The organism is Mesorhizobium sp. WSM4820 (assembly GCF_055811075.1).
The window spans coordinates 266,128-457,340 of the sequence record NZ_JBVVQN010000001.1; the positions used below are offsets into that span (position 1 = coordinate 266,128).

The window sequence follows — 191,213 nt, forward strand, 5'->3', positions numbered from 1 at the left end:
GCGTTTTACTCGTCCCGGGGCTTTCTGCCGGGGCTTTATTCCCGTGTTTTTTTGGGGGCGTGGGCGCCGGTGCCGCCCTCCCGGGTGCGTCTGGCCGGGGGGGGCCCGGGCCCCCCGCGGCAATGATTGCCGCGCTCGATACTGCCGCCAACCCGTCGTCGGTCCATGCCGAAGGTCGTGCCGCACGGCGGCTGATCGAGAATGCAAGGCGCGATGTGGCGCTGCTGGTCAACGCCGGCGCCGAGCATGTCGTGTTCACCTCCGGTGCGACGGAAGCCGCCTCGACGCTGCTGACGCCGGATTGGCAGATGGGGCGCGGCACTGTCCGCATGAGCCGGCTCTATGTCTGCGAAGCCGATCATCCTTGTGTGCTGAACGGCGGGCGCTTTCCGGCAGCCCGGGTAACACGCATCGGCGTCGACGCCGACGGCATTGTCAGGCTGGACGCGCTGGCGGCGGCACTTGGCCGTCATGACAAGGCGGACGGCCTGCCGCTGGTGGCGATCCATGCCGCCAACAACGAGACCGGCGTCATCCAGCCGGTCGGGCGCATCGCCGAAATCGTCAAGGCGGCAGGCGGCATCCTGGTCGTCGACGCCGTGCAGGCAGCCGGTCGCATTCCGCTCGATATGTCAGCGGGTTATGCCGATTACTTGATTCTGTCTTCGCACAAGATCGGCGGCCCCATGGGCGTTGGCGCCATCGTCGCCGCCGCGGATCTGATGATGCCAAGGCCGTTGATCGCCGGCGGCGGCCAGGAAAAGGGTCATCGCGGCGGCACCGAAAACCTGGCCGCGATTGTCGGCTTTGGCGCAGCGGCGCGCGAGGCCCTGATCGGATTGAAGCGCATCGACGCCGTCGGCAGCCGCCGCGACGAGATCGAGGCGATCGTGAAAACGCTGGTGCCGGATGCGGAGATCTTCGGAACCGGCGCGCCGAGGCTTGCCAACACGACATTCTTCGCTATTGCGGGCATCAAGGCCGAGACGGCGCAGATCGCCTTCGACCTCGCCGGCGTGGCGCTGTCGGCCGGTTCCGCCTGTTCGTCGGGCAAGGTCGGCCCGAGCCATGTGCTGAAAGCCATGGGATACAATGACAGCCTTGGCGCTTTGCGCGTGTCCATCGGCCACGCAACGAGCGCGCACGACATCGAACTGTTCCGCACTGCGCTGGCCGGCATTGCCTCACGCCGCGCAGGCAGGGAAGAAGCCGCCTGAGCGCGGCAAACAAACGCAGGCTTTTTGGCCTGGTAGAGCCGTGCGTTTCATAGTGGCCGGGTGAATTCCCGGCAGGGACGCACTATATGGAACTTACGCCGCCTCGGGTGCCTCGCGGGTACTGGTTTCGCGGTGCCATAGTTTGAAAACTGCCGGGCCTTGACCCCGGCGTGGATGGAGAACGCTGATGCCTGCTGTGCAGGACACGATCGATCGGGTTCGAAAGATCGACGTCGACCAATACAAATACGGATTCCAGACCGAAATCGCGATGGACAAGGCCCCAAAGGGCCTGAGTGAAGACATTATCCGCTTCATTTCGGCGAAGAAGGACGAGCCGTCCTGGATGCTGGAATGGCGTCTGGAAGCGTATCGGCGCTGGGTGACCCTGGACGAGCCGAAATGGGCGCGCGTCCACTATCCAAAGATCGATTTCCAGGACCTCTACTATTATGCGGCGCCCAAGAGCACGCCAGGACCGACATCGCTGAGCGACGTCGACCCCGAACTGTTGAGGGTCTATGAAAAGCTCGGCATCCCGCTGAGGGAACAGGAGATCCTCGCCGGTGTGCAGAAGACCGACGCGTCGGAACTCGAGGAAGCCAGCGACAATGTCTACAAGTCGGGCCGCGTCGCCGTCGACGCCGTGTTCGATTCCGTGTCCGTCGTCACCACCTTCAAGAAGGAGCTGGCGCAGTCCGGCGTCATCTTCTGCTCGATCTCGGAAGCCATCCGCGAGCACCCGGATCTGGTGAAGAAGTATCTCGGCTCGGTCGTTCCGACTTCGGACAATTTCTACGCCACGCTGAATTCGGCGGTGTTCACCGACGGTTCTTTCGTCTTCGTGCCCAAGGGCGTGCGCTGCCCGATGGAACTGTCGACCTATTTCCGCATGAACGAGAAGAACACCGGCCAGTTCGAGCGCACGCTGATCATCGCCGAGGAAGGGGCCTACGTCTCCTATCTCGAAGGCTGCACGGCGCCGCAGCGCGACGAGAACCAGCTTCACGCTGCGGTTGTCGAACTGATCGCGCTCGACGATGCCGAGATCAAATACTCGACGGTGCAGAACTGGTACCCCGGCGACGCCGAAGGCAAGGGCGGCATCTACAATTTCGTCACCAAGCGCGGCGACTGCCGCGGCCACCGTTCGAAGATTTCATGGACGCAGGTCGAGACCGGCTCGGCGATCACCTGGAAATATCCGAGCTGCATCCTGCGCGGCGACGATTCCAGCGGCGAGTTCTATTCGATCGCCGTGTCGAACGGCTACCAGCAGGTCGACAGCGGCACCAAGATGATCCATCTCGGCAAGAACACGTCGAGCCGCATCATCTCCAAGGGCATCGCCGCCGGCTTCTCGCAGAACACCTATCGCGGCCAGGTCTCGGCGCACCGCAAGGCGACCAACGCCCGCAATTTCACCAACTGCGACTCGCTGCTGATCGGCGACCAGTGCGGCGCCCACACCGTGCCCTACATGGAAGCCAAGAACGCAACCGCGCAGTTCGAGCATGAGGCGACGACGTCGAAGATTTCCGAGGACCAGAAATTCTACGTCATGCAGCGCGGCATTCCCGAAGAAGAGGCGATCGCGCTGATCGTCAACGGCTTCGTCAAGGACGTCATCCAGCAACTGCCGATGGAATTCGCGGTCGAGGCGCAGAAGCTGATTGGGATCAGCCTCGAGGGCTCGGTCGGCTGACCGGACCGAAAATTTTCAGGAAAAGAAAAATGCTTGAAATCAGAAATTTGCATGCACGCATCGTCGATGACGGCACCGAGATCATCCGCGGCCTGAACCTGATGGTGAAAGCCGGCGAGGTCGCCGCCATCATGGGGCCGAACGGCTCGGGAAAATCGACGCTGTCCTACATCCTCGCCGGGCGCGAGGATTATGAGGTGACCGAAGGCGACATCCTCTACAACGGCCGGTCGATCCTCGAAATGGATCCGGCCGAGCGCGCCACATCAGGCATTTTTCTCGCCTTCCAGTATCCGATGGAGATACCCGGTGTGGCGACGATGGAATTTCTGAAAGTGGCGATGAACGAGCAGCGCAAGGCGCGCGGCGAGGAGCCGCTGAAGATCCCGGAATTCCTGAAGCGCGTGAAGGATGCCGCCGCCTTGCTCGACATGGACATGGCGATGCTGAAGCGGCCGCTCAATGTCGGCTTTTCCGGCGGCGAGAAGAAGCGCGCCGAGATCCTGCAGATGAAGCTTCTGGAGCCAAAGCTGTGCGTGCTCGACGAGACAGACTCAGGTCTCGACATCGATGCGCTGAAGATCGTTTCGGAAGGCGTCAACGCGTTGCGCGCGCCGGACCGCGCCATCGTCATCATCACCCACTACCAGCGCCTGCTTCAGTACATCGTGCCGGATAGTGTGCACGTGCTGTACAGGGGCCAGGTGGTCAAGTCGGGCGACAAGTCGCTGGCGCTCGACCTCGAGGCCAACGGCTATGCCGGCGTGATCGGCCAAGCTGCGTGAGATGCCAGAAGGCCAAGAAGGCAAGCCAAACAAGGCGAGACCGATGAATATACATACGACACCCCAGCGAACGCCGGCCGAAACGGCGCTGATCGACGCCTTCAGCGACCGGCTGTCGTTGCTGCCCGGCGACGGCACGGTGATGCTGAAGCGCGACGACGCCATCGAGGCGATCAAGAGCGGTCTGCCGACGCGGCGCATCGAATCCTGGCACTACACCGACCTGCGCCGCCTGTTGACTTCGGTTCCGGATTTCGATCCCGCAGCCGCCCCAAAAGCCATTGCGCCTGTCGTCGAAGGATCCGCTGTCCTGCCGGTGCTCAACGGCGTGTCGAGTGCGAAAATGCCTGAAATCGAGGGCATCGCCGTGCAGCGCCTGTCGGAGAAGCTGACCGACGGCAGCATCGCACCGGGCCTCGACCTCTATGGCGCCGACGATGCCATCGGCGCGCTGAACACCGCTTTCGTTGCCGACGGCTATTTTGTCGACATTGCCGACGGCACCGAACTGGACAAGCCGATCGAACTGCAGAACCTGCAGGCCGGCGGCCAGACGCATGTCCGCCTCAGCGTCCGCGTCGGCGCCGGCGCCAAGGCCGTGATCGTCGAGCGCCAGGCGGGCGAGGGCGCCGCACTCGTCAGTTCGGTCAGCCAGCTTCTGCTTGACGAGGGCGCCGAGGTGACCTGGCTGATCGTGCAGGAGCAGTCGGATACAGCGACGCATCTTGCCCAGTTCAAGGCACATCTCGGCAAGAATGCGAAGCTGACGCTGTTCGTGATGAACGCCGGCGGCAAGCTGGTGCGCCAGGAGATCGTGGTCAGAACGACCGGCGAAGGTGCCGATTTCACGCTGCGCGGCATCAACCTGCTGGCCGGTGACACCCATACCGACGTGACCATGGTGCTCGACCATGCGGTGCCGCATACGGCTTCGACGGAAGTGATCCGCAACGTGGTGACGGGAAGAGCGCGCGGCGTCTTCCAGGGGCGCATCAACGTCCACCAATACGCGCAGAAGACCAACGCCAAGATGGCCTGCAACACGCTGCTCCTGTCGGATGACGGCGAGTTCTCGACCAAGCCTGAGCTCGAAATCTTCGCCGACGACGTCGTTTGCGGCCACGGCGCCACCGTCACCGAGATCGATCATAGCCACTTGTTCTACCTGATGGCGCGCGGCATCGACGAGAAGTCGGCCCGTGGCCTGCTGGTCAAGGCGTTCGTCGCCGAGGTAATCGAGGAACTCGACGACGAGGCGATCGTCGAGGCGCTGGAAACGAGGCTCGACGGCTGGTTCGCGGCGCACGGGTGAGGCGATTGGGTTCGCTTCGGCGAACACCCCTCATCCGTCTTGGCGCTGCGCGCCAATCCACCTTCTCCCACAAGGGGAGAAGGTTAGGCGATCTTCCTTCTCCCCTTGTGGGAGAAGGTGGCCGAGCGAAGCTCGGTCGGATGAGGGGTGGGCGACAGAATGAGGCGATGAATTGGTGATGGACCAGAAAGTCGAAAACATCCCCTATGACGTCGAGGCGATCCGCCGCGACTTTCCGATCCTGTCGCGGGAAGTCTACGGCAAACCGCTGGTCTATCTCGACAATGGCGCCTCGGCGCAGAAGCCGCAGGTCGTGCTCGACGCCATCCAGCACGCCTACGCCCAGGAATATGCCAACGTCCATCGCGGCTTGCATTTCCTGTCGAATGCCTCGACCGACGCCTTTGAGAACGCGCGCAAGATAGTGCAGAGATTTCTGAACGCGCCTGATACCGACAACATCGTCTTCACCTCGAACACGACCGCGGCGATCAACACCGTCGCTTATGGCTTCGGCATGCCGAATATCGGCGAGGGCGACGAGATCGTCCTGTCGATCATGGAGCACCATTCCAACATCGTGCCGTGGCATTTCATCCGCGAGCGGCAGGGCGCGAAGCTGGTCTGGGTGCCGGTCGACGATCTCGGCATCTTCCACATCGAGGAGTTCGAGAAGCGGCTGACCGACCGCACAAAACTGGTCGCCATCACGCACATGTCGAATGCGCTGGGCACGGTGACGCCGATCAAGGAGATCGTCCGCATCGCGCATGCGCGCGGCATTCCGGTGCTGGTCGACGGCAGCCAGAGCGCCGTGCACATGCCGATCGACGTGCAGGACCTCGACTGCGATTTCTTCGTCTTCACCGGCCACAAGGTTTATGGGCCCTCGGGCATCGGCGTGCTCTATGGCAAGAAGGACATGCTGGAGCGCATGCGCCCGTTCATGGGCGGCGGCGAGATGATTGAGGAGGTGACGCAAGACATCGTCACCTACAACGATCCGCCGCACCGTTTCGAGGCAGGCACGCCGCCGATCGTCCAGGCGATCGGGCTGGGTGCGGCGCTCGAATATATGGAAAAGATCGGCCGCGAGCGCATCGCCGCCCACGAGGCCGATCTCAGGGATTATGCCCATCAGCGGCTGCGCGCCATCAATTCGCTGCGCATCTTCGGCGATGCGCCTGACAAGGGCGCCATCATCTCCTTCGAGCTGCAAGGCATTCATGCCCACGACGTGTCGATGGTGATCGACAGGCAAGGCGTCGCCGTGCGTGCCGGCACCCATTGCGCCCAGCCGCTGTTGAAACGTTTTGGCGTAACCTCCACATGCAGGGCATCGTTCGGCATGTATAACACCAGGGCCGAAGTCGACGCTTTGGCCGATGCGCTCGAAAAAGCGCGAAAGTTCTTCGGATGACGATCATGGATGATGCAGGCCACACCGCTGAGACCACTTCGGAAACGGCAGCCAATGAGGTGGTTTCCGCCTCGGCCATTCCCGCCGACGAACTGGCACGGCTGACCGACGACATCGTTTCGGCGCTGAAGACGGTCTACGACCCGGAAATCCCGGCCGACATCTATGAACTCGGCCTGATCTACAAGATCGACATCGAGGACGACCGCTCGGTCAAGATCGACATGACGCTGACCGCGCCGGGCTGCCCGGTGGCCGGCGAAATGCCCGGCTGGGTGGAGAATGCCGTCGGCGCCGTCGAAGGCGTTTCCGGCGTCGAGGTCAACATGACCTTCGATCCGCCCTGGTCGCCCGACCGCATGTCGGAAGAGGCGCAGGTCGCGGTGGGTTGGTATTGAGGCGCACTTGCGCCAGGCAGAAAACTTCACCATTTTAGGTGAAGACTCATTCCGCAGGCCTTGAACCTGCGTGAACGCGGAGAAAAAGAATGGGACGCTTCGCCGTCATCACGATGACCGAAAAGGCTGCCGACCGGGTGCGCGAGATCGTCGCGACCCGTGAGAATGCGCATGGCATTCGCCTTGGCATCAAGAAGGGCGGCTGCGCCGGCATGGAATATACGGTCGACCTGGTGACCGAGCCCAACACCAAGGACGATCATATCGAGCGCGACGGCGCCCATGTCTATGTCGCGCCTGAGGCGGCGCTTTTCCTGTTCGGCACCGAGATGGATTTCGAGCAGACGACGCTGCGCACCGGCTTCACCTTCCGCAACCCGAACCAGAGCTCGGCCTGCGGCTGCGGCGAATCGGTGGAGCTCAAGCCGGCCGATTTGAGGGCCTTGGCCGAGGCGCGCGCGTCGGCCTGATTTCCCTTCTCCCTGTTGTCCCCCTCATCCGGCCCTTCGGGCCACCTTCTCCCCGCCGGGGAGAAGAGGTTGGCATCACCGCTGGCGACCTCCTCTCCCCTCGGGGAGAGGTCGGATTGCCCCGAATTGCCCTTCGCAATTCGGTTGGCAATCCGGGTGAGGGGCACTTACCCACGTGCGATTGCCCTGCCGTAAACGGGGCGAAGAAATGCTAATCCACCCACATTCCCGTTCGTTTGTGCCAGTCTGCGATCGATTCCTCGGGATAGACGTCGAAGACCTTGTCGTCCTTGCCGATTTCGGGCTCGACCCAGTTCGCCTTGTATTTCAGCATGAGGTGCACCTTTTCAGGCGGTTTCGGCAGGTCTGTGTCGATCGCCGAGGCGAAGGGGTGGACCAGTTCCGGCCAGGTCCGGTCATAGAGCCACAGTGCCGAACCACATTTTTTGCAGAAATTCCGCTCGCCTGACGAGATCTCGCATTGCGGATGCTCGTCGTCCTCGATCTCGGCCTGGTAGACGCCAAGATGGCGCTTGCCCTTGATTTTCAGCGTCTCGAAATCGGCACCGAGATTGATGGCAAAGCCACCGCCGCCCTGCTGCTTGCGGCAGATCGAGCAGTAGCACAGCATGAACGGCACCGGCGTGTGGCTTTCCACCTCGAAGCGGACGGCATTGCACCGGCAGGACCCTTTGAGCAGAAGCGGCATGAAAAACTCCGACGAAATTGGCTTTCAACTTGTCAGGATGGTGCCGGCTGCGGCGATGACAAGGGCAAATCCGGGTGACATGATTGCGGCATGGACAATGAACGCATTGCCGAACTTTTCGAAGGCCTCGGACCGGTCAGCATTCGCAAGATGTTCGGCGGCAAGGGCATCTATTTCGACGGCGTGATCGTCGCCATCGTGGTGCGTGGCGAATTGATGCTGAAAGCCGATGCCGAAAGCGCGCCCGAATTCGAGGCGGCCGGCTGCCGGCAATGGACCTATACGGGGTCGCGGCACGGCAAGCTGGTGTCGATGCCGTATTGGAGCGTTCCCGACAGCGCCTTCGACGATCCGGATGAGATGGCGGTCTGGGCGCGGCGGGCCTATGAAGCGGGGCTGCGGGCCGGCAAATAGCTGTGTCCGCTAGCCGCTCAGTTTAAGATAATCGTTTCAGGTCGGCGCTGCCCCTCCCCGTGAAGGACGGGGAGAGGGGTCGCCGGCGTCGCGGCCAAGCCCCTTCTCCCCGTCCTTCACGGGGAGAAGGTCCCGGCAGTGGGTTGAGGGGCGGCGCCAACATCCAGGATTTCATGCCAGGTCGCGCGCCTCGGGCACGAATGCCAGCGCCTCGGCAAAGATAGCGCTCGTGAAGGTGGCGCTCTCGACGGCGAGCATTGCTGCGCCAACGCCTTCGCGCAGCGCTGCGCCCAGCGTCAGGCCGCGCAGCAGGGCGGCCATCGTCGCGCCCGCCAGCGCATCGGCGGCGCCGACCGTGACTTTTTTCGGTGGCAGGATCGAGAAGGCGCCGGCCGCGTCGAAACCCAGCACCGGACCGTCACCAGCGGTGACCACGCCGCTTTTCAGGCCGGCGCGTCTTAGGCCGTCGACAATGCCACGCTCGTCGGCATCGACGTCGGCGCCGGTAAGCGCGCTGGCGTCGTGCCGGTTCATGAAGGCCATCGCCAGAAACTCAAGCACCAGCGTCAGCCGCGCCGCCTTGCTGGGCGAAACGGCAAGTGCAAACACCGGCTTGCCGGCGGCAAGCGCTACCAGCCGCTCGAGCGCCGCCGACGGCAGGTTTGCGTCGCAAAGGACTGCATCAGCGGTGCTGATTGCCTCGCGCACCTTGGCACGGCGGATCTGCTTGACAAGCGCCAGGTCGAGAGCGCCATGTCGGCGAGGCCGGCGATCAGCGCGCCGTCGCCGTCGATCAGCACTGTGTTGCTCGGCGTCGTGCGATCGAGGAACACCACGGAAAGATCGGCAATGCCGGCTGCAGCAATGGCGCGTGAAAGCGTATCGGCCAGAACATCGCCGCCCCGTACCGAAAGCAGCGAGCCGGAGACGCCGCGGCGCACGGCGCGGCGCAGCGCATTGAAGACGGCGCCGCCGACTTCCTCGCGCATCGTGCCGGGGTTCGACGCCGCCGGCACGAAGGCGCCCGAAACCTGGCCGCGCCGCTCGATATAGGCGCCGCCTACTGCCAGGATCGTCGGCGACTTCATCATGCCCAGTGAGATGACCTTGCTGCTGCCGGGTGGAGACTATTTTGTCCGGCGGAACCCGGCAACCGGAGGCGCGATTCGGAAGATGCCTTTGCAGAATCCTGCGGGTGAAGCCGGGATGCATCCTGGGTGAAAACACGAAACAAAAAAAGAACAGATCCGGATATTGTTGGTTTTTCAATCGGTTGTATCCCCTTGCCAATCGAGAACAAAAAAGGTACAAATTGATAGGGATTACGGATTGTCCGGCCTTCATTGACGACCAAGGGGTGATGTATCATGGCTCAGAATTCTTTGCGGCTTGTAGAGGACAAAACGGTGGACAAATCAAAGGCTCTGGATGCGGCGCTGTCGCAAATCGAGCGTGCCTTCGGCAAGGGCTCGATCATGCGGCTCGGCGCAAACGAGCAGGTCGTCGAGATCGAAACGGTGCCGACCGGTTCGCTTGGCCTCGACATCGCGCTCGGCGTCGGCGGCCTGCCGCGCGGCCGCATCATCGAGATCTACGGGCCGGAAAGCTCGGGCAAGACGACGCTGGCGCTGCACACTGTGGCGGAGGCCCAGAAGAAGGGCGGCATCTGCGCCTTCGTCGATGCCGAGCACGCGCTCGACCCGGTCTATGCCCGCAAGCTCGGCGTCGATCTCGAAAACCTCTTGATCTCGCAGCCCGATACCGGCGAGCAGGCGCTGGAGATCTGCGACACGCTGGTGCGTTCCGGCGCCATCGACGTGCTGGTGGTCGATTCGGTCGCGGCGCTGACGCCGCGCGCCGAAATCGAAGGCGAGATGGGCGATTCGCTGCCCGGCCTGCAGGCCCGCCTGATGAGCCAGGCGCTGCGCAAGCTGACCGCCTCGATCTCGCGCTCCAACACCATGGTCATCTTCATCAACCAGATCCGCATGAAGATCGGCGTCATGTTCGGTTCGCCCGAGACCACGACCGGCGGCAACGCGCTGAAATTCTACGCTTCGGTGCGCCTCGACATTCGCCGCATCGGCTCGGTCAAGGACCGCGACGAGGTCGTCGGCAACCAGACCCGCGTCAAGGTGGTCAAGAACAAGCTGGCGCCGCCCTTCAAGGTGGTCGAGTTCGATATCATGTATGGCGAGGGCGTGTCCAAGACCGGCGAGCTGGTTGACCTCGGCGTCAAGGCTGGCGTGGTCGAAAAGTCGGGCGCCTGGTTCTCCTACAATTCGCAGCGTCTCGGCCAGGGTCGCGAGAATGCAAAACTGTTCCTGCGCGACAATCCCGATACGGCGCGCGAAATCGAATTGGCACTACGGCAGAATGCCGGGCTGATTGCGGAAAAGTTCCTCGAGAATGGTGGTTCCGAAGGCGGAGACGATGGTTTCGAGGATGAAGCCGGCGCCATGTAGGCTTCGGCAGTGGCCGGAGTTTGGCCATGATTCCCGCGCATCACCTCCAGCCTATGTAATCGAGTTCTGTATTGTTGCGTTCGAACCGCCGGCCTAGCGCCGGCGGTTTGCGTTTCAGCGGTGGCGCCGAGATGACCGGCAGGCCGGCAACGAGATGACCGGCAAGCCCCGCAAATTGGCCCAATTCCGTGTTTCTGGACAGGGTGCAACGCGGCGGCTAAAAGGCCATGTCCATTTGCCGTCGGCCGCGCCGGCGGCTCTCTCTAAAGCTAAAAGGCAGTGTCATTCATGAGTGGCGTGAACGAGATCCGGTCGACATTCCTCGACTATTTCCGCAAGGAGGGTCACGAGGTCGTCGCGTCAAGCCCGCTGGTGCCGCGCAACGACCCGACACTGATGTTCACCAATGCCGGCATGGTGCAGTTCAAGAACGTTTTCACCGGCCTGGAAAAGCGACCCTATTCGCGTGCCACGACGGCTCAGAAGAGTGTTCGCGCCGGCGGCAAGCACAACGACCTCGACAATGTCGGCTACACCGCGCGCCACCTGACCTTCTTCGAGATGCTCGGTAATTTCTCGTTCGGCGACTATTTCAAGGAGCGCGCCATCGAGCTTGCCTGGAACCTGATCACCAGGGAGTTCGGGCTGAAGAAGGACAAGCTGCTGGTCACGGTCTATCATACCGACGACGAGGCTGCCGGCTACTGGAAGAAGATCGCCGGCTTTTCCGACGATCGCATCATCCGCATTCCGACCTCGGACAATTTCTGGGCGATGGGCGACACCGGACCTTGCGGTCCGTGCTCGGAGATCTTCATCGACCGTGGCGAGCACATCTGGGGCGGCCCTCCCGGCAGCCCCGAGGAGGATGGCGACCGTTTCCTCGAATTCTGGAACCTGGTGTTCATGCAGTATGAACAGGTGACGAAGGATGAGCGCATCGACCTGCCGCGCCCGTCGATCGACACCGGCATGGGCCTGGAGCGCATGGCCTCCATTCTGCAAGGGGTCGAGAGCGTCTTCGAGACCGACCTGTTCCGTCACCTGATCGAGGCCGCGTCATCCGCGCTCGGCCGCGGTCCGGATGCCGACACCGTCGGATCGTTCCGCGTCATCGCCGACCATCTGCGTTCGTCCTGCTTTCTGGTGGCCGACGGCGTGCTGCCGTCCAATGAGGGCCGCGGCTACGTGCTGCGTCGCATCATGCGCCGCGCCATGCGCCACGCGCAGCTTTTGGGCGCCCGTGATCCGCTGATGTGGCGGCTGGTGCCGGCGCTGGTGCGCGAGATGGGCCAGGCCTATCCGGAACTGGTGCGCGGCGAACAGATGATCACCGAGACGCTGAAGCTTGAAGAAACCCGTTTCCGCAAGACGCTGGTGCGCGGCTTGGGCCTGCTTTCGGAAGCGACGGAAAAGCTGGGTGCCGGCGACATGCTGGATGGCGAGACCGCCTTCAAGCTCTACGACACCTATGGCTTTCCGCTCGATCTGACGCAGGACGCGCTGCGTCAGCGCAACATCTCGGTCGATCTTGCCGGCTTCACCAATGCGATGGAGCAGCAGAAGGCCGAGGCGCGCAAGAGCTGGGCTGGTTCCGGCGAGGCGGCGACCGAAACAGTGTGGTTCCCGGTGCGCGAGAAGCATGGCGCCACCGAGTTCCTCGGCTACGAGACCGAGCAGGCGGAAGGCCTCATCCAGGCGCTGGTCAGGGACGGCAAGATCGTCGACAGCGCCGCCAACGGCGAGGCGGTTGCCGTGGTCGTCAACCAGACGCCGTTCTATGGCGAATCCGGCGGCCAGGTGGGTGATACCGGCGTCATTTCAGGCGAAGGGTTCTCAATCGAGATCTCCGATACGCAGAAGAAGGCCGACGGGCTTTTCGTGCATCTCGGCAAGGTGGCCGACGGCACGGTCGACACGGGCGCGACCGTCGAACTGAAGGTCGACCATGCGCGCCGCTCCAGGCTGCGCGCGAACCATTCCGCGACGCATCTGATCCACGAAGCGCTGCGCGAGGTGCTCGGCACCCATGTCGCGCAGAAGGGCTCACTGGTCGCGCCCGAGCGTCTGCGCTTCGACATCTCGCACAACAAGCCGATCTCGCCGGACGAGATCGAAGAGGTCGAGCGGATGGCGAACGAGATCGTCGTCCAGAACAGCCCGGTCACCACGCGGCTGATGTCGGTCGACGACGCCATCGCCGAAGGCGCCATGGCGCTGTTCGGCGAAAAGTATGGCGACGAGGTGCGCGTCGTTTCGATGGGCACGGGCTTGCATGGCGCCAGGGCCAACCGGCCTTATTCGGTCGAGCTATGCGGCGGCACGCATGTCAGGGCGACCGGCGACATCGGTCTGGTGCGCATCGTGTCGGACAGTGCAGTCGCTGCCGGCGTGCGCCGCATCGAGGCGCTGACCGGAGAGGCGGCCAGAAAGCATCTCGACGAGCAGGACAAGCGGCTGAAGGCCACTGCGGCGGCGTTGAAGATCTCGCCGGCCGACGTGCCGGCGCGCGTCGAGGCGCTGCTCGACGAGCGCAAGAAGCTCGAGAAAGAACTGACCGAAGCGCGCAAGAAACTGGCGCTGGGCGACCGCTCGCCAGCCGGCGTGCCTGCCGAGAACGAGACCATTGCCGGTGTCGGCTTCCTCGGCAAGGCGGTATCGGGCGTCGCGCCGAAGGATTTGAAGCCGTTGGCCGATGCCGGCAAGAAGTCGCTCGGCTCCGGCGTCGTCGTCTTCGTCGGCGCCGGCGAGGACAACAAGGCCAGCGTCGTGGTCGGCGTCACCGACGACCTGACCGGCCGCTTCAGCGCTGTCGATCTGGTCCGCGTAGCGTCCGCGGCATTGGGCGGGCAGGGCGGCGGCGGTCGGCCTGACATGGCCCAGGCCGGCGGCCCGGACGCCTCGAGGGCCGAAGACGCGATCGCTGCGGTGAAGGCGGCTCTGGAGGCGGCCTGATCGGTTGCTGGGAGGCACCCCCCTCTGTCCTGCCGGACAGAGGGGGGTGCTGTCCCTCGGCCTTTCGGACTTTGTCACCCGGCCTTTTCAGTACGGGCAAAACTCTCCCGTCCGGCGATGCGAGCCCACCAGTCCCGAATATCGGCGAACTCGGCCAGCAGGTTTTGTCCCTCAGTGACCTCGACGAAATAGCCGATGATGGGTGCTGCATGCAGGTCGGCCAGCGTCAGTTGCTCGCCCAGCAGCCACGGCCCGGCGGCTTTCAGTGAGGTGAGTGCGCGAAGCACTGTCGCCGCCTGCAGAAGCCCACTGGCGATCAAAGCCTCGTCAGGCGCCGTTTTCTCCAGCCGCTCGACGGCGACATCCCAGACCATGGCTCGATAGGCATAGGCGTCGAGCATGCCGATGATCTGGTTCATACGTGCGCGAGGCCGGGCTTCGATCGGTTGCAACGCCGGGCCGTCGAACGCTTCGTCGACATAGCGGGCGATCGCGCTGGTCTCGTGGAGGCGGAACCCGTCATGCTCGAAGGCCGGGATGCGGCCGAACGGCTGATGGTCGAAATACCAGCCCGGAATGCCGTCGGCCGCAAAGATGTCGACCGGCACAAGTTCGTAGCCGATGCCTTTTTCCTCGAGTGCGAGGCGGACGATGCGCACATAGACGCTGTAGTCCGCCCCGTAGACGACGGGCCTGCTCACAACGCTGGTCAGGCCATCGCCTTCTGCAGATTCTCGTCGATCTTGTCGAGGAAGCCGGTGGTCGAAAGCCATGGCTGGTCGGGACCGATCAGCAGCGACAGGTCCTTGGTCATGAAGCCGGCTTCGACGGTCTGGATGCAGACTTTTTCCAGCGTCTCGGCAAAACGCATCAGCTCGGCATTGTCGTCGAGTTTGGCGCGGTGCGCCAGGCCGCGCGTCCAGGCGAAGATCGAGGCGATCGAATTGGTCGAGGTTTCCTCGCCCTTCTGGTGCTGCCGATAATGGCGGGTGACGGTGCCGTGCGCCGCCTCTGCCTCCACCGTCTTGCCGTCCGGCGTCATCAGCACCGAGGTCATCAGGCCGAGCGACCCAAAACCTTGCGCCACGGTGTCCGACTGGACGTCGCCATCATAGTTCTTGCAGGCCCAGATATAGCCGCCCGACCATTTCAGGCTGGAGGCAACCATGTCATCGATCAGCCGGTGCTCGTACCAGAGCTTCTTGGCTTTGAACTCGGCTTCGAACTCTGCCTCGTAGACTTCCTGGAAAATGTCCTTGAAGCGGCCGTCATAGGCCTTGAGGATGGTGTTCTTGGTCGAGAGGTAGACCGGGTAGTTGCGCAGCAGGCCGTAATTGAGCGAGGCGCGGGCGAATTCGCGGATCGAGTCGTCGAGATTGTACATGGCCATGGCGACGCCGGCGGCCGGCGCCTCGAACACGTCATGCTCGATCACCTGGCCGTCCTCGCCGACGAACTTGATCGTCAGCTTGCCCTTGCCGGGGAAGCGGAAGTCGGTGGCGCGGTACTGGTCGCCGAAAGCATGACGGCCGACGATGATCGGCTTGGTCCAGCCGGGCACCAGCCGCGGCACGTTCTTCATGATGATCGGCTCGCGAAAGATGGTGCCGCCGAGGATGTTGCGGATGGTGCCGTTCGGCGACTTCCACATCTTCTTCAGCCCGAATTCCTCGACACGCTGCTCGTCGGGGGTGATCGTCGCGCATTTCACGCCGACGCCATGCTTCTTGATGGCATTGGCCGAATCGATGGTCACCTGGTCGTTGGTGGCGTCGCGGTGCTCAACGCTGAGGTCGTAATATTCAAGCTTAAGGTCGAGATAGGGGTGGATCAACTTGTCCTTGATGAACTGCCAGATGATGCGGGTCATCTCGTCGCCGTCGAGTTCGACGACCGGGTTCGCCACCTTGATCTTCGCCATGGAAAGAATGCCTCATTGTTGGGGATCGGAACGGCCTTGCCCGCATGGCTTTGGCCGGGGATGCGGCCCGTATATCAAAGCATTTTTGGCCGCGCAAACGGCGATCCGCCCCAGCGGGCTCGCCCCTGGCATCGGGCGTTGCCTGCCAAAGCTTCATTTTCGCGGCCGGGTATGGCAGGGGACGCTGAAATGCCGCAAACAGCAGTTCATTGAGACAATGCAAGCCAGCAACGACATCCTTCCTGCCACCGGCCCGGCGATCATCCTGGTCGAGCCGCAGCTCGGCGAGAATATCGGCATGGTCGCGCGCGCCATGGCGAATTTCGGCCTTGCCGAACTGCGCCTCGTCAATCCGCGCGACGGCTGGCCGAGCGAAAAGGCGCGCGCTGCCGCGAGCCGCGCCGATCACGTCATCGATGCCGCTGGAGTATATGACGATCTGGCCTCGGCGGTCGCCGACCTGAACTTCGTCTTCGCCACCACGGCGCGCGCGCGCGATAATTTCAAACCGGTGCGCGGACCGGTCGAGGCGGGCAGGGCGCTGAGAGCGCGGCAGCGATCCGGACAGCGCACCGGCATTCTGTTCGGCCGCGAGCGGTTCGGGCTCTACAATGACGAGGTCGGCCTCGCCGACGAGATCGTCACCTTCCCGGTCGATCCCGCCTTCTCCTCGCTCAACATCGCCCAGGCCGCCTTGCTGATGTCCTATGAGTGGATGAAGTCGGGCCTGGAAGACGAGACCAAAACCAATTTTTCCAGTCCCGACATGATGCCGGCGACCAAGGCACAGTTGCACGGCCTGTTCGCCTATCTGGAAGGCGCGCTCGAAGCGCGCGGCTATTTCCGCCCGGCGGCGAAGAAGCCGAAAATGGTCGACAACCTGCGCGCGGTGCTGACGCGCGCCGGCTTCGCCGAGCCGGAGCTCAAGGTGCTGCGCGGCATAATATCATCGCTGGACAGGTTTTCGCCGGCCATGCCGCGCGGCGACGGATCGCCGGGCGATGATCCAAGGCGGCTTCCGGCAGCGGCCCGCGCCGCCAAGGCGACAGACAAGGACCAAGCCTGAGAGACAGGCTCTAGCCGTAACCGAATGTTATTTGCTGTGGTCCATCATCCCAAAAATGATGGATCAGGCCTAAAATGATGAATAGGGATTTGTGACCATCTTCCCGCCGCGGACCCGCAGCCTTCTCCGCCTTCTCCTGTAGACGATGACAATGACCGATCCTTCAAGCGCCCGCCCGATCCTGATGTTCGATTCCGGCATCGGCGGCCTGACGGTGCTGCGCGAAGCGCGGGTGCTGATGCCCGACCGCCGCTTCGTCTATGTCGCCGACGACGCGGCTTTCCCTTACGGGGCTTGGGAGGAAGCTGCACTGAGGGCACATGTGCTGGAGCTGTTCGGCAAGCTGCTTGATCGTTTTTCGCCGGCCATTTCGGTCATCGCCTGCAACACCGCCTCGACTCTGGTCATCGATGCGTTGCGCGAAAGATTTCCCGGTCATCCTTTCGTCGGCACAGTGCCGGCGATCAAGCCGGCAGCGGAACGCACGCGCTCCGGGTTGGTTTCGGTGCTGGCGACGCCCGGCACCGTCAAGCGCCAGTATACCCGCGACCTGATCGGCAAATGGGCGCAAAAATGCCATGTCCGCCTGGTTGGCAGCGACCGTCTGGCGGGACTGGCCGAAGTCTATATGCGCGATGGCTTTGTCGATGAAGAGGCGGTGCGTGCCGAGATCGCGCCGTGCTTCGTCGAACATGACGAACTGCGGACCGACATCGTCGTGCTTGCCTGCACCCACTATCCCTTTCTGGCCAATCGCATGCGCAAGACGGCACCCTGGCCGGTCGATTGGCTCGATCCCGCCGAGGCGATCGCGCGACGCGCGCTCTCGCTGCTCGCGCATGCCGAGGCCAGCCACCGCGGCGAGGCGTTGCCGGAAGGCGCCGACCTCGCTGTCTTCACCTCGAAGCGGGTCGATTTCCCGACTCGCCGCCTGATGCAGGGGTTTGGGCTGGCGATTTCCTGATATCCGGGAACATCACCCCGACCGGTGCGTTTTTCCCGCATCGCAAGACGGGAGAAACGATCATGCCAGCCACTTCAAAAGCCCAGCAGAAAGCCGCCGGCGCGGCATTGTCCGCCAAGCGTGGCGAGACCAAGAAGAGCGAGCTCAAAGGCGCTTCGAAGGGAATGTACAAATCGATGAGCGAAAAGCAGCTCGAGGAGTTCGCCGAGACCAAGCGCAAGGGCCTGCCGGAGAAGAAATCGAAACACTAGCCGGCTCGTCCGCACCCGAGGTCCGGTCCCATGGTTGGATAGCCGCGGTCAGCACGTCCGCGCGGGGGAACCGCGGCTGCCATCACCGACGCCAGTGGCGAGCTTGACACCAGTTGAATCTCCGTCTAATCAGCCCACCAACACCGGGCCGCAATGTCCGGTGGTTTCTTTATGTGCGCAAGACAGTTGGGAAGCCGCTCTATTTTTCCCAGAATCTTGTCTAGAATGACGTGTCCCGTGGGTTTTCCGCCGCGTTGCGTGGGAGAACCCTGTCAGGTCTCGAAAACGGGGGCCAGAGGAGGGCGCGTTTCCTTCACCCGGACCATGAGGTGCCGGGTGTGTCTTTTTGAAAGGGAATGCGATGAGCAAGCGCGAATCCGCGAAATACAAGATCGACCGCCGTCTCGGCGAAAACATCTGGGGCCGCCCAAAATCCCCGGTCAACAAGCGCGAATACGGTCCCGGCCAGCACGGCCAGCGCCGCAAGGGCAAGCTTTCCGATTTCGGGCTGCAGCTGCGTGCCAAGCAGAAGCTGAAGGGTCACTACGGCGACGTGTCGGAAAAGCAGTTCCGCAAGGTCTATGAAGAGGCGAACCGCCGCAAGGGCGACACCTCGGAGAACCTGATCGGCCTGCTCGAGTCGCGTCTCGACGCGGTCGTCTACCGCGCCAAGTTCGTGCCGACCATTTTTGCCGCTCGCCAGTTCGTCAATCACGGCCACATCAATGTCAACGGCAAGCGCGTCAACATCGGCTCGTACCGCTGCAAGCCGGGCGATGTCATCGAAGTGCGCGAAAAGTCGAAGCAGCTGGTGATCGTCCTGGAATCGGTAGGCCTGGCTGAGCGCGACGTGCCTGATTACATCGAGGTCGATCATAACAAGATGACGGCGTCCTTCGGGCGCATCCCCGGCCTGTCGGATGTTCCCTTCGCCGTGCAGATGGAACCGAACCTGGTCGTCGAATTCTATTCGCGCTGATCGATTTTTTTCATCTGCGACATCATCCAAGGCCGCCCTCGAGGCGGCCTTTTCTTTGGGGTTCCGAAAATCGATTTCGATTTGCGGGCCGATGCGCTACTCCGGGCAGCAACAAGGATTTTTGGGGCCGCCGCGCCATGAACATGCTGCCAGAAACAATCGAACCGATCACTGACGCTGCACGCGGCTTTCATCCGCTGTTTGCCAATGTGCCGTCCTCCGTCGAATTCAACAAGCTGCGCAAGCGGCTGCTGCGTCTCGCCCGTCAGGCGATCGACGATTTTTCGATGGTCAGGCCCGGCGAACGCTGGCTGGTCGCCCTGTCTGGCGGCAAAGATTCCTACGGCCTGCTTGCGTTGCTGCTCGACCTCAAATGGCGCGGGCTGCTGCCGGTCGACCTGCTGGCCTGCAATCTCGACCAGGGCCAGCCGAACTTTCCGAAGCACATTCTGCCCGATTATCTCAACACATACGCCATTGCGCACCGCATCGAATATCAGGACACCTATTCGGTGGTGACCGACAAGCTTCCCCAGGGCAGCACCTATTGTTCGCTGTGCTCGCGGCTCAGGCGCGGCCATCTCTACCGCATCGCGCGCGAGGAGGGCTGCTCGGCTTTGGTGCTCGGTCACCACCGCGAAGACATTCTCGAAACCTTTTTCATGAACCTGTTGCATGGCGGGCGTCTCGCCGCCATGCCGCCAAAGCTGCTCAACGACGACGGCGACGTCATGGTGCTGCGGCCGCTCGCCTATTGCGCCGAGGCCGATCTCGAAAAATTCGCCGGCGCCATGAAGTTCCCGATCATCCCGTGCGATCTGTGCGGCAGCCAGGACGGCTTGCAGCGCAATGCGATGAAGGCGATGCTCGACGACCTGGAAAAGCGCATGCCCGGCCGCAAGGACACGATGATCCACGCCATGACCAATGTGCGGCCCTCGCATCTGCTCGACAGAAAGCTGTTCGATTTCGCCGCACTCAACGAAACCCTGACCGCAAGGCAAGACATTCCCGATGACATTTGACGATACCGCGATCGACTGGCTCGCCACGCTTCTGTCCGACGCTGCCATTGCCGAGATCATGCCGCGCTTTCGCCGGCTGGATGAGGGCGACGTCCGCCAGAAGACCTCGGCAGCCGATCTGGTGACGGAGGCCGATGTGAGTGCCGAGCGGCTCATCACCGTCAGGCTGCGTGAGCGCTACCCCCAGGCGATGATCGTCGGCGAGGAAGCCTGCTCCGACGACCCGGCGCTGCTCCAGGGCCTCGGCGAAGCCGATCTCGCCTTCGTCATCGATCCCGTCGACGGCACTTTCAATTTCGCCTCAGGCGTGCCGCTGTTCGGCGTCATGCTCGGCATCGTCGTGAAGGGCGAGACCGTCGCCGGCATCATTCACGATCCCATCGGCAAGGACTGGCTGATCGGCGCCAGGGGTGCTGGCAGCCACATACGGCATGCGCATGGCACTTTGGAGAAGGTGCATGTCGCCGAGCCTGCGCCGCTCTCGCAAATGACCGGCGCGGTTTCCTGGCAATACATGCCCGAGCCGGAACGGTCACGGCTGGCGCGCAACCAGACGAAATCCCTGTCGCAATTCGGCTATCGCTGCGCGGCTCACGAATACCGCCTGCTGGCGAGCGGCCACGCCCACTTCGTCGTCTACAACAAGCTGATGCCGTGGGATCATCTGGCCGGTGTGCTGATCCATGCCGAGGCAGGTGGTTACGCGGCGCGTTTCGACGGCAGCACCTATCGGCCGTCGCATGTCGGCGGTGGCCTTCTTGTCGCACCGGACGAAGCAAGCTGGCGCGAACTGCGCCGGGAACTGTGGGCGGAATAGGCCGTTTGGCATCGATCCGATTCGGGCCATGCCCGGTCGATCCGATTTTTGGGATCATGCGCTAATGCGGCGGTCAAACGCGACGCGCTTTAGGCGGAGCTGACGCCCAGGTTTCCGCTATGGCGACTACCGCGGCATTGATCGGTCCGCTCGGGATCGTCGGCATCACCGACGCGTCGGCGATGAAGACGTTGTCGAAGCCGTTCAGCCGCAAATCCGGGTCGACGACTGCGTCGGCATCAACGCCCATCCTGCACGTGCCGGCAGGATGATGATGTGTGGAGGCAGCGCTGGCGATGAAAGCGTCAAGCTCGTCGTCCGACTGCACCTGTGATCCCGGCAGGACTTCCACATCGCGCCACTCGTCGAGCGCTCGATGATGGCCAATCGCGCGCGCCGTCTTCAGCGCTATCCGGAAAACGGCTCGGTCATGTTCGGTTTCGAGATAATGCGGATCGATGATCGGTGCATCGTTCCGGCCCGGCCCGCTCGGTGCGATGCGCCCACGACTGGTCGGCTGGGTGACGCCGCATAGTATCGAGAAAGCCGAGCCGTAGGGCGGTGCATTCAAGCCCACTGCGGCCGATGGAGCAACGACGCAGGCGAGTACGATATCGGGGCTTCCCGTCGAACGGGTCGGGTCGCTGCCGTGCAGATACATCAGCGATTCCGAGTGCTGCAGGCGCGACGGGGGCAGCGGCTTTTTCGTGCTGTAGACGTTCCCAAGGGCCAGCAGATGGTCCTGCAGATTGCGGCCGACATCGCGCCGGTCGGCACGACAGCGAATCCCCGCCCGCTTCAGCGTATCCGGATCGCCGATGCCCGATCGCATGAGGATGAGCGGCGACGACACCGCGCCGGCACAAAGAATGATCCTGTCGGCGGAGATCGTCATGCTCTCCCCATCGCACACGACAGCCACACCCGTGGCCCGCTGGCCTTCCAGCACGAGGTGCTCGACTTCGTGAGCGGTGAGCAGAGCGAGGTTCGGTCGCACCATGACCTCCGGCGGCAGATAGGCGTCGGCGACGCTCAGGCGCTTGCCGGCGCGGATGTTCAACGAATTAGGGCTCGTGCCGGCGAGTTCGCCGCTATTGTGGTCGGTCAGGGCGGGGATCCCCATGGCCTGTCCAGCGGCGATATAGGTGCGGACGACGGGGCTGACCTCCGCAACCGGCAGATAGACGTCCAACGGTCCGCTGCGTCCGCGCGACGGCGCATCGAAGGCGGTGAAAGCTTCGCTGCGGACGAAGCCCGGCAACAAACCCGAAAAGGACCAGCGCTCGCCGCCTGCTACTGCCCAGGGCTGGAAATCATCGGGATGGCCACGCACATAGGCCATGGCATGCAGGCAGCTAGAACCGCCGACGATCTTCCCGCGCGGCCATTCGTGGACGCGGTTTGCGGTAAAGGGTTGCGGCACCGTCCGATAAGCCCAGTCATAGGCGCGGCCCTGCAGCATCGTCCATTTCAACGGGTTGGCGATATCGGGATCGGACGGCATGACCCCGGCTTCGATCAGGCCGACCTGGCACGCGCTGTCCTCGCTTAGCCGGCTAGCCACCACCGAGCCGGCAGATCCGGCGCCGACGACCAGCACGTCGAAATGACGCATCAATTTGAAAGTTCCCGCGAGCAGGCTGTCTTGCTGGAAAGCGAGACGCTCATGCCGCAAAAGCGCCGGCATTCGACCGTTCCGTGATTCGTCTTTGCACGGATAGCAAATGCGCGCGCATGGCCGCTTCGGCTGCTTCGGGGTCGCGTTTCGAGATCGCTTCGGCGATCAGACGATGTTCGCCGTCGCGCTCGGCGATCCGCTTAGGGCAGGTGGGTGCTGCGGTCCGTGCGACCTTGACCCGCGCATCGACCCCGACCTGGCGCAGCATCTTGTAGAATTCGGCGGCAAGATGGTTGCGGGCGGCAGCGACGATGGCGGAATGAAAAGCGAAATCGACCGCGCCAGACGAGGCATTCTCCGGCGTGGTTGCCGCATTGATGATCCGGGCCGTCTCGAACGAGGAGGCGCGCAGCGATGCCAGCCGGGCGAGGCCCGGTTCCATGAGCAGGCGCAACTCCAGAACCTCGATGGGGTTGGTTACCCTGACAAGTTCTTCGCCATATCGGGGCAGGGCGGTCGGCGCACGCCTGGCGCGCGTCGGTTTCAAATCACCTGATTGGCGCAGCATCTCGAGCGCCTTGCGAAGCTGATGACGTTTCACGTTGAGATGTTCGGCAAGGTCACGCTCGGAAGGAAGCTTGCCGCCGCCCTGCTGCAACTGGCGGACCGCTGCGATGATGTCGTCGAGGTCCGAAGATACGACCTGCGGCTCGAATGCGCTCAAAACCAAATCTCCTGTCTGATCGGCAGCGGTCGACTCGACGTCCCGATATCAAGTTGTGACACGGAATCGACGAGAACGGCACTCAACCAACTCAACCAATCTACATCTGCGCCCGGTGGTTGACAACACCAGTTGCGCGATGGTTGAGTACCGCAGTTGTTTCTTTGACGGCTCATATCTCGGCGGGGCCGTCTTCTCCCGAGGACAGTGCATGCCGTTTGGGGAAACATTCGACTATGTCGTTGTCGGAGCCGGGTCGGCCGGCTGCGTGCTTGCAAACCGCCTGAGCGAAGATCCTGATGTTTCCGTGCTGCTCCTGGAAGCCGGCGACTGGGATCGCGATCCGATGATCCACATCCCGCTCGGCTGGGGTAAGATCCTGACCGAACGCCGTCACGACTGGATGTATTTCTGCGAGCCCGAGGCCAATGTCGGCGGACGCAAGGTCGAATGTGCGCGCGGCAAGGTCATCGGCGGCTCCTCCTCCACCAACGCCATGGCCTATGTGCGCGGCAATCGCGGCGATTACGATCGCTGGGCGGCCAGCGGTCTCACCGATTGGTCATTCGACAAGGTGCTGCCCTATTTCAAGAAGCAGGAGCGCTGGGAAAAGGGCGAGAGCGACTATCGCGGCGGCAGCGGGCCGTTGAACACGCAGTTCTGCCGCTACAAGGACGAACTGATCGATGCCTTCGCTACGGCGAGCCGGGATGCCGGATATCCCCAGACCGACGATTACAATGGCCCGGTGCAGGAAGGCTTTGGCCGCCTGCAGATGACGATCGCAAACGGTCGCCGCTGCTCGACCGCGTCGGCCTATCTGCGTCCCGCCATGCGCCGCAGCAATGTCAAGGTGCTGACCGGCGCGATGGCGACGCGGATCGTGCTGAAGGATGGGCGCGCGACCGGCATCGCCTATACCAGGGGCGGCGCGACCCACCAGGTGCTGGCGCGGCATGAGGTCGTGCTTGCCGGCGGCGTCATCAACACGCCGCAGTTGCTGATGCTGTCGGGGATCGGCGATAGCGGCGAGCTCGCCGCGCATGGTATCGAGACGAAAGTAGACCGTCCGCAGGTCGGCAAGAACCTGCAGGACCATGTCTCGGTCATTCTGATGTATCGGCGCAAGCAGCCGGGGCCATTCCACAAGATGATGCGGGCCGATCGTATCGGGCTGGATTTCGTCAAGACCTATTTTACCGGAAAGGGCTTTTCGGGAGATGTGCCCGGCGGGGTCGTGGCGTTTCTGAAAAGCGATGCAAGCCGGCCGTTGCCGGATGTTCAGCTGCTTTTCACGGCTGCGCCGCTTGCCGCATGGCCTTACATGCCGCCATTCAAGGCGCCCTTCGCCGATGGCTTTGCGACCCGCATCGTCGCCGTCCAGCCGGAGAGCAGGGGGAGTGTGGAACTGGCGTCGAACGACCCGCTGGCCGCGCCGCTGATCCACCAGAATTTCCTGTCTTCGCCGCGCGACTGGCAGTCGCTTCGCGCCGGCTTCCGCGTCGCGCGCAACCTCGCTGCACAACCGTCGATGACGCCGTTCATCGCCTCGGAGTTCTTTCCAGGCTCGCAATGCCAGAGCGACGATGAGATCGATGAGCATATTCGCAACACCTCGATCACTGTGCATCATCCGGCCGGCACCTGCCGCATGGGTGTCGACGCGGAGTCGGTGGTCGACCCGCAACTACGGGTGCGCGGCGTTGCCGGCCTTCGCGTGGTGGATGCTTCTGTGATGCCGGATCTCGTTTGCGGCAACATCAATGCGGCGGTCATCATGATCGCCGAAAAGGCCTCGGACCTGATCCGCGGCCGTGCTGAACAAAGCATGGCCGCCTGATTGCTGTCGCCCGGGTTCAACCAAGTTCCTTTGGTTGAAAACAATATTCGAGTTGGTTGGGCTGCCGAGCGATTGCCACGGCCGCAAGGGTACGATCCGCCGGCCATTTTCTCGCATCTTTTCGACTTTCTTGCCCCTTTTTGGGCCATTCGGCCTCCATAGAAGCACTCAACCAAAAATTTTTAAAATTCTCAGTTTTGGGATTGTCCAGAAAAACCAATCCGAATACGGTTGAGTTGGTTAAACGCATTTTCTTCGTGAAGAGAGGTGTCAGAGATGTCCTTGGCGCAACCGGCAGACCTTACCGTCACCAACAAGAAGGCAGCGCTGAAGGGCCTTTATGACGCCCTCTACGAAAAGAATATGTTCCCGTTCTGGGCGACGTCGGAAGGCGTCGATCACGACGAGATCAAGCAGCTCATGGCGACCTCGAAGGCGATCCCCTTCGTCTGGTCCTATGCCGATATCGAGCCGCTGCTGCAGCGCGCCGCCGAACTGGTGACCATGGACGACAGCGAGCGGCGGTCGCTGATCCTGGTCAATCCGGGGCTCGCGCCCAAGCGCGCCTCGGTCAGCACCATGTACACCGCCTACCGCCTGAATGATCCGGACGAGATCATGCCGCCGCACAAGCATTCGCCGAGCGCCATACGTTTTGGCCTGACCGGCAAGGGCAATTTTACCGGCGTCGAGGGCGAGGACGTGGTTTTCGGCCCCGGCGACATGGTGCTGACGCCGAATGACGCCTGGCACAATCACGGCACGGTCGGCGGCGAACAGGCGGTCAACCTTTCGGTCCTCGACCTGCCGCTGGTCGAGACGCTGCACGCCGTGCATTTCGATCACAAATACACCGAGATGGTCGACGGCAAGGAAGTCGAGAAGAAGGTGCAGACCGCGCGTTTTCCGAGCGATTATTCGCAGCGAATCTATGGCGAGGGCGGCCTGATGCCGCGCTTCGTCGACCACAAGCGCGGCGGCGGCCTGTCGTCGCCGATGTATGTCTATCGCTGGGAAAAGATGGAAGCGATCCTCGACGCGCACAAGGATTGGGACGGCGATCCGCATGAAGGCATCGTCATCGATTATGTCGACCCTACCACCGGCGGCCCGGTCTTCCGCACGATCAACTTCTACGTGCAAATGTTGCGGCCGGGCGAAAAGACGCTGCCGCAGCGCGAGACCGCCAGCCTGCTGTTGGCGCCGTTCCGCGGCAATGGCCATTCGATGATCGACGGCAAGCGCTACGACTGGAACCAGTTCGACACGATCGCCATACCGGGCGGTTGCTGGGTCGAGCATGTCAATGGCTCCTCGACCGAGCCGGTCATCTTTTTCGGCGCGACCGATGCGCCGACACAGAAGGCGCTGCTGCTCTACAAGCGCTGGGGCCGCAACCCGGCCGGCGATCTGCTCCGCATCGTCTAGTTTGCAGCGGAAACCGTCCGCGCCGCCATAATGGCGCGGACATCGAACGAGACGGTTCAGCAGCAAGGGCGGATGCATTTGGTTTCGGCGTTCAACACAAAGCAGATCGGCCATGTCGACTGCCCGGGTGGTGGTCAGGTCTGGGTCGACGGCAACATTCTCTATGTCGGCCACATGCGTCCGCCGAGCGGCACGACGCTTGTCGACATTTCCGATCCGCGCAATCCCAAGAAGGTCGCGACGATCGACGTTCCGCCGGGCTGGCACTCGCACAAGGTGCGCGCCCAGGACGGTCTGATGATCATCAACCACGAGCGCTTCGGCAATGCGGGCCCGGCCGATTTCGGCGGTGGCCTGGCGCTCTATGACACGACCCGACCGGCGGAGCCGAGGCTGATCTCGAAGTGGATAACCGGCGGCCATGGCGTGCATCGCTACGACTACGACGGCCGCTACGCCTATATCTCGCCAACTGCCGACGGCTATGTCGGCAACATCGTGATGATCCTCGACCTGATCGATCCGGTAAATCCGGTCGAAATCGGGCGCTGGTGGATACCGGGGCAATGGACCGGCGGCGGCGAAGAGTATCCGTGGCATGATTACGTCACGCCGCGCTGCCACCATCCGTTACGCATGGGCGACCGGCTCTATGTCAGCTACTGGCATCACGGCCTGTTCATCCTCGACATTTCCGACATTTCGAAGCCGAAGCTTGTCTCGCATGTCAATTCGAGCCCGAGCTTCCCGCATCCCACGCACACATGCCTGCCGATCCCGCAGCCCCTCAAGGGCCGCAACATCATGGTGGTGGCGGACGAGGATGTCGCCAAGCTCCGACCTTCGCCGCCGGCCTTCACCTGGATCTACGACATCACCGACGAAACGAACCCGCTGCCGATCTCGACCTTCCAGGTGCCTGGCCTCGACCCGGATGGCGAACCACAACCGCCAATGACCGGCTGCCATCAGCCTTCCGAGCGGTTCAAGGGCACCATCATTCCGTTTGCATGGTTCGCCCAGGGGCTGCGGCTGGTCGACATCGCCGACCCGTTCGCACCCAAGGAGGTCGGCCATTTCGTGCCCGATGCGCCTGAGGGCGCCGAGCGATCGTCTTCCAACGACGTCACCATCGACGATCGCGGCATCGTCTACCTTATCGACCGCGTCCGTGGCGTCGATATCATCGAAACCAGCGTTCTCTAGGGGGATAGGTTGAGCGACAGCACGCGAAAATCCGCCAGCCACTACGCCATTGGCAAGAAGAATCCGAACCTGCCGTTTCATCCGGCGGTGCGTGCCGGCGATTTCATTTTCGTCTCCGGCCAGGTGCCGAAGGACGAGAACAACAACATGATCAGCGGCACGATCGAGGAAGAGACGCTGGCGACGCTGAGGACCATCGCGCGCGTCATTGCCGATGAGGGCGCAACGCTCTCCGATGTCGTGCGGATCACCACCTATCTCGAGGATACGCGCGACTTCGGCCGCTACAACAAGGCGTTTCTCGAAGGGATCGGCGACGCGGTGCTGGCGCGCACGACGGTGGAGGCAAAGGCCGTCATCAACACCAAGATCGAAATGGACGCTATCGTCTACAAGCCGCTGCCGGCCGGCAAGTAGGCCACAATCGAGGAGATGATATGTACAAGCTCTTAGGCCGCCAGACATCGGGCAACGTTCAAAAGGTGCTCTTCATACTCGAAGAGCTTGGCGCGCCATACAAGCGCGAAGATTACGGCCGCCAGTTCGAAAACACCCAGACGGCCGAATACAAGGCGCTTAATCCGACGTCGAAAGTCCCGACGCTGGTCGACGGCGACACCGTGATCTGGGAGTCCAACACCATCCTGCGCTATCTCGCGGCATCCGGCGGTGAGCGGCTGAATGGCGCCACCCCTGCGGAAAAGACAGAGGTCGAGCGCTGGATGGATTTTCTGCTGGCGGCGGTCAATCCCGGCTATATGGCTGCCTTCAAGGGCGCCAAGCGGACGCCAGAGGAACAGACCGCCGAATACAAGGAGCAGGTCAAGGACCTGGTGGCGCAGCTCAAGATCATCGACGGGCATCTGGCCGGCAAGGAATTCCTGGCGCTGGGAAAGCTGACCATTGCCGACATCGCCTGCGCACCGATCCTGAAACGCTGCATCGATTTCAAGATCGACCGGCCGTCGCTGCCCAATCTCGAGCGCTGGGTCGCCGCAATCGCCGCTCGTCCAGCCTTCAAGGCGGCAATCGCTGCGGCTCCCGCAAAGGCCGCATGATGATCAAGCGCGCCGCTCTCATCGGACTGGGAACGATGGGTCCGGGCATCGCCGTGCGGCTTTCGCGCGGCGGGCTCGATGTGGCGGCGTATGATGTTTCCGAAGTCGCGGTCGAACGCGCCCGCGGCACGCTCGACATCGCGGGCGGGGTTCTGGACCGTCTCGACATCAAGGTGCCGGCAACGGGCGCCGGCACGGTGCGCTTCGTCCGCACCATCGCCGAGGCCGTCGATGGGGCGGAACTGGTCATCGAGAATGTGCCTGAGAATATCGACACCAAGGCCGAAACCTATCGCGCCATCGACCCGCTGATCGGCTCTTCGGTGATCGTCGCCTCGGACACGTCGGGTATTCCGATCACCAAGCTGCAGGCCCATATCTCGCACCCCGAGAGGATGGTCGGCATGCACTGGTCGAACCCGCCCCACATCATCCCGATGATCGAGGTGATCGGCGGCGAGAAGACCGCGCCCGAAACGGTGGCGACGATACGCGACCTCATCCGCTCGATCGGGCTGTTGCCGGTGGTCGTGAAGAAAGACGTTCCCGGCTTCGTCGAAAATCGCGTGCTTTACGCACTGCTGCGTGAAGCGGTGGATCTGGTCGAGCGCGGCGTCATCGAACCGGAGGATCTCGACACCTGCGTATCCTGGGGCATCGGCTACAAGATCGCCGTCATCGGGCCAATGGCGCTGCTCGATATGGCCGGCCTCGATATCTACAAATCCGTCTCTTCGTTCCTGAACGCCGATCTCTCCAATCGGGATGATGTCGCGCCGATGGTGCTGGAGAAGACCGGTGCATCGAAGTTCGGCATCAAGTCGGGCGAAGGCATGTTCTCCTATACGCCCGAGCAGATAAGGGCGCTGCAAGGCGAACGGGCGCGCAAGCTGGTCGCGGTGCGCCGCATCCTCGAGGGCCGGGAGTAGCCGATGGCACGAGTTAGGCATGAGGCTGGCCATGCCGGGGACTTCACCCGGTTGGCCGTTCATGCGGACTGTGCCGTCAAGACAGCGCAGCTGCGGCCAATCACGATGCATGGGGTGATCGACCATGCAGGTTGAAACCATTCGACCCGCCGGCGGCCGACCGACCCACATGCGCCACGACAACCTCATTTCCGCCAAAGGCGTTTCGGTGGTCATGGGCACGGATCGGAACCGCCAGCTGATCCTCAGGGATATAGACCTTGCAGTTCCGCAAGGCTCGTTCGTTTCCCTGATCGGCCCTTCGGGTTGCGGCAAGAGTACGCTGCTCAAAGTGCTGGCTGGGTTGGTAAATCCGAGCAGCGGCAGCGTCTCGGTTGCCGGCGTTTCGCCAGGCGAAGCGGCGCGCAAGCGGATGATCGGTCTGGTCTTTCAGGATGCCAATCTGCTGCCGTGGAAAAACGCCGTCGACAATGCCTCGATGCTGCTCGGCATCGCCGACAAATCGATGTCGCGCTCGGCGCTGCGGGCACGTGGACAGGAAATGCTGGACCTGGTGGGACTTGGCGATGCCGCCCACAAGCGCCCAAACGAACTGTCTGGCGGCATGCGGCAGCGGGTTGCCATCGCCCGGGCTTTGGCGCTCGATCCGGCGGTCTTGCTGATGGACGAGCCGTTTGGCGCCCTTGACGCGATCACCCGCGACTCGATGGGCCAGTCGCTGCTGGAGATCTGGCAGCGGACCGGCAAGACGATCGTCTTCGTGACGCATTCGATCGACGAAGCCATTCAGTTGTCGCGCCAGGTCCATGTGCTGGGAATCAAACCGGGGCGCATTACCCAGAGCCTGGACATTCCGCTGCCTTATCCGCGCGACGCTTCCGTGACCGAAGTCCCCGAGTTCGTCAGGCTGGTGCTTCAGCTTCGAACGATGCTGCGCTCCAGTCATCAGCCGGGAGGCGCGACGTGAGCAGGCAACCCCTCATGAATGTCTCATCGCCGCAACCGGTTTCCGGCTGGGACGCGGCAACAAGCAGCTGGCTTCCGGCGGCTATCCTTCTGCTGGTGACGATCGTGTTGTGGGAAGCGGGGGTGCGGATATTCTCGATATCTTCCTTTATCGTTCCTGCCCCATCCGAGATTGCGAAATCGCTGGTCGCGCAGTGGGGCACTCTCATGCAGGCGACGGTGGTCACGGCAGGCGAAATCCTGTTTGGCTTTCTTGTCTCGGTTATAGTCGGCATTGCGCTTGCTCTCGTCATCGTGCGCTTCGATTGGCTGGGCCGCGCGCTCTATCCGCTCGTCGTGCTGTTCCAGAATGTGCCGAAGGTCGCGCTGGCGCCGATCTTCATCCTCTGGTTCGGTTATGGGCTCGCTCCCAAGATCGGTCTGATTCTGGTCATCGCCTTCTTCCCGGTGACGCTGTCGATGCTGGCCGGGATGCAATCGGTCGACCGTTCGCTTCTGTCGCTGATGAATTCGGTCGGCGCCAGCCCGACCCAGATCCTGTTCAGGATCCGTGTCCCCCACTCGCTTCCGAGCCTGATGGCCGGGACCAAGATCGCCGCGACCCTGAGCGTCATCGGCGCCATCGTCGGCGAATTTGCCGGAGCCTCGGACGGGCTCGGCTACGTCATCCAGTTCGCGTCGACCCAACTCGACACGGCCCTTGTCTTCGCGGCGCTGCTGCTGGTTTCAGTGCTCGGCATCGCCTTCTACTACGCAGCCGAAATTCTTGAACGGGTCGTGGTGCCGTGGGCGCCGAAATTCAGCCAGGCCTAGGATCTTTCGAACAACCAAACAAGGGGAACAGACAATGCTGAGACGCTCTCTTATCAAGGCAGCCACCTTTGCGGCGTTTGTCGGCGCGCTTGGCTTCTCGAACGCGGCGCTGGCGGCGGACACGGTCAACGTCCAGCTCGACTGGGTGGTGCGCGGCAATCACGCCATGTTCTTTGTCGGCAAGGAAAAAGGCTTCTTCGCCAAGAACGACATCGATGTGAGCGAGGTCCGCAAAGGGTCCGGCTCGCCGGACGCCATGCGGCTGGTGGGCAACGGCAACGCTGAATTCGGCTTCGGCGATCTTCCCACACTTGCCGTGGCAAGGTCGCAGAATGTTCCCGTCGTGGCGCTGGCGGCGGTCAACCAGCAGTCGCCGCTGGGCATTATTTCGCTCGCCAAGACGCTCAAGCTGACCAAGCCTTCAGACCTCAAGGGCCTGACCATCGGCATCCACCCGGCGGGCTCCACCTACATTTTCTTCAGGGGCTTCCTGGCTGCCAACGGCATGAGCGAGAAGGACATGACGCTCAACAGCGTCTCGCCGCCTTACGAAAGCTACCTGCTGCTCGGACGGGTGCAGACGGTCGTCGGTTATCTCGACGCCGAAGTGCCAGAACTTGAAGCCAAGGCTGGCGGCCCAGGGTCGCTGAGCATCATGCTCGGCGCGGATCACGGCTGGAAGGCCTATGGATCGGGGCTGTTCACCTCTGAAGCGATGATCAAGGACAACGCCGATGTCGTGCGCCGCTTCGTGAAGGCCTACAGGGAGGCTTTCGACTATGTCGCAGCCCATCCGGAAGAAGCTGCCGAAATCACCGCCAAGGCCGTTCCTGGCTATGCGGAAAAGAAGGATGTGCTGCTGGCCCAACTCAAGGCCGACATCGCTTCGACGTTCAACAGCCCGGCGACGAAGGAACACGGCCTCGGCTGGATGACGAAGACCCAATGGGAAGAGACCTTGAAGACGCTGACCGATCAGGGCGTGCTCAAAACGGCCTTGTCGGCCGACGACGTCTTCACCGACAAATTCCTGGCGGCAGAGTGAAGGTCGGGGGCGGTGTCTGACCTGGCAAAAAGCGAGCGTCTACCGGCAGACCAGCCTGTCGTCCGCTCTGCTGCAGGTCACGGCCATTTGCCCCTTTCTTCCACTGGTCCGGTCGAGCACGATTTGCACGCGCGTGGCGTATGCCTGTCTGGCGAGGCCGCACCACAGCCGCTCGACGGGCAGGTTTTCGCGCTTGTCGTTGAGGATCGCAAATGTCCCGGTTTCTGGATCGAACCACAGCTCGACACGGGCGCTCTTGCCAGGCGCTGCAGTGGCGATCGTGGCCGAATACCAGTGGGCGAAGTCTGCGTTGCAGGAAAGCGCCTCACGCCCCGCATTCGAGATCGTCAGCGGCACCGGATCGAGCCCGTCGGTGCCGGTTCGCACAGTGATGTGCCGCAATTCAACCGCGTTGGCGAACGACGTGAACGCCAGAATTGTCGGAAGAATGTATCGCACAACCACCTTGCCTGAACTCCGTGTGGAATTGTTCAGGCAGTCTACCTCGCTTTTGCGCAATAACAATAAGAATATCTTGGGTCAACCGAACAGAGAGGGTAACATGTCTAAGTTCCTGAAGGGTAGCGTAAGCGCTGTTATATTAAGCGGCCTCTTGCTGGGTAATGCACTTGCCGCCGAAGTCAAGTCCATTGCCATCCTGACGCCGGAAGAAGGCACCGATTATGGCTGGAACCAGCAAGGCATCGACGCTGCCAAGGCAGCGGCGAAAGCTGCCGGTGTCGAGATAGTGACGGCGCAGGGGCTCGGCTATGGCGACGTGCGCCCGACATTGCGCGAACTGGCGGCCGACGGCGCCAGCCTGTTGATCGCCCATGCCAGCGGCTACAACACCGCGGCTCCCGAAATCGCCAAGGAAACCAAGGTGCCAGTGGCGATCGTCGACACGCCGACCGGCCTGGAGGCCGGGCTCGTCGCAGACTACACGCTGAGCGGTCACGAAGGCGCGTACCTTGCCGGCCGTCTCGCCGCCAAGATGTCGCGTTCCAAGTCGGTCGGCATCGTCGTGTCCGGCGAGCCTCCGTCGTGGAACTCGCAGTCGGCGGCGTTCGCGCAAGGTGTGAAGGCCGAGAACCCGGACGTCAAGGTCACCTATGCGGTGATCGGACCCGCCGCCTACAGCGATGCGGCCGGCGGCAAGCGCGTTACCGAAAGCGTGATCGCATCGGGCGCCGACATCATCTTCGGCCAGGGCAACGGCTCGAGCTTCGGCATGCTGCAGGCGGTCGAGACGACCAAGGCCGGCGATGGCGGCAAGGTCTATTTCATCGACGTCATCGGCGACAAGACGCCGATCGACAAAGGCTTCCTGCTGTCGTCGGTGGTTTGGAACATCGAGCCGGTCTATGCGGCGATGATCGCCGACCTCAAGGCCGACACGTTCGGCACCAAGAGCTACTCGATCGGCCTCAAGGACGATTCGGTCAAGCTTCTGAAAACCGCTGCGATCCCGGACAATGTATGGGCGGAGATCCAGGCGCTGCGCGAGGACATCATTTCCGGCAAGACCAAAGTCGATCCGGTCTATGATGCAGCAGCCGTCAGGGCGCTGATGACCAGCGTTGCCCAGTAAGGCGCTTCAATGCACGCTTCCGGAGGGGTGACAATTCACCCCTCCGGACCGATTTCATGTTTTCAAGGCCTTGGCTTTCATGAGTAGTGGGTCCTCATTGTCGGTCGACAAGCACGACATCGTCGCGCTTGAAGGCGTGACCAAACGGTTTCCCGGCGTCGTCGCCAACGACAGCGTCGATCTGGCGATCCGTCCGGGTGAAGTGCATGTGCTGCTCGGTGAAAACGGCGCCGGAAAATCCACCTTGATCGGCATGCTGTCCGGCCTGCAGCAGCCGGACGAGGGCCGCATACTGGTCGACGGCGAGCCTATCGCGATCACCTCGCCGCGCCATGCGCTGGCGCTCGGCATCGGAACCGTATTCCAGCACATGATGCTGGTGCCGACGCTGACGGTCGCGCAAAACCTGTTGCTCGGCGGCCCGTGGTGGCAGCGGCCGAAGACCGAGGAACTGGAAGCGCGCGTCGCCGAAATCACCAGGGCGCTCGGTATCACGGTCAAGCTGCATGCCAAGGTGTCGGAACTCTCGCTCGGTGAACAGCAGCAGGTCGAGATCCTGCGCGCGATGGTGCGCAACAGCCGGCTTCTGATCCTCGACGAGTCGACCTCGATGCTGACGCCGAAGGGCATCGATGAGCTGGGCGCGCTGATGCGCCGCCTTGTCGAGCAGGGGCTGGCGATCGTCTTCATCACCCACAAGCTCAAGGAGGCGGCGGCCTTCGGCGATCGAATCTCGGTGCTGAAACTCGGCCGCAAGGTCGGCGAAATTCCTCCCGAGCGGTTTCGCGCGCTAGGCGAGCAGGCGATCGTTTCGGAGATCGTCGAATTGATGTTCGGCAAGCAGAAAGGCGACCCGGAAGCGTCCGAGCGTCCGGTTCGCACCATTCACGCCGAAGCGGCTCCGCTGCTTCAGGTCCATGAACTCGCGGTCGCACCGACAGACGACGTGCCGGGCCTGTTGTCGATTTCGTTCGACATCCGTCCAGGCGAGCTGCTGGGCATCGCTGGTATCGACGGCAATGGCCAGAAGCAATTGGCGGAGGCGCTGGCTGGCCAGCGGGCGACGGTGAGCGGTTCGGTGCGGCTGCAGGGCACGCCCATCGAGGCGCTGAGCGTCGGCGAACGCCGTGAGCGAGGCCTTCGCTACCTGACCGACGATCGCCTCGGCGAGGGCACGGTCGGGACTTTTCCGGTCTCGATCAATTTCTTCCTCAAGCAGGTCGGCGCCGCTCCCTTCTGGCGCAACGGCGTCGAGCAGCGCGCTGAAATCGACAAGCGCGCCGCTCAACTGATCCGCGAATACGACGTGCGCACGCCCAGCCTGAAAACGCCGGTCGCCCGACTCTCCGGCGGCAATATCCAGAAGGTGCTGCTGGCGCGCGAACTCGCCGAAGGCGCAAAAGTGGTGATCGTCAACAAGCCTACCTATGGCCTCGATCTCGCCAATACATTGGCTTCGCGCCAGCGAATCCGCGATACGGCGGCACGCGGCCTTGCCGTGCTGCTCATCTCCACCGACCTGGAGGAGTTGCTCAGCATGTGCGACCGCATCGCCGTCATCTCGAACGGCTCGCTGGTCGGCACGGTCGAGAATGTCGGCGATGCCCGCTCCAAGATCGGTCGCTTGATGATCGGACTTGCCGCATGAGCATCGACACCGTCCCAGCCGCCGGCGCAACCGCACTCGATGCCACGGCTGCTGTGGTCACGCGCCGCGATATCCAGCATCGGCTGCTGATGACCATCGGCCCTATATTGGCCGCGCTTATCATCGCCGGCTGCATCCTGCTTGCCGTCGGCGTCGACCCGCTTGCCTATTATGGCTTTGTGCTCGAGAGAGGGCTTTTGTCGCCGCTCGGCATCCAGCAGACGCTGACGCGCATGGCGCCGCTGCTGTTTCTTGCCGCTGGCCTGATCGTGGCCTTTCGCGCCGGCATGTGGAATCTCGGCGGCGATGGCCAGTTCCTGCTCGGCGCGGTAACGGCCGCCGCCAGCGCTCCGGTTTTCGTGGAAGTCATGCCTGCCTGGCTGGCGCTGATCTGCTCGTTCGTCATCGCCATGGCGGTTGCGATGCTCTGGTCGCTGGTGCCAGCCCTTTTGCGGGCCTATCAGGGCGTCAACGAGATCATCACCACGCTGATGATGACGTTCCTGGGCACCTCGCTCGCCAATGTGCTGGTCAAGCTGGTGTTTCGCGATCCGGGCACGACCGTGCCGCAGACCCGCACCTTGCCGGTCGAGGACCGGCTGCCGCGCCTGCTCGATACGACCATCACCAGCGGCCTGCTTCTGGGACTGGCGGCGATCATCACCGTACATCTGGTGATGACGCGCACGGCCTTCGGCCTGAAGCTGAGGATCGTCGGGGCCAATCCACGCGCGGCCATCCATGCGGGGCTTGGCGTGCCGAAGCTCACCATTGCCGTCTTCGCCATTTCGGCCGGGCTGGCCGGACTTGCCGGCGCTGTCGATATCCTCGGCGTCCAGGGTAACGTCCGCGCCGACTGGAATCCCGCTTATGGGCTGGCGGTCATTCCCGTCGTGTTCCTCGCCCGCATGAACGGCTTTGCCGCCATCGGTTTCGTGTTCCTGCTTTCGGTGCTGTCGATCGGCGGCGAGAGCGCGGCTCGCCGCCTCGGCGTGCCCAATCATTTCACGCTGGTGCTGGTCTCCATCGTGCTGATCGTGCTCGCGCTCGCCGAATACATCGATCACCGCTACAATCAGTCGCGGAGGGCCTGAAGTTATGACCGGGCTGTTCAGTGAAGTCTTTCTCAGCGCGCTTTTGTTTGGCGCCGTCACCGCGGCGATCCCGCTGCTGCTGGCTGGCCTCGGCGAACAGATGTCCGAAAAGGCCGGCGTGCTCAACATCGGCATCGAAGGCATGATGCTGGCCGGCGCCTATCTCGGCTTCGTCGGCGCCTTCTATTCCGGATCGCTATGGCTGGGCTTTCTCACCGGCGCCGGCGGCGGTATCGCGGTGGCGCTGGTCATGGCGCTGCTTTGCGTGCGCATCGGGTTGAACCAGATCGTCATCGGCATAGCGCTGACATTGGGACTTGAAGGCCTGACGGCGCTGCTCCACCATTTCCAGTTTTCGCGCAGCTATCCCCGCCTGCCAGCGGTGGATGTGACCGTCATTCCGTTGCTGTCGGACATTCCGGTGATCGGGCCGGCGTTGTTCAGGCAGCATCTGATCGTCTACCTGGCGGTCGCACTGGTTTTCGCCATGGGCTACATCTATCGGCACACGCAGCTCGGCCTGAACCTGCAGGCGGCGGGCGACAAGCCGGCCGCGCTTGACGTCGCCGGCATCGACGTCGCACGAACCCGCACCATCGCCGTGCTGACGACTGGAGCGCTGGCAGGGCTTGGCGGCGCCTTTCTCGCCAATGTCGGCGCCGGCCTGTTCATTCCCTTCATCACCAATGGCGCGGGCTTTCTCGGAATCGTGCTGGCCATGCTGGCGCGTGGTCGCCCGGTCTGGGTGCTGTTCGGTGCCTTGTTGTTCGGCGTGTGTCTGTCGCTGACGACAGCCATGCAGGTGGCCGGCATCAACATACCAACCGACGTCATCCAGATGCTGCCGTTCCTGGCGGTGATGATCATGCTGGTTCTGTTCGGCCGGCGGGCCAGCCTGCCGGCAGCGCTCGGCATTCCATACGAGCGCGGCGTGCGCTGATCAGGTTCAGGCGCGGACGGGACTCGCGCCAACAGAGGAGAGAACAAAATGTCGGATACCAAGGTCTACCTGCTCGATGGTGGCTCGCTCGTTCTCGACGGCTATCACGTGTTCTGGAATCGCGGCCCCGGCGGCGAAGTGCGCTTTCCCGTCTATTCGATCCTGATCGAGCATGCCGAGGGCCGGTTTCTCATCGACACCGGCTACGACTACGAACACGTCATGAAGGTGCTGCCTTTCGAAAAGCCGATCCAGGAAAAGCACCAGACCATTCCCGGCGCCCTGGCGCTGCTCGGCCTCGAGCCGAAGGATATCGACGTCGTCGTCAACTCGCATTTCCACTTCGACCATTGCGGCGGCAACAAGTATTTTCCGCATGCCAAGAAGATCTGTCATCGCACCGAGGTGCCGCAGGCCTGCAATCCTCAGCCTTTCGAGCACCTTGGCTATTCGGATCTGAGCTTTTCGGCGGAGGCTGCCGAAGCGCGTGGCGCGACCGCGCAATTGCTGGAGGGCACGACGCGGGCCAACTCGACCTTCGAGGGCATCGACGGCGATGTCGAGCTTGCCAGGGGGGTCAAATTGATCTCGACGCCCGGCCATTCTATCGGCCATTACAGCTTGCTGGTCGAATTTCCCAAGCGCAAGCCGATCATGTTCACCATCGATGCGGCCTACACGCAGAAGAGCCTTGAAACGCTGTGCCAGGCGGCCTTCCACATCGACCCGGTGGCGGGTGTCAACTCGATGCGCAAGGTGAAGAAGCTCGCCGAGGATTATGGGGCCGAGCTGATGTATTCGCACGACATGGAAAACTTCAAGACCTATCGGACCGGCACGCAATTCTACGGCTGACCGCCGCCAACGAAGAGACAAAGACCATGCGCTATCTCGAACACGCCGAACCGGTCATCACGCTCACCGCCGGGCCGGTGAACGCCTATCCCGATGTGCTGCGCGGCCTCGGCCGCACCGTGCTCTACGATTACGACCCGGCGTTCCAGCTCTTTTACGAGCGTGTGGTCGACAAGGTGCAGAAGGCGATGCGGCTGTCCAACAAGCCGGTCATTCTGCATGGCGAGCCGGTTCTTGGCCTGGAAGCCGCGGCAGCCTCCCTGATCACGCCCGACGACGTCGTGCTCAACCTTGCCTCGGGAGTCTACGGCAAGGGTTTTGGCTATTGGGCAAAGCGCTATTCGCCGCATCTGCTCGAAATCGAGGTGCCCTATAACGAGGCGATCGACCCGCAGGCGGTTGCGGCAATGCTGGAAGCGCATCCGGAAATCAGCATCGTTTCCGTCTGCCACCACGACACGCCGTCGGGCACCATCAACCCGATCGATGCCATCGGCGCGCTGGTTTCGGGGCATGGCGCCTATCTGATCGTCGACGCCGTTTCGTCCTTCGGCGGCATGAAAACGCATCCGGAGGACTGCAAGGCCGACATTTATGTCACCGGCCCGAACAAATGCCTCGGCGCGCCTCCCGGGCTGACGATGATGGGCGTCAGCGAGCGGGCCTGGGCGAAAATGAAGGCCAATCCACTGGCGCCGCGCGCGTCGATGCTCAGCATCGTCGATTGGGAGCATGCGTGGTCGAAGGACAAGCCGTTTCCGTTCACGCCGTCCGTCGCGGAAGTGAACGGGCTCGACGTCGCGCTCGACCTCTACCTCAATGAGGGACCGGCGGCGGTGTGGGCGCGCCACGCGCTCACCGCCAAGGCCATGCGCGCCGGCGTCGCCGCGATGGGTCTGTCGATCTGGGCGGCCAGCGACATCATCGCATCGCCGACCACGACTGCCGTCCGGACGCCCGAAGGCATCGACGAGGAGGCGCTTCGCCAGGCTGCGCGCGCCCGTTACGGCGTGGTGTTCTCGTCGGGCCGGGGCGAGACATTGGGCAAGTTGACGCGCATCGGCCATATGGGCCCGACCGCCCAGCCGATCTATGCGATCGCGGCGCTGACGGCACTTGGCGGCGCGATGAGTGCTTTGGGCGAAAAGCTCGCGGTCGGCAAAGGCATCGACGCGGCGCTCGCCGTTATCGACGCCGACGCCTGAGATGAAGTCACCGATCACATGGAGCACGGAAATGACTGAACAGCTTGCGGGAAAGACCGCCCTGGTTACCGGGGCCGCACAAGGCATCGGCAAGGCGATCGCCGCGCGCTTGGCCGTCGATGGCGCGACCGTCATCGTCAGCGACATCAATGCGGAAGGCGCCGAAGCGGCGGCGGGGGCGATCGGCGCAAAAGCGAAGGCGATCGCCGCCGACATTTCCGATCCGGCATCCGTCAAGGCGCTGTTCGCCGAGATCCAGGCACTGACCGGTGGCATCGATATCCTGGTCAACAACGCCAGCATCGTGCCCTTCGTCGCCTGGGACGATGTCGACCTCGACCATTGGCGCAAGATCATCGACGTCAATCTGACCGGAACCTTCATCGTCAGCCGCGCGGCAACGGACCAGATGCGTGCCGCCGGCAAGGCCGGCCGGGTGATCAGCATCGCCTCCAACAGCTTCTTTGCCGGCACGCCGAACATGGCGGCCTATGTCGCGGCCAAGGGCGGCGTCATTGGCTTCACCAGGGCGCTCGCCACAGAACTCGGCAAATACAACATCACCGCCAACGCGGTGACGCCGGGCCTGATCGAGAGCGATGGGGTCAAGGCGAGCCCGCACAACGAGGCGTTCGGCTTCGTCGAGATGCTGCAGGCTATGAAAGGCAAAGGGCAGCCGGAACATATCGCCGATGTGGTGTCGTTCCTGGCCTCGGATGACGCACGCTGGATCACCGGCCAGACGCTGAATGTCGACGCCGGCATGGTGCGCCACTAAAGCGCCGACGTCTGAAAGGATCCATCCGCAGCGCTGATACTCGATGGAAGCTTTCGTCGAAAAATTCGATTACATTTATCCGCGCGAAACCGGAGACCCGAGATGAAACCTCGGTCCGCAATTGTCGCCCTTACCCTTGCCCTGGTTGCCGGTCCTAACGCGGCAACATCGCAGGAACGCGGCTGTCGCAATCCCGATCCCATCAACACCATAAACGAGATGTTCTCCGCGATCGTCGCCTGTTGGGAGCCGCCGCCCGGAACCGCGGGCATGACCCTGACGCTGCAGTTCTCAATTCGCCGAAACGGCACACTTATCGGCAAGCCTCGCGCCACCTACTCCCGTCTGGGGGATGATGGCAGCCTCAACCGGGCTTTCGTCGCCTCCGTCCTCGAGGCCCTCGACAAGGCTCTGCCACTGCCGGTTTCGGACAGGATGGGTGGGGCGATCGCAGGGCGTTTGCTGTTCCCTCGCTTCACCGCAGCCAGCGGGGATGAATCCTGAAACGCGTCCGGCCTTAAACCGGTGGGTTCTGCGGCTGGAAGAATTTGCCGCGCTCGGCGATCAGCACCATCACCAATGCGCCAAGCGAAACGCTGCAGAATCCGGCGGCCAAGGGCGTCACCGTGCCGTTGAAGGCTTGGCCGATCAGCGTGCCGAGCACGCCGCCGAGGAAGGTCTGCATGAAGCCCAGAATGGACGACGCCGTCCCGGCCAATTGGCCGAGCGGCTCCATGGCGAGTGCGTTGAAATTCGCGCCGAGTGCGCCGAACGGGACCATCGTGCCGGCAAAGAAGGTGATGAAAAGCCAGAGCGGCATCTTCATCTGGATGGAAACGACCAGCCAGGCGAGGCTGATGCCCAGAAACAAGAGCAGCGCGCTTTGCGACAGGCGGCGCATGCCGATGCGGCCGACAAGGCGCGAATTCAGATAGCTCGACAAGGAGAGCACGCCGGCGATCCCTGCGAAAATCACCGGGAACATCTCGCCGACGCCGAAGACGTCGACATAGATCTGCTGCGCCGAGTTGATGAAGCCGAACATCGCACCGAAGGCAAAAGTGCTGGCGAAGGCATAGCATAGCGCGATGCGATTGGTCAGCACGATGCGGAAACCGCCAAGGACGGATGATGCCGTCAGCGGCCGGCGATATTCGGGATGCAGCGTTTCCGGCAGCCGCAGCAGCGACCAGGCTGAGACGACCAGTGCGCCTCCCGCCATTGTGATGAAGATCCAGTGCCAGGAGGCAAACAGCATGATGAACTGGCCGATGCCTGGCGCCACCACCGGAATGGCCATGAACACCATGAAGATCAGCGACATGACTTCGGCCATGCGCCGCCCGTCGAACGTGTCGCGCACGATCGAGACGGCGATGACGCGTGTGGCCGCGGCGCCGATGCCTTGCACCACCCGGCACAGGATAAGCGTGGCGAATGTCGGGGCGATCGCCGCCGCACTCGCCGCGGCGACATAGATGACCAGTCCGACGACGAGCGGAGCGCGGCGTCCGAAGCGGTCCGAGATCGGCCCGAAGAAGAGCTGTCCGCCGCCAAAGCCCAGAATATAGGCGGCAATCACATATTGGCGATGGTTTTCATTTTCCACGCCCAGCGAGGCGCCGATCTGCTGCAGCGCCGGCAGCATGATGTCGATGGCCAGCGAGTTGAGCGCCATCAACGCCGCGCACAGCGCGATGAATTCCCAGCGCGGAATAGGCAAGGTGCTTGCCTGTTGCTGCGCTTCTGCATGCTGATCCACGGCAAAGTCCGATCTTCAAACGAAAAAGCGCCGGCGCACCGGCGCATTCATTCGTCTTGTGCCCCGATACCGGGGAGATAATCAGCTTGGCGAAGTGCCCTAAATGTTCGTCAGGCGGCGCCTTTGACGCTGACGCCCTTTTCGACGAGGAACGTCTGCAGTTCGCCAGCCTGGAACATCTCGCGGACGATGTCGCAACCGCCGACGAACTCACCCTTGACGTAGAGCTGAGGGATTGTCGGCCAGTTGGAGTATTCCTTGATACCTTGCCGCAGCTCGGCCGAGGTTAGCACGTCGACGCCCTTGTAGTCGGCCCCGATATAGTCGAGGATCTGCACGACCTGACCGGAAAATCCGCATTGCGGAAAACCGGGAGTGCCCTTCATGAAGAGAACGACGTCGTTGGCCTTCACTTCGCTGTCGATGTAGTCGTTGATACCGCTCATAGAAAATCCTTTCATGCCCGCGGGAGTCGGGCTCGAAACATTCCCTTTCAAATAAACCCATAGGTTGCCTGAAACAAGACGTTTGCCGCCCTCGTCACGCAAATGGCGCAAAGGATGGCCTGGGCCAAGAGCATCGGACGGCTATCTTCCCAAGCCAGCAAGCCCTAAAAAAGCTTATTCCGGCACGCTGGTCTGCAGTGCGAGCGCGTGCAGCACGCCGCCCATATTGCCCTTCAGCGCGTCATAGACCATCTGATGCTGCTGGACGCGGCTTTTGCCGCGAAAGCTTTCGGCCACCACTTCGGCCGCATAATGGTCGCCGTCGCCGGCCAGGTCGCGAATCGTCACCTTGGCGTCCGGAATGCCTTCCTTGATCAACCGTTCGATGTCGTGCGCGTCCATTGCCATGCGAGGATTCCTTGTTCAGATCTCATAGATATGATCGAAACGGCGGATGAACCACACCGCAACGACCCCGCTCGATCAAATCAGGGGTCCACGACCTCATTTGCCATGAAGCGAGGAAACCAGGATTCGTGGGCAGCGGTCAATTCGCCGACAGGGATCGCCCGCGCCTCGCCGAGTTTCAGGTCGCTGCCGCCGGTCGAGCCGATCCACGGCGCGAAGATGCCGAGCTTGCTCTGCTGTTCGCGAATGGCGTCCCATTCCTCGCTTTGCGGATCGATCGACAGCGTCAAGAGGTAGCGGCCCTGATCCTCGCCGAACCAGACCGGGATCGGGTCGGTCCCGACGAGGCCGGGGACGGTTGCGCCGATGCCGGACGCCATCGCCATCTCGGCCAGCGCGACGGCAATGCCGCCATCGGAAACGTCATGCGCTGATGTGACGACGCCGGAGGCGATCAGGGCGCGCACATGGTCGCCGACGCGCTTTTCGTGGTCGAGGTCGACCGGCGGCGGCGGGCCATCGGTGCGGCGATGGATGTCGCGCATATAGGCCGACTGGGCGAGATGCGTTCCCCACATCGACGGCGCGCCGACCAGCAGGATCATCTGGCCCTCGGCGGCAAAGCCGATCCGCGCCATCTGGGACCAGTCGGCGATCAGTCCGACGCCGCCGATGGTCGGCGTCGGCAAGATGCCTTGCCCGTTGGTTTCGTTGTAGAGCGAGACATTGCCGGAGACGATCGGAAAGCCGAGCGCGCGGCAGGCGTCGCCGATGCCTTTCACGGCGCCGACCAACTGGCCCATGATCTCGGGTCGTTCCGGATTACCAAAATTGAGGTTGTCGGTGGCCGCGAGCGGCAGCGCGCCGGTGGCGGTAAGATTGCGCCAGCATTCTGCCACCGCCTGCTTGCCGCCCTCGTAAGGGTCGGCCTCGCAATAGCGCGGCGTCACGTCGGAGGAGAAGGCGAGCGCCTTGGTCGGATGGCCCTCGACGCGCACCACGCCGGCATCGCCGCCCGGAAGCTGCAGCGAATTGCCCTGGATCAGCGTGTCGTATTGTTCCCATACCCAGCGGCGCGAGGACAGGTCGGGCCCGCCAAGCAGTTTCAGCAGCGCCTCGGCGACATCCGCTTGCGGTGCATCGCCGGCCGCCAGCGGCGCCGGCTTCTTCGGCTCGGTCCAGGGACGGTCATATTCCGGCGCCTGGTCGCCAAGGTCCTTGATCGGCAGATTGGCGACTTCGTCGCCCTGGTGCAGCACGCGAAAGCGCAGATCGTCGGTTGTCTTGCCGACGATGGCGAAGTCAAGGCCCCATTTGTGGAAGATCGCCTCGGCTTGCTTTTCCTTTTCGGGGCGCAGCACCATCAGCATGCGCTCCTGGCTCTCCGACAGCATCATCTCATAGGCGCTCATGCGCTCCTCGCGCACCGGCACCTTGTCGAGGTCGAGCTCGATGCCGAGGTCGCCCTTGGCGCCCATCTCGACCGCCGAGCAGGTGAGGCCGGCAGCACCCATGTCCTGGATGGCGATGACGGCGCCGGACGCCATCAGTTCGAGGCAGGCTTCGAGCAGGCATTTTTCAGTGAACGGGTCGCCGACCTGAACGGTGGGCCGCTTCTCGTCGATCCTGTCGTCGAATTCGGCCGAGGCCATGGTGGCGCCGCCGACACCGTCGCGGCCGGTCTTGGCGCCGAGATAGACGACCGGCAGGCCGACGCCCTTGGCTTCCGACAGGAAGATCGCATCGGTCTTGGCCAGCCCCGCCGCAAAGGCGTTGACCAGGATATTGCCATTGTAGCGCGCGTCGAAATTGACTTCGCCGCCGACCGTCGGCACGCCGAAGGAATTACCGTAGCCGCCGACGCCGGCAACGACGCCGGCAACCAAGTGCCTGGTCTTGGGATGGTCCGGCGCACCGAAGCGCAGCGCGTTCATTGCCGCGATCGGCCGGGCGCCCATGGTGAAGACATCGCGCAGGATGCCGCCGACGCCGGTCGCCGCACCCTGATAGGGCTCGATGAAGGAGGGGTGGTTGTGGCTCTCCATCTTGAAGACGACGCAGTCGCCGTCGCCGATATCGACCACGCCGGCATTCTCGCCCGGGCCCTGGATGACCTGCGGCCCGGTGGTCGGCAGTGTGCGCAGCCATTTTTTCGAGGATTTGTACGAGCAGTGCTCGTTCCACATCGCCGAAAAGATGCCGAGCTCGGTAAAGCTCGGCTCGCGCCCGACCAGGTCGAGGATGCGCTGATATTCGTCGGGCTTCAGCCCGTGCGCGGCAACGAGTTCCGGAGTGATCGGCACGGAATTGGAAATGGTCATGGGCGGCAATTTATGTCCTTGGGATCGAGTCCCGTCTTATCGCAAGCTTTGCAGCCGATACACCCATCAAGCGACGAAAAACGATGGAAGGGTGCAGCAAGTAGCGAAAGATCGCCATTCGGCCCGCCGGTTTCAAGCCGGTTCAGGAGAAACTGTCGTAGCCGGCGCGGCCCTCGTCCAGCAGCCGCCGGATCACGCCAACGCCGCCGGCGATGTCCTCTCGTCGCTCCGGCTGTGAAACGCCAAACCGCACGCCGTGAAAAACCTGCTCGGAACGCCCGGCCTTGAACTCGTCCTCATCGTCGATGAGCACGCCATGTTCGAGACAGGCGTTCTTGAAGGTGCCGGAAAGCCATGGATCAGGCAGGGTGAGCCAGACGAAGGGCACATTGTCTAGTGCGTTGAAGTCGAACCCGGCTAGTGTCTCGCGCACGATCGCCACGCGCGCGTTGATCTCGACGATGCTGCGCTTGCGCATCTCGCTGGCCTGGCCGGACAGAACCAGTCGGCTACACACTTCCGCCAGCAGGAAGGGGAGGCCACCCGTCAGCATCTTGTGAGCGACACGGATCCGGTGGCGATAGGCCGGCGGACAGGCGAGCCAGCCGCCGCGAACGCCGGCCGCAACCGATTTCGACAGGCCGCCGGCAACGATGGTCCGTTCGGGGGCATATTCGGCCAGGAGCGGCGTCGGGTCGTCGGTCAGATCGCCATAGAGATCGTCCTCGATCAGGATGACATTGTATTCGCGCGCGACGCGCGCGATGGCCTTGCGGCGCGTCGCCGACAGCGTCACCAGTGTGGGGTTCTGTGCCGTCGGCATCAGGAACATCATTTTCGGGTGTTTTTGCGCGCAGACGCGCTCGAAATCCTCCGGATCGAGCCCTTCCGCGTCCGACGTCACTAGCGCGGTGCGGCGGCCGATCAGGCCGGCGCTGCGAGAAATCTGCGAATAGGTGAGGTGCTCGAAGACGATATAGTCGCCGGGCGTGGTCAGCGCGGCAATCGCCGCCATAACCGCGGCATGGGTGCCGAGCGTCGGAACGATGCCATCGGGGCTTGGGCGAAACGAATTTCGCGACAGCCAGTTGCAGCCGGCCTCGACCCAGCGGTTGGGAAAATCCCGCGTATAGCTTGAAATCTCGTACGGATGCTCCTGCGCCGTGCGCGAAAGCACATCGGCGACAATGGCGCCCTGGCCGGTATCAGGCGCAGCCGTGCTGTCGAAGCGCAGTTTGCCGCGAGGCGCATCGATATAGCGCGTGCCTTCCACCTGCGGGTCGGGCGCCAGCAGATCGGTCTTGGTGTCATGCCGGCCAAGCACATAGGTTCCGCGTCCGACTTCGCCGCTCACCAGGCCCCGCTCGCGCAACAATTGGTAGGCCCTGCCGACAGTGCCGACGGTCGTGCCGATGTCGTATGCCAGATCGCGCTGCGGCGGCAATTTTGCCCCGGCGGCGATCAAGCCACGGTCGATGTCCGTTTCGATGGAATCTGCAAGCCGCTGATAGAGCGGCCCGGAGCCGGCGGAAAGGTCGGGAAGCCAATTTGTCATGGTGACAATTTTCTATATTGCACCGTTTTGAGAGTCAATACATATGTGACCGCGCAACAAATAGATACAATCTCGAATTTTGGTAGCAAGAAAATGGCTGCAATCGATACAATCCGTTACATGAGAGCTGGGTTGCCCGGAGCCCGCCCGTCAGGCCGGCAAGGCTATGTCCGTCGCCTGGTGCGAATGGTCAATTCACTCGCAAACCGGATCGGCAACCTGCTGGATCGCCGGCGCAGCCGGCTGGTCTTGCTGGAGATGACCGACGATCAGCTTAGGGATATCGGCATCTCGCGTGCCGACGCCCATCGTGAGGGTCTGAGGCCGTTCTGGGACTGAAAATACGTCGTCGCATGCTCCCGGCTCGAATAACGGGGGTATGTCGGCAGACCGGCGTTGAGTGCCGCTGCGATCTTCTTCATTGCCCGGAAACTACCCACCTTCTTCTTGCTTTGATGTCGAAAACGTATCGCGCACTGCGATCGGCCGCGGCAGCGAGGTCGCGGTCTGGCAGACCACGATGCACTCGACCTTCACTGCATTCTCGCCCCGCGAGTCCCGATGAATAGGCTATTGCTGAAAACAGCTAATTCGCCTATTTTCGGGGTAATGAAGGGAAGTCTTTATGGCGAGTTTCACCCTGACAGATCTCGGCAACAAATCCGGCGAGGTTGTGGAGGCCGCGTTCCGTGGCCCTGTCGACATCACCAAGCGCGGCAAGCGCAAGTTCGTTCTCCTGACGGCGGAGCAGTTCGACCGTCTCGCCGGCCGTAGCGCCCAGCAGGCACATCGTGTCGAGGACCTGTCAGCAGAGGAACGCGAAGAGCTTCTCGCCGGCCTCGATGCCGTCGCGCGCGACGATCACCGGGATGACTGAGCCGGACCACGGACAGATCATTCTCTATTCCTATCTGTGGGCGCGGGAATATGACCGGGGGGAGGAAAGCGGACGCAAGGCGCGGCCGACGTGCGTGATGCTGATCGTTGCGGGCAAGAACGGCCGCCAGAAGGCTCTGCTCTTTCCAATCACGAGCCGGCCGCCGCGCTCAGGCGCCCGCTGTGTCGAAATTCCCGAGACTGAGGCCCGTCGCGCCAAGCTCTATACGCCGGCCTGGGTGATCGTCGACGAATTCAACACCGATGATCTCGCTACGTCCTGGGCGCTCGAAGACGCCAAGCCGCTCGGCCGGTTCACGCGCAAATTCATGTCGCGGATCGCCGGCGAAGCCGCGGCGGCTATTCGCGCCGGTGGAGCGCGAACCGTGCCGAGACGATAGAGGCGGCCGGGGGTCCAGAGGACACGCCCTGTCTTCATTGCAGATTGCAGGACAAGCCCGGCCAGGCCTATGACCAGGCCGGCGATCTGCAGCAAGCCATGACGCTATGCAGCCGCACCGCAGGCCTGATTGCCAGCCTGCCAGCGGGCAATATCCGAGCCGATGCGTGCGCCGAGCGGTTCGGCCATCAGCGGACCGTACACGTCGACCCGGCGTGAATTGCCTTGTGCCTGCACGACCAGCAACGGCTTTCCGCCATAATGCTTGACCGGAACCAGCAGGAAGCGCGGCGTGCCGGTGAACGAATTCAGCTCGTTGGCCATCTGATAGGGCTTGAAAGCGGGATCCTTGCTGGCGATCCAGCATTTGTGGGCGGCGATCGCCACCTGTTCCATGGCAAGCAGCGCCGCACTCTTGCCCGAAGGCGCCGGCGCGTTCTTCGGCTTCGACTGGCAGGAGGCGAGCACAAGGCAGGCGGCGGCGACAAGAGCGAGGCGGGCGATCGTCTGTCTCGGGCTCATGCGGCGCCTATTTCGAATTCGGAAAAAAGATGAACGCTGAAGAATCAAGCGGCGATGCCAAGCGCACTTTCGAACAGCGCCCGGCCGTCGCTGCCGCCATGCGCCGCTTCGATCAGGTTCTCGGGATGCGGCATCAGGCCGAGCACATTGCCCTGGCCGTTGATGATGCCGGCAATGTCGTTGATCGAGCCGTTGGGGTTGGTGCCTTCGGCATAACGGAAGACGACCTGGCCTTCGCCTTCGAGCCTGCGCAGCGTTTCGGCGTCGGCAAAGTAATTGCCGTCATGATGCGCCACCGGCGAGCGGATGATCTGGCCCGGCTGATAGCGGCGGGTGAACATCGTGTTGGCGTTGGCGATCTGCAGCTTGACTTGCCGGCAGACGAATTTCAGCGACGTGTTGCGCATCAAGGCGCCTGGCAAAAGGCCGGCCTCGACCAGGATCTGGAAGCCGTTGCAGACGCCGATGACCATGACCCCCTTGGCCGCCTTTTCGGCAACCGCCCGCATCACCGGCATGCGCGCGGCAATGGCGCCGCAGCGCAGATAATCGCCGAAGGAGAAGCCGCCGGGAATGGCGATCAGGTCGACGTCGGGGATTTCGGTGTCGGTCTGCCAGACCGTGACCGGCGGCGTTCCCGAAATCTTGGTCAGCGCCGCGATCATGTCGCGGTCACGGTTGAGGCCTGGCAGGAGGACGACGGCTGATTTCATTTCGGTTCGTAAGGCCTCTGGGCTTCGGCAAGCTCGCGCAGGTCTAAGCGGCGTTCAATATGTTCCAGGCGCTCGTCCTGGCGAGCCAGCACGCCATAAATGTTCTTCACGTCGCCCTCGGTGGCGATGAGATGGCCGCAGATAGAGCCAAGCTCGGACTTTACCTCCCCGAGCGTCAAATCCATCCTGTCCAGACGCGACTGAATGGACTTGAGGACTTCAAATATCAAGCTTCCATCAATCTCGGCCATCTGCCCTCCGGCACAACCTTAGGTAATGGCCACACTATAGTTCTCAATCACCGTATTCGCCAGAAGCTTGTCGCACATGGCTTTGAGATCGGCTTCGGCCTTGGCCTTGTCGCTCTCGGCAAGCTCGACGTCGAAAACCTTGCCCTGCCGCACCTGGCCGACGCCGTCAAAGCCCATCCCGGACAATGCGTGTTCGATCGCCTTGCCTTGCGGGTCGAGCACGCCGTTCTTGAGAGTGACGGTAATGCGGGCCTTGATCACGCTGGACATGCTCCTGTTCGACGTGTTGAGCGGCAAGAAATCTCAGTGCGGCTTGCCTTTGAGGCCATCGGTCGAGGCGACGAGCACCGGCCCGGCGGGACGCGGCGGCTCGTTCTCGTTCATGATGCCGAGGCGGCGGGCGACTTCCTGATAGGCTTCGACCAGACCGCCCATGTCGCGGCGGAAACGATCCTTGTCGAGCTTGTCCTGGGTCGCCACGTCCCACAGACGGCACGAGTCCGGCGAGATCTCGTCGGCAACGACGATGCGCATCATGTCGCCTTCGAACAGCCGGCCGCATTCGATCTTGAAGTCGACAAGCTGGATGCCGACGCCCATGAACAAGCCGGAGAGGAAGTCGTTGACGCGGATGGCCAGCGCCATGACGTCGTCGATCTCCTGCGGGCTTGCCCAGCCGAAAGCGGTGATGTGCTCTTCAGACACCATTGGGTCGTCGAGCGCATCGGCCTTGTAATAGAATTCGATGATCGAGCGCGGCAGTACGGTGCCTTCCTCGATGCCGAGACGCTTGGCCAGCGAGCCGGCGGCGACATTGCGCACGACCACCTCGAGCGGGATGATCTCGACTTCCTTGATCAGCTGCTCGCGCATGTTGAGCCGGCGGATGAAATGGGTCGGAATGCCCATCCGGTTGAGATGGTTGAAGATGTGCTCGGAAATGCGGTTGTTGAGCACGCCCTTGCCATCGACGATTTCGTGCTTCTTCTTGTTGAAAGCGGTCGCGTCGTCCTTGAAGAACTGGATCAGTGTTCCCGGCTCAGGGCCCTCATAGAGGATCTTGGCCTTGCCTTCATAAATGCGGCGGCGATTTTTCATCTGATCTTTTCTCTGGATTTCCGGGCAGGCGGCAAGCGACCAGTTCCTGTCCGTACGCCTAAATTAGTGCGGCAACGGTAGGGGTTCAATGCCGGTGTCTATCCCAATCGCAGTGTTTGCTCAATCGGCAAATCCTTTCAATCACCGCTTTCCGGAATGAAATGCCGCAGCGCAGCAAGTGATGTAGCATATTGACCGGCCCGCGGCCTTTTGGTTTGTGCTGGGCAAGACACATATTTCGACTGCCAACCAAATCGGATTTGACCGGAGGGATGCCATGAGCAGCATGAAAGATCGCGAGGAGGGCTTCGAGCGCAAGTTCGTAATCGACGAGGAACTCCGGTTCAAGGCTGCGGCCCGCCGCAACAAGGCGCTCGGCCTGTGGGCCGCCGAAAAGCTCGGCAAGGCCGGGGCCGACGCCGAAGCCTATGCCAGCCAGGTCGTCCTCGCCGATATCGAGGAAGCCGGCGACCACGACGTTTTCCGCAAGATCCGCAAGGATTTCGACGAAGCCGGGGTCGCCCAGTCGGACCACCAGATTCGCCGCACCATGGACGATCTGATGGCGCAGGCAATCGAGCAGATCAAGAACACCTGACCCTTGCTCTGAGCCAATCGACACGCTGGACCAATCGACCGCCTCGCCCCTCCGGGCGGTTTTTCTTTGCCTTTGCAGCTGTTTCCGGCTGAACTGCATTAGAGCGACGTGCATCCATTCGGAAAGTACGCTCTAAAACTTTGACTCCTCGCGTCGGGCCGACTTTGTCGGCGATTTTGGGCCGATGCGAGGTCGAATAAGGAAGGCGCCCATGTCCCTCAAGTCACGCCTTGTGGCCGATGAAACCTTGTGCACCGCATGGTCCGGCGTGCCTGATGCCCTGACGGTCGAGATTCTTGCCAGACAGGGGTTCGATGCCGTCACCCTCGACATGCAGCATGGCGGACATCATGAGGACAGCGTGCTGCGCGGCCTTGCGTCGGTGCTGGCCGCCAACAAACCGGCGCTGGTGCGCATTCCGGTCGGCCGCTTCGACATGGCCAGCCGCGCGCTCGATTTCGGCGCCGAGGCGGTGATTGCGCCGATGGTGAATTCGGTGGCGGACGCCAGGCTGTTCGCTGCCGCCATGAAGTATCCGCCGCTCGGCGAGCGTTCCTGGGGCCCGACTTATGCCTTTCCGCGTCATGGCAAGGGCGACTATGCCGACTGGCTGCGCGACAGCAACGCGCGCACCATGGCCTTCGCCATGGTCGAAACGCGCGCCGCGCTCGATGCACTCGACGGCATCCTCGACACGCCGGGTATCGACGGCATCTTCCTCGGGCCATCGGATTTTTCGATTGCCTGGTCGAACGGCGCCGCCGTCAACTCGACGCTCGAAAGCATGATGGAAACAGTCGCCTCGATCGCCGAGCGGACGCGCAAGGCCGGCAAGCATGCCGCGATCTACGTCATCGAGCCGGCCATCGCCGCCCGTGTGGTGTCGATGGGCTATCGGCTGCTGGCGATGGGCTCCGAGCACGCGTTGATCGGCCTGGGGGCAAAAACCCTGCTGAAGAGCGTGAGGGACTCGATAAGCCCCTAAAGGTCAGTCAGGAATTTCGCAAAAGTCATCGAGCCTTCCGGCCAAGGGCCGAAGCCGGCATCGGCGTTGAGATGTCCGGCCTCGCCGGCGTCGATGAACAGCGAGCCCCAGGCGCCGGCAATGTCCTCGGCCACCTCGAACGTGCAGAACGGGTCGTTGCGGCTGGCGATCACCACCGAGGGAAATGCCAGCGGCTCACGCGGATAAGGGCCGAAGGTCATCAGGTGCCTGGGTTTTATCTCTGGATTGGCGACGTCGGGCGGCGCCACGAAGAACGCTCCGGCGACCCGACGCTGGAACTGCGGCATTGCCTGGATCACGGCGGCGACGCCGAGCGAATGCGCGACGACAACGACCGGTCGCTCGGCCTCGTTGACCGCCTTCGCCACGCTCGCCGTCCAGTCTTCGCGCACTGGCTTCGACCATTCCGCCTGCTCGACGCGCCGCGCCGTCGACAATTTCGATTGCCAGCGGCTCTGCCAATGGTCGGGGCCGGAATTGGTGTAGCCCGGCACGATGAGAATGTCTGCATCCCTGACTTTCATGGCGCGCATGTAGCGAGGGACACGGTTTCGTGCAACCGTGATGATGATCGGTGCGATACTCACAAATAGTGAACACCATGTTCGCTTCTTGCCGTCTTGTGTGAACGATCGCGATCGACGATCTGTCATCGGGAAAGGAAACAGCCGTGTACATGAGACCCAGGATTTGGAACTGACACGACGAACAATGGTAGGTGGCGCCGGGCTCCTGGTTTTGGGGATCTCGTCGACCAAACGGAGACTTTGATGAGCGAATTGCCTTTTGCCGCCACGACCCCGGTCAGTGTTGCCCGCGTCGGGTTGCGCGCGCGCGATGCCGAAAATCTCGCTGCCTATTATCGCAATGTCGTCGGTCTGCGCGAACTGAGCCGCGCCGGGGGCACGATCACGCTGGGCGCCGCCAATCGTCCCTTGCTCGACATCGAAGCGGATGCAGCGGCGAAGCCTGACGATCCGCGCAGCGCCGGCCTCTTCCACACAGCCTTCCTGCTGCCCAGCCGGGCCGACCTCGGGCGCTGGATCAACCACGCCATCGCCAACAATATCGGCATCGACGGCGCTTCCGACCATCTGGTCAGCGAGGCGCTCTACCTGACCGATCCCGAAGGCAACGGCATCGAGATCTATTCCGACCGCCGCCATGAGGACTGGAAGTGGAATGGTGACAAGATAGCGATGGCGACCGAACGGCTCAACATTTCGTCGGTCGTCGCCGACGTGCCCGCCGGCGATGCCGCCTGGCAGGGCATGCCGGACAACAGCATCATCGGCCATGTCCATCTGCGCGTCGGACGGCCGGAAGACGCCGAGGCCTGGTGGCACCAGGAATTCGGCTTCGATACCATGGCGAAATATGGTGGCGCGGCGGTGTTCCTGTCATCAGGCGGCTACCACCACCACATCGGCGCCAATTCGTGGCAGAGCGCCGGCGCCGGCCGTCGCGATCCTTCCCGGTCCGGCCTCGCCTGGGTCGAAATGCGGTCCGACAATGTGACTGATGCAGCGACGCGCGAGGACCCGTGGGGAACGGTGATCAGGACCGTTCCTGGCAAGGCTTGATTATTCGAACCTGCGCCAGGCTGGATCACCCCTCATCCGTCTCGGCGCTACGCGCCGATCCACCTTCTCCCACAAGGGGAGAAGGGCGAGCCTGCCGTTTGCGCCTCGGCGATCTCGCAGTTTGATGATCGATGCCGTCTTACCTTCTCCCCTTGTGGGAGAAGGTGGCCTCGCAAAGCGAGGTCGGATGAGGGGTGCTCCAGCTTGGAGCCGCCGGCTGGGACCGGTCAAATCACGCTTCTCCGAACACCCGCTTGAAGATCGTGTCGACATGCTTGGTATGATAGCCAAGGTCGAATTTTTCACGAATTTCGGCCTCGGGCAAGGCTGCGGTGACCTCCTTGTCGGCCAAAAGTTCATCAAGGAAATCAGCGCCTTGCTCCCATACTTTCATGGCGTTTCGCTGCACCAGCCGGTAGGCGTCCTCACGGCTGACGCCGGCCTGGGTCAGCGCCAGCAGCACACGCTGCGAATGCACGAGGCCGCGGAACTTGTTCATGTTCTTCAGCATGTTGTCGGGATAGACGAGCAATCTGTCGATGACACTGGTCAGCCGCGATAGCGCGAAATCGAGCGTCACAGTCGCATCCGGGCCAATCATGCGCTCGACCGACGAATGCGAAATGTCGCGCTCGTGCCAGAGCGCCACGTTCTCCATCGCCGGCATCGCGAACGAACGCACCATGCGCGCAAGCCCGGTGAGGTTTTCGGTCAGCACCGGGTTACGCTTGTGCGGCATCGCTGACGAGCCCTTTTGCCCGGGCGAAAAATACTCTTCGGCCTCCAGCACCTCGGTGCGCTGCAGATGGCGGATTTCTGTCGCCAGCCGTTCGATCGACGAGGCGATGACAGCGAGCGTCGCAAAGAACATCGCATGGCGGTCGCGCGGGATCACCTGCGTCGACACCGGCTCCGGCTTCAATCCGAGTTGCTTCGCCACATGCTCTTCGACATAGGGATCGATATTGGCGAAGGTGCCGACTGCACCTGATATGGCGCATGTCGCAATATCCTCGCGCGCGTGCACCAGCCGCTCGCGGCAGCGCGAGAATTCGGCATAGGCCTGCGCCAGCTTGACGCCGAAGGTGGTCGGCTCGGCATGGATGCCGTGGCTGCGACCTATGGTGACGGTGTCCTTGTGTTCGAAGGCGCGGCGCTTGAGCGCCGCAAGCAGGCCGTCGATGTCGGCCAGAAGGATGTCGCTGGCGCGGGTGAGCTGCACGGCAAAGCAGGTGTCGAGAACGTCCGAGGAGGTCATGCCCTGATGAATGAAGCGGGCGTCCGGACCGACGAATTCGCCGAGGTGGGTGAGGAAGGCGATGACGTCGTGCTTGGTGACGCGCTCGATCTCGTCGATCGCCTCGACGTCGAACTTGGCGGCTCCGCCTTTTTCCCAGATGGTTTTGGCGGCCTCCTTCGGGATCACGCCGAGCTCGGCCAGCGCGTCGCAAGCGTAGGCCTCGATCTCGAACCAGATGCGGAACCGGGTTTCGGGCGACCAGATGGCCACCATTTCCGGCCGGGAGTAGCGAGGGATCATCGGTCAGTCCTGACTTGCGAGGGCGTTCGCCCGCGTCGTAACAGAGGCAGACAAAATGCTCAACGCTGCTGCCGCGCAAACCAGATGCTGGCGAGAGCAAGCGCGATGAAACCGAGCGGAAAATAAAGCCGGATACCCAGCACGATGAATTGATAGAACGCCGTTGCCATGGTGTGCACGAACTGGATGGACCAGCCAATGGTCAGTGCAGGTTCATGCCACTGGGCATAGTAGGAACGGTATTGCAGCGCAAAGAGCCCACCGGTGAAGCCGATCGTGGTGGCAAGAAGGCAGACAAACGCGGCCGCCAAGGCTACTTGCCAATGCCGCCCGAGCGAGACGAGCCGCGCCAGGAACAGGCCAACCGGAAAGGCGAGCGCACCGCCCGCCGCATAGAGCAACGAGACGAAGCGGATATTTGCCGGGGTCACCCAGTCGTCCAGCAGCAGATTGACAAGTGCGCTGGCGCCCATCGCGGCGGCCCACAGCAGGGCGCCGCAAACTGCGGCGGACGGCGACGGCAAGGCCTTGCGGATGCGATCCAGGACGCCGTTGCGTATGGCGGGGAGCGACGTCACAGCCGGCCGGTCACCGCGATCCAGCGATAGTCAGGCCCTTCGAAGCCGTACTGGCGCACCGCGATCAGCACGGCATAGGCGCTGAGGCCCTGCATGGAAAATGTCTGCACCGCGCCGATTCGATAGCCGTTCGGGCAGCCTCTGCTTTTGGGGATCGACTTGTCTTCGTGCAGGAGTTCAGTCTTGCCACCGCCTTTCGCCTCGATGCGCAACAGACGAAAGCCGTTGATCTCGCCAAGGTTTTGGCAGGTTTCGGTATGGTTCATGCCGATCTCGTCGAGTCGGAACTCGAGCGGATCATCGACCGGCGAAAAGATCGGCCGCGGGTTGACCACCATGCGGAACGGATCGGCCGAAAGCTCGGTCACCGGGTTGGAGCCGGCGGTGATGCCGCGATTCGCCGTCAATTCCGCCTGTTTGATGATAGCTTCACCTTTCTGACGGGCTGCAAGACGCGCCGCGTCGAGCGTTGCGTTCTCGTCGTCAAGCCGCACCCTGATCGGTGTGCCCTTGAGAAAACTGTCGTCGGCGGTGTTGATGTAATAGCGATTGGCATAGGGAAACCCCGACCCGTCCTGGACACCGTACTCCTCGAAGGCGAAGGCGCCGCCATCCCCGGTGAAGCCGAGGATTTCAAGCTCGGCAACATCGCCGGCATGCGCGGCGAGCGAAGTTGCAAACTGGGCAAGGAGGGACACAGCAAACAGGACGAGAATTCGCATCGGATTTCCGTTTGAGCAGCCAGAGTTGTTTCGATCACTATCACGACATCGTCAAAACGTCGTGTCCTCTGAGACGCAACCCGATGCATCCAATCGTGCCGTCATTTGTTTATGTTGGCAGCTTGAAATGGAGCACCCACAATGACCGATGCAGCCAGCATTCGCGAACATATGGAAGTGATCGGCGCCGACGGCGTCCATGTCGGCACTGTCGACAAGGTTGAGGGACACCGAATTAAGCTGACCAAGCGCGACAGCGGCGAGGGCGCCCACAGAGGGCATCACCACTTCATTCCGCTCAGCCTCGTAGCCGAAGTCGAGGGCCAGAAAGTCCGGCTGTCGGCAAATTCGGATGTCGCGGTCACGTTCGAGGAGGAAAAATCCGATCCCACCTGATGACGGGCCACGGCAGCCCGCATTCAACGCGACGACCAGACCGGAAACAGGTCGCCATCGGCGGGCGTCGCGGCAAAGACGCCGCGGCTGATGGCGCGCGCCATGGTGGCGCCGGCCGCGGCGTAAAGCTCGATGGCGTCGTTGGGCGCGAGCTCGATGCCGCTCTTGCCGGTCGCCAGCGCGAAAACCAGATCGCCGTCGGCCGGCGTATGTGTCGGCCAAATGGCGCGCACGAAGCCGTCATGCGCTGATATCGCCAGGCGTTTTGCGGCGGCCTTGGTGAGAAGTGCGTCCGTGGCGATGACGGCGATGGTCGTGTTGCCTCCGACGTGCTTGTCGCGAAATTTCAGCAGGATCCTTTTCGCGTCCGCCGGCATCGGCGCGGGATAACCAAGCCCGCCGAACTCGTCGCCGATCTCGAAGGGCGCTGCCCAGAAGTGCCTGCTTCGGGCGATCGTCACCGAGCCGGTCGGATTGACGGCGGCGAGTGCGCCGATGGTGACGCCGCTGTCGAGCACCGTCGAGGCCGATCCGAGGCCGCCCTTGAGGCCGGAACTCAGGGCACCGGTGCCCGCGCCGACCGTGCCGAGCGGAAAATCGATGCCGACTGCCTGTGCCGCCTCATAGCCGAGATCGCGGTAGGGCGGATAGCGGCCCCAGTCCTTGTCGCCGCCGTTGCGCAGGTCGAACAGGATCGCCGCCGGCACGATCGGCACGCGAAAGCCGCCGACCTCCACGCCGATGCCGTTTTCGCGTAGTGCCGCCTGCACGCCGGAGGCGGCATCGAGACCGTAAGCCGAGCCACCCGAAAGCACCACGGCATGGATCGCCTCGATCGAATTGTGCGGCTCGAGCAGGTCGGTCTCGCGGGTGCCCGGCGCGCCGCCCAGGATCTGCACACCGGCCACTGCCGGATCGTCGCAGACGACGGTGGTCACCCCGGACTTCAGCCTCACATCGGAAGCGTTGCCGACACGCAGGCCGGCGACATCGGTGATGAGATTGCGCGGCCCGGTGCGAAACATCATTTGGCCTCCGCCGGCACGAAATTTGTGCCGTTGAAACGGAAGACCCGATAAAGGTTTTCGGTCAAGTCGCCCTTGCCGTCAAAGCGGATCGGTCCGATCGCGGTGCTGAAGTCATGCGCGGCGAGCGCATCGGCCAGTGGCCTGCCGGAGGTTTCGGCCGTCGCCGCCCTGGCGATCTCGACCGCCGCATAGGCCGGCAGCGTGTAGCCCTCCGGCACGATCTTTTGTGCGGCAAAGCTTTCGAGCACCCTGGAGTCGGCGACATCGGCCCATTCGGGCGGCGCAAACATCAGCGTGCCCGTGGCATAAGGCACGTCGCCGGGCGCTGTGCGCAGCGCTTCGCCGCCGGCAAAAATGATGCCGGCATCGAGCTGGCCGGCGTCGCGGCCCATGATGGCGATATCTTCGCCGTCGCCGCCGGCGAAGACATGCGTTGCGCCGGCCTTCCTCAGCCGCCCGATCAGCCCGATCTGGTTGTCGAGCTGCGGCCTGAATGTGTCGACGAACACCGGTTTCAGCGCCGCCTGCTCGGCTGCCGCCCGAAGCGTCTCGGCGATTTCGCGGCCGTAAATCGTGCCGTCGTCGATGATGGCGAACAGCTCGTTCTGCCATTGGCGGGTGAGATTGAAGGCGACGGCGTTGCGCTCGTCATCGCCGCGCGGCCCGAGCCGAAAGATCGGCCAGCCGGTCTTGGCGCGCCGGTCGGTCAGGCTTTCGGTACGCACGCCGACGGTGATGACCGGTATGTTGGCGTCCTTCAGGATCGGCAGTGCCGCCTCGATCGCCTCGGTGCAGAGGAAGCCGACGACCACGCCGACCTTCGCCGCAACGAATTCCCTCGCCGCGGCAGCCCCGCCATCGGCCGTGCAGGCGTCGTCGACAACCTTGAGTTGAGCACCGTTCGCCGCTGCTGCCAGGCCGGCGCCCGCCTCGATCTGCTTGCCGAGGGTCGCCGACGGCCCGGACAGTGGTGCCGCGACACCGACCAGCAGCGTCTCAGCGTTGGCATCACCGGCAGACAGCCAGGCCAGCACCGCTATTGTCGTTGTCGTGCCTATTGTCCGGGGTCGCATGCGAGCGAAGAATTCCTCCGCGCCGGTCGCGTGTTTGCCGGCGCCACTTCCTGCCAAGACCTAAAGGCTGGTCAGCTTTCACGCAACACGCGAAATTCAGGATGCATGTCAACCACTTCGCTTGTGGCATGCAATATGCCGCCATATATAACGGTTGGGTTCATCTCGCTTCAAACCAATGGAAATCGCCGGTGCTGAAGAAGAACGACATAGGGCCGCAGGCCTATCGCGACGCGATGGCCCATTTTGCCGGCCACGTCCATGTGGTCACCACCGATGGTTCCGCCGGCAGGCGCGGTGCGACTGTCATTGCAGCCTGTTCGGTGTCGGACACGCCGCCGACCATCCTTGTCTGCCTCAATCGCGAAAATCCCAAGAACGAGCCGTTCGTAAAGAATGGCAGGTTCGCCTTGAACGCACTGGCTTCGGACCAGGAGGCGCTGTCGGTCGGCTTTTCCGGCCTCACCGGCCTGCCCGTCGAGGAACGCTTCGCGCTCGGCGAGTGGGATATGATCTCGACCGGCGCGCCGACACTGAAGGGCGCGCTTGCCGTGTTCGACTGCGAACTGATCGATACCAAGGATCTGGCCACCCACCGTGTGCTTTTTGGCAAGGTGACAGGCCTGCGTATCGGCGATAATTTGCGGCCGCTGATCTATCACGACCGCGGCTATCACGCTCTGTAGAGGCTCTGGATGGGCCGCACGCACGGAGAGAGAATGACCGGGTTGAAACCACGCCCTACGCCGCGCACGATCGATGAGACGCTCGATCTCCTGACCGGCGCGGACTATGTGGCGGACCGGTCGCTGGCGACCGTGCTGTTCTTGTCGCTGCGCATGAAACGGCCGCTGTTCCTCGAGGGCGAGGCCGGCGTCGGCAAGACCGAGATCGCCAAGGTGCTGGCGCAAGCGCTCGGCCGCCGGCTGATCCGCCTGCAATGCTATGAAGGTCTTGATGTCTCTTCGGCCGTCTACGAGTGGAATTACGCCGCGCAGATGATCGAGATCCGCATGGAGGAGGCGGCCGGCAAGGTTGACCGCTCCGACATGGAGCGCAACGTCTTTTCCGAAAAATACCTGATCCGCCGCCCGGTGCTCGACGCGCTGACCGGCAAGGCGGGCGCCGCCCCGGTCTTCCTGATCGACGAGCTCGACCGCACCGATGAGGCCTTCGAGGCGTTCCTGCTCGAAATCCTCTCCGACTTCCAGGTCACGGTGCCCGAGCTCGGCACGATCAAGGCGGAGGAGCCGCCGATCGTCATCATCACCACCAACCGCACCAGAGAGATCCACGACGCACTGAAGCGGCGCTGCCTCTATCACTGGGTCGACTATCCGAATGCCGAGCGCGAGCTGGAAATCGTGCGCCGGAAAGTGCCGCAGGCCAACAGCCGGCTGTCCGCCGAGGTGGTTTCGTTCATCCAGAAGCTGCGCCAGATCGAACTGTTCAAGGTGCCGGGTGTGGCCGAGACCATCGACTGGGCCGGCGCGCTGACCGAACTCGACAAGGTGGCGCTCGATCCGGAAACCATTTCCGACACGATCGGCGTGCTGCTGAAATACCAGGACGACATTGCCCGTATCGAGCAGGGCGAAAGCCGGCGCATCCTCAACGAGGTCAAGGCCGAGCTTTCGGCGGCGGAGTAGGGCGATGGCAACGCCGCATCCCGAACCGAAAGAGGCAACGCCGGACGGGCGGATCGCCGATAACATCGTCTATTTCGCCCGCACCTTGCGCAAGGCCGGCATGCGGGTCGGCCCGGCCTCGGTCAAGGATGCCATCGAGGCGGTGCTGGCCGCCGGCATCGGTTCCCGCGACGATTTCTACTGGACGCTGCATGCCGTGCTGGTATCGCGGCACGAGGATCACCCCACCTTCGACGAAACCTTCCGGCTGTTCTGGAAATCGCACGAGCTGATCGAAAAGATGCTGGCGATGTTTTCGCCGGTGGCGCCTGATATCAGAGAGAAGCAAAAGCCGCGCGCTGCGGAAAACCGCGTCAGCCAGGCGATGTTCGAGGGCCACCAGAAGAACCAGCCGGCGCAGGAAATCCCCGAGATCGAGGTCGACGCCCGCTTCACATTTTCCGGCAACGAGGTGCTGAGGGGCAAGGATTTTGCCCAGATGAACGCCGCCGAGATGATCGACGCCAAGAAGGCGATCGCCGAGTTGCGGCTGCCCTTCGACATGGTCAGGACACGCCGCTTCAAGTCTAATGCGCATGGTCGCCGTATTGATCCGCGCGCCATGATGCGTTCCGCTGCGCGCACCGGCGGCGAATTGATCCTGCCGAAATTCCGTTCAGCCCGCGAGGTTCACCCGCCGCTGGTCGTGCTTGCCGATATTTCCGGTTCGATGAGCCAGTACACGCGCATCTTCCTGCATTTTCTGCATGCGCTGACCGAAAAGCGCCGGCGCGTGCACGCCTTCGTTTTCGGCACCAGGCTGACAAATCTGACGCGGCAGATGCGCCATCGCGATCCAGACGCAGCACTCGCCGACTGTTCGGCGGCGGTGATGGACTGGTCGGGCGGCACCCGCATCGGCGATACGATGGGCGAATTCAACCGGCTGTGGTCGCGGCGTGTGCTGGGGCAAGGTGCGGTGGTTCTCCTGATCACCGACGGGCTGGAGCGCGACGACGTTGCCGGCCTGTCGGAGGAAATGGAGCGCCTGCGCAAATCCTGCCGGCGGCTGATCTGGCTGAACCCGCTGCTGCGCTTCGACGGCTTCGAGGCGCGCGCCCGCGGCGTCAAGGCGATGCTGCCGCATGTCGACGAATTTCGCTCGGTGCACAATCTCGATGCGCTCGCCGACCTGTGCGCGTCGCTGGACAAGACTTCGGCGCGCTCCGTCGACCCACGCAGATGGATTGAGGGTGGCACGAGAGACGCAGCATAGTCATATGTTTTCTCAGGGACAAACGGTGATGGATAACAGTATTTATCTCGATGAGGCCCGCGATCCGCTGATCATCGCGGAAGGCTGGATGAAAGACGGCAAGGATGTCGCCATTGCCACCGTGGTCGAGACCTGGGGCTCGGCGCCGCGCCCGGTCGGCAGCCACCTTGTCATCGACGCGGACGGCAATTTCCATGGCTCCGTCTCTGGTGGCTGCGTCGAAGGCGCAGTGGTCACCGAGGCGATCGACGTCATCGACTCAGGCAAGGCGAAGATGCTGGAGTTCGGCGTCGCCGACGAAACCGCCTGGCAGGTCGGCCTATCCTGCGGTGGTCGCATCAAGGTCTATGTCGAGCGATTGGGTTAGGCCAGCACTATGGATCCGTATGCGCTGAAAACACTCAACGCCGAACGCCGCGCCCGCCGCGCGGTGATCCTGGTCACCGATCTCGGCGATGGCCGCGATCGCATCGTGCGGGAGGGCGATCAGGTCGCCGGCGAATTGGGCGCCGCGATCGCCAAGGCGTTTCGAACAGGCAATTCCGGGTCGGTCGAGGCGGAAGGGCGAACCTTCTTCCTCAACGCCTACCTGCCGCAGCCGCGCCTGGTGGTGATCGGCGCAGTCCATATCAGCCAGGCACTGGCGCCGATGGCCAGGATCGCCGGCTACCCCGTGGAGATCGTCGATCCGCGCACGGCCTTTGCCACCGCAGACCGCTTTCCCGATGTCGCGCTGCATGCCGAATGGCCGGAGGATATCCTGAAGCGCCAGCCGCTCGACAGCTATACGGCGCTGGCCGCCGTCACCCATGATCCGAAGATCGACGATTTCGCGCTGAAGGCGGCGCTCGACGCCAACTGCTTCTATGTCGGTGCGCTCGGCAGCCGCAAGACTCATGCGAAGCGGGTCGAACGCCTGCTGGCGATGGGCGCGACCGCCGACCAGATCGCCCGCATCCACGCGCCGATCGGTCTCGACATCGGTGCGGCGAGCCCGGCCGAAATAGCTGTGGCGGTGTTGGCGCAAGCGATCCAGGCGTTTCGTTCGCGCGGCCACGAATCCAAGGACGCGGTGGCGTGAAGTTTGGGCCAATCCCCATAGATACGGCCGAAGGCGCAGTGCTGGCGCATGCCACCACGGCCGGAGAACGGCGCTTGCGCAAGGCACACAGGCTGAGCGCCGAGGATGTGTCTTTGCTCAAGTCAGCAGGGATTTCGGAGGTTGTCGCGGCTGTTCTTGCTCCCGATGATTTGAGCGAGGACGCTGCCGCCGAAAAGATCGCCGAAAGCATGATCCATCGCAATGTCGAGGCGAAGCCCGCCGCGACCGGCCGGGTTAATCTGCACGCCCGGGCGGCCGGTATCTTCACGGTCGATGCCGCGATGATCAACGCCATCAACGCCGTCGATCCGACCATCACCATCGCCACGCTGGCGCAGCACGCGCCGGTCGAAAATGGCCAGATGGTCGCAACCGTGAAGATCATTCCCTTCGCCGTTGCTTCCGCCCTGGTCGATGCGGCGGCAAGGATCTGCGCCAGCGGCGAGATCTTTGCCGTCAATGCCTATCAGCCGGTGCGTGTCGGCGTCATCCAGACGGTTCTGCCCAGCATCAAGCCGAGTGTGCTCGACAAGACATTGCGGGTCACCGAAGCCCGTCTGGCGCGCTCAGGTGGCCGGCTGACGGCCGAGCGCCGCACGCCGCACGAAATTGGCGCTGTTGCGGAGGCCGCGGGCTCGCTGGCGCGTGACAACGATATTGTGGTGATCTTCGGCGCATCGGCGATGAGCGATTTTGGCGACGTCATCCCGGCAGCGATCGAGAAGGCCGGCGGCACCGTCATCCGCGCCGGCATGCCGGTCGATCCCGGCAATCTCCTGGTACTCGGCGCGCTTGCCGGCAAGCGCGTCATCGGCGCGCCGGGCTGCGCCCGCAGCCCCAAGGAGAACGGCTTCGACTGGGTTCTCGACAGGTTGATCGCCGGTCTCGACATGACGGCCAAGGATATTGCCGGCATGGGTGTCGGCGGTCTGTTGATGGAAATCCCGACTAGGCCACAGCCGCGCGAGCCGCTGCCGGCGCCAAAGTCTGAGAGTGCCGAGTTGAAGGTCGATATCGTGCTGCTGGCCGCCGGCCGCTCCAGCCGCATGGGCGGCCCGAACAAGCTGCTGGCACTGTTCGACGGCCAGCCGCTGGTGCGCCGCAGCGCCGAGCGCGCGCTCGGCTCCAAAGCTTCGGGCACCGTCGTCGTCACCGGCCATCAGCGTGAGCGTGTGCGCGCCGCGTTGTCGGGACTGGATGTGACTTTCGCCGATAATCCGGATTTCGCCGAGGGCCTGTCTTCATCGCTGAAGGCCGGCATCGCGCGGGTCAGAGCCGATGCTGCCGGCGCCATGATCGTGCTTGGCGACATGCCTGGCATCGCGTCAGCCGACCTCGACAGGCTGATCGATGCATTCCGCAAATCCGAGGGCCGATCGGTGGTGCGGGCCTCGCATGAGGGAAAGCGAGGCAACCCTGTGTTGCTGCCGCGTTCGCTGTTTACGGCGATCGCTCATCTGGAAGGCGATACCGGCGCGCGCCATCTGGTCGAGGCCGAGGGCCTCGACGTCGTCGATGTCGAGATCGGCAAGGCAGCGTCCATCGATGTCGACACCCCCGAGGCGCTGGAAGGCGCCGGCGGCGTGCTGCAGGATTGACAAACCGGGGCCGAAAAACGCATGCCTGAGGTATGGCTATTCGTACCGTCCTATGCGCCCTTCTGATTTCAATATTTTTCTTGTTTTCTTGCGCCGCTTACGCCGACGACCTCACGCTAAAGCCCTTCAAAGACGATCTGTTCGCCTATCCGGCCATCCTCTCTTCCGAGGGTGCCTATACAGTCGTCGACTATCGCGAGCTGCGCGATATCAACGCCCGCGACAAAGTGCCGGAGCGCCGCGCGCAGGCGCAGTATGTCGACACCGGTGTGCGCAAGGTGCAGCAGGATCTGCTGCTGAAGACCGACGCCGGCAATATCCGCCACGTCGCCGTCGGTCGCACACAAGGCGCCGGCGTCATCGTGCTCTATTTGCACGGGCAGGGCGGCAGCCGCAAGCAGGGCGTCGACGATTTCACCTTCGGCGGCAATTTCAACCGCATCAAGAACCTGATGGCCGGCAATGGCGGCCTCTATCTGTCGCCGGACTTCTCCGATTTCGGCGACACAGGTGCTGCCCAGATCGCCGCGCTGATCGGCCACTATGCCGAACGGTCGCCGGGCGCGAAGATCTTCGTCGCCTGCGGCTCGATGGGCGGCGCACTGTGCTGGAAGCTGGCCGCCCGCAAGGATACTGGCGGCCGCATCGGCGGGCTGCTGCTGCTCGGTTCGCTGTGGGATGAAGGTTTCTTCTCGAGCCCGGCCTTCAAGCGCCGTGTCCCGGTCTTCTTTGGCCAGGGCAGCAAGGACCCGGTGTTTCCTGTCGGGAAACAGGAGGCCTTCTTCCGTACGATCCTGGCCAAATCGAAGACCTATCCGGCCCGCTTTGTCCGCTTCGAGACCGGTACGCACGGCACGCCGATCCGCATGACCGACTGGCGCGGCACGCTCAACTGGATGCTATCGGAGGCCCCTTAAGGCGGTGTGTTGTAGTCCACGACCGTCTGCGGGTTGATCTCGCCGTCATAGGAGGCGTCGACATCGTACTGCACCAGCGAGAAATTGCCGTTGCGAAACAGATACGTGCCGGCCGACGCGGCATCTCCGACACCGCGCCACTTGTTGAGGGATGAGATCGTCTTGGTGGCGTCGTCATATTCGGAATTGACCAGCTGGTCGTCGGTCTGGAAGCCGGTGACGTTGATCGCCTCGACCTTGCCTTCGCTATCGTTGTTCTCATAGTGGATATCGAGTTCCGGCGAGGCGAACTGCAGCTGCCGGACGCCTGACACATCGTCGTGGACATAGTAGACGGCACTCTCATTGTAGGCAGCCATCGAGCAGAAGAAGCGAAACAGCCGCGTCTCGCGTTCGGGCTGATCGGCCTCGGCGCCGGCATCCTTGTAGCGCAGGGAGTAGGCGTCCGGCTCTGCCAAGGGCTCGCCGCCAGGCATTTCCTTGTCGCACTGGTCGCCATAAGTGGCCGCAAACGCCTTCTTGGCCTGCTCCAGAGCCGCATCCTTCTTCGGCGGCGGCGGTGCGTCGCCGCAGCTTGCCGGCACGGCGTCCTCGAATTCGGCCTTGGACGGTTTCAGCGCGCCCTTGTCGATGAAGATCGGGCGGAATGGCGGTTCCTGGATCGAGGCGTTGACCTGGCGCAGGGTGTAGCAGCCGGCAAAGATATTTTCGCTGCCGTCCTTGGCTGTCGCCCGGATGGCGACCGGAACATTGTAATAGATGCTGCCGGCCGCACCGTCTTCGGACACGCCACCGGTTTTGACCTCGACCCTTTCGGTGCCGTCATAGCCCTTGACGAAGGCGTCGAAATCCTGGACCGGCTTGGTATCGCCGAAATAGTCCCAGGCGCGCGCGAATTCTTGCCGGTTGATGGCGCTGTAGAACGAGCGGATGACCGCTTCGGCGTCCGACCTGTCGTCGACATAAGGCGCTTCGGCGGCGAGCACCGGTTGGCCTGTCACGGCAAGGGAGAAAAAAGCAGTCGCTGCAAAAAGGGCGCTTCTCATCGGGAATCTCCACCGGATGGGAAATCCTATCATAGCGATTGCGGCGACGTGGTGACGCTTGAAGAATCGCCTGCGCAGGCGCTAGGTGCCGCCGTCGGCGTTCCCGCCGGGATAGGAGATTCACGTGACCATATCGATGTACGAAGCGTCCGTGCCGGTGTTTTCGGCCAGGTTGAAGGCGCTATCCAACGTGCTGAACATCGCCGAGCAGAATGCGCTCGACCGCAAGATCGATCCGCAGGTGTTTTTGACGTCGAGGCTGGCGCCGGACATGTATGCGTTGACCAGGCAGGTGCAGATCGCGACCGACCACGCCAAGGGCGCGCCGTCGCGGCTTGCCGGTCGCGAGGTGCCGAAATATGAAGACAACGAGGCGACCTTTGCCGATCTCCAGGCGCGCATCGCCAAGACCGTCGACCTTCTGGCAACATTCTCGGCTGCCGATATGGACGGCTCCGATGACAGAATGATCGAGCTGAAGCTTGGCCAGCGCGAATTCTCGATGGCCGGCATGCAGTATCTGCTGCATCTCGCCATGCCCAATTTCTATTTCCACGTGACCACGGCCTACGACATCCTGCGCCACAATGGTGTGCCGCTGAGCAAGGCGATTTTCATGGGTTCACGTTGAAGAATTGGCGAGGAGATATCCCGGTCGAGCCGGGATATCCGTGACTAACGTGAGGACATTTCGCGGGCGACACGCGGAAAATCGGCTGGTTTGATGCCGATGTCGGCCCGGTCGGCATTGCTCATCGAATGAAGCAGCGCCAGAGCCGCGCGGTAGCGCAGATGTTCCTGCGGACGCGGACGGGCGAACATTTCAGTGAGGAAACCCATGATTCAAGCCCCTGGTTGGTCCTCCCAAGCCCCAATATAGGCAAACAATGACAATTGTGCAGTGCAGCATTAGCATGGCAGCCATGCCGCCCTGATTTTTTGACGTCGCCGAGCGCCCCCGCTTCGGCCTCTCGAAAAAGTCGCTGGCCACTGGCGCCAGGGTTGGAGACAGCCGGTGCATTCCTGTATGCTGCGGCTTCCTTCCTGCGCAGCCGCGCAAAAGAGTTCCCGCCGGAGAAATTACCATGCAAAAACGCCGCCTTGGTCGGACCGATCTTCTTGTTTCCCAGATTTGCCTGGGATCGATGACCTGGGGCCAGCAGAACACCCAAGCGGATGGCCACGCCCAGATGGATTTGGCATTTTCGCGCGGCGTCAACTTCATCGATACTGCCGAGCTCTACCCGATCCCGCCCAAGGCGGAGACGCAAGGCTGGACCGAAAAGATCATCGGCAGCTGGATGAGGGCAAAGGGCAACCGCGACCAAGTGATCCTCGCCTCGAAGGTGGTTGGCCGCACCGCCAACACATGGTTTCGCGGCGATCGCCCGTCGAAGCTGGTGCGCGCCGACATCTTCGATGCCGTCGAAAAGTCGCTGACCAGGCTCAACACCGATTATCTCGACCTTTACCAGATCCATTGGCCGGAACGGGACGTGCCCTGGGGCGCCAATCCGAACCGCGTCGGCGCCGTGCCGCTGCGCGCCGATTCCGCCGGTGCACCGGGCGGCGAGACGCCGATTTCCGAGACGCTCGCCGTCTTCGACGAATTGGTCAAGGCCGGAAAAATCCGCCATTTCGGCCTGTCGAACGAGAGTTCGTGGGGCGTCATGCGGTTCGTCGGCGAAGCCGACAAAGGCGTCGGCCCGCGCCTGGCGTCGCTGCAGAACGCCTATAATTTCGTCAACCGCGGCTTCGAGGTGAACCTTGCCGAGGTCTGCGAGCGCGAACAGGTTTCCCTGCTCGCCTATTCGCCGCTGGCGCAAGGCTACCTGACCGGCAAATACGATCATGGCGCGCGGCCGCAAGGCTCGCGTTCTCAGCTTTTCAACCGTGGCCAGCGCTACGAGACGCCCAATGCCGCGGAGGCGCAGCTCGAGTATAACGAACTGGCGCGCTCTTTGGGCATGGAGCCGGCATTGTTTGCCAACGCTTATGTCACGAGCCGGCCCTTCGTCACTTCGAGCATCATCGGCGCGACGACCCTTCCGCAGCTCGAAATGGCGCTGTCTTCCGCCGATGTCGTCTGGACCGAGGATATGCAGAAGGCGGTCGATGCAATCCACCAGCGTGTCGGCAACCCGTGTCCGTGAGCTGCTTTCCGGCTCTGTAGGTGTGATTGCCAAACGATTTCAGTAGGGAGGGAGAAAAAGTGAATTTTCCGATTGAGGTCGTGCGCGAGAAATTTCCGGCACTGTCGCTGACCGACAAGGGCCGTCGCCGCATCTATTTCGACAACCCTGCCGGCACTCAGGTGCCGCAGGCGGTCGCAGACGCGGTGTCACGCTGCCTGCTGACAACAAACGCCAATCTCGGCGGCTTCTTCGAAACCACGATCGCGGCGCAACAGATCGTCGATGACGCCCATGCGGCGATGGCCGATTTCCTCGGTGCTGCAAGCCCGCAGGAAATCATCATCGGCGCCAACATGACGACGTTGACTTACCACATGTCGCGCACGCTAGGCCGCACGATGAAACCCGGCGACGAGATCATCCTCACCCGCATGGACCACGAGGGCAACATTTCGCCGTGGCTGCAGCTGGCCGAAGATCTTGGCCTCGTCGTCCGCTGGCTGGCTTTCGACGAGCAGAGCTGGCAGATCGAGGAGGCGGCGCTTGCTGCGCTGCTCACCGACAGGACGCGGCTTGTCGCCTTGAACTACGCCAGCAATCTGACCGGCTCGATCAACCGGGTGAAGGCGCTGACCGGCATCGCCAGGCAGGCCGGCGCGCTGGTCTATGTCGACGCCGTGCAGTTCGCACCGCACGGCCTGATCGACGTCAGGGATCTCGGCTGCGATTTCCTGGCCTGCTCGGCCTATAAATTCTTCGGCCCGCACATGGGCATAGTGTGGGGCCGGCTGGATGTCATCGACGCGCTGACACCGTACAAATGCCGCTGTTCGTCCAACGCCCTGCCGGAGCGGTTCGAACTCGGCACGCCGCAGATCGAGTTGATGGCCGGCCTGAGCGCCGCGGTCGATTATTTTGCGGAGCTGGGCGCCGCCGGTGAGGATGGTTCGCGACGTGCCAGGATAGGCAAGGCGTTTGAAATTTCAATTGCTTACGAGAACAGGCTGACGCAAAGATTGATCGATGGCCTGTCGGCTATTTCAGGCCTGACCATCCACGGCATCACCGATCCGGCGCGTGTCGGCGAGCGCGTGCCGACGGTCTCGTTCACTGTCGACGGCATCGTCCCGGAGACGATCGTGCGGCAGATGAATGCGGAAAACATCTTCCTGTGGTCCGGCCACAACTACGCCTGGGAGATCGTCCATCAGCTCGGCATTCCAGCCGAGCATGGTGTCGTGCGCATCGGCATCGCCCATTACAATACGGCGGCCGAGATCGATGAGACGCTGGAGAGCGTGCATCGCGTTATCGCGATGTTGCGACAGGAGCGACTCTGAAGCGGCATCCGGCTGATATTAGCGTTTCTTGCCGGCGGCGAATCCGGTGAGGAAAGCGGTAAGATTGTCGCCGAGTTCGTCGCAGAGATAGCCGCCTTCCTGGACGATGACGGTCGGCAGGCCACAACCGGCGATGGCTTCGCCGATGCGCGAGAAGCCTGGCGTCGTCACCGATAGTCCGCCGAACGGATCGCCCTCGAAGGCGTCGAGGCCGAGCGCCACCACAAGCGCTTCCGGCGCAAAGGCGCGGATGCGCTGGAACGCCATGTCGAGTGCTTCCAGGAACGCGGCATCGCCGGATTTGCGCGCCAGCGGCAGGTTAAGATTGTAGCCGAGACCAGGCCCTTCGCCGCGTTCGTCGGCATGACCCCAGAAGAACGGATAGAAGCGCACCGGATCGGCATGCAGCGAGACGGTGAGCACGTCCGGCCGCGCGTAGAAAATGCCTTGCGTGCCGTTGCCGTGATGCAGGTCGACGTCGAGGATCGCCACCCGTGCGGCTTGCTTGCGCAGCGTCTGTGCCGCGACCGCCGAATTGTTGATGAAGCAGAAGCCGCCGGCGACGTCGGCAAAGGCGTGATGGCCGGGCGGACGGCACAGCGCATAGGCAGCCGGCGCGCCCGCCATTACCGCGTCGGCGGCCTCGACCGCGCTCCAGGCGCTCCACAGCGCGCTCCGCCAGGTCTCGCCGGAGATCGGGCAAGCGGTATCGGCCATGTGGTAGCCGGCCTGGCCGACCGCCGAGGCCGGATAAGAGCCGCCCCGCGCGATCGGATGGATGTTGGGGATCACTTCGGCCGAAGCGCCTTCGATTCGCTGCCAGCGCGTAAAAATGTGCTTGAGAAAATCGAGGTATTCGGGCGTATGCACCGCGGCAACCGGACCAAGCCCGTGATCTCTCGGCCGTTCAATCGTGCAGCCGGCGGCCTTGGCGCCGGCGAGCAGCCGTTCGACACGTTCCGGCTTTTCCGGATTGGGCTTTTGGGCGCCGCTGGAGAGGAACGCCTTGGGATCGTGGCGCTTCTGCTCTTCGGCATAAAAGGCTTTCATGATTTCCCTCATTCCTCTGGTGCATCGGCGAAGGCAAAGAACGCGTCGCCGACGATTTTCTGCACCTGCTCGTAGCTCGACCAGGCAATGCCCAGCCTTTCGTAAAAGGCCTTGGCGGTTTCATTGTCGCTGTCGACGGACAGTCTGAGATAGGCGCCGCCGTCCTTCCGGCATTCCCGGGCGACACACCGCAGCAGGCGTTCGCCGATCCTGCGGCCGCGAAACCGATCTTCGACATAGAGATCCTGCACATAGACGCCGGGCCGCCCCATCCAGGTCGAGAAGATCGGGAAATGCAGGCACAGGCCGGCAAACTCGCCGCCGACTTCGGCGATCAGAGTCGAGAAGGCAGGTTTTTCGCCAAAGCCATAGCTGCGCAGGTCTTCGGGCGTAGAAGTGATTTCCTGGTGTGCGCCGGTATGCGCGCCAAGCCGCAGGATCGCGGCATGGATGGTTTCGACGTCCTCGATGGTGCCGGGGCGGATGAGGATTTTGGGTAAATCGGCAGTCACTGGAGGTTCGGCGCCCAGGCACCCCCCTCTGTCCTGCCGGACATCTCCCCCGCAAGGGGGGAGATTGGCAGCTTCGCCGCTGTGCCCATCTTTGCAACGTTGGTAATTGGCGAAAGCATTCGTGTCATCCGATCTCCCCCCTTGAGGGGGAGATGCCAAGTGGTGGCAAAGAGGGCAGGACAGAGGGGGGTGGGACGGAACGCAAGCATCTCAGGCCATAACCATCTCAGAACGCCACCCGATCGCCGCCCTTGAGCGCCAGCATCTCGCGCGCCTCGGTGGGCGTGGCGACGTCCAGCGACAGCCCGTCGAGCACGCTGCGGATGCGGCGCACCTGGTCGGCATTGGACTTTGCCAGCTGGCGGCCGTCGTAAAGGCTGTCCTCCAGCCCGACGCGGACATTGCCGCCCATCGCCGCCGCAATCGCAATCATCGGCATCTGGTGGCGCCCGGCGGCCAGCACCGAAAACTGGTAGCTGTCGCCGAACAGTTTGTCGGCGATGCGCTTCATATGGACCAGATTGTCGGGATCGGCGCCGATACCCCCGAGAATGCCGAACACGAACTGGATGAACAGAGGTCCCGACACCAGACCTCGATCGCGAAAATGCGCCAGTGAATAGAGGTGGCCGACATCGTAGCATTCGAATTCGAAGCGTGTGCCGCAGCCCTTTCCAAGTCTTTCGAGCACGGTCTCCATATCGGCAAAGGTGTTTTTGAAGATCGTGTCGCGTGTCGCTTCCAGCAGCTTGGGCTCCCACTCGTGCTGCCACTCTCTTGGCCGATCGAGCATCGGGAACAGCGCGAAATTCATCGAGCCCATGTTGAGCGAGCACATTTCGGGCTCGGCCCTGAGTGGTGCGGCCAGCCGCTGGTCGAGCGTCATCAGCGAGGAGCCGCCGGTGGTGATGTTGATCACCGCTGATGTCGCCTGCTTGATGCGCGGCAGGAACTGCATGAACACATCAGGATCGGCAGTCGGCCGCCCGTCCTTCGGGTCACGGGCGTGAAGATGCAGGATCGAGGCGCCGGCTTCGGCAGCCGCGATCGCCTCTGCGGCGATCTGGTCCGGCGTCACCGGCAGATGCGGCGACATCGACGGCGTGTGCACCGACCCGGTGACGGCGCAGGTGATGATGACTTTTCGCGGCGCCATGGCTCAGCCTTCGACCGGCAGGTCGAGTTCGCCGGCCAGCACCTGCAGCGAGTCACCGATGATGGCGACGATCTCGCCGATCTGCTCGGCCGTGACGATCATCGGCGGCGCCACCATGAAATTGTCGCCGTCGACCCCGCCCTTGACCTTTCGCCCATAGATGATCAGGCCGCGCTCATAGGCGAGGTCGAGCAGGCGCTGGGTGGCCTTCTTCGCCGGTGCGATCGGCCGCAGCGTATCGGGGTCGGCGACCATCTCGGCACCGAGCAGCAGGCCCTTGCCGCGCACGTCGGCGACGAACGGAAACCGCTTGGCCAGGCCCTTCAACTCAGCCATCAAAAGATCGCCCATGCCAGCCGCATTGGCGATCAGGTCGAGGCGGTCCATTTCGCCAAGCACGGCGAGCCCAGCGGCGCAGGCGAGCGGATTGCCGGCATAGGTATGGCCATGCAGGAAGCCGCCGGAGGCGAGCAGCGGCTGCACCAGCCGCATGGATGCCGCCAGCGCGCCGAGCGGCGCATAGCCCGAGCCCAGCCCCTTCGACAGCGCGACGATGTCGGGCTTGCAGTCAAAATGGTCGCCGCCGAGGAATTTGCCGGTGCGGCCGGCACCGCTCATCACTTCGTCATGGATGAGCAGGATGCCGTAGCGGTCGCAGATTTCGCGGATGCGCGGATAATAGCTGTCCGGCGCCACCAGCGCCGCGGTGGCAGCGCCGCCGACCGGCTCCATGATGAAGGCGAGCACGCTTTGCGGCCCCTCGGCGAGGATCTTCTCCTCCAGCATGTCGGCGTAGCGAATGCCGCGCTGTTCCATCGAGAGATTGTCGCGGTCGCGCCAGGCGGCCGGCGCCGGCACGGTCGGCATGACCTGCATCATCGGCGCAAAGGTTTCGGCCAGCGCATCGTCGCCGGTGACGGCGAGCGCCCCGAGCGTGCCGCCATGATAGGAGGGAAAGCGCGTGATCACCTTCCAGCGGCTGGCCTGTCCGGTGGCGACAGCCCATTGCCGCGCCAGCTTGACGCAGGATTCCGTCGCTTCCGAACCGCCCGAGACAAAGAAGATCCGGTCCAGGCCTTCGGGCAGTTTTCCGGCCAACTCCCGTGCCAGGTCCTCGGCCGGCTCGTTCTCGAAATGCAGCCGGTAGGCGAAGGTGGCGCGATCCATCTGCCGCTTCATCGCCTCGAGCACGTTGCGGTTGGAATGACCGATATTGGCGACCATCGGTCCGCTCGACCCGTCGATGAAGCGGCGGCCGTCCTGCGTCCAGATGTAGATGCCTTCGGCGCGGTCGACCAGCGGCCGGCGCAGGCTGGACAGATAGAACAGATGCGACGGCAGGCGCGTCTCGGTATCCGGGGCAGGGGTCTGGGACTTCAGCATGTCAGGACTTTCCGAGATAGCGGTCGAGTACATTCCTGGTGACGCGCTCGACCATCGCGTCCTGCCTTAGCAGGCCGGCGACCCATTCGCAGCTTCCGGCGTGGAACACCTCGCCCTTGCCGCGCCGGAAATTGACGATCATAGCGTTGCCGCGCTTGACCTTGTCGAGATTGGCGTCGCTCGCCTCGCCGAACAGCGTTTCGGCGGTGAAGCGTCCATCCTCGTCGCCGAGAAACTGGTGTTCGAACGGGATGTCGGCGCTCTCCTCGACTTGCGCAGCCATGCCGACCGCAAGGATTTCCAGCCCATCCGGCGCGCCGCTGTCGGGCGTCGGGTAGGGCAGGCCGCCGTGGATCTCGTGGTCGAGCCCGTCGACCTCATAGCCATAGACATGGCTGTCGGCGCCGAGCAGGTCGCCGTAATAGATGCCTGTGCCGGCGAACGCCCAATGCTCAGGCCGGTAGACCGGAAAGCCGCGCACGCCGCGCGGTGCGCAACCGCCCCAGCCGGCGTAGATGCCCCTGGTCGCATTGAGCCCGAAGGTCGTCGCACCCGGCCGGCCGATTTCCGGTGCTTCCCAGGAGTTGGTGGCGCGGGTCACGTCGCCGCCGCGATAGACCGGATCCTCGGCGCGGGCGCGGTATTTGTAGCAGACCTGACGGCGGCCCTCGTCCTCCAGTCTGGTCTGCCACATGAAATTGCCGGCGAAGCGCGCCGCATGGCCGCCGCGCTCGACATAGGCGTCGACAGCGTCGCGCATCTCCCAGGTCCAGTATTCGTCATGGCCGACGAAGACGACGCAGTCATAGCCGTCGAGGATTTCGGGCGAGAAATGCAATTCGTGCTGGCTGGCAAGGTCGACCGCATAGCCGGCACGCTCGGCAAAACGAAAGAAGTGGCTGTCATAGCTTGCCCAGCCCGACGAGGCGTATTTCTTCGAATGGCCGGTGGCGAAGGCCCATTCCATATGCGGATAGCGCGGCACGGTTTTGGGCGGCACGGCGACCTCGAGCGGCACGCGCGGCGCCTCCTTCGGCAGGACAACAAAGCCACGGCACCATGGCCGCTGCGTCGACACGATTGGGGCATACTGGTCGCGGTTCGGGCCGGTGATGCCTTCGTAATGATTGGAGCCGCCCCAAGTGTTGTAGGCAAGCCAGGTGCCGGTGGCGGCGACCTGCAGCACACGACCCCGTTTCTTGCCGGGCTGCGGGGTAACGATGAAAAGATGGTGGCAGCGGACCGGCTTGCCATCGCGGCCATCCGCCGTCAGCGTGACGCGATAGGCCCCGGACGGCCAGTCGTCGCCGACGCGGAATTCAAACGACGCGTCCCAGCCGCAGCCTAGGACCGAACATTGGTCGGGTGTATCCTGCCAGCGTGCCGCGATCCCGGCCTTCTCGAACATTTTCGTCTCGATGCCGCCGTCGCGGACGATCGCCATGCTGAAGCTGGAGGCCGCCGAGCTGACATGCAGCGTCACCGTCTCGCCCCGACGGTATGAGAAACGGTCGCTGTAGCACCAGATCTCGCCATGTTCGCCGTCCATGCCCGGCCACTCCCAGTAGTGGCCGCGCACCGCTTGCCGGCGCTGGTGGGGCGTCAGTCCGAAATCGGGGAATTCGGTCGGCAAGTCAGTCATGGCTACCGGCATGATCGAAGATCGCCATTTCGGCCATCTGCTCGGCAAGCGTCAATCGGAAACGATCGGGCCAGCGATAGCTGACAGCCGGCCTTGGCCTTGCCTGTCAAACCGACTATCTCTCAAAAGGCGGCCTTTTCCGCCGCGGGAGCCGACATGCTGAGAGTGCAAAAGGTCAGGGTGGACGACATCTACGTGCCGACCGCGCGCAGGAAGACGCTGCATCCCGAGACCGTTCGGCATCTGGCCGAGGACATTCTGGAAAACGGCATGAAGACGCCGATCCAGGTGCGCCACGACGGCAAGCGCCATATCCTGGTCGAAGGCCTGCACCGGCTGGAAGCGGCGAAGTGGCTCGGCGAGATCGAGATCGACGCCTATCTGGTGCAAGCCAAGCGCCACTAAGCTCTCATTCGGCGTCCGCCGGAATCGGCCTGGCGAAGTTTTTCGCGAAACCGTGTCGGGCTGCGCGTTGCCCACTCGTCCTTGAGACGGAAACCGGCATTCAAGCAACCCTTTTGCAAGCAAGTGAGGAGACCATCATGACGACCAAGCTCGACATCGCGCCCAGCTCCGACCGTGAACTGGTTCTCGCCCGCATCATCGATGCGCCGCGCGAGAACGTCTATCGCTGCTGGACCGAGCCGAAGCTCGTGACGCAATGGTTCGCGCCAAAGCCGTGGACGACGCCGCGCGCCGAAATGGACGTACGCACCGGCGGCTCCAGCCTGGTTGTGATGGCCGGTCCCGACGGCAACGAATTCCCGAACCCCGGCGTCTTCCTCGAAGTCGTGCCGGGCAAAAAGATCGTTCTCACCGACGCCTACACAAAGGCCTGGGAGCCGTCCGAAAAGCCGGTCATGACGGTCGTGCTGACCTTTGAGGATGAGGGCGAGGGCAAGACCCGCTACATCGCCCGGGTTGCGCATTGGTCGGTCACTGACCGCGAAGAGCACGAGAAGATGGGCTTTCACGAGGGCTGGGGCCAGTGCGCCGACCAGCTCGAAGAAGTCGCCAGGCGGCTTTGATATCGGCGGGACGCAAGGAGACCGACATGTTCAGATCGATGTTTTTCGCCATTTTCGCCTCGGCCGCGGCGCTCTTCGCCGCGCCGGGCGCCAGCAATGCCGAGGACGTAAAGCCGTCCATGACCAGCGAAACGAAAGCCATGCCCAAGCCGGCGAAATCCGGCCTGCTGCCGATCAACGGCCTGAATTATTATTACGCCGTCTATGGCCGGGGCGAGCCGCTGCTTCTGCTGCATGGTGGTCTCGGCACCACAGACATGTTCGCGCCGATCCTGCCGAAGCTTGCCGAAAGCCGCACCGTCATCGGCGTCGACCTGCATGGTCACGGCCGCACCGCGCTCGGCGATCGGCCGTTGAGCCTTGAGGCGATGGGCGACGACATGGCGGCGATCGTCAAGGCGCTCGGCTACGACAAAGTCGACGTCATGGGTTATTCGCTGGGCGGCGGCGTCGCCTTCCGCATGGCCGTCCAGCATCCCGAGACAGTGCGCCGGCTGGTGCTGGTCTCGACCGGCTATGCCTCGGACGGCTTCTATGCCGACATGCGTACTCAGCAGGCGCAGGTCGGCGCCGCGATGGCCGACATGATGAAGGACACGCCGATGTACAAATCCTACGTGGCGGTCGCGCCGCGCCCGCAGGATTTTCCAAAACTGCTCGACCAGCTGGGCACCCATATGCGCAAGGACTACGACTACTCCGCCGAAGTGGCGAAGCTGAAGATGCCGGTTATGCTGGTGTTCGGCGACAGCGACATGTACCGGCCCGAGCATGAGATCAAGTTCTACCAGATGCTCGGCGGCGGGTTGAAGGACGCCGGCTGGATGCGCGAGAACCTGTCGCAGAACCGCCTGGCCATCCTGCCGAACCGCACCCACTACGACGTGTTTTTCGCACCGGAACTGACGGCAGTCACGCTGCCCTTCCTCAATGGCGAGACCAAGGTCAAGACGTGGGACGAGGTCATCAGCGAAACGAACTGATCGCCTGACAAGTGCCTGCCGGCCGTCTCCCGCGAGATGGCCGGCGCCGCTCGTTGCGCATCGCGCCTGATCGCAAGTCCCGCCTGCCGCATCACGCCGAAAGATGGCGCCATTTCAAAGCTTTTCAATTGACGCTCCTATCCCGGCAGCTAGCTTCCTGCCAATCTTCAGAAAGAGGGCTCAGGCAATGGCGAAATATCAGGGTGGCTGCCTGTGCGGGGCGGTGCGCTACCGCACCGAGGCCGCGCCGATCAACGAGCGCGTCTGCCATTGCCGGCTTTGCCAGAAGGCGCTCGGCGCGGCCTTCAACGCCCGCGTGCTGTTCCGCATCGACGACGTGACCATCGACGGGCCGGTGGCGACGGTGAATTCCTCGCCCGATCTCAAGCGTGGCTTTTGCTCGCGCTGCGGCACGACGCTGTTTTCCCGGCGCGATTCCGCCGGCATCATCGGCGTCACCTCCGGCTCGCTCGACGATCCTTCCGTGTTCAAGCCGCAGATGCATATCTGGACCGCCTCGAAGCAGCCCTGGGTACAGCTCGACGACGGACTGCCGCAATATGAAGGCGCCCCACCGCCGAATTGAAGCACAGGCGAATTGAAGTACATGCGAACTGAAGCACAGGCGAACCGAAGCGCAGGCGAAATCAAGCACAAGGCGTGCCCAAATTTTTTCGTCCGGGACACGAGATAGCCGGCAAAGCGTCATTGGCGAGCCATCATTGCCGCCTATCTATTGCCTGCGGGTCGGCAGTCGAAGGAGGCGACGGATGAACGACAGAATTAACACCCTGGATGAGCTTTTGAGCGATCCGATGGTCAAGCTGGTGATGGAGCGTGACCGCGTGCAGCCGGCCGAGCTTCGCTCGCTGCTCGAAGAAAAGGTTCGCCGGGATGATGATGCGCCGGTCAATCCCGTCACCGATCGCCCCAACTCTGATCGCCTTGGCACCGACCGCTCCGTCCCGCCCGCTCATATGGTAGCCGAGAGCTGTCACAATCTATGGTTGTGCGGCTAGGCAGCGACCTGCTGGCGTCGCGATCCTTCGCGCCCTCTCGGTCCTGCAGCGTTTCCAGGCTCTCACCGCTACGGTGATAGAGCGAGCGCCTTGCCCAGCCCCTCTGCCCTAACAATTTGATTCAAACTTTGTTGGTAATTTCTTGTTAGTAATCCGGACTGGTTTGTCCGGCGGCGTTGTCTTGCCCTCGGTCTGTTGTGTTCTGCGTACAGGTCCAGATGCGGTTATCAGGCGTCGTCATCTTCTCGATCGCGTCACTTTGCCTTGCCGGCTGCACGTCCACGTCCGGCGTCGACGCGCTGCAAGTGCCGTCCAGCGAGACGACCAGTTCGGTTGTGCGGCCGCCCGCGCCGGTGGCGTCGGTCGGCGCTGCCAATGTCGAACCCGACTTCGCGCCGGAGGAGGCGACGGAGCAGACTGTGGCGATGGCCACTCCGGAGCCTGCCGAAAGCATCGAGCCACCCGTCGAGCCGATTGCCCTGGTGGCGCCGAAGCGGCTGGCACGGGCAGCACCGATCCTTGCCGAGCCGGTCCAGCGCTATCGTTTCCGTGACGCCAAGCCGATCAATTTCGGCAGGGCATCGCCCAGACACCTCGCCGTTCACGGCGTCGACGTCTCGCGCTGGCAAGGCAACGTGAACTGGGCGAAGCTGCGCGCGCAGGGCGCGAACTTCGCCTACATCAAGGCGACCGACGGCGGCGATCACCTCGACCCAATGTTCAGGAAGAACTGGCGCAATGCCGACGCCGCCGGCCTCAAGCGCGGCGCCTATCACTTCTTCTACTGGTGCCGCACCGCTGGTGAGCAGGCTGACTGGTTCATCCGCAACGTGCCGAGGGTCGAGGGCGCCTTGCCGCCGGTGATCGATGTCGAGTGGAACGGCGAATCCAGCTGCAAGCGGCGGCCGTCGCGGCAAAAGGTGCTGGAGAAGATGCAGGTGTTCATGGACAAGCTCGAGCGCCACTACGGCCAGCGGCCCATCATCTACACCGCGCCTGATTTCTACCGCGACAATCTCAGAGGCGCATTTCTGGACTATCCATTCTGGCTGCGCGCGGTGGCACGGCACCCGTCAAAGGTCTATCCCGGCCGCAAATGGGTGTTCTGGCAGTATTCCGGCTCCGGCCTGTCGCATGGGGTGAGGGGCCGCATCGACCTCAACGTCTTCCACGGCGACGAGAGAGCCTGGCGGAACTGGGCTGGCGGGCGGCAGATGGTGGCCGAGGCGGAGTAGGCGGCCGAGGAAAGCGCCCATTCGCAGGCCAGCATGAGGTGAATATTGACGGACCTGGCCGCCTGTCGCGGAAGTGTCATCGATCCGTCATCGCATTGAAATGTCGCTCCCGCAATCAGGTGGCTTCCATTCGAACAGGAGACGCCACCCGTGCCCCGCCATTCCGCGCTTTTCGTCCTGACGGCAGCGCTTGCTGCCTCGGTTTCGCTGCCGGCCCATGCCGACATGATGTTCAACCGGGTCGCGAGCTTCGCAGTCGCCGGTAACCTGCCTGCGGATGTCGAGAGGACCACGCCGACTTCGTCCGAGATCATCACGGCGAGCGAAGATGGCATGACGCTGGTTTATTCCGATAGCCCGCTCGGTGCGGTCGGCTTCATCGACATCGCCGATCCCAAGGCGCCCAAGGCCGGCGGCATCGTCAAGATAGCAGGCGAGCCGACCTCGGTTGTGGTCATCGGCGGCAAGGTTCTGGCCGGTGTCAACACGTCGGAAAGCAAAGCCAGGCCTTCGGGCAACCTCAGCGTTATCGATCTTGCCTCCAAGGCGATCGAAAGCACTTGCGACCTCGGCGGCCAACCGGACTCGCTGGCGTTCAGCAAGGACGGCAAGTTTTTGGCCATCGCCATCGAGAACGAGCGCGACGAGGATCTGAACGACGGAGAAATTCCGCAGATGCCGGCGGGCGACCTTAGGATTTTCACGCTTGCCGAAGGCCAGCCTGATTGCGCGACGATGAAGACCGTCAATCTGGCGGGCATTGCCGAAGTCGCTGGGGAAGATCCCGAGCCGGAATTCGTTGCCTTCAACGAGGCCGGCGAGATCGCGGTCACGCTGCAGGAAAACAACCACATCGCCATCGTCAACGCCGAAACCGCTGCGATCGTCACCCACTTCTCCGCAGGCTCCGCCACGCTGGACAAGATCGACACCAGGAAGAACGGCGCCTTGTCCTTCGATGGCAAGATCGAAAATGTCGCGCGCGAGCCCGACGCCGTGAAATGGCTCGACAATGACCGCCTCGCCGTCGCCAACGAAGGCGACTACAAGGGCGGCTCGCGCGGTTTCACGATCTTCAGCAAGAAGGGCGAGGTGCTCTACGAATCCGGTTCGTCCTTCGAGTACCAGGTCGCCAATGCCGGCCATTATCCCGACGACCGCAACAAGAAGGGCGTCGAGCCGGAAGGTCTCGAGACCGGCACGTTCGGCGAGGACAGGCTGCTGTTCGTCGCTTCGGAGCGTGGCTCCGTTGTCGGCGTCTACAAGGACACCGGTGCGGAGCCAGGGTTTGTCCAGATCCTGCCGTCCGGCATCAGTCCGGAGGGCCTGGTCGCGATCCCGTCGCGCAATCTCCTGGTCACCGCCAACGAGGCCGACCTGGTCGAGGACGGGCTCGCCCGCTCGCACGTGATGATCTACGAGCGCTCCGAGGGTCCCGCCACTTACCCGATGATCACGGCAAAGCCCACGGCAGACGGCACGCCGCTCGGCTGGGGCGCGCTTTCAGCACTCGCCGCCGGCGACGCTGTCGGCAAGCTGTTCGCTGCCTCGGACTCGTTCTACGCCAACGCGCCCTCGATCTTCGAGATCGATGCAACCCAGACGCCGGCGCTGATCACCGGCAAGACCATCGTCATGCGTGATGGCCACCCTGCACAGAAGATCGACATCGAGGGTCTTGTCGCCGACGGTGAAGGCGGCTTCTGGCTGGCCAATGAAGGCGATCCGGCAAAGCTCGTCCCGCACGCCATCCTGCGCGTCGACGACAAGGGCGAGATCAAGCAGGAAATCGGCTTCCCGATGGAACTGCTCGCCCACCAGAGCCGCTTCGGTCTCGAAGGCATCACCGCGATCGGCGAAGGCGACGACCTGACGCTGGTGATGGCTGTCCAGCGCGAATGGGCCGACGACCCCAAGGGCCAGGTCAAGCTTTTGGCCTACAAGCCCAAGGCCAAGGAATGGTCGGCGGTACGCTACCCGCTCGAAGCGACCGAAGCTGGCTGGATGGGCCTGTCGGAGATCACCACGCATGACGGCAAGCTCTACATCCTCGAACGCGACAACCAGATCGGCGACCTGGCCAAGGTGAAGCGCATCTATTCGGTGGCGCTCGACGCCTTCAAACCGGCCAAGCTTGGTGGCGACCTGCCGTTGGTCGAAAAGACGCTGGTGCGCGACATCGTCGGCGACCTGAAATCAGCCACCAACGGCTATGTCATCGACAAGGTCGAAGGGTTCACCATCGACAAGAACGGCGACATCTTCGTCGCCACCGACAATGACGGCGTCGACGATTCTTCCGGCGAAACGCTGTTTTTACGCCTGGGCAACATCAGCGCCGTGAACTGAGGGTGTTTCCCTCCCCCTTGAGGGGAGGGTCGATCCGCGAAGCGGATCGGGGTGGGGTCGTTTCGGCCGCTCGACTCTTTCCCTGACGGACAATCCGACAACAGCCGCAGAATCTTCGCTGCGGCTGTTTTCGTTGATGACATGCGCGGCGGGTTTCCGCGGAACCTGAGCCGCCGACTGAAGGCGTGGCGCGCTTTGCGGGATTTCAAGTTCTAGCATGGCAGACCGTTTGACAGCTTCAGGTCTACCGTGAGGGGCACGTGATCGCTCAATCCGGCCGCGACAAAGTCATCGTAAGTACCCAGCCTTGCTGACGAAATCGCGAATCCTCGCGGTACAAATGCGTAATCGATGTGGGAGCCATGTCCTTGTTGCCAGCGATGGAAGTAGCTGGACGATGTCTCCGAACCGAATTTCTCGTCGCGAGTATGATGCCACGCGCTGATAACGCCGAGGCTTTCAAGGACATCCAGCACCCGACCGAAATGTGCGGCAGGACCTCTCTTTGCATCGAATTTGACCGATTGATTGAAATCACCCGCTAGGATCGCGCCTTTTTCGGAGATGAAGGCTGATAGCTTGGACAGCGCCCTAAGCGTCGGTGCAACGTAGTCGCCATTCTTCTTGGCACAGAGCCCGACCAGATATAGCTGCTCCGAACCTCGAACGGCCCTGACGGGGAGAAAGAGCGACTCCTCGACCGCAATTTCCATGGTCTCGATTTTCCATCCGTTCATCCCCAGTACGGCCAAGCCGTATCCAGGGTGTGAGCCGATCCAGGCACCGGAAGCTTCTCCGCCGATGAGGGATACGCAGTCTTTCGATGCTTCGGAGAGAACGACGATATCAGGGGCATGAGCGTTCAGGACATTTGCTTTTCGATGAAACCCCTCCAGCACAATTCCACGCTACCAGCCGCACGCTCTCGTTCGCCATTAGACGCGCCCTTGCCCAATTCACACTTTTCCGACCTCTGAACCAGCGGACGCTCATTGACAACAACGGATACGCATGATGTCGCTTCGATATCGGTTGCGGGGGTTCAAATTGGTTGCAATGTTGGTCGAAAGCGACGGGCAACGCTCGTACGCGCCTTCGCGCTGGCGAAGGCGCGCAGGATGAGAAGTGGCTGCAGACGCTGCTGTTTGCACGTCCTGATCTGGTCATTCTCGACCGAATGGAAGCGGACGCGGGGGCTTTCGTTCCCATTGTTCGGGAGTTGCCGCTGGCGCGCGAAGGCGGTGTCGTTTTTCTGGACATTCTTGGGATCAGCCGATCCGGACGCTTGGTCCTGGTCGAATGCAAGCTTTGGCGCAATCCCCAAGCACGCCGCGAGGTGATCGCCCAGATACTTGAATATGCCGCGCTCGCCCGCGGATTGTCCTACGGTGACCTCACTGCAAAAGTGCGCCAGAGCACGCCACGGCGCTCTTCTGCCAATCCCATACATGAACTTGCGAAGCAGAAGTGGCCGGACCTGGATGAGAGCGTTTTCGTCGATGCGGTCTCTCGCTCGCTTGACCTCGGCGATTTCCACCTGATCGTAGCAGGTGACGGCATCCGCTCCGACCTTCACGCGATTTCCGATCATTTGAACGCCTCTGGCCTGGCCGCGGCGCGATTCTCCTTGCTGGAAATCCAGCTCTGGAAAGACGACCAAGACCGCACGCTGATTGTTCCTTCCGTTCCAGTCAGGACGGAGGTCATTCAGCAGCGCGTGCTGATGACAGAGGCGGGCCGACCGTTGCGCATCGAGGAAACTGGCGACGACGTAGTTGAGGCGAGCGAACAGGTGGTCGATCCCGAGCAGGCCAAACAGCGGGCATCTAACCGGTTATTCTGGCAATCGTTCATTGACACAGTGAAGTTCGACCACCCCGACCAGCCAGTTCCGCGGCACGGCGGCAACAACTGGGTTCGAGTTCCGTTGCCGGAACCCGTGAAATGGATGACGGCTTACAGAAGCCGGGACAAGCTGGGACTGTTTCTCGCACTGTCAGATGATGAGGGCTTTGCGTTTTATGAATGGCTCGACCGGCAGGCCGACGCTCTCAGGCAGGAAAGCGGTCTTCCACTGACGTTCGAGCAAGATCCGAGTGGATCGAACAAGGGGCAGGTCAGCCTCACCGTGGCAAAAGCGGAACTTGTCGATGACATCGCCCAGCGTGAATGGCTGCGCGAACGTGCCAACAGGCTGGTCACGCTCTTTCGGCCGCTGATCTCGCGTTGGGCGGATCAAGCTGCCTGACGCAAGGGGCTTTCGTGTGCTGCGCTTCTGGAACGACGACGTGCTGCGGGATCTGGACGCCGTCTGCGACGCCATCATCGCTTATGTCGGCGACCAGAGTTTGCAGTCGTGGCGGTAATAGCGCGGTCTTGCCTTCTCCCCTTGTGGGAGAAGGTGGATTGGCGCGCAGCGCCAAGACGGTTGAGGGGGGTGCTGGACGGGGCGCGGTTTTGCCAAGCTGGAGCACCCCTCATCCGACCGAGCTTCGCTCGGCCACCTTCTCCCACAAGGGGAGAAGGGGGAGCCAAGCTCGAATGTCGGCGATCGGCGTGACGATGGTGCTGGGCGAATGACTTCGCGGACCATAAGCCGAGGCGGCATCAGTCCTCAGCTGCACCCGCTCGTCGAGCCGCAGGTGTCGCACTTCTCGCACGTGCCGTTCCGCACCATCGTGAAATTGTGGCATTCGGAGCATTCGTTGCCGGTGTAGCCCTGCATCAGGGATTGCTGGCGCCTTGTAGCCGCAAGCGCCTTGGCCTCGGCCGCTTCTTTCGCGGCCTCGTCGGTGAACAGCCCAGTCGGGTCGGTTGCCTCCTCGTAGACGATGTCCTCGACCAGTTCCTTCGCCCGCTCCTCGTAGTCTCGCTTATAGGCGATGGCTTCGTCGCTGGCCGGCTTCAGCGCCAGCACGTTGGAGCCTGAGAACGCCGTCGGCGCCGAGCGAGTGGGAGCGGGAGAGGGGCTTGAACCCCCGAACCCCTTGGGGTCGGCACCCATGCCCGATACCAGCTTGACCGGCGAGACGCCGCGGGTCAGGCCCTTCGAGAACGGCGTCGCCTTGCCTTCGTTGATGCCGCGGCCGAGCGCGGTCTTGTCGAAATCCGACTGGTCGACATGGGCGAGGTCGTGGCGGGCAAGATAGGATACGGCAAGCTCGCGGAACACGTAGTCGAGGATCGACGTCGCGTTCTTGATCGCGTCGTTGCCCTGCACCATGCCCGCCGGCTCGAATTTGGTGAAGGTGAAGGCTTCGACATATTCCTCGAGCGGCACGCCATATTGCAGGCCGAGCGAGATGGCGATGGCGAAGTTGTTCATCATCGCCCGGAAGGCCGCACCTTCCTTGTGCATGTCGATGAAGATCTCGCCGAGGCGACCGTCGTCGAATTCGCCGGTGCGCAGATAGACCTTGTGGCCGCCGACGACCGCTTTCTGGGTATAGCCCTTGCGGCGGTTCGGCAGCTTTTCGCGGTCGCGATAAAGGCGTTCGACGACGCGTTCGACGATCTTTTCGGTCACCTGCACGGCGCGCTGTGAAGCCGGTGCGGCGATCAGCTGCTCGACGGCATCGTCCTCGTCGTCTTCGACGTCGGCAAGCAGCGAGGCGTTGAGCGGCTGCGAGAGTTTCGAGCCGTCGCGATAGAGCGCGTTGGCCTTCAGCGCCAGCTTCCACGACAGCATGTAGGCGCCCTTGGCGTCTTCCACCGTCGCGTCGTTAGGCATGTTGATGGTCTTGGAAATGGCGCCGGAGATGAAGGGCTGCGCTGCCGCCATCATCTGGATGTGGCTGTTGATGGACAGTGAACGCTTGCCGATCTTGCCGCACGGGCTGGCGCAGTCGAACACCGGCAGATGCTGGTCTTTCAGAAATGGTGCTCCCTCGAGGGTCATCGCACCGCAGACATGGATGTTGGCGGCCTCGATGTCCTTCTTCGAGAAGCCGAGCGCCGGCAGCATCTCGAACGAGAAATCGTTGAGCTGCTCGTCGGTGAAGCCAAACGTCTCCTTCACCCAGTCGGCACCCAGCGTCCACTGGTTGAAGACGAACTTGATGTCGAAGGCCGACTTCAACGCTGCATTGAGCGCCGCGATCTTGTCGTCGGTAAAACCCTTTGCCCTGAGCGAGCCGGGGTTGATGGCAGGCGCCTGGTTGAGGTTGCCGTGGCCGACCGCATAGGCCTCGATCTCGGCGATCTGGCTTTCCGAATAGCCGAGCGTGCGCAGCGCTTCAGGGACGGCGCGGTTGATGATCTTGAAATAGCCGCCGCCGGCCAGCTTCTTGAATTTCACCAGTGCGAAATCGGGCTCGATGCCAGTGGTGTCGCAATCCATGACCAGGCCGATCGTGCCGGTCGGCGCGATCACGGTCGCCTGCGCATTGCGGTAGCCATGCTCCTCGCCGAGCTCGATGGCGCGGTCCCAGGCAGCCTTGGCATGGGCGGCAAGCTCCGGCTGCTTCAGGTCGGAGGCGACCAGCGGCACCGGGTTGACGGCGAGTTTCTCGTAGCCGTCCCTGTCGCCATAGGCAGCGCGGCGATGGTTGCGCATGACGCGCAGCATGTTCTGGGCATTGCGGTCGTAGTCGGGGAAGGCGCCGAGCTCAGCGGCCATTTCGGCCGAAGTGGCATAGGCGGTGCCGGTCATGATTGCGGTGAGTGCTGCGCAGATGGCGCGGCCCTCGTCGGAATCATAGGGAATGCCCGAGGTCATCAACAGGCCGCCAATATTGGCGTAGCCGAGGCCGAGCGTGCGGTATTCGTAGGAGAGCTTGGCGATCTCCTTCGACGGGAACTGCGCCATCATGACGGAAATTTCCAGCACCATGGTCCACAGCCGAACCGTGTGCTCGTAGGCAGCGATGTCGATGGTGCCGTCGGCGTTGCGATAGGGCAGCAGGTTGATCGAGGCCAGGTTGCAGGCGGTGTCGTCGAGGAACATGTATTCCGAGCACGGGTTGGACGCCCGGATCGCACCGGCCGCGGCGCAGGTGTGCCAGTCGTTCATCGTCGTGTTGAAGTGCAGGCCTGGGTCGGCCGACGCCCAGGCGGCATAGCCGATCTTCTCCCACAGATCCCTGGCCTTCAGCGTCTTCATCACCTTGCCGTCCTTGCGGGCGGTGAGATGCCAGTCGCCGTCCTGCTCTACGGCGCGCAGGAAATCGTCCTTCAGCGAGACCGAATTGTTGGAGTTCTGGCCCGAAACCGTGAGGTAGGCGTCCGAATCCCAGTCGGTGTCGTAGGTCTTGAACGACATCGAGGTGTAGCCCTGCCTGGCGAACTGGATGACGCGGTAGATGTAGTTCTCCGGCACCCCGTCCTTCTTGGCCAGCTTGATCTCACGCTTCAGCGCGGTGTTGATCGCCGGGTCGAAGCAATCGTCGTCCTGGCCTTCGCAGTTGATGCAGGCCTTCATGATCGCTTCGAGGTGCTTCTTGACGATCTTCGAGCCGGTGACCAGCGAAGCGACCTTCTGCTCCTCATTGACCTTCCAGTCGATGAACTCCTCGATATCGGGATGGTCGGCGTCGACGATGACCATCTTTGCAGCGCGGCGCGTCGTGCCGCCCGACTTGATGGCGCCCGCCGCGCGGTCGCCGATCTTGAGGAAGCTCATCAGGCCGGACGAGCGGCCGCCGCCGGACAGTTTTTCGCCTTCGCCGCGCAGGAACGAGAAGTTGGAGCCGGTGCCGGAGCCGTATTTGAACAGCCGCGCTTCACGCACCCACAAATCCATGATGCCGCCTTCGTTGACGAGATCGTCCTGCACGCCCTGGATGAAGCAGGCATGCGGCTGCGGATGCTCGTAGGAAGACTTCGACTTGGTCAGCTTGCCGGTGAACGGGTCGACATAGAAGTGGCCCTGGCTCGGGCCGTCGATGCCGTAGGCCCAGTGCAGGCCGGTGTTGAACCATTGCGGCGAATTCGGCGCAACGCGCTGGGTGGCCAGCATATAGGCGATCTCGTCGCGGAAGGCGCGCGCGTCTTCCTCCGACTTGAAGTAGCCGCCCTTCCACCCCCAATAGGTCCAGGTGCCGGCGAGGCGGTCGAAGACCTGGCGGGCGTCGGTCTCGGAGCCGTAGCGCTCGGCCTCCGGCAGCTTTGCCAGCTCGGCCTCGTCGGCGACGGAGCGCCACAGGAAGGAGGGAACGTCGTTCTCCTCGACCTTCTTCAGCCGTGCCGGTACGCCGGCCTTGCGGAAATACTTCTGCGCCAGGATGTCGGCGGCAACCTGGCTGAACTGCGCCGGCACATCGATATTGTCCAAGCGGAACACCACCGAGCCATCCGGATTCTTGATCTCCGAAAGCGCCTTGCGGAATTCGATCTCCGCATAAGCCACCCGTTCTTGACCTGCTAGCCCTTGCTTGGTGAAACGACGCTCGATGCGCATTGGTCCTATCCCTTTGTGTCTAGATATAGCGCCTTTCCCAGGGGATTTCTGCCCCCATTGCGAAACGCACATGTCCGCCGTCTGCCGGCGTTCGAAAACGGCCGGCTCCTTTTCACGAGGCTCCGCCCGCCCTGCTGGTCGAACTCCTTGCGAAGTAGCCGTCCAACGCGCCGACGGACCCTGCGGGTCCCTCAAGACTGAAACTTTTTTGCGACTCCCTCAATCGAGGGAACTACACATTATCTAGCGTCGAACCTGCCTGCAAACACTAAATATAGTATTAACAGACAATTTATTCCAGTCCGACATTTTCCCTTTTCGTCCCCCAAAGACCCCACAATCCCGACGCCTCCGCCGGCCCCGTAGCCAGGGCGGAAATGCGGCCAAACGCACATAATCCGGGAAAAAAGACCGGGCTCAAAACTTTCCGGTCGCGCTCTCAACAGGAGCGCATGACCTATAAAAGGCGACTCGTTTTGCGCCGTCAAGGATTCGTTTGCGTAGGTTTTGTGACCCCAACATCTTGTGTGTCACATATGTGGATAACGGGGATAGAAGTGGCCGCAGGATTTTCGATTTTACCCACGTTCAGGCCATCAGCCGGACAACGCATGCCAAAGCTGGAGTGGCCAAATCGATTCCCTTTGCCAAAGAACATCGCCGGTGATGCGGCTTTGGCCGGTGAGTCTATGCTTGCTCAGGAGAACTGGTGCGGGTCGGCACAGAAATAGGCGATGATCTGGCCAAGGTCCGGCTCGTTGACCATGCGCACGGCCTCGGCTGGGCTAACCCATTTGCGGGTGCGCGACCGCTTTTCCTTCCACCGGTCGGCGATCTTGTCGACCCGCAGCGGAAACACCAGGACTTCACAAGGCACTTCCTCGCCGGAAGCCAATGCCTTGGCATAGAAGTAGCGGCCGGCTTCGTGGTGGGAGACCGTGCCGCGCAGTCCGGCTTCCTCGCCGGCCTCGCGCGCCGCCGCTTCGCAAAGCAGTTCCTTGGCCTCGGGCCAGCCCTTGGGAAGCACCCAGCGACCGGTATCGCGGCTGGTGATCAGCATGATCTCGACGCCATGCCCGGTATCGCGCCAGGGCAACGCTGCAACCTGCAGACGGCACGGCGCTGCGCCGAAGAGCCGCTGGACCCTTTCGGCCAAATGGTTGTGCGTTACTGGCCTCGTCAACATCGTAGAAGCTTGCCCCAGCCTCCAGAATCACTTGCCGTCTCGTGAATCTTACGGCCAATCATAAGCAATAAAAGTAAAAAACCTCATACGCGCGAGTTAACCACACACGAGACGTCGATTCAGGAATATCGTGCGCCGCGGCACTCTTTCAAGAAGTGCGCCGGCAAGCAGTCCGCGCCGGCATGTTTCGGAAGAAAAGCAGTTGCCGCGAATCAGCCGGCGTGGTCGTCGGCGATCGGCTTCTGGTAGGTGAAGCCCATGTCCCACGGAAAATAGATCCAGGTGTCCTGGCTGACCTCGGTGACGAAGGTGTCGACCAGCGGCCTGCCTTTCGGCTTGGCGTAGACGGTGGCGAAATGCGCCTTGGGCATCATGGCGCGGACGATGCCCGCGGTCTTGCCGGTGTCGGTGAGGTCGTCGATGATCAATACGCCGGCGCCGTCATCGGCGAGCAGTGCCGGCGTGACCTCCTTCAGCACCTGCAACTGCCCCTGGCTGGCATAGTCGTGATAGGAGGCGACGCAAACCGTCTCGATGACCCGGATGCCGAGTTCACGCGAGATGATGGCGGCCGGCACCAGGCCGCCGCGGGTGATGCAGACGATCGCCTTCCATTGGCCTTTGTTGGCGCCGGCAAGCCGCCAGGCGAGCGCACGCGCGTCGCGGTGGAACTGATCCCACGAGACGGGAAAGGCCTTTTCGGGAAGGGACATTTTTGCGCACTCCGCAGCGCGCGAAAATGCGCGCAGACACCTGAAGGAATGCGCGCGGAATTAACTGGAAAGCCTAGGCGTTGGCAAGTGGCGGCGGCAGGCGATCCCTGTGGACTTGCCGCCTGTGGACTTGCCGCTTGTCGACTTACCGTGACAGGAAAGCTGCCACCGGCACTGTGCGCAGCACCGTGCGCGTGACCCCGCCGAACAGCAACTGGCGCAGCCAGGAATGGCTGTAGGCGCCGAGCACGAGCAGGTCGGCTCCGGTTTCGGCAACCCTGGTCTGGATCACCTCGTCGACCGAGTGGCCGGCCGATTGCAGCACCGAGACGCTGACCGTGGCGCCATGCCTGGACAGGGCGGCGGCGATTTCGGCGCCGGCCGCCTCCGGGGCCTCGTCGAGCGTATCCGGCGGGTCGATGACGACAATATCGGTTTTTTCGGCCTCGATGATGAAGGGCAGGGCGTCGAAGGCGGCGCGCGCCGCTTCCTTGCTGCCGTTCCAGGCGAGCAGCACATGCTTGAAGCTGGTGACGAGCGGGCCTGAGTGCGGCACGACCAGCACCGGCCGGCCGGCGTCGTAGACCAGCGTGTCGACGTCGGCGCTCGGATCGCCGCCCGTCTCGCGCTGCGCGGCGATGATCAGGTCCGCGGTACGAACGGTTGGGATGCCGGTCAGCGCGCTGTCTCCGGAAAAGCTCTCAAGGCTGCGCCACTCGAAGGACAGGCCGGACTCCTCGACATGCCGGAGGAAAACCGCCCGCAATTTTTCAGCGCGCTCCTTGTTCATGTCGGCCGAAACCTGCAGGAACTCGGTGTCGGGAAAGCCTGTGGCCGAGGTGTAGGGGACGGGAAGCGCTTCGGCATGAATGCCGATGAGATGGCTCTCGAACTTGTCGGCAAGCGGAATGGCGCATTCGAGCACGCGCTCCGCGTCCTGTTCGTTCTGCAGTATGGCGACGATGGTCTTGAATCGCATGGTAACCCCTCAATTCACGGGCGATCGAAACTCGCCCGCATGAAACGTCACTGCACCATGCTTGGTTCCGGCTAATGCATGTCGCCCAAAAGCATACAATCGGGCACGAGGGTGCGCAGCGGATTTGGGATGACGACATACATAAAGACAAGAAACCTAAAGCGCGTCGCATGAATCCTCTTAGACGCGACGCGCTTTAGATCAGCTGGCCGCGCTGGCGAGCCTTGCGACCATCGCTTCGACATCGGCGCGGGCGGCGTCCAGCGCTTGCTGGCTGCGGGCACGGACGACCAGCTCGGTCCAGAACTTGCCGTCGCCATATTTTGGGTAGGAGCCGATGATCGTGTCCGGGTGCGCCTTCTGGATGCCGCCCAGCGGTCCGCCGACCAGGCCTTCGCCGAACGGACAGTGCACAGTGGCCGACAGCATTTTGGTGCCCGCCTTCAGCGTCGGCAAGACATTGTCGAGCATCGCCTGGAAAATCGACGGCACCCCGGCCATGACATGGACGTTGCCGATGCGAAAGCCCGGCGCGATCGACACCGGATTATCGATATGGTCGGCACCGCGCGGCATCCGCGCCATGCGCTTGCGCGCCTCGGTGTATTCGATGCCGCGCGCCGCGTAGCTCGCTTCCAGCATGGCATAGGCCTTGGCGTCGTAGTCGCAGGGCACGCCGAACGCCTTGGCAATGGCATCCGCGGTGATGTCGTCATGCGTCGGGCCGATGCCGCCGGTGGTGAAGACATAGGTGTAGCGGGCACGCAGGGCGTTCACTGCGGCGACGATCTCGTCTTCCTCGTCGGCAACGATGCGCACCTCCTTAAGGTCGATGCCGATCGCCGTCATGATGTCGGCGAGGTGGCCGATATTCTTGTCCTTGGTGCGGCCGGACAGAATCTCATCGCCGATGACGAGCATGGCGGCGGTGACGATTTCGGGCATAGGGAGGCTCCGGCAGAAGGTCGCGTTAGGCAGGCAGGTCGCCTGAGGCAGACAGGGTCGCCTGAGGCAGACAGGGTCGCCTGAGATAACGCGGTGGATGGTTGGCGGCAATGCGCCTCTTCTTCCTTCTCCCCTTGTGGGAGAAGGTGGATTGGCGCGCAGCGCCAAGACGGTTGAGGGGTGTTGGACGGAGTGCTGTTGGTGCCAAGCTGGAACACCCCTTGTGTCTCTCGAATCATGCATGATCGGGTTGGCGGGTGACCCGGGTCATGACCGGATCACCCGCTGCGGCGGAAGCCCGTACACCCCTTGGTATGAGTCCGTGGTTGAGCAAGGAGCTCCGTCGCATCTTCCATAGCCCGAACGGTTGCCAGGGTTCGACCCCGCACCAGCAAGGAAGGGATCAGAGGATGACACAAATTGCGTTTCATGTCGGCATCGATGTGGCCAAGGATCGACTGGACGTGGCCATTCTGGAAACAGGGGAGTTGTTCACAGTCGACAACACCGAAGCCGGTTATGCGGCGTTGGTCGAGCGGCTGTCGGACAACGAGATCGGTGCCATCGGTCTTGAGGCGAGCGGCGGCTATGAACGCGCTGTACTCAAGGCGCTGTGGCAAGCAGGGCTTCCGGTGCGTCGCATCAATCCGCACAGGCTGCGCCAGTTCGCGCGTGCAGCCGGCATCAACGCCAAGAACGATCGCATCGATGCCCGTTTGATCGCCCGCTTCCTGGCGACGCTACCAGTGCATCCGGTGGAGCTCGATCCAAGCCTGCAACTGGTGATCGAACTGGTCACGGCACGGCGCCAGCTCCAGGCCGAGCTCAGCCGCGTCAACAATCAGGCCGAGCACGTGCGCGATGCTGCTCTCAAGCGCCTGGCCAAGCGGCGTGCGACCCGGCTCAGTGCCGATATCCTGCTACTCGACAAACGCATTGCCCAAGCAATTGCGGCCGATCCCGCTCTGGCTCAGCGCGACCGCCTGCTGCGTTCCACGCCCAGCGTCGGTCCGGTCCTGAGTGCCACACTGATCGCGCTGCTATCCGAACTGGGTCGCCTGTCCAACCGGCAGATCACCGCCCTGGTCGGGCTCGCCCCCTATGACCATGACAGCGGCAAGCTCAAAGGCAAGCGATGCATTTGGGGTGGCCGCGAGCCTGTCCGCAACGTCCTCTACATGGCCGCGCTCAGTGCCGGAGTTCATAACCCCGTCTTCGCCACTTTCCGCCAGCGGCTGCGCTCCAACGGCAAGGTAGCAAAGGTCGCCATCGTCGCCGTCATGCGCAAGCTCATCACAACCCTCAACGCTATGGTGCGCACCAACAAACCCTGGAATCCGGCTTCCGTTTGAAGCACGGTTGCTCATCCGACCTCGCTTCGCGAGGCCACCTTCTCCCACAAGGGGAGAAGGGAGAAGGCGCCCCGCAGGGCGCTATTCCTTCACCGCTCCGGTCATCGAGGAAACGTAGTGCTCGACGAAGAACGAATAGAGCACCACCACCGGCAGCGAGCCGATCAGGGCTCCGGCCATCAGCGCTCCCCATTCATAGACGTCGGAGCGGACAAGCTCCGTGAGCACCCCGACCGGCACAGTCTTGTTTTCGGACGACTGGATGAATGTCAGCGCATAGATGAATTCGTTCCATGACAGGGTGAATGCGAAGATGCCGGCGGAAATCAGGCCGGGCACCGACAGCGGCAGCACGATCTTCATGAGGATCTGCCAGCGGCTCGCCCCGTCGATGAGCGCGCATTCTTCCAGTTCGAACGGGATCGAACGGAAGTAACCCATCAGCAGCCAGGTGCAGAAAGGCACCAGGAAGGTCGGGTAGGTGAGGATGAGCGCGAACGGGGTGTCGTAAAGCCCAAGGTTGAACACCATCACCGACAGCGGGATGAACAGGATCGACGGCGGCACGAGATAGGCGAGGAAAATCGCCAGCCCGACCTGCCGCGCCCCGGAAAACCGCAGCCGTTCGATCGCATAGGCCGCGAACACCGCAGCCAGCAGCGACAGGAACGTGGCGGCGGTGGAGATGATGATCGTGTTGAGCAGCCAGCCCGGATAGGACGTATCGAACAAGAGATAGCGGATGTGCTCGAAGGTCGGATGCACGACCCATAATGGATTGAAATTGGCGTAGTCGGTCATCTCGAGGTTGGGTTTGATCGCCGTGATCGTCATCCAGTAGAACGGGAACAACAGCACGATGACGAACACCAGCAACGGCAGATAGACCGTCACCACGCGCCGCGGCAGGCTCTGAAGGTAGCCCATGCCGCCTTCGTCGAGTTCCGGACGTTTCGTTTTTTTGATCGTGGCCATGTCAGTCTCCGCCGCCTTGCTGCCATTTGCGGCGTTGCAAGCCGAAATAGCTGAACAGGATCGCCGCAAGCAGGAACGGGATCATGGCGACCGCGATGGCGGCGCCCTCGCCAAGCTGGCCTCCCGAAATGCCGCGCTGAAACGACAATGTCGCCATCAGATGGGTGGCATTGACCGGTCCGCCGCGGGTCAGCACGTAGATCAGCTGGAAATCGGTGAAGGTGAACAGCACCGAGAACGTCATGGTGATGGCGATGATCGGCGTCAGCAGCGGCAGCGTCACAAAACGGAACAATTGCCAGCGACTAGCGCCGTCGAGCGTGGCGGCCTCGTAGAGCGACTGCGGTATAGTCTGCAAGCCGGCCAGCAGCGTGATCGCCACGAACGGAATGCCGCGCCAGACATTGGCGGCGATGACCGAAGCGCGCGCGTTCACAGGATCGCCGAGGAAATTGATGCGATGGTCGATCAGGCCCATTTCCATAAGTGCCCAGGACAGGATCGAGAACTGCGAATCGTAGATCCACCAGAAGGCGATTGCCGACAGCACCGTCGGCACCACCCACGGCAGCAGCACGATCGCGCGGAAGAACGATTTGAAGGGAAGGTTCTGATTGAGAATAAGCGCCAGCCAGAGGCCGAGCGCGAACTTCAGGATCGAGGCACTTATCGTGTAGAGCAAGGTGTTGAATACGGAGAGCCAGAAGACGGCGTCATCCGACAGATATTGGTAGTTTTCGATGCCTATGAAGATGCCGGGGCGGCCGATGCGGGCATCCGTGAAGCCGAGCCAGATGCCGAGCCCGAGCGGATAGGTCAGGAAGACCAGCAGCAGCGCTGCCGCCGGCAGCATGAAGCCGAAGCCAAGCGCGTTCCTGCTGTCGGCCAGGAGCGACAGGCTCCGCGACAGGATCGACGGACGCGGCTGAACGGCAGCGGACGACACGGCCATGGGACGGCTCCTCATAAGCTCTGCTGGCATGGTGGCCTGAGTGGCCGCCACACGATTCTGGGAAACAGACCGGGCAGCGCGGTCGCGGCTGCCCGGCTCGGCAGTGATCAAACGCGATAGTAGCGGTTGGCGCGTTTTTCCGCCTCTTCCATCGCCTCCTGCGGCGTCGCCTGGCCGGTCACCGCCTTGGCGAACATGTCGACCAGGACATAGTCGGCCATGGTCGCCGCCGAGGCGTAGCCGAGCGGCCCGGCATAACCGTTGGGACGCAGCGTCGCCGAGGCTTTGGCGTAAGCTGCGTTGTTCGGGTCGGCCGTCCACACAGGATTGTTCTCGAAGGCTTTGAGTGTCTGGCAGCAATAGCCGGCGGAGGAGGTGATCCACTCTGCCATTTGCTGTTCCTCGAACATGAACTGCAGATAGGCCTTGGCCGCGTTGGGGTAGGGCGTGTAGTCGAAGATCACGGCCGTGGTCACCTGGAACAGCTCGACCGATTTTCCGACAGGACCGATCGGTAGGCTGGTCGTGCGCATGTCCTTGGCGATTTCAGCCAGTTTCGGATCATTGTCCTTGTTGGTCTTGGCCGTGTTATACACGGAAATGCCGTTGGCGATGACGCCCAGTTCGCCGGCCAGGAAGGCGCGGTTGTTGTTCACGTCGAGCCAGCTTTCGGTGCCGGGGATGAAGGTCTTGTAGAGTTCCTGCGCGTATTCGATCGCCTTGAGCGTCTCGGGGCTGTTGATCGTCACCTTTCCGCTCTCGTCGACCATCTGGCCGCCATGGCTCCACAGCAGCCAGTGAGCATAGTTGTTGCCGTCGCCGACGCCATGGCCGTGCGTGAAGCCGGCCGGATGCCCCTTCGCCTGCAAGGCCTTGCAAAGCTCGAGGAAGCCCGCCGTGTCCTTCGGAAACTCCGAGAAGCCGGCCTCCTTCACCCAGCTTTCCCGATAGACGATGGCATTGCCGATGGTGGCCAGGGGCAGGCCGAGGAATTTTCCCTCCCGCGTCGCATACTGCTTTGGTCCGTCGTGCCAGCCGCCATATTTCGTGCCGAGATACTCACCCAGTTCCGACACGTCGTGCAGCTTGTCGGGGTACTGGTGCGGGTCGTCGAACCAGACCAGCATCAGATCTGGGCCGGAGCCGACATTGGCGGCAACCGCCGCCTTGGGGCGAATGTCCTCCCAGCTTTCCTTGTCGACACGGACCTCGACGCCTGTCGCCTCGGTGAACCGCTTGGTGTTGGCCAGCCATTGGTCTTCATCGCCCTGAACGAACGGCGACCAGCGCAGCATGCGCAGCTTTGCGCCGTCTTCGGGCTTGTACGTCAACCCCTCCTGGGCAAAGGCGGAAGAGCCGACGAAGCGGCTTCCCAAGGCTCCCGCCGCCACGCCGGCGGTCGTGCGGATCACGTCACGTCTGGTGAATTTCATGCTCGTTTCCTCCTGTTTATTGTCGCGCCTTATGGTTCTTACTGCCGGGCGCGCAGTTCGAAGCGCTGCCCGGTTTCGCCATGAAGGAGATGGATGAGGCCCGGTTCGGCCGTGAGCCGGACGGTCTCGCCCGGCGTGAAGGAATGGCGCTCGCGGAAATTGGCGACGATCTCGTCACCGCCGGCCGTCCGGCCGATAAGCTGCACTTCCGACCCGGTCGGCTCGACCACCACGACGGTGACTGGAATGCCGTCGTCTTGGGATAGCCGCAGATGCTCGGGGCGTATCCCCAGCACCACCTGCTCGCCACTGCCGGTCGACGGCACTGCGGCCAGCGGCAGGGAAATCCCCCCGGAGCCGCGAAAAGACGGTGAGCCGCCATCCGTCGCGATTTCGCCCCTCAGCATGTTCATGGCGGGCGAGCCGATAAAGCTGGCGACAAAAAGATTGTTGGGCCGGTCGTAGAGTTCCAATGGCGGCCCGATCTGCTCGACGATGCCGTCATGCATGACGACGATCTTGTCGGCCATGGTCATGGCCTCGATCTGGTCGTGGGTGACATAGACCGTCGTGGTCTTCAGGCGCTGGTGCAGTTCCTTGATCTCGGCGCGCATCTGCACCCTGAGCTTGGCGTCGAGATTGGACAGCGGCTCGTCGAACAGGAAGACCGCCGGATCGCGCACGATCGCCCGGCCCATCGCGACGCGCTGGCGCTGGCCGCCGGAAAGCTGCCTGGGATAGCGCTCCAGCAACGGCACCAGCCCCAGGATCTCGGCGGCGCGCCTGACGCTGGCAGCGCTTTCGGCTTTCGCAACACCCTTGAGCATCAGCGAGAACGCCATGTTCTCGGCGACGGTCATGTGCGGGTAGAGCGCGTAGTTCTGGAACACCATGGCGACGTCGCGCTCTTTTGGCGCAACGTTGTTGACGACGCGCTCGCCAATCGCGATCTGGCCGCGCGAAATCTTTTCCAGGCCGGCGATCATCCTGAGAAGGGTCGATTTTCCGCAGCCCGACGGCCCGACCAGCGTGACGAACTCGCCATCCTCTATATCGACGCTGACACCGTGGAGAATCTCGACGGTTCCGAATGATTTGTAGACATCGCCAATCGCGACAGACGCCATCGATTTCCTCCCGAATGCTTCCTGCGACGTCTTCGAAGGAAACCGCTTTCCTGACTGGCCGCGGCAGTTCCCAAAGCTCCTCCCTGGTCACGCGCGATGATGAAACGGTAGCGCTACCAGACTGCCCTGTAAAGCGGTTGCGTGGCAAGCGCCCTTCTTCGCCGCGCCTGATCGTGTTTGTCCCCAATGGGATTGGAGTTCGCCATGTCCAGGGTCGCAGCAGGAGAATGATTTGCCCAGCCCCAGCTCTTAAAACCGGAGGTGCGAGAAGGCATCAGCTACGACACCAGCCTAATCGGAAACTTCGGTTTGCGGCCGGTCGCGGCCGTCGGCGAGCTCGTCGTGCCATTTGCCTTCGGCGTCCTCGTACTGGATGCCGTCGGTGGTGCCGGCGACCTGCTGTTCGGCCGAAGCGATCTCGGCGGCGCGCAGCGCGTCTTCGTGAGTAGGGAACGTCTCCGAAAATGTCTCGCCGACCTTATAGGCCCAGCCCCCGTCATGCTCGACGATCTTGTAGGTCAGCTTGGCCATGAAATCCTCCAGTGGAAAAAGCTCAGGTTGCTCAATGCGGTTTGCCTTGGGGCAGTTTGCGGTCGGGCAGTTTGCCTTCGGGCAATCTCTCTTCGGGAACCAGCACGTCCGATTCCATGGCGGCCTCGACCAATGCCCGGCGCGCATCCGCTGTCGAACGATAACCTTCCAGCACTTTTAGGCAAGTGTCGAGAGCATCGCGATGCCGAGGGCCACGATTGAGCGGCCAGACGGTCATCAGGCACTCCGCAGCTTCCTGGGTGCTGCGGATCTCACGGTATTTGCCGACACGGCCAAGTTCGACCACGACTGGCTTTTCAAAAGGCTTGCTGTCCATCATCGCCGCCAACGCGGAGCCGCTGATTTGGTTGCACGCCCCTTGGCGTGCGCAAAAGTCTCGGGGTAACGGTCGTTGCGGCGGCGGCCCTGCAATCGGGCCGGTCAGCCGGCCGCCTTCATCCAGTGCTGCATCGTTGTCACCGAGCGGGCAAGCTGCGGCGCCGGCTGGATTTTTTCGCCGAAGGTGGCCGCGGCGCGCCACGCCCAGCGCGGATCGGCGAGGAAGGCGCGGGCCAAGGCCACCATGTCGGCACGGCCCTCGGCGACGATCGCCTCGGCCTGCTTCGGATCGTCGATCAGGCCGACGGCCCGTGTCGGGATGCCGGCGCCGTTGCGAACGGCTTCCGCCAGATGCACCTGGTAGCCGCGACCTGCCGGCAGCTTCTGCAGGGGCGAATTGCCGCCGCTCGAGCAGCAGAGATAGGCGACATCAGCTGATTTCAGCGCCTTGGCCACTTCGATTGCGTCGTCGACGTCGAAGCCGCCATCGACCCATTCCTTGACCGACAGACGCGCCCCGAGCATCAGCCCGGGCACTGCCTTTCTCACCGCCTTGGCGATCTCGACGACAAAACGCATGCGGTTTTCCAGCGAGCCGCCCCAGCGGTCGGTGCGCTGGTTGGAAAGCGGCGACAGGAACTGGAAGATCAGATAGCCGTGCGCCGCGTGCAATTCGATGAAATCGAAGCCGGCACGTTCGGCCCGCCTTGCCGCCTCGGCGAAGCGTTCGATGATCTGCAGGATCTCCTCATCCTCCAGCGCCCGCGGCACCTGCCAGCCCGTGTCGTAGGCGATTGCCGAGGCCGACACGATCGGCCACGGGTCCTGATCGGCGTTCAGCGGCCCGCCGCCTTCCCAAGGTTTTTGGTTGGAGGCCTTGCGGCCGGCGTGGGCAAGCTGCGTGCCGAACCTGGTGCCGGGGGCGGCGACGCGCTTGGCCGCATCCAGCGCGCGCCGGGCGGCCGCCTCGTTGTCGTCGGAATAAAGGCCGAGGCAGCCATGCGAGATGCGGCCGCGCCGCTCGACGTCGGTCATCTCGACGGTGACCATGCCGGCGCCGGACATCGCCAGGTTCATCCAGTGATACAGGTGCCAGTCGCTGGCCGAGCCGTCTTCGGCGGAATACTGGCACATCGGCGCCACCGCAATGCGGTTGGGAAAGGTGAGGCCGTCAAGCGTGATCGGCTGGAAAAGGGAAGGGGTCATCAGGAAACTCCGGGGAGGGGCTGTCGCTATTTAGGCAATGGTTTGCGCCTGCGCCATACACGAGGCGGTGAGCGCTGCCCGTCTGCCCCTGCCGGGCACCTCAAACGTTCCGCAGCAGGCACCGTCGGCCAAGCTGCTGTCGGGATTGCGCGAAGGCCCGATCACCGCTACGCCTCGCCGGCAACACGGAGTTCACCATGGAAGACCGCATTCGCATCCGTTCGGAGGAAGTCCTTTCCGACGACTGGGCAGTCCTGAAAAAGACCGTCCTCGACTATCGCCGGCGCGACGGGCAGTGGGAGACGCAGATCCGCCAGACTTACGATCGCGGCGACGGTGCGGTGATCCTGCCTTACGACCCGGAGCGCTCGACGGTTCTGCTGGTGCGGCAGTTCCGCTACGCGGCCTACGCCACCGGCCACCGCGAGCCGCTGATCGAGGCCTGCGCCGGCCTGCTCGATGAACACGATCCCGAAACCTGCATCCGCAAGGAGGCGGAAGAGGAACTCGGCTATAGGCTGAAGGACGTCGAACGGCTGTTTTCGCCCTTCATGAGCCCCGGCAGCGTGACCGAGCGGCTCTGGTTTTTTGTCGCCCGCTATTCGCCGACCGACCGCATCTCCGATGGCGGCGGCGCGCCGGACGAAGGCGAAGACATCGAGGTCCTGGAAATGCCGCTCGACGAGGCGCTGGCCGGCATCCACGACGGCAGCATTATCGACGCCAAGACCATCATCCTGATCCAGCATCTGAAGCTGAACCCGATCCGGGCTTGATCCATGCCGGAAGCTGGATGCCGCCGAGGAGCACCGTCGGTGTGCTGGTGCGGACGACGGGAATCGAACCCGTACGATCAGAGATCGAGGGATTTTAAGTCTCTTTCTAGGTGTCAACCCTTGGGTATCCAAGAGGGCACTGAGCCAACCGACGATGGCGCAAGATAGAGACGATCGAGGCGGCGGAACTGGCCGCTCGCGCTGCCAGAGCCGCATCCAAAAAACAAAGTCCAGTGGCGGAAAACGTCAGATTTCAGTGCTGAAGCCGCACCACAAACATCAAATCCATAGTGCGGAAACCGACACTACAGGGCTTGGTGCGGAAATGCAGCCGAGGCGATTTCAGGTGAGGCAAAAGACTCACATATTGCTGGCTGGGCTATTGGGATCCACCTTCATCAGCCGTTCCTTGGCCTCGACCACACGCCGTTGAGTTCGTATTCTGCTGCACAGCGCGTTATTCTCGGCGATCATTTCTTCTGTACGTGAGAGCGCGAGCTCGGCCCGTTTGATGCGTTGCTCGGGAGTCTCGGCCGCCGTCCCGTGGCCGTGGGGTTCCATGGTGTCCATGAGTTTGTAACACATGGCGGGCGATATCGTTCCTTGATGTCGGGCAAAACGGGTGTCGCATGAGCGCGGCCCTACTGATCCGCGCGTTGGTCTCCGATCGTGTTTGCTTCGGCCAACCTAGCCAGCGCCTGTTCGACCTTTTGGGCCGAGGCGTCCGTGCGCTTGATGTGCTTCAAAACTTGCTGCCTCAGCAGCACGAGCCTTGCGGCACGGTATATCTCTCCGTGTCTCGCATCTTCAAGGTGGAGGGTCGCGAGCATCATGGGTCAATCCTTCCGATCGATCTTCGTCATGCGTTCCCTGGCCTCAATGACGCGTTTTTTCTCGGACCGTATGCGGTCGCACAACGCGATATTGACGGCGACGCAGCCATCGTCCGCCAACTTCGCACGCTTAAGCGAGCGCTCGGCCCGTTTGACGCGCAGCCTGGCATTGGCCAGTTCGAAGCTAAAAATATCAATCATCATCATACCGCTTCGTTGCGGTCCCTTCGAATGTTAACCGGCGTAAATCCCATTTGTTCCGACAGCACGCGGCGCATCACCGGGACGGAGCGATCTGACTGAGCCGGGGAGATCGTCGCGTCTGATCGACGTCGCGGGCGTCGACCAATCGGCACAAGAGCGCAAAGCCGGCGGCCTGATCCCTCAACTGGCCAATCAACAAGCCCGCTGCCTCACGGGTCGCGGGCTCGTTAGCTTGATGGCCTGTTGGTGCTTGCGCATGGCAAGCTCAAGGCAGAGCGCGAGACGCACAATGCGAAACGAGGGTGGCGGGAGCCGAGGGAGCTTTGCCATAGCCCGTATAACATATGTTAAGCCGGAATGTTCCTCGGTCCAGCCGCTGCGTCACGGTGGCGGGCTATTTGAATCTCGATAATGCTGCGGTTTAGTGGCCATCGCGCTTCGAAGGCGAGGCACTTGATCAGATCGATTGCAAGCCCGACCGTGTTGTTTCAACGTGGTGCGGACGACGGGAATCGAACCCGTACGATCAGAGATCGAGGGATTTTAAGTCCCTTATCCGGTGGTGCGGGCGACGGGGGTCGAACCCGTAAGTCACTGAGGACGCAGGATTTTAAGTCCTGTGCGGTTACCAGTTTCGCCACGCCCGCAAGTCACCGTGGCACCGTATGTCACAGCCCATGTCACAAGTGCAAGGCCCGCTAAGAAACCTCGTTTCCTGCGACATGGGAAAGAGGCGACGGTCTGGTTCAACGGGCGAGGTACCGAAGGCCGGAGCCGATGAGTACCCCGCCAAGTGCCCATGTCCATGCGCCAATCCAGACCGGGTGAGATAGCCAAAAGCTGAAACTCAGCTCTCGGGCTTCAACGAAGTATCCGACGATCACTAACAACACTGCCCCGATCAGGGACGCAATCACAAAGTCTAGCACAACTGATTTCTGCATAGCGCTCACTCGACGCCAAAACACAGAATTGCGCAAGGCCGCCGCTAGGCGACCTCATCTGTCGAGTTCCTGTTTGCGGGATCATGCCATTGGATGCGATCTCGTTTGGGAACAAATCCAGCCGCCGCCCGGGCAGCTTTGTTGATGGCTGCGCTGGAACAAGCTCGCCGCCCAAATATGGGACCTTGAGCGGTCGTGGCGATATGGAGATAGCTACCGTATCTCTCACGCAGCCCTTTGTTGATGTATTTGCCGAGGCTTTTGTATTTCGATTGGTCGACGGCTTTGGACTTGACGTCGAACTCGCCGGGGGTGCGGCCTTTAGCCTTTCTCACCCATCCGGGGAGCTTCCGCAGAAACTCAGCCCGCAGCGCCTGAGGGACGTAAACAACCCAATTGGCATGGGCCTGACCATTGGGGTTTTCCAGGGTGTAGACATACAGCGCCGGCTTCGGCGAGCCATAGACCTTCTTTGTCCGCCAATTGTACCAGTCACGGTATTTGTCCCTGACCCTTGTGAAGAGCCAGGCAGCTATGTCGGCATCTTCAGCAGGGAAGTTGACGACCACATAGAGGTTGAGCGAACAACTTAGATACCGAGCGAAATCCATGGCGTGCAGGATATTCTCGGCAGGTACTACATTTAGGGCGTAGGTGTGGTTGGAGTACTGGATTTTGGGCACGTTCCGCGAACCTCTACTAAAGGTTGTGTGGTCCTCCCTTCTCGTGCGGTACCAGATGTGGCATTCGGTCGCAATAATGTTCATGGTTTATCCCCATCAACTTTCCGTCAGGTCACCAGCGTCACGCCACGACCTTAAGGGCAGGATGCATCCCCTCGGGCTCAAGAGCGGAGGCTGCCAGTTCGAGGGCTGATGGTGCCAGCTTCATGTACCGCTCTGTGGTGACGAACGAGGCATGATCCATCCATTCCTTGATGCGCTTGGCGTCGACACCACGGGTCACCTTGTCCCCAGAGACGGCTCAGTTCGTTGCGCTGAAGCTGATGACGGCGTCAGCAAAGCCGACCGCCACCAATGTCGCGATGATGATCTGCGACAGCAAATGCGAGAGCCGTGCTACCCCTGTCAGGGCAAGGCGAACTGGATCGTTCGCGCTTATGGTCAGAGGGTTGAGTAGGCTTGCGGTGGTGGAGTAATTACTTGTCGGCGCGGTCGATAATTTCGCGCTTCAGACTTTCCACTTTACCGGATACCGCCCGCTTTGCCCGTACACTCTTGGCGGCCGAATTGAGGAACAATTCTCGCATGAGCCGCATGAACCAGCGGCCAAACAAGACAACTACAAGCAGTGCTGTACCGGCCAAGATGAAAATCATCTTCTCATCGAAGGACCGCTGCGCAACTGCATCCCGTTCAGCCTGGGCCAAGTTGTCCAAGTAAATCTGCTGGTTCTGCGCCTTTTCAGCGGCAGTCGGCGGGGGCTGGTTCGTGGCGTCAACAAACGGCATTTCCGCACTCAATCCCAACGGCGATAGTTAGACCCGGAAGCCTGTACAGGCCGGCAGCTTAGCGCGTTCGACGTAGCGAGCGAACAAAGAGAACAAGGGCTCCAAACACAAACACGGGGTTACGGTCACCGCGCCACCCCGTCCGCGCCAGAAACTCGGCCTCTCGTGGATCTGTCTGGCCAAGCGGCCCCCTTTCAACATGTTCCCGAGAAGGCGCAACTCGCTTTGCAGCCTTAAGCTCGTCAAGGCGCGTGCCCAATCCCTTGAGCCGCGCTTGGAACTCGTTGTCCGTCAAGGGCTCCATACATCTGTTATCGCACCAACTCTGGGTTGGAGCAACACCGCGCTACAACGCGTGAACAGACAGGGAACAAAAAGCCTGTGGGAAAAGGCCGCCACGGCAGGCGCGAGTCATCTGCAACCAGTACATTAACAATCGTGCGGACCCGAAATTCGTGTCCTCACGTTGTAAAGTGCGCTGGGTGGGATCGCAGCTGTCGCCTGACAAGTGATAAGGCTACGATCCCGAGTACCAGCTTGGCGCTATGCCCGCGTTCGGGAGGTAGGCTGAACCCCTATCTCCCGTTCGGTACTCTGGCCCGAAGTCGCATCTTGTGCAACTTCACCCATACAAGAATCTTGTTCAAAAGCGTCAAGCTTCAATCCTCCATGCGTCAATCCTGACGGGTTTGTCACGGACCTCGACCTTGCCCCGGCGACCGGCCAGGAGCCGCGCCACAGTGACCGCAGCGGTGCGCTTCATGTGATACCCGAGCGTCGTGTGGGCACCGTCTGGATGCTCCGTGAAGAGCAGCCACTTGTTGCCCCGCTCGGTGTGTTCCGCGAGGCGCTGGACTACGAACTTGCTCATGCATTGATCTCACTTCGCGATGAAATAGAGGGGGACGAGGATGGCGAACACGACGATCCAGAGGGTGATCAGGTCGGTGATCATGCTGAAACCTCCCAGTAGAGGTGCGGCCAGTTGATCTTGTGTTCGGCCAGCATGTCGTCGCGCCAGTCAGCCTCGGCAGCCTCCCAGCCCTCGCCACCCCTGAAGACGCGGACGTCCAGGATGTCGATGTATGGGTGTGGCGTGGTGTAGGGCTTCTCGGCGGAGCGATCCTTGTCCCAGAAGGCGAGGTGTTCGGGCCAGTCGACGCGGATGACGTTGCCGTAGCCCTCATGCTCCCCGCTGGCCACCTCCTCGGATGCACCATTTGCGCCCCTCATGCGCCCATAGCGCGCACCATCAGATGCATAATCTCCAAGTGAACGTTGAAATCATTGGGGAATTGCCGGCGTTGTGGCATAGCCTGTGACATGCAAGGCGACATGACGCGCCGCGTGGCTGGAAATGAAGGGGCACGGGGGGTCGTCGCGCGAGCCAGTTATCCGATGGGTCGTAAGAAAATTTGGCCCGGATATTCCGACCCCTCCTTTTGACCCCGTTCACCCGAATTGTCTATCCGAGCTAGCTCAAGCGGCCGATTTGGGGGCGATCTATATCGGCTACAAATGACCTGTCGCTTGACGCTGGGGTCAATAGGGTGGGCACTCGTCACTGGGTGGGCACGCGCGTCAGGCCGGGTGTGTAGGCTGGGGTTACGGAAGTCGCATTTGAGGGTCCGTCCCCGGCCGCACGCTTGAGACACCCGCCCGGGTGGCCTTGGGGGCGGCACTAGCCGGTGTAAGACTGACAGCGTGCCCAAGGCTCCGCTGTCTGGGTCCCGTCATCGCTCAGTCACTATTTAGTTGTGCTGCCACTGCACCTTGCGAAGGCAGCTCAAAGCAGCGGGGACTAACCCCAAGCCCCCCGCCCGGTCCCCGCTGCTCATTTACCGTCACGGAACCCCGAAGGTCTAGCCGACCCAGAGCGCCATCCTTTTGGTACGAAATCGTACATTGATTTTTTCCGGGAAAGTGCAACAAGTGGTTACTTGGGGCAGCGGCTCGGGCAACTCTCGGGTGAACGTTAAGACGACCAACGGGCGCACAGTCAGGGACCTTGTTACGGAGGTCATCGTGGCAGCGCCATACGGCGGAATCGTCTCCGTTAAGGCCACCATAGCAGCGGTGCGCGAAGATGGCCCCCATTGGGAAGTGACCGACTGTGATCTGATCGAGTTTATCGTGGAGGCGGCTCCGGCATTTGGGCGCGCGGTAGCCTTCGACGTTCGCGAATGATCCTCTAATGGCTGTCAGTTGATCAGCCAGTCCTTCGCGCTCAGAAATCTGTTCCAAACATTCCGACCAACCAACTACCGGAACAGAAGACACCGGGGGGGACATTTAGATAAGAGGACGTTAGCAATTGAGGAACCTCTTATGAACCCGACCGAATTGCAGGCGATTGGCGACACGCTGATGCGGGTAGTGACGCCAGAGATGACACCTAAACAGCTCCTGAAGGCTGCAAAGAAGGAGCATCCGGACGCGTCGAAAAAGGACATCGCTCGCGCGGCGTTCTTCTCGATTATTTCCAACGCTGATCAAGACATCGGCAAATCCAGGAATTTGCAAGCGTTTGCGTTGGCGGAGCGAACCCAACAATCTGACTAAGATTGATGGTCGACATGCGAGGTCCTGGGTCCCAAACATTCCTGACCCCTAACGGAACCAATCCGTGACCTGCGAGTTGCGGCTCGGGCGGGGTTGGGACATGCCGACATGGCAAAGCGTGACGCAGCGGGCCATAAGACCCTTGCCGATACCGTTCGGGAGTTGATCGGTACCGAAGACAATCGTCGTCATGTCCACAAGCTGCTTGGGCTGGAGGTCGAACAGGAACTGACGCCAACTCTGGCATCATTGCTTGAGGCGATCGGAAAGGCCGGTCGGGACGAAACTCCATAGCTGCCCTTACGGGTCCTGCTAAGGGGGAGCCCGCCGCCGTTGAGGGAACAACGACGGACCCCACAGCGGCTGCATTCCACGGAGAATCGACCGCCGCAATTCTAAACCCGCGCGGGCCTACATCGTTCCTCCTGGTTCTCCCCTCCGGTGTTCGTGAAGACCGAGCTGGTCGGTGTCAGCTATGCCTGCAACAATGTCCGAGGTGCATCCGAGCAGCTCGTGGAGTGGAACAAGAGGGGACCCAAGTGGCACCATGCGTCGGCCCTATGCCTTCGAGCCCTGGAGGGTGAGGAGGTCGATCCCAAGGAGATACGGCAGGCATTCGAGGCTGCCGCTAAGGAGGCCAAGAAGCTCATCCCTCACCAATCTGGCAGGTAGGGGTCTCCTAGGTCCCTGTGCCCCCTCGGCTACACCAGTGGAGAACTGCTGGGGTACAGGAACGCAAGGCTGCCTCTCGGGAGCAACAGAACCTTGCCACTGAGGCGATGCGAAGCAGGGCCACCGCTGAGGTGGCTGCCGGCGAAGCCGGTGTGACGGGCCTCTCCGTCGATGCCCTGATCGCTGACTACTACGGGCAGCAGGGTCGCTACGAGCGCACCCTCGACAACAATTACCAGATGCAGGCCGACTATCTCCGAGGCGAGATGGACGCAACTCAGGCGCAGGCCGAGGGCCGCATCAACTCGGTCCAACAGGGCCAGAGGCCATCCTTCGCCGACGCTGCCATCCGTATCCTCGGTGGCGGTCTCGATGCGTACGGCGGGTATCAACGCGCTAAGGCAGCAGGGGTCGCTTAATGGCAGGACAAGGAAGAGTTCAGACACCGGAGCTTCAGGCCAACATTCGGCTTCAGCCAGCTCCGATGCAGTCTGACACATACGCAGCACCGGCACAGCCGGCCAGGAACGAGAACATGTTCCGTTTGGCTGACGCCCTCGGGTCATTCTCGAACACCCTCGGGAACCTCGTAGGTGTCGTCGGCAAGCCCGACAAGGCTGCCCGCGAGCGTGAAGAGGCCATGTTCCAGAAGCGGATCGCCGGCCAGACCCTCGAAGAGACCCGCAGGGACATCGCTGAGGGCCGCATGTCGGTGACGGACGACAAGTTCGCCAACGCCGCGCGCCAGTCCGTCTACGGCAACAAGTGGGCTCAGGGCCTTGCGCAGGAAACCGACACCGAGCTTCAGACCAGCTTCGATTGGGACAAAGGGAACCCCGAACAGTACCTCGCTCAGAAGTTCCAAGAGAGCATCGAGAAGAGCGGCCTGACGGACCCGAACGCCATCGCGTCGGCTGCCAAGGCGTGGGACCAATACAAGACCTCGGTCCTCGCCAAGCAGGACAAGTACCGGATCGATCGCACCAACCAGTCGACCGTCGACACCGCCTTCACGGTGGTAAGCGACAAGGCCAACGAGTGGATCGCCAACGGTGTCGCGCCGGATCAGTTCGCCAAGAACCTCAACGCCATGCGCGGCGAGCTGGGAACCAAGGGCTCCCTCGGTGCCAACGAAGAGACGCTCGATCAGGAGTACCTCAACACCGCCGCCAGGATCGCCCAGACGAACCCTGAGTACGCCGTGGCGATGCTTGATGCGGAATACAGCGGACGGTCTGGAAAGACCACCCTGTCGTCGCAGCGGGCCTATCGTGACCGCGTCCTGCAGATCAAGGCTGAGGCTGCTAAAGCCATCGGCGTTGTCGTTGACCGTGTTCTTAAGGAGAACGGTCTCACCAGTGGCCAATCGGCGGGCGATGTCGGCGTACATCAGACGGGACATGATCAGGGTGTCGCGAACGGTGCCTTTTGGCTTGAACCAAGGGCGCACCTTCTGGATCGCTGGCACGTCGAAGTCTTGGATGTTGTGGCCGACGATGACGTCAGCCTCCATCAGCAGCTTCAAGCCAAAGTCGATGCTCGGGCCGGTCTCGATGTGCCGGCCAGCTTCAACGACAAGCTCTTCGGGGTGGTGGTCGTGACAGGACCAGATGCCGCCTGTCTCGGTATTCTTGATGACCAACGAATGGATCGTGGTCATCTCTGGGATCAGTCCGTTCGTCTCGATGTCGAAGACGAGGGTGGTCTGACCCATTAGGTGAGTAGGGCCAACTGCTTGTCGAGGGCCTTGTTCTCGTCGGCCAGAACCCTGATCTGCTGTCGCAGTTCACTGGTCTGGGCCGCGATCTGAGCGAGCCCGTCACGTTCCCGTTCGAGTTCCTTGAAGCGGTTGTAGAGCTGTCGTTTCTCTTCCTTCTCAGCGAGTAGGAGTTGGGTCAGGTTGGTGATGGCTTGGTTGGCCAATGGATACCTCTTGAATTGCGCTCACCACGTCCCTCCACGCTTCCGCGAACAGGACGATGGTGGCAGTTCTGCCTTGGAGGATTAGGCGGGAGCCCTCGCGCCGAACGATCAGCGCAGAGGGGATGTTCTCGTTCGTGTGGTCGAAGGTCAGATGTCTTGGCATTGCTCGGATAGAGGCAATGGGCGATACTGTGGCTTGATCGCCGGTACTCGACCGCCAGAGGGAAAATGACCGACAAGGAACCTGGGGAAGATACGAGAATTGATATCTTCGATTTGCCCGGCACAACGGAGCGATACACCAGATACTATGAAAGGCTGGGGCTGTATGGGCGGCTGAAGGTGACTTCCGGGCTGGTGTTCTTCGGGATTTGCCTCTTCGTGCTCTGGCTGGAGATCACGAGCCACTAGCATCGTCTGAGCCTCTTTCAGAAAGGTAGGTCGTCATCGCTCTCGTTCGAGAAGCCATGTTCTTTGGCGTCCTTGTCTTTGAATGGGTCGTCGTCCCGCACGAGCAACCGACCAGTCTCCTGCTGGAACCCGAGCATGATGGTCTTGCCCGTGGCCCTGCCGGTGTAGCGGTCCTTGAGGATGCGGAAGATGGTGGTGGTGGCGATAATCGGATCATCATACGCGCGAGGATGGCCCGACAGGCGAGGTAGGAGACGACTTGGAAGTCCATGTCCTTGATCAGCCGGAAGGCGACGGCGCGGCTGTTGGGGTGTCCGTCCATGATCGCGGTGACGAACTGGTTGATGCCCTCGGCGACGGGCGGCACAGAGCCCTCAAGGATGCAGCGCCCGGTGTCAGTCTCGTAGCCACGCTCCCTGTCGATGTTCTTGCGGACGCGGGAGAGGTAGCGATCCCGGCCTAGACCGGACATTTCGATCTCCAGCTCGATCTGCCGCTGGAGCATGTGGTCGTGGTGGGTCATCAGTTCTCCAATGCTGCCAGCTCTTCGTGTAGGTCAGCGAGGACCAGCCAGTCGTTCACGTTAAGTTCTCCTTCGTGTCACCATGTCACAACTTCCGTGCCACAAGGGCGCTATGTCACGACATCTTCTCCGCAAACGGAGGTGTGCGGTTTGAGGCTCCAGACCAAGGCTGAAAATGTTGAATTACATGGGTTTTGGGGGGTAGATACGGTACGGGAGAGAAAGCAGAGGGGATTTTAAGTCCCTTGCGTCTACCAATTCCGCCACGTCCGCAGGCAGTCCTTTTCAAACGCCAGCCAAAGGCCGTCAAGCCATCTTCTGCCACCGAAAAATCTGACACTGGAAGCACGATTTGTCGCTGCGCTGCAAGGCGCGACATGTGGTTTAAAATCTGAATCTTGCCTCAATGTCCATTGATAGCGCTAAAACCTGGACCAAAAACCCGCCTTGGCGGCGGGTCGTCGGGCACAAAATCAGCACAGTGGCCAAATCAACGGCATGGCTGCCGTCATCGAGCCAGCGGCAACCCCTCGCCAGTGACGGGCCATCCACTGATTCAAACTTGATCAAGATCCCCGGAACCATTTCGGAGCGGCTGAGTTTCGGGCTAAAGCTACTGGAACCCCTGACATGGCAGAGTTTGACCCACGACAAGGGAAGTCTGTTGCCAACGCGGTACGGCAATTGCTGCGTTCCGAAGACTATCGCCGGCATTTACACGGCGTGCTGAATCTTGCCGTCGACCCACGACTGCCCAGCACCTTTGTCACATTGCTTGAGGCGCTTGATCAGGCCGGGCGGGAACTGTTTTCGCATTCCCGGAGCCCAAACGAGCGATAACCGAGAAAACGCGCCAATCTTCTCCTGCACCCGCTAATCTCCTCCTGCACTCCATGACTCAACGCTACGACACTGAGAAGACACCTGAAGGCACCTGGGACATCATCGATGTGTTCACGGGACTGCCGGTTGTCGAGGTCGGCGTCCCGTTGATCGACATGCCGATCGAAGAGGCCGACGATCTGGTCGAGCTTCTCAACTGCCGCGACAGGGAACAACGGGGCGATACTTGAGCGCCCGATTTCCTGATCGAAACTCCCGAACAAGCTGATTTGCCGCAACCGGACTCGTCTTCCGGTTGAGGCATTTTGTCGTGGACGGCGCCTCGCAGCGCCGCCGACGGCGCCTCCGGCAACGAGAGGTGAAGACCGAGTAGCCGCACACGACCCACAAGTTCCCCGCTGGTCAAAATCCGCGCGGCTTGGCACAGTCGGGAAAACAGGAGTCTCCTCATGGCGAAGACCGCGCGTGCGACGAAACCAAAACCCTGGGCCGAGGCGGCGACGCATCTGGTCGACGTCGCCATGGGCAGGAGGCCCGCCGATCTCGTCATCCGCAACGGGCGCTGGGTCAACGTTCATTCCGGCGAGATCATCGCCGGCACCGACATTGCCATTGCCGGCGGCCGTTTCGCCTATTGCGGGCCGAATGCCGGCCATGCCATCGGCCAGGGCACCAAGGTGGTCGACGCCGGCGGGCGCTATCTGGTGCCGGGCCTTTGCGACGCGCACATGCATGTCGAGAGCGGCATGGTGACGGTGACGGAGTTCTGCCGCGCGGTCATCCCGCATGGCACCACCTCGATGTTCATCGACCCGCACGAGATCGCCAACGTGCTCGGCCTGCCGGGTGTGCGGCTGATGCATGACGAGGCGGTCGCCATGCCGATCAACGTCCTTGTGCAGATGCCGTCCTGCGTGCCTTCCGCACCTGGGCTGGAGCATGCCGGCGCCGAGCTGACGGTTGCCGATGTGACCGAGGCGATGGGCTGGGAAAACATCGTCGGACTTGGCGAGGTGATGAACTTTCCCGGTGTCGCGGCCAACGATCCGGTGATGGCCGGCGAGATCGCCGCGACGGTGAGGGCGGGCAAGACCGTCGGCGGCCATTATGCCTCGCGCGATCTCGGCCTGCCGTTCCACGGCTACGTCGCCGGCGGCCCCGAGGACGACCACGAAGGCACGCGCGCCGAGGACGCCATCGCCCGCGTCCGCCAGGGCATGAAGGCAATGCTGAGGCTGGGCTCGGCATGGTACGACGTTGCCTCGCAGATCAAGGCGGTGACGGAGAGCGGGCTCGATCCGCGCAACTTCATCCTGTGCACCGACGACAGCCATTCCGGGACGCTCGTCCATGAAGGCCATATGGACCGGGTGGTCCGCCACGCCATCGGCCAGGGGTTGAAGCCGGTGACCGCGATCCAGATGGCGACGCTCAACACGGCCCAGCATTTCAGGCTGGAGCGCGAGCTGGGGTCGATCGCGCCGGGGCGGCTCGCCGATCTGCTGATCGTTTCCGATCTGGCCGCGATGACCATCGACGAAGTCTATGGCCGCGGCGTCAGGCTGGCCAAGGGCGGCAAGCTCGACATCGACATTCCGGCCTATGACTATCCGAAGACGGCAAAGAACACCGTCAAGCTCGGCAAGAAGCTCAAACCGGGGGATTTCGACATCGTGGCGCCTGTCGGCGCCAACGAAATTCGGGTGCGGGTCATCGGCGTGATCGAGAACCAGGCGCCGACGCGGGCGCTTGAGGCCGATCTTCCGGTGGAGGACGGCCTGGTCGCCATGGACCGTCGCAACGACGTCTGCCAGATCGCGCTGGTCGAGCGCCACCGCGGCACGGGCGGCGTCACCAACGCCTTCGTCTCCGGCTTCGGCTATATGAGCGACTGCGCCATGGCCTCCAGCGTGGCGCATGATGCCCACCACATCATCGTCGTCGGCACCTCCAAGCAGGACATGGCATTGGCGGTCAACCGGCTGGGCGAGGTCGGTGGCGGCGTCGTGCTGTTCTCCAGGGGCAAGGAACTGGCGCTGGTCGAAATGCCGATCGCCGGCCTGATGTCGGACGAGCGCGCCGAAATCGTCGCCGCCAAGGCCGACAAGCTGACCGAGGCAATGCGCCAGATGGGCTGTTCGCTGAACAACGCCTATATGCAGCACTCGCTGCTGGCGCTGGTCGTCATCCCGGAACTGAGGATTTCCGATGTCGGCCTGATCGATGTGACGACGTTCCAGAAGGTCGACCTGTTCGTCTGACAACGACCAAGGGCGTGTCCACTCCTCATCCGCCGGTGGCGATGGTCAGCACCTTGAACGGCGTGGTGATGACGATCTCGGCGACGGAGCCGACGGCCTTGCCGATGCCCTGGCCGAGATTGTCGATCGGCCGCGCCGGATCGACCTCGTCTGATGCCAGGCCGGCCGGGGCGCGCAGCCGGTCGCCGAGCAGTTGCACCAGGAACGGGTTGTCGGCGAATTTGGCGTGGTTCAGGCGGTCGCCGCCTTTGGTCTTGCTCAGGTCGACCACCGACACGCCATAGCTGGCGAGGTCGGCCGCGTCGCCATAGTCGCCGACGCGCGGCTTGTCGCCGGAGATCAGCGAGGACAGCCTCAGGGCGCGATCGTCGCCCGAAAGCAGGATGGCGAAAGGCTTGTCGGGCTTGCCGTAACGGATCATCTGCTTCTTGAATACATCGACATCGATGTCGGGCGAGGCCAGGATGACATAGCCGAGCTTGTCGCCGAGATCACGGTCGCCGGTGATGGCAAGCTGGCGCAGCGCCTCCATCGTCACCCAGGTGCCCATCGAATGGGCGATGATGTCGATGCTCTTGGCCTTCGTCTTGGCCAGCATCCGCAACGTCTCTTCGAGATCGTCGCGCGCCGCGTTGGCGCTTTCCTTGTCGTAGATATAGCCCGTGGTCTTGCCGCTCGACGCCCATGAGAACAGCACCGGCGTGCCGGAGTATTTGGTGTCGTGCGCGATCTGCGTCAGCCGGTAGATGCCGTCGTCGAAACCGTTGTTGAAGCCGTGCACGAAAACCAGAGCGCGGTCGCCGCGCATGGCGATGTCGGCGCCGACCGCCTTGGCGAATTGCGAGGCGCCTTCGTAGAATTCGACCTCGGTTGCCGTGAAGTCCTTCGCCGGGTTGCTGTTGGCGGAGCCCCTGACCCGCTCGATGGCGCCGACCTGATGGGTTATCGGGACGGTGACTTCGACACTGGCAAAACTGGTGGTCGGTGAACGGTCACCGTCGAACACCTGCCGCGGGTCCTTCGTCGCCTTTTTTCGGGTGGTGGCGACGAAGATCTCATGCGTGGCGGCGATGTCGGAGGCAGGCACCGTCACGGTCGTCGTGTTGAGAAGGTCGTGTGTCTTGCGGCCGGCGCAGCCGGTCACGGCGAGCGCAAACGCTACGACGAGAAAAGTCTTCGAACGCACCTCACTGCCCGAGCAGGCTGATGCGGTCGGTCACCTCGCGGTCGCTGGCAAATCCGTCATCCTCGCGCAGCCGCTGGCCGATCATCTTCACCAACTCGGGGTTGTCGGCAAATTTGGTGTGGTTGAAGCGATCCGATCCCTTGACGCTGGAGAGATCGACGACGCTCACGCCATAGTCGGCGAGGTCGGCGGCGTCCTTGTAATCGCCGACGCGCGGCCGCGAGCCGGCGATCAGGCCGGAGAGCCGCAGCGCCCGGTCGTCGTCGGACAGCAGAAGGATGAATGGCTTGTTCGGCTTGCCGTAGCGGCGCATCTGGCTCTTGAACACGTCGACATCGATGTCGGGCGAGGCCAGCACGACGTCGCCGAGCTTGCCGCTAAGATCGCGGTCGCCATTGATGGCGAGCTGACGCAGCGCTTCCATGGTAACCCAGGTCCCCAGCGAATGGGCGACGATGTCGATTCGCCGCGCGCCGGTCTGCGAGAGCATTCTCAGCGTCACTTCCAGTTGGTCGCGGGCGGCACTGGCGCTTTCCCTGTCATAGACATAGTCCCGGGTCTTGGCGCCCGAGGCCCAGGAAAACAGCACCGGCGTGCCCGGGTAGCCGGAATCATGCGCGATCTGGGTGACGCGGTAGACGGCGGCGTCGAAGGCGGTGTTGTAGCCATGGACGAAAAGCATGACGCGGCCGCCGCGCGCGGCGATGTCGGCACTGAGCGCGTTGGAGAATTTCGGCGCCGTGTCGTAGCCGACGACGTCGGAGGCCATGAAATATTTGGCCGGGTCGTTCGACTTGCCGCGTGAGCGCCGCTCGATCTGACCGGCTTCGTGGGTCCCCGGCACGGTGACGTTGACGCGGGCATAGTTCAGCGTGGCCGAGCGCTCGCGGTCGAAAACCTTGCTGGGATCGTCGGAGCGCTTGCGCGTCGTGGCGATGAAGATGCTGTGGTTGCCGGCGATATCGGTCACCGGCGCCGACACCATGGCGCTGCCGAGCAGTTCCTCGGTCTGCCGGCCGCCACAGCCGGCAACGAGCAAGGCAAGGACAAGGATACAAATCTTCTTCAACTCTAGAATTCCACTCCGGCCGAAAGGCTTGATCCAACCTCCGCGACCCCTCCCGGACAGCCGAAGTGCGGCAGAAGTAAGTCGTTTCCTGCCGAAATGCGCTCAGCGGCTTGCGACAGTCATCGCACTGTTGCGCGAAAGCCAGAACGATTGCCCTGATCAAACACGTACGGCGTGTGATAGCTTCGCGAACACCACAGACGATCGGGGGTAATTTTTTCGATGACCAGTTTCTCTTCCCGCGTCGCGGTCGCCGCTGCCGCGATCCGCCAGATCTTCCCGGAAACACCGCTGCAGGAAAACGATTATCTGTCGAAGAAGACCGGCGCGCGCGTGCTGCTGAAGCGCGAGGATCTGTCGCCGGTGCGCTCCTACAAGATCAGGGGCGCCTTCAATTTCTTCCGCAAGGCGCTCGCCGCCGGCAACGATGCCGAGCTGTTCGTCTGCGCTTCCGCCGGCAACCATGCCCAGGGCTTTGCCTTCGTCTGCCGTCATTTCGGCAAGCGAGGCGTGGTGTTCATGCCGGTGACGACGCCGCATCAGAAGATCGACAAGACGCGGCTGTTCGGCGGCGAATTCGTCGAGATCAGGCTGGTCGGCGACTTTTTCGACGACTGCTACCGCGCCGCCTCCGAATTCACCGAAAGCGCCGGCGCGCACATGGTGCCGCCATTCGACCACAAGGACATCATCGAGGGGCAGGCGACGGTCGCCTACGAGATATCAGGCCAGATGCCGGGCGCGCGCATGCCAGACATCATCATGCTGCCGGTCGGCGGCGGCGGTCTGGCAGCGGGTGTGACGCATTATTTCGCCGACCAGCGCCGCGACACGCGCTTCGTCTTTTGCGAGCCGGCCGGCGCGCCAAGCCTGCGCGAGAGCCTCGCCACCGGCAAGCGCATCAAGCTTGCCAGGGTCGACAATTTCGTCGATGGCGCGGCGGTGGCCGAGATCGGCCGCGAGCCGTTGCGGCATCTCAAGGCGTTTGCCACCGAGGCCGTGCGGCTGATCCCGGAAAACCGGCTCTGCGCGACCATGATCGAGATGCTGAACGTCGAAGGCGTGGTGCTGGAGCCGGCCGGCGCACTGGCGATCGACGCGCTGAAGGATTTTTCGAAGAAGGAAATCAGGGGCAAGACCATCGTCGCGGTGGTTTCGGGCGGCAATTTCGATTTTGAGCGGCTGCCGGACGTGAAGGAAAGGGCGCTGCGTTTCGAGGGGCTGAAAAAGTATTTCATCATCCGCTTTCCGCAGCGGCCGGGGGCGCTGCGCGACTTCCTCGAATTGCTCGGTCCCGACGACGACATTGCCCGCTTCGAATATCTGAAGAAATCGGCGCGCAATTTCGGCTCGGTGCTGATCGGCATCGAAACCAAGGACCGCCGCAATTTCGAGCTGCTCAACGCCAATTTCGAGGCCGAGGGCGTCCAGTATCAGGACATCACCGACAACGAGACGCTGGCCGGGTTCATCATATGAGCGCCCGGGCGAAGATTTTCGTTGCGTTGTTTTCCGGCATCAATGTCGGCGGCAACCGCATCGTCAAGATGGCGGAGTTGCGGTCGTTCTTCGAGCAGCTCGGCTTTGGCGACGTCGCCAGCTATGTGCAGAGCGGCAACGTCGTGTTCCGTTCGGCAAAGGGCGACGCGGCCACGCTGGCCAAACAGCTGGAAGCGGCCTTCGAGAAGAAATGGGGATATCACTCGCGCATCATGGTGCGCGATCTCGGCTGGTTCGAGCGGCTGGTGGCGGAAAATCCATATCCAGAAGTCGCCGGGGAACCGACGAAGCTTCACGCCTATGTGCTGGAGCGCCCGCCGACCGCCGACGAGGTCGCGCGGCTGGCCGAAAAATGCACCGGTCCCGAACGGTTCGAGGTCAAGGGCGACGTGCTTTACCTGCACGCACTGGAAGGCCTCGGCAAATCGGTATTTGCCAATCTCATCCCGCGCACGCTGAAAGTGCCCTGCACCGCGCGCAACTGGCGCACGGTGCTGATGCTGCTGGAAATGGCCGGCCGCAATGGCGGAGCGTAGTCGCCTACGCTGCCGAAGCCTTTTTCCAATCGAAGGTCAGCTCTTCGCGGAAAGCGAAGCGTTTGATGTGATCGGCGACGACCGTCTCCAGCCGCTCCAGCGAGCCGGCTTCGTCGGCGGCCACCGCGATATGCAGCGCTGCCGGGTCGGCATCGAGAACCGTGCGGCCCAGTGAGAGATCGATCGTGCCGTGGTTCGGATCGAACGCGACGGGAAACTTGTGCGCCCAGTGCTTGCAGAGCTGCTGCAGATAGCGGCTCGCATGTTCAGTGACGACGGTGGCATGGCTGGTCGGCATGAATGGATTCTTCCCTAATGTCGCTGGTTACCAGCTTCCAGTGTTCGGCATCGACGCCCAGGGCTCGGCCTTGGCCTTGGCCGGGCCTTTCTGCAAAAGCTCGATCGAGATGCCGTCCGGCGATTTGACGAAGGCCATGTTGCCGTCGCGCGGCGGCCGGTTGATGGTGACGCCCTTGTCCATCAGCTGCTGGCAGGTGGCGTAGATGTCGTCGACCTCGTAGGCGAGGTGGCCGAAATTGCGGCCGCCCTTGTAGTCTTCCGGATCCCAATTGTAGGTGAGCTCGATCAGCGGCGCCTTGTCGGTGATGCCGCTTTGCTCGTCCTCGTCAGCTGCGAGGAAAATCAGCGTGTAGCGCCCCTGTTCGTTTTCGTGGCGACGCACTTCCTTGAGGCCAAGCTTGTTGCAGTAGAACTCGAGCGAGGCATCGATGTCGGCGACACGGACCATGGTGTGGAGGTAGCGCATGTGATTTTCCTCGAAATGTTGCTTTGCGGCGGAACATAGGGGCCACCCGGCCAAAGGGCAATTCCCGATAGCTGCTCCTGCCGGCAAACAACAAATCCGGTATTCCCGCAATGAACCGTGAAAAAACGCAGCTCAGGTCTTGCACACACCGGAAACGGAAGTGTTAATCTAACGTCAAGAATCAGTTGTGGTATTCTTGGAAAAAGGGGGGCGTTGTTATGGGGGAAAAAGCCTCTTTCATGGGGCGGGACGGAACCGGTCACGACGCCTTGCAAAGAGACGAGAGCGGCGACACGGCCGGTCTTGTCGAGATTGCTGGCGCTATCAAATGGTTCGACGTGGCCAAGGGTTACGGTTTCATTCTTCCCGATGACGGCTCTTCCGGCGATATTCTCCTCCATGTGACATGCCTTCGAAAAGACGGTTTCCAGACCGCCTTGGAAGGTGCGCGCGTTGTCTGCCTGGTCAAGCAAGGTGAGCGCGGATTGCAGGCGTTCCGCGTGCTCTCCATGGATCTCACCACGGCGACCCATCCGGCGGAGATGCAGGAGCAGCGCACCCACGTCTCGGTGACGCCGGAAAGCGGCCTCGAACGGGCGCTGGTGAAATGGTTCAACCGCACCAAGGGCTTCGGTTTCCTGACCCGGGGCGAGGGCACCGAGGACATTTTCGTCCACATGGAGACGCTGCGCCGTTACGGTATTACCGAGCTCAGGCCGGGGCAGGTCGTGCTGGTCCGCTTCGGGCGCGGCGACAAAGGCCTTATGGCTGCCGAAATTCACCCGGATATGGGTACCTTGCCCGTCTCGCATTAAAGTCCCACCTCGATCGAATCGGGACGCGACCTGGTGCTTTCCGCTTGACCGTGATCTTTATCGAACCGTAGGTTCGGGATCCTGGTCCAGGTGGTTTGAGATTCAGGTCAGGCCGCGCCGAAAATGGTGGATTCCGAGAACCGGAGCGGAGCGTACTTTTGGGTACAGGAGCACCGGAAGCACAGGAAACCGCCGTTTGCAGGCCGACCTCACCTGAATTTCAACATACCTAGGACGATGGCCGAGGAGTCTGAATGACTTACAGGAACTGGCTGACAACGGGCGTAGTCTGCGCCGCGATCGCCTTTGTCATCGCCACAGGCGCTTTCTTCCATTCGCAGCAACCAGCTTCGGCAGACAGCCGGGCGATGATCCTTGCCGTCGACCCGCAGCCGCTGGTCGCGGTGACGAACGGCGGCGAACGCTCATTCTCCGTCGAAATCGCCGACACCTCCGCGGAGCGCGAGGCTGGCCTGATGTTTCGCCAGGAGATGGCCGATGACCATGGCATGCTGTTCGTGTTCGAGGAGGCTCGGGATGTCAGCTTCTGGATGAAGAACACGCCGATGCCGCTCGACCTGATCTTTGTCGGTCAGGACGGCAGGATCCGGGCGATCAAGCAAGGCGAGCCGCAATCCGAGGCGATGATCTCGCCCGGCGAGCCGGTTCGCTTCGTGCTCGAGCTCAAGGCGGGCACCGCCGCCAGGAGCGGCATCGAGGACGGCGACCTGTTGCGTCACCCGGCAATCGGCACTGCGCGCAACTGAACGCGCAGGATCCATCGCAGATGCAGTTTTTCTCCCATGACGGTTTTGACCTTGCCTTCCTCGACCGCCAGCCGGCATCGGGGCAGGGCGATCCGGTGCTCATGATCCACGGCTTTGCCTCGACCCATTACGTCAACTGGGTATCGCCCGGTTGGTTCAAGGCGCTGAACGATGCCGGCTACCGCGCCATCGCCTTCGACAATCGCGGCCACGGCGCCTCGTCGAAGAGCTATCAGGAGGCAGACTATACGCCGGCAAAAATGGCTTCCGACGGGGCAGCGTTGCTGAACCATCTCGGCATCGAACGCGCCCATGTCATGGGCTATTCGATGGGCGCGCGGATTTCCGCGTTCCTGGCGCTTTCCGACCCGGATAAGGTGGCGACGCTGGTCTTCGGCGGTCTCGGCGTCGGCATGGTCGACGGCGTCGGCGACTGGGATCCGATCGCCGCCGCCCTTCTGGCCGACGATCCAGATAGCACCAGCCATCCACGCGGCCGCTCGTTTCGCGCCTTCGCCGACCAGACCCGCAGCGACCGCCGGGCGCTGGCCGCCTGCATTGCCACCTCACGGGAATTGCTGGCCGAGGCCGACATTGCGCGCATTGCCCAGCCGACGTTGATTGCCGTCGGCACCAAGGACGATATCGGCGGTTCGCCCGACGAACTGGCCGCCTTGATGCCGAACGCCAGGGCTTTCCACATCGAGGGCCGCGACCACATGCTGGCCGTCGGCGACAAGTCCTTCAAGCAGCGGGTGCTGGAGTTTTATGCCGAAAATCCGCTGTGAGTAGTAGGTGCGCCTCTCCCTTCTCCCCTTGTGGGAGAAGGTGTCGCCGAAGGCGACGGATGAGGGGTGTTCCAGCTTGACACCGACAGCGCTCCGGCCAGCACCCCTCATCCGTCTTGGCGCTGCGCGCCAATCCACCTTCTCCCACAAGGGGAGAAGGAAGAAGCCAGGTCATCCCCCGAGCGCTTCGAGCGAACGCGCCATGTTTTGCCGAGCCTGAGCCTCGAACCGCTGCCGGAATTCCTCGGTGTGAAAAATACGCGGGCGGGCGAGGAAGCCCTTCAGAACGGCACTGCGGCCGGCACGCCACATCGGCTCTTCCACCCAGCCATATTCGCGGCGAACCGCCTGTTCATAGGCGTCGAACGCATCAGGCGGCGCCCCCAGGATCGCCAGGTCCATGTCGAGGAACAGCGCTGCGTCGCGGGCGGCATTCTCGTCGTCAAACTGCGGCAACTCATGCGTGGCGGTGGCTGATATCATCGCGGTGATACGGCCAAGGCGCTGCGCATCGGTGCGGCCGGCGAGCTTTTTCTCGGCAAGGACGGCACTCCTCGCCTCGTTGTCCTTGGCCCGGCTGTCATAGATGGCGTCGTGGAACCAGATCGCCGCCTCGACCGCCTCGGGGTCGTGCAACGATGCCCGATAGTGGCCGGCCAGCGCCAGCATCGCCTCGATATGGGCAAGGCTGTGATAGTGGCGGCCTTCGGCCTGGTAGAGCGCGGAAAGCTCGCGCTTCAGCGGCTCGTCGATCAAGGCTTGGTTTTCCATGGCCGCTTGAATTTCCGTGAACCCAAATCCATTTGACGATGCACTAAAGGAAATTGAGTTCAACCGTGCTATGATCTGGCTTATAGAGCATGTCGCGCAAAAGTGCGCAGCGGTTTTGGTGCCAAGCCGGAGACATTAGGCCGGAGACCATTGATGAACAGCGTTACGATTGCCCGCCCGACCATGGTGAAGCCGATCGACCCGATCTGGCGCTCGATCCGCGACGAAGCGATGGAGGCGGTCAACCGCGATCCGCTGCTGGCGGCGTTCCTCTATTCGACCATCCTCAACCAGGAAAGCCTGGAGGAGGCGGTCATCCATCGGCTGGCCGAGCGGCTCGCCCATCAGGATATCGGTTCCGATCTCATCCGCCAGACATTCAAGGCGATGGCAGCCGACGACAACGACTGGTCGTCGACGGTGCGTGTCGACATCCAGGCCTATTACGACCGCGATCCGGCCTGCGACCGCTTCATCATGCCGGTGCTTTATTTCAAGGGTTTTCATGCCATCCAGACGCACCGGCTGGCGCATTGGCTGTGGAACCAGGGCCGCCAGGATTTCGCGCTCTACCTGCAGAGCCGGTCGTCCTCGGTCTTCCAGACCGACATCAACCCGGCCGCCCGCATCGGCAAGGGCATCTTCCTCGACCACGCCACCGGCCTCGTCGTCGGCCAGACGGCGGTGATCGAGGACGACGTGTCGATCCTGCACGGCGTGACGCTGGGCGGCACCGGCAAGGCCGGCGGCGACCGCCATCCAAAAATCCGCTACGGCGTGCTGATCGGCGCCGGCGCCAAGATCCTCGGCAACATCGAAGTCGGCCATTGCTCCAAGATCGCGGCAGGGTCGGTAGTGCTGTCGCCAGTGCCGCACAACAAGACGGTTGCCGGCGTGCCGGCCCGCGTCGTCGGTGAGACCGGCTGCGACCGGCCCTCGCGGCAGATGGACCAGCTTTTGCCGTCGCAATCGATGGACCACGTCGTCAGCTTCGACATCTGAACGCTCGGGCAGGGCCCGTTGCAAAGGCGTCTTTCTCCCCGTCACTATACGGGCAGAAATGCCCGGCAGGGCAATGAGGGGCAGCGCAACCTCAAGCGATTGCCCTGGTTCTCTCGCCGGCTTGCCTTTACATCGCCATTGTCGACGTGCCAGAAGCGCGCTCAAACGAGCAAGACCGACGATCGGAGAAGACTTTTGAAGCCGGACGAAATCAGAAAGCTGGACGCCTATTTCAAGCGCGTCTTCCAGAACCCCAAGCTTGAAGTGAAGGCGCGGCCGCGCAAGGATGATTCGGCCGAGGTCTATGTCGGCGACGAATTCCTCGGCATCGTCTTCAAGGACGAGGACGACGGCGACTATAATTTCTCGATGGCGATCCTCGACATCGACCTCGCCTGAGCCGGGAGGCGATCGGTGCCGGCCGACCTTGAGCCAGCTTGCTCGCCGCACCCTCTTCTTCAACGTTGGCGATTGGCGAAAGAAGAACGAATAGCCAATCTCCCCCCTTGAGGGGGAGATGCCCGGTAGGGCAGAGGGGGGTGCTGTCCCGCCGACGTCGCGCAAATTTCTGCGCTGCTGCGATCAAAAGTCACTGAGCAGATTCTCGCACGGTTCGCTTCATCATCATCCTAATGCCCGGCCTTCAGCATACGCGCAGCCTTGGCGGCGATGGCTGCGTCGAGCGCCTGCCAGTCGCCCAGAAATTCCATGGGAAAGCGGTAGGTGAGGCTGAGATTGTCGCCGACGAGAATGTCGCGTTCGCAGGGCGCCAGCGATTGCGCAGCACTTGGGCCGCTCAGGCAGCGGGCCACGAACGGGTCCTTGCCCCGGCGATTGCCGACCGCCAGCACCTCGTTGAAATAGCCCGATTTTTCATTGAAGCCGTAAAGCGTCGTGCCGCCCGGACCGGGCGTGCCGGGCTCGACGATCAGGGCGCTGTAGATCGGCGCGAAGCGGCCGCTCATGTCACGCGACATGACCTGTCGTTCGAACGACAGAAAAATGATGCTCTTGGCTGATCCAGTGTGGTTGAAATCGTCGCGGGCCGCCTCGCTGTAGCCGTCCATTTCGGGATAACGCAGATAGAGGTCGAGACGCGAGGCGATGCCGTCGCGCCGCGCCTGGTCGAAGCGGATGACATTGGCCGGCACGGCGATGACGTTGTTGCCGATCACCACCTCGTGGACTGTCGTGTCGTCGGTATATCCGGCCATGGCGATCGAGCGGCCCAACCATTTGCCGCCAAGGCTGATCGTCATCGAAAGCACCACCAGCGCCGCGAACACGTAGAACACCCGCTTCATCAGCCTGGAATCGACGACGGTGAGTTGCGGACCGTTGGCGGTGGCTGCCTGCTTCATCGCGATCCCCGATTATCGGCAGCGTGTCTCAATGTGTCTGTTCCCTTGGGCTGTCCTTGAGCGACCCATGTGCGTGGCACGGCTCTTGCGGCACGCCTGTCGAAACACGACTGTGCGATTTCATGGTAAACGGAAGGTGAAGATGGGTCCGGTTGGACACACACTCGTTGCTTTTAGTGTTGCCTGACGGCGCTGATCTCTTGCGGTTGCACGGCGACGATCTTTGGCGTTGGGCGTCGTGCTGATCGACATTGCATCCCAGGTAGGCACTCTCCTAGGGTCGACCGATCTTTCACCCTGAGACGATTCGGAGGAGAAAAATGCCGCTCTATGCGATCGATGGAAAAGCCCCCGGTTTCGAGGACGCCGACAGCAACTGGATCGCGCCCGACGCTACCCTGATCGGCGACATACAGATCGGCCGCAACGCGGGCTTCTGGTTCGGTGTCGTCATCCGCGGCGACGACGAGCCGATCATCATCGGCGCCGATACCAATGTGCAGGAACACACGGTCATGCATACCGATGTCGGCTTTCCCCTGACCATCGGGCAAGGCTGCACGATCGGCCATCGCGCCTTGCTGCATGGCTGCACGATCGGCGACAACAGCCTGATCGGCATGGGCGCCATCGTGCTGAACGGCGCGAAGATCGGCAGGAATTCGCTGGTCGGCGCCGGCGCCCTGGTCACCGAAGGCAAGGAATTCCCCGACAATTCGCTGATCATCGGCTCGCCCGCCCGTTTGGTGCGAACACTGGACGATGCCGCGGTGGCAAGCCTGCGCGCTTCGGCCGCCCACTACGTCGCCAACGGCAAGCGCTTCAAGGCGGGGCTGACGAAGACCTGAGGCCAGCTTTGGCAAATCTTCGGCTATAGGTTCACCGGCATCGTCGCCCAACTCACCGTCCATTGGAGCCGCGCCTGGTCATTGCATCGCGCAGCAACGAAGCGCCGGCTTCAAAGCCGGCATTGTCGGCGTCCTCGAGGGCTGTCGTATAGTCGTCGATGCGGGTTTCGAGCGATGGGTCGGCGCCCGCCGCCAACAGCAGGCGGATGGCATCGACGCTACGGATGGCAACCGCATAGTGAAGCGGCGTCCAGTCGTTTACGCCCCGCATGTTCAGGTCTGCGCCCCCATCGATCAGGGTTCGGACTATTTCCAGCCTGTCAGCCCGGTCGGCGGAGAGTGCCGCAATGATTGCCGGAAAACCGCCGTGGTGGTGATAGTTCGGGTCCGAGCCCGCATCCAGTAATATCGAGATGAAAGCGGCGGGGCTCCAATAGATCGCATACTCCAGTGGATGCCCAAGGCCGAGTTCAAAGGGCATTGCTCGTCGAACCAGCCGGGTGAGCCGCCGAGAGCCACACCGAGGCCCTCGAAGTCGCCCGCCTTGAACGCGTCGTCGATGGCCTCGAACAGGCGGTGGCGCTCGCATCGATCTTTCGGGATTTCCAACATCGCAGCGATCCGGAGGTTGAATTGGCCGCCATATTGCTCCCATCCGCCGCTGCCTGAAAGCCTCATGGCGGCTGCGATTGGAGAGCAGGTCGATAGCTTTGCGCAGCCGTACGCCGGACTTATCGCATCGACATCAAGTTCGTGATCAGACCTGCCTTGATGTCGAGTGCGGGTCGATGGGCCTCCGGATGACCGATGTCGTCCAGCTGATCGGGCGTCAAGTCGGCTAGTGCCATGCGTCTTGCGACGGTCCGTCGCCATCCCCTGAAGGCGGCGATCATTAGTGCTATGCTTTTCCTGCCAGATCCAAACAGGCGTTTTTTCGACGCGTTGCGGCCGGTGCGAGTTTCCGTATGAGCCATTTCTAGTCTCCCATTCGATGTTTGTGAGTGGGAGCGTGCCACGCGAGTGTTTTCGGGCTGTTCGGCTGTGCGTGAAAAAAACGGAAAAGCCCGACGAGCTGCCGTTAAATCGGTGTTAAATCCATCTGCCGGAATGCTATTCTGCCGCGGCGGTCGAAGTCTGGAGACGGATCTGTGCGCATCAGGTTGCTGGGCGGCCTCGAGATTACCTCCCCGGAGCGCCGGCCCGTCCGCTTCGCCACGCGCAAGACTTCGCTGCTTTTTGCTGCCTTGGTGCTGGCGGGCCGCCGCGGCCATCGTCGCGAGCAGCTTTCCGAAGCCTTTTGGCCGGGACGAAGCAATGGCCAGGCCCGCAATAGTTTGCGGCAAGCGCTGGTCGACATCCGGCGCTCGTTCCCGACCAGCAAGGATGCCATTGTCTACATCGATGGGGATCAGGAAGCCATCGCGCTGATTGCCGGTCCTGATGACGCGGACATTTCGATCTTCGACCGGAAACTGGAGCAGGGCGGGGCGGCCGATCTGGCCTTCGCCGCCGACCTCTACCGCGGTGGGCTGCTTGCGGGGGAAGCCATTCCTGAGGAACTGGCTGAGTGGTTTGGACCCTATCTGGACAGGTATCAGCGCAAGGCCCTGCAGTTGGTCGATCGGCTGAGCCTCGCGCTGCCGATACCCGGCTCAGCGGAAGAGACGGCCTGCGAAGGGCTGGCAGAGAGATTGCTTGCCTCAGATCCGACCGCGGAGGCCGCCCATCGGGCGCTGATCCGGATCCACGCTCATCGCGGTCACGAAAACGCCGCCTTGCGCCAGTTCGAGCTTTGTCGGACTGCCCTGAAAAAGCAGCTGGATGCGGAGCCGGAGGCGCAGACAAGCTCACTGGCGGCTTCTCTGCAATCCCGCGAACGAATTGGATATCAGCGGCCCGGGCCGAGCTCTGGCGTCGTGTCGCTGCCGCAGGGCCTGTCAGTCCCAGCGAGACACGACGATCGACCGTCGGTGGCAGTGTTGCCGTTTCAAAATCTGAGCGGTGATATGGAGCAGGAATACTTTGCCGACGGTATGGTGGAAGACATCGTCACCGCCCTGGCTCACTTTCGTCACCTGTTCGTAGTCGCACGGAATTCGAGTTTTACCTACAAGGGACGCTCGATAGACATAAAGCAGGTCGGGCGTGAACTGGGCGTGCGCTATGTGGTCGAGGGAAGTGTGCGGAAAGCGGGTGAGCGCCTGCGCATCACCGGACAACTCCTCGACGCTTCGAGCGGCCTCCACCTGTGGGCTGACCGTTTTGAAGGTACTCTAGCCGAGGTTTTTGATTTTCAGGACCAGATCGCCTCGAGCATCGTCGGCGCGATCACCCCAAAGGTCGAGGAGGCGGAAATTGAGCGCGCCAAGCGCAAGCCGACTGAGGACCTCGACGCCTACGACTATTATCTGCGCGGGTTGGCGTCCCACGACCGAGCAGTCAACACCAAGGAAACCATGGATGACGCTCTGCGGTTCTTCATGAAGGCGATCGGCTGTGACCCGGTGTTCGCTGCCGCCTATGCCCGGGCGGCGCGCTGCTATGCGGCGCGAAAGAGCAACCGCTGGATGATCGATCGCTTTGAAGAGACTGCCGAGGCGACCCGACTGGCAAAGAGAGCCATCGAACTTGGATGGGACGATGCAATTGCCCTTTCGTACGGCGGATACGTGCTCGGCTATGTAGGCGGCGATGTGGAGGAAAGCGCGGCGTGCATCGAACGCGCGCTTGGCCTGAACCCGAACTTGGCTGCGGCGTGGGGTTACAGCGCGTGGGTTCAAGCGTGCTTAGGTGAGCCGGAGAAAGCCGTCGAGCGCGCCGCGCAGGCAATGCGCCTCAGTCCGTTCGATCCTCGCTTTTTTGTTTGGGAATTTTGCACCGCGCTCGCTCACTTTTGTGCCGGGCGCTACAACGATGCTGCTGAGTGGGCGAAAAGGTCTTTGCGTTCGCAACCAAACTACGCGAGCGCGGCGCGTGTGGCGACGGCAAGCTACGTCTTGGCCGGTCGGCTTTCGGAAGCCGAGAAGATGATGGCTCGCCTGCGCGAACTCGACCCTACGTTGCGGCTTTCGAATCTCGCTGAGGTGCTGCCGCCGTTTTATCGACCGGACGATCGCAGCAGATATATCGAAGGCCTTCGCAAAGCGGGCCTGCCGGCCTAACGCCGTGTCAGCGCCAAGCGAGGCAAACGGCTTGGCACCAGATGGCCGACGTACTGCCGATGGATGCTAACTATAAGGTGACGGTTGACCGTGGAGGCCTGTGACCTAGCTTAAAGCTTAGCCGGACCGTCCAGAGCCGGAAATGGTGGGATGGTGCGCTACCGTGGGAGAACTCTCGGGACGTTGAGATGCAGAGGTGCAAGTCGGCTTTTCAGAGCCTGTGCGCCCTTGGTGGCCGACAATCGGCGGCCACGGCCTGTCAAGTTTCGTTTCAAACAAAAGTCATCTGCGCCGGCACGCCTATCAACGCGCGACCGCCGCTCCGCCATGCAACAACAATTCGAGCACTGGAGGGACCTCGAAGCAAGTGACAGCTTCGAACGCGACCAAAGGCTTTAGCCAGCACCAAGGCGAGGGGCCAACAACGCTTCACGATCTTAAGATTACACCCAAAACCGCACAGGCACGGCAATGCCAAATCATCTTGCCGAAATTTACGCAAACAGCGCAGATCTCGCCGTCCTGGGCGGGATAGCAGCATTTGCCTCGATGGGCCTATATCTTGTGCTAAGGCGTATCCTTATCGGGGTGCAACGGCGTCGCCTCAAATCAGATGTGAGCGAACGCGGATCTGACCTCCCCGAGGAGGAGGAGGTTTCTTGGGATTGGGAAAGCCCGGTCGACCTTGCAACCGAGCCTGCTTCTTCTTCTCAGGTTGCCGTGCCCTCAGACACGGCAGACCTGGGTATTCGGCGTCAGGATGCCAATAGCCTTCGGTTCGGGGTGCAAATCGAGTATTTCGACGTGATCTCCGAAGCTTGCGAGAGTTCGTCTGTGACCCAGACCAACGCTTTCGCTTCCGCGACGAACATAGCGCAACCCGGCCGACTTGCGACATCGATCAGGGAAATCGCTGGCTATGTCCATAGGCAGGTGGCGGCTGATCTTGCCGCCCTAACTAGTCCAGTCAGGGCTCTGAGCCGTATGCCGACACAACTCGCCCTCGCGAAGGATCCTGACCCCACCACAGCGATGGCCTCACGTCCTCGGGTTCGCAGGCCGGTCGGTCTTGTGCCCCGCTTTGGCGTCGCCGCAATCTGTCTGGCCGTGCCGCTTAGCTATGCGATGACGAGACAAAACTGGGTCGAAAGCGCCCCCGCCATTTCGCGGGTCCAGGGCAACGCCAATCCTTCGCGACCCATCGAGCTTCCGGCGAGTGCTGCATTAGATGTGCGTGGGCCAGCCCAGGGAGACGAGCGCACGAGTGTCGAATTGCTCAGCCCGGATCTCACGGCTGCCCGGGCGCAAGTCGGAGCAGCTGGTGCTCAGGCAGCCGCAGCGAAGGAATTGGACGGCCAGGAGCGCCGGGCGGCGGAAGGTGAGCGCGCCAGGAGCGCCGCTCTGCAGCGAGCGCTGCTCGAATCGCGCAAGGAGATCGACGCGCTGAGGACAAGCATGGCAGCCGCTGCCAACGTACGCCAGGAGCAATTGCGCAACGAGCTCGCGGCAGCCCGTACAGCTGACGCATTGCGGCGCCTTGCGGGAGATGCCCGCACGATGCTGAGCGAGGCCACCAACTATGTCTTTACGGAGATGCCCGCTGCTCACCTGGAGCGTCAGCGAGCCGAATGGGTGGCGCGCGATCTATCGCGAGCGCAGGCGCAAATTGAGCGGCTTGAGACCGAGGCCGCCGGGGATCGCGCCAAGGCCAAGGCTTCGCTGGCGCAAGCGAGCGGAATGCTCGATGACGACCGCCGAAAGTCAGACGAACTTCGTGGCGAGCTCTCCAAAGTGAAACTGTCCAATGCTGCGCTCATGGAGCGCGCGGACGCGGCTGAGCAGGAATTGACCGGTGCCGTCACAGCGAGAGAACGAGTGGAGCAGACGGCAGCCGAGACGGAGCGGGCGCTGGCGCGACAACAGGCGGCAGCAGCTTCGACGCGTGAGGAGCTGAAAAAAGCTCGCCTCGAGCGCGACGCGGCTGAACAGGAACGAGCCAGGGCAGTCTCAGCGAGAAAGCGTGCCGAGCAGACTGCAACCGAGACATCGCAGGCTCTGGCAAGAGAACGCGCTGCAGCAGTCTCGACGGGGGAGGAGCTGAAAAAAACTCGCATCGAGCGCGACGCGGCTGAACAGGAACGAGCCAGAGCAGTCGCAGCGAGAGAACGAGTGGAGCAGACTGCAACCGAGACGGCGCATGCTCTGGCACGAGAACGCGCTGCGGCAGTCTCGACCCATGAGGACCTCGATAAAGCTCGCCTCGAGCGCGACGCCGCCCGAGCACTTTTGCTACAGGTCGCCAAGCTGAAGGAGGCTTTGGACAAGCAACGTGACGTCACTGTTTCTCTTTCCCGCGACCTGGCCGCCGCGCGCGCGGACAATGACAGGCTCAGGGCTGAGCGTCGCAGCGCCAACATTGAGCCGCCGCTGAAGCGGCGCGCTGGCCGCGCAGCCGCCGCTGCCGGCGGGGTGAAGGCTGTCAGCCAGAAGACTGCACGCAGCAAGGCTCGCGACCCGGCGCGGATTGCGGGGGTGCGTTCTCTCACACTTCCCTATCCCCTCAGGCCAAGACAGGCGACATTGGAGTGACTTCCAAGACGACTGCGCGGTCCTCCTGTTGAAGGCCCAAGCTCTTTGAGATCATTGCGACACGTGTGTATTGCGAGAGTAGACTAGGATGAATCGAATCACACCATTCGAATTCATTCTGCTCTCGTCGGCGAGTAGTTCTGCGCGATACGCTATGTCAGCCCGATCACACTGCCTGTAGCATTCAATTCGCATTTGATCGGCGCCTGCCGCGTCTCCACGTTGCCTTGCCGTCCATAGTCGATGCTGACCTCGACGGGAGCTGAGATCGTATCCGGGCTCAACCGAAGTATGGAACCTGCGCTGCTGACGCGCACACTGGTCGCGCCAAACGGGGCGGCGGCCGACTCGATCGCATCACGGCAGGCGCGAACGACTTCATCCGGGACGCCCGGCAGCGCCTTGATTGGACTGACCGTTGCTGGACTGTCGACGTCACCAGGAGGCTGAAGGCTGGACGGAAGGTCGAGCGACCGTCCACTTGCGGACCGGGCGACACTGACGGCAGTGGCGGCCGTGGTTGCCGCAACTGCCGCCGTTGCAGTGGTGCTGGTCCCATCGTCATCCACCGGTGACCTGCTGCTGGAGCCGCTGGGTCCTTTGTGCGCGCCGTCTTTGCGGCCTTCACCGTGGTGGCTGGCAGCGCTATTGCCTCCGCCACCCTGGCTGGCAGCGCTATTGCCTCCGCCACCATGGTTGCCACCGCTTTTGCCTCCGCCGCGCTCGCCGCCGGCGGTAGCTCCCGCGCAAGCTACCGCGATCGAGCAAACGAATACGAAATATGCCCAGCTGGATTCAGAGGATTGACGCACGACCACCTCCATAAAGTGCGTCGGTCGAACCGTCTTTCCGCGCCATGCAGTCAGAAAGGCGCAACCGCCGCCGCCCCCAGGCAAACCTCGCGACTAACCGCCCACGGAGGGTAACTAGGGGATCAATCCGGTGTATCAAGGACGCTGTACGCGGTACGTGCGTCGTCCCGGCTACCGGCGGGCGGGGAGGCCACGATCTGACCACGTCGCTGACATTCTGAGGTGCAGCGTTAGAGAACTGCAAGCGTCTCTACAACTAGCCGACTCGCCTTTTGATGAGATGGTCTGCGAGGCCGGCCGCCTCATCGGCGATTGCCGGTATTGTCCCCCGATTTCCGCGTCGATCCGGAAAACGAGGCCGGCAAATAGAGGCCCGGAAGAATGCCCACATTCGTGTGCACGCCCGCCTCTCTGTCGCAGGAAGTCTGGCTTGGGCTTGGCGCCCAGGCCGGCGAGGCGAGGTTGCGCAAGGTGGTGACCGGCGGTGGCTTCAAGCGCTTCCGTCGCGCCGCCGAGACGCCGTTCAACATGGTGCTGGAGGCTCGCCCCTAATGCGAAACAACGACCTAAAGCGCGTCGCATGAGGCCGCTCAAACGCGACGCGCTTTAGAGTGCGGACGCTATCTGGCGCGGCCGTCGCAAATGCATGTCGCGCAAAAACGCGCGGCGCTTCCGGGACAGCGTGCCGCTTCAAAAAAGTGGAGCCGGCCCGGGGACGGGGCCGGCTCCTAAACCCGGTCGTTGGGGACGGGGAGTGGGGCTCGACCGGGTTTTTGCGTCGCGTCCTTAGCGGACGCTGGCAACCGCGCCGGAGCGGCCGTCGTTGATCGTTACCCAGGCGCCCGAATTCTGGCTCGATTGGCGCTTCAGATAGGTGTAGTCGGTGTTGGTCCAGGACAGCACCCTGGTTTCGAGATTGTCGAGGATGAACTCTCCGAGGCTGGTGCGCACGGTCAGCACCGCGTGGCCGTCTCCGTTCGGCTGGCGCGCAACCGTCATCAGCAGGTCGCCGGCCGGAACGCCGATGTTCATCAACGCGCGGCGCTTTTCCAGCGCATAATCCTCGCAGTCGCCGAATTCGCTGTTGGAATAGGACCAGACCTCTTCCTTGCCCCACAGTTCCATATCGGTGCGCGGCGCGATCCTGCTGTTGACCGAATTGTTGATGCTGACGATCTTCGCCCACAGCTTGCGGGTCAGCTCGATCGGCGCCTGCTTCGGCGTCCGCTGACTGCATTCCTGCGGGATCTTCTGGCAGAACTCGTAATGGCCGACCGGCTGTGTGGTGCGGCTGCCGGTGTGCATGAAGGCAGGTCCCGCTGCATACGCTGTCCCCCAGGCGGTAAGCTGCGTCGCCATTGCCAAGAGCAACAGCTTGCCCCTCGTCTTCTTCATCGTCCAGTCTCCCCGTTTGAGGAGACAATGACACGATTGGATTTATTCGACGCAAAGGCTCGAAGTAGACATTAAGTAAAACGCCCATAGAATAAACATAAAATTTGAATCATTTCAGTATAAAATTGTTGAGGTGGTTTTCGCCGGGATCACATCGGCGCGGCGCGGGCGCCTTGGCGCGGCATCGGTGGCAGGCTGCGTTGACCGGCGTTCCAACAAAAAACCGGCCGAAATGGGCCGGTCGATTGCGGGAATGTGCGCTGTTTGTCAGGTGCCGGATGCGTTGAATTCGGAATCGAGCGTTTCCGGCCGCTGGATGACCGCGAACTCGATGGCGATGCCGTCCTCGAAATGGCGCACCACCTGGCCGCGCATGGTGCCCAGCATGACCTGGATGCCGATTGCCGGCTTGACGTCGATCTCGACCGCGGCGCCCGAAAGCGACAGGTCGATGATGCGGCACTGGTACTGGCGCCCGTCGCCGAGCTGAAGCACGCTGGTCGGATTGCGCGGCGCCACGCGTTCGTGGCGGCGGTCTTCCGGCAGATCGAGCTCGTGCTTGTTGGCAAGCCAGGTCAATTGCGCTGCAAGCTTGTCCTTCTTGCGTTCCGACGCGATGACCGTCATCGCGAAACCGTCCTGCAGGATGCGGGTGACGACGCCTTCGATGCGGCCGATGTGATCGATATAGGCGATGACTTTCTCGCCCGGCATGCCGATGCGCTCGGTGCGAAGCGCTACATTGCCCGGCGACATGTCGACCACCTGGCACGGATGTTCGGTGCGATCCTCCAGCATGAAGCGTCCATAGATCTTCACGCGGACGCGCTGAAAGTTGCGCCTTTCAGCTTGGGACGGCGCGGTGTCGACCGCCGCTGACCTCATGACTGCCTACACCCTGTTTGGCATTCCGCGCGTTGATGCGAGGAACTTCGCCGGAAAGCTACAGCGAAGCGGGTTAACAAAGGGGAAAGCCTGACGCCGCTACTTTAGGATTTTGGATTATTCCCCGCGCCCGCCGTCGAATACGACCAGATGACGGATGCGGCGTGCCTGGCCGAGCGCCGAAATCGTCTGGGACGGATCGAGTTCCGACGGGACAAGCGAGGGAACATCGATGGCCGGCCGGTTCTTGAGGAATTTCGGTTCCTTCTCCGGATCGACGAGACGGATCGAATCGATCAGGGCGTCGGCGATTGGATCCGCGCCCAGCCAGAAGGGTTTTTCAGCGGCGCTTATCACGCCGAGGCAGCGCGGATTGTCGACCCCGCCGTCGAGCGGCAGGGCGAGCAGCTCGAACTTGCTGGAACGGTCGGTGCGGCTGAAACCTTCATAGGTGATGAGCACGACGGATTTCTGATCGAAGACGCCCTGGATCAGTTTCGAGATAAGCCGCTGGTCCTTCTCGCGCCAAAGCGAGGGAAAGGAAAACCCCTTGAGTTCACGGCCATAGACCGCGCAAAGCCTGGTGCCGGCGAGCCGGAATACCGCTTCGCCGCGCGTATCTTTTTCCAGGATGAATGTGTCGGCCAGCAGCGACTTGATATCGGCCGGCTCGACTTCCGAACGCTTCGGGGCAGGGCGCCCGTCACGCAGCCGGTTCCAATAATGGAACAGCGTGATGGATCCGTTCTGGTTCATGTTATGCTGCTCCGCGCAATCTGTCGTCTGATGTCCCATCGGTGAACAGAAGGGCGCCCTCCGAGGACCTACATGCGTTGCGGAGCAGGATGCGTGCCAGCATCGTTAACACTTGTTCACGGGTCGGGGCCGTTAAGGTTAACAATTGGTTTACGTTGCGCTCCGCCCAGGCCCGTGGCACGTTAAAACCACTCCAGAAGCGGTCGTTTCGCAGCGATCGGCAGCATTTCAGTCAAGAGTTTGGGGGAGCATGGGGGCTCGACCAGCCGTTCAAGGGCAACCTTGGACGGCTTCTTTTTGATTCGCGCCAATTTTGATTCGCGCCGTTTTGATTTGCGTGGGGCGATTCGCCCCTTTGTGAATCGGGTGACCGTGATCTACATGCTCGCGAAGTCGAAACCAGCGACTGAGTGCGAGCCATATGAGCGAACCAGCAAGCCCCTCGGAAATCGAACAGGGCGAGGGCGGACCTGTCGGCCATGAGCCGGAGCCGCGCCGCGAGCCGGTGTTCAACATGCCGCCCGTTGTGCTGGCGGTGATCGGCATCTGCGTCGTCCTCTATCTCATGCAGGAGTACGTGCTTAGCCAAAGCCAGCTGCTGACATTGTTGTACGATGCGGCCTTCATTCCAGTTCTTTATACTGGCCAATATGGCTTCGACTGGTTCCTGTTTTCCCGGCCCTTCACCTATGCCTTCCTGCATGGTGGCTTTGCTCATCTGGCCGTCAACATGGTGTGGCTGGCGGCTTTCGGCTCACCACTGGCGAACCGCTTCGGCGCGCTTCGTTTCAGCCTGTTCTTCGCCGCGACGGGGCTGGCGGCGGTGGTGCTGTTCTGGGCCGTGCATCCGCTCGGCGAGGCGCCGCTGGTCGGCGCGTCGGGGGCGATTTCCGGCATGATGGGGGCCGCCGCGCGCTTCGGCTTCCGCACCGACCGCTCGTCCGGCAAAGCCGCCTTCGCCGGCGCGCCGCTGCCGATGGCGGCGGTGTTCCGCTCGCGCGGCGTTGTGACTTTTCTTGCCATCTGGATGGTGATCAATCTCGCCACCGGCCTCGTTGCCTTCGCGCCCGGCATCGACAGCCAGATCGCCTGGGAGGCTCATATTGGCGGTTTCGTCGCCGGCTTCTTCGGCCTGCGGGCTTTTGATCGGCGGCAGCAGGCGGGCGAGTTCAGGGCCTGAGCCTCGCCGCACTTGAAAACCAATCGATCGCGGCGCACGATGTCTGGCACTAGGGAAAGCCGGTCAGGGCAGGAACCGGCAAGGTAAACTGAGGAGGACGCCATGACTGTTAAGGCAATTCTCGAGCAGAAGGGCCACGACGTGTTGACGCTCGGGCCGAACGAAAAACTGAGCGAGGCCATTCGCATCCTGGCCGAGCACAGGATCGGTGCGCTGGTCATCACCAATGGTGATCACAAGATCGTCGGCATCCTTTCCGAGCGCGACGTCGTGCGGGTCCTCGCCCGGGAAGGGGCCGCCGCATTGGATATCGCGGTGCGTTCGGCGATGACCCCCAAGGTGAAGATCTGCAATGAGAACCACACCGTCAACGAGGTCATGGAGATCATGACCAGTGGCCGTTTCCGCCATCTGCCGGTGGAAAAGGACGGCCTGCTCGACGGCATCGTGTCGATCGGCGACGTGGTCAAGCGGCGCATCGAGGATGTCGAGCGCGAGGCCGCGGAGATCAGGGCCTATATCGCGACGGCGTGAGATCGCCAGCAAGTTTTGTCGAAGTCGGCGCCGCCCCTCATCGCCCTGCCGGGCACTTCTCCCCGTATAGTGACGGGGGAGAAGGGGCCGGCCGCAGCCTTGGCGGCTTTTCTTGCTACAATGGAGATTGGCGAAATCGTTGATGCGGGCGCCCCTCTCCCCGTCACTACACGGGGAGAGGATGCCGGCAGGCAGGTGAGGGGCAGCGCAAACGTTTCCAATAACGGTTGCCCCTACCAGCCTGCGGCTTCACGCTTGTCTCCTTTTGCGGTTTGCATTAGCGGATGACTTCACTTTAAACGTCGAATTCACGTGAATTCCGTCACCGATAACGCGCAGGCCACCATGACCCTCATCGACACCCGCACACCCGACGCCAAGCGCCTGATATCAGGCGCCACCGGCGACTGGGAGATCATCATCGGCCTCGAGGTCCATGCGCAGGTGACCTCGCAAGCAAAACTGTTCTCCGGCGCCTCGACGGCTTTCGGTGCGCCGCCCAACGCCAATGTCAGCCTCGTCGATGCGGCGATGCCGGGCATGCTGCCGGTCATCAACGAGAAATGCGTCAAGCAGGCGATCCGCACCGGCCTCGGGCTGAAGGCCGAGATCAACCACAAATCGGTCTTCGACCGGAAAAACTATTTTTATCCCGATCTGCCGCAGGGCTATCAGATTTCACAGTTCAAGCAGCCGATCGTCGGCGAGGGCAAGGTGATCGTCTCCGTCGGGCCCGACCGGCAGGGCGAGTTCGAGGACATCGAGGTCGGCATCGAGCGCCTGCATCTGGAGCAGGATGCCGGCAAGTCGATGCACGACCAGCATGCGACGATGTCCTATGTCGACCTCAACCGCTCCGGCGTGGCGCTGATGGAGATCGTCTCCAAGCCCGACATGCGATCCGCCGACGAGGCCAAGGCCTATGTCACCAAGCTGCGCACCATCGTGCGATACCTCGGCACTTGCGACGGCAATATGGACGAAGGCTCGCTGCGCGCCGATGTCAACGTCTCGGTGCGCCGGCCCGGCGGCGAATTCGGCACGCGCTGCGAGATCAAGAACGTCAACTCGATCCGTTTCATCGGCCAGGCCATCGACTACGAGGCGCGCCGCCAGATCGCCATCCTAGAGGACGGCGGCAAGATCGACCAGGAAACGCGGCTGTTCGATCCCAACAAGGGCGAGACGCGCTCGATGCGTTCCAAGGAAGAAGCGCACGACTACCGCTATTTCCCGGATCCAGACCTTCTGCCGCTGGAATTCGACCAGGCCTATGTCGATGCGCTGGCAAAGGATCTGCCTGAACTGCCCGACGCCAAGAAGGCGCGGCTGATCTCCTCGCTCGGCCTGTCGACCTACGACGCTTCGATCCTGGTGTCGGAAAAGGCGGTCGCCGACTATTTCGAGAAGGTGGCCGCCGGTCGCGACGGCAAGCTTGCCGCCAACTGGGTCATCAACGATCTGCTCGGTGCTTTGAACCGAGCCGGCAAGGGTATTGAAAATGCTCCGGTTTCGCCCGATCAGCTCGGCGCGGTCATCGATCTGATAAAAGAGGGCACCATCTCCGGCAAGATCGCCAAGGATCTGTTCGAGATCGTCTGGAACGAAGGCGGCGATCCGCGCCAACTGGTCGAAAGCCGCGGCATGAAACAGGTCACCGACACCGGCGCCATCGAAAAGGCGGTCGACGAGGTGATATCAGCCAATCCCGACAAGGTCGAGCAGGCGCGCGCCAAGCCGAGCATGGCCGGCTGGTTCGTCGGCCAGGTGATGAAGGCGACTGGCGGCAAGGCCAACCCGCAGGCCGTCAACGACCTCGTCAAGGCCAAGCTCGGGATCGAATAGGATGATGTTCGTTCGCACCGCTGGCGAGCGCGATCTTGCCTCGGTCCGGGCGCTGCTGGTCGAAACGTGGCACGCCACCTACGACGCCATCTATGGTGCTGCCAAAGTCGCTGAGATAACAGATGAATGGCATTCCATCGCCTCGCTCAAGGCGCGGCTGACACGGCCGAACTCCGAATTCCTGGTCGCAGACGATGGCAACCGCATTGGCGGGATGGCGTTCGCCGCAGCCACCACGGATGCGAGGATCGTCATGCTGAACCAGCTCTACGTTCATCCGGCCTGCCAGAGGCAAGGGATCGGCCAGGCGCTGCTGGAAGAGGTCGAGGCCAGCTTTCCCGAAGCGCGGACGCTGCGTGTCGAAGTGGAAGAGGCAAATGCTCCCGCCGTCGCCTTCTATCGCTCGAAAGGGTTTTTGCCGGCCGGGAACACTGCTGACTGTGGCGGTGGCTCAGGGCTGCCGGCGCTGATTTTGGAAAAGGCGATCGAATAGATTTGCCTGGCCTGACAGGTCGCAGTTGCGTTTTTACGGGGCTGCGCCGGTCGGTTGCGGGCTGAATTGCGGAATCGCGGTCCGCAAAAAACACGCCCGAAGGTCGAAATTCACCAGTGGCTAACGCTGGGGCAAAAAAGCATGGTGCGACGCACAAAAATATTGCAATGCACTGCAGATGCCGTAACGTCAGGTTCTAGATGAACGAGACGGCCTTTCTACAAAGGTCGCCCACCGCAAAGGATGGAAACTATGACCAAGACCGCTGATAAAACTGCTGAAAACGTTGAGAATGCAGAAGTCCGGACCGAGGTAACCGATCAGTTCCGCGCCGTCGCCGAAAAGGGCGTCGAGCAATCGAAAGAAGCCTTATCGAAATTGGCGACCGGCGCCGAGGCGACCCAGAAGGCTCTTGAGTCATCCTTCGAAACAGCCAAGACCGCCAGCAATGAGCTGTCGCTGAAGACGATCGCCGCTTTGCGCGCAAATGTTGAGGCCAGCTTTTCTCACCTCGAAGCCCTGGTTGCCGTGAAATCGCCCTCCGAGTTCGTCGAACTGCAGACAGACTTCTTGCGCAAGCAGGTGGAAAAGACCGTCGAGCAGAGCAAGGAGCTTCAGGCGGCGGCGACGAAAGCCGCCGAAGACGTATCCAAGCCGATCAAGGATGTCTACGAGAAGGCGATGAAGGATCTCAAGGTCGCCTGATTGGCCTAAGGCATGTCGCGCAAAAAGCACGCCCTCGGGCTTGAACCGAGGGTGCGAAGCGGTTTTGCAATAACGACATGCATCAAAGCAACAACTTGAAGCGCGTCGCATGAATCCATCCAAACGGCACGCGCTTCAGGCGGAGGGAACTTCCACATTGTCGATCAGCCGGGTCTTGCCCAGCCAGGCGGCTGCGAGCAGGCGTCCGTCGCGGTTTGGCCGCCACGGGGCGAGCGTCAGGCTCTCGCGCGCCGCGACATAGTCGACTTTGTCGAAGCCGGCCTCGACCAGCCCGCGGCTGGCCTCGGCGGTCGCACTGCCTTCATCCGCGCCTGCCGCGAGTGCCGCCGCCGTTCGGCGCAAGATGGCGTTGAGCTGGCGCGCCACCGCGAGCTCGGTTTCGCCGAGATAGGCGTTGCGTGACGACATGGCGAGCCCATGCGCGTCGCGTATTGTTGGCGCGCCGATGATGTCCACCGGCAGATCAAGATCGCTGCAGAGCTGCCTGACGACGCAAAGCTGCTGATAATCCTTTTCGCCAAAGACCGCGCAGTCGGGCGACGCCTGCAGGAAGAGCTTTGCCACGACGGTTGCGACGCCGTCGAAGAAGGTCGGCCGGAAATCCGATTCCAGCCCGGCGGCTGGCCCGCCGACCGAGATCTTGGTGGCGAAGCCGGCCGGGTACATCTGCGCCACACCAGGGGTGAAGGCAAGTTGTGCGCCGGCCTCGGCCAGCCGAGCGAGGTCGCGGCCGAGCTGGCGCGGATATTTGTCGAGGTCTTCGCTCGGCGCGAACTGGGTTGGGTTGACGAAGATCGAGACAACGCAGCGATCGGCCTTCTCCAGCGCGATCCTGATCAGCGAGATATGGCCGTCATGCAGCGCACCCATGGTCGGCACCATGGCAAGGCTAACGCCATCGCGACGCCAGTCGCGGATTTGCGCGCGAAGGGCGGCGACGCTGTCGACGACGAGAGGCCGGCTCATGCTTCGCCCCGGCTCATGCTTCGCCCCCGCTCATGCTTCGCCCTTGTCGGCTGCGGCCGAAAAAACGTGGCTCGGGCCGGGGAATGTCCGGCTGCGCACCTCCGCTGCATAGCTGGCTGCCGCTTGCGATATGACGCTGCGCAGGTCGGCATATTGCTTGACGAATTTCGGCACCCGGTCGACGGTCAGGCCGACCATGTCGTCGATGACTAGGATCTGGCCGTCGCAGTCGCCGCTGGCGCCAATGCCGATGGTTGGAATGGAAATGTGCCGGGTGAGGTCGGCGGCGACGGTCTCGACGGTGCCTTCGATGACCACCGAAAACGCGCCGGCTTTTTCGACCGCTTCGGCGTCGCGATAAAGCGCAGCCACATTCTCGTCGGTCCGGCCCTTGATCCTGTAGCCGCCGTCGCTTTCCACCGATTGCGGCTGCAAGCCGATATGTCCCATGACCGGAATGCCGGCAGCGACAATCGCCGCAATCTGTCGGGCAACTGTCACGCCACCCTCCAGCTTGACGGCCTGGCAACCGGTTTCGCCGACAATCCGCCGCGCCGAGGCGACGGCTTGGCGCGCCGTTGCCTCATAGCTTCCGGCCGGCATGTCGACCACCACGCAGGCCTTGGCTGACCCTCGCATCACCGCTTGTCCGTGGGCGATCATCATCTCCAGCGAGGCGCCCAGCGTGGTCATGTGGCCATGGAGAACCATGGCCACGCTGTCGCCGACCAGAAGCAGGTCGACATGATCGTCGAGCAGGCGAGCGATGGGATAGGTATAGGCGGTGAGGCAGACGATCGGCTCGCCGCCCTTGCGCAGGCGAATGGAGCTGGCACTGATCCGCGGATCGGCGCCGGATGCGTCTGGGGCCATCATTCCCTCCCTCAACCGTCAATCAGGCTGGGTACCTGCATGCGGCGCGCTGAGCTTTAGAAAGACCAGGCAGTCTTGGCAAGGCATGCCTCGACAGGACGCGAAAGGCTTGCCACGGTGCGTCGGTTTTCCGACGGCCATTTGCACGGCTCATGCGGCAAAACCCTTGCCTTGGCGATGGCCTGACGCCATAAGCAGGAAACAGGCGCCACCGCTGCCGCCACGAGGACTTGCCGCGAGGATTTTGGATGAAGACTTTCCTTCTGCAGTTTTTCACCTGGTGGAACAGCCAGACGCTGGGCACGCGCTTTCACACCTGGCGGCATGGCAAGAAAGTCGGGCAGGACGAGGCCGGCAACGTCTACTACGAGGGTGGTGTCGATTCGGAAGGCCGCACCCGCCGCTGGGTCATCTATCGCGACTATTCGGAAGCCTCGATGATTCCGCCCGGCTGGCATGGCTGGATGCATCACCGCGTCGATGTCCCGCCGACGAGCGACAACTACAAGCCACGCGACTGGCAGAAGCCGCATCAGCCGAACCTCACCGGAAGTGCCGCGGCCTATCGCCCCAAGGGCTCCATACTCAGCAATCAGCACCGCCCGCAGGTGACCGGCGATTACGACGCCTGGACGCCGGGGTCGTAAGAGACTGTTTTGAAATTCGCTCTGGCGAGTCATATGGTGGTGGTTTCGAGAACCGGCGCGGAGCGGACATTAGAGCGCCGCGCGTCCATTGGACCCGCAAGGGACGCTCTAACACTTTGGTTGGCGCATGATCTTTTCCGGAAACCGAAATCGGTTTCCGGGGTCATGCGCTGGTCCGAAGCACCGGAAGCGCAGAAAGCGCCGTCAGATGGCCGCCAGAGTAGAGTTTCCAAACGGTCTCTAACCGCTCGCCATGGGCGGATCGATCCTTTATCGCCACAATTGGCGTTTAGCAGCTTGTCGATCTGACAGCAGCGACTAGCCTTGGGGCGCGACAGAATCACCCCGGGCGCAAACCACCGGATCCCTACATGAGCATTTTCAGCCGAATCTCGATAGGCGGACTGACGGTGGCCGCCACCGCTTTTGCGGCTTTTAGCATCGCCGCCGCTCAGACGCTTGAGGCGCCAGTGGACCCGGGGGCGCCGACGGAATTTGAGGCGCCAGTGGACCCGGGGGCGCCGACGGAATTTGAGGCGCCAGTGGACCCGGATGCGCCAATGGAACCGGATGCGACAATGGAACCGGATGCGACAGTGGCGCCGGCGGCACCAGCGGCGCCACAACGCATCACCAATCCTGTCGCCGAATTCGCCGGCATCGACAAGATCACCGGCCGCATCATCACCTTCGATGTCTATATCGACGAGACGGTGCAGTTCGGCGCTTTGCAGGTGACGCCGCGCATCTGCTATTCGCAGCCGCAAACCGAAGAGCCGAAGACCGATTCTTTCGTCGAGGTCGACGAGATCACGCTGGATCGCAAGATCCGCCGTATCTTCACCGGCTGGATGTTTGCCGAAAGCCCCGGCCTCAACGCCGTCGAGCACGCCGTCTACGACGTCTGGCTGAAGGGCTGCAAGCAGAAGTCGGAAGTGCCGGCACCCGACGCGGCCAAAACCAATTAGCCAAGCCAGTTATAATCCCTGGCGTGCGGGATCGCCTCTTCGGGATCCCTACTGAGCCTTCCGGAACCGCCTTATTCTCCGTGCGTTGGTCATGGCTGGCGTTACGGAGATGTTCCCATGATGGCCAACAAGAACGAACTCCTCGATCTCGAAAAAGGGTTCTGGACCGGCGACGCTGCCTATTTCAAAGCCAATGCCGACACCAAATGCCTGGTGGCTTTCCCACAGATGGCGCAAACGATGAGCAACACCGATCTGGCCGAAACCGCGACGGACCCAAATCGCTGGCGCGATCTCGTCATCGACCTCAAGGGCATCATCGAGCCGGGCAGCGACATTGTCATTCTGACCTACGAGGCCCATGCCACGCGCGAGAATGGCGAGCCTTATGCGGCGCTGGTCAGCACCGGCTATGTCCATCGCGTCAATGGCTGGAAGATGATGTTCCACGCGCAGACGCCGCTTGAGCCTGCCGCAAAAACCTGACCAAAAACCCGACCTTTGGCTCAGATCATGGGAAAAACACCGCTTCGCCCTTCAGCGCGTCAGCCAGCATCTTTTCATACTTGCCCCTTGGCACGTCGACCGCGCCGAAGCGTTTGAGGTGCTCGGTGGTGAACTGCGTGTCGAGCAACGAAAAGCGCCGTTCCTTCAGGCGTTCGACCAGGTGCACCAGGCAGACCTTCGACGCGTCCGTTTCCCTGGCGAACATGCTTTCGCCGAAGAACACCCGGCCAAGAGACACGCCGTAGAGGCCGCCAACCAGCCGACCCTCGCGCCAGGCTTCGACCGAATGGCAATGGCCCATCCGATGCAGTTCGACATAGGCCTCGCGGATCGGCGCATTGATCCAGGTCGACCGGCGTTCCTCGCGCCTCTCGGCGCAGCCGTCGATGGTCGCCTCGAAATCAAAATCGAAACGGATATCGAACAGGTTTTTCCGGATCGCCTTCCTCAGGCTTTTGGGCGTGTGAAATCCGTCCAGCGGGATGATGCCGCGCGTCTCCGGCCGCACCCAGAACACTTCCGGATCGGTGGCGCTTTCGGCCATCGGAAAGACCCCCGAGGCGTAGGCCTTGAGCAACAGGTCGGTCGGGATGCGATAGCCTGGCGCGTAGGGACGGGTCATCGCGTCATTATATTCTATAAGTTCACGTCCTAATCCTCATCGGCCAGAAATTTTTCCAGCCAGTGGATGTCATACTCGCCATTGGCGATATCGGCATTGCCGACGAGATCGCGAAACAGCGGCAGCGTCGTCTTGATGCCGTCGACGACGAATTCGTCGAGCGCCCGCCGCAGCCGCATCATGCATTCGACGCGATTGCGGCCGTGCACGATCAGCTTGCCGATCAAACTGTCGTAGTAAGGCGGGATCTTGTAGCCGGAATAGACGCCGGAATCGACACGGATGCCGAGGCCACCCGGCGTGTGGAAGTGGGTGATCGTGCCGGGCGAGGGGGTGAAGGTGCGCGGATCCTCGGCATTGATGCGGCATTCGATGGCGTGGCCCTGAAATCGGATCTCTTCCTGGCGCATGGAAAGCCCGCCGCCCGAGGCGACGCGGATCTGCTCGTGCACGAGGTCGATGCCGGTGATTGCCTCCGTCACCGGATGCTCGACCTGCAGGCGCGTGTTCATCTCGATGAAATAGAACTCGCCGTTCTCATAGAGGAATTCGATGGTGCCGGCGCCGGAGTAGCCGAGATCGGCAATCGCCTTGGCACAGACGCCGCCGATATGCGCGCGCTCCTCGGCATTGAGCGCCGGCGAGGGAGCCTCTTCCCAGACTTTCTGGTGGCGGCGCTGCAGCGAACAGTCGCGTTCGCCGAAATGCACGCCGCGGCCGGCACCGTCGCCGAACACCTGGACCTCGATGTGGCGCGGCTTTTCGAGATACTTCTCGATGTAGACGGCGTCGTCGCCGAAAGCGGCACCGGCTTCCGAGCGCGCCGTCTGCAGTGCGACCACAAGATCGGATTCGCTGCGCGCCACCTTCATGCCGCGTCCGCCGCCGCCGGCCGACGCCTTGATGATCACGGGGTAGCCGATCTCGGCGGCGATGCGTCTGGCTTCCTTTTCCTCGGTGACCGCCCCGTCGGAGCCGGGCACCACCGGAATGCCAAGGCGCTTTGCGGTGCGCTTGGCCTCGATCTTGTCGCCCATGATGCGGATGTGATCGCCGGACGGGCCGATGAACGTGATGTTGTGCGCGGCGAGGATATCGGCGAATTTGGCATTCTCCGACAGGAATCCGTAGCCCGGATGCACCGCGTCGGCGCCGGTGATCTCGCACGCCGCGACGATCTGGTGGATGTTGAGATAGCTGTCGCGCGACGGCGGTGGGCCGATGCAGACGCTCTCGTCGGCGAGCCGCACATGCATGGCGTCGGCGTCGGCGGTGGAATGCACCACCACCGTCTGGATGCCGAGCTCCTTGCAAGCGCGCAGCACCCTCAGAGCGATTTCGCCGCGATTGGCGATGAGGATTTTCTGGAACATTTTTCGGCTGTTCCCGGCTCTACTCGATCACGACGAGCGGCATGCCATATTCGACCGGCTGCGCATCCTCGAACAGTATCGCCGTCACCGTTCCGGCACGCGGCGAGGGGATCTGGTTCATCGTCTTCATCGCCTCGATGATCAGCAGCGTCTGGCCTTCCTTGACCTGTTGGCCGACTTCGATGAACGCCTTGGCGTCGGGCGATGGCGCCAGGTAGGCGGTGCCGACCATCGGCGAGGCCACTGCGTTCTTGGACACGTCGGCCGCTGCCGGGGCGGCTGCGCCAGCCGGCTGCGCTGCCGGCGGCGCATAGGCGGGCTGCGCTGCGGCGACCGCATGGACGGCCGGCGCCTGTCGCGACACGCGCACCTTCAAGTCGCCCAGCTCGACCTCGATCTCGGTGAGGTTGGTGTCGTTCAGTATGCCCGCCAGATCGCGGATAAGCTGCTGGTCAACACCATTCTTTTTTATCGACATTTTCGAGCCTTCTGTTTGTTGGCCGGTCATAGGCGTGCGGCCAGCGCCTGCAGCGCCAGTGTGTAGCCGAGCGGCCCGAACCCGCAGATCACGCCGACGGCGACCGGCGAGACCATGGAGACGTGGCGGAATGATTCCCGCGCATGGATGTTGGAAAGATGAACTTCGGCGACGGGCAATGGCGCGACGGAGCGGATGGCGTCGTGAATGGCGATCGAGGTGTGGCTGTAGGCGCCCGGATTGATGACGATGCCGACAGCCTTGTCGGCGGCTTCCTGTATCCAGTCGACGAGGTCGCCCTCATGGTTCGACTGACGGAAATCGATCTCGAGCCCAAGTGCCGCACCTGCCTGCTTGCAATCGTCGGCGATCGCGGCCAGCGTCTTGCCGCCATAGATGCCGGGCTCGCGTTTGCCGAGCGCGTTGAGGTTGGGACCGTTCAGGACGAAAACCGTTTTCAAAATGCCGACCTTTTCCCGGTGTGGTTTCGAATCCGAAATTCGCAATACCTTAGAGCAGCGCTTTGAACGAATTTCGGCTTCAAAGCCACACTGGCAATTTATACATTTCTGATGTGGTGGATTTAAAGTTCCTGAACACTGACGCCACCAAAGCAGCAGGAACTTCAAATCCACCACATCAGCGCCGGCATCAGTCGGCGCACTGGGCCTCTATAATGGGCTTAGACGCCTGCGAAAAGAGCGCAAGTGGGTTCTTTCGCTGTCCACAACAGGCGGAAAATGGCATGCGCAGAAAGCCAGCCGCCGATCAGAGTGCGGCCTTGGCCGCTTCGATCTTCTTCGCCAGCACGTCCTGGCCGAGCGCACCGAACACCACCTCGTTGCCGACCACATAGGAGGGCGTTCCGGTGATGGCCAGCTTGTTGGCAAGATCATAGGTCTTGGAGAGGGCCTCGGCGATCGACGGATCCTTCATCTTCTCGCGCAGCGTCGCTTCGTCGGCGCCGAGCGAAAGCGCTACCTTGATGGCCGCCGCTTCGGTGGCGCGTCCCTGGGCGCCGAGCAACGCGTTGTGGAACTCGCCGTATTTCTCCGGCATCATCAGGTGGAAGGCCATCGAGACGACGCTTGCCTTCTGCGAATCCGGGCCGAGGATCGGGAACTCCTTGAGCACGAAGCGCAGATCCGGATCGGCTGTCGTCAGCGTCTGCATGTCCTCCATGGCGCGTTTGCAGTAGCCGCAATTGTAGTCGTAGAATTCGACGATGGTGACCTTGCCGTTCGGATTGCCGACGACGCCGTCGAAGGCCGAGTTGAAGATCTGGTCCTTGGCATCCTTGATGACGTCGAGACTGGCGACGCGCTGCGCCTCCTTCTGCTTGGCCTCGAGCGCCTCCTGAGCTTCCAGCAGCACTTCCGGGTTCTTCAGCAGATAGTCGCGGATGATGCCTTCGACTTCAGCCCGGTCGATCTTGGTGTCGGCGGAGGCTGCCTGGGCGATCTGCGCGGCATCGGCCTTTGCCGTCTGCGGACTTCCGGTCACGAACCCGAAACCCAGCATGGCGAGAGCGACCGCCACGCCCGTGGTGCCCAGCAGAATTGCCTTCTTCATCATCCTGATCCTCTTGCCTGGTTTCCGGCCGGGTTGTCCGACCCGATTGGCCCGACTACCCGATTGGTTCGACTACCCGATTGGTCCAACTACTTGTCGCCGCGCACGGCCGGAAGGTTCACTTTTTCTTGCCTGATGGTGCGTAGTTTATGATGTCCTGCGCGCGGATCCAGCCCGGCTCGCCACGCTTCATTTTCATCTGCGCGCGCATTGCGAAGATCTTGGCATCCTTGTAGGCGCCAGAATAGAAATGGCCTTCGGCGGTCGCAAGGTCGGCGGCCGGAATGTTGCCAAGCTCGCCATAGGCCTGCGCAAGATGGCGGTAACCGACGGCGTTTTCTCGGTCGCGCGCGAGACCCTTGTTGATCTGCACCACCGCTTTCTCCAGGGAATCGGGCGTGCCGACTGCCATCAGCGCCTGGCCGTAGGAAACCGGCAGCAGCCCGGATCGCGCTGGGTCGAGGCTGACCGCCTTGGCATAGGCTTCCGCGGCAGCCTTCGGTTTGTTCGCCTTCATCAGGATGTCGCCGCGCAATTCCTGGAAATAGGGGTTCTTCGGCTGTGCCTTGATCAGCGCGTTGGTCTTGGCAAGCGCCCCGGCCAGATTGCCGAAAAGGAAGCTCGTCTGCGCGTCGCCATATTGCGAGGCGAGGCTTCCCGGCATCTTGCGCATCAGCCGCGATGCGGCGGCCTGACCTCCCATATAGGCAGCGATCTTGATGCGCATCATGTCGTGCCGCTGCTGCAGCGCCGGCGGATCGACCTTTTCGACGTAGGGGCTTTTTTTGACCAGGACTTCGAGGTTGGCAATGCGTTCGCGCGGCAGCGGATGGCTGATCCGGTAGGGGTCGACCTGCGCCCCCGACAGCGAAAGTGCGCTCTGAAAGCGGCCGAAGGTCTTCAGCATGCCCAGGCCGGACTGGCCGGTGGCATTGAGATAGGTTATCGCCGAGCGGTCGGCGGTCATCTCTTCGGTGCGCTGATAAGCGAGGATGCTGCGCTGCGCCATCTCGCCGCCGCCAGCTGCAACCCCCATGCCGGCGCCGGCCAGGCCCCGGCTTTTGCTGGTGGCGCCGGCAACCATGGCACCGGCGCCAAGCAGCGTCGCGATGATGGCCATCGTCTTGGCGCGTTCGAGCTGGTTGCGCAATTTTTGCTGGTGGCCACCGGCGATATGGCCGGCTTCATGGGCGATGACGCCAATGATCTCGTTGGGCGTCTCCGCCGACATCAGGGCGCCGGTGTTGATGAACAGGCGGGACCCGGCAACGAAGGCGTTGAAACTCTGGTCGTTGACCAGCACGATGTCGACGCCGTCTTCCGGCAGGCCCGCGGCCCTGAAGATCGGCCGCGCATAGGCGCGCACCAGCGCCTCGATCTCGGCATCGCGCACCACCGGCACATTTTGCGCAAAAGCGCTGACGGTGCCGGTCACAGCGACCGTCGCGGCAAGCGAAAGCGTCGCGAAGGCGCGTGCTGCCCTGGCTATCGTCGATTTGGGTCGGCTCAACATGGCAGGTCCACTGGTAGACGAGCGGGTGAAGGATGAAAAGTCGGCACTGAAACTTTACTGAACTTGTGAACCTCACATCAATCGGGCATTTGTGCGGCGCGGGACGTCAAAGCTCGGCGCCGGCAGCCGGCAAGCGCCGGCCGATGGGCGATCTCAAAGGGCTGACCCAAAGGGCGGACCCAAGGGCGAACAAGGAAATGAGGTCAAATGGTTGTATCGCTTTCGCGTCGCGGCGACGTCGAGCCGTTCCACGCCATGGACGTTCTGGCGGAAGCGAATCGGCTGAAGGCCACGGGCGTGCCGGTCGTTTCCATGGCCGTTGGCCAGCCGTCCGATCCGGCGCCGGCCGGAGTCAGGCAAGCGGCGACGAACGCATTGAAGATGGGGCGCATCGGCTACACCGACGCATTGGGTCTTGCGGGCCTGCGCGAGGCTATCGCGCAGCATTATGCCGACCACTACGGGCTGGCCGTTTCACCCGGCCGGATCGCCGTCACCACCGGATCGTCGGCCGCCTTCAACCTGGCATTTCTGGCGATGTTCGATCCAGGCGACCGTGTCGCCATCGCCGCACCCGGTTATCCGGCCTATCGCAACATCATGGCCGCGCTCGGCATCGAGATCGTCGAGATCGAGCTCGACGGTGATGCCTATCTCCACGCCGAGCATCTGAAGGCTGCGCATCGCGAAAAGACGCTGAAGGGCGTGTTGTTTGCCAGCCCGGCCAATCCGACCGGGGCGATTATCCCCGCCGACGAGCTGTCGGCGCTGGTGACGACGGCACAAGAGCTCGGCATCGCCGTGATCTCCGACGAGATCTACCATCGGCTGGCTTACGCTGCGCCGGACAGCACAGCACTTGCCTGCGGCCCTGACGTGACGGTGATCAATTCCTTCTCGAAATACTACTGCATGACCGGTTGGCGCATCGGCTGGATGGTGCTGCCGGAACCCTTGGTGCGGCCGGTCGAGCGCATCGCCCAGAGTCTCTACATCTCACCGCCCGAACTGTCCCAGATCGCCGCGATCGAGGCGTTCAAGGCAACCGCGGAATTGGAGGCTGTGAAGGCGCGCTACGCGGGCAATCGCGAGCTTTTGATGCAACGCCTGCCCGAACTCGGCTTTACCCTGGCGGCACCGATGGACGGGGCGTTCTACGCCTTCTGCGATGTCACCAGGCACACCAACGACAGCATGGCCTTCGCGCGCAAGATGCTGGCCGAGGCGCATGTGGCGGCGACGCCCGGCCGCGATTTCGATCCGCTTCAAGGCCATCGAGCCATGCGCTTTTCCTACGCCGGCAGCCACGACGAGATGGTCGAGGCGATGATGCGCATCGAGCGCTGGCTGAGATAGCGTGATGCCGGACCTCGAGCAGGCTTTGACCGAGATTGCCGCCGAAATGGCCGAGCGCACCGATCGCGGCAACGTCGCGACCTACATTCCGCAGCTCGGCAAGGTCGATCCGAAAAAGTTCGGCATTGCCGCGGTGACCAATGACGGTCGCGTGCTGATGGCGGGCGACGCCGATGAGCCGTTTTCGATCCAGAGCATTTCGAAGGTGTTCACGCTGACACTGGCGCTTGGCAATGTCGGCGACGCGTTGTGGCAGCGTGTCGGGCGCGAGCCTTCGGGCAACCCGTTCAACTCGATCGTCCAGCTCGAGCACGAGAACGGCATTCCGCGCAATCCGTTCATCAATGCCGGCGCCATCGTCATTTCCGACATTCTGCTCGCCGGCCACCAGCCGCGCGAGGCGATCGGCGAGATCCTGCGCTTCATCCAGTTCCTGGCCGACGACGAGACCATCATCATCGACCGCGAGGTCGCGGCTTCGGAACGAGCCACCGGTTTTCGCAATTTGGCGCTCGCCAACTACATGAAATCCTTCGGCAATCTCAGCCACGCGCCGGATCTGGCGCTGGGCGTCTATTTCCACCATTGCGCCATCGCGATGAGCTGCCGGCAACTTGCCCTGGCCGGCCGCTTCCTCGCCAGTGGCGGCAAGAACCCGGCGACTGGCCATTCCGTGGTGTCGGCCGAGCGCGCGCGCCGCATCGGCGCGATGATGCTGACCTGCGGCCACTATGACGGCTCAGGCGATTTCGCCTTCCGCGTCGGCATCCCGGGCAAGAGCGGCGTCGGCGGCGGCATTTTAGCAATCGTGCCGGGCGTGGCCTCGCTCGCCGTCTGGGCGCCCGGCCTCAACGCCAACGGCAATTCCAGGCTGGGGTCGATTGCGCTGGAAAGGCTGGCGAAGATGATGAACTGGTCGGTTTTCGCGCCATAGGAATTGGCCGGCTTCAGACAAGAATAATCCCGCGCTGTCGATGGGACAGCGCGGGATTTTTTTGTTCAAAAGATCAGGATAACCTACCGAAAAGCTTAGAAAAAGCCTTTCCGCTGCCACCAGCCGGCACGCTTCGGCTTCTCCTCGGTCTTTTCCTCTTCGGCAACAGTCGAGGACACGATCGGCTCAACCGGAGCATCGACCGGTACGGGCTTGCGTCGCGATGGGCGGACCTTCGGTTTCTCGTCGACGGCGGCCACGGCTGTTTCCTCTGAAACAGCTGCGGGAGCCTCGGCAGAAATTTCCGGCTTCGCTACCGGCGTCTCGGCAACGACGTCCGCCGCGGCCTTCTTCGGCTTGGCAGCGCGGCGCGGCTTCTTCGGCTTTTCGGCGCTTGGCATGTCGTCATTGGCTGGAGCAAGGTCGACAGGCTCTTCGACCGGCGTGGCTTCGACCGGCGTTGCTGCTGCCGGTTCGCCGGAGACGGCCTCCAAGACCTCGGGACGGTCAGCCGACTCGGCAGTGCCTGCATCGACCTCGCCTTCGCCGTCTTCACGGCGATTGCGCTTGCCGCCGCGCTTGCCGCGCCGACGCTTCTTGCCCAGACCTTCGTCAGGCTCCAGACCTTCATCAGGCTCCCGACCTTCAGGCTCTTGCCCGTCATCCGACGCTTCCACCGCCTCGGTGACGCCGACCTGGTCCTCGTGGTCTGCTTCGGCGCCTTCATCGCTTGCGGCCTCGGAGACGCCATCGGCAGTGGCCGAGATGGACGCACCTTCCACGGGGGCGCCATGCTCGCGGTCGCGATCCTTGCCGCCGCGCCGTCTGCGGCGCTTGCGGCGCTTGCGGTCGCGGCCTTCGCCATCCTCGCTGGGCCTTGGCTGCTGCGGCTGCTGCGCCTGGCGCGGTTGCTCCGCCGGTGCAACGACCTCGTCTTCCTCCTCCTCGATGACGATTTCGTCGGCGGGCTCTTCCGGCTCGACATAGGCGGGCAAGGTCCGCACCTCGACGAAGCCTTCAGGCTTTTCGGCCAGCGCGCCGCGGAAGATCGCATAGTGCTGGGCGCCGACCGTATCGTCGGCCTCGACGGTGATGGTCAGGCCGAAGCGGTTTTCGAGCTCCACCAGCGTGCCGCGCTTGTGGTTGAGCACATAGAGCGCGGTCGCCGCCGGCGTCCGCACCGTGATGTGGCTGCGCGAATCCTTGAGCAGGAATTCCTCGATCGCCCGCACCACCATCAGCGCGACGGACGAATCGGACCGCACATGGCCGGTGCCGCCGCAATGCGGGCAAGGCTTCATCGTCGATTCCAGCACGCTGGCACGGATGCGCTGGCGCGACATCTCCATCAGGCCGAAATGCGAGATGCGGCCGACCTGGATGCGGGCGCGATCGTTCTTGAGGTGATCCTTCAGCCGCTTCTCGACGGAGCGGTTGTTGCGGTTCTCCTCCATGTCGATGAAGTCGATGACGATCAGGCCGGCGAGATCGCGCAGCCTCAGCTGCCGTGCGACCTCCTCGGCCGCTTCCAGATTGGTGTGAAGCGCTGTGTCCTCGATCGAGTGCTCCTTGGTGGAGCGGCCCGAATTGACGTCGATGGCGACCAGCGCTTCGGTCTGGTTGATGATGATGTAGCCGCCGCTCTTCAGCGTCACCTGCGGCTGCAGCATGCGGTCGAGCTGCGCCTCGATGCCGTTGCGCACGAAGATCGGCGTCGTGTCGCGGAACGGCTGCACGACCTTGGCGTGGCTCGGCATCAGCATGCGCATGAAATCCTTGGCCTCGCGATAGCCCTCTTCGCCGGAGACCAGGATCTCGTCGATGTCCTTGTTGTAGAGGTCGCGCACCGAGCGCTTGATCAGGCTGCCTTCCTCGTAGACGAGGGCAGGGGCCGTCGACTGCAGCGTCAGGTTGCGGACGTTTTCCCAAAGCCGCATCAGATATTCGTAGTCGCGCTTGATCTCGGCCTTGGTGCGGCTTTCGCCGGCCGTGCGCAGGATGACGCCCATGCCCTGCGGCACTTCGAGATCGGCGACGACCTCCTTCAGCCGCTTGCGGTCCTGCGCGTTGGTGATCTTGCGCGAGATGCCGCCGCCGCGCGCCGTGTTCGGCATCAGCACCGAATAGCGGCCGGCAAGCGACAGGTAGGTGGTGAGCGCCGCGCCCTTGTTGCCGCGCTCTTCCTTGACGACCTGCACCAGAAGGATCTGCCGGCGCTTGATCACTTCCTGGATCTTGTACTGGCGGCGCACCGGCTTGCGGCGGTTGCGCGCTTCTTCCAGCGCATCCTCGGCGCCGACCGATTCGACCTCATGGTCATCCGAATGCGATGACTGCACTTCTTCCAGCATGCCGCGATCATTGTCGGTGGAGGTGGCTTCGCCGGCCGCATCAGCCTGCGGCACGGCTTCGGAAATCACATCCGATTCGATGCTGGCGGCGATGGAATTCGGACCGCCTTCGGAAGGCCCAGTCTCGTCACCGCCAGTTTCGTCACGGCCATGGCCAGTCTCGTCACGGCTCGTCTCATCAGGACTTGCCTCGCTATGACTGGCGACATCCTCGCCATGTTCCGAAGCAGCGGACGGCGTGTCGACTTTTTCTGAGGCATCGACGTTCTGCGCGACCGCATCCTCGCCGTGTTCGCCGCCCTCATTGGAGCCGCTGTCATTGGACCCGCTGTCATTGGACCCGCTGTCATTGGAATCGCCAGAAGCGTCCGAATCGGCCGCACCTGCATCACGCTTGTGTTCGCCTCGGTCGCGGCTCTTGCCGCCGCGGCGGCGTCCGCGCCGGCCGCGATCGCGGTTCTGGCGATCGTCGCCATCACCGTCCTCATCGTCCTCGTCTTCAGCCTCCTGCGCTTCCGCGCGCAGCAGCGCCTGACGGTCGGCGACCGGAATCTGGTAGTAGTCGGGATGAATTTCACTGAAGGCGAGGAAACCGTGACGGTTGCCGCCATATTCGACAAAGGCTGCCTGAAGCGAGGGTTCGACGCGGGTTACGCGGGCGAGGTAGATATTTCCTTTGAGCTGCTTCTTGTCCTGGGATTCAAAGTCGAATTCTTCAATACGGTTACCGCGAACGACGACAACTCGTGTTTCCTCCGGGTGGGAGGCGTCTATCAGCATTTTGTTGGGCATTATTTCGTTTCCCCCCGGCAGCCGTCAGCCGCAGCTTGCGAGGCAAAGCCCGCCGCTGTGAGTGTGGATGAACATGGGTGCCGGGCAATTGAATGTCCGCCGGCCGCTGCCTGAGCGCCATGGCGGTGCCGCCCGCAGCCATAATGGCGCGGTTTGCTGCGGACCTTTCCATGATTGCGCTTGAAGCCATCGTAACCAGCAGAACCTTTTTGAACCAAAGCCCGGGAAAACCGGACCAGCTTGTTTGCTCGTACAGAGCCGGCGCGGGACAATCCCGGCCGTTTTCCTCACGCAGGCGCTTCCCCCGCCACGGGCTTACACCTGCGAAATTCGTCGCGATCACCTGTTGCCTTTTTCGCCTGACGCGAAAGGAGCCGTCGTTCATCTCACCTGTAGCAGGAAGCTGCGGAGAAGGACGGTTCCAGGATTGCAGTGATCCACCATCGCTTTTATGATTTGGCGGGTTGGAAGGCAACCCCGATTTCCGATGCCGGCAAAATGCAGTTCCGCAACGGAAGCACGGCTTTAAGCGTTGCGTGAAAAGGCTTGGTTAACCTTCTCTGGTTACCAACCGTTAATCGAGTTCGCGGCCTGACCAGCGTTTCGACAAGACGACGACACTCCGACAAGCAAGATTGGCCGACAACAGGATCGGGCGCCTCACGCCAAACCGGAGCGACTGGAAGAGATGGCACTGGCAGTCTTCACGCACATGAGTGGTCGCGCCGGAGGCATTTTTTTCTACGCCGCCTACTTCCGCGCTGCCCACTTGCGAGGTGCCCGCTTCCGCGCTGCCCACTTCTTCCGCGCTGCTTGTCTGCTGTTGCTGGTTGTCGTTTGCCTGGCTCTTTCGCCAGTTTCCTTTGCCGCCGACGTGCCGCTGGCAGTGACGAGCTACAAAATGGCCGGTGACGCCACCAAGATGCGCATCGTCATGAATTTCGATCGTGAGCCCGACGTCAAATGGTTCCTGCTGCGCGGCCCCCACCGTCTGGTCGTCGACCTGCCAAGCACGAGATTCGCCATCAATGCCAAGGACGTGAAGGCGCGCGGCCTGGTCAGGAGCGTGCGCTACGGCGATCTCGGCGAGGGCGTGTCGCGGCTGATTCTCACCGGCAAGGGTCCGTTCGCCGTCGACAGGTTCGACGTGCTCAAGAACGATGACGGCAACGGCTACCGCATCGCCATCGACATGTCGGCGGCGTCCGTGCGGGAGTTCGACGCCGCTCTTGCCAATCAGGCGTTGACCACCGGCTCGACGGTCTCCTCCGACAAGGGCGGCAGGGTCGGCACCGGCCCTGTCTCCAATCCAGGCCATCGCTTCACCGTCGTCATCGATCCAGGCCATGGCGGCATCGACGGCGGCGCCGAGGGCATGAACGGCACCGTCGAGAAGAACGTCACGCTCGCTTTCGCCACCGAATTGCGGGACAAACTCGCCGCAGTCGGCAAATACGACGTGTTCATGACGCGCGAGACGGACCAATTCCTGCGGCTGGACGACCGCGTGCGCATTGCCCGCCAGCACGAGGCCGATCTGCTCATTTCGATCCACGCCGACACGATCAGGGTCAAGGGCCTCCGCGGCGCGACCGTCTACACCGTCTCCGACAAGGCTTCCGATCCCGAAGCGCAGGCGCTCGCCGACCGTGAAAACCTTTCCGACCAATTCGCCGGCATGGAAATCAAGGACGACAACAAGGAAGTAACCGACATCCTGATCGACCTGATTCGCCGCGAGACGCACAGTTTCTCGATGAGTTTCGCCCAAACGCTGGTCGGCCAGCTTTCCACCAGCGTCGGCCTCATCAACAATCCCCAGCGTTCGGCCAGCTTCAAGGTGTTGAAGGCGCCGGATGTCCCCTCCGTGCTGGTCGAACTCGGCTATCTGTCGAACGCCAAGGACGAGGCGCAACTGCTCAGCGCCGATTGGCGCAGCAAGGCGGCCCAGAGCATAACCAATGCCATCGCCCTGTTCGCTTCAGCCAAGGCCGGAGCCGGAACCGGAGGCTGAGATGCCAGTCCTCGCCACAACCAGAGGCAGCGTTGCACGACGACAACACTTTGCACTTATATTTTCGCCATTCGAAGCCGAAATTCCAGGCTGCCGCATTTTGCCCACATGGTGGCGACATGGATTTTCGATTACCGGTCGGGATCGTCTCGAAAGCTTGCGCGAAAGGCGGCTTCGTTTAGGCAATTCCCGAACCAAGGACTGGAGCGGGCATGATTCGTCTTATTGGCTATTTCTTCGGCATCGGCACCGCGCTGGCCCTTTTGGTCGCGGCCGGAGTGGCGATCTATATCAGCCATTTGTCGAAGGATTTGCCCGATTACGAGGTCCTGGCCAAGTATGAACCGCCGGTGACGACCCGCATCCATGCGTCCGACGGTGCGCTGATGGCCGAATATGCGCGCGAGCGGCGCCTGTATTTGCCGATCCAGGCGGTGCCGGATCGTGTCAAGGCGGCCTTCCTGTCTGCCGAGGACAAGAACTTCTACAATCACCCCGGCATCGATATGACCGGCCTTGGCCGCGCAGTCATGGTCAATCTGCAGAATGCTGGCTCGGGCAAGCGCCAGGTCGGCGCCTCGACGATCACCCAGCAGGTGGCGAAAAACTTCCTGTTGTCCTCGGACCAGACCTACGAGCGCAAGATCAAGGAGATGATCCTCGCCTTCCGCATCGAGCAGGCCTATTCGAAGGACCGCATCCTCGAGCTCTACCTTAACGAGATTTTCTTCGGGCTCGGCGCTTATGGCGTCGCCGGCGCAGCGCTCACCTATTTCGACAAGGCGGTGAATGAACTCACCGTGGCGGAGACGGCCTATCTGGCGGCTTTGCCAAAGGGCCCCTCCAACTATCACCCCTTCAAATATGCCGACCGCGCCATCGAGCGCCGCAACTGGGTGATCGACCAGATGGTCGGCAACGGCTACGTCACGCAAGAGGAAGGCGCCAAGGCCAAGGCCGAGCCGCTCGGCGTCAAGCCACGCCGCTCCGGCACCTATCTGTTCGCCGGCGAATATTTCACCGAGGAGGTGCGTCGCCAGATCAGCGCGCGCTACGGCGAGAATGCGCTCTACGAGGGCGGCCTGTCCGTCCGTACGACGCTCGATCCCAAGATGCAGCTCATCGCCCGCAAAGCCATGCAGAACGGCCTGATGAAGTTCGATACGCTGCGCGGCTATCGTGGGCCGGTGAAGACCATCGACCCGTCCGGCGACTGGGGCGTGCCTTTGAGCGAAGTCAAGGGACTGGACGACGTGCCCGAATGGTCGCTCGCTGTCGTGCTCGACAGCTCGGAGAGCGGTCTGTCGATCGGCCTTCGGCCGACCCGGCAGATCTCGGGCGAACTTGTCAAGGATCGCGTCGAAGGCACCGTCAGCCGCGAGGATATGAGCTTCGCCATGCGTCATGTGGTCGGCGGCAAGACCGTCAAGGCCAAATCGCCGGCGGACGTGCTGAAGCCTGGCGACGTCATCTTCGTGCAGAAGAAAGAAGACACGGATGGGGCCTATATCTTGCGCCAGGCCCCCGAAGTGGAGGGCGGCCTGATCGCCATGGATCCGCATACCGGGCGCGTTCTGGCCATGGTCGGCGGGTTCTCCTATTCGCTATCCGAATTCAACCGTACCACGCAGGCCATGCGCCAGCCGGGTTCGTCGTTCAAGCCGATCGTCTATGCGGCCGCTCTCGACAATGGCTATACGCCGGCTTCGGTGATCATGGATGGCCCGATCACCATCAAGAGCGGCAACACGACCTGGACGCCGAAAAACTACGATGGAAGGACTGCGGGCCCGGCGACCTTGCGGTCCGGTATCGAGAGGTCGCGCAATCTGATGACGGTGCGCCTGGCCAACGACATGGGCATGAAACTGGTCGCCGAATATGCCGAGCGCTTCGGCGTCTATGACCGACTGGCGCCGTATCTGCCGATGGCGCTGGGGTCGGGCGAGACGACCGTGATGCGCATGGTATCGGCCTATTCGATCATGGCCAACGGCGGCAAGTCGATCAAGCCGACGCTGATCGACCGGATCCAGGACCGCTACGGCAAGACGGTCTACAGGCAGGACGAACGCGGCTGCAAAAATTGCAATGCGGCTGAATGGCAGAACCAGCCTGAGCCGGAACTGGTCGACAATTCCGAGCAGGTGCTCGATCCGATGACCGCCTATCAGATCACTTCGATGATGGAGGGCGTCGTCGAGCGCGGTACCGGCGCTACCGTTGCCGAACTCGGCCGCCACATCGCCGGCAAGACTGGAACGACAAACGACGAGAAGGATACCTGGTTCATCGGCTATACGCCCAACCTCGTTGTCGGCCTTTATATGGGCTATGATCAGCCCAAAGGTCTTGGCAAGGGCGCGACCGGCGGCGGCCTTGCTGCGCCGATCTTCAAGGACTTCATGCGCGTGGCGCTGGACGGCACGCCCAATGTCGATTTCCAGGTTCCCGAAGGCATGAAACTGATCGCCATCAATCGCAAAACCGGCATGCGGGCCAACCCGGACGACGCCGGCGCCTTTATCGAAGCCTTCAAGCCGGGCACCGGCCCCGCCGACAGCTATTGGGTGATCGGCATGGGTGAGGACGGCTCCAACGCCTCCGGCGGCGCGCTGTCGCCACAGGCCAACCAGGCCATCCAGTCCGGCGGCGGCGGGCTCTACTGACATAGGATAGGGTATTTGGGCCGGTTTTCGAGCCGGCCCATTTCGCTTTACAGGCGGCGGTGCCGTCCCTATGTATCGCGCCAACCCAAGCTCTGCTCAAGCGACAGGGCACCATTTCAGCACAGGACAGAACGGCCAGCCATGCGCGCGGAAACGCAGAATATTGTCGACGAAATCAGGCAGGCGATAACCCTGCTGAGGAGGCATCTTTGACTGGGATCAAGCCATAAAGCGGCTTGAATACCTGAATGTGCGTGCCGAGGATTCGAGCCTCTGGAACGAACCGCTGGAGGCGCAGAAGCTGATGCGTGAGCGCCAGGGCCTCGAGGAAGGCATCGCCGCAGTCAAAGGCCTCACCCAGGCGCTGGAAGACAATATCGGCTTGATCGAGCTTGGCGAGGAAGAGGGCGATGAGGGTGTCGTCGCCGAGGCGGAAGCGGCGATCCGCTCGATGCGCGGCGAAGCAAAGGCCCGCCAGATCGAGACGCTGCTTTCGGGCGAGGCCGACGCCAACGACAGCTATCTCGAAATCCATGCCGGCGCCGGCGGCACCGAAAGCCAGGACTGGGCCTCGATGCTCCTGCGCATGTACACGCGTTGGGCCGAGCGGCGCCGCTTCAGGGTCGAGGTGCTGGAAGTGCATGACGGCGAAGAGGCCGGCATCAAGTCCGCCACGCTGCTGATCAAGGGCCACAACGCCTATGGTTGGCTGAAGACGGAATCCGGCGTTCACCGTCTGGTGCGTATTTCGCCCTATGACAGCAATGCGCGCCGTCACACCTCCTTCGCCAGCGTCTGGGTCTATCCCGTGATCGACGATACGATCGAGATTGACGTTTCCGAATCGGATGTCCGCATCGACACCTATCGTTCGTCCGGATCGGGCGGCCAGCACGTCAACACGACCGATTCAGCGGTCCGCATCACCCATCTCGCCACCGGCATCGCGGTCGCCTGCCAGGCTGAGCGCTCCCAGCACAAGAACAAGGCGAAGGCCTGGGAGATGCTGCGTTCGCGGCTCTACGAGGAAGAACTGAAGAAGCGCGAGGCGGTGGCCAACGCCACCGAAGCGTCGAAGAGCGATATCGGCTGGGGCCATCAGATCCGATCCTACGTTCTGCAGCCCTATCAGTTGGTGAAGGATCTGCGCACGGGCGTCGAGAGCACAAGCCCGTCGAGCGTGCTGGACGGCGACCTCGACGATTTCATGGAGGCCTCGCTGTCGCAGCGCATCGAGGGCGGCGCCGGCGAAGTGGTGGCCGATATCGACTGAAGCTTCTAAGCCCCAAGCAGCAGGAACATCACGCTAGAGTAACAGGCTCTTCACTGTAATTGAGCGGCTGCTTTATGGCTTTGTTTTTTCATCGAATTTTCGACAATTACTTCTACCTCCGGGTTCATTGTTGCAGGCCTGCCGTCGCCTGGCCCGGAACCACCGCGAGTTCAATCTCGTTATCCGCGCGATCCCACTGCCGGGGTTGATGAAGTCACTCTCGTCAGCCCCGGCAGGCTGGTTCCGGCTGCAGATGTCGGCGCTCGATTGCACAGCAATTTCTTGCGCCAGCAAAGGAATCAGGCCAGCATCCGAACGTTGGGGGAAAAAGCATTTATGGCCGGACGCGGCGTATCTGCGACCTGACGAGCCGGCCACTGGGAAGATACGTTCCAAGAACGGGCAAGCGAAACGCTTGATAACTCGGTGATAGGAATTGCGCCCATGCCTGCTTCCACAACCCGACTGGCCTCTGCCGTCAAGACGGCGCGCCGCCTCCTGAATTCGATCATTGCGGTGGTGGTTCTGACGGCCGCCACCATTGTATTCGCAGCGCCGGCTTTGGCCCACGACGCCACGCCGACTGCAGCGAAGCCGCAAGGCTGGAGTTACCCATTCTCCTGTTGCTCCGGCTATGATTGCCGCGCGGTCTCGCAGACGTCGATCAGCGAGCGTCCGGAGGGCTATGTCATCAAGGGAACAGGCGAGGTCGTGGGCTACAGCGATGCACGGATCAAGAATTCGCCCGACGGCGAATATCACTGGTGTTCGGTCGCCGGCGCCAATGACGGAAAGACCATCTGCCTGTTCGTGCCACCGTCGTCGTTTTGATGCATGTCGCCCAAAGGCTTGCCCCCAAAAGCTTGCGCCAAGCGGGCCATGGCCTGACCCGAGGGTGCGCAGCGGTTTTGGGATACGACATGCATCAAAAAGAGTGAAGCGCGCCACGCGTCCGACGCAGGTAAGCCGAGTCTGCTGACAGACGGTTGTCAACGGCGCCTCTTTATGTTGCCTTACCGCGCTGGCGCGAAGCAATCGCGAGGGAGGCGTCATGACCATAAAGGCAAGCTGCCACTGCAGGGCGACGACGTTCGAGGTTTCGGAAGCGCCGCTAACCGTGACGCAATGCACCTGCTCCTTCTGCTCGAAACGCGGCTCGTTGTGGGCCTATTACGTCCCGTCGCAATTTAAGCTCACCAGCCCGCTCAAGAATGTCTCTTTCTATCAATGGGGCTCGAAAACGGTAAAACATGGTTTCTGCGCCACCTGCGGCTGCGGCACCTTCACCGAAACGCCGGACTGGTCGACCGGCAAGCCGGATTTCGACAATCCGAAAATCAGCGTGAATTCGCGCCTGTTCGACGATTTCGACCTCGATCAGGTCGAGGTCGTCGTCATCGACGGCAAGAATCTCTGGTAGCCGACAGTCTCTGCCAGCCGATCGGAATTGCGCAAATAGCGGCGGTTGAATTGACCGGGAAAAGCCGTGGCCAGCCGCTTTTCCCCTTCCATTTTTCGCCGCATTTCATGTTACAAGCATAAAGCGACGTGCGTCCACTTGGACGCACAAGGGATGCGGCGCGCCACTGGTGGGACCGCGGACTGGAGAGGGACTACCTGATGAAAAAGACTGTGCTCGTCGCAGTGGCGACGGCTGTGCTCGTGAGTGCCTGCACCACCACCGATCCGTATACCGGACAACAGAAAGTTTCCAACACTGCGGCCGGCGCCGGCATCGGCGCGCTGGCGGGTGCGGGACTTGGCCTGCTTGCCGGCGGCAACGATCGCCGCAATGCGCTGATCGGCGCTGGCGTCGGCGCTCTCGCTGGGGGCGCCATCGGCGCCACGATGGACCAGAACGAGGCCGAACTGCGCCGGCAGCTTCAGGGTTCCGGCGTCAGCGTCACCCGCAGCGGCGACCAGATCATCCTCAACATGCCGTCCGACATCACCTTCAACGTCGACCAGGACGCGGTGAAGCCCGGCTTCTATCAAGTGCTGAATTCGGTCGCACTCGTGCTGAACAAGTTCCGCCAGACCACCGTCGACGTGTTCGGCCACACCGACTCGACCGGTGGCGACGAACACAATTTCGACCTGTCGCAGCGCCGCGCGCTGGCGGTCGCCAATTATCTGTCCGGGCAGGGCGTCGATACCCGCCGCTTCGCCGTCACCGGCTTCGGCAAGACGCGTCCGATCGCCTCCAACGCGTCGGCCGCCGGCCGCGCCCAGAACCGCCGCGTCGAGATCCAGCTCTCACCGCTCACCTGAGCAAGACACGCAAGAAGACGGCTTTGCACATGAAAACGGCCCCGCAAGGGGCCGTTTTTGCTGGTCTTTGAGAATTTCTGCTGTGATCAGCCCAATTTCTGCTGTGATCAGCCCTTGGCGACGATGCGCATGAACGCGGGCATGTCGTCACCGAATCCGACGGTCCCATCGTTGTCTTCCTGGCGATGGCGGGCCGGGCGATTGCCGTCGCGCTGCGGCCTGGTGTCGCCACGTTCCGGCGCGCGCTGTTCGTTGCGATGGCGATCGGGCGAAGCCTTGCGATCGGGGGAAGATTGGCGTTCGGGTGAAGCTTGGCGTTCGGGTGAAGTGTGGCGCTCGGTGTTTTCCGAGCGGATCGCTTCCTTGCGCGCGCGCCGCTCACCGGCATCGGCGGCCGCGGGCTCGGCTGCCACCGGCTGTTCCTCGCGCGCCGCATCCGGTGCTGCAGCTTCGCTTTGCTTGGCGTGGCGTTCGCGTGGCCTGCGTTCGCCCCTCTCCTTGCCATCGTCCTTGCGGCCGGCGCGGCGGGGCGCGCCGCGGCCACGGCGGGGAGCATCGTCGTCCCCGCTCTCGCTGGCGACGACTGTCGACAGATCGCCGTCATGCCACTCGATCTTGTTGCCGATCAGCCGTTCGATCGCGTCGATGTATTTGGTGTCGGACTTGGTGGCGATGGTGAAGGATTTGCCCGAGCGGCCGGCGCGGCCGGTGCGGCCGATGCGGTGGACATAGTCCTCGGCGTGGATCGGCACGTCGTAATTGAAGACGTGACTGACATCGGGGATGTCGAGGCCGCGCGCCGCGACGTCCGACGCAACGAGATAGCGCAGCTTGCCGTCACGGAAATTGGCCAGCATCTGCATGCGCGCGCGCTGGTCCATGTCGCCATGCAGCGCGCCGGCGTCGAAATCATGTTTCAGCAGCGAGCGGAAAAGCTCCGAGACCTCGATCTTGCGGTTGCAGAAGATGATGGCGTTCTTCAGCTCCGCATCCTCGGCCTTTATCAGATTGCGCAGCGTCTCGCGCTTGTCCCAGGGTTTCGAGCCGGATTTCACCAACCGCTGGATGATGTTGGTCGCGGCGGACGCGGCCTTCGAGACCTCGACGCGCACCGGCGCGTGCAGGAATTTCTCGGTGAGCTTGGTGATCTCAGGCGGCATCGTCGCCGAGAAGAACAGCGTCTGCCTGGTGAACGGGATCATCTCGCAGATGCGCTCGATGTCGGGGATGAAGCCCATGTCGAGCATGCGGTCGGCCTCATCGATGACCAGGATCTCGACGCCGTTGAGCAGGAGTTTTCCGCGCTCGCGATGATCGAGCAGGCGGCCTGGCGTCGCGATCAGCACGTCGGCGCCGCGCTCCAGCTTCTTGTCCTGCTCGTCGAAGGATACGCCGCCGATCAGCAGCGCGATGTTGAGCTTGTGGTTCTTGCCGTATCTGATGAAGTTCTCTTCAACCTGCGCGGCAAGCTCGCGCGTTGGCTCAAGGATCAGCGTGCGTGGCATGCGCGCGCGCGCCCGGCCTTTTTCGAGGCGGGTCAGCATCGGCAGCACGAACGAGGCCGTCTTGCCGGTGCCGGTCTGGGCGATGCCCAAAATATCCTTGCCGAGCAAGGCGTGCGGAATTGCGCCGGCCTGGATCGGAGTCGGTTCGGTGTAACCGGCGTCGGTGACTGCGGAAAGGACCTTCGGCGACAGGCCGAGGTCTGCGAAGGTCAACACGTCTTGAGCGATCTGGGTGTCTGAGGACAAGTTTGGCTGTCTTTGGCTGGTTCGGGGGCGCAACGCAAGCGGTCGCGGCAAGCGCCGCGCGCCTGCAAGATTGGTATTGCAGGTAGGCGCAAGCCCACGATTTGTCAACACAAACAGGCGGGGGACGGCACGATTGTGAAGTCGTAACCTTAATCGCGATGCTTAATCGATCTGCTGTCGCTGCGCCGGCTCAATAGCGGAACTGTTCGGCGAGAATGCGCTCGTTCCACGAGTGGCTCGGATCGAACAGCAGCGTCGCTGTTACCGTGGGCGATTCCTGCACCGTAACCGAGGTTACGGCCTTCACCTCGGTGTGGTCGGCGGCGGCGTTCACCGGCCGCTTTTCCGCCTCCAGGATGTCGAAGCGAACGGTCGACTTATTGGAGAGCAGCGCGCCGCGCCAGCGGCGCGGGCGGAACGGGCTGACCGGGGTCAGCGCCAGCAGCGGCGCGTCGAGCGGCAGGATCGGTCCATGCGCGGAAAGGTTGTAGGCGGTCGAGCCGGCCGGCGTCGCGACCATCACACCGTCGCAGTTCAATTCCTCCAGCCGCACTTGCCCGTCCACGGTGATACGGATCTTGGCCGTCTGGTAGGACTGGCGCCACAGCGCGACCTCGTTGATCGCCAGCGCCGAGATCGTTTCGCCCTCAGCCGTGACCGCCTGCATCTCCAGCGGACGGATCGTTTCGGCAACGGCCGCGGCGATGCGCCCGGTCAAACCGCTGGCGCGATATTCGTTCATCAGGAAGCCGATGGTGCCACGGTTCATGCCGTAGACCTTTTTTCCCGTGCTCATCGTGTCGCGCAAGGTCTGCAACAGGAAGCCGTCGCCGCCCAGCGCGACGACGATCTCTGCATTCTCGATGGACGCCTGGCCATAGCGCGCCGAAAGGCTCTCCAGCGCCGCCTTGGCGTCGGCGGTGTCGGACGAGACGAAGGCGAAGCGGCTGGCGGCTTTGTTCATGGCTCCCCAATGGCGAGTGTTGATGGCGACCGGTCGGTGGCGACCGGTTGCTTGGGCCGCGCCAGCGCCGGGTTAGCATGGGCGGGCAAATCTGCAAAGCGAGACATCTGGCGCCGCTTGACACAGCGCCGGGAGGAGCCGCCGGCCTGCTGCTCGCGCATCGTGTCGAGTGACAAGCGAATGTGATGGTTAAGACGGGAATTAAACTCTCGTAAAGCCGGATCGACCATGTTAGCCGGCAGTGGATGGGCGGCGTGGGGGCCAGCTAGTCGGACCGATTTATTGCCGGTAACACGCCTGATTGTCATCGTCCTGATGCTGGGAAGCTTTGCGCTTGCCTTTGCCCAACTGGTGCGCCAGTCGGAACAGACGAGTTTGCGACCCCAACCCACGGCTTCACGCTGCGGCGATGCCGCCGGCACGCCGTGCCCGCAACGGGCGTTGTAATTCGCCAGGCACTTCCCGCGATCCAGAGGCCGGTGCTTATCGCGCCTGCAGCAGGTGGCAGCCGGCCTGCCGCTTTTGTGCGAGATACTCGTCGATAAGCTGGCGGTAGCGCACCTTGCCAAAGCTCGGGAAGTGGCCGCCATGCACGACCGCAACATCGAGCTCGCGCATCCGCAGCAGCGTCTCGACATAGTCGTCGACAGCGGAATGATAGACATCGTCGATCAGCGGGCCGTCATAAACGATGTCGCCGGAAAGCAGGATGCCGGTCTTCCTCTCGTAGAGCGCTATGCCACCGGGTGAATGGCCCGGCGTGTGGATCACCTCGAAGGCACGGTCGCCGAGATCGACGAAATCGCCTTCTCCAAGCAAACGATCGGCCGGCGCCGGCTGGATCCGGTAGCGCGTGGCATCCCAGCCCTGCGGCATTCCGTCGAACATGGCGTCGGTCGCGTAGCGGTCGGCGACCGTCCATTCATTGCGCGGGTCGGCGAGGATTTCTGCTTCGGCCGCATGCACGCAACGGTCCGGGAATTCGTGATGGCAGCCGATATGGTCGAAATGCGTGTGGCTGGCCACGCAAACGAGTTTTCGCTCCGTCACCAGCGGGACGTGGCGCCGCAGGCTGAAATGGCCGAGGCCGGTGTCGAACAGAAGATCGCGATCGCGGCCTCGCACATGCCAGATGTTGCAGCGGAAGAACGGCTTGATCCACGGCTCGTGGATCAGCGTCACGCCATCGCCCATACGGATGGCTTCATACCAATTCGCAGCGTCGATGACCGGAAGCGTGCCCATGGCTCAGCCCGCCAGAAGAATGACATCGCCAGCGTCGCACGAAACCGCAGAGATGTCGCCCGGCTGGACGACCGCAGCAGCGGGAACCCTGGCGATGAAGTGCAGCGCCGGGTCTTTCTCGGAGACAGCAAGCACGCGCTTGAAGCTGCCCTGAAACACCACGTCGCTCACCTTGGCCGAGCCGAGCCTTACCGCGCCGCCGGTTGCGCCGAGGACAAGGTGCTCCGGACGGACGGCGAGGGCGACAGTCGTTCCGGCCGGCACTGTACCGGGCAGCGAAAGCGGTCCGACCTGGGTCGCGACAGTGATTGTTCCGTCCTTCGCCGCCGTCACCGTTCCCGATATCAGCGTGCTCTCACCCATGAACGTTGCGGAAAAGCGCGTCGCCGGCCGCGCATAGACGCGCTCCGGCGGACCTTCGTCCTCGATGCGCCCGTCATTCATCACCACGCAATGGTCGGCCAGTGCCATTGCCTCTTCCTGATCGTGGGTGACATGGATGAAGGCGGTGCCGACGCGTTTCTGGATCGCTTTCAACTCGTCCTGCATCTGCCGGCGCAATTTTAGGTCGAGCGCGCCGAGCGGTTCGTCGAGCAGCAGCACCGCAGGTTCGACGACAAGGGCGCGGGCCAGCGCGACGCGCTGCCGCTGGCCGCCGGAAAGCTGGTGCGGCTTTTTGTCGAAGGCGGTGGCCAGCCCGACCAGCGCCAGCGCCTCGCGCGCCCGCGCGGTCCGTGTCGCGGCATCGACGCCTTGCATGCGCAGGCCGAAGCCGACATTGCTGCCGACGCTCATGTGCGGAAACAGCGCATAGTCCTGGAACACCGTCGTCGTCGGCCGCTTCGCCGGCGGCACCGCGGTGCAGTCCTCGCCACGGATCAGCACCTTGCCTTGGCTCGGCGTGACGAAGCCGCCGAGAATGGACAAAAGCGTCGTCTTGCCGGAGCCGGACGGGCCGAGCAGGATGGTGTAGCTGCCCGGCTCGATTTGCAGCGACACGTTCCTCAGCACGGTGTGCTGGCCGAAGCGGTGCGAGACAGCGCGGACGTCGACCAGTGGCGCGGTCATGCCGGCTTCCTCCGCAACAGCATCAGTTCAAAAAACACCACCAGCACGATGGAGACGGCGAAGACCAGCGAGCCGACGGCGTTGGTCTTGGGATTGAGGCCCGAGCGCAGCAGGTTCCAGATCTCCACCGGCAGCGTCGTGTCGAAGCGCGTCAGCAGGAACGAGATCACGAATTCGTCCCAGGAGAAGGTCATCGACAGGAAGAAGCCAGCGAAGATCGCCGGTGCCATGACAGGCACGGTGATCAGCAGCAGCACCTTCCATTCGGGCGCGCCGAGGTCGCGCGCGGCACGCTCGATGTTGATCTGGTGGTCGCCCATCTGGCTGTAGATGATGGCAAAGCACAGCGGCAGGTTGATCACGACATGGCCGATGCCGGCAGCAAGCAGCGACTTCGGTATGCCGGCCCAGTTGAACAGCACCAGCAGCCCCATGCCGATGATGAGATAGCTCACGGTCAGCGGCAGCGTGATCAGCCCGCGCAGCAGGGCCGAGCCCGGCAGCGCGAAACGGGCAAAACCCCAGGCAGAGAGGAAACCGAGCGTGACGGCGGCAGCCGAGGAGAGGGCCGCGACTAGCAGCGAATTGATCAGCGCCGAGGTCAGCCGCGTGTCGGCGAGCACGGCGTCGTACCAGCGCAGCGACGGTCCGGTGAATGGCGGGATCGGAAACGACGTCGCCTGCAGCGAAAACAGCACCAGCACGACCACCGGCAGGAAGATGAAGCCATAGATGGCGACGGCGTAAAACCAGGAGACGATGCGGACAAGGGCGCGCACGGTCAGGCCCGCTCGATCTTGAGCCAGCGGGCGCAGGCGAGATAGGCGATGGTGACGACCGCCATCAGGATGATCGACAGCGCCGAGGCGAGCGGAAAATCGCCGCGCCGGCCGATCTGCATCATCACCAGCTGCGGCATCAAAAGCTCGTTGTTGCCGCCGAGGATCTGCGGCGTGATGTAGTCGCCGATGCACAGTACGAAGGTGAGGAAGGTGCCGACCATGATGCCGGGCAAGGTCAGCGGCAGGACGACATGCAGGAACGTGCGGACCGGCCCGGCGCCGAGATCGGCGGCTGCCTTGCGGTAGCTCGGGCTGAGCTGCTTGAGATTGGCGAAGATCGTCAGCGTCAAAAGCATGACGAAGAAATGCACGAAGCCGATGACCGTGGCCAGCCGCGTGTTGGCGAGCTGCAGCGGCTCGCTGAACAGGCCGGAGCCGGTCAGCGCGCGGTTGATCACGCCGTTCTGCGCCAGCACCAGCAGCCAGGAATAGGAGCGCACGACATAGGAGGTCCAGAACGGCAGCACCGCCAGCATCAGCGCCAGCCGCTGCCAGCGTTCCGGCACCTGTTCGGCCAGGATCCAGGCGAAAGGGTAGGCGAGCAGCACCGAAATCACTGTGACGATCACGGTGACCTGCAGCGAGTTCACCATCGCCTGCCAATAGGCCGGATTGGTGAAGAACTGGCTGTAGTTGGCGAGCGTAAGGCCGCCGCCGTCATGCGCCGTCAGGCTGGAAAACCCCATGGCGACGAACGGCAGCACGAAGAACAGCAGCGTCCAGCCGAGCGCCGGCGTGACCAGCGCCCAGGGCAGGGCATAGCCCGCGCGGGGCAGGGCGCGGCCCGCCCGGGGCATGGCACGCCCGCTGTTGGTGGTAGAGTTCACGACCGGCGACCGGTCACTGCGCCTGCAGCATTTCGGTCCAGACGTCCTGCATCTTCTTGTCGAGATCGGCATCCGGCGCCGGGTAGGGCTGGGCGCGGGCGAGGAAGTCCGGCTGCTCGTCGAAGCGCAGGATCTTCTTCTGCTCATCGGTCAGAGCCGCCTTGGTACTCGCCGGCATGCCCCAATAGCAGGCAGAGGTGGCAAGCCGCGCCTGGCCTTCAGGGCTCATGATGTACTGGATGAATTTTAGCGCCGTGTCCTTGTTTTTGGAATCCTTGAACATGGCCAGCGACTGCGACCACAGCACAGCACCTTCTCTGGGAATCGAGAAGTCGAGGGCAGGGTTCTCCTTGGCCAACCCGGCCGTCACCCATTCGCCGCCGCCGACCAGAATGTCGACCTCGCCGGTCGCCAGCGCGGTCTGGCTGGCGGTCACTTCGCCGACCAGCTTGGCATTGGCCTTCATCTTGAGCAGCTCTTGCTTGATGGCCGGAAGGTCGGCTTCGGTCAGCTCAGCGGTCTTCTTGCCGATCGCCAGCGCTGCCATGCCGATGACCGGCAGGTAATAGTCGTAGATGGCGATCTTGCCCTTGTATTTGTCGCCGGTCAGCGCGGCCAGCGACTGCATGTCGGCCGGATCGACCTTGGTCTTGTTGTAGCCGATGGTGTTGTAGCCGAACTTTTCGGTGATGCCGTAGCGCTTGCCGTCGACCACGGTGGAGCTGTCCATTTTCACCTGGGGAAAGAGGTCGGCCAGCGGCAGCTTGTCTTCCGGCAGCGGTTCGAACAGGCCCTTTTCGACGCCGCGCGGTATGTCGATGCTGTCGATCACCATCACGTCCCAGTCGCCGGGCTGCGACTGCTCGACAATGGCCATGCCGGCGCCGGTGCCCTCGAACTCCTTGACATTGACCTTGACGCCATTGGCCTCCTCGAAAGGCGCCAGCAGCGCCGGGTCGGCGTGATCGCACCAGATCAGAGCGTTGAGATCGGCGGCCTGAGCGAGGCTGCCCGTCGCCAGCAGCAGCGCTGTCGCTGCACACGCGGCGTGAAGGTGGCTCTTCAGAACCGACAGCGGCTTCCTGGTCGTTGGATTCGGGGTGTTTTGATTGATGGTCATCGAGTGTTCTCCCTTGCCTTTCTGGCTTCTGGCAAAAAATTGAACCAATTCTAAAATTGAGTCAATTCTGTTTTTATGGCAGATAGCCGACATGAGCGGATTGCGGGCAAGGCAAAAGGCGGATCGGCATCGCCGGATCATCGAGGCGGCGGCGGCGCTTTTTCGCGACACCGGCTATGAAGGCGCCAAGATCGAGACGATCGCGGCGCAGGCGGAAGTCTCGGTCGGCACGATTTATAACTATTACCAGAACAAGGGCGACATCCTCGGCGCCATCGTCTCGATGGAGGTCAACGAGGTGCTCAATGCCGGGCAGGGCGTGGTCGCCAACCCGCCGGCCAATGTCGGCGATGCGCTCGACACGCTGCTCGGCCTCTATATCGAGCATTCGCTGCATTATCTCAGCAAGGAGATGTGGCGGCAGGCGATGGCGATCTCGACGCAACTGCCCGACAGCCCGTTCGGGCAGGCTTACACGGCGCTCGACCGGGCGCTGACCGAGCAGATCCGCGCGCTGATCGCCCGGCTGCAGGGGCTCGGCCTGGTCCGCCGGGATATCGACGGGCAGGCGCTCGGCGAACTGGTGTTCAATAACATGAACATGATGTTCATAGAATTCGTGAAGCGCGACGGGGCGAGGATTGCCGAACTGCGCGCCGCGATACGAAGGCAGAACCGGATTCTGGTGGCGGCGATCGCGGTTTGAGGGGCTCCCGATGGGATTTCTGGTGGCTCGGACGCCGCTAAGCCGCAATCGCACCGGTTCAATTTCGCTGGTGGGAGCACTTCCGCTGTTGACTACATCGGCGGTGTTCTACCGAGCATGCCTGGGTGGCCGCGCACGTGGAAACGGCACGACGGTCAGTGGCGCCTTACGGAATTCCGCGATGGCTATTTCTTCAATCAGCAAGTCGAGTGCCTCGCTGACGCGCTGGCTGGTTTCGTCCATGCCGCAGAGCCGGTTTTGGGCACACTCCAAGAGCTCGCGCGCCGCAGCGAAGTCGCTTCGCATGACACTACCCGTTGTTTAGCCCACCGCTCGGACATTGTCGGCGCGCTAAATTGAGTGATTGCTAATATACGCAGGGGCATTTTAATCGAATGGCATTAAATGGCCGGGAGCAGGAGATGCCGGCCGGTCCGCATCACCCTGCTGCATCCCGTTGGTTCTGATGCCCCGGACCGGAGGCATGGCGCTTTGCTTTGCGAAACGCGGGGGTTTAGTCCTGATACGATCTTGGACGGCTTAGAAATTCTCTGGCGGCGGCAATCTGGCGTCGATGCTCGCGAAGGAAGGTCAGGCTGAAACAGATCGAAAAGGCCACTCCCGAAAGGGCTATGGTTGCCTGCGAGGTCGGATCGGGATCGGCAATCATCAGGAAGCGGAAGCCGAACGCCAACGCCAGGGCAGCGAGACCACCATACATGCCGCCGATAAACGGTGCGATCGTGCGTTTCTGCTCCAACGGCGACTCCTATTTTTTCCACTACGGAATACCTGTGGTTCTGCTCCGGAATATATGCGTTGAAGCTGATGGGCTATGGCCCGGCCTGTGGAAATCGGGGACGAGCAGATTTTCGACCGACCCTGACGATCACCAGGGCGTCGGGCTTGAAAGGTAGAGAAATTTCAGTTTGTGTTACCCCTCTTTGGGGGGCTGCAATGAAGCGTTTTTTACTCGCGACACTAGTGGGACTTATGATTTTTACTGCTGACGCCCGAGCAGCAGTCGATCCGAGGTACAAGGCCGAACAGAGCGCCTTGATTAAATGCAATCAGTTGTGGTCGGCAAAGCTGTCAGTTCAGCGCGGCGATCCGTATTCGTTAGCGAGAAAAGCGCAGAAATTGTGCGCCGGACAAGAAGCAGCATACGAGCGAGCGATGCGGCCGATCCTTTACTACAAGGAGGTAGCCGATCGACACATGCGAAAGATCCGTGCCTTTCAGCTGAAGTCCAATGCTGCGATGATCGTCAAAGTCCGCGCACTCATGACAAAGAGAAAGCGATGACCAAGCCATGCCGTGCCGGAAACAATGTCGGGGGATCACAGTAACCGCGTCTCCTGTGCCCCTCCGGCTACATCTTAGGATCAAGCTTCGCCCCAGGAAAGCTTCGACACTGTCGCTAAAGAGCAGGGCACGCTTCGAACTCAATAACCATTCCGCTTGCTTATAATCTCGCGTCGGCTACTGCCAGATCATCGACATGTTGATCGAACACGCGGTGGCGAGGCATCGCGTGCGGTGATCCTCGCAATGTCGCGTAACGCCAATTGCTTTTCGAATTGAATTATTTCAACCTCGCTTTGCAGGGACGGGCGATGCTTGGGTCGAGATCGCCAAATATTGAGGGGGCAACTTTTGAACCGCATTTTGATTACCCTCGGCGCGGCAGTCTGCGTCATATCTTCGGCTGCTTCAGCCGGACAGGGAGTGCCGCAAAACATTACTTTCCTGGCTCGGATGGCCGACGCCAAGTTGAATTTGGCCGCTACAATGGCAGGTAACGTCAACGGCGTAAGCTGAACGAAAATGGAAAACCCATTATAGCCGTTCCAGTCCTTTTGTACGACGGTGTCGATAAACACCTGACACCCAATCCACCTAAGTTCAAGAGGGCCATCCGCGCCTATGAAGCCGCTTACAACAAAGCGGTGCGGCGCAGGGATGATTGCCACACTGAGAAGGCCAAGTACCCGAGACTCTATCGGTAGATAGCTGTCGCCATCATTAACCGAAAATTATATTGCAGAAGCGGGTGCACCAACTTGGTCGTTGATATCTTTTCCAAGCGGCAGAAGCGTCAGGGGGGCGAAATGCCGGCCAGGAGGGTGACGAGCATCTTCATAAGCGATCCTCCTTTGCTGGTCCCCGCAACTGATTGAAACTCCATGGAACGGCTTTCTGTTGCGTGGGCCGCTTTGCAGAGTGTGGACGGCCCTCAACATGGAGCCCGGAAGCGCATCCCGCCGGGCCTGATATCCGATGTCACAATCAGCCGCCGTTAGCAGGTGCTGCCGGAGCGGGTGCTGCCGGAGCAGGTGCGGCCGGCTCTGCCGGAGCGGGCGCGGCTGGGGCAGGTGCGCTAGGCTCAGCCGGAGCGGACGCGGCTGGCGCTTCGACGTTGGGCGCTTCGACCGTAGGCGCTTCAACCTTTACGTCGACGTCCTTTCCGGTGCCCCCGCCGTTGATGTTGATAACGCCGGTGAACAACAGCAGGATCACGATTGCGATAATAGCGAGAACGATGGCGACAGCGGTGCCGGCGCCATTTCCGCCTGAGTTAACAACGGTGGGACCGTCAGCCATGACTATCTCCTATTCTCAATTATCACTGGTCGGCAACGGGAGCGGCGGGCACTTAGTTCCGGCGCCGGGCTATGGTCCATGACGCAGTAAGACTGAAGTCTGTGCGTTAAAGACAGAGGGCTGAGGCTGGCAACCAAGATCTTGGCAAAGAATTGGTATTTGGCCGCCGAGCATAGTCCCTTCATCGATGGTTCCGGGTGCCCCGCTGTATACGCATCGGCGGGCACCCGATGTGGCACCCTAACGGCGGAAAGAACTGTGACCCTTATCCAGAGCAAACAGAATGTCGATGCGGTCGCAAGCCGACCCGCCAATGACAATCAAACGCCTGACCCAACAGATTTCTCGGTGGTTGATCTTGTTTCGTCGAGCGACGATGACATCGTTGCAATCGTCAGGCGAACAGAGCGCCTAGCCCTCGCCGTGATTATAGTAATGGCGATCTTCCTGATCTTTGCACCGGTATTCTTCATTGCCCTGATGTATGGGATCTAGAGGTCCCGATTGGCCCTCGCCCCCCTTGCGCAGCGCGGCAAAATCCGAAAGGCCGGCTTCATTCAAGACGACAGGCTTTGGTGCCCCCGGACGGAATCGAACCGCCGACCTTCGGTTTACAAAACCGCTGCTCTACCAGCTGAGCTACAAGGGCACGGCGCTCCGGTTAGCATATTTGGTGCGCCAGTAAAGACAAAACTCCGTTTTCGGCTGCCCAGAGAGCGCCGGAGCTGCCGGCGTGGCCATCCTGAAAACGGCTAATTCGCTTCCTATAATGGCCGAAACTGCAATCGCATAGGCGGAGGGTGTCGCATGGTCAGACTTGTCGTCATTGCCCGGTCGTCGTCGTGGCCAGAGCGGACCGTAAACCCTCTTCACCGCGAGGATTCCTGTCATGGCTAGAGAAGGGTCTCTGAGAAGATCGACATCGGTGTTGACTAGGGCTCGGCGGCTCGGACGAAAGATCCTGCGCTGGCTGGAGGGAGACAGCCGATCCCAACAGCTCAGGGACGAAGTTCTGTTTTGGAGACACTGGTTCTCCACTCAGGGATCATTCTGGCCAGAGGACTACAAGGAACGTCTTGACCCCAATTTACCAATTCAGGATCACGTTGGGCGATATGTCGACAGGTTGACGACCAACCCAGTTTACATACTCGATGTGGGCGCTGGCCCCTTGACGAAGCTCGGCAAAGTGCATGCTTCGAAAGAGATCAGGATTACTGCAACTGACCTGCTGGCATCGGAATATGATCAAGTTCTGAGAGATTTTGGGATCCAACCTCTTGTGCGAACAGTCTTTGGTGACGCCGAAAATCTTAGAGCGCAATTTGACGATTACAGTTTCGACATCGTGCATGGACAGAATTGTATAGATCACACCGCTAGTCCGCTCAAGGCAATACAACAGATGCTCTCCGTCACGAAGCCCGATGGTTACGTCGTGCTTTATCATGCTGAAAACGAAGGCAAGACGGAATCCTACAAGCAGCTGCACAAATGGGACTTCACATGTGAGAAAGGACATTTCGTCATCAGAGGGCCTGGACCGGGTGGGGATTCGGTGGATGCCACTGATGCGCTGGCCGCGGTAGGGTCTGTTGAATGTAGCTTGGATGACGGCGCGGTGCTTGCTGCAATCCGAAAGCATCCGCAAAGACGTCAGTGATATCTGGCGAACCGCTGCTCTACCAGCTGAGCTACAAGGGCACGGCGCTCCGGTTAGCATATTTGTTGCGCCAGTAAAGATGAACTCTGTTTTGCCTACAAGCGCGCCGGAGCTGCCGGCGCGGGCATCCTGAAAACGGCCAATTGGCTTCCTATATCGTTCGAAGGTGCAATCGCATAGGCGAGGGTGTCGCATGATCAGACTTGTCGTCATTGCCCTGATCGGCGTCGTGGCCTGGTTTCTCTTGGTGAAGCTCATCAAGGTTTTGAAGAGCGCCAATGTCGACTGGACCGGCGTCACCACCATCATCGGCTTCATCGCGCTCGCCTTCTGGCTGCGCCACATCACCGGCATGGGCTGAGGCCTCCCGCCGCCGGACTGCCAACCGGCGCTCTTCGCCGGTCGTCATTGCGCGCCTGGCGCAAACCCAGTTCAGAAAAATCGAAAAAAACGTCGAACCTTTTTCCTTGCTGCCACGACAGATGGTCAAGAGGCGGATGGATCGCCTCTCCAGCAAGGAGATCGTCATGTTCAAGCGCACCATCGTTTCCGGCCTCATCGCGACCACTGTCGCCGCCGCCATGCTGGCCGGCACCGTTCAGCCTTCGGCCGCCCATCACAAGCACCATCACAACAAGCACCTTGGCATCGGCATCGCCGCCGGCGTCGGCGGCTTCCTGCTCGGCACCGCGCTCGCCCAGCCGCGCACCGTCTACATCCGGGAAAATGGCGGCTCATGGCACGTTCGGCGCTGCCTCAACCGCTATCAGAGCTACGATCCGTACTCCGACACCTATGTCGGCTACGACGGTTACCGTCACCGCTGCCGGCTTTGAGGGGAGGTGAACCGTTTCAGGCAAGGGAAAAGGGGCACCCACTGCCCCTTTTTCAGCTGTCTGGGTTGCAAGATTGAACCCGGCACCGCAACCGGTTCCAGCGAGGGATGTACAGGGATTTTTCGACAGCTTAGTCTGGCGGTCAAGGCACCAGAGGGAGAGGGACGCTTGGACGAGCACGAACCCAAGGAAGAGCAGATTGAGACGGATTTCCGCAACGGCACGATCACCACCGTCGGCATTCTACTGGCTTTCTCGCTGGGCTTCATCACGCATTGGGCCGCCAACCCGCTCCCTTGGGAAATCTATCACCTGGCAGCCGTCGTGCCGATTTTGATAGGCATTGCATTGCAGATACGAGCGCTGCGGTTGCTGCTCGACACAACGTCTCTACAGCGACGCGTCCATGAACGTGCCACCCGCATCTTCATCGCCGGCCTGATCTTCACCGCCTGCGGAGTTGGGCTGGCGATGCTGCTTGATTTCTACGACCTATCGACCAAGAGCGCGGTGCCCGGGGCTAGCTCATCCTGACAGATGTCGCACCATTCGGCGCCGGTCAGCGCTGCCATGCGCTCGACGCCTATTTTCACCGCTGCATTGGTTGCGCCGGCCGCTGGCACGACCTGATCGTAGGCGCGCAGCGATACGTCGCAATAGACCGGCAACGGCGAGGCGAGGCCGAAGGGGCAGACGCCGCCAATCGGATGGCCAGTGATTTCGGCCACCTGCTCGGCATCGAGCATGCGCGGCTTGCCGCCGAATGCATCGCGCGATTTGCGATTGTCGATGCGCGCGTCGCCGCGGGCGACGACCAGCATGACCCGGTCACCGACGCGCAGGCAGATGGTCTTGGCGATCTGCCCCGGCTCGACGCCGTGCGCCTCGGCCGCGAGCGCGACGGTCGCCGAGCTTGTCGGCGTTTCGATCACCTCGATGTCGCGGGCATATTCGGCGAAGAAGGCTTTGACGGATTGGAGGCTCATGCGTCTTTCGGGCGTCGGCTGGCAGAAGGTGGATCCAAACTTGGCCGTAGCCGGGCGGCTGTCAAGGTGAGCGCGCAGCGCCAATCTCGAAGAGTGAACCCGGTTCGGCGGCGCGGCTTGGCGGCAGACCACCAATCATCCTGGTTATTTCCGCTGCCGCATCGTGCACCAGCGGGCCGATCTCGGCCAGCCGCTCCGGCGTCACCCGCACCGTCGGTCCCGAAACCGACACGCCGCCGATCGGCTCGCCGAACTCGTTGAAGATGGCCGCGGCGACGCAGCGCATACCGGGGTGCCGTTCCTCGTCGTCGACCGACCAGCCGCGCAGTTTTATCGTCACCAGATCACGGGCCAACGCCGAGATGTCGGAGAGCGTCTTTTCGGTGAAGCGCTCCAGCCCGGTCCGGCGCAGGACGGCGCCGACGCGCTGCGGCTCGAGATGCGCCAGCACCGCCTTGCCGATGCCTGAGGCATGGAAGGAGCTGCGCGTGCCCGGCCGGAAGAAGGCGCGGATCGCCTGATGCGTCTCGACCTGGCTGACGAAGACGACGCAGTCGTCCTCGGCGACGCCGAGATTGGCGGTCTCGCCGGTCTTCTCCATCAATTCCTGCATGACGATGCGGGCGCGGTCGACCAGCTTGCGGCGGCGCAGGAACGCCGCGCCCATGCGATAGGTCTCGACGCCGATCGACCACAGCTGGTCGGTGCTGTCGAACTCGACCATGCCGTGGTTTTCCAGCGTCGTCAGCATGCGGTAGGCGGTGGAGGCGGGGAGGCCGCTCTGCGCGGCGATCTCGCTCAGCGACAGGCCGCTGCCTTCGGCGACGATGGCCAGGATGCGCAGCGCCCGGTCGAGCGACTGCACCGAGGCCGCCTCGGCCGGACCGTGAAAGGCGCGCGGCCGTCCGCGCTGGCGTTTTTCGGCGGTCTCCATAGTCGCATTCTTGCCGATTTCGCCAAACGCGCAATAAAGAAGTTTTTCACTGATTCGCCACGTGAATTTCTTGAAAAACGGAAAATCCAATTAAATCAGGAGATAGCAACCGTTTCTTGGAAATGAAAAAATATTCTGAAAAAATTGAAAAATATGTGGCGCGCTGGCATTCTCGGCCATCAACAATTCCGTGGAGGCTGACATGGCCAGGATGCGCGCAGTCGACGCAGCGGTTCTCGTTTTGGAAAAAGAAGGCACCTCCTGCGCCTTTGGCGTGCCGGGTGCTGCCATCAACCCGTTCTATTCGGCGCTGAAGGCGAGGGGTACGATCCGCCATATCCTGGCGCGCCATGTCGAGGCAGCCTCGCACATGGCCGAAGGTTATACCCGCGCCAGATCAGGCAATATCGGCCTGTGCATCGGCACTTCGGGTCCGGCCGGCACCGACATGATCACCGGCCTCTATTCGGCCGCGGCCGATTCCATCCCGATCCTCTGCATCACCGGCCAGGCGCCGCGGGCGCGTCTCAACAAGGAGGATTTCCAGGCCGTCGACATCGCTGCCATCGCAGCACCCGTGGTCAAATGGGCAGTCACCGTCATGGAACCCTATCTGGTGCCGATGGCGCTGCAGAAGGCATTCCACCTGATGCGCTCGTCGCGGCCGGGGCCGGTTCTCATCGACCTGCCGGTCGACGTGCAACTGGCCGAGATCGAGTTCGACATCGATGCCTATGAGCCGCTGGTGCCGTTCAAGCCGGCAATGTCGCGCGGCCAGGCCGAGAAAGCGCTGAAAATGCTCAACACGGCGGAAAAGCCTGTCATCGTTGCCGGCGGCGGCATCATCAATGCCGATGCCTCGGATCTGCTGATCGAGTTCGCCGAAGTCACCGGCGTGCCGGTGATCCCGACGCTGATGGGCTGGGGCGCGATCCCCGACGACCACCGGCTGATGGCCGGCATGTGCGGGCTGCAGACTTCGCATCGTTACGGCAACGCGACGATGCTCGAGGCCGATTTCGTCTTCGGCATCGGCAACCGCTGGGCCAACCGCCACACCGGCTCCGTCGACGTCTACACCAGGGGCAAGAAATTCATCCATGTCGACATCGAGCCGACCCAGATCGGCCGTGTCTTCGCGCCGGATCTCGGTGTCGTTTCGGATGCCGGTGCGGCGCTGAAAATGCTGCTCGACGTCGCCACCGAATGGAAGACGGCTGGAAAACTGCGCGACTGGTCCGGCTGGGCCAGGGAATGCCAAGGCCGCAAGAAGACGCTGAAGCGCAAGACGCATTTCGACCAGGTGCCGCTAAAACCGCAGCGCGTCTACGAGGAGATGAACAAGGCGTTCGGCCGCGACACCACCTATGTCACCACGATCGGCCTTTCGCAGATCGCCGGCGCGCAGTTCCTGCACGTCTACAAGCCGCGCAACTGGATCAATTGCGGCCAGGCCGGCCCGCTCGGCTGGACGCTGCCGGCCGCACTTGGCGTTCGCGCCGCCGATCCGCAGCGCAACATCGTGGCGCTGTCCGGCGACTATGAATTCCAGTTCATGATCGAGGAACTGGCGGTCGGCGCGCAGCACAAATTGCCCTATATCCATGTCGTCGTGAACAACGCCTATCTCGGCCTGATCCGCCAGGCGCAGCGCGGCTTTTCGATGGATTTCGAGGTCAGCCTCGCCTTCGAGAACGTCAACCGGAAGGACGATCCCGAGGCCGGCTACGGCGTCGACCATGTTGCTGTCGCCGAGGCCATGGGCTGCAAGGCGGTCCGGGTGCGCAGGCCGGAGGAGTTTGCCGGCGCCTTCAAGCAGGCGCAGCGCCTGATGAAGGAGCACCAGGTTCCGGTCGTGCTCGAATTCATCTTGGAGCGTGTCACCAACATTTCGATGGGCACCGAAATCGACAAGATCACCGAGTTCGAGGAGCTTGCCGAACACCACGAAGACGCGCCGACGGCGATCGTCATGCTGGACTAAGCTGTGCTGATATTCAGGTGATGCCGGCCTGCAAACGGCGGTTTCCTGCGCTTCCGGTGCTCACGTACCAAAAGTACGCTCCGCTCCGGTTCTCGGAACCCACCATTTTCGGCGCGGCCTGACCTGAATCTCACCACAGCTTGGGCCGGGCGAGAACAAGGAGAAAAAAGATGCCGCGTTTTTCAGCCAATCTCTCGATGCTCTTTGGCGAGCACGATTTCCTCGACCGCTTCGAAGCCGCCGCCCGCGCCGGTTTTGGGGGCGTCGAATATATCGGCCCTTATGACCATTCGCCCGATGTCGTTGCGGCGAGGCTGAATAAAAACGGCCTGACGCAAGTGCTGTTCAACCTGCCGGCCGGCGACTGGGGCAAGGGCGAGCGCGGCATTGCGGTGTTGCCGGATCGTGTTCCCGAGTTCCGGCAAGGCATCGCCAAGGCGATCACCTATGCGCATGCGCTGGGTTGCGAACAGGTCAACTGCCTCGCCGGCATCGCACCGCAAGGCGTCGAGCGTTCGGTGCTGGAAGACGTCTTCGCCGAAAACCTGGCTTTCGCGACCGAGAAGCTGGAGCAGGCCGGCATCAGGCTGCTGATCGAGCCGATCAACACCGGCGACATTCCCGGCTTCTTCCTCAACTATTCGGACCAGGCCCTGGCGCTCATCGACCGCGTCGGCTCAAAAAACCTGTTCCTGCAATATGACATCTATCACATGCAGATCATGGAGGGGGATCTCGCCCGCACCATCGAGGCAAACCTCGGCCGCATCGCGCATATCCAGCTGGCGGACAATCCCGGCCGTCATGAGCCGGGGACGGGCGAGATCAATTTTCCTTTTCTGTACAGTCACATCGACCGCATCGGCTATACCGGCTGGATCGGGGCGGAATACAAGCCGAAGGGCGGGACGGAAGCCGGGCTGGGCTGGTTCCGGGAGTTTGCCGGGCAGGCGGCGGCGTAGGGGACGTTTACAATTGACGTCGAGTTCCTTCGCGCCCCCCTCTGGCCTGCCGGCCATCTCCCCCACGGGTGGGGAGATTGGACGTCACCGCCGCTTTCGCCAATTTTCGAGGTTGGAAAAGTAAAAGCCGGCGCCGAAACTGCCGATCTCCCCACCCGTGGGGGAGATGGCCGGCAGGCCAGAGGGGGCGCGACGGAACGCGGCCTCAACAAGGAAACACCAGGGAGAACATCAATGGACATCATCGGCTTCATCGGCCTCGGCATCATGGGCGCGCCGATGGCGGGGCATCTGCTCGACGCCGGCTACACCGTCGTCGCCAGCCACCATCGCTCGAAACCGCCGGCCGATCTCGTCGCCAAGGGTCTAAAAACCGTCTCCGGCCATCACGCCGTGGCACGTGCCGCCGACATCGTCATCACCATGGTTCCCGACACGCCTGAGGTGGCCGACGTGCTGTTCGGCGACAGCGGCGTCGCCCCGGGTTTGACCGCGGGCAAGCTGGTCATCGACATGAGCTCGATCTCGCCGATCAAAACGAAGGAATTCGCCAGGAAGATCAACGACCTCGGCTGCGACTATCTCGATGCGCCGGTGTCGGGCGGTGAGGTTGGCGCCAAGGCCGCGTCGCTGACCATCATGGTCGGCGGCGCGGAAAAGTCCTTCGAACGCGCCAGGCCGGTGTTCGAAAAAATGGGCAAGAACATCACGCTGGTCGGCCCCAACGGCGTCGGCCAGACCACCAAGGTCGCCAACCAGATCGTCGTCGCGCTGACCATTGAAGCAGTCGCGGAAGCGCTTGTTTTTGCATCGAAAGCCGGCGCCGATCCGGCCAAGGTGCGGCAGGCGCTGATGGGCGGGCTGGCCGCCTCGCGCATCCTCGAAGTGCACGGCGAGCGCATGATCAAGCGCAGCTTCGCCCCGGGCTTTCGCATCGAACTGCACCAGAAGGATCTTAATCTCGCGCTGGAAGGGGCAAAAGCGCTCGGCGTGGCACTACCCAACACCTCGACGACGCAGCAATTGTTCAACTCCTGCGCGGCCAATGGCGGCGCCAAGGAGGATCATTCGGCGCTGGTCAGGGCGCTGGAGCGAATGGCGGGATATGAGTTAGGGGAGTAGGGGAATAGGGGAATAGGGGAATAGGGGAATAGGGGAGTAAGGATAGGCAGCAAGGCGGGTTGCGGCTCGCAGCAAGTGCATCCCTACTGCCCTACTGCCCTACTCCCCTACTCCCCTACTCCCCTAACCCAAAAACTTCCTCGCCGCATAAAGGCTCACCGCCGCGGCGTTCGACACGTTGAGCGAACGGATGGCGCCGGGCATGTCGAGCCTGGCCAGCGTCGTCACCGTTTCACGGGTCTTCTGGCGCAGGCCCTTGCCCTCGGCGCCCAGCACCAATGCGATCTTTTCTCCCGAAAAGCTCTTTTCGAGTTCCGCCGGTCCGTCCGAATCGAGGCCGATGGTCTGGAAGCCGGCCTCGTGCAATTGGCCGAGCGCGTCGGCGAGGTTTTTTACCTCGATCTGGTCGATATGCTCCAGCGCGCCGGAGGCCGACTTTGCCAGCACGCCGGATTCATGCGGACTGTGGCGCGCCGTGGTGATCAGCGCGCCGGCGCCGAAGGCGACCGCCGAGCGCAGGATCGCGCCGACATTGTGCGGATCGGTGACCTGGTCGAGGACCAGCACCAGCGTGGTATCGCCGAGCGCATCGAGGCGCTTGGGTTTTAGCGGCTCGGCTTCGATCAGCACGCCCTGATGCACGGCGTCGGAGCCGGTGACCTTGTCGATGTCTTTCGGCTCGACCATCTCTGTCTCAAAGGGCAGGGCGGTGAGGTCGGCGATAGCCAGCCGCTCGGCGGCGTTGCGCGTCACCAGCATCTTCTTGATCCGACGGCGCGGATTGTCGAGTGCTGCTCGCACCGTGTGCAGGCCGTACAGCCGCACCAGCCCATCCGCGACGGTCTCTCCTGGTGGTACCGGCTGGCGCGGCCTGAACGCCGGCGCGCCGCCGCTCTTCTCGTCGCGATGCGCGCGGCGCAGCTTGGCGTAGTGAGTGTCTTTTGGGGTCTTGGGCTTGTTATCATTGCTCATGGCCGGTTCTATAGCCGTGTCGTCTGTCTAAGGATACAGCTGCAAAACCCTGCTCGTCGGGTCGTCAACAAATTCAGCGCGTTTTGCCGGGATGTTGCGGTTGACAGTTTTGGGCGCTGCCGCCATAAGGCGCTTCGCGACGGGCTGCTCACGCGGTCGCGACGCGTCGATGCCTCGTTGCATGGCTCCGGCGGCAGACTGGAGAGGTGCCCGAGTGGTTAAAGGGGACGGACTGTAAATCCGTTGGCTATGCCTACGTTGGTTCAAATCCAACCCTCTCCACCACTGCCGGCCCGGAAGCCCTGAAACGCAAGGCCTCGGCGAAAAGCGCATTGCGGTTTTCGGGTGAAATGCGCGGGTATAGCTCAGTGGTAGAGCAGCAGCCTTCCAAGCTGAATATGCGGGTTCGATTCCCGCTACCCGCTCCAATATCTCCTTATCGCACGGGTTTTCCCCCCTTTCGACACTCGTCTTTTCGACACTCGTCTTGACGTTTCGCCGGAATCTGGGATATATATTGAGGATATCTCGTGTGATAACGCGAACCTCAGGCGCGACGCCGACAGACCCCGAGGGCAATCTCGTTTAGGCGGTGATTCATGTCGCCGACATGCAGATTGAGACGGCAGTTAGGTAGCGCTAGGGCGATTCTAAGCGGTCTGACAGGTGTAGGGACAATCGGCCTCGGCGGAGAGAAGTGTGGATGGTGCAGACGATTCACGCACCTGTCATACCGGCCAAGAATAAATTCGCCTCATCACTGCAAGTTGTGAATGCGCTCGTCCTTACCGCCCCACAACAGAAAACTACTGCGATCTGACTTGGGAATGCTTCGGATCATTGTGACAGCCTTGCTACCCGCCGCTACACGAGCGGAGAAGGACCTGCCCCGCTGGATCTTCTGCGCCAAACGAGCATGCTAGCTTTCAAACATAGGGCAAAATAATGTAGGTCTGCATCCTTTGGAATGTATCGAGGGGGAGTGCGCGTCATGCGGAACATGAAATTCTTGCCCGGTGCTCTAAATATTTTGATGCGTTATTCTTGCGCAGTGATTGCGTGCTATTCCCTGGTGAGCATCCGTTTAAATACCGACGTTTTAGCGCAATCGAACCTTTATTATTTGGTGGATGGGAATAAGGTGGAGTTGCGTCCATCCGATAATTATAGGGCCTTTAAGCTAAATCTGCAGACTGGCATCCAGCCTCGGAGTGTTCCTGAGCGTTTAGGAGCTGGTGTAAACGCAACAGTTTCACCGGCATTGGCACGTCACAGTATCGTCGTAATTCCGACAGGAGGGCCACTGTCGACCGAAGGGCTGCGGTCCTCGTTGAATAGCCTGGGGGGCATTGCCTCGGAGCCGCCTGTCTACACCGTTGCTGGGGTAGATCACGTCCTGGTAAATGAATTCGTCGTCCAGTTCGATACAGGCATCTCTCCAGATCAGGCTAATTCTACGATCTCTGAATTCGGCGGCATGGTGACAGATGCAGGTGATAGTGAGCGCGGCCGCTACTATGTCGCATTCAAAGATACTGACGAGGTCGGTGCTTTGGAGCGTTCTAATCAATTGAACCAAGCCGCATCTGTTCGTTATTCCGAGCCGAATCTTATCAGGCTATATCCAGCACGGCCGCGAGGTGAGCCGCGGAACGGAGCATTAGACAGTTTTACCTGCGATCCTAGCGACATCCGTACCGATAAGTTCTTCTCGTGTCAGTGGGCCCTCGACAACCGTGGCAGCCCCGTGGGGATTGTGGACGCAGACGTGAATGCGTTGGACGCGTGGTCGTTTGTTTCAAATCCACCAGCCTCGCTTCAAATTGATGGTGGCGACCCGGTTATAGTTGCCGTTGTGGACGAGGGTGTTGATACTTCTCACGAAGATTTAAGAGACATTATTATTCACCCATACGACGCTGTCGACGATGATGACGATCAGCAACCTAGGTCCTCAGACGGGCACGGGACCGCGTGCGCCGGTATTATAGGAGCGGTAGCGAATAATGCTGTGGGCGTCGCCGGAGTTGCGCCAGGAATCAAATTGATGCCAGTTCGGATAGCGACCGGGAATATTTTTGGCGGGTGGGACACCGATAACCGCATCATTGCACGGGGTCTTGAGACGGCCGTAGACCGTGGCGCGCACATCTTGAGCAACAGCTGGGGAGGTGGTGCGCCATCGAACCTAATCAACGATGCAATTGACTATGGCCTTGAAAGGGAGCGGGTATTTGTGTTCGCAGCGGGCAACGAACACAGCCCTGTCAGTTACCCGGCACAACTTGCAAGCAAGCGGCCCCTAATTGCCGTGAGCGCTACAAATGAATGGGATGAATTCAAAAGTCCGACATCGCGAGACGGCGAGGTTTGGGGAAGCAATTTTGGTCCAGAAATCGTAGTTGCAGCACCTGGCGTCCACATACACACAACAGATATTACTGGATCCGACGGTTATGAGAGTGGTGACTATACGTCGTCGTTCAATGGTACATCGAGCGCAACTCCTTTCGTCGCTGGAGTCGCTGCTCTCATGTTGTCTCTCAATCGTAGCCTAACGCCTCGGGAAGTGAGAGACATTATCAGCAAAACTTCTGATGATCTCGGAGACTCTGGTTTCGATGACTTCTTTGGACACGGCAGGCTGAATGCAGGTAAGGCGGTTCGTGCCGTCCCGTGAAGGCGGGGTCAACTTGGCGCGAGCTATTTCGCTCAAAACAAAAGGTGAACGATTTTCAGCGCAGTTCTTTTTAGAGTATTCAAAGGGTGGTTGGCCGCATGCGGATGAATTTACTAACAGGAGCAGTGGTACTTCTTTGCATTGCTGTTGTGACCAAACCCTTGCTTGCCGCGGAGCAATTAGCGGCTTCGGGCAAACAAACTAAAATCGCGCTACTAATCGGGAACTGGGACTATGACCAGAACCGAGTCTACACCTATGAGCAATTGACCCCAACCAATCGTCTAACTGACTTGAGCAATCCTTGCAACGATGTGGAACTTATAAGAAGTTCTCTACTTAAGTTGGGGTGGAGTAAAGACGACATTTTTGTTGTGTGCAACGGTCATAGAATTGATATTCTGAGGAATTTGGAAGATTTTTCACAGAGATATATGAAGGCCTCCCAACCTTTTGGGTTTATTTATTATGCTGGCCACGGCATTCAACTTGATCGGGATGCTTATATTTTTGGAACAGACGCCGAGTTCGACATACCATTAGTGGTTGATATGTACGTTAAGCATGGATCCCGTGCAACCCTGTTCAGGGGAGGCATTAAGATCACCCGGGAAGTTTTAGGGATGATTGGGGATCCGGGCAGGGGTACGGTTTTGGTTGTTCTTGATGCTTGCCGAGATAATCCGTTGTATGAAAAACTTGCGCAGAAGGGATTGGTCGCATCAGGACCCACTAAGCAGTCGGCGCTGGCCGTCAGGGGAATAAAGATGTTTTATTCTACGGCAGACGGTGACCCTGCTCCAGATGGCAATTTCAATACAAATAGTGAATTCGCGATCGTGTTCGCAACCCAAATGGTTAAGCTACCAACAGTCGACCATCTGCTTAGAACAGTTGCTGATGAAATTTTTGAGAAGACAAAGTTCAAGGCCCGGCCGCAGGTTCCAGATGAGGCGGGATCGCTGAACAGGCCACCACCGGAAATATGCTTCATGGAGTGTCCAGTCCCATGACTAGGATCCTTTTGCTATTGCTGGTCATCTTCTTTTCTGGGGCGAATAGCACGATTGTTCGTGCTCAAGAGACGATCTATTCCCCAGAGAAGACTGTGTACAAATCTGACTTTACTGTGGAGGAGGCGTTTCCGCTCGCTCAACCCGTGACAGTCGACGTCATGTATTGTGGTCATTCCGAAGCGAATGCGTTAGCCGCTGCTGAATATGCTGCATCGCTTGGCACTTTCGCTCGCATGACAAACTCCTCTTATGGTTCTTCAGATATACCCGACGCATTTGTAAGGTCTGTGCGGCTCCGATCTGCCGCAATGGGCAGTTTGAGCACAGGATACGACACCGGAGTCGATGCTATCTATCTATCTGAAGACAGCATATTCATAAGGAAGCTAGCGGCATTGTTAGTTGGCGCTTCCGGCAGAGATCTCCCAGTTAAGTTGTCGCGAGACAGCATCCCCGGGTACATGCGTGTGGTCTTCTGTGCGTCGTCCGGCGACCTTCCTCCAGCTCCGAAACGTATTTTCGTACAAGCGTACAGTCGGAATCAAGAAGAGTTAGCGCGATCATTAATCGATCGCTTGAGTAAGCAATTTCCTAGTTTTAATGTCGCCAACGCAATTGATTACGTGCAAGCATCACCTGACGCAAATGAGGTTCGGTACTTCCATTCAGAGGATGCCGATAGTGGAAACAAAATCGCTATTACAATGTCAGCTATCTTAGGTGCTCAGGTGACGCCGAAATTGGTGGCTGCCGATGCAAAACCTGGGACGATTGAAGTGTGGCTTGGCAAGAACGCGCTCCCGGTTGGAAGCAAGACGTTTATTGTGTGTGAGGGTGAACATAAGTCGCGCTGTGCTGGTAGTTTCGACGAGTTTCTCTTTTGCTATGGCAACTATGATGCGTTGGCGGCAGCGCGAGGCTGTTCGCGATATACTCGGAGCCAGATATCGTCTCGCGGAGGCAACAAGTGTGGCTACGCCATAACGCTAATAACGTGCCAATAAATCGTCAATATCAACTCGCCGAGATCGAGGAGCAGTGCCGCCGAGAGAGTCGGCAAGTAAGAAATATATATATGACAATTATATCTGCGTGCTTTTGGAGGGGCGATCGAAATGAGGACACACAGATTTCTTTGCACAATTTCCACTGCTATTCTTACGGGGTGTGCGGCGTTCACTCCAAAGGACGTTGCAGATCCTACCACCTTAACCGTCGAGAATGCCCTTTCAGACGTAGGGGCGGGTTTTGCGCGAATGAAGAATGAATTGCGCCAGAGCGATCTAAAGCTAGGCTTATTCCCATGCAAAGTTACCGTAAGCCTTAATGTAACCGCCGCGGCAGATCAGGGCGGAAAGCTTGTTTTAGATGCGTCAACAGCGCCAACAACTATTGCGCAGAATACAGTTACACAGTCAATTTCCGCGGGCGCTCATGTTGAGCAAACGAATAGCTCATCTGCAACTCGCGGCAATACGGTCGTTGTAGAAATGTATAGCATAAGTTGTATCCCAAAGGATACGCTGGCGGGAACTCATCCGGGCAGCGTTAAAGCAGTCACTGATAGCGCCGTCGGAGGTGTAATATACGCGCCCCTTTCGCCTCCCGCTGCCCCGCGCTAGGTCGTTATTCGGCTACGTTCATTCTGAACGATTAGTGGCACTCCGGTTCTGAGTAGGCCGGACGTGGACAAGGAGAAGCTTGGAAGGCTCGGCATTCCGGTCGACCGGACTTCGATACCTTCGTTTTCAACATCGATAAATACTGCGCATGTTCGTGGGAGATCCAGTTCCACGTGGCGTCGCCGCGCTATTTTGCCGGCTGCAGCCTGTTCCTGTTCGAACAGGGTATTCAAATTCGAGCAGAGGTGGAGGCGTTTTGTCCTCCGTGAGCGGCAGTGCATTCGACCTGCCCCGGCTGCAGGTCGGCGGCAGGAAAATCAGCCCCGTGGATCTACCGTCGGCGGCACTGGCCAAGGCGATGCGGTTTTGCCGCTACGACTATGGTTTTCTTGTCGATTATTACGACCGCAGAAATGGGGAGGCATTCCGGAGGGCGATCCCAATGACACCTCTACGCTGCATGTTTTCGGCGATCCGGCAGCTTTGCGGATGGCCGGATCGTCTACCCCCGAACGCCGCGCGATTTCATTCACTTAATGTCTGAACGCTCGCTTGTTGAGCCGAGGATTAGCCTTTAGGGGCAGTATCCAGGTCTAGGCCACGACGGTCAGTCGGCGCCTACGCTCGTCGAGCGACACGATCGTCAGGCCGCTGGCCACCACCAGCAGGATGCCGCCGATCGCCAGCGCGTTCGGCAATTGCTGGAACACCAGCAGGCCGGAAATGACCGCCCAGACGGTGAAGCAGTAGTAGAACGGCGCCACCACCCCGGTTGGCCCGGCGCGATAGGCCATGAAGATGAAGAAATGGCCAAAAATCAGGAACAATCCGGCCCCGGCCATCAGCAGCAAATGATGCGTCTCGGGCATCACCCAACGCTCCGACATCAGATGCGCGGCGCCTGATCCGACCAGCACCACCACCACCGCGGAAATTGCGACGATCATTCCGGGCACGTCGGCGGCGACCCGGCGCCCGGCGAGATCGCGCGCGGCGGCGAACGCCGCATTGCCGAGCGCCAGCAAGGCGTAGACCGAGATTCCCTGCATCGTCGGCTGCGCCACCATCACCGCTCCGATGAAGCCGAGCCCGATCAGCGCCATGCGCAAACCGCCGATCCGCTCGCCGAACAGGACAGAGGAGCCAATCAGCATGAGCAGCGGCGTGATCTGTCCCAGGGCGGTCGAATCGGCGATCTGCATGTTGGCAAGCGCCACCACGTAACAAAGGATTGCCGCCAGCTCGAGCAGGTTTCTTTGCAACACTCTCCTGTCGAGGATCAGCGGGATCTGCCTGGCGTAGCCCAGCGCAAACAGCAACGGGATGCCCCACAGCGTTGCCGCCGTCCCGCGCAAAAACAGCACTTCATAGGGCGGCAGCCCAACCGTCGCGAGCTTCAACATGGTGTCGTTGGCGACATAGGACCCGGTCGACAGGATCATGAACAGCGGGCCGCGGATAGCGATCGGAATGAATTGCATCGGATCAGGAAATCAGACCGGCGTCACACCGGCAATGGGCCAGATCCGGCAGTAAATCCGGCAATGCGGACAGGCGGAAGCGGCAATATCCGTCGGTTGAATGCCGGCAGCCGCGGAACCTATGTCAGGCCATTCCATTTCTTCTTGTTCGTTCCTATATCCGCGCCACATCCCCGAAAACCGGATCATGGGTTCAGACCGGGTGAGAAAGCCCCCGGCCACAAGACACTTGTGTTTTTCGGCCGCAGTCGCTAATCGCCCCGCATTCGACTGAACTGAAGGTCCCGGCCGTCCAAGGAAAGAGACTATGGCAAAAGGTAAATTCGAGCGTACAAAGCCTCACGTGAACATCGGCACGATTGGCCATGTCGATCATGGCAAGACGTCGCTGACGGCGGCGATCACCAAGTATTTTGGCGA

Annotated in this window: 199 protein-coding genes, 4 tRNA genes and 2 pseudogenes; 115 read left to right on the forward strand and 90 right to left on the reverse strand. The window is 62.0% G+C overall.

Going from position 1 to position 191,213, the window contains the following annotated elements:
* Nucleotides 1-59 precede the first annotated feature (59 nt).
* From AC0L2R_RS01315 to sufA, 7 genes are all read left to right on the forward strand, one after another.
* Entirely contained in the window at nt 60-1,217 is a 1,158-nt protein-coding gene (locus AC0L2R_RS01315) for a cysteine desulfurase family protein (RefSeq protein WP_473507477.1), read from the forward strand.
* A 187-nt stretch (nt 1,218-1,404) separates the two neighbouring features.
* Nucleotides 1,405-2,922: a Fe-S cluster assembly protein SufB gene (gene sufB / locus AC0L2R_RS01320; protein WP_473507478.1), complete on the forward strand. Its 1,518-nt coding sequence runs from the start codon at nt 1,405-1,407 to the stop codon at nt 2,920-2,922.
* Nucleotides 2,923-2,951: 29 nt separating this feature from the next.
* Nucleotides 2,952-3,707: a Fe-S cluster assembly ATPase SufC gene (sufC, locus tag AC0L2R_RS01325; protein ID WP_473507479.1), complete on the forward strand. Its 756-nt coding sequence runs from the start codon at nt 2,952-2,954 to the stop codon at nt 3,705-3,707.
* A gap of 43 nt (nt 3,708-3,750) precedes the next feature.
* The gene (gene sufD / locus AC0L2R_RS01330; RefSeq protein WP_473507480.1) at nt 3,751-5,019 is read left to right on the forward strand and encodes a Fe-S cluster assembly protein SufD; all 1,269 of its coding nucleotides are present in this window, start codon (nt 3,751-3,753) and stop codon (nt 5,017-5,019) included.
* A gap of 178 nt (nt 5,020-5,197) precedes the next feature.
* On the forward strand, nt 5,198-6,439 hold the full coding sequence (locus AC0L2R_RS01335) for a cysteine desulfurase (protein ID WP_473507481.1): 1,242 nt from the start codon (nt 5,198-5,200) through the stop codon (nt 6,437-6,439).
* 5 nt (nt 6,440-6,444) lie between these two features.
* Nucleotides 6,445-6,837 (forward strand): SUF system Fe-S cluster assembly protein, encoded by a 393-nt coding sequence (locus tag AC0L2R_RS01340; RefSeq protein WP_128168441.1) that lies wholly within the window; start codon nt 6,445-6,447, stop codon nt 6,835-6,837.
* 89 nt (nt 6,838-6,926) lie between these two features.
* On the forward strand, nt 6,927-7,307 hold the full coding sequence (sufA, locus tag AC0L2R_RS01345; RefSeq protein ID WP_473507482.1) for a Fe-S cluster assembly scaffold SufA: 381 nt from the start codon (nt 6,927-6,929) through the stop codon (nt 7,305-7,307).
* A gap of 211 nt (nt 7,308-7,518) precedes the next feature.
* Here the strand turns inward: sufA and AC0L2R_RS01350 are convergent, their stop codons facing one another.
* Complete coding sequence (locus AC0L2R_RS01350; RefSeq protein WP_091591419.1) at nt 7,519-8,016, reverse strand: GFA family protein; 498 nt, start codon at nt 8,014-8,016, stop codon at nt 7,519-7,521.
* A 90-nt stretch (nt 8,017-8,106) separates the two neighbouring features.
* Here AC0L2R_RS01350 and AC0L2R_RS01355 point away from each other — a divergent pair, with 90 nt between their 5' ends.
* A complete protein-coding gene (locus tag AC0L2R_RS01355; protein WP_077371584.1) occupies nt 8,107-8,430 on the forward strand; it encodes a TfoX/Sxy family protein in 324 nt (107 codons plus the stop codon).
* Between the two features lie 171 nt (nt 8,431-8,601).
* Here AC0L2R_RS01355 and AC0L2R_RS01360 read toward each other — a convergent pair.
* A pseudogene (locus AC0L2R_RS01360) lies at nt 8,602-9,521 on the reverse strand (carbohydrate kinase family protein).
* Between the two features lie 276 nt (nt 9,522-9,797).
* On the opposite strand from AC0L2R_RS01360, the gene recA reads away from it, so the two are divergent.
* Together recA and alaS are read left to right on the forward strand one after the other, a co-directional pair.
* A complete protein-coding gene (gene recA / locus AC0L2R_RS01365) occupies nt 9,798-10,895 on the forward strand; it encodes a recombinase RecA (RefSeq protein WP_023798282.1) in 1,098 nt (365 codons plus the stop codon).
* Between the two features lie 288 nt (nt 10,896-11,183).
* On the forward strand, nt 11,184-13,850 hold the full coding sequence (alaS, locus tag AC0L2R_RS01370) for an alanine--tRNA ligase (protein ID WP_473507483.1): 2,667 nt from the start codon (nt 11,184-11,186) through the stop codon (nt 13,848-13,850).
* 74 nt (nt 13,851-13,924) lie between these two features.
* Here alaS and AC0L2R_RS01375 read toward each other — a convergent pair whose 3' ends face one another.
* Together AC0L2R_RS01375 and AC0L2R_RS01380 are read right to left on the reverse strand one after the other, a co-directional pair.
* Nucleotides 13,925-14,551 (reverse strand): glutathione S-transferase family protein, encoded by a 627-nt coding sequence (locus AC0L2R_RS01375; RefSeq protein ID WP_473507484.1) that lies wholly within the window; start codon nt 14,549-14,551, stop codon nt 13,925-13,927.
* 8 nt (nt 14,552-14,559) lie between these two features.
* Nucleotides 14,560-15,771: an NADP-dependent isocitrate dehydrogenase gene (locus AC0L2R_RS01380; protein WP_128168446.1), complete on the reverse strand. Its 1,212-nt coding sequence runs from the start codon at nt 15,769-15,771 to the stop codon at nt 14,560-14,562.
* A gap of 217 nt (nt 15,772-15,988) precedes the next feature.
* Here AC0L2R_RS01380 and AC0L2R_RS01385 point away from each other — a divergent pair, with 217 nt between their 5' ends.
* The 6 genes from AC0L2R_RS01385 to AC0L2R_RS01410 all read left to right on the forward strand — a co-directional run bounded on the left by AC0L2R_RS01385 (nt 15,989) and on the right by AC0L2R_RS01410 (nt 20,873).
* Nucleotides 15,989-16,837: an RNA methyltransferase gene (locus AC0L2R_RS01385; RefSeq protein ID WP_473507485.1), complete on the forward strand. Its 849-nt coding sequence runs from the start codon at nt 15,989-15,991 to the stop codon at nt 16,835-16,837.
* Nucleotides 16,838-16,988: 151 nt separating this feature from the next.
* Nucleotides 16,989-17,801, forward strand: a complete 813-nt coding sequence (murI, locus tag AC0L2R_RS01390) for a glutamate racemase (RefSeq protein WP_473507486.1) — start codon at nt 16,989-16,991, stop codon at nt 17,799-17,801.
* A 62-nt stretch (nt 17,802-17,863) separates the two neighbouring features.
* Nucleotides 17,864-18,052 carry a DUF3008 family protein gene (locus tag AC0L2R_RS01395; RefSeq protein ID WP_023717374.1) on the forward strand — a complete coding sequence of 63 codons (189 nt, stop codon included), beginning with the start codon at nt 17,864-17,866 and terminating at the stop codon, nt 18,050-18,052.
* A gap of 361 nt (nt 18,053-18,413) precedes the next feature.
* Nucleotides 18,414-19,031 carry a 30S ribosomal protein S4 gene (gene rpsD / locus AC0L2R_RS01400; RefSeq protein WP_023798277.1) on the forward strand — a complete coding sequence of 206 codons (618 nt, stop codon included), beginning with the start codon at nt 18,414-18,416 and terminating at the stop codon, nt 19,029-19,031.
* Between the two features lie 137 nt (nt 19,032-19,168).
* On the forward strand, nt 19,169-20,056 hold the full coding sequence (gene ttcA / locus AC0L2R_RS01405) for a tRNA 2-thiocytidine(32) synthetase TtcA (protein ID WP_473507487.1): 888 nt from the start codon (nt 19,169-19,171) through the stop codon (nt 20,054-20,056).
* Nucleotides 20,046-20,873 (forward strand): inositol monophosphatase family protein, encoded by an 828-nt coding sequence (locus AC0L2R_RS01410; protein ID WP_473507488.1) that lies wholly within the window; start codon nt 20,046-20,048, stop codon nt 20,871-20,873. Before ttcA ends, AC0L2R_RS01410 begins: the two co-directional genes overlap by 11 nt.
* Nucleotides 20,874-20,946: 73 nt before the next feature.
* Here the strand turns inward: AC0L2R_RS01410 and AC0L2R_RS01415 are convergent, their stop codons facing one another.
* Nucleotides 20,947-22,491 carry a GMC family oxidoreductase gene (locus AC0L2R_RS01415; protein WP_473507731.1) on the reverse strand — a complete coding sequence of 515 codons (1,545 nt, stop codon included), beginning with the start codon at nt 22,489-22,491 and terminating at the stop codon, nt 20,947-20,949.
* Between the two features lie 46 nt (nt 22,492-22,537).
* Nucleotides 22,538-23,215: a FadR/GntR family transcriptional regulator gene (locus AC0L2R_RS01420; RefSeq protein ID WP_473507489.1), complete on the reverse strand. Its 678-nt coding sequence runs from the start codon at nt 23,213-23,215 to the stop codon at nt 22,538-22,540.
* A gap of 211 nt (nt 23,216-23,426) precedes the next feature.
* On the opposite strand from AC0L2R_RS01420, the gene AC0L2R_RS01425 reads away from it, so the two are divergent.
* Nucleotides 23,427-25,055, forward strand: a complete 1,629-nt coding sequence (locus AC0L2R_RS01425; protein ID WP_473507490.1) for a GMC family oxidoreductase — start codon at nt 23,427-23,429, stop codon at nt 25,053-25,055.
* A 16-nt stretch (nt 25,056-25,071) separates the two neighbouring features.
* On the opposite strand, the gene AC0L2R_RS01430 is transcribed toward AC0L2R_RS01425, so the two are convergent.
* Nucleotides 25,072-25,305: a hypothetical protein gene (locus AC0L2R_RS01430; protein WP_473507491.1), complete on the reverse strand. Its 234-nt coding sequence runs from the start codon at nt 25,303-25,305 to the stop codon at nt 25,072-25,074.
* Between the two features lie 26 nt (nt 25,306-25,331).
* On the opposite strand from AC0L2R_RS01430, the gene AC0L2R_RS01435 reads away from it, so the two are divergent.
* The 8 genes from AC0L2R_RS01435 (at nt 25,332) to AC0L2R_RS01470 (ending at nt 32,500) form a co-directional block, all read left to right on the forward strand.
* A complete protein-coding gene (locus AC0L2R_RS01435; RefSeq protein WP_473507492.1) occupies nt 25,332-26,483 on the forward strand; it encodes a cupin domain-containing protein in 1,152 nt (383 codons plus the stop codon).
* 72 nt (nt 26,484-26,555) lie between these two features.
* Nucleotides 26,556-27,689 carry an LVIVD repeat-containing protein gene (locus AC0L2R_RS01440; protein ID WP_473507493.1) on the forward strand — a complete coding sequence of 378 codons (1,134 nt, stop codon included), beginning with the start codon at nt 26,556-26,558 and terminating at the stop codon, nt 27,687-27,689.
* Between the two features lie 9 nt (nt 27,690-27,698).
* On the forward strand, nt 27,699-28,106 hold the full coding sequence (locus AC0L2R_RS01445) for a RidA family protein (RefSeq protein ID WP_027154168.1): 408 nt from the start codon (nt 27,699-27,701) through the stop codon (nt 28,104-28,106).
* 20 nt (nt 28,107-28,126) lie between these two features.
* Complete coding sequence (locus AC0L2R_RS01450) at nt 28,127-28,747, forward strand: glutathione S-transferase family protein (RefSeq protein ID WP_473507494.1); 621 nt, start codon at nt 28,127-28,129, stop codon at nt 28,745-28,747.
* Nucleotides 28,747-29,676: a 5-formyl-3-hydroxy-2-methylpyridine 4-carboxylate 5-dehydrogenase gene (gene fhmpcd1, locus AC0L2R_RS01455; RefSeq protein WP_473507732.1), complete on the forward strand. Its 930-nt coding sequence runs from the start codon at nt 28,747-28,749 to the stop codon at nt 29,674-29,676. Before AC0L2R_RS01450 ends, fhmpcd1 begins: the two co-directional genes overlap by 1 nt.
* Before the next feature lie 124 nt (nt 29,677-29,800).
* Nucleotides 29,801-30,643: an ABC transporter ATP-binding protein gene (locus tag AC0L2R_RS01460; RefSeq protein ID WP_473507495.1), complete on the forward strand. Its 843-nt coding sequence runs from the start codon at nt 29,801-29,803 to the stop codon at nt 30,641-30,643.
* A complete protein-coding gene (locus AC0L2R_RS01465; RefSeq protein WP_473507496.1) occupies nt 30,640-31,455 on the forward strand; it encodes an ABC transporter permease in 816 nt (271 codons plus the stop codon). The genes AC0L2R_RS01460 and AC0L2R_RS01465 overlap by 4 nt, the downstream gene beginning before the upstream one ends.
* A gap of 34 nt (nt 31,456-31,489) precedes the next feature.
* Nucleotides 31,490-32,500: an ABC transporter substrate-binding protein gene (locus tag AC0L2R_RS01470; protein WP_128168455.1), complete on the forward strand. Its 1,011-nt coding sequence runs from the start codon at nt 31,490-31,492 to the stop codon at nt 32,498-32,500.
* 39 nt (nt 32,501-32,539) lie between these two features.
* On the opposite strand, the gene AC0L2R_RS01475 is transcribed toward AC0L2R_RS01470, so the two are convergent.
* Nucleotides 32,540-32,959, reverse strand: coding sequence for a hypothetical protein (locus AC0L2R_RS01475; protein ID WP_473507497.1), 420 nt, complete (start codon nt 32,957-32,959; stop codon nt 32,540-32,542).
* 103 nt (nt 32,960-33,062) lie between these two features.
* On the opposite strand from AC0L2R_RS01475, the gene AC0L2R_RS01480 reads away from it, so the two are divergent.
* From AC0L2R_RS01480 to AC0L2R_RS01515, 8 genes are all read left to right on the forward strand, one after another.
* The gene (locus AC0L2R_RS01480) at nt 33,063-34,091 is read left to right on the forward strand and encodes a putative B6 ABC transporter substrate-binding protein (RefSeq protein ID WP_473507498.1); all 1,029 of its coding nucleotides are present in this window, start codon (nt 33,063-33,065) and stop codon (nt 34,089-34,091) included.
* A gap of 79 nt (nt 34,092-34,170) precedes the next feature.
* Entirely contained in the window at nt 34,171-35,739 is a 1,569-nt protein-coding gene (locus AC0L2R_RS01485) for a putative B6 ABC transporter ATP-binding protein (protein ID WP_473507499.1), read from the forward strand.
* Nucleotides 35,736-36,833, forward strand: coding sequence for a putative B6 ABC transporter permease subunit 2 (locus tag AC0L2R_RS01490; protein WP_473507500.1), 1,098 nt, complete (start codon nt 35,736-35,738; stop codon nt 36,831-36,833). Before AC0L2R_RS01485 ends, AC0L2R_RS01490 begins: the two co-directional genes overlap by 4 nt.
* Before the next feature lie 4 nt (nt 36,834-36,837).
* Nucleotides 36,838-37,773, forward strand: coding sequence for a putative B6 ABC transporter permease subunit 1 (locus AC0L2R_RS01495; RefSeq protein ID WP_473507501.1), 936 nt, complete (start codon nt 36,838-36,840; stop codon nt 37,771-37,773).
* A gap of 48 nt (nt 37,774-37,821) precedes the next feature.
* Nucleotides 37,822-38,628: a 4-pyridoxolactonase gene (gene pldA / locus AC0L2R_RS01500; protein WP_473507502.1), complete on the forward strand. Its 807-nt coding sequence runs from the start codon at nt 37,822-37,824 to the stop codon at nt 38,626-38,628.
* A gap of 26 nt (nt 38,629-38,654) precedes the next feature.
* Complete coding sequence (gene ppaT / locus AC0L2R_RS01505; RefSeq protein ID WP_473507503.1) at nt 38,655-39,833, forward strand: pyridoxamine--pyruvate transaminase; 1,179 nt, start codon at nt 38,655-38,657, stop codon at nt 39,831-39,833.
* Nucleotides 39,834-39,864: 31 nt separating this feature from the next.
* Nucleotides 39,865-40,611, forward strand: coding sequence for a pyridoxal 4-dehydrogenase, SDR-type (pldH, locus tag AC0L2R_RS01510; protein ID WP_473507504.1), 747 nt, complete (start codon nt 39,865-39,867; stop codon nt 40,609-40,611).
* A gap of 270 nt (nt 40,612-40,881) precedes the next feature.
* Entirely contained in the window at nt 40,882-41,115 is a 234-nt protein-coding gene (locus tag AC0L2R_RS01515) for a hypothetical protein (protein ID WP_244529057.1), read from the forward strand.
* A gap of 13 nt (nt 41,116-41,128) precedes the next feature.
* On the opposite strand, the gene AC0L2R_RS01520 is transcribed toward AC0L2R_RS01515, so the two are convergent.
* The 5 genes from AC0L2R_RS01520 to AC0L2R_RS01540 form a co-directional block, all read right to left on the reverse strand.
* Entirely contained in the window at nt 41,129-42,373 is a 1,245-nt protein-coding gene (locus tag AC0L2R_RS01520) for a multidrug effflux MFS transporter (RefSeq protein WP_473507505.1), read from the reverse strand.
* A gap of 110 nt (nt 42,374-42,483) precedes the next feature.
* A complete protein-coding gene (grxD, locus tag AC0L2R_RS01525; RefSeq protein WP_023798253.1) occupies nt 42,484-42,819 on the reverse strand; it encodes a Grx4 family monothiol glutaredoxin in 336 nt (111 codons plus the stop codon).
* A 174-nt stretch (nt 42,820-42,993) separates the two neighbouring features.
* A complete protein-coding gene (locus AC0L2R_RS01530) occupies nt 42,994-43,227 on the reverse strand; it encodes a BolA/IbaG family iron-sulfur metabolism protein (RefSeq protein WP_023798252.1) in 234 nt (77 codons plus the stop codon).
* Nucleotides 43,228-43,307: 80 nt separating this feature from the next.
* Complete coding sequence (purL, locus tag AC0L2R_RS01535; protein WP_473507506.1) at nt 43,308-45,548, reverse strand: phosphoribosylformylglycinamidine synthase subunit PurL; 2,241 nt, start codon at nt 45,546-45,548, stop codon at nt 43,308-43,310.
* Between the two features lie 142 nt (nt 45,549-45,690).
* Nucleotides 45,691-47,103: an aminotransferase-like domain-containing protein gene (locus AC0L2R_RS01540; RefSeq protein WP_473507507.1), complete on the reverse strand. Its 1,413-nt coding sequence runs from the start codon at nt 47,101-47,103 to the stop codon at nt 45,691-45,693.
* A gap of 132 nt (nt 47,104-47,235) precedes the next feature.
* Between AC0L2R_RS01540 and AC0L2R_RS01545 the strand changes: the two genes are divergently transcribed.
* From AC0L2R_RS01545 to AC0L2R_RS01555, 3 genes are all read left to right on the forward strand, one after another.
* The gene (locus AC0L2R_RS01545; protein ID WP_473497532.1) at nt 47,236-47,442 is read left to right on the forward strand and encodes a DUF1127 domain-containing protein; all 207 of its coding nucleotides are present in this window, start codon (nt 47,236-47,238) and stop codon (nt 47,440-47,442) included.
* 286 nt (nt 47,443-47,728) lie between these two features.
* Nucleotides 47,729-47,980: a type II toxin-antitoxin system prevent-host-death family antitoxin gene (locus AC0L2R_RS01550; protein ID WP_473507509.1), complete on the forward strand. Its 252-nt coding sequence runs from the start codon at nt 47,729-47,731 to the stop codon at nt 47,978-47,980.
* Entirely contained in the window at nt 47,973-48,380 is a 408-nt protein-coding gene (locus AC0L2R_RS01555) for a hypothetical protein (protein ID WP_473507510.1), read from the forward strand. Before AC0L2R_RS01550 ends, AC0L2R_RS01555 begins: the two co-directional genes overlap by 8 nt.
* Before the next feature lie 104 nt (nt 48,381-48,484).
* On the opposite strand, the gene AC0L2R_RS01560 is transcribed toward AC0L2R_RS01555, so the two are convergent.
* Genes AC0L2R_RS01560 through purC form a run of 5 tightly spaced genes read right to left on the reverse strand, consistent with a single transcriptional unit; the run spans nt 48,485 to nt 50,963 of the window.
* A complete protein-coding gene (locus AC0L2R_RS01560) occupies nt 48,485-48,901 on the reverse strand; it encodes a hypothetical protein (RefSeq protein ID WP_128246630.1) in 417 nt (138 codons plus the stop codon).
* 44 nt (nt 48,902-48,945) lie between these two features.
* Nucleotides 48,946-49,614: a phosphoribosylformylglycinamidine synthase subunit PurQ gene (gene purQ / locus AC0L2R_RS01565; protein WP_023798248.1), complete on the reverse strand. Its 669-nt coding sequence runs from the start codon at nt 49,612-49,614 to the stop codon at nt 48,946-48,948.
* Nucleotides 49,611-49,865 (reverse strand): hypothetical protein, encoded by a 255-nt coding sequence (locus AC0L2R_RS01570; protein ID WP_473507511.1) that lies wholly within the window; start codon nt 49,863-49,865, stop codon nt 49,611-49,613. Before AC0L2R_RS01570 ends, purQ begins: the two co-directional genes overlap by 4 nt.
* A gap of 18 nt (nt 49,866-49,883) precedes the next feature.
* A complete protein-coding gene (gene purS / locus AC0L2R_RS01575) occupies nt 49,884-50,126 on the reverse strand; it encodes a phosphoribosylformylglycinamidine synthase subunit PurS (RefSeq protein ID WP_023798246.1) in 243 nt (80 codons plus the stop codon).
* A 42-nt stretch (nt 50,127-50,168) separates the two neighbouring features.
* On the reverse strand, nt 50,169-50,963 hold the full coding sequence (purC, locus tag AC0L2R_RS01580) for a phosphoribosylaminoimidazolesuccinocarboxamide synthase (protein ID WP_023798245.1): 795 nt from the start codon (nt 50,961-50,963) through the stop codon (nt 50,169-50,171).
* Nucleotides 50,964-51,240: 277 nt separating this feature from the next.
* On the opposite strand from purC, the gene AC0L2R_RS01585 reads away from it, so the two are divergent.
* Nucleotides 51,241-51,561, forward strand: coding sequence for a DUF1476 domain-containing protein (locus tag AC0L2R_RS01585; protein ID WP_027154189.1), 321 nt, complete (start codon nt 51,241-51,243; stop codon nt 51,559-51,561).
* A gap of 211 nt (nt 51,562-51,772) precedes the next feature.
* Entirely contained in the window at nt 51,773-52,546 is a 774-nt protein-coding gene (locus tag AC0L2R_RS01590) for an HpcH/HpaI aldolase family protein (protein ID WP_473507512.1), read from the forward strand.
* On the opposite strand, the gene AC0L2R_RS01595 is transcribed toward AC0L2R_RS01590, so the two are convergent.
* Complete coding sequence (locus AC0L2R_RS01595) at nt 52,543-53,091, reverse strand: RBBP9/YdeN family alpha/beta hydrolase (protein ID WP_473507733.1); 549 nt, start codon at nt 53,089-53,091, stop codon at nt 52,543-52,545. The genes AC0L2R_RS01590 and AC0L2R_RS01595 overlap by 4 nt on opposite strands.
* Before the next feature lie 246 nt (nt 53,092-53,337).
* On the opposite strand from AC0L2R_RS01595, the gene AC0L2R_RS01600 reads away from it, so the two are divergent.
* Entirely contained in the window at nt 53,338-54,150 is an 813-nt protein-coding gene (locus AC0L2R_RS01600; protein WP_473507513.1) for a VOC family protein, read from the forward strand.
* A 232-nt stretch (nt 54,151-54,382) separates the two neighbouring features.
* Here AC0L2R_RS01600 and purB read toward each other — a convergent pair whose 3' ends face one another.
* The 3 genes from purB to AC0L2R_RS01615 are packed head-to-tail and all read right to left on the reverse strand — an operon-like array spanning nt 54,383 to nt 56,990.
* Entirely contained in the window at nt 54,383-55,690 is a 1,308-nt protein-coding gene (gene purB, locus AC0L2R_RS01605) for an adenylosuccinate lyase (RefSeq protein WP_473507514.1), read from the reverse strand.
* Nucleotides 55,691-55,749: 59 nt separating this feature from the next.
* Entirely contained in the window at nt 55,750-56,268 is a 519-nt protein-coding gene (locus tag AC0L2R_RS01610; RefSeq protein ID WP_287057604.1) for a hypothetical protein, read from the reverse strand.
* Entirely contained in the window at nt 56,265-56,990 is a 726-nt protein-coding gene (locus AC0L2R_RS01615) for a DUF2259 domain-containing protein (protein WP_473507515.1), read from the reverse strand. Before AC0L2R_RS01615 ends, AC0L2R_RS01610 begins: the two co-directional genes overlap by 4 nt.
* Nucleotides 56,991-57,131: 141 nt before the next feature.
* Here AC0L2R_RS01615 and AC0L2R_RS01620 point away from each other — a divergent pair, with 141 nt between their 5' ends.
* Nucleotides 57,132-57,386 carry a DUF2171 domain-containing protein gene (locus tag AC0L2R_RS01620; RefSeq protein ID WP_128246624.1) on the forward strand — a complete coding sequence of 85 codons (255 nt, stop codon included), beginning with the start codon at nt 57,132-57,134 and terminating at the stop codon, nt 57,384-57,386.
* A gap of 23 nt (nt 57,387-57,409) precedes the next feature.
* Here the strand turns inward: AC0L2R_RS01620 and AC0L2R_RS01625 are convergent, their stop codons facing one another.
* Nucleotides 57,410-58,411 (reverse strand): P1 family peptidase, encoded by a 1,002-nt coding sequence (locus tag AC0L2R_RS01625; RefSeq protein WP_473507734.1) that lies wholly within the window; start codon nt 58,409-58,411, stop codon nt 57,410-57,412.
* The gene (locus AC0L2R_RS01630; RefSeq protein WP_473507516.1) at nt 58,411-59,487 is read right to left on the reverse strand and encodes a branched-chain amino acid ABC transporter substrate-binding protein; all 1,077 of its coding nucleotides are present in this window, start codon (nt 59,485-59,487) and stop codon (nt 58,411-58,413) included. Before AC0L2R_RS01630 ends, AC0L2R_RS01625 begins: the two co-directional genes overlap by 1 nt.
* Nucleotides 59,488-59,678: 191 nt before the next feature.
* Between AC0L2R_RS01630 and AC0L2R_RS01635 the strand changes: the two genes are divergently transcribed.
* From AC0L2R_RS01635 to AC0L2R_RS01665, 7 genes are read left to right on the forward strand one after another with little or no spacing between them, the layout of a single operon-like run.
* Nucleotides 59,679-60,173: a flavin reductase gene (locus tag AC0L2R_RS01635; protein WP_023798233.1), complete on the forward strand. Its 495-nt coding sequence runs from the start codon at nt 59,679-59,681 to the stop codon at nt 60,171-60,173.
* A 33-nt stretch (nt 60,174-60,206) separates the two neighbouring features.
* Nucleotides 60,207-61,136 carry an AAA family ATPase gene (locus AC0L2R_RS01640; protein WP_473507517.1) on the forward strand — a complete coding sequence of 310 codons (930 nt, stop codon included), beginning with the start codon at nt 60,207-60,209 and terminating at the stop codon, nt 61,134-61,136.
* A gap of 4 nt (nt 61,137-61,140) precedes the next feature.
* Nucleotides 61,141-62,391 (forward strand): vWA domain-containing protein, encoded by a 1,251-nt coding sequence (locus AC0L2R_RS01645; protein WP_473507518.1) that lies wholly within the window; start codon nt 61,141-61,143, stop codon nt 62,389-62,391.
* Between the two features lie 28 nt (nt 62,392-62,419).
* The gene (locus tag AC0L2R_RS01650; protein ID WP_473507519.1) at nt 62,420-62,758 is read left to right on the forward strand and encodes an XdhC family protein; all 339 of its coding nucleotides are present in this window, start codon (nt 62,420-62,422) and stop codon (nt 62,756-62,758) included.
* A gap of 9 nt (nt 62,759-62,767) precedes the next feature.
* Complete coding sequence (locus AC0L2R_RS01655; protein WP_473507520.1) at nt 62,768-63,472, forward strand: XdhC family protein; 705 nt, start codon at nt 62,768-62,770, stop codon at nt 63,470-63,472.
* A complete protein-coding gene (locus AC0L2R_RS01660) occupies nt 63,469-65,091 on the forward strand; it encodes an NTP transferase domain-containing protein (RefSeq protein ID WP_473507521.1) in 1,623 nt (540 codons plus the stop codon). The genes AC0L2R_RS01655 and AC0L2R_RS01660 overlap by 4 nt, the downstream gene beginning before the upstream one ends.
* Before the next feature lie 32 nt (nt 65,092-65,123).
* The gene (locus AC0L2R_RS01665; RefSeq protein WP_473507522.1) at nt 65,124-66,008 is read left to right on the forward strand and encodes an alpha/beta hydrolase family protein; all 885 of its coding nucleotides are present in this window, start codon (nt 65,124-65,126) and stop codon (nt 66,006-66,008) included.
* Here the strand turns inward: AC0L2R_RS01665 and AC0L2R_RS01670 are convergent.
* Nucleotides 66,005-67,054, reverse strand: a complete 1,050-nt coding sequence (locus tag AC0L2R_RS01670) for a DUF1176 domain-containing protein (RefSeq protein WP_473507523.1) — start codon at nt 67,052-67,054, stop codon at nt 66,005-66,007. The genes AC0L2R_RS01665 and AC0L2R_RS01670 overlap by 4 nt on opposite strands.
* A gap of 124 nt (nt 67,055-67,178) precedes the next feature.
* Between AC0L2R_RS01670 and AC0L2R_RS01675 the strand changes: the two genes are divergently transcribed.
* Complete coding sequence (locus tag AC0L2R_RS01675; protein ID WP_128173199.1) at nt 67,179-67,685, forward strand: DUF1993 domain-containing protein; 507 nt, start codon at nt 67,179-67,181, stop codon at nt 67,683-67,685.
* A gap of 44 nt (nt 67,686-67,729) precedes the next feature.
* On the opposite strand, the gene AC0L2R_RS01680 is transcribed toward AC0L2R_RS01675, so the two are convergent.
* Nucleotides 67,730-67,894, reverse strand: coding sequence for a hypothetical protein (locus tag AC0L2R_RS01680; RefSeq protein ID WP_023798224.1), 165 nt, complete (start codon nt 67,892-67,894; stop codon nt 67,730-67,732).
* A gap of 245 nt (nt 67,895-68,139) precedes the next feature.
* Between AC0L2R_RS01680 and AC0L2R_RS01685 the strand changes: the two genes are divergently transcribed.
* On the forward strand, nt 68,140-69,207 hold the full coding sequence (locus AC0L2R_RS01685; protein WP_473507524.1) for an aldo/keto reductase: 1,068 nt from the start codon (nt 68,140-68,142) through the stop codon (nt 69,205-69,207).
* Nucleotides 69,208-69,266: 59 nt separating this feature from the next.
* The gene (locus AC0L2R_RS01690; RefSeq protein WP_473507525.1) at nt 69,267-70,529 is read left to right on the forward strand and encodes a cysteine desulfurase-like protein; all 1,263 of its coding nucleotides are present in this window, start codon (nt 69,267-69,269) and stop codon (nt 70,527-70,529) included.
* Nucleotides 70,530-70,547: 18 nt separating this feature from the next.
* Here the strand turns inward: AC0L2R_RS01690 and AC0L2R_RS01695 are convergent, their stop codons facing one another.
* The 5 genes from AC0L2R_RS01695 to AC0L2R_RS01715 all read right to left on the reverse strand — a co-directional run bounded on the left by AC0L2R_RS01695 (nt 70,548) and on the right by AC0L2R_RS01715 (nt 76,272).
* On the reverse strand, nt 70,548-71,579 hold the full coding sequence (locus AC0L2R_RS01695; protein WP_473507526.1) for a histone deacetylase family protein: 1,032 nt from the start codon (nt 71,577-71,579) through the stop codon (nt 70,548-70,550).
* Between the two features lie 8 nt (nt 71,580-71,587).
* On the reverse strand, nt 71,588-72,091 hold the full coding sequence (locus AC0L2R_RS01700; RefSeq protein WP_473507527.1) for a GNAT family N-acetyltransferase: 504 nt from the start codon (nt 72,089-72,091) through the stop codon (nt 71,588-71,590).
* A 226-nt stretch (nt 72,092-72,317) separates the two neighbouring features.
* Nucleotides 72,318-73,247, reverse strand: a complete 930-nt coding sequence (kce, locus tag AC0L2R_RS01705) for a 3,5-dioxohexanoate:acetyl-CoA acetone transferase (protein ID WP_473507528.1) — start codon at nt 73,245-73,247, stop codon at nt 72,318-72,320.
* Between the two features lie 3 nt (nt 73,248-73,250).
* Nucleotides 73,251-74,630 (reverse strand): aminotransferase family protein, encoded by a 1,380-nt coding sequence (locus AC0L2R_RS01710; RefSeq protein ID WP_473507529.1) that lies wholly within the window; start codon nt 74,628-74,630, stop codon nt 73,251-73,253.
* Between the two features lies 1 nt (nt 74,631).
* Nucleotides 74,632-76,272 (reverse strand): N,N-dimethylformamidase beta subunit family domain-containing protein, encoded by a 1,641-nt coding sequence (locus AC0L2R_RS01715; RefSeq protein ID WP_473507530.1) that lies wholly within the window; start codon nt 76,270-76,272, stop codon nt 74,632-74,634.
* A 156-nt stretch (nt 76,273-76,428) separates the two neighbouring features.
* Between AC0L2R_RS01715 and AC0L2R_RS01720 the strand changes: the two genes are divergently transcribed.
* The 7 genes from AC0L2R_RS01720 (at nt 76,429) to AC0L2R_RS01750 (ending at nt 82,886) form a co-directional block, all read left to right on the forward strand.
* The gene (locus tag AC0L2R_RS01720; RefSeq protein ID WP_287120331.1) at nt 76,429-76,677 is read left to right on the forward strand and encodes a ParB N-terminal domain-containing protein; all 249 of its coding nucleotides are present in this window, start codon (nt 76,429-76,431) and stop codon (nt 76,675-76,677) included.
* 137 nt (nt 76,678-76,814) lie between these two features.
* Complete coding sequence (locus AC0L2R_RS01725; protein ID WP_473507531.1) at nt 76,815-77,300, forward strand: SRPBCC family protein; 486 nt, start codon at nt 76,815-76,817, stop codon at nt 77,298-77,300.
* 26 nt (nt 77,301-77,326) lie between these two features.
* Nucleotides 77,327-78,283 carry an alpha/beta fold hydrolase gene (locus AC0L2R_RS01730; protein WP_473507532.1) on the forward strand — a complete coding sequence of 319 codons (957 nt, stop codon included), beginning with the start codon at nt 77,327-77,329 and terminating at the stop codon, nt 78,281-78,283.
* 187 nt (nt 78,284-78,470) lie between these two features.
* A complete protein-coding gene (locus AC0L2R_RS01735; protein ID WP_473507533.1) occupies nt 78,471-78,869 on the forward strand; it encodes a GFA family protein in 399 nt (132 codons plus the stop codon).
* Nucleotides 78,870-79,053: 184 nt separating this feature from the next.
* A complete protein-coding gene (locus AC0L2R_RS01740; RefSeq protein WP_091591341.1) occupies nt 79,054-79,302 on the forward strand; it encodes a hypothetical protein in 249 nt (82 codons plus the stop codon).
* A gap of 218 nt (nt 79,303-79,520) precedes the next feature.
* Entirely contained in the window at nt 79,521-80,537 is a 1,017-nt protein-coding gene (locus AC0L2R_RS01745) for a glycoside hydrolase family 25 protein (protein ID WP_473507534.1), read from the forward strand.
* Nucleotides 80,538-80,687: 150 nt separating this feature from the next.
* Nucleotides 80,688-82,886, forward strand: a complete 2,199-nt coding sequence (locus AC0L2R_RS01750) for an esterase-like activity of phytase family protein (RefSeq protein WP_473507535.1) — start codon at nt 80,688-80,690, stop codon at nt 82,884-82,886.
* 212 nt (nt 82,887-83,098) lie between these two features.
* Here AC0L2R_RS01750 and AC0L2R_RS01755 read toward each other — a convergent pair whose 3' ends face one another.
* Nucleotides 83,099-83,785, reverse strand: coding sequence for an endonuclease/exonuclease/phosphatase family protein (locus AC0L2R_RS01755; protein WP_473507536.1), 687 nt, complete (start codon nt 83,783-83,785; stop codon nt 83,099-83,101).
* Between the two features lie 152 nt (nt 83,786-83,937).
* Here AC0L2R_RS01755 and AC0L2R_RS01760 point away from each other — a divergent pair, with 152 nt between their 5' ends.
* Nucleotides 83,938-85,134, forward strand: a complete 1,197-nt coding sequence (locus AC0L2R_RS01760; RefSeq protein ID WP_473507537.1) for a hypothetical protein — start codon at nt 83,938-83,940, stop codon at nt 85,132-85,134.
* A gap of 16 nt (nt 85,135-85,150) precedes the next feature.
* Nucleotides 85,151-85,252 carry a hypothetical protein gene (locus AC0L2R_RS01765; protein ID WP_473507538.1) on the forward strand — a complete coding sequence of 34 codons (102 nt, stop codon included), beginning with the start codon at nt 85,151-85,153 and terminating at the stop codon, nt 85,250-85,252.
* A 248-nt stretch (nt 85,253-85,500) separates the two neighbouring features.
* Here the strand turns inward: AC0L2R_RS01765 and AC0L2R_RS01770 are convergent, their stop codons facing one another.
* From AC0L2R_RS01770 to AC0L2R_RS01790, 5 genes are all read right to left on the reverse strand, one after another.
* Nucleotides 85,501-89,283: a vitamin B12-dependent ribonucleotide reductase gene (locus AC0L2R_RS01770; RefSeq protein ID WP_473507539.1), complete on the reverse strand. Its 3,783-nt coding sequence runs from the start codon at nt 89,281-89,283 to the stop codon at nt 85,501-85,503.
* A 697-nt stretch (nt 89,284-89,980) separates the two neighbouring features.
* Nucleotides 89,981-90,469 (reverse strand): NUDIX hydrolase, encoded by a 489-nt coding sequence (locus tag AC0L2R_RS01775; protein ID WP_419696901.1) that lies wholly within the window; start codon nt 90,467-90,469, stop codon nt 89,981-89,983.
* 212 nt (nt 90,470-90,681) lie between these two features.
* Complete coding sequence (gene gpt / locus AC0L2R_RS01780) at nt 90,682-91,182, reverse strand: xanthine phosphoribosyltransferase (RefSeq protein ID WP_023798205.1); 501 nt, start codon at nt 91,180-91,182, stop codon at nt 90,682-90,684.
* 145 nt (nt 91,183-91,327) lie between these two features.
* Nucleotides 91,328-92,161: a universal stress protein gene (locus AC0L2R_RS01785; protein ID WP_128182230.1), complete on the reverse strand. Its 834-nt coding sequence runs from the start codon at nt 92,159-92,161 to the stop codon at nt 91,328-91,330.
* 201 nt (nt 92,162-92,362) lie between these two features.
* Nucleotides 92,363-93,106 carry a competence/damage-inducible protein A gene (locus tag AC0L2R_RS01790; protein ID WP_473507540.1) on the reverse strand — a complete coding sequence of 248 codons (744 nt, stop codon included), beginning with the start codon at nt 93,104-93,106 and terminating at the stop codon, nt 92,363-92,365.
* A 326-nt stretch (nt 93,107-93,432) separates the two neighbouring features.
* Here AC0L2R_RS01790 and AC0L2R_RS01795 point away from each other — a divergent pair, with 326 nt between their 5' ends.
* Entirely contained in the window at nt 93,433-94,458 is a 1,026-nt protein-coding gene (locus AC0L2R_RS01795; RefSeq protein WP_473507541.1) for an IS110 family RNA-guided transposase, read from the forward strand.
* Between the two features lie 81 nt (nt 94,459-94,539).
* Here AC0L2R_RS01795 and AC0L2R_RS01800 read toward each other — a convergent pair whose 3' ends face one another.
* From AC0L2R_RS01800 to AC0L2R_RS01830, 7 genes are all read right to left on the reverse strand, one after another.
* Nucleotides 94,540-95,433 (reverse strand): carbohydrate ABC transporter permease, encoded by an 894-nt coding sequence (locus AC0L2R_RS01800; protein ID WP_091591324.1) that lies wholly within the window; start codon nt 95,431-95,433, stop codon nt 94,540-94,542.
* 1 nt (nt 95,434) lies between these two features.
* Nucleotides 95,435-96,286: a carbohydrate ABC transporter permease gene (locus AC0L2R_RS01805; RefSeq protein ID WP_413468443.1), complete on the reverse strand. Its 852-nt coding sequence runs from the start codon at nt 96,284-96,286 to the stop codon at nt 95,435-95,437.
* Between the two features lie 206 nt (nt 96,287-96,492).
* Complete coding sequence (locus AC0L2R_RS01810) at nt 96,493-97,818, reverse strand: ABC transporter substrate-binding protein (protein WP_128246597.1); 1,326 nt, start codon at nt 97,816-97,818, stop codon at nt 96,493-96,495.
* 38 nt (nt 97,819-97,856) lie between these two features.
* Nucleotides 97,857-98,945: an ABC transporter ATP-binding protein gene (locus AC0L2R_RS01815; protein ID WP_473507542.1), complete on the reverse strand. Its 1,089-nt coding sequence runs from the start codon at nt 98,943-98,945 to the stop codon at nt 97,857-97,859.
* Nucleotides 98,946-99,236: 291 nt separating this feature from the next.
* Nucleotides 99,237-99,476, reverse strand: a complete 240-nt coding sequence (locus AC0L2R_RS01820; RefSeq protein ID WP_023798198.1) for a DUF2188 domain-containing protein — start codon at nt 99,474-99,476, stop codon at nt 99,237-99,239.
* A gap of 31 nt (nt 99,477-99,507) precedes the next feature.
* Nucleotides 99,508-99,816: a DUF982 domain-containing protein gene (locus AC0L2R_RS01825; RefSeq protein WP_051407746.1), complete on the reverse strand. Its 309-nt coding sequence runs from the start codon at nt 99,814-99,816 to the stop codon at nt 99,508-99,510.
* A 101-nt stretch (nt 99,817-99,917) separates the two neighbouring features.
* Nucleotides 99,918-101,021: an NADH:flavin oxidoreductase/NADH oxidase gene (locus AC0L2R_RS01830; RefSeq protein ID WP_473507543.1), complete on the reverse strand. Its 1,104-nt coding sequence runs from the start codon at nt 101,019-101,021 to the stop codon at nt 99,918-99,920.
* A gap of 197 nt (nt 101,022-101,218) precedes the next feature.
* On the opposite strand from AC0L2R_RS01830, the gene AC0L2R_RS01835 reads away from it, so the two are divergent.
* Nucleotides 101,219-101,797, forward strand: a complete 579-nt coding sequence (locus tag AC0L2R_RS01835; protein WP_287208657.1) for an NUDIX domain-containing protein — start codon at nt 101,219-101,221, stop codon at nt 101,795-101,797.
* Nucleotides 101,798-102,157: 360 nt separating this feature from the next.
* On the opposite strand, the gene AC0L2R_RS01840 is transcribed toward AC0L2R_RS01835, so the two are convergent.
* The 9 genes from AC0L2R_RS01840 to AC0L2R_RS01880 all read right to left on the reverse strand — a co-directional run bounded on the left by AC0L2R_RS01840 (nt 102,158) and on the right by AC0L2R_RS01880 (nt 106,482).
* A complete protein-coding gene (locus AC0L2R_RS01840; RefSeq protein WP_473507544.1) occupies nt 102,158-102,382 on the reverse strand; it encodes a hypothetical protein in 225 nt (74 codons plus the stop codon).
* Between the two features lie 56 nt (nt 102,383-102,438).
* Nucleotides 102,439-102,630, reverse strand: a complete 192-nt coding sequence (locus AC0L2R_RS01845) for a hypothetical protein (protein WP_287221204.1) — start codon at nt 102,628-102,630, stop codon at nt 102,439-102,441.
* Between the two features lie 3 nt (nt 102,631-102,633).
* The gene (locus AC0L2R_RS01850; RefSeq protein ID WP_473507545.1) at nt 102,634-102,837 is read right to left on the reverse strand and encodes a hypothetical protein; all 204 of its coding nucleotides are present in this window, start codon (nt 102,835-102,837) and stop codon (nt 102,634-102,636) included.
* A 557-nt stretch (nt 102,838-103,394) separates the two neighbouring features.
* Nucleotides 103,395-103,481: transfer RNA gene (locus AC0L2R_RS01855), tRNA-Leu, on the reverse strand.
* Between the two features lie 341 nt (nt 103,482-103,822).
* Nucleotides 103,823-104,545 (reverse strand): hypothetical protein, encoded by a 723-nt coding sequence (locus AC0L2R_RS01860; protein WP_473507547.1) that lies wholly within the window; start codon nt 104,543-104,545, stop codon nt 103,823-103,825.
* A gap of 37 nt (nt 104,546-104,582) precedes the next feature.
* A complete protein-coding gene (locus tag AC0L2R_RS01865; protein WP_473507548.1) occupies nt 104,583-104,744 on the reverse strand; it encodes a hypothetical protein in 162 nt (53 codons plus the stop codon).
* 193 nt (nt 104,745-104,937) lie between these two features.
* Nucleotides 104,938-105,249, reverse strand: coding sequence for a hypothetical protein (locus AC0L2R_RS01870; protein WP_473507549.1), 312 nt, complete (start codon nt 105,247-105,249; stop codon nt 104,938-104,940).
* A 652-nt stretch (nt 105,250-105,901) separates the two neighbouring features.
* The gene (locus tag AC0L2R_RS01875; RefSeq protein ID WP_473507550.1) at nt 105,902-106,120 is read right to left on the reverse strand and encodes a hypothetical protein; all 219 of its coding nucleotides are present in this window, start codon (nt 106,118-106,120) and stop codon (nt 105,902-105,904) included.
* 80 nt (nt 106,121-106,200) lie between these two features.
* A complete protein-coding gene (locus AC0L2R_RS01880; protein ID WP_473507551.1) occupies nt 106,201-106,482 on the reverse strand; it encodes a hypothetical protein in 282 nt (93 codons plus the stop codon).
* Nucleotides 106,483-107,274: 792 nt separating this feature from the next.
* On the opposite strand from AC0L2R_RS01880, the gene AC0L2R_RS01885 reads away from it, so the two are divergent.
* The 6 genes from AC0L2R_RS01885 (at nt 107,275) to AC0L2R_RS01910 (ending at nt 110,200) form a co-directional block, all read left to right on the forward strand.
* The gene (locus AC0L2R_RS01885; RefSeq protein ID WP_473507552.1) at nt 107,275-107,436 is read left to right on the forward strand and encodes a hypothetical protein; all 162 of its coding nucleotides are present in this window, start codon (nt 107,275-107,277) and stop codon (nt 107,434-107,436) included.
* Nucleotides 107,437-107,577: 141 nt separating this feature from the next.
* Complete coding sequence (locus tag AC0L2R_RS01890; protein ID WP_128248517.1) at nt 107,578-107,811, forward strand: hypothetical protein; 234 nt, start codon at nt 107,578-107,580, stop codon at nt 107,809-107,811.
* Nucleotides 107,812-107,919: 108 nt separating this feature from the next.
* Nucleotides 107,920-108,105: a hypothetical protein gene (locus tag AC0L2R_RS01895; RefSeq protein ID WP_473507553.1), complete on the forward strand. Its 186-nt coding sequence runs from the start codon at nt 107,920-107,922 to the stop codon at nt 108,103-108,105.
* A 153-nt stretch (nt 108,106-108,258) separates the two neighbouring features.
* The gene (locus tag AC0L2R_RS01900) at nt 108,259-108,483 is read left to right on the forward strand and encodes a DUF982 domain-containing protein (protein ID WP_473507554.1); all 225 of its coding nucleotides are present in this window, start codon (nt 108,259-108,261) and stop codon (nt 108,481-108,483) included.
* A gap of 17 nt (nt 108,484-108,500) precedes the next feature.
* On the forward strand, nt 108,501-108,902 hold the full coding sequence (locus tag AC0L2R_RS01905; RefSeq protein WP_473507555.1) for a virion core protein, T7 gp14 family: 402 nt from the start codon (nt 108,501-108,503) through the stop codon (nt 108,900-108,902).
* Between the two features lie 116 nt (nt 108,903-109,018).
* The gene (locus AC0L2R_RS01910) at nt 109,019-110,200 is read left to right on the forward strand and encodes a hypothetical protein (RefSeq protein ID WP_473507556.1); all 1,182 of its coding nucleotides are present in this window, start codon (nt 109,019-109,021) and stop codon (nt 110,198-110,200) included.
* Here the strand turns inward: AC0L2R_RS01910 and AC0L2R_RS01915 are convergent.
* A complete protein-coding gene (locus tag AC0L2R_RS01915; RefSeq protein WP_473507557.1) occupies nt 110,197-110,406 on the reverse strand; it encodes a hypothetical protein in 210 nt (69 codons plus the stop codon). The two genes, AC0L2R_RS01910 and AC0L2R_RS01915, sit on opposite strands and share 4 nt — an antisense overlap.
* Nucleotides 110,407-110,634: 228 nt before the next feature.
* On the opposite strand from AC0L2R_RS01915, the gene AC0L2R_RS01920 reads away from it, so the two are divergent.
* Entirely contained in the window at nt 110,635-110,817 is a 183-nt protein-coding gene (locus tag AC0L2R_RS01920) for a hypothetical protein (protein ID WP_473507558.1), read from the forward strand.
* Here the strand turns inward: AC0L2R_RS01920 and AC0L2R_RS01925 are convergent.
* The gene (locus tag AC0L2R_RS01925; RefSeq protein ID WP_473507559.1) at nt 110,804-111,340 is read right to left on the reverse strand and encodes a hypothetical protein; all 537 of its coding nucleotides are present in this window, start codon (nt 111,338-111,340) and stop codon (nt 110,804-110,806) included. The two genes, AC0L2R_RS01920 and AC0L2R_RS01925, sit on opposite strands and share 14 nt — an antisense overlap.
* Nucleotides 111,341-111,970: 630 nt before the next feature.
* On the opposite strand from AC0L2R_RS01925, the gene AC0L2R_RS01930 reads away from it, so the two are divergent.
* The 3 genes from AC0L2R_RS01930 (at nt 111,971) to ade (ending at nt 114,444) form a co-directional block, all read left to right on the forward strand.
* Nucleotides 111,971-112,180, forward strand: a complete 210-nt coding sequence (locus tag AC0L2R_RS01930) for a hypothetical protein (RefSeq protein ID WP_287221210.1) — start codon at nt 111,971-111,973, stop codon at nt 112,178-112,180.
* Nucleotides 112,181-112,233: 53 nt separating this feature from the next.
* Nucleotides 112,234-112,413 (forward strand): hypothetical protein, encoded by a 180-nt coding sequence (locus AC0L2R_RS01935; RefSeq protein WP_128173227.1) that lies wholly within the window; start codon nt 112,234-112,236, stop codon nt 112,411-112,413.
* 219 nt (nt 112,414-112,632) lie between these two features.
* Entirely contained in the window at nt 112,633-114,444 is a 1,812-nt protein-coding gene (gene ade, locus AC0L2R_RS01940) for an adenine deaminase (RefSeq protein WP_287221213.1), read from the forward strand.
* Nucleotides 114,445-114,469: 25 nt separating this feature from the next.
* On the opposite strand, the gene AC0L2R_RS01945 is transcribed toward ade, so the two are convergent.
* Nucleotides 114,470-115,630: an alpha/beta hydrolase gene (locus AC0L2R_RS01945; RefSeq protein ID WP_473507560.1), complete on the reverse strand. Its 1,161-nt coding sequence runs from the start codon at nt 115,628-115,630 to the stop codon at nt 114,470-114,472.
* 1 nt (nt 115,631) lies between these two features.
* Complete coding sequence (locus AC0L2R_RS01950; RefSeq protein ID WP_473507561.1) at nt 115,632-116,699, reverse strand: alpha/beta hydrolase; 1,068 nt, start codon at nt 116,697-116,699, stop codon at nt 115,632-115,634.
* 222 nt (nt 116,700-116,921) lie between these two features.
* Between AC0L2R_RS01950 and ilvA the strand changes: the two genes are divergently transcribed.
* Complete coding sequence (ilvA, locus tag AC0L2R_RS01955; RefSeq protein WP_473507562.1) at nt 116,922-118,178, forward strand: threonine ammonia-lyase IlvA; 1,257 nt, start codon at nt 116,922-116,924, stop codon at nt 118,176-118,178.
* Entirely contained in the window at nt 118,175-118,735 is a 561-nt protein-coding gene (locus AC0L2R_RS01960; RefSeq protein ID WP_473507563.1) for a DUF1697 domain-containing protein, read from the forward strand. Before ilvA ends, AC0L2R_RS01960 begins: the two co-directional genes overlap by 4 nt.
* A 4-nt stretch (nt 118,736-118,739) precedes the next feature.
* Here the strand turns inward: AC0L2R_RS01960 and AC0L2R_RS01965 are convergent, their stop codons facing one another.
* Entirely contained in the window at nt 118,740-119,033 is a 294-nt protein-coding gene (locus tag AC0L2R_RS01965; protein WP_473507564.1) for a DUF2218 domain-containing protein, read from the reverse strand.
* Between the two features lie 27 nt (nt 119,034-119,060).
* On the reverse strand, nt 119,061-119,501 hold the full coding sequence (gene gloA / locus AC0L2R_RS01970) for a lactoylglutathione lyase (RefSeq protein ID WP_091591288.1): 441 nt from the start codon (nt 119,499-119,501) through the stop codon (nt 119,061-119,063).
* A gap of 239 nt (nt 119,502-119,740) precedes the next feature.
* Here gloA and AC0L2R_RS01975 point away from each other — a divergent pair, with 239 nt between their 5' ends.
* The 3 genes from AC0L2R_RS01975 to AC0L2R_RS01985 all read left to right on the forward strand — a co-directional run bounded on the left by AC0L2R_RS01975 (nt 119,741) and on the right by AC0L2R_RS01985 (nt 121,871).
* Complete coding sequence (locus AC0L2R_RS01975) at nt 119,741-120,316, forward strand: cold-shock protein (protein ID WP_329608822.1); 576 nt, start codon at nt 119,741-119,743, stop codon at nt 120,314-120,316.
* A 254-nt stretch (nt 120,317-120,570) separates the two neighbouring features.
* Entirely contained in the window at nt 120,571-121,083 is a 513-nt protein-coding gene (locus AC0L2R_RS01980) for a DUF192 domain-containing protein (protein ID WP_473507566.1), read from the forward strand.
* Between the two features lie 20 nt (nt 121,084-121,103).
* A complete protein-coding gene (locus tag AC0L2R_RS01985) occupies nt 121,104-121,871 on the forward strand; it encodes an alpha/beta fold hydrolase (RefSeq protein ID WP_473507567.1) in 768 nt (255 codons plus the stop codon).
* A 171-nt stretch (nt 121,872-122,042) separates the two neighbouring features.
* On the opposite strand, the gene AC0L2R_RS01990 is transcribed toward AC0L2R_RS01985, so the two are convergent.
* Complete coding sequence (locus tag AC0L2R_RS01990) at nt 122,043-122,642, reverse strand: HD domain-containing protein (RefSeq protein ID WP_473507568.1); 600 nt, start codon at nt 122,640-122,642, stop codon at nt 122,043-122,045.
* Nucleotides 122,643-122,795: 153 nt separating this feature from the next.
* Between AC0L2R_RS01990 and cysE the strand changes: the two genes are divergently transcribed.
* Both cysE and AC0L2R_RS02000 read left to right on the forward strand, forming a co-directional pair.
* Entirely contained in the window at nt 122,796-123,644 is an 849-nt protein-coding gene (gene cysE, locus AC0L2R_RS01995) for a serine O-acetyltransferase (RefSeq protein ID WP_027156043.1), read from the forward strand.
* A gap of 195 nt (nt 123,645-123,839) precedes the next feature.
* On the forward strand, nt 123,840-124,043 hold the full coding sequence (locus AC0L2R_RS02000) for a DUF3126 family protein (protein WP_013531334.1): 204 nt from the start codon (nt 123,840-123,842) through the stop codon (nt 124,041-124,043).
* A 230-nt stretch (nt 124,044-124,273) separates the two neighbouring features.
* On the opposite strand, the gene AC0L2R_RS02005 is transcribed toward AC0L2R_RS02000, so the two are convergent.
* A complete protein-coding gene (locus tag AC0L2R_RS02005; RefSeq protein ID WP_473507569.1) occupies nt 124,274-125,005 on the reverse strand; it encodes a hypothetical protein in 732 nt (243 codons plus the stop codon).
* 320 nt (nt 125,006-125,325) lie between these two features.
* On the opposite strand from AC0L2R_RS02005, the gene AC0L2R_RS02010 reads away from it, so the two are divergent.
* The gene (locus AC0L2R_RS02010; RefSeq protein ID WP_128246578.1) at nt 125,326-125,853 is read left to right on the forward strand and encodes a gamma carbonic anhydrase family protein; all 528 of its coding nucleotides are present in this window, start codon (nt 125,326-125,328) and stop codon (nt 125,851-125,853) included.
* A gap of 52 nt (nt 125,854-125,905) precedes the next feature.
* On the opposite strand, the gene AC0L2R_RS02015 is transcribed toward AC0L2R_RS02010, so the two are convergent.
* Together AC0L2R_RS02015 and AC0L2R_RS02020 are read right to left on the reverse strand one after the other, a co-directional pair.
* Entirely contained in the window at nt 125,906-126,334 is a 429-nt protein-coding gene (locus AC0L2R_RS02015) for an ankyrin repeat domain-containing protein (RefSeq protein ID WP_473507570.1), read from the reverse strand.
* A gap of 250 nt (nt 126,335-126,584) precedes the next feature.
* On the reverse strand, nt 126,585-126,827 hold the full coding sequence (locus AC0L2R_RS02020) for a DUF1127 domain-containing protein (RefSeq protein ID WP_473507571.1): 243 nt from the start codon (nt 126,825-126,827) through the stop codon (nt 126,585-126,587).
* 174 nt (nt 126,828-127,001) lie between these two features.
* Between AC0L2R_RS02020 and AC0L2R_RS02025 the strand changes: the two genes are divergently transcribed.
* Together AC0L2R_RS02025 and AC0L2R_RS02030 are read left to right on the forward strand one after the other, a co-directional pair.
* A complete protein-coding gene (locus AC0L2R_RS02025) occupies nt 127,002-129,014 on the forward strand; it encodes a BTAD domain-containing putative transcriptional regulator (RefSeq protein ID WP_473507572.1) in 2,013 nt (670 codons plus the stop codon).
* A gap of 615 nt (nt 129,015-129,629) precedes the next feature.
* Nucleotides 129,630-131,603: a hypothetical protein gene (locus AC0L2R_RS02030; protein ID WP_473507573.1), complete on the forward strand. Its 1,974-nt coding sequence runs from the start codon at nt 129,630-129,632 to the stop codon at nt 131,601-131,603.
* 152 nt (nt 131,604-131,755) lie between these two features.
* On the opposite strand, the gene AC0L2R_RS02035 is transcribed toward AC0L2R_RS02030, so the two are convergent.
* Nucleotides 131,756-132,172, reverse strand: a complete 417-nt coding sequence (locus AC0L2R_RS02035) for a hypothetical protein (protein ID WP_473507574.1) — start codon at nt 132,170-132,172, stop codon at nt 131,756-131,758.
* 630 nt (nt 132,173-132,802) lie between these two features.
* Between AC0L2R_RS02035 and AC0L2R_RS02040 the strand changes: the two are divergent.
* A pseudogene (locus tag AC0L2R_RS02040) lies at nt 132,803-132,967 on the forward strand (SAM-dependent methyltransferase); the annotation flags it as partial.
* A gap of 234 nt (nt 132,968-133,201) precedes the next feature.
* Here the strand turns inward: AC0L2R_RS02040 and AC0L2R_RS02045 are convergent.
* The 3 genes from AC0L2R_RS02045 to AC0L2R_RS02055 all read right to left on the reverse strand — a co-directional run bounded on the left by AC0L2R_RS02045 (nt 133,202) and on the right by AC0L2R_RS02055 (nt 135,451).
* On the reverse strand, nt 133,202-133,810 hold the full coding sequence (locus AC0L2R_RS02045; protein WP_202362905.1) for a transglutaminase-like cysteine peptidase: 609 nt from the start codon (nt 133,808-133,810) through the stop codon (nt 133,202-133,204).
* A 267-nt stretch (nt 133,811-134,077) separates the two neighbouring features.
* Nucleotides 134,078-134,695 carry a PilZ domain-containing protein gene (locus AC0L2R_RS02050; protein WP_027154470.1) on the reverse strand — a complete coding sequence of 206 codons (618 nt, stop codon included), beginning with the start codon at nt 134,693-134,695 and terminating at the stop codon, nt 134,078-134,080.
* A 117-nt stretch (nt 134,696-134,812) separates the two neighbouring features.
* Nucleotides 134,813-135,451 carry a PAS domain-containing protein gene (locus AC0L2R_RS02055; protein WP_091591271.1) on the reverse strand — a complete coding sequence of 213 codons (639 nt, stop codon included), beginning with the start codon at nt 135,449-135,451 and terminating at the stop codon, nt 134,813-134,815.
* Between the two features lie 421 nt (nt 135,452-135,872).
* Between AC0L2R_RS02055 and AC0L2R_RS02060 the strand changes: the two genes are divergently transcribed.
* The 5 genes from AC0L2R_RS02060 (at nt 135,873) to AC0L2R_RS02080 (ending at nt 140,208) form a co-directional block, all read left to right on the forward strand.
* Nucleotides 135,873-136,631: a rhomboid family intramembrane serine protease gene (locus tag AC0L2R_RS02060; protein ID WP_473507575.1), complete on the forward strand. Its 759-nt coding sequence runs from the start codon at nt 135,873-135,875 to the stop codon at nt 136,629-136,631.
* Between the two features lie 102 nt (nt 136,632-136,733).
* The gene (locus tag AC0L2R_RS02065; protein WP_023798170.1) at nt 136,734-137,165 is read left to right on the forward strand and encodes a CBS domain-containing protein; all 432 of its coding nucleotides are present in this window, start codon (nt 136,734-136,736) and stop codon (nt 137,163-137,165) included.
* A gap of 345 nt (nt 137,166-137,510) precedes the next feature.
* Nucleotides 137,511-139,010 carry an Asp-tRNA(Asn)/Glu-tRNA(Gln) amidotransferase subunit GatB gene (gene gatB, locus AC0L2R_RS02070; protein ID WP_473507576.1) on the forward strand — a complete coding sequence of 500 codons (1,500 nt, stop codon included), beginning with the start codon at nt 137,511-137,513 and terminating at the stop codon, nt 139,008-139,010.
* A gap of 4 nt (nt 139,011-139,014) precedes the next feature.
* A complete protein-coding gene (locus tag AC0L2R_RS02075) occupies nt 139,015-139,503 on the forward strand; it encodes a GNAT family N-acetyltransferase (protein WP_473507735.1) in 489 nt (162 codons plus the stop codon).
* 252 nt (nt 139,504-139,755) lie between these two features.
* Entirely contained in the window at nt 139,756-140,208 is a 453-nt protein-coding gene (locus tag AC0L2R_RS02080; protein ID WP_473507577.1) for a phasin, read from the forward strand.
* 135 nt (nt 140,209-140,343) lie between these two features.
* Here AC0L2R_RS02080 and panC read toward each other — a convergent pair whose 3' ends face one another.
* Nucleotides 140,344-141,195 carry a pantoate--beta-alanine ligase gene (panC, locus tag AC0L2R_RS02085; protein ID WP_473507578.1) on the reverse strand — a complete coding sequence of 284 codons (852 nt, stop codon included), beginning with the start codon at nt 141,193-141,195 and terminating at the stop codon, nt 140,344-140,346.
* Between the two features lie 30 nt (nt 141,196-141,225).
* Nucleotides 141,226-142,068 carry a 3-methyl-2-oxobutanoate hydroxymethyltransferase gene (gene panB / locus AC0L2R_RS02090; protein ID WP_473507579.1) on the reverse strand — a complete coding sequence of 281 codons (843 nt, stop codon included), beginning with the start codon at nt 142,066-142,068 and terminating at the stop codon, nt 141,226-141,228.
* 248 nt (nt 142,069-142,316) lie between these two features.
* Between panB and AC0L2R_RS02095 the strand changes: the two genes are divergently transcribed.
* The 3 genes from AC0L2R_RS02095 to AC0L2R_RS02105 all read left to right on the forward strand — a co-directional run bounded on the left by AC0L2R_RS02095 (nt 142,317) and on the right by AC0L2R_RS02105 (nt 144,169).
* Entirely contained in the window at nt 142,317-142,715 is a 399-nt protein-coding gene (locus AC0L2R_RS02095) for an NADH:ubiquinone oxidoreductase subunit NDUFA12 (protein WP_419696923.1), read from the forward strand.
* Nucleotides 142,716-143,275: 560 nt separating this feature from the next.
* Nucleotides 143,276-143,683, forward strand: coding sequence for a DUF2155 domain-containing protein (locus AC0L2R_RS02100; protein WP_473507736.1), 408 nt, complete (start codon nt 143,276-143,278; stop codon nt 143,681-143,683).
* Between the two features lie 117 nt (nt 143,684-143,800).
* The gene (locus AC0L2R_RS02105; RefSeq protein WP_473507580.1) at nt 143,801-144,169 is read left to right on the forward strand and encodes a hypothetical protein; all 369 of its coding nucleotides are present in this window, start codon (nt 143,801-143,803) and stop codon (nt 144,167-144,169) included.
* Between the two features lie 25 nt (nt 144,170-144,194).
* Here the strand turns inward: AC0L2R_RS02105 and aat are convergent, their stop codons facing one another.
* From aat to AC0L2R_RS02135, 6 genes are all read right to left on the reverse strand, one after another.
* Nucleotides 144,195-144,812: a leucyl/phenylalanyl-tRNA--protein transferase gene (aat, locus tag AC0L2R_RS02110; protein ID WP_473507581.1), complete on the reverse strand. Its 618-nt coding sequence runs from the start codon at nt 144,810-144,812 to the stop codon at nt 144,195-144,197.
* A gap of 29 nt (nt 144,813-144,841) precedes the next feature.
* Nucleotides 144,842-146,185: an acetyl-CoA carboxylase biotin carboxylase subunit gene (gene accC / locus AC0L2R_RS02115; protein WP_473507582.1), complete on the reverse strand. Its 1,344-nt coding sequence runs from the start codon at nt 146,183-146,185 to the stop codon at nt 144,842-144,844.
* 19 nt (nt 146,186-146,204) lie between these two features.
* On the reverse strand, nt 146,205-146,663 hold the full coding sequence (accB, locus tag AC0L2R_RS02120) for an acetyl-CoA carboxylase biotin carboxyl carrier protein (protein ID WP_023798158.1): 459 nt from the start codon (nt 146,661-146,663) through the stop codon (nt 146,205-146,207).
* A gap of 26 nt (nt 146,664-146,689) precedes the next feature.
* A complete protein-coding gene (gene aroQ / locus AC0L2R_RS02125; RefSeq protein ID WP_031254564.1) occupies nt 146,690-147,124 on the reverse strand; it encodes a type II 3-dehydroquinate dehydratase in 435 nt (144 codons plus the stop codon).
* 307 nt (nt 147,125-147,431) lie between these two features.
* Entirely contained in the window at nt 147,432-148,235 is an 804-nt protein-coding gene (locus AC0L2R_RS02130) for a DsbA family protein (RefSeq protein WP_473507583.1), read from the reverse strand.
* Nucleotides 148,236-148,353: 118 nt separating this feature from the next.
* The gene (locus tag AC0L2R_RS02135; protein ID WP_473495172.1) at nt 148,354-149,748 is read right to left on the reverse strand and encodes a M48 family metalloprotease; all 1,395 of its coding nucleotides are present in this window, start codon (nt 149,746-149,748) and stop codon (nt 148,354-148,356) included.
* Between the two features lie 207 nt (nt 149,749-149,955).
* Here AC0L2R_RS02135 and AC0L2R_RS02140 point away from each other — a divergent pair, with 207 nt between their 5' ends.
* Nucleotides 149,956-151,104 (forward strand): pyridoxal phosphate-dependent aminotransferase, encoded by a 1,149-nt coding sequence (locus AC0L2R_RS02140; protein ID WP_473507584.1) that lies wholly within the window; start codon nt 149,956-149,958, stop codon nt 151,102-151,104.
* Between the two features lie 4 nt (nt 151,105-151,108).
* Nucleotides 151,109-152,038 carry a glutaminase gene (locus AC0L2R_RS02145; RefSeq protein WP_473507585.1) on the forward strand — a complete coding sequence of 310 codons (930 nt, stop codon included), beginning with the start codon at nt 151,109-151,111 and terminating at the stop codon, nt 152,036-152,038.
* A gap of 95 nt (nt 152,039-152,133) precedes the next feature.
* On the opposite strand, the gene AC0L2R_RS02150 is transcribed toward AC0L2R_RS02145, so the two are convergent.
* Nucleotides 152,134-155,181, reverse strand: a complete 3,048-nt coding sequence (locus AC0L2R_RS02150; protein ID WP_473507586.1) for an Rne/Rng family ribonuclease — start codon at nt 155,179-155,181, stop codon at nt 152,134-152,136.
* A 688-nt stretch (nt 155,182-155,869) separates the two neighbouring features.
* On the opposite strand from AC0L2R_RS02150, the gene AC0L2R_RS02155 reads away from it, so the two are divergent.
* The 6 genes from AC0L2R_RS02155 (at nt 155,870) to AC0L2R_RS02180 (ending at nt 163,408) form a co-directional block, all read left to right on the forward strand.
* The gene (locus AC0L2R_RS02155) at nt 155,870-157,195 is read left to right on the forward strand and encodes an N-acetylmuramoyl-L-alanine amidase (RefSeq protein WP_473507587.1); all 1,326 of its coding nucleotides are present in this window, start codon (nt 155,870-155,872) and stop codon (nt 157,193-157,195) included.
* 212 nt (nt 157,196-157,407) lie between these two features.
* Entirely contained in the window at nt 157,408-159,864 is a 2,457-nt protein-coding gene (locus AC0L2R_RS02160; RefSeq protein ID WP_473507588.1) for a penicillin-binding protein 1A, read from the forward strand.
* A 141-nt stretch (nt 159,865-160,005) separates the two neighbouring features.
* A protein-coding gene (gene prfB / locus AC0L2R_RS02165; protein WP_473507589.1) for a peptide chain release factor 2 occupies nt 160,006-161,137 on the forward strand; the annotation gives its coding sequence in 2 pieces (ribosomal slippage) (nt 160,006-160,071 and nt 160,073-161,137; 1,131 coding nt in all).
* A 444-nt stretch (nt 161,138-161,581) separates the two neighbouring features.
* Nucleotides 161,582-161,968 (forward strand): hypothetical protein, encoded by a 387-nt coding sequence (locus AC0L2R_RS02170; RefSeq protein ID WP_023798148.1) that lies wholly within the window; start codon nt 161,582-161,584, stop codon nt 161,966-161,968.
* A gap of 220 nt (nt 161,969-162,188) precedes the next feature.
* Entirely contained in the window at nt 162,189-162,557 is a 369-nt protein-coding gene (locus tag AC0L2R_RS02175; RefSeq protein WP_128182295.1) for a GFA family protein, read from the forward strand.
* 200 nt (nt 162,558-162,757) lie between these two features.
* Entirely contained in the window at nt 162,758-163,408 is a 651-nt protein-coding gene (locus tag AC0L2R_RS02180; protein ID WP_031254560.1) for a YiaD family glycine zipper/OmpA-like lipoprotein, read from the forward strand.
* A 107-nt stretch (nt 163,409-163,515) separates the two neighbouring features.
* Here AC0L2R_RS02180 and AC0L2R_RS02185 read toward each other — a convergent pair whose 3' ends face one another.
* The 7 genes from AC0L2R_RS02185 to AC0L2R_RS02215 form a co-directional block, all read right to left on the reverse strand.
* Nucleotides 163,516-165,159, reverse strand: a complete 1,644-nt coding sequence (locus AC0L2R_RS02185) for a DEAD/DEAH box helicase (protein WP_473507590.1) — start codon at nt 165,157-165,159, stop codon at nt 163,516-163,518.
* A gap of 190 nt (nt 165,160-165,349) precedes the next feature.
* On the reverse strand, nt 165,350-166,123 hold the full coding sequence (locus tag AC0L2R_RS02190; RefSeq protein ID WP_473507591.1) for an NAD kinase: 774 nt from the start codon (nt 166,121-166,123) through the stop codon (nt 165,350-165,352).
* 483 nt (nt 166,124-166,606) lie between these two features.
* Nucleotides 166,607-167,368 carry an MBL fold metallo-hydrolase gene (locus AC0L2R_RS02195; protein ID WP_473507592.1) on the reverse strand — a complete coding sequence of 254 codons (762 nt, stop codon included), beginning with the start codon at nt 167,366-167,368 and terminating at the stop codon, nt 166,607-166,609.
* Nucleotides 167,369-167,371: 3 nt separating this feature from the next.
* Nucleotides 167,372-168,436 carry an ABC transporter ATP-binding protein gene (locus tag AC0L2R_RS02200; RefSeq protein ID WP_473507593.1) on the reverse strand — a complete coding sequence of 355 codons (1,065 nt, stop codon included), beginning with the start codon at nt 168,434-168,436 and terminating at the stop codon, nt 167,372-167,374.
* Nucleotides 168,433-169,215 (reverse strand): ABC transporter permease, encoded by a 783-nt coding sequence (locus AC0L2R_RS02205; RefSeq protein ID WP_473507594.1) that lies wholly within the window; start codon nt 169,213-169,215, stop codon nt 168,433-168,435. The genes AC0L2R_RS02200 and AC0L2R_RS02205 overlap by 4 nt, the downstream gene beginning before the upstream one ends.
* Nucleotides 169,216-169,217: 2 nt before the next feature.
* On the reverse strand, nt 169,218-170,075 hold the full coding sequence (locus tag AC0L2R_RS02210) for an ABC transporter permease (RefSeq protein ID WP_473507737.1): 858 nt from the start codon (nt 170,073-170,075) through the stop codon (nt 169,218-169,220).
* 43 nt (nt 170,076-170,118) lie between these two features.
* A complete protein-coding gene (locus AC0L2R_RS02215; RefSeq protein ID WP_473507595.1) occupies nt 170,119-171,225 on the reverse strand; it encodes a polyamine ABC transporter substrate-binding protein in 1,107 nt (368 codons plus the stop codon).
* A 91-nt stretch (nt 171,226-171,316) separates the two neighbouring features.
* Between AC0L2R_RS02215 and AC0L2R_RS02220 the strand changes: the two genes are divergently transcribed.
* A complete protein-coding gene (locus AC0L2R_RS02220; protein ID WP_473507596.1) occupies nt 171,317-171,931 on the forward strand; it encodes a TetR/AcrR family transcriptional regulator in 615 nt (204 codons plus the stop codon).
* A 514-nt stretch (nt 171,932-172,445) separates the two neighbouring features.
* Here AC0L2R_RS02220 and AC0L2R_RS02225 read toward each other — a convergent pair.
* Nucleotides 172,446-172,691, reverse strand: a complete 246-nt coding sequence (locus tag AC0L2R_RS02225; protein WP_473507597.1) for a hypothetical protein — start codon at nt 172,689-172,691, stop codon at nt 172,446-172,448.
* 59 nt (nt 172,692-172,750) lie between these two features.
* Here AC0L2R_RS02225 and AC0L2R_RS02230 point away from each other — a divergent pair, with 59 nt between their 5' ends.
* On the forward strand, nt 172,751-173,236 hold the full coding sequence (locus AC0L2R_RS02230; RefSeq protein ID WP_473507598.1) for a hypothetical protein: 486 nt from the start codon (nt 172,751-172,753) through the stop codon (nt 173,234-173,236).
* Between the two features lie 984 nt (nt 173,237-174,220).
* Here the strand turns inward: AC0L2R_RS02230 and AC0L2R_RS02235 are convergent.
* Complete coding sequence (locus AC0L2R_RS02235; RefSeq protein WP_473507599.1) at nt 174,221-174,535, reverse strand: hypothetical protein; 315 nt, start codon at nt 174,533-174,535, stop codon at nt 174,221-174,223.
* A 258-nt stretch (nt 174,536-174,793) separates the two neighbouring features.
* Between AC0L2R_RS02235 and AC0L2R_RS02240 the strand changes: the two genes are divergently transcribed.
* Nucleotides 174,794-175,030: a hypothetical protein gene (locus AC0L2R_RS02240; protein WP_473507600.1), complete on the forward strand. Its 237-nt coding sequence runs from the start codon at nt 174,794-174,796 to the stop codon at nt 175,028-175,030.
* A 78-nt stretch (nt 175,031-175,108) separates the two neighbouring features.
* On the opposite strand, the gene AC0L2R_RS02245 is transcribed toward AC0L2R_RS02240, so the two are convergent.
* Nucleotides 175,109-175,184 (reverse strand) — tRNA-Thr (locus tag AC0L2R_RS02245).
* 240 nt (nt 175,185-175,424) lie between these two features.
* On the opposite strand from AC0L2R_RS02245, the gene AC0L2R_RS02250 reads away from it, so the two are divergent.
* The 4 genes from AC0L2R_RS02250 (at nt 175,425) to AC0L2R_RS02265 (ending at nt 177,568) form a co-directional block, all read left to right on the forward strand.
* Nucleotides 175,425-176,198, forward strand: a complete 774-nt coding sequence (locus AC0L2R_RS02250; RefSeq protein WP_091591227.1) for a class I SAM-dependent methyltransferase — start codon at nt 175,425-175,427, stop codon at nt 176,196-176,198.
* 193 nt (nt 176,199-176,391) lie between these two features.
* Nucleotides 176,392-176,559 (forward strand): hypothetical protein, encoded by a 168-nt coding sequence (locus AC0L2R_RS02255; RefSeq protein WP_473507601.1) that lies wholly within the window; start codon nt 176,392-176,394, stop codon nt 176,557-176,559.
* A 166-nt stretch (nt 176,560-176,725) separates the two neighbouring features.
* Nucleotides 176,726-177,034, forward strand: coding sequence for a BA14K family protein (locus tag AC0L2R_RS02260; RefSeq protein WP_473507602.1), 309 nt, complete (start codon nt 176,726-176,728; stop codon nt 177,032-177,034).
* 168 nt (nt 177,035-177,202) lie between these two features.
* Nucleotides 177,203-177,568, forward strand: a complete 366-nt coding sequence (locus AC0L2R_RS02265; protein ID WP_128168541.1) for a hypothetical protein — start codon at nt 177,203-177,205, stop codon at nt 177,566-177,568.
* On the opposite strand, the gene AC0L2R_RS02270 is transcribed toward AC0L2R_RS02265, so the two are convergent.
* Nucleotides 177,520-178,020: a YbaK/EbsC family protein gene (locus tag AC0L2R_RS02270; protein ID WP_473507603.1), complete on the reverse strand. Its 501-nt coding sequence runs from the start codon at nt 178,018-178,020 to the stop codon at nt 177,520-177,522. The two genes, AC0L2R_RS02265 and AC0L2R_RS02270, sit on opposite strands and share 49 nt — an antisense overlap.
* Before the next feature lie 61 nt (nt 178,021-178,081).
* Nucleotides 178,082-178,954: an HTH-type transcriptional regulator BhcR gene (gene bhcR, locus AC0L2R_RS02275; RefSeq protein ID WP_473507604.1), complete on the reverse strand. Its 873-nt coding sequence runs from the start codon at nt 178,952-178,954 to the stop codon at nt 178,082-178,084.
* Nucleotides 178,955-179,156: 202 nt separating this feature from the next.
* On the opposite strand from bhcR, the gene gcl reads away from it, so the two are divergent.
* The 3 genes from gcl to AC0L2R_RS02290 all read left to right on the forward strand — a co-directional run bounded on the left by gcl (nt 179,157) and on the right by AC0L2R_RS02290 (nt 183,022).
* On the forward strand, nt 179,157-180,938 hold the full coding sequence (gcl, locus tag AC0L2R_RS02280) for a glyoxylate carboligase (RefSeq protein ID WP_473507605.1): 1,782 nt from the start codon (nt 179,157-179,159) through the stop codon (nt 180,936-180,938).
* 170 nt (nt 180,939-181,108) lie between these two features.
* Nucleotides 181,109-181,900, forward strand: coding sequence for a 2-oxo-tetronate isomerase (gene otnI / locus AC0L2R_RS02285; RefSeq protein WP_473507606.1), 792 nt, complete (start codon nt 181,109-181,111; stop codon nt 181,898-181,900).
* A 234-nt stretch (nt 181,901-182,134) separates the two neighbouring features.
* Nucleotides 182,135-183,022 carry a 2-hydroxy-3-oxopropionate reductase gene (locus tag AC0L2R_RS02290; RefSeq protein WP_473507607.1) on the forward strand — a complete coding sequence of 296 codons (888 nt, stop codon included), beginning with the start codon at nt 182,135-182,137 and terminating at the stop codon, nt 183,020-183,022.
* Between the two features lie 123 nt (nt 183,023-183,145).
* On the opposite strand, the gene AC0L2R_RS02295 is transcribed toward AC0L2R_RS02290, so the two are convergent.
* Complete coding sequence (locus tag AC0L2R_RS02295; protein ID WP_473507608.1) at nt 183,146-183,994, reverse strand: TrmH family RNA methyltransferase; 849 nt, start codon at nt 183,992-183,994, stop codon at nt 183,146-183,148.
* A 200-nt stretch (nt 183,995-184,194) separates the two neighbouring features.
* Between AC0L2R_RS02295 and AC0L2R_RS02300 the strand changes: the two genes are divergently transcribed.
* From AC0L2R_RS02300 to AC0L2R_RS02325, 6 genes are all read left to right on the forward strand, one after another.
* A tRNA-Tyr gene (locus AC0L2R_RS02300) sits at nt 184,195-184,279 on the forward strand.
* A gap of 69 nt (nt 184,280-184,348) precedes the next feature.
* Nucleotides 184,349-184,422: transfer RNA gene (locus tag AC0L2R_RS02305), tRNA-Gly, on the forward strand.
* Nucleotides 184,423-184,985: 563 nt separating this feature from the next.
* The gene (locus AC0L2R_RS02310; protein WP_473507609.1) at nt 184,986-186,674 is read left to right on the forward strand and encodes a S8 family serine peptidase; all 1,689 of its coding nucleotides are present in this window, start codon (nt 184,986-184,988) and stop codon (nt 186,672-186,674) included.
* 98 nt (nt 186,675-186,772) lie between these two features.
* Nucleotides 186,773-187,687, forward strand: coding sequence for a caspase family protein (locus tag AC0L2R_RS02315; RefSeq protein ID WP_473507610.1), 915 nt, complete (start codon nt 186,773-186,775; stop codon nt 187,685-187,687).
* Entirely contained in the window at nt 187,684-188,694 is a 1,011-nt protein-coding gene (locus tag AC0L2R_RS02320; protein WP_473507611.1) for a hypothetical protein, read from the forward strand. The genes AC0L2R_RS02315 and AC0L2R_RS02320 overlap by 4 nt, the downstream gene beginning before the upstream one ends.
* An 883-nt stretch (nt 188,695-189,577) precedes the next feature.
* Complete coding sequence (locus AC0L2R_RS02325) at nt 189,578-189,856, forward strand: hypothetical protein (protein WP_473507612.1); 279 nt, start codon at nt 189,578-189,580, stop codon at nt 189,854-189,856.
* Nucleotides 189,857-189,905: 49 nt separating this feature from the next.
* On the opposite strand, the gene AC0L2R_RS02330 is transcribed toward AC0L2R_RS02325, so the two are convergent.
* Nucleotides 189,906-190,793 (reverse strand): DMT family transporter, encoded by an 888-nt coding sequence (locus AC0L2R_RS02330; protein WP_473507613.1) that lies wholly within the window; start codon nt 190,791-190,793, stop codon nt 189,906-189,908.
* A 307-nt stretch (nt 190,794-191,100) separates the two neighbouring features.
* Here AC0L2R_RS02330 and AC0L2R_RS02335 point away from each other — a divergent pair.
* A partial coding sequence (locus tag AC0L2R_RS02335; RefSeq protein WP_156465080.1) for a GTP-binding protein occupies nt 191,101-191,213 on the forward strand: 113 nt, incomplete at its 3' end.

Bases quoted from the DNA above. Each gene is read 5' to 3' on its own strand.
- sufB (WP_473507478.1), top strand. From the start codon at position 1,405: ATGCCTGCTGTGCAGGACACGATCGATCGGGTTCGAAAGATCGACGTC.
- sufC (WP_473507479.1), top strand. From the start codon at position 2,952: ATGCTTGAAATCAGAAATTTGCATGCACGCATCGTCGATGACGGCACC.
- sufD (WP_473507480.1), top strand. From the start codon at position 3,751: ATGAATATACATACGACACCCCAGCGAACGCCGGCCGAAACGGCGCTG.
- AC0L2R_RS01335 (WP_473507481.1), top strand. From the start codon at position 5,198: ATGGACCAGAAAGTCGAAAACATCCCCTATGACGTCGAGGCGATCCGC.
- AC0L2R_RS01340 (WP_128168441.1), top strand. From the start codon at position 6,445: ATGGATGATGCAGGCCACACCGCTGAGACCACTTCGGAAACGGCAGCC.
- sufA (WP_473507482.1), top strand. From the start codon at position 6,927: ATGGGACGCTTCGCCGTCATCACGATGACCGAAAAGGCTGCCGACCGG.
- AC0L2R_RS01350 (WP_091591419.1), bottom strand. From the start codon at position 8,016: ATGCCGCTTCTGCTCAAAGGGTCCTGCCGGTGCAATGCCGTCCGCTTC.
- AC0L2R_RS01355 (WP_077371584.1), top strand. From the start codon at position 8,107: ATGGACAATGAACGCATTGCCGAACTTTTCGAAGGCCTCGGACCGGTC.
- recA (WP_023798282.1), top strand. From the start codon at position 9,798: ATGGCTCAGAATTCTTTGCGGCTTGTAGAGGACAAAACGGTGGACAAA.
- alaS (WP_473507483.1), top strand. From the start codon at position 11,184: ATGAGTGGCGTGAACGAGATCCGGTCGACATTCCTCGACTATTTCCGC.
- AC0L2R_RS01380 (WP_128168446.1), bottom strand. From the start codon at position 15,771: ATGGCGAAGATCAAGGTGGCGAACCCGGTCGTCGAACTCGACGGCGAC.
- AC0L2R_RS01385 (WP_473507485.1), top strand. From the start codon at position 15,989: ATGCAAGCCAGCAACGACATCCTTCCTGCCACCGGCCCGGCGATCATC.
- murI (WP_473507486.1), top strand. From the start codon at position 16,989: ATGACCGATCCTTCAAGCGCCCGCCCGATCCTGATGTTCGATTCCGGC.
- AC0L2R_RS01395 (WP_023717374.1), top strand. From the start codon at position 17,864: ATGCCAGCCACTTCAAAAGCCCAGCAGAAAGCCGCCGGCGCGGCATTG.
- rpsD (WP_023798277.1), top strand. From the start codon at position 18,414: ATGAGCAAGCGCGAATCCGCGAAATACAAGATCGACCGCCGTCTCGGC.
- ttcA (WP_473507487.1), top strand. From the start codon at position 19,169: ATGAACATGCTGCCAGAAACAATCGAACCGATCACTGACGCTGCACGC.
- AC0L2R_RS01410 (WP_473507488.1), top strand. From the start codon at position 20,046: ATGACATTTGACGATACCGCGATCGACTGGCTCGCCACGCTTCTGTCC.
- AC0L2R_RS01425 (WP_473507490.1), top strand. From the start codon at position 23,427: ATGCCGTTTGGGGAAACATTCGACTATGTCGTTGTCGGAGCCGGGTCG.
- AC0L2R_RS01430 (WP_473507491.1), bottom strand. From the start codon at position 25,305: ATGCGTTTAACCAACTCAACCGTATTCGGATTGGTTTTTCTGGACAAT.
- AC0L2R_RS01435 (WP_473507492.1), top strand. From the start codon at position 25,332: ATGTCCTTGGCGCAACCGGCAGACCTTACCGTCACCAACAAGAAGGCA.
- AC0L2R_RS01440 (WP_473507493.1), top strand. From the start codon at position 26,556: ATGCATTTGGTTTCGGCGTTCAACACAAAGCAGATCGGCCATGTCGAC.
- AC0L2R_RS01450 (WP_473507494.1), top strand. From the start codon at position 28,127: ATGTACAAGCTCTTAGGCCGCCAGACATCGGGCAACGTTCAAAAGGTG.
- fhmpcd1 (WP_473507732.1), top strand. From the start codon at position 28,747: ATGATCAAGCGCGCCGCTCTCATCGGACTGGGAACGATGGGTCCGGGC.
- AC0L2R_RS01460 (WP_473507495.1), top strand. From the start codon at position 29,801: ATGCAGGTTGAAACCATTCGACCCGCCGGCGGCCGACCGACCCACATG.
- AC0L2R_RS01470 (WP_128168455.1), top strand. From the start codon at position 31,490: ATGCTGAGACGCTCTCTTATCAAGGCAGCCACCTTTGCGGCGTTTGTC.
- AC0L2R_RS01480 (WP_473507498.1), top strand. From the start codon at position 33,063: ATGTCTAAGTTCCTGAAGGGTAGCGTAAGCGCTGTTATATTAAGCGGC.
- AC0L2R_RS01485 (WP_473507499.1), top strand. From the start codon at position 34,171: ATGAGTAGTGGGTCCTCATTGTCGGTCGACAAGCACGACATCGTCGCG.
- AC0L2R_RS01490 (WP_473507500.1), top strand. From the start codon at position 35,736: ATGAGCATCGACACCGTCCCAGCCGCCGGCGCAACCGCACTCGATGCC.
- AC0L2R_RS01495 (WP_473507501.1), top strand. From the start codon at position 36,838: ATGACCGGGCTGTTCAGTGAAGTCTTTCTCAGCGCGCTTTTGTTTGGC.
- pldA (WP_473507502.1), top strand. From the start codon at position 37,822: ATGTCGGATACCAAGGTCTACCTGCTCGATGGTGGCTCGCTCGTTCTC.
- ppaT (WP_473507503.1), top strand. From the start codon at position 38,655: ATGCGCTATCTCGAACACGCCGAACCGGTCATCACGCTCACCGCCGGG.
- pldH (WP_473507504.1), top strand. From the start codon at position 39,865: ATGACTGAACAGCTTGCGGGAAAGACCGCCCTGGTTACCGGGGCCGCA.
- AC0L2R_RS01515 (WP_244529057.1), top strand. From the start codon at position 40,882: ATGACCCTGACGCTGCAGTTCTCAATTCGCCGAAACGGCACACTTATC.
- grxD (WP_023798253.1), bottom strand. From the start codon at position 42,819: ATGAGCGGTATCAACGACTACATCGACAGCGAAGTGAAGGCCAACGAC.
- AC0L2R_RS01530 (WP_023798252.1), bottom strand. From the start codon at position 43,227: ATGGCAATGGACGCGCACGACATCGAACGGTTGATCAAGGAAGGCATT.
- purL (WP_473507506.1), bottom strand. From the start codon at position 45,548: ATGACCATTTCCAATTCCGTGCCGATCACTCCGGAACTCGTTGCCGCG.
- AC0L2R_RS01540 (WP_473507507.1), bottom strand. From the start codon at position 47,103: ATGACAAATTGGCTTCCCGACCTTTCCGCCGGCTCCGGGCCGCTCTAT.
- AC0L2R_RS01550 (WP_473507509.1), top strand. From the start codon at position 47,729: ATGGCGAGTTTCACCCTGACAGATCTCGGCAACAAATCCGGCGAGGTT.
- AC0L2R_RS01555 (WP_473507510.1), top strand. From the start codon at position 47,973: ATGACTGAGCCGGACCACGGACAGATCATTCTCTATTCCTATCTGTGG.
- AC0L2R_RS01560 (WP_128246630.1), bottom strand. From the start codon at position 48,901: ATGAGCCCGAGACAGACGATCGCCCGCCTCGCTCTTGTCGCCGCCGCC.
- purQ (WP_023798248.1), bottom strand. From the start codon at position 49,614: ATGAAATCAGCCGTCGTCCTCCTGCCAGGCCTCAACCGTGACCGCGAC.
- AC0L2R_RS01570 (WP_473507511.1), bottom strand. From the start codon at position 49,865: ATGGCCGAGATTGATGGAAGCTTGATATTTGAAGTCCTCAAGTCCATT.
- purC (WP_023798245.1), bottom strand. From the start codon at position 50,963: ATGAAAAATCGCCGCCGCATTTATGAAGGCAAGGCCAAGATCCTCTAT.
- AC0L2R_RS01585 (WP_027154189.1), top strand. From the start codon at position 51,241: ATGAGCAGCATGAAAGATCGCGAGGAGGGCTTCGAGCGCAAGTTCGTA.
- AC0L2R_RS01590 (WP_473507512.1), top strand. From the start codon at position 51,773: ATGTCCCTCAAGTCACGCCTTGTGGCCGATGAAACCTTGTGCACCGCA.
- AC0L2R_RS01595 (WP_473507733.1), bottom strand. From the start codon at position 53,091: ATGAAAGTCAGGGATGCAGACATTCTCATCGTGCCGGGCTACACCAAT.
- AC0L2R_RS01600 (WP_473507513.1), top strand. From the start codon at position 53,338: ATGAGCGAATTGCCTTTTGCCGCCACGACCCCGGTCAGTGTTGCCCGC.
- purB (WP_473507514.1), bottom strand. From the start codon at position 55,690: ATGATCCCTCGCTACTCCCGGCCGGAAATGGTGGCCATCTGGTCGCCC.
- AC0L2R_RS01615 (WP_473507515.1), bottom strand. From the start codon at position 56,990: ATGCGAATTCTCGTCCTGTTTGCTGTGTCCCTCCTTGCCCAGTTTGCA.
- AC0L2R_RS01620 (WP_128246624.1), top strand. From the start codon at position 57,132: ATGACCGATGCAGCCAGCATTCGCGAACATATGGAAGTGATCGGCGCC.
- AC0L2R_RS01625 (WP_473507734.1), bottom strand. From the start codon at position 58,411: ATGTTTCGCACCGGGCCGCGCAATCTCATCACCGATGTCGCCGGCCTG.
- AC0L2R_RS01630 (WP_473507516.1), bottom strand. From the start codon at position 59,487: ATGCGACCCCGGACAATAGGCACGACAACGACAATAGCGGTGCTGGCC.
- AC0L2R_RS01640 (WP_473507517.1), top strand. From the start codon at position 60,207: ATGACCGGGTTGAAACCACGCCCTACGCCGCGCACGATCGATGAGACG.
- AC0L2R_RS01645 (WP_473507518.1), top strand. From the start codon at position 61,141: ATGGCAACGCCGCATCCCGAACCGAAAGAGGCAACGCCGGACGGGCGG.
- AC0L2R_RS01650 (WP_473507519.1), top strand. From the start codon at position 62,420: ATGGATAACAGTATTTATCTCGATGAGGCCCGCGATCCGCTGATCATC.
- AC0L2R_RS01655 (WP_473507520.1), top strand. From the start codon at position 62,768: ATGGATCCGTATGCGCTGAAAACACTCAACGCCGAACGCCGCGCCCGC.
- AC0L2R_RS01665 (WP_473507522.1), top strand. From the start codon at position 65,124: ATGGCTATTCGTACCGTCCTATGCGCCCTTCTGATTTCAATATTTTTC.
- AC0L2R_RS01670 (WP_473507523.1), bottom strand. From the start codon at position 67,054: ATGAGAAGCGCCCTTTTTGCAGCGACTGCTTTTTTCTCCCTTGCCGTG.
- AC0L2R_RS01680 (WP_023798224.1), bottom strand. From the start codon at position 67,894: ATGGGTTTCCTCACTGAAATGTTCGCCCGTCCGCGTCCGCAGGAACAT.
- AC0L2R_RS01685 (WP_473507524.1), top strand. From the start codon at position 68,140: ATGCAAAAACGCCGCCTTGGTCGGACCGATCTTCTTGTTTCCCAGATT.
- AC0L2R_RS01695 (WP_473507526.1), bottom strand. From the start codon at position 71,579: ATGAAAGCCTTTTATGCCGAAGAGCAGAAGCGCCACGATCCCAAGGCG.
- kce (WP_473507528.1), bottom strand. From the start codon at position 73,247: ATGGCGCCGCGAAAAGTCATCATCACCTGCGCCGTCACCGGGTCGGTG.
- AC0L2R_RS01710 (WP_473507529.1), bottom strand. From the start codon at position 74,630: ATGCTGAAGTCCCAGACCCCTGCCCCGGATACCGAGACGCGCCTGCCG.
- AC0L2R_RS01715 (WP_473507530.1), bottom strand. From the start codon at position 76,272: ATGACTGACTTGCCGACCGAATTCCCCGATTTCGGACTGACGCCCCAC.
- AC0L2R_RS01720 (WP_287120331.1), top strand. From the start codon at position 76,429: ATGCTGAGAGTGCAAAAGGTCAGGGTGGACGACATCTACGTGCCGACC.
- AC0L2R_RS01725 (WP_473507531.1), top strand. From the start codon at position 76,815: ATGACGACCAAGCTCGACATCGCGCCCAGCTCCGACCGTGAACTGGTT.
- AC0L2R_RS01730 (WP_473507532.1), top strand. From the start codon at position 77,327: ATGTTCAGATCGATGTTTTTCGCCATTTTCGCCTCGGCCGCGGCGCTC.
- AC0L2R_RS01735 (WP_473507533.1), top strand. From the start codon at position 78,471: ATGGCGAAATATCAGGGTGGCTGCCTGTGCGGGGCGGTGCGCTACCGC.
- AC0L2R_RS01740 (WP_091591341.1), top strand. From the start codon at position 79,054: ATGAACGACAGAATTAACACCCTGGATGAGCTTTTGAGCGATCCGATG.
- AC0L2R_RS01745 (WP_473507534.1), top strand. From the start codon at position 79,521: ATGCGGTTATCAGGCGTCGTCATCTTCTCGATCGCGTCACTTTGCCTT.
- AC0L2R_RS01770 (WP_473507539.1), bottom strand. From the start codon at position 89,283: ATGCGCATCGAGCGTCGTTTCACCAAGCAAGGGCTAGCAGGTCAAGAA.
- AC0L2R_RS01775 (WP_419696901.1), bottom strand. From the start codon at position 90,469: ATGTTGACGAGGCCAGTAACGCACAACCATTTGGCCGAAAGGGTCCAG.
- gpt (WP_023798205.1), bottom strand. From the start codon at position 91,182: ATGTCCCTTCCCGAAAAGGCCTTTCCCGTCTCGTGGGATCAGTTCCAC.
- AC0L2R_RS01785 (WP_128182230.1), bottom strand. From the start codon at position 92,161: ATGCGATTCAAGACCATCGTCGCCATACTGCAGAACGAACAGGACGCG.
- AC0L2R_RS01790 (WP_473507540.1), bottom strand. From the start codon at position 93,106: ATGCCCGAAATCGTCACCGCCGCCATGCTCGTCATCGGCGATGAGATT.
- AC0L2R_RS01800 (WP_091591324.1), bottom strand. From the start codon at position 95,433: ATGGCCACGATCAAAAAAACGAAACGTCCGGAACTCGACGAAGGCGGC.
- AC0L2R_RS01805 (WP_413468443.1), bottom strand. From the start codon at position 96,286: ATGCTGCCGGCGGCAGCGCTGCTGCTGGTCTTCCTGACCTATCCGCTC.
- AC0L2R_RS01810 (WP_128246597.1), bottom strand. From the start codon at position 97,818: ATGAAATTCACCAGACGTGACGTGATCCGCACGACCGCCGGCGTGGCG.
- AC0L2R_RS01815 (WP_473507542.1), bottom strand. From the start codon at position 98,945: ATGGCGTCTGTCGCGATTGGCGATGTCTACAAATCATTCGGAACCGTC.
- AC0L2R_RS01820 (WP_023798198.1), bottom strand. From the start codon at position 99,476: ATGGCCAAGCTGACCTACAAGATCGTCGAGCATGACGGGGGCTGGGCC.
- AC0L2R_RS01825 (WP_051407746.1), bottom strand. From the start codon at position 99,816: ATGATGGACAGCAAGCCTTTTGAAAAGCCAGTCGTGGTCGAACTTGGC.
- AC0L2R_RS01830 (WP_473507543.1), bottom strand. From the start codon at position 101,021: ATGACCCCTTCCCTTTTCCAGCCGATCACGCTTGACGGCCTCACCTTT.
- AC0L2R_RS01835 (WP_287208657.1), top strand. From the start codon at position 101,219: ATGGAAGACCGCATTCGCATCCGTTCGGAGGAAGTCCTTTCCGACGAC.
- AC0L2R_RS01840 (WP_473507544.1), bottom strand. From the start codon at position 102,382: ATGTGTTACAAACTCATGGACACCATGGAACCCCACGGCCACGGGACG.
- AC0L2R_RS01845 (WP_287221204.1), bottom strand. From the start codon at position 102,630: ATGATGCTCGCGACCCTCCACCTTGAAGATGCGAGACACGGAGAGATA.
- AC0L2R_RS01850 (WP_473507545.1), bottom strand. From the start codon at position 102,837: ATGATGATGATTGATATTTTTAGCTTCGAACTGGCCAATGCCAGGCTG.
- AC0L2R_RS01860 (WP_473507547.1), bottom strand. From the start codon at position 104,545: ATGAACATTATTGCGACCGAATGCCACATCTGGTACCGCACGAGAAGG.
- AC0L2R_RS01870 (WP_473507549.1), bottom strand. From the start codon at position 105,249: ATGCCGTTTGTTGACGCCACGAACCAGCCCCCGCCGACTGCCGCTGAA.
- AC0L2R_RS01875 (WP_473507550.1), bottom strand. From the start codon at position 106,120: ATGAGCAAGTTCGTAGTCCAGCGCCTCGCGGAACACACCGAGCGGGGC.
- AC0L2R_RS01880 (WP_473507551.1), bottom strand. From the start codon at position 106,482: ATGAGGGGCGCAAATGGTGCATCCGAGGAGGTGGCCAGCGGGGAGCAT.
- AC0L2R_RS01890 (WP_128248517.1), top strand. From the start codon at position 107,578: ATGAACCCGACCGAATTGCAGGCGATTGGCGACACGCTGATGCGGGTA.
- AC0L2R_RS01895 (WP_473507553.1), top strand. From the start codon at position 107,920: ATGGCAAAGCGTGACGCAGCGGGCCATAAGACCCTTGCCGATACCGTT.
- AC0L2R_RS01910 (WP_473507556.1), top strand. From the start codon at position 109,019: ATGTTCCGTTTGGCTGACGCCCTCGGGTCATTCTCGAACACCCTCGGG.
- AC0L2R_RS01920 (WP_473507558.1), top strand. From the start codon at position 110,635: ATGACCGACAAGGAACCTGGGGAAGATACGAGAATTGATATCTTCGAT.
- AC0L2R_RS01925 (WP_473507559.1), bottom strand. From the start codon at position 111,340: ATGACCCACCACGACCACATGCTCCAGCGGCAGATCGAGCTGGAGATC.
- AC0L2R_RS01930 (WP_287221210.1), top strand. From the start codon at position 111,971: ATGGCAGAGTTTGACCCACGACAAGGGAAGTCTGTTGCCAACGCGGTA.
- AC0L2R_RS01935 (WP_128173227.1), top strand. From the start codon at position 112,234: ATGACTCAACGCTACGACACTGAGAAGACACCTGAAGGCACCTGGGAC.
- ade (WP_287221213.1), top strand. From the start codon at position 112,633: ATGGCGAAGACCGCGCGTGCGACGAAACCAAAACCCTGGGCCGAGGCG.
- ilvA (WP_473507562.1), top strand. From the start codon at position 116,922: ATGACCAGTTTCTCTTCCCGCGTCGCGGTCGCCGCTGCCGCGATCCGC.
- AC0L2R_RS01960 (WP_473507563.1), top strand. From the start codon at position 118,175: ATGAGCGCCCGGGCGAAGATTTTCGTTGCGTTGTTTTCCGGCATCAAT.
- AC0L2R_RS01965 (WP_473507564.1), bottom strand. From the start codon at position 119,033: ATGCCGACCAGCCATGCCACCGTCGTCACTGAACATGCGAGCCGCTAT.
- gloA (WP_091591288.1), bottom strand. From the start codon at position 119,501: ATGCGCTACCTCCACACCATGGTCCGTGTCGCCGACATCGATGCCTCG.
- AC0L2R_RS01975 (WP_329608822.1), top strand. From the start codon at position 119,741: ATGGGGCGGGACGGAACCGGTCACGACGCCTTGCAAAGAGACGAGAGC.
- AC0L2R_RS01980 (WP_473507566.1), top strand. From the start codon at position 120,571: ATGACTTACAGGAACTGGCTGACAACGGGCGTAGTCTGCGCCGCGATC.
- AC0L2R_RS01985 (WP_473507567.1), top strand. From the start codon at position 121,104: ATGCAGTTTTTCTCCCATGACGGTTTTGACCTTGCCTTCCTCGACCGC.
- AC0L2R_RS01990 (WP_473507568.1), bottom strand. From the start codon at position 122,642: ATGGAAAACCAAGCCTTGATCGACGAGCCGCTGAAGCGCGAGCTTTCC.
- cysE (WP_027156043.1), top strand. From the start codon at position 122,796: ATGAACAGCGTTACGATTGCCCGCCCGACCATGGTGAAGCCGATCGAC.
- AC0L2R_RS02005 (WP_473507569.1), bottom strand. From the start codon at position 125,005: ATGAAGCAGGCAGCCACCGCCAACGGTCCGCAACTCACCGTCGTCGAT.
- AC0L2R_RS02010 (WP_128246578.1), top strand. From the start codon at position 125,326: ATGCCGCTCTATGCGATCGATGGAAAAGCCCCCGGTTTCGAGGACGCC.
- AC0L2R_RS02015 (WP_473507570.1), bottom strand. From the start codon at position 126,334: ATGCCCTTTGAACTCGGCCTTGGGCATCCACTGGAGTATGCGATCTAT.
- AC0L2R_RS02020 (WP_473507571.1), bottom strand. From the start codon at position 126,827: ATGGCTCATACGGAAACTCGCACCGGCCGCAACGCGTCGAAAAAACGC.
- AC0L2R_RS02045 (WP_202362905.1), bottom strand. From the start codon at position 133,810: ATGAAGAAGACGAGGGGCAAGCTGTTGCTCTTGGCAATGGCGACGCAG.
- AC0L2R_RS02050 (WP_027154470.1), bottom strand. From the start codon at position 134,695: ATGAGGTCAGCGGCGGTCGACACCGCGCCGTCCCAAGCTGAAAGGCGC.
- AC0L2R_RS02055 (WP_091591271.1), bottom strand. From the start codon at position 135,451: ATGAACCAGAACGGATCCATCACGCTGTTCCATTATTGGAACCGGCTG.
- AC0L2R_RS02060 (WP_473507575.1), top strand. From the start codon at position 135,873: ATGAGCGAACCAGCAAGCCCCTCGGAAATCGAACAGGGCGAGGGCGGA.
- AC0L2R_RS02065 (WP_023798170.1), top strand. From the start codon at position 136,734: ATGACTGTTAAGGCAATTCTCGAGCAGAAGGGCCACGACGTGTTGACG.
- gatB (WP_473507576.1), top strand. From the start codon at position 137,511: ATGACCCTCATCGACACCCGCACACCCGACGCCAAGCGCCTGATATCA.
- AC0L2R_RS02075 (WP_473507735.1), top strand. From the start codon at position 139,015: ATGTTCGTTCGCACCGCTGGCGAGCGCGATCTTGCCTCGGTCCGGGCG.
- AC0L2R_RS02080 (WP_473507577.1), top strand. From the start codon at position 139,756: ATGACCAAGACCGCTGATAAAACTGCTGAAAACGTTGAGAATGCAGAA.
- panC (WP_473507578.1), bottom strand. From the start codon at position 141,195: ATGAGCCGGCCTCTCGTCGTCGACAGCGTCGCCGCCCTTCGCGCGCAA.
- panB (WP_473507579.1), bottom strand. From the start codon at position 142,068: ATGGCCCCAGACGCATCCGGCGCCGATCCGCGGATCAGTGCCAGCTCC.
- AC0L2R_RS02095 (WP_419696923.1), top strand. From the start codon at position 142,317: ATGAAGACTTTCCTTCTGCAGTTTTTCACCTGGTGGAACAGCCAGACG.
- AC0L2R_RS02100 (WP_473507736.1), top strand. From the start codon at position 143,276: ATGGAACCGGATGCGACAATGGAACCGGATGCGACAGTGGCGCCGGCG.
- AC0L2R_RS02105 (WP_473507580.1), top strand. From the start codon at position 143,801: ATGATGGCCAACAAGAACGAACTCCTCGATCTCGAAAAAGGGTTCTGG.
- aat (WP_473507581.1), bottom strand. From the start codon at position 144,812: ATGACCCGTCCCTACGCGCCAGGCTATCGCATCCCGACCGACCTGTTG.
- accC (WP_473507582.1), bottom strand. From the start codon at position 146,185: ATGTTCCAGAAAATCCTCATCGCCAATCGCGGCGAAATCGCTCTGAGG.
- accB (WP_023798158.1), bottom strand. From the start codon at position 146,663: ATGTCGATAAAAAAGAATGGTGTTGACCAGCAGCTTATCCGCGATCTG.
- AC0L2R_RS02130 (WP_473507583.1), bottom strand. From the start codon at position 148,235: ATGAAGAAGGCAATTCTGCTGGGCACCACGGGCGTGGCGGTCGCTCTC.
- AC0L2R_RS02135 (WP_473495172.1), bottom strand. From the start codon at position 149,748: ATGTTGAGCCGACCCAAATCGACGATAGCCAGGGCAGCACGCGCCTTC.
- AC0L2R_RS02140 (WP_473507584.1), top strand. From the start codon at position 149,956: ATGGTTGTATCGCTTTCGCGTCGCGGCGACGTCGAGCCGTTCCACGCC.
- AC0L2R_RS02145 (WP_473507585.1), top strand. From the start codon at position 151,109: ATGCCGGACCTCGAGCAGGCTTTGACCGAGATTGCCGCCGAAATGGCC.
- AC0L2R_RS02150 (WP_473507586.1), bottom strand. From the start codon at position 155,181: ATGCCCAACAAAATGCTGATAGACGCCTCCCACCCGGAGGAAACACGA.
- AC0L2R_RS02155 (WP_473507587.1), top strand. From the start codon at position 155,870: ATGGCACTGGCAGTCTTCACGCACATGAGTGGTCGCGCCGGAGGCATT.
- AC0L2R_RS02160 (WP_473507588.1), top strand. From the start codon at position 157,408: ATGATTCGTCTTATTGGCTATTTCTTCGGCATCGGCACCGCGCTGGCC.
- AC0L2R_RS02170 (WP_023798148.1), top strand. From the start codon at position 161,582: ATGCCTGCTTCCACAACCCGACTGGCCTCTGCCGTCAAGACGGCGCGC.
- AC0L2R_RS02175 (WP_128182295.1), top strand. From the start codon at position 162,189: ATGACCATAAAGGCAAGCTGCCACTGCAGGGCGACGACGTTCGAGGTT.
- AC0L2R_RS02180 (WP_031254560.1), top strand. From the start codon at position 162,758: ATGAAAAAGACTGTGCTCGTCGCAGTGGCGACGGCTGTGCTCGTGAGT.
- AC0L2R_RS02190 (WP_473507591.1), bottom strand. From the start codon at position 166,123: ATGAACAAAGCCGCCAGCCGCTTCGCCTTCGTCTCGTCCGACACCGCC.
- AC0L2R_RS02195 (WP_473507592.1), bottom strand. From the start codon at position 167,368: ATGGGCACGCTTCCGGTCATCGACGCTGCGAATTGGTATGAAGCCATC.
- AC0L2R_RS02200 (WP_473507593.1), bottom strand. From the start codon at position 168,436: ATGACCGCGCCACTGGTCGACGTCCGCGCTGTCTCGCACCGCTTCGGC.
- AC0L2R_RS02210 (WP_473507737.1), bottom strand. From the start codon at position 170,075: ATGCCCCGGGCGGGCCGCGCCCTGCCCCGCGCGGGCTATGCCCTGCCC.
- AC0L2R_RS02215 (WP_473507595.1), bottom strand. From the start codon at position 171,225: ATGACCATCAATCAAAACACCCCGAATCCAACGACCAGGAAGCCGCTG.
- AC0L2R_RS02220 (WP_473507596.1), top strand. From the start codon at position 171,317: ATGAGCGGATTGCGGGCAAGGCAAAAGGCGGATCGGCATCGCCGGATC.
- AC0L2R_RS02235 (WP_473507599.1), bottom strand. From the start codon at position 174,535: ATGGCTGACGGTCCCACCGTTGTTAACTCAGGCGGAAATGGCGCCGGC.
- AC0L2R_RS02250 (WP_091591227.1), top strand. From the start codon at position 175,425: ATGGCTAGAGAAGGGTCTCTGAGAAGATCGACATCGGTGTTGACTAGG.
- AC0L2R_RS02255 (WP_473507601.1), top strand. From the start codon at position 176,392: ATGATCAGACTTGTCGTCATTGCCCTGATCGGCGTCGTGGCCTGGTTT.
- AC0L2R_RS02260 (WP_473507602.1), top strand. From the start codon at position 176,726: ATGTTCAAGCGCACCATCGTTTCCGGCCTCATCGCGACCACTGTCGCC.
- AC0L2R_RS02270 (WP_473507603.1), bottom strand. From the start codon at position 178,020: ATGAGCCTCCAATCCGTCAAAGCCTTCTTCGCCGAATATGCCCGCGAC.
- bhcR (WP_473507604.1), bottom strand. From the start codon at position 178,954: ATGGAGACCGCCGAAAAACGCCAGCGCGGACGGCCGCGCGCCTTTCAC.
- gcl (WP_473507605.1), top strand. From the start codon at position 179,157: ATGGCCAGGATGCGCGCAGTCGACGCAGCGGTTCTCGTTTTGGAAAAA.
- otnI (WP_473507606.1), top strand. From the start codon at position 181,109: ATGCCGCGTTTTTCAGCCAATCTCTCGATGCTCTTTGGCGAGCACGAT.
- AC0L2R_RS02290 (WP_473507607.1), top strand. From the start codon at position 182,135: ATGGACATCATCGGCTTCATCGGCCTCGGCATCATGGGCGCGCCGATG.
- AC0L2R_RS02295 (WP_473507608.1), bottom strand. From the start codon at position 183,994: ATGAGCAATGATAACAAGCCCAAGACCCCAAAAGACACTCACTACGCC.
- AC0L2R_RS02310 (WP_473507609.1), top strand. From the start codon at position 184,986: ATGCGGAACATGAAATTCTTGCCCGGTGCTCTAAATATTTTGATGCGT.
- AC0L2R_RS02315 (WP_473507610.1), top strand. From the start codon at position 186,773: ATGCGGATGAATTTACTAACAGGAGCAGTGGTACTTCTTTGCATTGCT.
- AC0L2R_RS02320 (WP_473507611.1), top strand. From the start codon at position 187,684: ATGACTAGGATCCTTTTGCTATTGCTGGTCATCTTCTTTTCTGGGGCG.
- AC0L2R_RS02330 (WP_473507613.1), bottom strand. From the start codon at position 190,793: ATGCAATTCATTCCGATCGCTATCCGCGGCCCGCTGTTCATGATCCTG.